The organism is Edaphocola aurantiacus (assembly GCF_019797745.1).
In the GTDB taxonomy this organism is placed as follows: domain Bacteria; phylum Bacteroidota; class Bacteroidia; order Chitinophagales; family Chitinophagaceae; genus Edaphocola; species Edaphocola aurantiacus.
On sequence record NZ_VOSI01000001.1, the window covers coordinates 881,313 to 1,099,884 of the forward strand.

197 protein-coding genes, 3 tRNA genes and 1 rRNA gene (1 of these 201 running past the window's edge) are annotated in these 218,572 nt (G+C 42.8%); 78 read left to right on the top strand and 123 right to left on the bottom strand.

All coding sequences use genetic code 11. The features are described from left to right. Positions 1-297, top strand: partial view of a ligase-associated DNA damage response endonuclease PdeM gene (pdeM, locus tag FTD44_RS03755; RefSeq protein WP_222165217.1) — the 3' end only. Its footprint begins 351 nt before the window's first position; the window shows 297 of its 648 coding nt (coding positions 352-648); its start codon lies beyond the left edge, outside the window; the stop codon is at positions 295-297. Positions 298-382: 85 nt separating this feature from the next. On the opposite strand, the gene FTD44_RS03760 is transcribed toward pdeM, so the two are convergent. Beyond that, the gene (locus FTD44_RS03760; protein WP_222165218.1) at positions 383-1,822 is read right to left on the bottom strand and encodes an exonuclease domain-containing protein; all 1,440 of its coding nucleotides are present in this window, start codon (positions 1,820-1,822) and stop codon (positions 383-385) included. Between the two features lie 252 nt (positions 1,823-2,074). Next, a complete protein-coding gene (locus tag FTD44_RS03765; RefSeq protein WP_222165219.1) occupies positions 2,075-2,815 on the bottom strand; it encodes a dienelactone hydrolase family protein in 741 nt (246 codons plus the stop codon). Between the two features lie 261 nt (positions 2,816-3,076). On the opposite strand from FTD44_RS03765, the gene FTD44_RS03770 reads away from it, so the two are divergent. The 3 genes from FTD44_RS03770 to FTD44_RS03780 all read left to right on the top strand — a co-directional run bounded on the left by FTD44_RS03770 (position 3,077) and on the right by FTD44_RS03780 (position 5,792). After that, positions 3,077-3,844, top strand: a complete 768-nt coding sequence (locus FTD44_RS03770) for a hypothetical protein (RefSeq protein WP_222165220.1) — start codon at positions 3,077-3,079, stop codon at positions 3,842-3,844. An 81-nt stretch (positions 3,845-3,925) separates the two neighbouring features. Continuing rightward, the gene (locus FTD44_RS03775; RefSeq protein WP_222165221.1) at positions 3,926-4,516 is read left to right on the top strand and encodes a YciE/YciF ferroxidase family protein; all 591 of its coding nucleotides are present in this window, start codon (positions 3,926-3,928) and stop codon (positions 4,514-4,516) included. Between the two features lie 1,075 nt (positions 4,517-5,591). Continuing rightward, entirely contained in the window at positions 5,592-5,792 is a 201-nt protein-coding gene (locus FTD44_RS03780) for a cold-shock protein (protein WP_222165222.1), read from the top strand. A 120-nt stretch (positions 5,793-5,912) separates the two neighbouring features. On the opposite strand, the gene FTD44_RS03785 is transcribed toward FTD44_RS03780, so the two are convergent. Beyond that, complete coding sequence (locus FTD44_RS03785) at positions 5,913-7,895, bottom strand: T9SS type A sorting domain-containing protein (RefSeq protein ID WP_222165223.1); 1,983 nt, start codon at positions 7,893-7,895, stop codon at positions 5,913-5,915. 557 nt (positions 7,896-8,452) lie between these two features. Here FTD44_RS03785 and FTD44_RS03790 point away from each other — a divergent pair. Continuing rightward, entirely contained in the window at positions 8,453-8,797 is a 345-nt protein-coding gene (locus FTD44_RS03790; RefSeq protein ID WP_129022307.1) for a hypothetical protein, read from the top strand. A gap of 49 nt (positions 8,798-8,846) precedes the next feature. Here FTD44_RS03790 and FTD44_RS03795 read toward each other — a convergent pair whose 3' ends face one another. From FTD44_RS03795 to metG, 3 genes are read right to left on the bottom strand one after another with little or no spacing between them, the layout of a single operon-like run. After that, a complete protein-coding gene (locus FTD44_RS03795; protein WP_222165224.1) occupies positions 8,847-9,143 on the bottom strand; it encodes a putative quinol monooxygenase in 297 nt (98 codons plus the stop codon). Further along, positions 9,140-9,934, bottom strand: a complete 795-nt coding sequence (locus FTD44_RS03800) for an SAM hydrolase/SAM-dependent halogenase family protein (RefSeq protein WP_222165225.1) — start codon at positions 9,932-9,934, stop codon at positions 9,140-9,142. Before FTD44_RS03800 ends, FTD44_RS03795 begins: the two co-directional genes overlap by 4 nt. A 20-nt stretch (positions 9,935-9,954) precedes the next feature. Beyond that, positions 9,955-12,045: a methionine--tRNA ligase gene (metG, locus tag FTD44_RS03805; RefSeq protein ID WP_222165226.1), complete on the bottom strand. Its 2,091-nt coding sequence runs from the start codon at positions 12,043-12,045 to the stop codon at positions 9,955-9,957. A gap of 164 nt (positions 12,046-12,209) precedes the next feature. Between metG and FTD44_RS03810 the strand changes: the two genes are divergently transcribed. After that, positions 12,210-12,872, top strand: coding sequence for a thiamine diphosphokinase (locus FTD44_RS03810; RefSeq protein ID WP_222165227.1), 663 nt, complete (start codon positions 12,210-12,212; stop codon positions 12,870-12,872). A 15-nt stretch (positions 12,873-12,887) separates the two neighbouring features. Then, positions 12,888-14,648, top strand: coding sequence for an ABC transporter ATP-binding protein (locus tag FTD44_RS03815; RefSeq protein ID WP_222165228.1), 1,761 nt, complete (start codon positions 12,888-12,890; stop codon positions 14,646-14,648). Positions 14,649-14,722: 74 nt separating this feature from the next. Here the strand turns inward: FTD44_RS03815 and katG are convergent, their stop codons facing one another. The 3 genes from katG to FTD44_RS03830 form a co-directional block, all read right to left on the bottom strand. Continuing rightward, on the bottom strand, positions 14,723-16,999 hold the full coding sequence (gene katG / locus FTD44_RS03820) for a catalase/peroxidase HPI (RefSeq protein WP_222165229.1): 2,277 nt from the start codon (positions 16,997-16,999) through the stop codon (positions 14,723-14,725). Positions 17,000-17,034: 35 nt separating this feature from the next. Beyond that, entirely contained in the window at positions 17,035-17,448 is a 414-nt protein-coding gene (locus tag FTD44_RS03825; protein WP_129022300.1) for a Fur family transcriptional regulator, read from the bottom strand. A gap of 95 nt (positions 17,449-17,543) precedes the next feature. After that, entirely contained in the window at positions 17,544-17,984 is a 441-nt protein-coding gene (locus FTD44_RS03830; RefSeq protein ID WP_222165230.1) for a PNPOx family protein, read from the bottom strand. A gap of 95 nt (positions 17,985-18,079) precedes the next feature. Between FTD44_RS03830 and FTD44_RS03835 the strand changes: the two genes are divergently transcribed. Beyond that, positions 18,080-18,508 (top strand): 6-pyruvoyl trahydropterin synthase family protein, encoded by a 429-nt coding sequence (locus tag FTD44_RS03835; RefSeq protein ID WP_222165231.1) that lies wholly within the window; start codon positions 18,080-18,082, stop codon positions 18,506-18,508. 162 nt (positions 18,509-18,670) lie between these two features. On the opposite strand, the gene FTD44_RS03840 is transcribed toward FTD44_RS03835, so the two are convergent. The 8 genes from FTD44_RS03840 to FTD44_RS03875 all read right to left on the bottom strand — a co-directional run bounded on the left by FTD44_RS03840 (position 18,671) and on the right by FTD44_RS03875 (position 28,814). Next, complete coding sequence (locus FTD44_RS03840; RefSeq protein ID WP_222165232.1) at positions 18,671-19,441, bottom strand: succinate dehydrogenase/fumarate reductase iron-sulfur subunit; 771 nt, start codon at positions 19,439-19,441, stop codon at positions 18,671-18,673. Between the two features lie 68 nt (positions 19,442-19,509). Beyond that, a complete protein-coding gene (locus FTD44_RS03845) occupies positions 19,510-21,483 on the bottom strand; it encodes a fumarate reductase/succinate dehydrogenase flavoprotein subunit (RefSeq protein ID WP_222165233.1) in 1,974 nt (657 codons plus the stop codon). A 56-nt stretch (positions 21,484-21,539) separates the two neighbouring features. Continuing rightward, on the bottom strand, positions 21,540-22,259 hold the full coding sequence (locus FTD44_RS03850) for a succinate dehydrogenase cytochrome b subunit (RefSeq protein WP_222165234.1): 720 nt from the start codon (positions 22,257-22,259) through the stop codon (positions 21,540-21,542). 170 nt (positions 22,260-22,429) lie between these two features. After that, positions 22,430-23,392, bottom strand: coding sequence for a hypothetical protein (locus tag FTD44_RS03855; protein ID WP_222165235.1), 963 nt, complete (start codon positions 23,390-23,392; stop codon positions 22,430-22,432). 20 nt (positions 23,393-23,412) lie between these two features. Then, complete coding sequence (locus FTD44_RS03860) at positions 23,413-23,922, bottom strand: heavy-metal-associated domain-containing protein (protein WP_222165236.1); 510 nt, start codon at positions 23,920-23,922, stop codon at positions 23,413-23,415. Positions 23,923-23,941: 19 nt separating this feature from the next. Then, on the bottom strand, positions 23,942-25,201 hold the full coding sequence (locus FTD44_RS03865; RefSeq protein WP_222165237.1) for an ABC transporter permease: 1,260 nt from the start codon (positions 25,199-25,201) through the stop codon (positions 23,942-23,944). Positions 25,202-25,328: 127 nt separating this feature from the next. Continuing rightward, positions 25,329-27,404: an insulinase family protein gene (locus tag FTD44_RS03870; RefSeq protein WP_222165238.1), complete on the bottom strand. Its 2,076-nt coding sequence runs from the start codon at positions 27,402-27,404 to the stop codon at positions 25,329-25,331. Between the two features lie 81 nt (positions 27,405-27,485). After that, the gene (locus tag FTD44_RS03875; protein WP_222165239.1) at positions 27,486-28,814 is read right to left on the bottom strand and encodes a M16 family metallopeptidase; all 1,329 of its coding nucleotides are present in this window, start codon (positions 28,812-28,814) and stop codon (positions 27,486-27,488) included. A 294-nt stretch (positions 28,815-29,108) separates the two neighbouring features. On the opposite strand from FTD44_RS03875, the gene dnaK reads away from it, so the two are divergent. Next, positions 29,109-31,001 carry a molecular chaperone DnaK gene (gene dnaK / locus FTD44_RS03880; protein ID WP_222165240.1) on the top strand — a complete coding sequence of 631 codons (1,893 nt, stop codon included), beginning with the start codon at positions 29,109-29,111 and terminating at the stop codon, positions 30,999-31,001. A 263-nt stretch (positions 31,002-31,264) separates the two neighbouring features. After that, positions 31,265-33,187 (top strand): mucoidy inhibitor MuiA family protein, encoded by a 1,923-nt coding sequence (locus tag FTD44_RS03885; RefSeq protein ID WP_222165241.1) that lies wholly within the window; start codon positions 31,265-31,267, stop codon positions 33,185-33,187. Between the two features lie 141 nt (positions 33,188-33,328). Here the strand turns inward: FTD44_RS03885 and FTD44_RS03890 are convergent, their stop codons facing one another. The 8 genes from FTD44_RS03890 to FTD44_RS03925 all read right to left on the bottom strand — a co-directional run bounded on the left by FTD44_RS03890 (position 33,329) and on the right by FTD44_RS03925 (position 44,665). Next, entirely contained in the window at positions 33,329-33,952 is a 624-nt protein-coding gene (locus tag FTD44_RS03890) for a globin family protein (RefSeq protein ID WP_222165242.1), read from the bottom strand. Between the two features lie 42 nt (positions 33,953-33,994). Further along, entirely contained in the window at positions 33,995-34,435 is a 441-nt protein-coding gene (locus tag FTD44_RS03895) for a hypothetical protein (protein ID WP_222165243.1), read from the bottom strand. 192 nt (positions 34,436-34,627) lie between these two features. Next, on the bottom strand, positions 34,628-35,575 hold the full coding sequence (locus FTD44_RS03900; RefSeq protein ID WP_222165244.1) for a YeiH family protein: 948 nt from the start codon (positions 35,573-35,575) through the stop codon (positions 34,628-34,630). Positions 35,576-35,764: 189 nt separating this feature from the next. Next, positions 35,765-36,931: an aminofutalosine synthase MqnE gene (gene mqnE, locus FTD44_RS03905; protein WP_129022283.1), complete on the bottom strand. Its 1,167-nt coding sequence runs from the start codon at positions 36,929-36,931 to the stop codon at positions 35,765-35,767. A 41-nt stretch (positions 36,932-36,972) separates the two neighbouring features. Next, positions 36,973-39,588 carry an alanine--tRNA ligase gene (gene alaS / locus FTD44_RS03910; RefSeq protein ID WP_222165245.1) on the bottom strand — a complete coding sequence of 872 codons (2,616 nt, stop codon included), beginning with the start codon at positions 39,586-39,588 and terminating at the stop codon, positions 36,973-36,975. A 165-nt stretch (positions 39,589-39,753) separates the two neighbouring features. Further along, complete coding sequence (locus FTD44_RS03915) at positions 39,754-41,355, bottom strand: DUF349 domain-containing protein (protein ID WP_222165246.1); 1,602 nt, start codon at positions 41,353-41,355, stop codon at positions 39,754-39,756. A 180-nt stretch (positions 41,356-41,535) separates the two neighbouring features. After that, the gene (gene argS / locus FTD44_RS03920; protein ID WP_246625323.1) at positions 41,536-43,323 is read right to left on the bottom strand and encodes an arginine--tRNA ligase; all 1,788 of its coding nucleotides are present in this window, start codon (positions 43,321-43,323) and stop codon (positions 41,536-41,538) included. Between the two features lie 100 nt (positions 43,324-43,423). After that, a complete protein-coding gene (locus tag FTD44_RS03925; RefSeq protein WP_222165247.1) occupies positions 43,424-44,665 on the bottom strand; it encodes an exo-beta-N-acetylmuramidase NamZ family protein in 1,242 nt (413 codons plus the stop codon). Between the two features lie 125 nt (positions 44,666-44,790). Between FTD44_RS03925 and FTD44_RS03930 the strand changes: the two genes are divergently transcribed. The 5 genes from FTD44_RS03930 (at position 44,791) to FTD44_RS03950 (ending at position 48,408) form a co-directional block, all read left to right on the top strand. After that, positions 44,791-45,207, top strand: a complete 417-nt coding sequence (locus tag FTD44_RS03930; RefSeq protein ID WP_222165248.1) for a SufE family protein — start codon at positions 44,791-44,793, stop codon at positions 45,205-45,207. Between the two features lie 3 nt (positions 45,208-45,210). Next, entirely contained in the window at positions 45,211-45,516 is a 306-nt protein-coding gene (locus tag FTD44_RS03935; protein WP_222165249.1) for an iron-sulfur cluster assembly protein, read from the top strand. Between the two features lie 21 nt (positions 45,517-45,537). Beyond that, positions 45,538-46,209 (top strand): DUF1345 domain-containing protein, encoded by a 672-nt coding sequence (locus tag FTD44_RS03940; RefSeq protein WP_222165250.1) that lies wholly within the window; start codon positions 45,538-45,540, stop codon positions 46,207-46,209. A gap of 263 nt (positions 46,210-46,472) precedes the next feature. Then, entirely contained in the window at positions 46,473-46,865 is a 393-nt protein-coding gene (locus FTD44_RS03945) for a hypothetical protein (RefSeq protein ID WP_222165251.1), read from the top strand. 91 nt (positions 46,866-46,956) lie between these two features. Beyond that, positions 46,957-48,408, top strand: a complete 1,452-nt coding sequence (locus tag FTD44_RS03950) for a hypothetical protein (RefSeq protein WP_222165252.1) — start codon at positions 46,957-46,959, stop codon at positions 48,406-48,408. 50 nt (positions 48,409-48,458) lie between these two features. Here FTD44_RS03950 and tpiA read toward each other — a convergent pair whose 3' ends face one another. From tpiA to FTD44_RS03965, 3 genes are read right to left on the bottom strand one after another with little or no spacing between them, the layout of a single operon-like run. Continuing rightward, positions 48,459-49,220, bottom strand: a complete 762-nt coding sequence (tpiA, locus tag FTD44_RS03955; protein ID WP_222165253.1) for a triose-phosphate isomerase — start codon at positions 49,218-49,220, stop codon at positions 48,459-48,461. An 11-nt stretch (positions 49,221-49,231) separates the two neighbouring features. Next, on the bottom strand, positions 49,232-50,428 hold the full coding sequence (locus tag FTD44_RS03960; RefSeq protein WP_222165254.1) for a GlmU family protein: 1,197 nt from the start codon (positions 50,426-50,428) through the stop codon (positions 49,232-49,234). Between the two features lie 11 nt (positions 50,429-50,439). Further along, complete coding sequence (locus tag FTD44_RS03965; protein WP_222165255.1) at positions 50,440-51,096, bottom strand: DUF2461 domain-containing protein; 657 nt, start codon at positions 51,094-51,096, stop codon at positions 50,440-50,442. Between the two features lie 123 nt (positions 51,097-51,219). On the opposite strand from FTD44_RS03965, the gene porG reads away from it, so the two are divergent. Both porG and hxpB read left to right on the top strand, forming a co-directional pair. Beyond that, complete coding sequence (gene porG, locus FTD44_RS03970) at positions 51,220-52,074, top strand: type IX secretion system protein PorG (RefSeq protein ID WP_222165256.1); 855 nt, start codon at positions 51,220-51,222, stop codon at positions 52,072-52,074. Positions 52,075-52,108: 34 nt separating this feature from the next. Then, positions 52,109-52,771, top strand: a complete 663-nt coding sequence (gene hxpB / locus FTD44_RS03975; protein ID WP_222165257.1) for a hexitol phosphatase HxpB — start codon at positions 52,109-52,111, stop codon at positions 52,769-52,771. Positions 52,772-52,775: 4 nt separating this feature from the next. Here the strand turns inward: hxpB and FTD44_RS03980 are convergent, their stop codons facing one another. Together FTD44_RS03980 and FTD44_RS03985 are read right to left on the bottom strand one after the other, a co-directional pair. Next, positions 52,776-53,900 carry a T9SS type A sorting domain-containing protein gene (locus tag FTD44_RS03980; protein WP_222165258.1) on the bottom strand — a complete coding sequence of 375 codons (1,125 nt, stop codon included), beginning with the start codon at positions 53,898-53,900 and terminating at the stop codon, positions 52,776-52,778. A gap of 101 nt (positions 53,901-54,001) precedes the next feature. Then, a complete protein-coding gene (locus tag FTD44_RS03985) occupies positions 54,002-54,874 on the bottom strand; it encodes a bifunctional 5,10-methylenetetrahydrofolate dehydrogenase/5,10-methenyltetrahydrofolate cyclohydrolase (protein WP_222165259.1) in 873 nt (290 codons plus the stop codon). A gap of 254 nt (positions 54,875-55,128) precedes the next feature. Here FTD44_RS03985 and rny point away from each other — a divergent pair, with 254 nt between their 5' ends. Then, positions 55,129-56,706, top strand: coding sequence for a ribonuclease Y (gene rny, locus FTD44_RS03990; RefSeq protein WP_222165260.1), 1,578 nt, complete (start codon positions 55,129-55,131; stop codon positions 56,704-56,706). A 145-nt stretch (positions 56,707-56,851) separates the two neighbouring features. On the opposite strand, the gene FTD44_RS03995 is transcribed toward rny, so the two are convergent. The 11 genes from FTD44_RS03995 to rplF form a co-directional block, all read right to left on the bottom strand. Then, positions 56,852-58,078: a DUF6051 family protein gene (locus tag FTD44_RS03995; protein ID WP_222165261.1), complete on the bottom strand. Its 1,227-nt coding sequence runs from the start codon at positions 58,076-58,078 to the stop codon at positions 56,852-56,854. A gap of 62 nt (positions 58,079-58,140) precedes the next feature. Beyond that, positions 58,141-59,226, bottom strand: a complete 1,086-nt coding sequence (locus FTD44_RS04000) for a PA0069 family radical SAM protein (protein WP_222165262.1) — start codon at positions 59,224-59,226, stop codon at positions 58,141-58,143. A 98-nt stretch (positions 59,227-59,324) separates the two neighbouring features. Beyond that, positions 59,325-60,221 (bottom strand): DUF5777 family beta-barrel protein, encoded by an 897-nt coding sequence (locus tag FTD44_RS04005; protein ID WP_222165263.1) that lies wholly within the window; start codon positions 60,219-60,221, stop codon positions 59,325-59,327. A 28-nt stretch (positions 60,222-60,249) separates the two neighbouring features. Then, positions 60,250-60,792 carry a YceI family protein gene (locus tag FTD44_RS04010; protein ID WP_222165264.1) on the bottom strand — a complete coding sequence of 181 codons (543 nt, stop codon included), beginning with the start codon at positions 60,790-60,792 and terminating at the stop codon, positions 60,250-60,252. A 20-nt stretch (positions 60,793-60,812) separates the two neighbouring features. Then, positions 60,813-61,175 (bottom strand): c-type cytochrome, encoded by a 363-nt coding sequence (locus FTD44_RS04015; RefSeq protein WP_222165265.1) that lies wholly within the window; start codon positions 61,173-61,175, stop codon positions 60,813-60,815. A gap of 189 nt (positions 61,176-61,364) precedes the next feature. Continuing rightward, complete coding sequence (gene secY, locus FTD44_RS04020) at positions 61,365-62,693, bottom strand: preprotein translocase subunit SecY (RefSeq protein ID WP_222165266.1); 1,329 nt, start codon at positions 62,691-62,693, stop codon at positions 61,365-61,367. Between the two features lie 133 nt (positions 62,694-62,826). Beyond that, positions 62,827-63,273: a 50S ribosomal protein L15 gene (rplO, locus tag FTD44_RS04025; RefSeq protein ID WP_129022260.1), complete on the bottom strand. Its 447-nt coding sequence runs from the start codon at positions 63,271-63,273 to the stop codon at positions 62,827-62,829. A gap of 100 nt (positions 63,274-63,373) precedes the next feature. Further along, on the bottom strand, positions 63,374-63,556 hold the full coding sequence (rpmD, locus tag FTD44_RS04030; RefSeq protein WP_129022259.1) for a 50S ribosomal protein L30: 183 nt from the start codon (positions 63,554-63,556) through the stop codon (positions 63,374-63,376). A gap of 48 nt (positions 63,557-63,604) precedes the next feature. Beyond that, positions 63,605-64,123, bottom strand: coding sequence for a 30S ribosomal protein S5 (gene rpsE, locus FTD44_RS04035; protein ID WP_222165267.1), 519 nt, complete (start codon positions 64,121-64,123; stop codon positions 63,605-63,607). A 59-nt stretch (positions 64,124-64,182) separates the two neighbouring features. Continuing rightward, the gene (rplR, locus tag FTD44_RS04040; RefSeq protein ID WP_129022257.1) at positions 64,183-64,545 is read right to left on the bottom strand and encodes a 50S ribosomal protein L18; all 363 of its coding nucleotides are present in this window, start codon (positions 64,543-64,545) and stop codon (positions 64,183-64,185) included. A gap of 195 nt (positions 64,546-64,740) precedes the next feature. After that, entirely contained in the window at positions 64,741-65,295 is a 555-nt protein-coding gene (gene rplF, locus FTD44_RS04045; RefSeq protein WP_222165268.1) for a 50S ribosomal protein L6, read from the bottom strand. Positions 65,296-65,615: 320 nt separating this feature from the next. On the opposite strand from rplF, the gene FTD44_RS04050 reads away from it, so the two are divergent. From FTD44_RS04050 to FTD44_RS04070, 5 genes are all read left to right on the top strand, one after another. Next, positions 65,616-67,466, top strand: a complete 1,851-nt coding sequence (locus FTD44_RS04050; protein ID WP_222165269.1) for a thiol protease/hemagglutinin PrtT — start codon at positions 65,616-65,618, stop codon at positions 67,464-67,466. A 43-nt stretch (positions 67,467-67,509) separates the two neighbouring features. Beyond that, positions 67,510-67,974 (top strand): hypothetical protein, encoded by a 465-nt coding sequence (locus tag FTD44_RS04055; RefSeq protein ID WP_222165270.1) that lies wholly within the window; start codon positions 67,510-67,512, stop codon positions 67,972-67,974. A gap of 84 nt (positions 67,975-68,058) precedes the next feature. Next, on the top strand, positions 68,059-70,047 hold the full coding sequence (gene ispG, locus FTD44_RS04060; RefSeq protein WP_222165271.1) for a (E)-4-hydroxy-3-methylbut-2-enyl-diphosphate synthase: 1,989 nt from the start codon (positions 68,059-68,061) through the stop codon (positions 70,045-70,047). 95 nt (positions 70,048-70,142) lie between these two features. Next, positions 70,143-71,147 (top strand): tRNA dihydrouridine synthase DusB, encoded by a 1,005-nt coding sequence (dusB, locus tag FTD44_RS04065; protein WP_222165272.1) that lies wholly within the window; start codon positions 70,143-70,145, stop codon positions 71,145-71,147. Positions 71,148-71,208: 61 nt separating this feature from the next. Continuing rightward, positions 71,209-72,534 carry a polysaccharide deacetylase family protein gene (locus FTD44_RS04070; RefSeq protein ID WP_222165273.1) on the top strand — a complete coding sequence of 442 codons (1,326 nt, stop codon included), beginning with the start codon at positions 71,209-71,211 and terminating at the stop codon, positions 72,532-72,534. Positions 72,535-72,539: 5 nt separating this feature from the next. Here FTD44_RS04070 and FTD44_RS04075 read toward each other — a convergent pair whose 3' ends face one another. Together FTD44_RS04075 and FTD44_RS04080 are read right to left on the bottom strand one after the other, a co-directional pair. Continuing rightward, positions 72,540-73,214 (bottom strand): MarR family transcriptional regulator, encoded by a 675-nt coding sequence (locus FTD44_RS04075; protein WP_222165274.1) that lies wholly within the window; start codon positions 73,212-73,214, stop codon positions 72,540-72,542. Positions 73,215-73,355: 141 nt separating this feature from the next. After that, positions 73,356-74,027, bottom strand: coding sequence for a helix-turn-helix domain-containing protein (locus FTD44_RS04080; RefSeq protein ID WP_222165275.1), 672 nt, complete (start codon positions 74,025-74,027; stop codon positions 73,356-73,358). A gap of 87 nt (positions 74,028-74,114) precedes the next feature. On the opposite strand from FTD44_RS04080, the gene FTD44_RS04085 reads away from it, so the two are divergent. Next, positions 74,115-74,336 carry a hypothetical protein gene (locus FTD44_RS04085; RefSeq protein ID WP_222165276.1) on the top strand — a complete coding sequence of 74 codons (222 nt, stop codon included), beginning with the start codon at positions 74,115-74,117 and terminating at the stop codon, positions 74,334-74,336. 57 nt (positions 74,337-74,393) lie between these two features. On the opposite strand, the gene FTD44_RS04090 is transcribed toward FTD44_RS04085, so the two are convergent. Continuing rightward, complete coding sequence (locus FTD44_RS04090) at positions 74,394-75,131, bottom strand: tyrosine-protein phosphatase (RefSeq protein ID WP_222165277.1); 738 nt, start codon at positions 75,129-75,131, stop codon at positions 74,394-74,396. A gap of 151 nt (positions 75,132-75,282) precedes the next feature. Here FTD44_RS04090 and FTD44_RS04095 point away from each other — a divergent pair, with 151 nt between their 5' ends. The 5 genes from FTD44_RS04095 to lpxB all read left to right on the top strand — a co-directional run bounded on the left by FTD44_RS04095 (position 75,283) and on the right by lpxB (position 80,344). Beyond that, the gene (locus tag FTD44_RS04095) at positions 75,283-76,422 is read left to right on the top strand and encodes an aminotransferase class I/II-fold pyridoxal phosphate-dependent enzyme (RefSeq protein ID WP_222165278.1); all 1,140 of its coding nucleotides are present in this window, start codon (positions 75,283-75,285) and stop codon (positions 76,420-76,422) included. Positions 76,423-76,538: 116 nt separating this feature from the next. Beyond that, positions 76,539-77,444 carry an MraY family glycosyltransferase gene (locus FTD44_RS04100; protein WP_222165279.1) on the top strand — a complete coding sequence of 302 codons (906 nt, stop codon included), beginning with the start codon at positions 76,539-76,541 and terminating at the stop codon, positions 77,442-77,444. Positions 77,445-77,464: 20 nt separating this feature from the next. After that, positions 77,465-78,298, top strand: a complete 834-nt coding sequence (locus FTD44_RS04105) for a glycosyltransferase family 2 protein (RefSeq protein WP_222165280.1) — start codon at positions 77,465-77,467, stop codon at positions 78,296-78,298. A gap of 3 nt (positions 78,299-78,301) precedes the next feature. Continuing rightward, complete coding sequence (locus FTD44_RS04110) at positions 78,302-79,183, top strand: NAD-dependent epimerase/dehydratase family protein (protein ID WP_222165281.1); 882 nt, start codon at positions 78,302-78,304, stop codon at positions 79,181-79,183. 51 nt (positions 79,184-79,234) lie between these two features. Continuing rightward, positions 79,235-80,344, top strand: a complete 1,110-nt coding sequence (gene lpxB, locus FTD44_RS04115) for a lipid-A-disaccharide synthase (protein WP_222165282.1) — start codon at positions 79,235-79,237, stop codon at positions 80,342-80,344. Between the two features lie 67 nt (positions 80,345-80,411). Here lpxB and FTD44_RS04120 read toward each other — a convergent pair whose 3' ends face one another. The 12 genes from FTD44_RS04120 to FTD44_RS04175 form a co-directional block, all read right to left on the bottom strand. Next, a complete protein-coding gene (locus FTD44_RS04120; protein WP_317196828.1) occupies positions 80,412-81,419 on the bottom strand; it encodes a bifunctional phosphoglucose/phosphomannose isomerase in 1,008 nt (335 codons plus the stop codon). Between the two features lie 21 nt (positions 81,420-81,440). Then, positions 81,441-82,067: an acetyltransferase gene (locus FTD44_RS04125; RefSeq protein WP_222165284.1), complete on the bottom strand. Its 627-nt coding sequence runs from the start codon at positions 82,065-82,067 to the stop codon at positions 81,441-81,443. Next, entirely contained in the window at positions 82,068-82,664 is a 597-nt protein-coding gene (locus FTD44_RS04130) for a sugar transferase (RefSeq protein ID WP_317196824.1), read from the bottom strand. It abuts the gene before it with no gap. Positions 82,665-82,760: 96 nt separating this feature from the next. Beyond that, entirely contained in the window at positions 82,761-83,924 is a 1,164-nt protein-coding gene (locus FTD44_RS04135) for a glycosyltransferase family 4 protein (RefSeq protein ID WP_222165286.1), read from the bottom strand. After that, a complete protein-coding gene (locus tag FTD44_RS04140; RefSeq protein WP_222165287.1) occupies positions 83,905-84,999 on the bottom strand; it encodes a glycosyltransferase in 1,095 nt (364 codons plus the stop codon). Before FTD44_RS04140 ends, FTD44_RS04135 begins: the two co-directional genes overlap by 20 nt. After that, on the bottom strand, positions 84,999-85,913 hold the full coding sequence (locus FTD44_RS04145; RefSeq protein ID WP_222165288.1) for a glycosyltransferase family A protein: 915 nt from the start codon (positions 85,911-85,913) through the stop codon (positions 84,999-85,001). Before FTD44_RS04145 ends, FTD44_RS04140 begins: the two co-directional genes overlap by 1 nt. Further along, complete coding sequence (locus tag FTD44_RS04150; RefSeq protein ID WP_222165289.1) at positions 85,913-86,887, bottom strand: EpsG family protein; 975 nt, start codon at positions 86,885-86,887, stop codon at positions 85,913-85,915. The genes FTD44_RS04145 and FTD44_RS04150 overlap by 1 nt, the downstream gene beginning before the upstream one ends. Before the next feature lie 121 nt (positions 86,888-87,008). Further along, on the bottom strand, positions 87,009-88,133 hold the full coding sequence (locus FTD44_RS04155; RefSeq protein WP_222165290.1) for a glycosyltransferase family 4 protein: 1,125 nt from the start codon (positions 88,131-88,133) through the stop codon (positions 87,009-87,011). Beyond that, complete coding sequence (locus tag FTD44_RS04160) at positions 88,130-89,215, bottom strand: glycosyltransferase family 4 protein (RefSeq protein WP_222165291.1); 1,086 nt, start codon at positions 89,213-89,215, stop codon at positions 88,130-88,132. Before FTD44_RS04160 ends, FTD44_RS04155 begins: the two co-directional genes overlap by 4 nt. Positions 89,216-89,267: 52 nt before the next feature. Continuing rightward, entirely contained in the window at positions 89,268-90,323 is a 1,056-nt protein-coding gene (locus FTD44_RS04165; protein ID WP_222165292.1) for an acyltransferase family protein, read from the bottom strand. Further along, positions 90,314-91,285 (bottom strand): glycosyltransferase family 2 protein, encoded by a 972-nt coding sequence (locus FTD44_RS04170; protein ID WP_222165293.1) that lies wholly within the window; start codon positions 91,283-91,285, stop codon positions 90,314-90,316. Before FTD44_RS04170 ends, FTD44_RS04165 begins: the two co-directional genes overlap by 10 nt. Beyond that, entirely contained in the window at positions 91,282-92,424 is a 1,143-nt protein-coding gene (locus FTD44_RS04175) for a glycosyltransferase family 4 protein (RefSeq protein ID WP_222165294.1), read from the bottom strand. Before FTD44_RS04175 ends, FTD44_RS04170 begins: the two co-directional genes overlap by 4 nt. 184 nt (positions 92,425-92,608) lie before the next feature. Between FTD44_RS04175 and FTD44_RS04180 the strand changes: the two genes are divergently transcribed. Together FTD44_RS04180 and FTD44_RS04185 are read left to right on the top strand one after the other, a co-directional pair. Further along, complete coding sequence (locus tag FTD44_RS04180; RefSeq protein WP_246625324.1) at positions 92,609-94,072, top strand: MBOAT family O-acyltransferase; 1,464 nt, start codon at positions 92,609-92,611, stop codon at positions 94,070-94,072. Positions 94,073-94,074: 2 nt separating this feature from the next. Next, a complete protein-coding gene (locus FTD44_RS04185; RefSeq protein WP_222165295.1) occupies positions 94,075-95,037 on the top strand; it encodes a hypothetical protein in 963 nt (320 codons plus the stop codon). Positions 95,038-95,048: 11 nt separating this feature from the next. On the opposite strand, the gene FTD44_RS04190 is transcribed toward FTD44_RS04185, so the two are convergent. The 18 genes from FTD44_RS04190 to FTD44_RS04275 form a co-directional block, all read right to left on the bottom strand. Beyond that, positions 95,049-96,224, bottom strand: coding sequence for a glycosyltransferase (locus FTD44_RS04190; RefSeq protein ID WP_222165296.1), 1,176 nt, complete (start codon positions 96,222-96,224; stop codon positions 95,049-95,051). Further along, positions 96,221-97,387 (bottom strand): glycosyltransferase, encoded by a 1,167-nt coding sequence (locus tag FTD44_RS04195; RefSeq protein ID WP_222165297.1) that lies wholly within the window; start codon positions 97,385-97,387, stop codon positions 96,221-96,223. The genes FTD44_RS04190 and FTD44_RS04195 overlap by 4 nt, the downstream gene beginning before the upstream one ends. Before the next feature lie 18 nt (positions 97,388-97,405). Beyond that, complete coding sequence (locus FTD44_RS04200; protein ID WP_222165298.1) at positions 97,406-98,299, bottom strand: glycosyltransferase family 2 protein; 894 nt, start codon at positions 98,297-98,299, stop codon at positions 97,406-97,408. Beyond that, positions 98,296-98,946, bottom strand: coding sequence for an acetyltransferase (locus FTD44_RS04205; RefSeq protein WP_222165299.1), 651 nt, complete (start codon positions 98,944-98,946; stop codon positions 98,296-98,298). Before FTD44_RS04205 ends, FTD44_RS04200 begins: the two co-directional genes overlap by 4 nt. A gap of 1 nt (position 98,947) precedes the next feature. After that, positions 98,948-100,030, bottom strand: coding sequence for a DegT/DnrJ/EryC1/StrS family aminotransferase (locus FTD44_RS04210; RefSeq protein ID WP_222165300.1), 1,083 nt, complete (start codon positions 100,028-100,030; stop codon positions 98,948-98,950). Beyond that, complete coding sequence (locus FTD44_RS04215; protein WP_222165301.1) at positions 100,027-101,463, bottom strand: lipopolysaccharide biosynthesis protein; 1,437 nt, start codon at positions 101,461-101,463, stop codon at positions 100,027-100,029. The genes FTD44_RS04210 and FTD44_RS04215 overlap by 4 nt, the downstream gene beginning before the upstream one ends. A 47-nt stretch (positions 101,464-101,510) precedes the next feature. Beyond that, positions 101,511-102,824, bottom strand: a complete 1,314-nt coding sequence (locus FTD44_RS04220) for a nucleotide sugar dehydrogenase (RefSeq protein ID WP_317196825.1) — start codon at positions 102,822-102,824, stop codon at positions 101,511-101,513. Positions 102,825-102,864: 40 nt separating this feature from the next. Beyond that, on the bottom strand, positions 102,865-105,243 hold the full coding sequence (locus tag FTD44_RS04225) for a GumC family protein (RefSeq protein WP_222165302.1): 2,379 nt from the start codon (positions 105,241-105,243) through the stop codon (positions 102,865-102,867). Further along, the gene (locus tag FTD44_RS04230) at positions 105,243-106,040 is read right to left on the bottom strand and encodes a polysaccharide biosynthesis/export family protein (protein WP_222165303.1); all 798 of its coding nucleotides are present in this window, start codon (positions 106,038-106,040) and stop codon (positions 105,243-105,245) included. Before FTD44_RS04230 ends, FTD44_RS04225 begins: the two co-directional genes overlap by 1 nt. 78 nt (positions 106,041-106,118) lie before the next feature. Beyond that, positions 106,119-107,144: a Gfo/Idh/MocA family protein gene (locus FTD44_RS04235; protein ID WP_222165304.1), complete on the bottom strand. Its 1,026-nt coding sequence runs from the start codon at positions 107,142-107,144 to the stop codon at positions 106,119-106,121. After that, positions 107,134-107,715 carry an acyltransferase gene (locus tag FTD44_RS04240; protein ID WP_222165305.1) on the bottom strand — a complete coding sequence of 194 codons (582 nt, stop codon included), beginning with the start codon at positions 107,713-107,715 and terminating at the stop codon, positions 107,134-107,136. The genes FTD44_RS04235 and FTD44_RS04240 overlap by 11 nt, the downstream gene beginning before the upstream one ends. A 9-nt stretch (positions 107,716-107,724) precedes the next feature. Next, positions 107,725-108,585: a glucose-1-phosphate thymidylyltransferase RfbA gene (gene rfbA / locus FTD44_RS04245; protein ID WP_222165306.1), complete on the bottom strand. Its 861-nt coding sequence runs from the start codon at positions 108,583-108,585 to the stop codon at positions 107,725-107,727. Between the two features lie 22 nt (positions 108,586-108,607). Then, on the bottom strand, positions 108,608-109,144 hold the full coding sequence (gene rfbC / locus FTD44_RS04250; protein ID WP_222165307.1) for a dTDP-4-dehydrorhamnose 3,5-epimerase: 537 nt from the start codon (positions 109,142-109,144) through the stop codon (positions 108,608-108,610). A 3-nt stretch (positions 109,145-109,147) separates the two neighbouring features. Beyond that, a complete protein-coding gene (gene rfbB / locus FTD44_RS04255) occupies positions 109,148-110,200 on the bottom strand; it encodes a dTDP-glucose 4,6-dehydratase (protein ID WP_222165308.1) in 1,053 nt (350 codons plus the stop codon). A 32-nt stretch (positions 110,201-110,232) separates the two neighbouring features. Further along, positions 110,233-110,946: a MotA/TolQ/ExbB proton channel family protein gene (locus FTD44_RS04260; protein ID WP_222165309.1), complete on the bottom strand. Its 714-nt coding sequence runs from the start codon at positions 110,944-110,946 to the stop codon at positions 110,233-110,235. A gap of 90 nt (positions 110,947-111,036) precedes the next feature. Continuing rightward, positions 111,037-111,465 (bottom strand): FKBP-type peptidyl-prolyl cis-trans isomerase, encoded by a 429-nt coding sequence (locus FTD44_RS04265; protein ID WP_129022209.1) that lies wholly within the window; start codon positions 111,463-111,465, stop codon positions 111,037-111,039. Between the two features lie 110 nt (positions 111,466-111,575). Further along, positions 111,576-112,505 (bottom strand): class I SAM-dependent methyltransferase, encoded by a 930-nt coding sequence (locus FTD44_RS04270; RefSeq protein ID WP_222165310.1) that lies wholly within the window; start codon positions 112,503-112,505, stop codon positions 111,576-111,578. A 5-nt stretch (positions 112,506-112,510) separates the two neighbouring features. After that, on the bottom strand, positions 112,511-113,278 hold the full coding sequence (locus FTD44_RS04275) for a phosphosulfolactate synthase (protein ID WP_246625325.1): 768 nt from the start codon (positions 113,276-113,278) through the stop codon (positions 112,511-112,513). Positions 113,279-113,388: 110 nt separating this feature from the next. Here FTD44_RS04275 and FTD44_RS04280 point away from each other — a divergent pair, with 110 nt between their 5' ends. The 3 genes from FTD44_RS04280 to FTD44_RS04290 all read left to right on the top strand — a co-directional run bounded on the left by FTD44_RS04280 (position 113,389) and on the right by FTD44_RS04290 (position 115,884). After that, on the top strand, positions 113,389-114,678 hold the full coding sequence (locus tag FTD44_RS04280; protein WP_222165311.1) for a M16 family metallopeptidase: 1,290 nt from the start codon (positions 113,389-113,391) through the stop codon (positions 114,676-114,678). Positions 114,679-114,824: 146 nt separating this feature from the next. Continuing rightward, positions 114,825-114,906, top strand: a tRNA-Leu gene (locus tag FTD44_RS04285). 300 nt (positions 114,907-115,206) lie between these two features. Beyond that, the gene (locus FTD44_RS04290; RefSeq protein ID WP_222165312.1) at positions 115,207-115,884 is read left to right on the top strand and encodes a site-specific integrase; all 678 of its coding nucleotides are present in this window, start codon (positions 115,207-115,209) and stop codon (positions 115,882-115,884) included. Positions 115,885-116,390: 506 nt separating this feature from the next. Here the strand turns inward: FTD44_RS04290 and mcrC are convergent. The 12 genes from mcrC to FTD44_RS04350 form a co-directional block, all read right to left on the bottom strand. Further along, the gene (gene mcrC / locus FTD44_RS04295) at positions 116,391-117,431 is read right to left on the bottom strand and encodes a 5-methylcytosine-specific restriction endonuclease system specificity protein McrC (protein WP_222165313.1); all 1,041 of its coding nucleotides are present in this window, start codon (positions 117,429-117,431) and stop codon (positions 116,391-116,393) included. Positions 117,432-117,434: 3 nt separating this feature from the next. Then, positions 117,435-120,065: an AAA family ATPase gene (locus tag FTD44_RS04300; protein ID WP_222165314.1), complete on the bottom strand. Its 2,631-nt coding sequence runs from the start codon at positions 120,063-120,065 to the stop codon at positions 117,435-117,437. A gap of 67 nt (positions 120,066-120,132) precedes the next feature. Beyond that, positions 120,133-120,828 carry a M48 family metallopeptidase gene (locus tag FTD44_RS04305; RefSeq protein WP_222165315.1) on the bottom strand — a complete coding sequence of 232 codons (696 nt, stop codon included), beginning with the start codon at positions 120,826-120,828 and terminating at the stop codon, positions 120,133-120,135. Continuing rightward, the gene (locus tag FTD44_RS04310) at positions 120,828-124,055 is read right to left on the bottom strand and encodes a type I restriction endonuclease subunit R (RefSeq protein ID WP_222165316.1); all 3,228 of its coding nucleotides are present in this window, start codon (positions 124,053-124,055) and stop codon (positions 120,828-120,830) included. The genes FTD44_RS04305 and FTD44_RS04310 overlap by 1 nt, the downstream gene beginning before the upstream one ends. A 178-nt stretch (positions 124,056-124,233) precedes the next feature. Next, entirely contained in the window at positions 124,234-124,773 is a 540-nt protein-coding gene (locus FTD44_RS04315) for a Fic family protein (protein WP_222165317.1), read from the bottom strand. 2 nt (positions 124,774-124,775) lie between these two features. Then, positions 124,776-125,309, bottom strand: coding sequence for a Fic/DOC family N-terminal domain-containing protein (locus FTD44_RS04320; protein ID WP_222165318.1), 534 nt, complete (start codon positions 125,307-125,309; stop codon positions 124,776-124,778). Positions 125,310-125,327: 18 nt separating this feature from the next. Then, complete coding sequence (locus FTD44_RS04325) at positions 125,328-126,392, bottom strand: serine/threonine-protein kinase (protein WP_222165319.1); 1,065 nt, start codon at positions 126,390-126,392, stop codon at positions 125,328-125,330. Continuing rightward, positions 126,392-126,847, bottom strand: coding sequence for a hypothetical protein (locus tag FTD44_RS04330; RefSeq protein ID WP_222165320.1), 456 nt, complete (start codon positions 126,845-126,847; stop codon positions 126,392-126,394). The genes FTD44_RS04325 and FTD44_RS04330 overlap by 1 nt, the downstream gene beginning before the upstream one ends. A gap of 1 nt (position 126,848) precedes the next feature. Next, positions 126,849-128,036, bottom strand: a complete 1,188-nt coding sequence (locus FTD44_RS04335; protein ID WP_222165321.1) for a restriction endonuclease subunit S — start codon at positions 128,034-128,036, stop codon at positions 126,849-126,851. Continuing rightward, complete coding sequence (locus FTD44_RS04340) at positions 128,033-129,592, bottom strand: type I restriction-modification system subunit M (RefSeq protein WP_246625326.1); 1,560 nt, start codon at positions 129,590-129,592, stop codon at positions 128,033-128,035. Before FTD44_RS04340 ends, FTD44_RS04335 begins: the two co-directional genes overlap by 4 nt. Positions 129,593-129,594: 2 nt before the next feature. Next, positions 129,595-130,155 carry a restriction endonuclease subunit S gene (locus FTD44_RS04345; protein WP_222165322.1) on the bottom strand — a complete coding sequence of 187 codons (561 nt, stop codon included), beginning with the start codon at positions 130,153-130,155 and terminating at the stop codon, positions 129,595-129,597. A 385-nt stretch (positions 130,156-130,540) separates the two neighbouring features. Continuing rightward, positions 130,541-131,467, bottom strand: coding sequence for a ClpXP adapter SpxH family protein (locus FTD44_RS04350; RefSeq protein ID WP_222165323.1), 927 nt, complete (start codon positions 131,465-131,467; stop codon positions 130,541-130,543). A 229-nt stretch (positions 131,468-131,696) separates the two neighbouring features. Here FTD44_RS04350 and FTD44_RS04355 point away from each other — a divergent pair, with 229 nt between their 5' ends. From FTD44_RS04355 to FTD44_RS04395, 9 genes are all read left to right on the top strand, one after another. Continuing rightward, on the top strand, positions 131,697-132,056 hold the full coding sequence (locus tag FTD44_RS04355; protein ID WP_129022206.1) for a winged helix-turn-helix transcriptional regulator: 360 nt from the start codon (positions 131,697-131,699) through the stop codon (positions 132,054-132,056). Between the two features lie 79 nt (positions 132,057-132,135). Next, entirely contained in the window at positions 132,136-132,552 is a 417-nt protein-coding gene (locus tag FTD44_RS04360; protein WP_222165324.1) for a hypothetical protein, read from the top strand. 144 nt (positions 132,553-132,696) lie between these two features. After that, a complete protein-coding gene (locus FTD44_RS04365) occupies positions 132,697-133,797 on the top strand; it encodes a WG repeat-containing protein (protein ID WP_222165325.1) in 1,101 nt (366 codons plus the stop codon). Between the two features lie 2 nt (positions 133,798-133,799). Then, positions 133,800-134,189, top strand: a complete 390-nt coding sequence (gene gloA2 / locus FTD44_RS04370) for an SMU1112c/YaeR family gloxylase I-like metalloprotein (RefSeq protein ID WP_222165326.1) — start codon at positions 133,800-133,802, stop codon at positions 134,187-134,189. Further along, a complete protein-coding gene (locus tag FTD44_RS04375) occupies positions 134,186-135,190 on the top strand; it encodes a DapH/DapD/GlmU-related protein (RefSeq protein WP_222165327.1) in 1,005 nt (334 codons plus the stop codon). Before gloA2 ends, FTD44_RS04375 begins: the two co-directional genes overlap by 4 nt. Positions 135,191-135,293: 103 nt before the next feature. Then, entirely contained in the window at positions 135,294-135,704 is a 411-nt protein-coding gene (locus FTD44_RS04380; protein ID WP_129022202.1) for an OsmC family protein, read from the top strand. Positions 135,705-135,874: 170 nt separating this feature from the next. After that, positions 135,875-136,573 carry a DUF421 domain-containing protein gene (locus FTD44_RS04385; protein ID WP_222165328.1) on the top strand — a complete coding sequence of 233 codons (699 nt, stop codon included), beginning with the start codon at positions 135,875-135,877 and terminating at the stop codon, positions 136,571-136,573. 76 nt (positions 136,574-136,649) lie between these two features. Then, complete coding sequence (locus FTD44_RS04390) at positions 136,650-136,979, top strand: YegP family protein (protein ID WP_222165329.1); 330 nt, start codon at positions 136,650-136,652, stop codon at positions 136,977-136,979. Between the two features lie 97 nt (positions 136,980-137,076). After that, on the top strand, positions 137,077-137,763 hold the full coding sequence (locus FTD44_RS04395; RefSeq protein WP_222165330.1) for an alpha/beta fold hydrolase: 687 nt from the start codon (positions 137,077-137,079) through the stop codon (positions 137,761-137,763). A 72-nt stretch (positions 137,764-137,835) separates the two neighbouring features. On the opposite strand, the gene fabF is transcribed toward FTD44_RS04395, so the two are convergent. After that, the gene (gene fabF, locus FTD44_RS04400) at positions 137,836-139,083 is read right to left on the bottom strand and encodes a beta-ketoacyl-ACP synthase II (protein WP_222165331.1); all 1,248 of its coding nucleotides are present in this window, start codon (positions 139,081-139,083) and stop codon (positions 137,836-137,838) included. 70 nt (positions 139,084-139,153) lie between these two features. Further along, positions 139,154-139,747, bottom strand: a complete 594-nt coding sequence (locus FTD44_RS04405) for a TetR/AcrR family transcriptional regulator (RefSeq protein WP_222165332.1) — start codon at positions 139,745-139,747, stop codon at positions 139,154-139,156. A gap of 254 nt (positions 139,748-140,001) precedes the next feature. On the opposite strand from FTD44_RS04405, the gene FTD44_RS04410 reads away from it, so the two are divergent. Both FTD44_RS04410 and FTD44_RS04415 read left to right on the top strand, forming a co-directional pair. Beyond that, positions 140,002-142,362: a TonB-dependent receptor gene (locus tag FTD44_RS04410; RefSeq protein ID WP_222165333.1), complete on the top strand. Its 2,361-nt coding sequence runs from the start codon at positions 140,002-140,004 to the stop codon at positions 142,360-142,362. A 9-nt stretch (positions 142,363-142,371) separates the two neighbouring features. Beyond that, positions 142,372-143,196: a DUF4249 domain-containing protein gene (locus FTD44_RS04415; RefSeq protein ID WP_222165334.1), complete on the top strand. Its 825-nt coding sequence runs from the start codon at positions 142,372-142,374 to the stop codon at positions 143,194-143,196. A gap of 75 nt (positions 143,197-143,271) precedes the next feature. Here FTD44_RS04415 and FTD44_RS04420 read toward each other — a convergent pair whose 3' ends face one another. Further along, positions 143,272-143,697, bottom strand: coding sequence for a hypothetical protein (locus FTD44_RS04420; RefSeq protein ID WP_222165335.1), 426 nt, complete (start codon positions 143,695-143,697; stop codon positions 143,272-143,274). A 744-nt stretch (positions 143,698-144,441) separates the two neighbouring features. Here FTD44_RS04420 and FTD44_RS04425 point away from each other — a divergent pair. The 4 genes from FTD44_RS04425 (at position 144,442) to FTD44_RS04440 (ending at position 151,325) form a co-directional block, all read left to right on the top strand. After that, positions 144,442-144,906 carry a hypothetical protein gene (locus FTD44_RS04425; protein WP_222165336.1) on the top strand — a complete coding sequence of 155 codons (465 nt, stop codon included), beginning with the start codon at positions 144,442-144,444 and terminating at the stop codon, positions 144,904-144,906. 338 nt (positions 144,907-145,244) lie between these two features. Then, a complete protein-coding gene (locus tag FTD44_RS04430) occupies positions 145,245-145,988 on the top strand; it encodes a LytR/AlgR family response regulator transcription factor (RefSeq protein WP_222165337.1) in 744 nt (247 codons plus the stop codon). Beyond that, positions 145,985-148,888, top strand: coding sequence for a sensor histidine kinase (locus FTD44_RS04435; protein WP_222165338.1), 2,904 nt, complete (start codon positions 145,985-145,987; stop codon positions 148,886-148,888). The genes FTD44_RS04430 and FTD44_RS04435 overlap by 4 nt, the downstream gene beginning before the upstream one ends. Positions 148,889-149,003: 115 nt before the next feature. Next, positions 149,004-151,325 carry a T9SS type A sorting domain-containing protein gene (locus tag FTD44_RS04440; protein ID WP_222165339.1) on the top strand — a complete coding sequence of 774 codons (2,322 nt, stop codon included), beginning with the start codon at positions 149,004-149,006 and terminating at the stop codon, positions 151,323-151,325. A gap of 109 nt (positions 151,326-151,434) precedes the next feature. Here FTD44_RS04440 and FTD44_RS04445 read toward each other — a convergent pair whose 3' ends face one another. After that, positions 151,435-153,486 (bottom strand): gliding motility-associated C-terminal domain-containing protein, encoded by a 2,052-nt coding sequence (locus FTD44_RS04445; RefSeq protein ID WP_222165340.1) that lies wholly within the window; start codon positions 153,484-153,486, stop codon positions 151,435-151,437. A 443-nt stretch (positions 153,487-153,929) separates the two neighbouring features. On the opposite strand from FTD44_RS04445, the gene FTD44_RS04450 reads away from it, so the two are divergent. Beyond that, a complete protein-coding gene (locus FTD44_RS04450; RefSeq protein WP_222165341.1) occupies positions 153,930-156,854 on the top strand; it encodes a T9SS type A sorting domain-containing protein in 2,925 nt (974 codons plus the stop codon). 141 nt (positions 156,855-156,995) lie between these two features. Continuing rightward, positions 156,996-159,779 carry a T9SS type A sorting domain-containing protein gene (locus tag FTD44_RS04455; protein ID WP_222165342.1) on the top strand — a complete coding sequence of 928 codons (2,784 nt, stop codon included), beginning with the start codon at positions 156,996-156,998 and terminating at the stop codon, positions 159,777-159,779. A 98-nt stretch (positions 159,780-159,877) separates the two neighbouring features. Here the strand turns inward: FTD44_RS04455 and FTD44_RS04460 are convergent, their stop codons facing one another. Next, the gene (locus tag FTD44_RS04460) at positions 159,878-160,318 is read right to left on the bottom strand and encodes a VOC family protein (RefSeq protein WP_222165343.1); all 441 of its coding nucleotides are present in this window, start codon (positions 160,316-160,318) and stop codon (positions 159,878-159,880) included. 250 nt (positions 160,319-160,568) lie between these two features. On the opposite strand from FTD44_RS04460, the gene FTD44_RS04465 reads away from it, so the two are divergent. After that, on the top strand, positions 160,569-162,269 hold the full coding sequence (locus FTD44_RS04465) for a WG repeat-containing protein (protein ID WP_222165344.1): 1,701 nt from the start codon (positions 160,569-160,571) through the stop codon (positions 162,267-162,269). 121 nt (positions 162,270-162,390) lie between these two features. Here the strand turns inward: FTD44_RS04465 and FTD44_RS04470 are convergent. The 4 genes from FTD44_RS04470 to FTD44_RS04485 all read right to left on the bottom strand — a co-directional run bounded on the left by FTD44_RS04470 (position 162,391) and on the right by FTD44_RS04485 (position 164,438). Beyond that, positions 162,391-162,464 (bottom strand) — tRNA-Pro (locus FTD44_RS04470). 53 nt (positions 162,465-162,517) lie between these two features. Next, positions 162,518-162,591, bottom strand: a tRNA-Met gene (locus tag FTD44_RS04475). 60 nt (positions 162,592-162,651) lie between these two features. Continuing rightward, positions 162,652-163,875, bottom strand: a complete 1,224-nt coding sequence (locus FTD44_RS04480) for an aminotransferase class V-fold PLP-dependent enzyme (protein ID WP_222165345.1) — start codon at positions 163,873-163,875, stop codon at positions 162,652-162,654. Between the two features lie 113 nt (positions 163,876-163,988). Further along, positions 163,989-164,438, bottom strand: coding sequence for a DUF983 domain-containing protein (locus FTD44_RS04485; RefSeq protein ID WP_222165346.1), 450 nt, complete (start codon positions 164,436-164,438; stop codon positions 163,989-163,991). Positions 164,439-164,489: 51 nt separating this feature from the next. On the opposite strand from FTD44_RS04485, the gene FTD44_RS04490 reads away from it, so the two are divergent. Next, positions 164,490-164,966, top strand: a complete 477-nt coding sequence (locus tag FTD44_RS04490) for a GAF domain-containing protein (protein ID WP_129022180.1) — start codon at positions 164,490-164,492, stop codon at positions 164,964-164,966. Between the two features lie 3 nt (positions 164,967-164,969). Here FTD44_RS04490 and FTD44_RS04495 read toward each other — a convergent pair whose 3' ends face one another. Beyond that, positions 164,970-166,112: a DNA polymerase III subunit gene (locus FTD44_RS04495; protein ID WP_222165347.1), complete on the bottom strand. Its 1,143-nt coding sequence runs from the start codon at positions 166,110-166,112 to the stop codon at positions 164,970-164,972. 216 nt (positions 166,113-166,328) lie between these two features. On the opposite strand from FTD44_RS04495, the gene rpmH reads away from it, so the two are divergent. The 5 genes from rpmH (at position 166,329) to FTD44_RS04520 (ending at position 168,447) form a co-directional block, all read left to right on the top strand. Next, on the top strand, positions 166,329-166,484 hold the full coding sequence (rpmH, locus tag FTD44_RS04500) for a 50S ribosomal protein L34 (RefSeq protein ID WP_129022178.1): 156 nt from the start codon (positions 166,329-166,331) through the stop codon (positions 166,482-166,484). Between the two features lie 20 nt (positions 166,485-166,504). Beyond that, positions 166,505-166,924, top strand: coding sequence for a ribonuclease P protein component (rnpA, locus tag FTD44_RS04505; protein WP_222165348.1), 420 nt, complete (start codon positions 166,505-166,507; stop codon positions 166,922-166,924). Next, positions 166,908-167,126 (top strand): membrane protein insertion efficiency factor YidD, encoded by a 219-nt coding sequence (gene yidD / locus FTD44_RS04510; RefSeq protein ID WP_129022176.1) that lies wholly within the window; start codon positions 166,908-166,910, stop codon positions 167,124-167,126. The genes rnpA and yidD overlap by 17 nt, the downstream gene beginning before the upstream one ends. Before the next feature lie 76 nt (positions 167,127-167,202). Beyond that, positions 167,203-168,060 (top strand): sulfite exporter TauE/SafE family protein, encoded by an 858-nt coding sequence (locus FTD44_RS04515; protein WP_129022175.1) that lies wholly within the window; start codon positions 167,203-167,205, stop codon positions 168,058-168,060. Between the two features lie 9 nt (positions 168,061-168,069). Next, on the top strand, positions 168,070-168,447 hold the full coding sequence (locus tag FTD44_RS04520) for a DUF1634 domain-containing protein (RefSeq protein WP_222165349.1): 378 nt from the start codon (positions 168,070-168,072) through the stop codon (positions 168,445-168,447). Here FTD44_RS04520 and FTD44_RS04525 read toward each other — a convergent pair. The 4 genes from FTD44_RS04525 to FTD44_RS04540 form a co-directional block, all read right to left on the bottom strand. Further along, positions 168,437-169,039 carry a riboflavin synthase gene (locus tag FTD44_RS04525; protein ID WP_222165350.1) on the bottom strand — a complete coding sequence of 201 codons (603 nt, stop codon included), beginning with the start codon at positions 169,037-169,039 and terminating at the stop codon, positions 168,437-168,439. The genes FTD44_RS04520 and FTD44_RS04525 overlap by 11 nt on opposite strands. A 14-nt stretch (positions 169,040-169,053) precedes the next feature. Then, on the bottom strand, positions 169,054-169,638 hold the full coding sequence (locus FTD44_RS04530) for a hypothetical protein (RefSeq protein ID WP_129022172.1): 585 nt from the start codon (positions 169,636-169,638) through the stop codon (positions 169,054-169,056). Between the two features lie 156 nt (positions 169,639-169,794). Continuing rightward, positions 169,795-170,154: an ArsR/SmtB family transcription factor gene (locus FTD44_RS04535; protein ID WP_129022171.1), complete on the bottom strand. Its 360-nt coding sequence runs from the start codon at positions 170,152-170,154 to the stop codon at positions 169,795-169,797. 269 nt (positions 170,155-170,423) lie between these two features. Further along, positions 170,424-171,068 carry an NUDIX hydrolase gene (locus FTD44_RS04540; protein WP_222165351.1) on the bottom strand — a complete coding sequence of 215 codons (645 nt, stop codon included), beginning with the start codon at positions 171,066-171,068 and terminating at the stop codon, positions 170,424-170,426. A 112-nt stretch (positions 171,069-171,180) separates the two neighbouring features. On the opposite strand from FTD44_RS04540, the gene azu reads away from it, so the two are divergent. The 6 genes from azu to FTD44_RS04570 all read left to right on the top strand — a co-directional run bounded on the left by azu (position 171,181) and on the right by FTD44_RS04570 (position 176,940). Continuing rightward, on the top strand, positions 171,181-171,699 hold the full coding sequence (azu, locus tag FTD44_RS04545; protein WP_222165352.1) for an azurin: 519 nt from the start codon (positions 171,181-171,183) through the stop codon (positions 171,697-171,699). A gap of 22 nt (positions 171,700-171,721) precedes the next feature. After that, positions 171,722-172,963: a peptidase T gene (gene pepT, locus FTD44_RS04550; protein WP_222165353.1), complete on the top strand. Its 1,242-nt coding sequence runs from the start codon at positions 171,722-171,724 to the stop codon at positions 172,961-172,963. A 32-nt stretch (positions 172,964-172,995) separates the two neighbouring features. Then, a complete protein-coding gene (locus FTD44_RS04555; protein WP_222165354.1) occupies positions 172,996-173,430 on the top strand; it encodes an FKBP-type peptidyl-prolyl cis-trans isomerase in 435 nt (144 codons plus the stop codon). Between the two features lie 33 nt (positions 173,431-173,463). Continuing rightward, positions 173,464-174,780, top strand: a complete 1,317-nt coding sequence (locus FTD44_RS04560) for a carbohydrate porin (RefSeq protein ID WP_222165355.1) — start codon at positions 173,464-173,466, stop codon at positions 174,778-174,780. A 44-nt stretch (positions 174,781-174,824) separates the two neighbouring features. Continuing rightward, positions 174,825-175,319: a Dps family protein gene (locus FTD44_RS04565; RefSeq protein WP_129022165.1), complete on the top strand. Its 495-nt coding sequence runs from the start codon at positions 174,825-174,827 to the stop codon at positions 175,317-175,319. Between the two features lie 127 nt (positions 175,320-175,446). After that, the gene (locus FTD44_RS04570; RefSeq protein WP_222165356.1) at positions 175,447-176,940 is read left to right on the top strand and encodes a DUF2079 domain-containing protein; all 1,494 of its coding nucleotides are present in this window, start codon (positions 175,447-175,449) and stop codon (positions 176,938-176,940) included. A 59-nt stretch (positions 176,941-176,999) separates the two neighbouring features. On the opposite strand, the gene FTD44_RS04575 is transcribed toward FTD44_RS04570, so the two are convergent. The 8 genes from FTD44_RS04575 to FTD44_RS04610 all read right to left on the bottom strand — a co-directional run bounded on the left by FTD44_RS04575 (position 177,000) and on the right by FTD44_RS04610 (position 183,521). Next, complete coding sequence (locus FTD44_RS04575) at positions 177,000-177,302, bottom strand: hypothetical protein (protein WP_222165357.1); 303 nt, start codon at positions 177,300-177,302, stop codon at positions 177,000-177,002. A 70-nt stretch (positions 177,303-177,372) separates the two neighbouring features. Next, complete coding sequence (locus FTD44_RS04580) at positions 177,373-178,080, bottom strand: response regulator transcription factor (RefSeq protein ID WP_129022162.1); 708 nt, start codon at positions 178,078-178,080, stop codon at positions 177,373-177,375. A gap of 66 nt (positions 178,081-178,146) precedes the next feature. Further along, positions 178,147-179,304 (bottom strand): lipoprotein N-acyltransferase Lnb domain-containing protein, encoded by a 1,158-nt coding sequence (locus FTD44_RS04585; protein ID WP_222165358.1) that lies wholly within the window; start codon positions 179,302-179,304, stop codon positions 178,147-178,149. A 337-nt stretch (positions 179,305-179,641) separates the two neighbouring features. Then, entirely contained in the window at positions 179,642-179,941 is a 300-nt protein-coding gene (hpf, locus tag FTD44_RS04590; protein WP_129022160.1) for a ribosome hibernation-promoting factor, HPF/YfiA family, read from the bottom strand. 58 nt (positions 179,942-179,999) lie between these two features. Further along, complete coding sequence (locus FTD44_RS04595; protein WP_222165359.1) at positions 180,000-180,947, bottom strand: tyrosine-type recombinase/integrase; 948 nt, start codon at positions 180,945-180,947, stop codon at positions 180,000-180,002. A 102-nt stretch (positions 180,948-181,049) separates the two neighbouring features. Continuing rightward, positions 181,050-181,247, bottom strand: coding sequence for a 30S ribosomal protein S21 (gene rpsU / locus FTD44_RS04600; protein WP_129022159.1), 198 nt, complete (start codon positions 181,245-181,247; stop codon positions 181,050-181,052). A 142-nt stretch (positions 181,248-181,389) separates the two neighbouring features. Beyond that, positions 181,390-182,439 carry a tRNA preQ1(34) S-adenosylmethionine ribosyltransferase-isomerase QueA gene (queA, locus tag FTD44_RS04605; RefSeq protein WP_129022158.1) on the bottom strand — a complete coding sequence of 350 codons (1,050 nt, stop codon included), beginning with the start codon at positions 182,437-182,439 and terminating at the stop codon, positions 181,390-181,392. 122 nt (positions 182,440-182,561) lie between these two features. Continuing rightward, positions 182,562-183,521, bottom strand: a complete 960-nt coding sequence (locus FTD44_RS04610; protein ID WP_222165360.1) for a lysylphosphatidylglycerol synthase domain-containing protein — start codon at positions 183,519-183,521, stop codon at positions 182,562-182,564. 55 nt (positions 183,522-183,576) lie between these two features. Here FTD44_RS04610 and ruvC point away from each other — a divergent pair, with 55 nt between their 5' ends. From ruvC to FTD44_RS04645, 7 genes are all read left to right on the top strand, one after another. Beyond that, positions 183,577-184,149: a crossover junction endodeoxyribonuclease RuvC gene (gene ruvC, locus FTD44_RS04615; RefSeq protein ID WP_246625327.1), complete on the top strand. Its 573-nt coding sequence runs from the start codon at positions 183,577-183,579 to the stop codon at positions 184,147-184,149. Continuing rightward, positions 184,146-185,426, top strand: coding sequence for a sensor histidine kinase (locus FTD44_RS04620; RefSeq protein WP_222165361.1), 1,281 nt, complete (start codon positions 184,146-184,148; stop codon positions 185,424-185,426). The genes ruvC and FTD44_RS04620 overlap by 4 nt, the downstream gene beginning before the upstream one ends. After that, positions 185,423-186,637 (top strand): glycosyltransferase family 4 protein, encoded by a 1,215-nt coding sequence (locus FTD44_RS04625; protein ID WP_222165362.1) that lies wholly within the window; start codon positions 185,423-185,425, stop codon positions 186,635-186,637. Before FTD44_RS04620 ends, FTD44_RS04625 begins: the two co-directional genes overlap by 4 nt. Before the next feature lie 84 nt (positions 186,638-186,721). Further along, on the top strand, positions 186,722-187,402 hold the full coding sequence (locus FTD44_RS04630; RefSeq protein WP_222165363.1) for a metal-dependent hydrolase: 681 nt from the start codon (positions 186,722-186,724) through the stop codon (positions 187,400-187,402). Between the two features lie 48 nt (positions 187,403-187,450). Next, complete coding sequence (locus tag FTD44_RS04635) at positions 187,451-188,254, top strand: ParA family protein (RefSeq protein ID WP_129022153.1); 804 nt, start codon at positions 187,451-187,453, stop codon at positions 188,252-188,254. 1 nt (position 188,255) lies between these two features. Then, a complete protein-coding gene (locus tag FTD44_RS04640; RefSeq protein ID WP_129022152.1) occupies positions 188,256-189,176 on the top strand; it encodes a ParB/RepB/Spo0J family partition protein in 921 nt (306 codons plus the stop codon). A gap of 105 nt (positions 189,177-189,281) precedes the next feature. Then, entirely contained in the window at positions 189,282-190,325 is a 1,044-nt protein-coding gene (locus tag FTD44_RS04645; protein WP_222165364.1) for a beta propeller repeat protein, read from the top strand. A gap of 142 nt (positions 190,326-190,467) precedes the next feature. Here the strand turns inward: FTD44_RS04645 and icd are convergent, their stop codons facing one another. Continuing rightward, positions 190,468-191,778, bottom strand: coding sequence for an NADP-dependent isocitrate dehydrogenase (gene icd, locus FTD44_RS04650; RefSeq protein ID WP_246625328.1), 1,311 nt, complete (start codon positions 191,776-191,778; stop codon positions 190,468-190,470). A gap of 173 nt (positions 191,779-191,951) precedes the next feature. Next, positions 191,952-192,926, bottom strand: coding sequence for a hypothetical protein (locus tag FTD44_RS04655; RefSeq protein WP_222165365.1), 975 nt, complete (start codon positions 192,924-192,926; stop codon positions 191,952-191,954). A gap of 148 nt (positions 192,927-193,074) precedes the next feature. On the opposite strand from FTD44_RS04655, the gene proS reads away from it, so the two are divergent. The 4 genes from proS (at position 193,075) to FTD44_RS04675 (ending at position 196,859) form a co-directional block, all read left to right on the top strand. Next, positions 193,075-194,553, top strand: a complete 1,479-nt coding sequence (proS, locus tag FTD44_RS04660) for a proline--tRNA ligase (protein WP_222165366.1) — start codon at positions 193,075-193,077, stop codon at positions 194,551-194,553. Positions 194,554-194,680: 127 nt separating this feature from the next. After that, the gene (locus tag FTD44_RS04665) at positions 194,681-195,673 is read left to right on the top strand and encodes a hypothetical protein (protein ID WP_222165367.1); all 993 of its coding nucleotides are present in this window, start codon (positions 194,681-194,683) and stop codon (positions 195,671-195,673) included. Between the two features lie 189 nt (positions 195,674-195,862). Next, on the top strand, positions 195,863-196,147 hold the full coding sequence (locus tag FTD44_RS04670; protein ID WP_222165368.1) for a GNAT family N-acetyltransferase: 285 nt from the start codon (positions 195,863-195,865) through the stop codon (positions 196,145-196,147). 4 nt (positions 196,148-196,151) lie between these two features. Then, positions 196,152-196,859: an SDR family oxidoreductase gene (locus FTD44_RS04675; protein WP_222165369.1), complete on the top strand. Its 708-nt coding sequence runs from the start codon at positions 196,152-196,154 to the stop codon at positions 196,857-196,859. Positions 196,860-196,932: 73 nt separating this feature from the next. Here the strand turns inward: FTD44_RS04675 and FTD44_RS04680 are convergent, their stop codons facing one another. The 6 genes from FTD44_RS04680 to FTD44_RS04705 all read right to left on the bottom strand — a co-directional run bounded on the left by FTD44_RS04680 (position 196,933) and on the right by FTD44_RS04705 (position 206,044). After that, entirely contained in the window at positions 196,933-197,451 is a 519-nt protein-coding gene (locus FTD44_RS04680; protein WP_129022144.1) for a hypothetical protein, read from the bottom strand. A 12-nt stretch (positions 197,452-197,463) separates the two neighbouring features. Further along, on the bottom strand, positions 197,464-198,897 hold the full coding sequence (locus FTD44_RS04685) for a SusD/RagB family nutrient-binding outer membrane lipoprotein (RefSeq protein WP_222165370.1): 1,434 nt from the start codon (positions 198,895-198,897) through the stop codon (positions 197,464-197,466). A 4-nt stretch (positions 198,898-198,901) separates the two neighbouring features. Continuing rightward, positions 198,902-202,042: a SusC/RagA family TonB-linked outer membrane protein gene (locus FTD44_RS04690; RefSeq protein ID WP_129022142.1), complete on the bottom strand. Its 3,141-nt coding sequence runs from the start codon at positions 202,040-202,042 to the stop codon at positions 198,902-198,904. 211 nt (positions 202,043-202,253) lie between these two features. Next, entirely contained in the window at positions 202,254-204,056 is a 1,803-nt protein-coding gene (locus tag FTD44_RS04695; protein ID WP_129022141.1) for an ABC transporter ATP-binding protein, read from the bottom strand. A gap of 6 nt (positions 204,057-204,062) precedes the next feature. Continuing rightward, positions 204,063-205,556 (bottom strand): cysteine--tRNA ligase, encoded by a 1,494-nt coding sequence (cysS, locus tag FTD44_RS04700; RefSeq protein ID WP_222165371.1) that lies wholly within the window; start codon positions 205,554-205,556, stop codon positions 204,063-204,065. Between the two features lie 128 nt (positions 205,557-205,684). Beyond that, positions 205,685-206,044, bottom strand: a complete 360-nt coding sequence (locus FTD44_RS04705; protein ID WP_246625329.1) for a HesB/IscA family protein — start codon at positions 206,042-206,044, stop codon at positions 205,685-205,687. 299 nt (positions 206,045-206,343) lie between these two features. On the opposite strand from FTD44_RS04705, the gene FTD44_RS04710 reads away from it, so the two are divergent. After that, a complete protein-coding gene (locus FTD44_RS04710; protein WP_222165372.1) occupies positions 206,344-206,934 on the top strand; it encodes an RNA polymerase sigma factor in 591 nt (196 codons plus the stop codon). Positions 206,935-207,018: 84 nt separating this feature from the next. Next, positions 207,019-207,333 carry a hypothetical protein gene (locus FTD44_RS04715; protein ID WP_129022138.1) on the top strand — a complete coding sequence of 105 codons (315 nt, stop codon included), beginning with the start codon at positions 207,019-207,021 and terminating at the stop codon, positions 207,331-207,333. Between the two features lie 62 nt (positions 207,334-207,395). Here the strand turns inward: FTD44_RS04715 and FTD44_RS04720 are convergent, their stop codons facing one another. From FTD44_RS04720 to FTD44_RS04730, 3 genes are all read right to left on the bottom strand, one after another. Then, positions 207,396-208,061 carry an SCO family protein gene (locus tag FTD44_RS04720; protein WP_222165373.1) on the bottom strand — a complete coding sequence of 222 codons (666 nt, stop codon included), beginning with the start codon at positions 208,059-208,061 and terminating at the stop codon, positions 207,396-207,398. Between the two features lie 136 nt (positions 208,062-208,197). After that, the gene (gene pckA / locus FTD44_RS04725; RefSeq protein WP_222165374.1) at positions 208,198-209,817 is read right to left on the bottom strand and encodes a phosphoenolpyruvate carboxykinase (ATP); all 1,620 of its coding nucleotides are present in this window, start codon (positions 209,815-209,817) and stop codon (positions 208,198-208,200) included. A 155-nt stretch (positions 209,818-209,972) separates the two neighbouring features. Beyond that, a complete protein-coding gene (locus tag FTD44_RS04730) occupies positions 209,973-210,821 on the bottom strand; it encodes a transketolase (RefSeq protein ID WP_246625330.1) in 849 nt (282 codons plus the stop codon). Positions 210,822-211,108: 287 nt separating this feature from the next. Here FTD44_RS04730 and FTD44_RS04735 point away from each other — a divergent pair, with 287 nt between their 5' ends. Then, a complete protein-coding gene (locus FTD44_RS04735) occupies positions 211,109-211,330 on the top strand; it encodes a hypothetical protein (RefSeq protein ID WP_222165375.1) in 222 nt (73 codons plus the stop codon). Positions 211,331-211,396: 66 nt separating this feature from the next. Here FTD44_RS04735 and uvrA read toward each other — a convergent pair whose 3' ends face one another. The 4 genes from uvrA to rrf all read right to left on the bottom strand — a co-directional run. Continuing rightward, on the bottom strand, positions 211,397-214,216 hold the full coding sequence (gene uvrA, locus FTD44_RS04740; RefSeq protein ID WP_222165376.1) for an excinuclease ABC subunit UvrA: 2,820 nt from the start codon (positions 214,214-214,216) through the stop codon (positions 211,397-211,399). Between the two features lie 105 nt (positions 214,217-214,321). Further along, a complete protein-coding gene (locus FTD44_RS04745) occupies positions 214,322-216,274 on the bottom strand; it encodes a DUF3857 domain-containing protein (protein WP_222165377.1) in 1,953 nt (650 codons plus the stop codon). Between the two features lie 2 nt (positions 216,275-216,276). Further along, positions 216,277-218,259: a DUF3857 domain-containing protein gene (locus FTD44_RS04750; RefSeq protein ID WP_222165378.1), complete on the bottom strand. Its 1,983-nt coding sequence runs from the start codon at positions 218,257-218,259 to the stop codon at positions 216,277-216,279. A 207-nt stretch (positions 218,260-218,466) separates the two neighbouring features. After that, positions 218,467-218,572: ribosomal RNA gene (gene rrf / locus FTD44_RS04755) — 5S ribosomal RNA — on the bottom strand; the annotation flags it as partial.

The following is a 218,572-nucleotide window of genomic DNA, read 5'->3' on the forward strand; positions in this document are numbered from 1 at the left end:
GATCAGTTATGGGCTATAGGTATACAGGAAGTCTATGATGAACTGAATATAGAGGGCATTACCTTTTCGCACGATGCAGTGCAGTACCCTGTACCATTTGTAGTTTCAGGCCATATTCATCCAGGTGTAGATATTATGTTCCATACCAGGCAGCGTATGCGCTTCCCTTGTTATGTAGTCACTCCACACCAGCTGATCTTACCGGCCTTCAGCCGCTTCACCGGTCTGGATACGGGCCGTATGCCAGCCGGGGCCACCTGCTATGCATTTTATAAAGAAGGTATTTTTACGGTGTAAAGATGTACGGCACACGCGAGGTCATGTACCGAGAGATGAGTGCCCTTTTAAAGTAATGAATCTTGTTTCCTGAATGCGGACTTATTTAGAATAACAGGCCGGCGCGCTCTGGCAAAACATATGTTTCTGCAGCCTTATGCTGTGGTATGAGGCTTTTCACTTTGGCGGGATGTTTTGCTGCATGCAGATGAATCAGCTGCATCATGTAATGATTGCCATAATAGCGTTTCAGCGTAGCACGCAGGTCTTCAAATGTAGTAAACTGTACATGCTCATCGATATAGCCCATGGCATAAAAATGGCCGCGTTCTACCCATATACAACTTTGTTCTCCTGCTGCCCTGCCCTTGTCCAGTATGGCAAATGAAGGTTGCTGCTCGTGCCAGCCTGCAATAGCCAAGTCTACCTTTTCATTATGTTCCTGCATGTCCGGCAGTTCCTCTTCTTCCGGCATATCTACCATATGTTTTACATAAGATGCCTTTCCGAATTTGCAGAAGCGAAAATCAAGCTGATAGGTCTCGGCCAGTGTACGCAGCATTTTTACACCATCATATTCCCGGTTAAATACAGCAATTGAGGGCTGTCCCTTGGCCAGTTTACCAATAGCCAGGTATTCATAGCCATTCATAGCGGTATAACGGAACATGCCGTACTTAGGCTCGAATCGTTTCAGGGCGCGGTTATACGCAGGCCACAGCCTTTTGATCTCTATACATTCCAGCAGCAAGGCCATCAACTCAGTCGCACAGGGTTCAAAAGAAATGCTATGTATCTCGCGCAGGAAATGCTGCCGCTGAGGATTAATGTTATGGCCGGTAAAGTGCTGAATGACCCTTTTCTTCAGGTTGACGGCTTTGCCTACATATATGGCTTTGCCGGCATCGTTATGGAAATAATATACGCCGGGGCACTGGGGTAACTGCTGTACATATTCCGGGGCCAGGTTAGGCGGCAGGCGCTGATCCGGGGCACTTTTCTTAATCATGCCTTCTATGATCTTATCAGTATCCCAGTCCAGTAATTTATGAAACAATATCGCTGTCGCAGTGGCATCGCCCCCGGCACGGTGACGGTCTGTGATAGGTACATCGAGGCTATCGCAGAGTCTGCCCAAGCTGTAAGAAGGCAGGCCCGGTCTTATTTTGCGGGCCATGCGCACGGTGCAGAGCTTTGGCGCGGACCAGTCATACCCTTCTTCTTCTAACTGATGCTTGACGAAGGAATAATCGAAATTTACGTTATGGGCTACAAATACCCGGTCTTTCAATAAGGCATAAACGACCGGGGCAAGGTCACCGAATACCGGTGCATCCTTTACCATTTCATTATTAATGCCGGTGAGGGCAAAGATATAATAGGGAATGTCTTTTTCGGGATTGATGAGTGATTCCCATCTTTCGAGTTCGTTTGTACCATCATGTATAATAATGGCGATCTCGGTCATACGGCTACCGCGGGCATTTCCTCCGGTAGTCTCAATATCTACTATTGCATATTCTGTTGCACGCTTGCGCTTCGCCATACTTCACTATTTCTTTTTATTCCTTTGCTGATGCGACTTAGGGCACAGGATCAATGTGCCTTCGTCTGTATTGTTCTGCTCCATCTCCGATCCTCAAAAAGTACAGATTTCCGGCTTTACCTGATGGATGCGCAGTGTTCAAAGTTATTCTTTTTTTATATACATATTCCCACTCATCTGTGGCGGTATCTCTGTAATAACTACAGGGCCGCAATCGGGCAGACAGCAGATCGGGTGTTCATAGTTTTTTACTTAATGCAATATTTCTTTTAAGAATAATAAGGTGTGCTGCCAGGCTCTTTTAGCCATCGTTTCGTTATAGTCGGGAGACTTAGGATCAGTGAAGGTATGCTTACTATGCGCATAAGTGATCAGCTGCCAGTCGGCCCGACCCTCGTTCATTTCAGTGACCAGGTTGACCAGATCCTGTGGCTGCACGCTTTTATCTTCTGCCGGATGCTCTACCAGTATTTTGGTATTGATAGGTCCGTTCGGACGGTCCGCAGCCTTAGCCAGTCCACCATGTATAGACACCACTCCCACTACAGGAAAGCCTGCACGGGCCACTTCCAGCGAACCGCTGCCGCCGAAACAAAACCCGATTACGGCTATTTTTTCAGGCAGGGCACCTTCTTTCTTTAACTGATCCAGCGCGAGACTGATGCGGTGCTGATAGGCTGCATAATCTTGTTTATACTTTCCGGCTATTGCTGATGCTGCAGTATTATCTGCCGGCACATTTCCTTCTCCGTAAACATCTGCAATAAAGGCTATATATCCTTGCTGCTGCAATGCCAAGGCTGCCGCGCGGGCTTCTTCGTCAATTCCTTTCCAGGCAGGAAGGATCAATACTCCGGGCAGTTTCTTCCCGGCATTTACGGTCACCTCTCCTTTCAGGGCCTGGGTACCATCGGTATAGCGAACCGCTTTCAGCTGTGCTTCGGCAGATAAGCCGGAAATGAGGATAGCAGCCATGAGTAAAAGCTTTTTCATGTAGAAATATTATTTGATATAAATGCTTTGTAAAGATACCAAAGTCCGGAGCAACAAATTCGTTAAACCTTCATTAGCATTACTCCTGTTTCTTTCCACATTTTACGGTGTAGAAAATTCCAGATTGGGTATTGTTTTTCTACACCAAATCATGCATTATGATATATAATCAATTGATTATCACATAAAATTCAATTTGGAATGATATTGGCATATGTACCTGTAATCTTATAAATTTTAACTATTAAAACTTAAACTATTATGGCAACGAACACACGCAGAGGAAATCAGAATCCCTCAAACCGCAACAACACCAGCAGCAACCGCAATAACCGTAACACTGCTCGTCAGGACAACAATAACTCTACTCATATAGATAATTACGAAGACGATGACTATATCTACCAGCAAGGATACCAGGCCGGTTACCAGGCTGGATTTCAGCGTGTAGATAGTGAAGATTACGGCGACTACGGCACTTCTGCAGAATACGACGATGACTATCAATACGATCGTATTGACGAATATGATAATGATCAGGATGAGTATAATCAGGATAATCAATATGGCAGCTATGGCAATTACAGCCAGCAGGGCCGCAATGCTCACCAATCTGGTAATCAGTCCCGTCAGCAATACGGTAACCAATATGGCAACCAGCAACATGGTCGCAACAGCAGCCAGGGACAGCAATATGGTCGTCGCAGCAACAACTCTTTTGATAACAGCAGCCGTTATGGTGGCAACACTTATACTTCTGCTCAGGAAAATTATGGTTCTTCCCGTGAAGGCAGAAACTACGATGCTAACGGTCGTAATGATTTCCGCAATGAAGGCCGTACCAACAGAGGGTATAATGAACATAACCCCGGCTCCAGAAACAGTAATCGCGGGTATGACAGCTACAACACCAATAGCTTTAACGACCGCCAAAACGACGATTACTACAACAATAGTAAACGCTCCAACTTTGAAACCAGCAGCCGCGGTCGCAATGGTTTCGGCAGCCGCAAAAACAGAGACATATAACTAAAACACTCTTTTTCTGAAGGGCTGTTATCAGCCGGTGACAGCCCTTCATTTCTTCAATCATTTATAAAAAGATTATCTATGCCAACCGAAGCAAATGCAAGCAAAACAAGCAGTACTGCACAAACCGGTACTGCCAAAGCATCCCAATCAGTGAATGATACTGCACCACTGCAGAAGTTTTTTATTGATGCCTTAAAAGATATGCTCTGGGCCGAAAATGCCATCATCGGCGGCTTACAGAAATTACAGAAAGCAGCGACCAGCGAAGAACTGAAAGATGCTTTCGAAGACCACGAACTGCTGACCAAAAAACATATTTCCCGGCTGGAAAAAGTCTTTTCTATGTTAGGCGAAAAGCCGGAACCTAAAAAATGTAAAGCAATGGAAGGCATCCTGAAGGAAGCAGATGAGATCATTGAAGAAACGCCTGAAGGAACTGCTACCAGAGATGCAACACTGATCATTGCTGCTCAGAAAGTAGAACACTATGAAATTGCAAGCTATGGAGGTTTAGTCGCTATTGCACATACTTTAGGTCATGACAAGGCAGCAGATCTGCTGCAGAAAACCCTGAATGAAGAAGAAGAAACCGACTATAACCTTACAGATATTGCGGAATCTCAGATCAACTTTGAAGCCGTGGAAGAAGATGCCTCTGTGGCGGAATAATAATATTGAACAATAGCTGCACCTGCTTTAACTAAAACATACTGCTAAAACCGACCTCCTCTATATACCTCATCATACACTTACCATGTTTGGTGATTGATTGCTATCATGTCTGCAAATGACAGGGCCTTTTCCAGGGCTCTGTTGTTTGTAGTAACAAAAAACAGTTTGCAAAATATATGCTTTTCCCATTACCCAAGCGGCCGGCTATCTATAAGATCCTGTATAAAGTGAGGGATCGCTCCGAGATCATATTCTGGATATTTATTATTATCCTGAATCTATGCATTCCGTTATTATTTATGCTCTCTGTTCTGGCATAACTATTATCGAAAATACTTACCTCAGTGGTAATCTATCATACGTACATTTTTTTTCATTAGGTATAATAATTCAGTAGGGCGTTCCTTTCCAGGAGTGCCTTTATTATGATACGCCAATCCTTCACCAGCTTACATAACAATATGTAGAAGCAGGCCTCCTTTCCCCCATTTGAGTATAAAAATTCCACATTACCGATTTCAGATCACCTATAATTAATTGATAGTCAAATGAAAAGCACATTGGCACAGTATTGGCACTGGTATATATAAGTTCTAAAATTTAAAACCTGCTATGACTACACAAAATCGCAGCCCTTCGCAAAACCTTATATCTATGCCCTCTTCGCTTTGTGGAGCAAAAGGACATAAATCTAAAAAACTACGTGCAGCAAAACTCAAAACAAAGCATATATAACTAAAGCCATAACCTATCTACAACCTATACACTATGAATACATAAAGAGCTATGGTTTACTGTAAACATTTATCTAACTAAAGACCAACATCTATACAGTGCCGATTGGTTTCCGCTTAATGAAATAGAGCGGATAAGCATCTGACCAAAATACAATGCTTATACTCTATGTGGCACCAGCCGGCATTTTTTAACGATTATTGACGCATGACAATTGCGTTTTTTGGGTAGGGATTAAAAAGCTCCTTTCCAGGGGCTTTTTACTTTTCTAAAACCATAATAAATCATTTACGCAACTATACACACTGCTATTTACTCAAATTAAAAACAAAAAATCATGCAAGAAGGAACAGTAAAATTTTTTCACCCAGAGAAAGGCTTTGGGTTTATTAAACCAGAAAACAGTAATGAAGATATTTTCGTCCATGCTTCAGGGCTGGTCGATAAAATTGAACAGTCTGACAAAGTGGTCTTTGATACCATGACCGGCAAGAAAGGACTGGTTGCAATTAAAGTAAAAAAAGTACGTATCATATAATCCTTGTTTGTATAACCTGGCTTGCCCTTTCCAGGGCAGGCTATATAATGTTTGGAATAAGACAAGCCGGCAATCTTCGATTGCCGGCTTGTCTGTTCAGTTTATTGTTAGTGATGATTGTTATTTAATAACAACTGGTACCGATTTCAGCTTGATGGTATTTTGATATACTGTAATCAGGTATGTACCTTTAGCCAGTTGAGGCAGTTTCAGTTGACTGTTCATCGCAGCTTTTGTGCCGCGGTACAACACAGTAGCCTCTTTACCGGTTACATCTGTGATATTTACCTGTATTGCATCATTATCATTTACCGTACCATTAAACTGCAGACTGATGATATCCTGTGCCGGGTTAGGGTAAACAGATACTGCGAGTACATTTGGTACAGGTTTCAGGCTGCGGTTATCACTGAAGTAACCAGAGCTACAATCCAGTTTCATACTCAGCGGCAAAGGACCATCCGGTACCATAGTATTATACTCATTCCAGCTATAGCCTGAAAACGATACAATATTGCCCGGGCTCATCGTTTGTGCGTTAGGGAAGTATGGCATACACATACTGAACTTACAAGCCGGATCTCCGTTTTTATCGGTACGCAGGAATTTCGGGTTCAGTACATTAGTAAATTTATTCCATATTGGTGTGTTTAAAACGATGTCGTCTGTGAGCATGCCATTATCCCTTACGGTCGTAACCGGTCCCCATACCAGGTTGCTCGGTGCATTGCCCAGGTTATAATAACTGTTCGGGTCCATTGAACGGGAACCGGTACCTGCTGCAGATTCTATCGTTACCCAGTAATTGGTATTGATGATGATATCTCCTGAAGATGTAGTTATCGGCATCAGTTCGGCCAGGTAAGGATTTACATTATCCTGCGAGGTAGGGAAAGCCTGACCGCCACAAGCAAAATTGCTCTGGAAGCCGCTCAGGATAAGCGTATTGTTGGAATTACCTCTTACAATATTGGTACCCCAGCAGTAATCGATCTGTCCCATCCAGGCCTGGTTATTGGCTCCGGCAGGTGGCATAAGGGTGCCGATATCAATCGTAGTCACATTTAAAAATGTAGGGAACAGGTCCATCTGGCTGGCGTTCAGGTTAAAACAGAAGTTACCGAATACATAGGCCACCGCCGGATTTGTTGGATCTTCCCAGAAATCGAAACTGGTGTTCAGGTAATTGGTCAGTGTAGCCTGCTGTATCGGTGCATCCTTCATCATATTCAGTGCACCATCGATCTGCAGGTTCATCATAGCCTGGCCACCGCCACCATCATTACACATTCCTCCGACCCAGATATCGCCACTACTCATGATCTTCATGCGGTGTGGGATATCATAATCATTACCTCCGGCCGGCCAGTCATAGGTATTCATGGCAGCAACCATATTGGCGGCTATATCGTAGATCAGTACAAATGCCGTTTTAGGGGTAGAGAAGTCAGGGTATACGCCCGGCGGCATGGATGGTGTCATATAACCACATATGTAGATGCGGCCGTTGCCATACAGCATACTACCTGTAGGCCAGTAATCCTGTCCGGGGAAAGGAGACTCAATTACATGTGTTGAAAACTGCATGCCATTAGCTGCATCAGCACGGATCACTTCGATACCGCTCGGACCAGGTGTCCAGGGTAAAGCTGTTCGGGTAGCCACAATAGCCACATCGTTAGGATTCAGATAGTGCACGCCTTTTACGCGTTCATCATATCCCGGATCATTATAGAATTGTGAGACTATAGGGCTTCCGGCAGGGTCGAATACCAGCAGATGTACTGCATTATCACCGACTGTTCCGGCATAGTCAAATGCAGTACCGGCCATAGCATACTCATCTTTGTTGAGCATCTGGCTGGTCGCATAGTGTTTTAAATTATCTGGATTGTAGAGAAGGCTCAGGGAGTTCGGGGCTTGTGCGCTTAGCTGTTGTTCTGCACTGCATAGGCCCAGAGCGAGCAGGCCAAGCCGAAGGCTTTTACGCAACCACTTGCGGAGTCCGGAGGAGGCAGGGTTTGTTGATGTCATAGTGGCACACAGAGGAGTGGCCCGGTCATTGATGTTGAATGACTGCACAGTGTTGTGTTGTTTCATCATTGCTACTAAATTTTAATTATTAGAGCGGCAATATTACCGGTTTGTTTTACTGTTGTAATGCACGGTTCCTACAAGGCACAATATCTGTAGTCCATTTTTCAGCGGGCGCTCTCCTACCCTTTTTCGTCAGTATACTATCGGGTCTATGGACTTATTTTTCACAATATAGAGTGTTTTATTTTATTTTACAATATTGAGAATAAAATATTTTAAAATGATGCATATATGAGACAGAAGAGGTATGTTGTTATATGCGGAAGGCACTTACGCAGTATGCACACAAAAAGAAAAGTCGCTGTGCAGGGGGCACAAGCGACTCTCTTTTCAACTATATAAACATAGGGGGGTAAGATGGGCGATAATGCTAATGCTCAAATGTTTTTATGTGTAGTATGAAGCAAACAAGGATGATTCATTAGCAATTATCTGAAGCGAAGATAATACACACTTTTGAGAATACAAAAATTTAAACTCTTTTTTTCAAAAAAACCCGGATCAGAATCCCCGCCCGCGTATAATGCAGCATGATGTATCTTTGCCGGATAAGCATATATTTAATGGATCATAAAGATAATACGATAACACAACGCTGGACAGCCCTGGAAGCTATGCTGACAGAGCGTTTCGGCAAATTGCCCAATATGGAAGCGATTTTATACCTGATCGGTATAAATGAATATAATGGCAGACTGCCTAAGATTAAATTTTCTAAAGAGCAGAAGCAGGACCTGATGCACATCGCAGTATGTACCCTGCTCAGTAAAAGCGGCTATTATCAGCTATCCGGATTTGATGATGAAGGCTGGCCGCACTTTGAAGAACTGATACCGGTACCGGAAACAACACTCGGTGGCCAGGAGCAATTACTCAAAGAGCATATCCTGGAATACTTTGAAATGTAGTATAAAAGATAAGGGGCGCCAATGGCGCCCCTTATCTTTTATTAAAATCTTAATCAAGTACTACTTCCTGACTTACCGACCAGGCCTGTGCTTTATCAGCAAATAATGCTTTGGTATGCTTCCAGGTATCGGCAAAAAAATCGCTGCAGCGATACTGCTCCAGGTATTCCGGCCCATCCCAGTAACTATAGGTAAAGTACACATTATCCTGTGCGATATCTTTAAGCAATTCCAGATGACTGCAGCCTTCCTGATTACGGATGCGTTCTTTACGCGCTGCAAATAATTCCAGGAATTCCGGCACGCGTTCCGGCACAAAAGTCATCTTTACAATACGAATCATCATGAGAATTCTATAGGGATAATATTATAGATCAATTGGTCTTTTTTAAACAATTCAAGTCCGAGCAACTGGGCCGCAGAACCCTCTCGGATAGCAATTTCCAGGTATCCCGCACTATTGAACAGGCATAGCCGCTCTCCGGGTATGACGTCATTATAATTACGGCTCAGCTGTGTAACAGGTATATTACGCGGGATACGGATGCTGAAACGACGGCCATTACGGCAAGCTTCAAAATCTTCACGGGTAATATTCAATACCACATTGCCAAAGCGGTCAATATGGATCACATGGCAATCCAGTTGATTTTCTTTTACCTTGGCTCTTAATGGTGTCGTCTGCACTTCCGGGGTGCATATGGATGCATCCAGCATTTCGAAATGAAAATTGGCGGCATGCATTTCGTGTATCAGCTGTGAGGCTTTCCGCAACCATTCTATATAGTTGGCAGACTCACTGTCCCGGTACTCCCATATCTTAATATCGCTATGGGGAAAGGTAAAGGTGAACATTCCATTATCTGCGCTGATGATTACCTGGTTCTCCAGCAATGCAAACAGGATCCGGGAAGGATTCTGGTGCATGATATCAAACATGGATATATGAACAGTGCGCTCCGGGAAATTACGGAAAGCACTGTTCAGCAGGTAGCTGCATTGCAACAAATCATAAGGGGCTACCTCATGCGTAAGGTCAATAAGCCTTAACTCAGGATTTGATTTCAGGATCAAACCCTTGGCTATCGCTACTGCGTTGTCTTTGTTTCCAAAATCTGATATTAATGTTGCAATCATTATTCTTCTTGTACGCGCTTCTATTTTACCTCAACACCACTGTTCACTATATTTTTCGGGGAAATGAAGACCAGCTTACCTTCTGCATCTTCTCCCATCAGGATCATACCTGCACTTTCAATGCCTCTCATCTTGCGCGGAGCAAGGTTTACCACCACTACAACCTGCTGACCGATCACCTCTTCCGGCTGGTAGTGCAGGGCAATACCAGACACAATCGTTCTTTTCTCAAAGCCCAAGTCTACTTCCAGTTGCAGCAGTTTATCTGCCTTCTTCACTTTTTCTGCCTGCAGGATGGTCCCTACACGCAGTTCTACTTTGGCAAAATCATCAAATTCGATAACAGGCTTCAGTTCCGGAGCTGCAGGCTCAGCTGGTGCTTCAGGAGCCAGTATTACGGATTGCTTCGCATTGGCCTGTAATTTTTCTTTCTGTGCTTCAATCTCGGCATCATCGATCTTACGGAACAATAATTCCGGTGCACGTAAAGGATAGCCTTTACGGAGCAGATCCATTCTACCTGCATTCTCCCACTCCAGCATTTTATCCACCACCGTCAGCATAGAGCAGATCTTCTTAGTGGTAAACGGCAGGAACGGATTGGCAAAAATGGCCAGGTTAGCCGTCAGCTGTAATGCTATGTGCAGACAGTTATCGATCTTAGCCTGGTTTTCCGCTTTCAGCTCAGGCGTCTTGGCCAACGTCCATGGCGCTACTTCCTGTAAATATTTATTTCCTTTACGGGCAATATCAATTACCTCGAACAGGGCATCTCTGAATTTATAATGCTCAATAGATTGTTCAATCTTTTGTTTTGCCGCCTGTATATCTTTAATAATGTTGATATCCAGATCGGTTTTTTCTGCTTCATGATAAGCCGGAACTTTGCCGTCGCATAATTTATGCATCAGCACCATAGCGCGGTTGATGAAGTTACCGAAGATGTCTACCAGCTCGCTGTTATGGCGGGTCTGGAAGTCTTTCCAGGTAAAGTCATTGTCTTTTGTTTCCGGTGCATTGGCACATAATACATAGCGCAGGGTATCCTGCATATCCGGGAAGTCTTTCAGGTATTCATCGATCCATACTGCCCAGTTGCGGGAGGTAGAAACTTTGTCACCTTCAATATTCAGGAATTCATTTGCCGGAACATTTTCAGGAAGGATATATCCGCCATGTGCTTTCAGCATGGCAGGGAAGATGATACAGTGGAATACGATATTGTCTTTACCGATAAAATGTACCAGTTTGGTATCCTCTTTTTTCCAGTAATCGTCCCAGCTCTGCGGTAATAATTCTTTGGTTGCAGAGATATAACCGATCGGTGCATCAAACCATACGTACAGCACTTTTCCGTCTGCACCTTCTACCGGAACCGGTACACCCCAGTTACTGTCGCGGGTCATGGCACGTGGCTGCAAACCACTATCCAGCCAGCTTTTACACTGACCATATACATTCGATTTCCATTCGTCTTTTTTACCTTCTACGATCCACTCTTTCAGGAAATCTTCATATTTATTCAGCGGAAAATACCAGTGCTTGGTTTTTTTCTTTACCGGCACGGCATTGCTCAGGGCACTTCTCGGGTTGATCAGCTGCTCCGGAGACAGGGTGCTGCCACATTTTTCACATTGATCGCCATAGGCATTCTCATTGCTACAGATCGGGCAGGTACCTACGATATAACGATCGGCCAGGAAGGTTTGTTTTTCCTCGTCGAAATACTGTTCACTTTCTCTTTCTTCAAACAGACCATCATCATATAACTTACGGAAGAAAGCCTGTGAGGTCTGACGGTGTACATCTGTTGTGGTACGGGAAAAAATATCGAATGAGATACCCATACCGGCAAAGCTGTCGCCGATTATTTTATGATACTTGTCTACAACCTCCTGCGGGCTTACGCCTTCCTTCATCGCACGAATCGCGATAGGCACACCATGCTCATCTGTGCCGCAGATAAATTTAACATCTTGCTTGCGGGCACGCTGAAAACGCACATATATATCGGAAGGCAGATAACATCCGGCAAGGTGCCCGATGTGTACTGGTCCGTTGGCATATGGTAAGGCTGCTGTAACCAGGATTCTGTTGTATGCTTGACTCATGCGTGCAAAGGTAGAACTTTGTGGCTTATAATAGAAACGGAAATCACTGTGAATTACGCCTGTTTACAGCTTACCTGATGATAAATCTGCTTTATAGCAATATCACATCAATTTAACGGAGCATTCGCGTGAAAAAAGTTACTTTTGCAAGCTTAATCATATCCATGTCTTCACACCACATTATCCGTGACAATCAGGAACCTGCACTCATCATCGCCAATGGCGAGGCTTGTAGCATGGACCTGCTTAATGAGTTGCTGGAATGGTCGCCGCTGGTAGTAGTACTGGACAGCGCTGTAACGCGTGTGATGGAGCTGGGGATTAAGATTGATGTGCTGATCGGGGATTTTGACCGCAGCTTTGATGCGCATTATTACCAGGAGAAACAATACCCGCTGGAGATCATTCATGATCACTGCCAGGAATCTACAGACCTGGAAAAGGCTTTCCGCTACCTTGTGGGCCGTGACTTTAAAGCCGCTAATGTAGTATGGGCTACCGGCCGCAGAGCAGATCATACGATTACCAATATCTGTAATATTGTGCGCTTCAGGGATCAGTTGAAGATTGTACTCTACGACGACTATTCCAAGATCTATACCTTACCCTATTCTTTTGAAAAATGGTATGCAGCCAACACGATTATTTCGCTCATACCGATCGGTACCGTAACCGGTATCACCTCCCGGAATCTGCAATATACCTTGCAAAATGAGACCCTTACCGCGGGATACCGTACCGGCAGCTCTAACCATGTGCTGCAGGACGGCTTCGTAAAAGTGTCTTATGAAACAGGAGACTTGCTGATGATGGAATGTCATGACTAATTTTTATTTTACTGTATGAAACTGTTATATCAATACCTGAGCAGATACAAACTGCTTATCATCCTGGCGCTGCTACTGGCGGCCATCAACCAGGTATTTTCTTTAATGACCCCCTATATCCTGGGTAATTACCTGATCAATCCTTATGCGTCTAAAGTTGAAGCTTTCCGTGCAGGGGCAGAGCAGGCGTATTTTAACGGTATCCTGCTGGGCCTGGGATTAATCATCGGTTCTGCTATGATATCACGCATTGCTAAAGCCTTCCAGGATTATGCCGTAAATGTGATCATCCAGAAATTTGGTGCAAGATTATATACCGATGGACTGAAACACTCTCTGCAGCTGCCTTTCCAGGAGTTTGAAGATCAGCGCAGCGGGGAGACGCTCTCTGTTCTGATCAAGGCCCGTGCCGATTGTGAGAAGTTCATTACCAATTTTATCAATATCCTTTTTGCCACACTGGTAGGTATCGTGTTCGTTACAATTGTAGCTTATCGCCTCAGTCCTATGTTGCCGCTGATCTACCTGGTGGGTGCAGTAGTATTATCCTTACTCACGAGCTTTTTAAGTAAACGCATCAAGCTGATTCAAAAGAATATTGTAAAAGAAACAACCTCTCTTGCCGGTAGTACTACAGAATCGCTGCGCAATATTGAACTGGTGAAGAGCCTTGGCCTTACTGACCAGGAGATCAGCCGTCTGAACAATAATACAAACAAGATACTGGACCTGGAACTGAAAAAAGTGAAGAGCATCCGTTCGATCAGCTTTGTACAGGGAACGTTTGTAAACTTCCTGCAGCAATGTATCATGTTTGCGCTGTTCTATTTCTTATTCCACGACAGGATACAACTGGGTGATCTTATGATGATGCAGTTCTACTCTTTCTTTATCTTCGGACCATTACAGGAACTGGGTAATATTATCCTGAGCTACCGTGAGGCTGATGCTTCTCTGCAGAACCTGCAAAACCTGATGCAGAAAGAAGTGGAGAAAGAACCGGTTAATGCAGTGAATGTTGATGATATCAATACGCTGGCATTTGACAAAGTAAGCTTCCAGCATAAAAGCAGCACTCGTCCGGCACTGGACAAAGTTTCGTTTAGTGCAATCAAGGGTGAGACAATTGCTTTTGTAGGGCCCTCTGGCAGTGGTAAGACTACCCTGGTAAAACTCTTACTGGGACTGTATAAGCCTAGTGCCGGAAATATCCTGTATAATAATATTGATGAAAGAACTGTATCCTTAAATAGCATACGCAAGCAATTGGGTATTGTAACGCAGGATACGCAGCTCTTCTCCGGTACTATACGGGAGAACCTGAAGTTCGTAATGCCGGAAGCGACAGATGAGGCTGTACTGGATGCCGTACACCAGGCATCAGGTAAAAGCATTTTGGCCCGCAGTGATAAAGGCCTGGATACCATTATCGGTGAGGGTGGTCTGAAATTATCGGGTGGCGAGCGTCAGCGTTTATCTATTGCCCGTTCTTTGCTGCGCCAGCCACGACTGCTGATATTTGATGAAGCAACCAGTGCGCTGGACTCTATCACGGAAAGTGAGATTTCTGAAACGATGGAGGAGATCAGCAAGGAGCGTAACCAGATCACGATCCTGATTGCACACCGCTTGTCTACCGTAATGCATGCCGATCGCATCTTTGTACTGGAGAAAGGTAAAGTCATTGAACAGGGTAACCACAATGACTTACTGGACCTGAAAGGACTCTACTATGCAATGTGGAGACAACAGGTAGGTGCAGAATATGCTGAATAATTTTACAACCTTCTATTATACAAAAGCCCCGGCAAATTGCCGGGGCTTTTGTATAAATTGATATTTTGCTTTATTTAAAATCGATCCAGGTTCATGACTTTGGTCCATGCGGCAACAAAGTCTTTTACAAATTTGTCCTGTGCATCGGAGCTGGCGTATACTTCGGCCAGGGCACGCAGTTCTGAGTTAGAACCGAATACCAGATCTGCACGTGTACCGGTCCATTTTAAGTCGCCGGTATTACGATCACGACCTTCAAACTCGTACTGGGTCTCATCTGTAGCTTTCCAGACTGTATTCATATCCAGCAGGTTTGCAAAGAAATCATTGCTCAATACTTCCGGACGTTTGGTGAATACTCCTTTCTGATGATGATCAAAGTTTGCATTCAGTACACGCATACCACCTACCAGCGCGGTCATTTCCGGAGCGGTCAGGGTAAGCAGTTGTGCTTTATCGATCAGCAGCTCTTCTGTAGAAACGGCTTTAAATTTAGTTTTCTGGTAGTTACGGAACCCGTCGGCAATCGGCTCCAGGAAAGCGAAAGAATCAATATCGGTCTGCTCGGCAGATGCATCCATACGGCCTGGGGTAAACGGCATGGTAATATTGTACCCACCGTCTTTGGCTGCTTTTTCTACAGCGGCTGTTCCTGCCAGTACGATCAGATCGGCCAGTGATACTTTTTTACCACTTTGAGCGCCGTTAAATTCTTTCTGGATACCCTCGAGGATATCCAGCACTTTGGATAACTGTGCAGGGTTATTGGCTGCCCAATAGCGCTGTGGTGCCAGGCGAATGCGTGCTCCGTTTGCCCCGCCACGTTTATCAGAACCACGGAAAGTGGAGGCTGAAGCCCATGCAGTATTCACCAGCTGGCCTACAGTTAAGCCTGAGCCCAGGATTTTATTTTTCAGGGCTGCCACATCCTGCTCATTGATCAGTTCATGATCTACTTCAGGAATAGGGTCTTGCCAAATCAGGATTTCCTGTGGCACTTCCGGTCCCAGGTAGCGGGCACGCGGGCCCATATCACGATGCGTCAGTTTGAACCATGCACGGGCAAATGCATCTGCAAATGCATCCGGATCGTTCAGGAACTTGCGGGAAATTTTTTCATATGCGGGATCCAGTCTCAGGGAAAGATCCGTTGTGAGCATGGTTGGTTTTATTTTCTTACCGGCTTCAAATGCATGTGGAATGGTATCTTCAGCATCCTTCGCTACCCACTGATGGGCACCTGCAGGGCTTTTAGTCAATTCCCATTCATAGCCGAACAGGTTCTCGAAGAAGTTATTGCTCCATTGAGTAGGCGTATTGGTCCAGGTTACTTCCAGTCCGCTGGTAATAGCATCTGCACCTTTACCCGTTCCGAAACTATTGTGCCAGCCCATGCCCTGTTGTTCAATACCCGCAGCTTCCGGTTCTTTACCTACGTGATCTGATGAAGCTGCACCATGGGTTTTACCGAAACTGTGTCCACCTGCGATCAGGGCTACTGTTTCTTCGTCATCCATCGCCATACGTCCGAATGTATCACGAATATCCTTTGCAGCTGCAATCGGATCAGGATTACCATCCGGTCCTTCAGGATTTACATAGATCAATCCCATCTGCACGGCAGCCAGCGGTTTTTCCAGGTTGCGAGAATGGATATCACCATCTGCTTTATCATCGGCAGATACTACACCATGATCTTTAGGCACTCCGTCCGATCCGTGCGCATAGCGCAGATCTCCGCCTAACCATGTGTGTTCTGAACCCCAGTATACATCTTCGGAAGGCTCCCAGACATCCTCACGACCTCCGGCAAATCCGAAAGTTTTAAAGCCCATAGATTCTAATGCTACATTACCGGCCAGGATCATTAAATCGGCCCAGGAGATTTTACGGCCATATTTTTGTTTGATGGGCCATAACAGTCTTCTTGCTTTATCCAGGCTTACATTATCCGGCCAGCTGTTCAATGGTGCAAAACGTTGTTGTCCCGCTCCGGCTCCGCCGCGACCATCTCCGGTACGATAGGTACCGGCACTATGCCAGGCCATACGAATGAATAAAGGTCCGTAGTGTCCGAAATCGGCAGGCCACCAGTCCTGTGAGTCGGTCATCAGCTTATGCAGATCTTCTTTTACGGCCTGAAAGTCCAGGCTGTTGAATGCTGCCGCATAATCGAAATCAGCCTCCATAGGATTGGATAGTGAAGAGTTCTGGCGCAGCATATTTACTTTCAGCTGATTCGGCCACCAGTCTCTGTTGCGGGTGCCACTTCCAGCAGCCCCTTGTTGTCTTGAGCCTGCTGTAGCTCCGGTAAACGGGCATTTGCCCCCATTGTTTGCATTAGTTTCCATTTTTGTCTTTTTTGGGGTTACGGGATTATTTTAATTTATTTCTTGAACTGCCCTGTGATCTGCAGTTTGATGTCTTTTATAGAGAATGATTTGATCGGATGTTCTTTAAAATATGCTTCGATCAGTTGCGTAATCTGTTCATCATGATAATCAGCAATCTTATCGGTTTCGGTGCAATACAGATGATGATGATGGTCGACAACCGCGTCATAACGCATGATGTCCTTTTCTGTTTTTACTTTTTTCAACAGATTGTGCTCGGCCAGTGTATCCAGTACTTTATATACCGTCGCTACAGAAATGCCGGGGTGATTTTCTTTGATATAGGCAATAATCTGCTCAGCAGTAGGATGGGTTTTTAATTCCAGTACTGCTTCAAATATGGCCATACGCTGCGGGGTCACCTTAAGCCCTTTCTCTTTCAATCGTTCGGATATGATCTGTTTCATTGCTCAAATGATAACTATTATTCAAAAGTAATCATTCTCCTTTAGCAATCATATTCCCTGGCAATTGATAATAAGTTAGTCGATATAGTAAAATTTTATACTTCTTCTTTTCGCTCCCAATGCTGCTTATTACCAAAGCCTTTTGCATTATCGGTAAACTTAATTTTTAAAAGCGTGATGGTCCACATATCGCCGGGTACGGCCATAGCTATAGGATATGCTGTATGATATTGCATAGCAGGCAGTACATCGAAAAGGGTATTTTTCTGCACGGTTCCTTCAAACTGTATACCTTGTATCATTAACGTATTCAGCTGATCGGGTAAAATGGTTCCGGCACAAACGCCATTTTTCAGTAATAGCTGTGCGTGGTGTGTATCTGAGGAGGATTTGAAATAGAGGCAATGCTTTGCAGCATCATAGACAAAGAAGCAGGTAAAGCAATAGGGCATCTGCTGCTCGTCGATACAACAGACATTGACGCAGGTCTGTTGCGCCATAAATTGTGCGATATCTTCGTGCATTTTAGTTTCCATAAAGCTGCTGCTTAATACTCAAATCTAAAATATTCTGCTTAATTAAAAAAATATCGGAACTTTGCAGGCTATAAATATTTCTTATATAACATAATATGTTACAACTGACCAAGATTTTCCCTTTTGAAACCGCCCATGCGGTATTTGGTTATGAAGGGCCTTGCCGCAATATTCACGGGCATTCTTATGAACTGCATGTGACCGTAGCGGCTACTCAAAAAACAGCTGATTATATTGCCCCTCCTGGTTTCCTGATTGATTTTAAGGATATCAAGAATATCGTAAAAAAAGAGATTGTAGAATACTTTGATCATAAACTGGTGCTCTCTAAGAATTACCTGGAGGCACATCCGGAGATTGCTGCACATGAGAACCTGATCGTTTGGGAACATGAGCCAAGTGCAGAAAATATCTTATTGTATACCCGTAAGCAATTAAGGGCTATACTTCCGGAAGGCATTGTGATCCGCTCTATGCGCCTGTATGAGACCAAGACGTCTTATGCCGAGTGGATTGAGGATTAAGCAGGAAATATATTATCCAAACAAAAGCGAACAGAGATTATCTGTTCGCTTTTTATATTAATTGAACTTTAGAATGCTTCCTAAAATAGGGTACTCAATCATAAATATATAAAAAGGGAAGCCTGAAACAGACTTCCCTTTTTATATATTTATGATTATATCTTATTTAGCAATGCTTCCACTCAGACCAGCTTTAATGTACTCTGAGTTCAGGCGACGGATGTTCATGATAGAGATCTCTTTAGGACATTCTGCTTCACAAGCACCGGTATTGGTACAAGAACCGAAACCTTCTTTATCCATCTGATCAACCATGTTAACCACACGTGTCTTGCGCTCTGCTTCACCTTGTGGCAATAAGGCCAGGTGAGATACTTTTGCAGACAGGAACAGCATAGCTGAAGAGTTTTTACAAGATGCAACACAAGCACCACAACCGATACAGGTTGCTGCAGCAAAGGACTCATCTGCTTTATCTTTAGCAATAGGCAGGTTGTTCGCATCCTGCGCATTACCGGTATTTACGGAGATATAACCACCAGCCTGGATGATACGGTCAAACGCTGTACGATCTACCATCAGATCTTTAATCACCGGGAAAGCACCTGCTCTCCAAGGTTCTACAACGATTGTATCGCCATCTTTAAATGCACGCATGTGCAACTGGCAGGTTGTGGTACCGCTCCACGGACCGTGGGCTTTACCGTTGATGTGCATAGAACAAGCGCCACAAATACCTTCACGACAGTCGTGATCGAATGTGATCGGCTCTTTTCCTTCATGAATCAATTGCTCGTTCAATACGTCGAACATCTCCAGGAAAGACATTTCAGAAGAGATATCTTTCACCTGATAGGTTTCGAAGCTACCTTGAACCTGAGCATTTTGCTGACGCCATACTTTCAGCGTCAAATTCATATTATAATGTTCCATCTGTTTAACTTTTATGGGTACATTAAGCGGCCGCAACGCACTTAATGAAATATGTTTGTTGAATAATATTATTTATAAGAACGTTGAGACGGGTGAACCACTTCATAATTCAGGTCTTCTTTGTGTAAAGTCCATGCGCTGTCTCCATCGTACTGCCATGCAGCTACGTACATGAAGTTTTCATCATCACGTTGTGCTTCACCATCTTCAGTCTGAGACTCTTCACGGAAGTGACCACCACAAGATTCAGCACGGTTCAGGGCATCTTTACACATCAGCTCACCTAATTCGATGAAATCTGCAACACGGTTAGCTTTATCCAGCTCAGTGTTCATACCTTCAACAGTACCAGGGATTTTCACATCGCTCCAGAACTCTTTTTTCAGTGCCTGGATCTCTGCGATCGCTTCTGTCAGACCTTCTTTAGTACGACCCATACCACATTTATCCCACATGATCTTACCCAGACGCTTGTGCAGGCTCTCAACAGATTGAGTACCTTTAATGCTCATCAGTTTGTTGATACGATCAGCAACTTCTTTCTCTGCTTTTACAAATTCAGGATGATCAGTTGGAATGGCTTTTGTACGGATATCATCTGCCAGGTAGTTACCCAGAGTGTAAGGGATTACGAAGTAACCATCTGCCAGACCCTGCATCAGTGCTGATGCACCCAGACGGTTTGCACCGTGGTCAGAGAAGTTAGCCTCACCCAGACAGTACAGACCTGGAACGCTTGTCATCAGTTCATAATCTACCCACAGACCACCCATTGTATAGTGTACCGCAGGGTATATACGCATTGGTACTTCATATGGATCTTCACCGGTAATCTTCGCATACATATCGAACAGGTTACCGTATTTTTCTTTTACTACAGCCAGACCATGAGTACGCACCTCTTCCGGAGTCGGATTATGGTTACCTACTTTACCACACTCAATAGTACCGTAACGGATTACCGCTGCTGCGAAATCCAGGTATACTGCTTGCTTGGAGGTACCTACACCATAACCGGCATCACAACGCTCTTTTGCAGCACGGGAGGCAACGTCACGTGGCACCAGGTTACCGAAGGCAGGGTATCTTCTCTCCAGATAGTAATCTCTTTCCTCTTCCGGAATCTCGCTGGCCTTACGGTTATCGTTTTGTTTTTTAGGCACCCAGATACGACCATCGTTACGTAAGGATTCAGACATCAGCGTCAGTTTAGACTGGTGATCTCCTGAAACCGGAATACAGGTCGGGTGAATTTGTGTATAACAAGGGTTAGCAAAGTATGCACCTTTCAGGTGAGCCTTCCAGGTTGCCGTTACGTTACTGCCCATTGCATTTGTAGATAAATAGAATACGTTACCGTAACCGCCTGAACACAGCAGGACAGCGTGTCCGAAGTGTCTTTCCAGTTTACCGGTAATCATATTACGGGCAATGATACCACGTGCTTTACCATCGACCATAACGATGTCCAGCATTTCGTGGCGGTTGTACATTGTTACATTACCTAAGGCTACCTGGCGCTCCAGGGCCTGGTATGCACCGATCAGCAATTGCTGTCCGGTCTGACCAGCAGCGTAGAATGTACGTTGTACCTGAGTACCACCGAAAGAACGGTTACTCAGCATACCACCGTATTCACGGGCAAATGGTACACCCTGAGCCACACATTGATCAATGATGTTGGCACTTACTTCAGCCAGACGATGTACGTTGGACTCACGCGCACGATAGTCACCACCTTTAATGGTATCGTAGAACAAGCGGTAAACGCTGTCACCATCATTCTGATAGTTTTTGGCAGCATTGATACCACCCTGTGCAGCGATAGAGTGCGCACGACGCGGAGAATCCTGAAAGCAAAATGCTTTTACTTTATATCCTAATTCGCCTAAAGATGCAGCAGCAGAAGCTCCTGCCAGACCAGTACCGATAACGATAACTTCTAAGCTACGTTTATTGGCTGGGTTGACGATTTTACAACTATTTTTATAAGAAGACCATTTTTGCGAAAGTTCGCCGGCAGGTATTTTTGAATTTAACATATCTAATGAAGTCTTTTTTGCTGTTTAAATTGATAATAAAGGCTAGGCTTTAAAAACTAGTGTGCCATTGTTTTTACAAACTGAGCAACCTCTGCTGCCGGTGGCAACCATCCTAATTTGTAAGAAATCGGCATCAGGGCAAAAATAGCCGGAACGATGATTGCGAAGCCTACACCGATACAGTTAATTAAACCTTTGTATTTAGGTGTACTTAAACCTAAAGTCTGGAATGCACTCCAGAAGCCATGCACTAAGTGCCATGCCAGGGAGATACATCCTGCTACATATATAATAACAACCCACCATTGCTGGAATGTTTCTTCCATGATCAGGTACAGGTCTTTTTCATGACCTTGTGTCAACTGCTGGTAACGGTTAGGTGCCCAGAAGTGTGCCAGGTGCAATACTAAAAACATCAGGATCAGTGTACCCAGTAAGCCCATTGAGCGGGTGTACCATTTACTGCTGCTGTTACCAGGAGCTACGTTGTAGCCTACCGGTCGCTTGGCTTTGTTCTGTGCAGTAAGCATTAACCCTTGTACAATGTGCAGGATAATGAAGGCAAACAAGCCTACCTCTGCGATACGGGTAATTGGATTGGAACCAAGGAAGTGGGCAATTTCACCATAAGCTTTGTAGCCTCTGCCGTAATCCAGCCATTCTAAGAAGATCTGAGCATTGGCGTAACAGTGGACTACCAGGAAGACGATCAAGAACAGACCAGTGAGACCCATTACCAGTTTTTTACCAATCGAAGATGTTAAAAAGTTTTTCATTCTAAAAAGTGAGAAATGTGAAATGTAATTTTTCTGTCAAAAATTTAGTTGCAAAGATACCACCCAATTTTTAAAAATACAAAGGGAAATAAAAAAATAAAAACCTATATTGGCCTGCATTTGAGCGCATGACAGCGCTTATTTCATGACAATGGCACTTCGTAAATTGCTTATTTCCAGTACAAATAATGCTGCAAACCGATGTTAAACTGGGGGTATAAACGGGCATATGACAATTTAACAAATTGCAATTGTGTAGAAAAATCGATACGGGTGTTGGAATTTAAGATAAGCTGCACACCAGGTACTATATCTACATAAAACCCTGCCTGCAAGGCTTTCGGAAAATAGGATGTACGTATTTCGTACTCCGGCGCATTGTAAGGGGTCAGCCATACACGCACATCACCGTAATACTTTCCCATAAATTCACAGTACAGGTTTATATTGGGCTGCTTATAGCTGCGATAGGTACGCGGGTATACCAGATAGCCGAAGGACAGGCTATAATTAATTGTTGTCGGATATTTTACCGTAGTGGGAATATCGGGCAGTCCGGCTATAGGATCGACCTGCACTCCGGAAAACTTCCCGGGCAGGATCACTCCGGCAGTAAGCGATACGGCAAATTTATTTTTCAGGTAAGTGGAGATCAGCCCGAAACCAAGGCCTTTGGTGTCATCCATCAGGCGGGGCTCTCCTTCATCATGCGCAGTATTGACGGAAGAGGCTTCTGCATAAGCGGCCATACGCAAATGCTCATTGGTCCTGTCTCGGGTCAGGAAACGGTATTTGGCATACAGGCTGAACCCATTAAATTTATAGGGCTTGTATACACCACGCTCGGGTGTATTATGATAGGGAAACTCTTCGGGTAGCTTTTCTTTATGATGGTTAGAACTAGCAGCAGTAAGGTATATGGAGAGCTTCGGTGTAAGGCCGTACATCAACCGGAGTCCGTTAAAGTTTCTCAGCTGATTACTTTCTTTATAAAACTCTGACATAAGACGAATGCCAAGGATACCTTTAGGAATATTACTGGCCGGCTCGGTATTGGGGAAGAGTTCCTGTGCCCGGCCCGTCTGTGCCAGACCCAGTATCAATCCAATACTCAAGAGCTGTTTTTTGTTCATTTGTATATGTAATATTGCCTTTAATCTGCCAGCACGAACCGGTATACAGCCTTGCAATGGCAATCTGCTTTGGCAGGAAGGTTATGGTATTTTTTATAACTCACCGGATCTATCATTCCTTTATCTACAAAACGCATTTTCCAGACCGGAACGGATGCGGACAAGTCTCCTTTTGCCAGTTCGTAACAGGCATTCTTATACGTAAAGCATGAGGCCTGCAATTGCTCACCGGCACCTGGCTTAAAATCTGCATCTATAAATCGTACGGAAAATCCGGCGTCTGTTACCGCCTTAGCCACCTGGCTAAACGCAATAGGCGCATTGGGTTTTAATTTTAAAACTGCCCGGGTATTGGCCAGATCCATCTGTACCTCTTTGATAAAATCAAGCTTACGCAAACGCATTTCTACACTGCGGCTGCACTGCGAGCAGGTAAGTCCGTCTACCCCTATACGCACAGCCGTAAACTGGGCTGTAGCTACAGCAGAGATGAATACAAGACAAATGCAGAATAACAACCTGATTTTCATCTCATAAAGTTACATAAAATCAGTTAACGATGCGTCGACGGGAGATAAAGCTGCTGATCAGCGTCATGACACAACCGGAGAATAGCATAATCACAATAGGCATCCATACATCACGCATCCCCTGCCCTCTCAGGAAGATATTGCTTACACCATTAAAGGCCCAGTACATCGGTGTGAATTTAGCTACAGTGGTCATTACCGGCGGCAGGATCTCCAGCGGTACCCATATGCCTCCGAGAGAAGCCAGGATAACCGTAAATATGGCACCAACAGGCATGGCCTGGTTGGCCGTTTTGAACACATTACCTACAAGATAACCGTATGTAGTGGCACAGAATGCAGTGGCTAATACTAAGGGCACAGTGGCCCAGGGGTGTGTACCCATATATAATTTAGGCAGACCGAACAGGGGTATAAGCATGGTTCCGATCAGCATCATCACATAAAACTGCAGAAAGCAGAACAGGGTATAGAAAAGGATCATACCGATATTGGCTTTGACCGGCGCACCGGGAATCAGCTTTAAACGGGTCATACTTCCCTCTTCCCGCTCACGGATCATATTGCCGGCAATAGGTACTACGATCAGGAACATTCCGAAAATAGCCCAGGATGGCACATTGTGCTGTACAGAGTTTAGCGTAAAAGTGGCATGTTTATCTTCCAGGTGTTCTTTCAACGGCAGGGCGCTGTATAGTTCTTGTATCAATGCGGAATCAATGCCCATCTCAGTACCATTCATTGAGCCCAGGCGGCTCATCAGGGTATTCATCTTTGACTGTGTGGCATACTGCATCAGTGCAAATTTGAATGAATTCTTGAAGGAAGGTTTTAAGGTTGGATCAAACAGTACCTCAATCTCTGTGGAGTCAAGGGCTTTATTCTGGGCATAGGAAGCCGGAAGTCCTGATTTTGCACCAACGGCGTTTACTACTTTATTTGCGGTATTCACCAGCGAGCTGCTGGCTTCTTCCGGTATAATCAGACCGATCTTTGCTTTACCGGAATTAATATCATTACGCAGGCTATGTTCATCGGTATATATTTTGGTCTCGAACATGCTGCTGGCTTCTATTGCAGCTACAATCTCTTTTCCTACCTTGCCATGATCTTTGTTGATGACGAATACCTCAAACTTCACATCACGCATATCTTTAAAGGTACTATCCTGCGTTACGGCCATCACGATAATGAGTATAGCCGGCATGAAGATCAGCAGCAATAATCCTACAGGGTCCCGCAGCAGCAGTTTTAATTCTTTAACTATAGTGGCAAACATAATTATATAAGCGTATTTATGGTATACCGGGCCATAATAAGACAGGCTCAGCTATAGCGGCAAACTTACAAACAAAAAGGCAGGAAACGAGTTCCTGCCTTTTTATATATTCTGCGGATGCAGTTGATTATTTAAAATCGCTGTCGCTGATTTTTTTGTTTGCTTCCATTTTCTGTACAGTCAGTTCCTGTGGTCCTTGCGGAGACTGGATCTTAATGCTGTGCGGAGCTTTGTAGCCATTACCGTTGGTTACAGCTTTGTAATCACCTAAGATTACGGTCTGACCGTTACCTTCTTTATCGGTTTTCACTTCTTTAATCAACAGGTTAGTTGCCTGGTCGTAGTAAGATACAGATACATTACCTTCTTTGTTGGTTTTTTCAACCACGTAACAATCTTTACCATCTACTTTTTCAACACCTTTCAGTTTCATGGTGATACCATATTTCTCCGGGTGCAAATCAGCCTGTAAGTCAGCCTGCTCTTTGTATGCAGACAGCATATCAGCCGGCATATCCTGGCTTTGGCCCATTCCGGAGATTTTACCGGTATTGCCGCTTACTGTCATTTTCTGAACTTCGCCCATACCTGGAACCATTACAGACATATAGTATTTATCCGGGCTTACGATTTTCTGAGTGATCTTGATCGCCTGACCCTGCATTTCTGCAGATGCTTCAGAGTACAGAGAAGTCAGTTTTTCAACTACTGCTTTACCACCGATGGCATCTACATACTTAGCTACAACCGCTTCCGGAGTAATGTCAGAAGCTACGGCTTTAGTTACCGGTGCTTCGATGCTGTTACCATAGTTATCGTAATAGTGGATAACGCCATCAGAAGCAAAACGTTTCAGTTTTTCTGCTTCAGCTTTATCACCTACAACGGTAATGTGTGCTGCACCTGGTTGTACATATTTTTTAGCGGTATTCTGGATATCATCTACAGAAACTGCTGCTACGTTTTTCAGGTAGTTTTTGTAGTAATCCTTAGGCATGTTATAACGCTCGATATTGATCGCATATTGCGCAATAGTCTGAGGGCTTTCCAGGCCGATAGCGAATGTACCGGTAACATAGTTTTTCATTTCCTGTAAAGTAGTAGGATCTACTTTTTCATCACGGATACGTTTCATTTCCGCCATGATCTCGTTTACAGAAGAATCCGTAACTACGTTTCTTGCTTTGGCATATGCCTGGAATTCACCTACTTCTTTATCGTTTTTGAAAGAAGAGTATGAACCGTAAGTCCAGCCATGTTTTTCACGCAGGTTCAGGAACAGACGGCCTGTACCGCTACCACCCAGGATTTCGTTCAGCATTCTTACTTTGATCACATCAGGAGTACCTGGTTTCAGATCGATAGGGTAAGTAACACCGATTACACTTTGTACAGAGTTGTCGCGCGGTACGAAGTCAACGGTAGTTTTATTAGGAATAGTTACTTTAGGATAAGTTGTTTTTGGCACTTCGCCTTTCTGCCATGAAGCAAAATATTTGGTTACCGCAGCTTTAGCTTCAGCCAGGGTAATATCACCAACTACTGCCATGTATGCAACGTTAGGACGGAAATAAGTGCTGTAATATTGTTTACAGTCTTCCAGATTTACATTACCTACTGTTTTTTCAGAAGCGATGATACCGTATGGGTGCGCTTTACCGAAGTTCAGTACTTTAGTAACGTTGTCCAGCATTTCATCCGGCTCTGTTTTAGATTGCTCCAGACCAGCCAGTGCCTGCTTTCTTAATTTATCCAGTTCAGATTGCTGGAAGTTAGCGTTCATCAGGGCATCGCTCATCAGTTTTAATAAAACGTCCTGGTGTTTTTTCAAAGAACCACCATAGATACCACCACTGCTTGCAGATAAATTGGCACCGATCATATCGGTAGCTTCATCAAACTGCTCTTTCGTCATAGTTTTAGTACCGGCAGTAATCAGGGAACCGATGAAATCGCTCAGACCCGCTTTGTTCGGATCTTCGATAGGATCGATATCCAGCATGATAGAGTAAGATACGGTAGGTACCTTATGATTCTCTACTACGAATACTTTTAATCCGTTCGGTAAAGTAAAGGATTGTGCGTCTCCCAGTTTAATTTCAGGAGCCGGACCAGGTTTTGGACGTACACTTCTGTCCAGTGTTTGTGCAAATGTTGCAGAAACGAGGGCTAATGCAGCTATAGAAAGCGTTATCTTTTTCATCTTGAATATGTTTGTGCCATTATGAATGGCTGACTTTTACTGTTGATTAAATTGAATATTGATGTACTGATTGCGGAGTAATTATTTCTTCTCCATTGATTTAGGCAGGTAGTATACTACCAGTCTGTTATCTTTATTCAAATATTTATTAGCCACTCTGGTCAGGTCAGCAGCAGTTACTTTCTGATATTTAACCAGCTCTGTGTTTACCAGGTTGGTGTTACGGAAGTACGTATAGTTAGTCGCCAGGTTCTCTGCGATACCCGCGATTTTAGAGTTAGAACCAACGAACTCGCTTTCTACCTGGTTTTGCAGTTTTTTGAATTCTGTAGCAGGGATCGGCTGTGTTTTTACTTTTTCGATCTCAGCATCCATAGCAGTTTGTAAGTCTTCGTATTTTACATTAGGAGCTGCGATACCGAATACCATTGACAGACCTGGATCTTCCAGAGGGAAGTTGAATGCACCAACACCAACTGCCATTTGTTTCTTATCTACCAGTTCTTTCTGGAAACGGGAGCTTGCACCATTAGATAATAATTTGTTCAGCATTTCCAATGCATAAACATCATCAGATCCGATTTTAGGGATGTGGTATGCTAAAATGATAGCAGGGAAAGGAACGTTATCGTAATAGAATACTTCTTTAGCCTTAGCCATTGCCGGCTCCGTTTCGGTAGGGCGAGGGATCGCTTTGGTACCTTTAGGGATAGAACCATAATATTTTTCAACCCATTTCTTAGTTTGCTCTGGTTTGATGTCACCAGCGATTACCAGTACTGCATTGTTAGGAACATAGAATGTTTTGTAGAAATCCATGAACTCGCTGTACTTCGCTTCGTCGATGTATTGTGCAGAACCGATCGGCATCCAGTTGTACGGGTGCTTAGTATATGCATTCTGGAATACAACCTCCATCAGGTGACCGTAAGGACGGTTATCATAGCTTTGTTTTTTCTCTTCTTTTACAACTTTACGTTGTGTTTCAATACCAGTACTGTCGATTTTGGCATGCAGCATACGCTCAGCTTCCATCCACAGGGCCAGCTCTTCCTGGTTAGAAGGCATGGTCTGGAAATAATAAGTACGGTCCTGAGAAGTGTTTGCGTTCAATACACCACCATTGGCCTGGATCATTTTAAAGTACTCACCACGGCCGATATTGTCGGTACCTTCAAACATCAGGTGCTCAAAGAAGTGCGCAAAACCGGTACGTTTCGGATCTTCGTTTTTAGAACCTACGTGGTACATTACGGATACGTTTACAATTGGTGTAGAGTGGTCTTCATGTAAGATCACATGCAGTCCATTGGGCAAATCATACTCTGTAAAGTTTATTTTTCTTTCTTGTGCGAATGCCCCGATACTTGCCGAAGCCAGTAAAGACATGCTTAAAATGATACGTTTCATAAGGAATCTATATGAATTATTTAATTTTATGTGGAGCAAAGATAATTATCAATTTTTTTAATTCCATCACCCCAATAGGGGGAATTTGCATTCGGGGCACAATTTTACCCCCATTACTGTCCTAATTGTCAGTGTATCAGCGGCCAGGACTGCAAAAAAGCCCAAGGTTAAAAATCGTTAATCCCAACCTGTCATACCGAACTGACAATTTTGCACATTTTCGGCTTTGGCAAAGAAATTGAAGCGTAACTACTGTTCAAATAAAAATAACTAAAATAATTTATAGATAATATTATGGGAAAAATCATCGGAATTGACTTAGGAACAACCAACTCTTGCGTGGCCGTAATGGAAGGTAATGAGCCGGTTGTAATTGCAAACGACGAAGGTCGTCGCACTACGCCATCGGTAGTGGCGTTTTTGAAAAACGGAGAACGTAAAGTAGGAGATCCTGCAAAACGTCAGGCGATCACCAACCCTACCAACACCATTATGTCTATCAAACGTTATATGGGTAGACGTTATGACGAGGTAACCGGTGAAATGTCGCACAATGCATACCAGATCGTAAAAGGAGATAATAACACTCCTCGTGTAGATATCGAAGGCAGAATGTATACTCCTCAGGAGATCTCTGCTATGATTCTTCAGAAAATGAAGAAAACAGCTGAAGACTTCCTGGGTCAGGAAGTGTCTGAAGCTGTAATTACCGTACCGGCTTACTTTAACGATGCGCAACGCCAGGCAACTAAAGAGGCGGGCGAGATCGCTGGTCTGACCGTAAAAAGAATTATCAATGAGCCTACTGCTGCGGCACTGGCTTATGGTATGGATAAAAAACATGCTGACAGCAAAATCGTTGTATTTGACTTAGGTGGTGGTACATTTGACGTATCTATCCTGGAGCTGGGCGACGGTGTATTTGAAGTAAAATCTACCAACGGTGATACCCACCTGGGTGGTGATGACTTCGATAAAGTTATCATGGACTGGTTAGCTGAAGAATTCAGAAAAGATATGCCTACTATCGATCTGCACAAAGATCCTATGGCATGGCAACGTCTGAAAGAGGCTGCTGAAAAAGCAAAAATCGAACTGTCTTCTTCTCAGGAAACAGAAATCAACCTGCCTTATATCACTGCTGTTGACGGTGTGCCACAACACTTGGTGCGCAAACTGAGCCGTGCTAAATTTGAGCAACTGGCTGACAGCCTGATCGAGCGTACACTGGAGCCTTGCCGTAAAGCATTGAAAGATGCCGGTATGAACACCAGCGAAATCGATGAGATCATCCTGGTTGGTGGTTCTACCCGTATTCCTAAAATCCAGGAAGTGGTTGAAAGCTTCTTCGGTAAAAAACCAAACAAAGGTGTAAACCCTGATGAGGTAGTAGCTGTTGGTGCTGCAATCCAGGGTGGTGTATTGACCGGAGATGTAAAAGACGTATTGTTACTGGATGTAACGCCGCTGTCTCTGGGTATCGAAACCTATGGTGGTGTAATGACCAAACTGATTGAGTCTAACACAACCATCCCTACTAAGAAATCTGAAACCTTCTCTACTGCAAGCGATAGCCAGCCTAGCGTGGAAATCAATGTAGTACAAGGTGAGCGCCCAATGGCGAACCAAAATAAATCTCTGGGTAAATTCGTACTGAATGATATCCCGCCTGCTCCAAGAGGTGTACCTCAGATCGAAGTAATTTTCGATATCGATGCCAATGGTATCCTGAACGTAACCGCTAAGGATAAAGGTACCGGTAAGCAACAAAACATCCGTATCGAAGCAGGTTCCGGCTTAAGCAAAGACGAAATCGAAAGAATGAAAAACGATGCTAAAGCTAATGAAGAAGCAGACAAACAAGTACGTGAGAAAGTTGAAAAACTGAACATGGCTGACGGTCTGATCTTCAATACAGAGAAACAACTGAAAGAGCATGCTGATAAAATCCCTGCGGATAAAAAATCAGCAATTGAAACTGCAGTTGCAGAACTGAAAGAAGCACACAAAGCTGAAGATATAGCTGCAATCGATGCTGCAAGCGAAAAACTGAATGCTGCATGGAACGCTGCGAGCGAAGATATCTACGCTCAGGGCCAGGCAGACGGTGCACAACAACAAGGCCAGAATGCAAATGCAGGCGGTGCTGATGATGTAGCTGATGCAGACTTCGAAGAAGTAAAATAATCATCCAATAAGATTACCGTAAAGGGGCGACTGAATAGTCGCCCCTTTTTTTGTTCATTGTTCATCTGTTATGAAGGCAGAACTATCAGAAAGTTTGACGTAATTCAATAACTGCATATTTCATTCACCAATTCAAAACAGCTACTCACAAAGTAGCTGCTTTTTTTTCACCCTTTCCAACCTTTTACCTTTCTGCTGCATCCTTACTTTGTATCAACAACCCGTTCCGGCGGAATCATTCATTAATACTTAGAAGAATACTTATGAGCAGGAAATTATCTCTAATCTGTGGCATGCTGATCAGCTGCAGCTATACCATACAGGCACAGGACATTCAGAACGCAGACGCTGTACTGAACAGTGTAACGGTATATAAAGTAGGTGCGGAGCTGAAGCATTCAGCGAAGGTAAATCTGCCTCAGGGCAATACGGAACTGATCATTAATAATGTGGCCTCCAATATTGATGAAAGCAGCATCCAGATCAATGCCCCGTCCAATATTACCATCATGTCGGTAATGGTTACCCGTAACTATAAACCAGAGCAGCAAAAAGACCAGAACAGTCCGGAATACAAGCAAAAAGAAGCTTTATTAAAAACGGCAGAAGCGGCGTTGCAGAAAACAATTAATAAACGTCAGGCTATTGAAAGAACCTTATCCTTACTGGCAAAGAACGAAGTAGCCAAAGGAGATCAGAGCAATGTAAATGTTGCAGAGCTCAGCAAGCTGACCGATTTTTACCTGAATAAACAGATTGACCTTAATGACCAGATATCGGCACTCAAAGGGCAGGAAGCCGAGCAGGTAGCACTGGTACAAGAGTACAGGACACAGCTGGGCAATATGAATGGTCAGGAAAGCAATACCGGCGGGCAGCTGGTACTGCAGGTGATGTCTACGACTCCGGTCCTGAGTGGCAATATCAATATCAGTTACATCAGTCGCAATGCAGGCTGGACGGCAGCTTACGATCTTAAAGCGGATAAAGTAAGTGATCCTTTACGCATTGTGTACAAAGCAAATGTTGCACAACAAACCGGGCTGGACTGGAAGAAAGTCAAACTGATCTTATCTACCGGGAACCCGACTGTAGGTAGCAATGCACCAATCCTGACGGCATGGTTACTTCGCTATGGACAGGTGTATCAGCCGACGATGCGCAATGAGGCTACGGCCAATACCATACAGTCTTATAAGTATCAGAACAATGCAAGCATGGCCCAGATATCTGCCGATCAGTTATCGAAAATGCCGGTGACGAGTGTTGCAGCAATGCTGGAAAGAGCAGCACCAGGCGTATACACAACAGGAGGAGGCCAACCCGGATCTACTCCAGATATTATCGTACGGGGTCAGGGTAACCTTAGTGCATCCAGTACTCCATTGATTGTACTAGATGGGGCTCCGTACTCTGGTACTTTAAACTCCATTAACCCTAACGACATTGCAGATTTGCAGATACTCAAAGACGCTACAACAAAAGCAGTTTACGGATCAAGAGCAGCCAATGGTGTTATACTCATCACAACCAAAGCGAACAAGGGTGTAAGCGACCATACGGAAGTTGAAGAGAAGGAGCTGGATGCAACATTTGATATTGATATCCCCTACTCTATTGCCTCGAACAATAAACCGCACAGTGTTTCTCTGAAAGAACTGAACATCCCGGTCAGCTATAAATACTATGCAGTACCGAAACTGGACCCGGATGCATTCCTGCTGGCGGAGGTCAACGGCTACGAAAAATTAAACCTGATTCCGGGTGAAGCCAATATTGTTTTTGAGAATACTTATGTAGGCAAAACATTCCTGAATCCTTATAATACGCAGGATACGCTGAACCTGAGCATGGGCCGTGACAAACGCATCACGATTAAAAGAGAGAAAGTAACCGATCTGTCGGCCAGTAAAGTTTTAGGCAGCAATAAAAAGCAAAGCTTCACGTACGAACTGACCATTAAAAACAGCAAAAAAGAAGCTATAGATCTGTTACTGAAAGATCAGTATCCGATCAGTACAGATAACAATATGGAGATCGAATTACTCTCTTCTGATAATGCTGCGATCAATAAAGAAACGGGTATCCTGACCTGGAAACTGAACATCAAACCGGGGGAAACCAGAAAAGTGCGCTTTACCTACTCTGTAAAGTATCCCAAAGATCAGTATATAGGAAATCTTTAAGGAATTAGTTTTTATACAGCATGAGGGTCGGACAAATGTCCGACCCTCATGCTGCTTCATAATATGTGTTACGTCTTTACAGTCTTAATGCAACAATTGTGCATTTGTTTTATTTTTAGCTCAGGTATTGGATAAATGATGTTAGTAGACAATATCTCCTTTTACAGAATACAGCAATGTACCTAACTGGCCTATTACACTATTGGGCACATTCAGAGAAGTGGCAGCCGAGGCTACATCTCCTACAAACTGATCAAAATCTGCAGCCGTAGATTTCTGCACTGCAGCACTACCAAAACGATTATAAGTCGTGTTATTATGTGCGTCTCTCATACTTTTACCTTTATACACACCAGTCTGTGTGCTTACAGCCTGCTGTACAAAATCAGTAAAGCTTTGCAACAGGTTATTATAACCGGTTGTATTACCCGCACCTACTTCTGCCAGCAAAACAGGAAAATATTCTGCCAGGGCTGTATCTCCGGCAATCACCATTAAGGATTTGCCAACCACTGTTCTGATCGCCAAACGGCCGGCTTGTATCTTCTGACCAGGATTATCTGGATCATCAATCATCTTCGTACCATTCCCTGCTACAGGGCCTGTTGCACCTTGTATAAACCAGCCTAAGGTATCATACAGAGGGGTTGTGGCCAATGGCATCGGGTCCTTGTCTTTCTTACAGGAGCTCCCCGAAATAGTCCAGAGGCCTATACCACATACTGCCAGCAGGATAAATAATAATTTGTTGGTTCTTTTGGTCATGTTGGTTTGTTTTTAAGATGAGTAAACTGTTTATATTCCGAATTAATTCACGATAGAAGAGACGGTTTTCGTCAACCGCCCATAGAAAGAGTTGTTATCCATTGCAGGACATCCTTTTGCCGCATCTGCTGCAGAAACGGTATACTTCAAGGCATCAATATTACGTGATGTGACCTGTGACTGATACACCTCGGCAGCATTCTGCAACTTGTTATTAAATGCGTAAACAAGGGTATGGGTAGCAGGATTGTAATAGGTAGATTGTACACCAGGCAAGGTTCCTATTGATTGTTCGATTTCAGTAATGGTCCTGGGGTCGGCAGCAGCGGAGAAGTCTATACGGGCCAGTTGGGTATGCTCAGAAGCCAATGGTTTCTTTCCTTTAACCATAACAGCAATGTGTACGATCAGCGTAGCAAACAGGAGAAAGCCCAGGCTGAACAGACTTATTGCAGTGTACTTGATTCCTTTTTTAATGGTCATAATACTTCGATTTTGTAGGTGAACATGCAAGCCGATGAAAGCTATTTATGATACATACGAGATATTTATGACAATGGTTTTACAATACTGCAATTTATTTTCTCGCAGCAGGAAAAACACTAGCACACAGTAAAAGGCGACCCGGATGAGCAGGTCGCCTTTTCAGATAATATTAATAAGGTATTGAATTTACTATACGATACTCATCACCGCCCAGAGGGCAGCCAGGGAGATAATGATCCAGAGCACCACTCCTTGTATGAATGGGCGAACACCTACTGACTTGATCATGGGCAGAGACAGACCTGCACCGATAAGGAATAACGTCAGCGTTAAACCGGCTTTGGCAATCTTTACGACGTATGGCGCAATAGTGCCCAATGCAGGAAGATAAGTATTCAGGATCATAGCCAGGATAAACAGGCCAATGAACCATGGAATTTTAATTTTGTTGGAGCCATTTTTAAATACAATGGCCGTACCCAGTGACAGTGGAATGATCCATAATGCACGGGCCAGTTTCACTGTAGTGGCCACTTCCAGGGCATGCGGACCATATTTACTTGCGGCACCCACAACGGAACTGGTATCATGTATGGCTATTGCTGACCATATCCCAAACTGCGTTTCGGAAAGATGCAAAGCATGGCCAATCGCCGGGAATATAAACAGGGCAATGGAATTGAGGATAAAAACAATGCCTAATGCAACCGACATTTGTTTAGAATCGGCATTGATCACGGGGCCTACGGCTGCAATGGCACTGCCTCCGCATATCGCAGTACCGGAAGCGATCAGGTGCGATGTTTTACGTTCTATTTTCAACAGTTTACCGATGAAATATCCCAGCACTAAAGTACCTAAAATAGAGGCTATGGTAAAGAGTATACCTTCTTTACCCGCATTAATCGCGCTATGAAGATTCATTCCGAATCCTAGTCCGACCACGGAGATCTGGAGTAATTTTTTAGTGGCTTTGCCATTATGCTGCAGGTAAGGATGCCCGATTGTATTGGCAACAATTAGTCCGAGCAATAATGCTACGGGTGCGGAAATAAAAGGTGTAAGGCATAGCAGGGCTAATAAAATGAAGATAACCTTGCGGATACCCGATTGCGGGGAAACAGATGCTGTTGTCATGAATGATATAACGAATCGCAATAAAAGTATTCAAATTTGACAGTAAGCCATAGTGATCTGGCTTATTTATTTAAACATTAATTGTAGTATCATGTAGTTCATTGTGCAGTGTTGTAAGTGTGGGGTATTATAAAATAGCAGGCCGGGTATATCACCCGGCCTGCTATTTTATAAATATTTATTGTGTGCTTATTGTACTGCAGCTTCTGCACTACCATATACTTCCAGTTCGTTGTATACTGAATCGCGCTCTACAGGTGTTTTTCCAACAGAAGTGATCAGGGTACATAACTCTTCGGTAGTCATTGCAGGATTTTGTTCTTCACTGCCAGCCATTGAATAGATCTTGGTTGTATCATCAATCGTACCATCAAGGTCATTTACACCATAGTCTAAGGTCAGCTGTGCGCTTTCGCGCCCCAGCATCGGCCAGTAGGCTTTTACATTGGCAAAATTATCCAGGAATATACGGGCAATTGCATACATCTTTAGATCTTCTACCAGGCTCACTTCCGGTACATGAGACATATCGTTATCTCCGTTACGGAATTTCAATGGAATGAAGCAGTTAAAACCACCGATTGCATCCTGAGAATTACGCAGGCGTTCCATATGATCTATACGGTGTGCATAGTTTTCAATGTGGCCATACAACATAGTTGCATTGGTAGGCATACCGATCTGGTGTGCTGTTTCATGTATTTCCATCCAGCCATCGCCATCTACTTTATCCGGGCAGATCTTATCACGTATCTCCTGTGCAAAGATTTCCGCACCACCACCAGGCAGCGATTGCAGACCCGCTTTGTTCATGCGCTCCAGACCTTCTCTGGTAGTCAGTTTGGCTTTGCGGAACATATAATCCAGCTCTACAGCGGTAAATCCTTTCAGGTGCAGATCAGGACGATGTGCATGAATTTTCTCCAGCAATTCGCAGAAGAACTCCAGGTTCATCTTAGGATGTACCCCACCTACAATATGTACTTCCGTTACCGGTTGTCCGTCATATTTTTTCACCATGTCCAGCATTCCCTCAATACCCAGTTCCCAACCGTTATCACGGTTTTTATATGTGCGGGAATAGGAGCAGAAATCACAGGTAAAAATGCAGACATTGGTCGGTTCGATATGAAAGTTCTTATTGAAATAAACTTTCTTACCATGTCTTTTCAGGTTCACATAATTGGCCAGCGCCCCTACGAAATTCAACTCTGCATGTTCAAATAAATAAATCCCTTCTTCAGCCGTTATGCGCTTACCTTCTTTTACTTTCTGTGCTACTGTAGTAAGCACCGCGTCATGAGCAACCTGTTCCAGTACGATATCCGGAAACACAACGCTTAATTCTTCTGACATACACTATTATTTTAAAAAGGGATGCGAACATCCCCTGTCTGTTACAATATATTTTTGATCGCTTCGATTACAGCTGGCAATTGAGTGGTATCCTGACCTCCGGCAGTTGCCAGACCTTTCTGTCCGCCACCACCGCCTTTGATTAATGGTGCCACATACTGTTTGATCAGCTTGCCGGCATCCCATCCTTTCTCATTCAGCAGAGCATCTTCAATAGCAATAGCTACAGATGGTTTACCGCCAATATTAGCGGTAAGTACCACCAGATAGTTTTGCAGGTGCAGCTTCATATCCAGGGCTACCTTTTTCAAGGCTTCGCCATTAGATACATCAACATGCTGCCCCAGGAACTGTATGCCATTGATGGTTTCTGCCTGTACAGACAAGGTCTTGGACAGGGCAGACAATTCTTTATTTTCAAAAGCCTCAACCCTTTTTTCCAGGGCGGCTTTATCTTCCAGTAATTTTTCGATAGACTTGATCGGATCTTTACTTTTCAGTAATTCGGCAACAGATTTAGCCTGATCTACTTTATCTGCCAGGTAACGGAAAGCCGCACCACCGGTCAATGCTTCGATACGGCGTACACCCGCCGCCACAGCAGATTCTGCAGTAATGATAAAGCTACCGATCATACCGGTTGCCCCAACGTGCGTACCACCACAAAGCTCTACAGAGAATTCAGGATCGATGGTTACTACTCGTACCAGGTCACCGTATTTCTCTCCGAATAATGCCATTGCACCCAGTGCGATTGCATCATCCTTAGGCATTTCCTTAATCACCACCGGAATGTTTTCACGGATCTTCTGGTTTACGATACTCATCACTGCCTTCAGTTCCTCATCGGTTACTTTGGCAAAGTGAGAGATATCGAAACGCAGGGTTTCTTCATTTACCAGGGAACCTTTCTGATTCACATGATTACCCAATACTTCTTTCAATGCAGCATGCAGCAGGTGAGTAGCCGTATGGTTATACATCGTGTGCAGGCGCTTTTCAAAATCTACTTTAGCCGTAACAGGACCGGTAATAGTCGCTGGTAATACATCAGTAAAATGAATAATCAGGTCATTCTCTTTTTTGGTATCACTTACCTCTATCGTTTCGGCACCGAAGGTTAATACACCTCTGTCTCCTACCTGACCACCGCTCTCTGCATAGAAAGGAGTGCTTTTCAGTACGATCTGGTATTGCTCTTTATTTTTTGCTTTTACTTTTCTGTATTTAACTACTTGTGTTTCGATATTCAGGTCATCATAACCAACGAAAGAAGTTTTCTCTGCCTCACTCACCACAGTCCAGTCTTCTGCATCTATAGCAGTAGCTTTGCGGGAACGGTCTTTCTGCTCTTTCATTTCTGCATCAAAGCCAGGCTCATCTACATTCATGGCATTTTCAGAAGCGATCAGGCGGGTAAGGTCAATCGGGAAACCGTATGTATCATACAGTTCAAATGCTTCTTTACCACCAATCACTTTGCTGTTCTGCTCTTTGGTAATGATATCATCAATCTTTCTCAGGCCTTTTTCCAGCGTGCGCAGGAAGGCTTCTTCCTCTTCTTTGATTACACGGGTTACAAATTCTTCCTGTTGCTTCAGCTCCGGGAATACCTGCTCAAACTGGGTCGCGATTACCGGTACCAATTGGAATAACAGTGGTGCTTTATAGTCCAGGTAAGAGTAATAGTATCTTACCGCACGACGCAGAATGCGGCGGATCACATATCCTGCTCCGGTATTGGATGGCAGCTGGCCATCGGCAACGGTAAAGGAAATGGTACGGATATGGTCGCTCAGCACACGGAAGGCAATAGCTTCTTTGCTGTCGCTGAAATCATATTTTTTACGGGAGATGTTTTCAATCGCGGCAATAGTACCGGTGAATACATCTGTATCGTAGTTACTTTGTTTTTGCTGCAGTACGCGTACCAGGCGCTCAAAGCCCATACCGGTATCTACATGCTGCGCCGGCAATTTCTGCAGGCTACCGTCTTTCAGGCGGCTGAACTCCATGAATACATTATTCCAGATTTCGATTACCTGAGGATGATCGGCGTTCACCAGACCAGCACCATCTACCTGCTTGCGCTCCTCCTCTGTACGGCAATCCACATGGATCTCCGAACAAGGGCCACAAGGACCGGTATCACCCATTTCCCAGAAGTTATCTTTTTTATTTCCTTTCAGGATACGATCTTCTGCAATCCATTTTTTCCACTCATCATAAGCTTCCTGATCGAAAGGCAGGCCTTCTTTTTCATCTCCTTCAAACACGGTTACATACAGGCGGTCTTTGTCCAGTTTGTATACATCAGTCAGCAATTCCCAACTCCAGGCAATGGCTTCTTTCTTAAAATAGTCACCAAAGCTCCAGTTACCCAGCATTTCAAACATGGTGTGGTGGTAGGTATCTACACCCACTTCTTCCAGATCATTATGCTTACCGCTTACACGCAGACATTTCTGAGTATCGGCAATACGCTTATGCGGCGCCGGCTTATTGCCCAGGAAATAATCCTTGAACGGTGCCATACCGGAATTGATAAACATCAGCGTAGGATCATTCTTTACCACGATCGGTGCAGAAGGAACTATTGTATGTTGTTTGGATTTAAAGAAATCCAGGAACTGTTGACGTATTTCAGAAGAGGTCATTTGTGTTTTAATGATAGTTTTGAAAATTGAGGCAAAATTACGTGTTTTTTTGGTCTGTACTATAGATTTATGTTATATCTGAAGGCCATAAAGCAGATATTTTTAAAGGGGTCCGGTGATGCTGACAGCATCACCGGACCCCTTTAAAAAATTATATAAAAAGTGCTATTGTTCGTTTTCCTGCAGCTTTTGCTCCAGTTCTTCGATCTGCAGCTTTACTTCATCTATTTTATGCTTTCTGGCAGGGATGCGTTTTTCGATCTGTCCTACCAGGTTGCGCAGGTTTTGCTTGATCTCTACATCCTTGGCATCTTCCTCTGTATTCTGGGAAAGGATCTCGTTGAACTCAGCCAGTTTAGATTCTTCCTCTCTCAGTTCCTCTTCGATTGTAGCCAGGAACTGGCGACTTTGCTGCAGTCGGTTTTGTATCTGCTGCACGAATCGGTTTTTACGCACCTCACGGTCATCATCCTTGCGTTTAAAGAAGAATTGTCTGGCTGCGATAAACTGCTCCCACAAAGAATCTCCGTACTCTCTCGGTATCGGACCGATGGTCTTCCAGGTGCTCATCAGCTCATTGATTTCCGCGGTTACATCACGCCAGTTATTAGACTGCTTGATGGTCTCAATGCGTTCTACAAGCGCTTTTTTCTGAGCGTAATTATCTTCCAGCCCTACTTTGAATTCTTCTGTATGCTGTCGTTTTGCGTTAAAGAACTGGTCTTTTGCAGCCTGCATGCGATCCCATACTTCATCTGCTTTTTCATAAGGCACTTTACCGATCGATTTCCACTCGTCAAGAATGGCAGCATATTTGGCCGATGTCTCTTTCCAGTCTGTGCTCTCTCTCAGGGCTTCTGCCTGTTCTACCAGTCTCAGTTTTGCAGCATAATTCGCTTCCTGTTCATGGTGGATCTGCTCCTGGTGGCCGGATTTCCGGTCAAAGAATGCATTTTTCGCATTCAGAAAACGATTCCATAATTCCTCGTTTTTCTCTACGGTGGCTACTCTCCCGATGGTTTTCCAGCGTTCCATCAGTTGTTTATATACTTCAGAAGTCTGCTTCCAGTCTTCTGATAAGCTTAGTGCTTCGGCCTGCTCACATATTTCCAGTTTCAGGTCCAGGTTTTGCATCATCTCCCGCTCCAGGTCTTCCTGGTGTGCGCGTTTGCGCTCATAGAAGTGATTCCTGGCCTGTTCGATCTGATCCCAGAAACCGTCATTAATTTCTTTATCTATATACGGTGCATGCTTCCAGTCTTCAATGATCTGGCGGAATGCTTCGGTGGTTGTTTTCCACTCTGCCGATTCCTTCAGCTCCTGCGCTTTGTTCACCAGCAATTGCCGTATGGTTTCATTATTTTTTAATTGCTGTGCAATCTCTGCTTCCCTGCTCTCCAGGAACTGAAACAGTGGTGTATAATTCCCGATTGCATTAGCATTCATCAGGTAGCTTTTTAGTCGCTGCACTTTCCCCTGCAGTTTTACCACTTCTTCCTGTTGTTCGAATTCTTTCTTCAGCTCCTCCGCCCTGTTCAGCACTTCTTTGAATTTTTCCGATAAGGCATGCACAACGGTCTGGATATTATCATCATTGACACTAGCCAATACGCGCTCGGGAAAGTGTGCAGAGGCAACTAATATCAGATTTCCATTGTCATCCAGTTTGCAAAAATCTTTACCGTCACATTCTATTCGGTCCCAGATGGTTTCATTAACGTTAGGTGCATCCGTTTGTGGTACTTCGTGGTTCGTAGTATTTTCCATCGTTATAAGAAATAAGATTCACTATAAAAATATTCTATACAATGATACAATAAAAATTACAATATATCAAAAATATTAAAATTTATAGAAAAGATAAATATTACTTAGCATTAAGTACAAAAAGCAGATAGGGCAACCGTTAGCTGCCCTATCTGCTTTTTAAAATTATGTGTCAGGATATTACATTTTCTCCGGTACATTAATACCCAGAAGGCTCAGTGCATGCTTGAGTGTATCTGCAGTGAAAGCTGCCATACGCATACGCATTTGTTTCTGTGCTTCGGTATCAGCCTTAGCGATGCTGCACTTATCGTAGAATGTATTGAACAATTGTGCCAGCTTAAAGCTGTAGTTACATAAGGCTCCAGGATTAAAGGCTCTTGCCGATTCCTGCAGCACTGCTGCATACTGCTCCAGGTGGATCAGTAAGGCACGCTCTTCGCTCTGCAGGCTATCTATGCTGAAATTCAGGTCCTGTCCTGTATACTCCCCTTTTCTTAATACGGAGCGGATACGCGCATGAGCATATTGGATAAAGGTTGCGGTAAATCCGTGCAGGTCAATAGACTCTTCCGGATTGAAGATCATTTTCTTTTTAGGTTCTACACGCAGCAGGTAGAATTTCAGTGCGCCAAGCCCAATCATTTCATACAGGCTTACCAGCTCGTCAGCCTCAAAACCGTCTGTCTTACCGGAAGCCTCTGTCTGCTCCTGTGCCAGGCGTACCATTTCAGCAACCAGGTCATCGGCATCTACAACGGTACCTTCACGGCTTTTCATTTTACCGGTTGGCAGTTCAACCATACCGTAGCTGAGGTGGTAAATACCATCTGCAGCGGGCAGGCCCAGTTTCTGGCAGATCAGCTTCAGTACCTTAAAGTGGTAATTCTGCTCATCCCCTACTACATATATGCTCTCGTCAATTCCGTATTCTTTTTGTTTCTCTACTGCCAGACCAATGTCCTGGGTGATATAAACAGAAGTTCCGTCTTTTCTTCTCACCAGTTTTTCGTCCAAACCGTCTGCAGTAAGATCGATCCATACACTACCATCCTCTTTCTGATAGAAAACGCCTTTAGCCAGGCCTTCTTCTACCAAATCCTTGCCCAGCAGGTAGGTATTGCTTTCGTAATATACTTTATCGAATGTGCTGCCAATAGCCTTGTAAGTAATATCGAATCCTTCATACACCCAACCGTTCATTTTCTTCCACAATTCGATCACCTCCGGCTTCCCCGCTTCCCAGTCTACCAGCATTTGCTGTGTAGCTTTCATGATCGGCGCTTCCTGCTCGGCTTGCTTTTCTTCCATGCCACCGGCCATCAGTTCCTTGATCTGGCGCTTATGTTCGTCATTAAATTTCACATAGAAATCACCTACGAAATGATCGCCCTTTACACCTGCCTGCTCGGGAGTACTGTTCTCTCCAAACAATTGCCATGCGATCATACTTTTACAGATATGCACGCCACGGTCATTTACCACGCAGGTTTTAACCACATCTTCGCCTGCTGCTTCCAGCATATTGGCTACGGCTATACCCAGGAAGTTATTTCTCAGGTGACCCAGATGCAATGGTTTATTTGTGTTAGGAGAAGAGTATTCCACCATAACTTTTTTCTGCGCTGCGGCCTGTGCTTTCAGGGCATCGGTCAGTACATAAGACTTCAGGAATCCCGCCCAGTAATCATCTGCAACGCTCAGGTTCAGAAATCCGGATACGGTTTCGTGTGCTGTAAACAGTTCATGATGCTCTACCAGGTAAGCGCCTACAGCATTGCCCAAAGCCACCGGATTTTGTCGGAGTGCTTTCACAAACGGGAATAATACAACGGTGTAGTCACCTTTGAATTCGGGTTTGGTTTCATTCACCAAAACATCTTTTTCCTGAATGTTTGCTTCGGGAAACAAGGACTGCAATGCCCCTGTTGCCAATACTTTCACCTGTTCTGCCAGAGATTTCATCATAAATTGTTTTACCATTAGATTGGCTGCAAAGGTACAGCAAAAAAGCCTATCAGCATATATAGGCTGACAGGCTTGAATATTAATAAAACATTATACGATCTTATGATTCGTACAATAGATATTTTGCTCTGATCGAACGAAATTTATCCAGGTCAGCCTGCCAGGATTTCCTGATGGCTTCTTCGGACATTCCTTTTTTGATCTGCTCCTGCAACTGGTCCGTGCCGGCCAGCTTGCTGAAGAAGTTATTGCTGTTGAAGAAATTTGCTTTATCCGGGTAATTCTGATACGCTTTTAATAACCATTTCAGCTGAAAACCGCTCTCAGTAAGGCGGTAAGCACTATTGGCATCTGAGGCCAGCAGTTCTCCGTAGCAAGTCTGCCCTTTTAACGGCGGATTACTGGCACCCTCAACACTCTTCGGCACAAAGCTGTAGGTGTAATTTTTCAATGCCGGATGGCCATATTGCTGAAACGGTGCATCTGTACCACGCCCTACACTTACCTGGGTTCCTTCAAACAAACACAAGGAAGGATACAGGTAAATGGCAGCCATATTTTTCAGATTGGGAGATGGAGCCACCGGCAAACGGTACAGGGTTTTATGGGTATAATTAGCACATGGAATTACGGTCAGGCGTACGTTTTTAGCCTTCATCCAACCTTCGCCAATGAGCATTTTTGCATATTCTCCCGGGGTCATCCCATAAATTATCGGAATGGATTGCATGCCTACAAATGAGCGGAATTTAGATTGCAATACAGGTCCGTCTACAATATTACCCAATGGATTAGGCCGGTCCAGAACAATCACTTCTTTCTGCTGTTCACCACAGGCCTCCAGCAGGTATTCAAGGGAAGAGATGTATGTATAAAAGCGTACGCCTACATCCTGCAGGTCATAAATAACTACGTCTATATCTTTGAGCTGCTCTGGTTTTGGTTTTTTATTGTCGCCGTACAAGGAGATAACCGGCAGGCCGGTACGGGTGTCGATGCCACTTTTGACATGTGCTCCGGCATCAGCATTGCCCCGGAAACCATGCTCCGGAGAGAAGATGGTAACGACTTTTACGCCCTGACGCAACAACGCATCCGGCAATAGTTCTGCACCTACCGCTGAGGTCTGGTTGACCAGTACAGCTACACGCTTGCCTTTCAGCAAGGGCAGGTATGCACTGAACTGCTCTGCACCTGTCTGTACGACCAGCGCTGGTCTGTCCCCGGGGCTATTACCACCTGCGGCATTATCGCCTTTATATTCGTATTGCGGTTTTTGTGCTTTACAGGCCATTGGTGCAATACTCATGAGGGCCGCGGCAAATATCAATATCTTCTTCATCGTACCAGATTTGACGCTAAATTAAGGGAAATGTAAAAACATTGATCCTGAATATAGCCCTACAACATAAATTTATCAGTACTGAGCGCTTTTTTGACCTAATTTTGCATTCTGAAATTACCAATATGACCATTAACGAGAAACAAGACGCCATCATAGAAGAGTTTGCTTTTTATGATGACTGGATGGAAAAATATGAGCATATCATTGAGCTGGGCAAGGAATTACCTCTGATCGATGAACAGTATAAAACAGAAAATCATTTGATTAAAGGCTGTCAGTCTAAGGTATGGCTGCACGCTGATTTTACAGATGGTAAAATAGATTTTACAGCCGATAGTGATGCGATCATCACCAAAGGTCTGGTGGGTATGATGATTGAGGTCTTGAGTGGTCATAGTCCGAAAGAAATTGCGGAGACAGATATTTACTTTATCGACAAAATAGGCCTGAAAAGCCACTTGTCGCCTACCCGCTCCAACGGATTGCTGTCTATGTTGAAACAAATGAAATTATATGCAGTAGCACTGTATAACAAATAAGATATGGGAACGCTGAAAGATAAAATTATAGAGGTATTGCATACGGTACATGATCCAGAGATCCCGGTTAATATTTTTGAACTGGGGCTGGTGTACGATATCAGTATTGATGAAAACAATGGGGTACAGATCACAATGACCCTGACGGCGCCTGCCTGTCCTGTTGCCGGTGATATTATATTTGAAGTGCAGCAGAAAGTGGAAGCCATTGAAGAAGTGAAAGATGTGCACGTGCAGCTCACCTTCGATCCGCCATGGACCAAAGATATGATGAGCGAAGAGGCAAAACTAGAACTGGGATTTTTGTAATTTAGCCGAAACAACCGGCCTATGTCCCTGATCCAACCTTTTAACCGCATACATATAGCCCCTAAACTGGCCTTTGGCATGTTACTGGGTGGCCTCATTACTGCACTGTTCTGGCAGGCCAATAAAGCCTGGGTATTTAATATTCTCGTGGGTTGGGATGTATTCTGCCTGAGCAGTATTGTTCTTTTCTGGATTACATTTTTCTCGATTGATAGCAGACAGATCCGACAGGAGGTACAGGTTTTAAACACCAACACTCCCGTTATCTTTATGCTGGCGGTGGCGCTGATACTGGCTTCCCTGGCTATTATACTCCTTCTTTTTACGCAAAAAACGATCACCAATCCGGAGCAGGATACCCGGAACATCATCATTGGTTTCGGTGGTCTATTGCTGTCCTGGACGCTGTTTCACACCCTATTTACCATTCACTATGCTCATGCCTATTACCAGCCGGTATCTGAAAAAGACAGGCATATACAGAAAGGGCTTCAGTTCCCCGAAGAGGAGCATCCCGACTATCTGGACTTTGCGTATTTTTCTTTTGTCAACGGTATGACTTTCCAGGTATCTGATGTTTCTGTAACAGATAAAAAAATGAGGATACTGGTATTGTTTCACTGCCTGCTGGCATTCGGGTTCAACACCTTTATCGTTGCACTTTCGATCAACCTTATTGCGGGATTGATGTAATCTTGCTATTTTAAAGAATTATAAAAAGGCGCTGCAAGAATATTGCAGCGCCTTTTTATAATATCTATAATTGATTATTTTCTTCTGCTACTCATTTTTTAATATATTTTTTTACAAATATGTAGCCTCAATTGTTCCAAATGTTGAAAATTATCTTCATTTTTACATTGTATTACATGTGATGGAACAATGTAGTATAGCCAACAATTTACTTAGAACACTCGGGGCACTTTAGCAAATAAGCGTAAGAAAGAATATACCGGTTGGAATTTGCAAAAATTTTTAAGCCTGTTGTTGGTGAATATTTATTACCTATAAAAATTACAACTACAATGAAAAAATTGATTTTATTATGTCTTTCCGTTTTAGGAACGACAAGTTTTGCAGGTGCCTGGATGAGTTACACTCCTCAAAGTTGGGACAAAGGTTCAGGTAACACTAAAATTGTGACTTGTCATAACACCAGTTCTGATCCCTGTATGGCTGCAAATGGAGATAGCCCTAAAGAAGGACAGACGGTTGCGATTTTTAATGAACATGGAATAGTTGGTTGGGGTACCATCATTAAATGCCTTGCATACCCTGAATCATCTAAGGAAGGGAATTCGCCAACAGGACAACCTACCATACTAGAAGTTGCCTTCAATGCTGAATAGTATCATTCGGATCAAATAACAAATAAATTTCTCATTATTAAGGGGTTAGATATATCTAGCCTCTTTTATTTTCTATCATTAAAGCTACAAGATGAATAATGTTTTTAGAAATATTTTACTGTTTATGCTTGTGCTGCTGTCTGTCACAACCGGAACTGCGCAGTCAGAAGCACCCAAAAACACAAACAACGGACCAGCGACGGTATTAATTCCTTTTATGCCAGGCTCTTGTCACCAATGCAATAATGAATTTTATAAAAATTTAAATCTATTAGATGCAAAAAAAATTGACTATTCTTATGTAATACCCGACAACTATTCTGATGATTTAGAGGAGATCAAAAAGAAATACCAATTGGATGGTCATCAAAACCAGAAATTTATATTCTCATCAGCCATTTTTGACAAATATCACATTTATGAGCAAGCATTTGTTTTACAATTTGGCACTGACTCTAACTATAAAATTTACCATAACGCAAGGACACTAATTGGCGATCTAGAGGCATTCGATAAAATGGAAAAAGTGCACCTGGGGAATTACGAATTTAAAAAATCGACTTTTGATCTCTGGGTGAAAAATATAGAACAGATTTGTTTTAAAAACATCCTGTATACTAATACCTTTGATTACCTTGATCTTAAAGAGAAACATCAGGCTTTTAAAATCATCTTTACAGATGAGCTACTGCTCAATATATACAAACTACATTTTAAGGATACGGTGCTTGCCAAAAGCAAGTTGAGTGAGGTAAGAAAAGTTACGGACATCCCGGATAAAGACAGGTTTGAAGATTTTCAATTCGTGAATGATTCCTTATTCACCTCCTCGCACCATACTTATATTTCCAATATGGCAGATTCTATACTAGGTGGGTTCTCTACGGTAAATATCTATAAAGACGGCAGTTACCTGGAGTCCCGAGCAGTAAGTAAAGAGCATCTGCCCCCAGGATATAATATCATTCCCAGATTCCATATGTACCACAATAACATGTATATGCTGGTTGTTAAAGACCGGCTGGAAGCTGATAAACCTAATTATTTTTTAGCAAAGTTTGCCTTAGAAAGCGGAATATATCAATTTAAAAAAATGCTACCTTTTACCGTACCAGCCATTAATAAAAATGTTGGATACCGGTATCTCGACTTAAGCTTTTCGGGTAGGTATTTTATGACTTCTATTTCCAATATACTGTATGATCTGGAAACGGAGCAATCGGTAGATTTAAATATACCGGTAAATAAGGAATATGAATTTGCGCACCTTTTAAACAATGACAGGAATATAAATATAACCATAAATGATATTGTTGTTCAATATCCCAGTGTATTAATTTCCTATTATTCAACAGATGAAAATGGCGTTACCACAAATATTATAATGGATTATAATCTACAGGTTAAAAACATCGTCGGTAAGATTCAGATGCCTCAGGATCAATCCAGATTTTTAAAACCCGACTTATCGAGGTTTGGCTATTTCCTTTGGATGCCGGAAAAGGATAAAAATGATTACTTTATCTGTAAGAAGCTATTTTAATAAACAGAAAGACCAGCCTTGTGAGCTGGTCTTTCTGTTTATACTGATTACTATCTCGCTTTAATGATACCGGCAAAATCAGCGGCTACTAAAGAAGCACCACCGATCAGGCCACCATCAACATCCGGACAGGAAAATAATCCTGCCGCATTGGATGGTTTACAGCTACCACCATACAGGATAGAGGTATTGTCTGCTGCAGCTGCGCCATACTTAGCAGCAACCAGGCTGCGGATATGTGCATGCATTTCCTGCGCCTGATCGTCGCTTGCCGTCAGGCCTGTACCGATTGCCCAGATAGGTTCGTAGGCAATCACAATATTTTTAAATGTGGCTTCGTCCAGGTGGAACAGGCCGTTTTCGATCTGCGTCTGAATGTAGGCATTCTGAGTACCCGCTTCACGGATCTCAAGGGATTCTCCACAACAGAAGATTACTTTCATATCCTGTTTCAGGACTGCATCTACTTTTAATGCCAGGATAGCATCTGTCTCTCCAAAATACTGGCGACGCTCTGAGTGCCCGATGATTACGTAGCTGACACCGATACCTTTCAGCATTTCGGCAGATACCTCACCGGTATAGGCTCCGGAAGCTTCCTGATGGCAGTTTTGTGCAGCCAGGTATATATTTTTGCTGTCTCTCAGCTGGCTGGCAGCCAGTTCCAGGCTGGTAAACGGTGGTGCAATAACTACTTCCTGGTCATCACGCAGTTCCAGTCCGCTTTCTAAAATATCGTTTACTAATTGTTTGCCTTCGAAAATGTTTTTATTCATTTTCCAGTTACCGGCAACGATTTTTTTTCTGCTCATCACGATGAAATTTATTGTTTTATATAGTTTTCTTTATGGTCAAAAATGTGTTGTAATACGGCGATCTCTGCATCGGACAAGGTTTTGCCACGGCGGGCCATCATACGGTTTGCAGTATCCAGCGCTTTATCGAAGCGGTAGGTAGTCATATCATTCTTTCCGCCCCAGCTGAAGGAGGGCACATACTTGTCCGGGAAGTCTCCTCCGTAAATATTGCTGCTTACCCCTACTACGGTTCCGGTATTGAACATGGTATTGATCCCGCATTTGGAATGGTCGCCCATCAGCAAACCGCAGAACTGCAATCCTGTTTTAATCATGGCACCTTCTGCCTCGCTCCAGATGCTTACTTCATCGTAGTTATTCTTCAGGTTACTGGCATTGGTATCGGCCCCCAGGTTACACCATTCGCCGATTACGGCATTACCGACAAAGCCGTCATGGCCTTTATTGGAATTATCGAAGAAGACTACATTACTGATCTCTCCTCCTACTTTACTACCGGCACCAATTGTAGTTGCACCATATATTTTAGCGCCCATTTTCACTACTGCATGCGTACTTAAGGCCAGGGGGCCACGCAGCATACAGCCTTCCATAATCTCGGCTTCTTTAGCTATATACACTGGTCCGGTCTGTGCATTGAGGATGCAGGCCGATACAATGGCTCCTTCTTCTATAAATACGTTCTTTGCCTCACCGATCAGGGTTACATGCGCCGGTATCGGCTGGCTTTCTTTCTGATAGGTTAGTATAGCAAAATCGCTGCGGATAGCATAATCGTTCAGATTGAAAATATCCCATACCTGTTGCAATTGCTGAAATGGTTCACTGCACAGTACCGGCTCATAATCTTTCAGAGAAGCTGCATTCAGTGCTTCATAATCCAATGCAGCATCTGTATAAATGGCAATGATCGTTTCGTCCTGTACCAAAGCCTGTCCTGGTTTCAGGTTGCTGATTACGATTCCTAATGCCGGTGTGGCAAACACAGCAGCGTTGATATACAAATTCTCCGTTTCATTATAATGTACGGGGAAGGCGGCCTGCAGCACCGGGACAGAAGCTGTCGAGGAGGCTCTTTGCAGGTATAATTCCCAACGCTCGCGCATGGTAAGGATACCACAGCGAATGTCGGCTACAGGTCTTGTATGGGTAAAGGGCAGCAAATGGTTTCTTACTGCCGTATCAAATAAGATCAGGTTCATGAATGGTCTGGTTAATCGGTAGATTGGTTCAGGAAGTCGATAAATGGTTTCATGGAAGCAAAGGCTTCTGCGCAATGTGCCAGGAAATCTTTGTGTGCCACTTCTTTATCGCTCAGTGCCTTACCTACGGTAAAGCTTTTATGCTTCAGGTATTCGATAGCGGGATTGTCCGCCTCATAACCTTTGGGTGGTCTGGATAAGGTTTCCCCGTCTATCTGTTTAAAATGCTTTGTAAATGCCGGGGCCTTGATCAGTTTCTGAAAGTCTTCAAAACCGTAATCGATCTCCTGGCGTATGCTTTTTAATACCGGTGCTTCCGGCATCCACATACCCCCTCCGAGAAACGAATGGCCGGGTTGGATATGGATATAATATGCTGCTTTATTGCTCTTCTTACCCCCGATAGCCATCGCGGCTCCGAAATTGGTTTTGTAAGGGCTTTTATCTTTCGAAAAGCGGATATCCCTGTTCAGACGAAAAATGCAATCCTTGGGTGCCAGATCCCCGATAGCCGGATCAAATACGGAGACTTCTCCGATGAGTCCGGACACGAATGCTTCGAAGGTTTTCTTCTCTGTTTCGTACCATTTCCGGTTTTCATCCATCCAGGATTTATCATTATGCTCGCCGAGTGCCTTCAGAAAGTCCAGGCTTTTTTGCAGGTTCATAGCCATATCGTTTTATAATCGCGTGAAATTACGATCATTTTACTAATATTGATCATACAAAATAGGCTTATACAATTAAAAGTGTAAATTCGCGTTTTACACTTTTAAAGAATCATTATGCGATTGAAACAGTTCACATTAGGAATACTGGCACTACTGGGTAGCGGGATTACAGCAAGCGCGCAAAAATTCTTTGAGCGGCACGAATACGGCATTATGGCCGGCGGGGCTCAATACTTCGGCGACCTGAATCCGGGGTATGGCTTTAATCATATCCGTCCGGCAGGTGGCGCCTTCTATCGTTATTATTTCAATCCGTATATTTCTTTACGTGTAGGTCTGTCTTATGCGCAGCTGGGCTATAAAGACAGCTATAGCGACAATAGCTATCAAAAGACCCGCAACCTGAGCTTTCAGAATAATATACTGGAGGTCTCTGCTATAGGGGAATTCAATTTCTTCCGTTTCCAGACCGGCAATATCGACCGTCGTTTTACCCCGTATATGGTATTGGGTGTAGGGGCTTTGTACTCCAATCCTTTCGTGATGTACAGCGGTCGCAAAACCTATCTGCAGCCACTGGGCACAGAAGGTCAGAATACTACTCCGTACCGCGATCGCCGATACAATAAGGTAAATGTGATGGCTCCTTTTGGTGCCGGTATCAAATGCTGGCTTGCCCCGGGTGTGAACCTGGGTGTAGAGATCGTGCATCGCTTTGCCTTTACCGATTACCTGGACGATGTAAGCCAGACTTATGTCGGGGTGAACTATTTCACGCCTAACGGAACGCCTAATACGGCTTCTGTGTTACAGGACCCATCCCTCACTATCGACGGACAGAAACTAGGCCGGGCAGGTAAACAAAGAGGTGACCGTGCGACTATAGATCAGTACCTGATCGGACAGATCACCCTTTCTTTCCAGCTGAAAACGTACAAATGCCCATCGGATAATCCGATCTGGGACGATTATTAATCATTTACTACATACAGGATTACCTGCACAATACATGGCGGCAATATTTGATATGGATGGCCTGCTTTTTGATACGGACCCTCATTTATGGGTGGAAAGTATGCATGAAGTAGCGCATGGCAATGGCGTGGCCATTACCAAAGAATTACTGAAATACACCAAGGGACTGCGTATTTATGAAGTGACGGAGTTCTGGAACGAGCGCTTCGGATGGAATGACAGCCACAAAGCCAGACAACTGGCAGAAGATGTGCTGGACAATATTATTGCACGCACCATAGCCAAGGGCCGCATTATGCCGGGAGTATACCCGCTGCTGGAAGAGCTGAAGATGAACAGTGTGCCGATGGGCGTAGCTACTTCTTCTCCTGCACGTATGGTTAAGGCGCTGCTGCAGCATTTCGGGCTGGAGCATTATTTCCAGAGTGTCAATACTGCGGATAATTGTGTGGTGGGTAAACCCCACCCGGAAGTGTACCTGCAATGTGCTGCGGCGCTGAATACGCTGCCCTGGCGTTGCGTCGCTTTTGAAGATTCGATCAATGGTATGGTGGCGGCCAAAGCGGCACGTATGCTGCTGGTAGCCGTGCCGGAGCCGCAGCAGTTCGACAATCCTAAATTCGGACTGGCCGACCTGCTGATCCCAAGCCTGGAGCAATTCTCCTTTGCCGACTATGTAAGATTACTGGATGTATAATTGATTAATGCACTACCTGCACCTTGCGGTAGTAGCGCTGCCCGTCCTGTTCCAGAATGAGTATATAAGTACCTGCAGTCCAACCGGTTACAGATAAGTTATATTGCTGCTTACCGGCAACGGAGGTCTTATCCAATACCGTACGGCCCAGCATATCTGTTACACTAAGGCTGGTATGTGCTGCAAATGGTTGCTGCGCCTGTAGTACCAATGTGTTTCGTGCCGGATTGGGGTATACATCTACGCCTTTCAGGGCATTAACCGAATTGACCGCCAGGGGACGATTATACCTGAATGTATCGCAACCATCTTGCGGTTGATAAATCCGGAAAGACAAAGTATCATTTGAAAAACAATGGATTCGGTTTAGCCGAAGCTCTCCTTCAAATATTACATATGGCGGAGGTATATAAGAACGTTCCGGAAGCAAGCCTTCACCTGTACCACCAAACAGGCGGGTATAAGCTCCATGAGGAATAGTTAACGAAGCCCAGTCTCCAACTGGGGTCCAGCTTGCATATGAAGTCCAGTTAACTATTGGGTTAGGCAAATCCTGTGCTCCGTTCATTGTCTGCCAGTTAGTACCGGTAGTATCGCCCATGTAATTGCTTACAAAATAAGTCTCAGCATTTACCCCACCATAATTGACGGTGCGGATTGAGTCTACAATCAGCACAAATACAGAATCCCCTTCGGGTGTAGCATTAGGGTAGGTAGGGTGTATATCCAGTATCGGAATGCGCAGGGTATCGCCCTCATGTGCATTAAAGATATACAGCGGAGTATATTTCTGGAACACATTGTTATATACCCATACGGTATCATTCTCTTCGTATAGTAATAATGTACTGGTTGCTGTATCGCGGTAACGGTAAGTAACCGATCCGGAGGTATCATAGATAATCTGCTGCTTGTAATGACTGACTTCGATTGTTTTGATCACTTTACCGGACTGTGTATCTGCCTGTACACACTTATAACGGTATAAGTATTCAGTACCAATTGGCCCGTCCTGAAATCCATGATACGTCCATTCTGCTCCTAATGGTGCAAAGCCCTGTGCCCAGCCCATGTAAGAGGGAAGCATTGCGCAAATTACATATACGAGGAGTACACTTATTCTTTTCATGCTGATGCGTTTATAAGGCTAAAATAAACATTATTCACCAGAAAGAGAAAAGAGCCGTTCCTGATCAGGAACGGCTCTTTTCTATACTAGTTTAATCTTAATTATTTATGGGCGCAGGCCAGCAGGGTATTTTTCATCAAGGCACAGATGGTCATCTTACCTACACCACCCGGAACAGGGGTTATGTAGCTGCTCTTCTCTTTAACACTGTCAAAATCTACATCACCGACCAGTCTGAAACCAGATTTCTTGCTTGCATCTTCGATACGGTTGATACCCACATCGATAATGATCGCACCTGGTTTTACCATATCAGCCGTTACATAATTCGGTCTGCCGATCGCTGCAACGATGATATCTGCCTGCAGACACATCTCTTTCAGGTTAGTGGTTTTGGAGTGACACATGGTTACCGTACAGTTGCCCGGTTGTGTATTGCGGCTCATGAGCAGGCTCATAGGCGTACCTACGATGTTACTGCGGCCAATTACCACGCAATGCATACCGGCGGTATTGATGTTATAATGATCCAGCATCATCATGATACCATTAGGGGTAGCCGGTACAAATGTTTCCTGGCCCAGTACCATTTTACCGATACTTACCGGGTGGAAGCCGTCTACATCCTTCAGCGGACTGATAGCATTGATCACTTTATCTTCAGAAATATGCTTTGGTAAAGGTAATTGTACCAGGATACCGTCAATATCTTCGTCCTGGTTGAATTTTTCAATCAGCTCCAGCAGTTCCGCTTCAGAAACATCAGTGCCCAGTTTGGATAATGTTGACTGAAAACCAACATATTCACAGGTTTTTACCTTGGCACCAACGTAGGTCTGGCTGGCTGCATTCTCGCCTACCAGGATAGCTGCCAGGTGGGGTCTTTTCTGATTGTTGTTTACACGGCTATCTACGTCTTTTTTAATTTCTTCTAAGATAGCATTAGATACATGAATACCGTCTAATAATTGCATGGCGCAAAATTACAACAATTAAGGCTTTTTACCTCAATTACGATGCATATCACATTAAAAAATACTGCTTTATAACTATTTATGCTCATAATGAGGTCTCATGCCCGTTAACGGCTCGTTTATCAACGCAAATTATCATCGCTGAAATAGTAAAAACGTAAAAAATATTTTAACTTCGCAGGTTACAGCTTATCTTTAGGACAAGACTGTCATTTTAACATATTTACAAACCCAAAAAGAACAATTAACATACAATGGACAACATCGCAATCGTGACCGCGGTTGTAGCTTTATTTGCCGTAGCGGCGGGGATTATCTTAGGTAAGTTCCTCTTTGCTAAAAACACGGCGCATAAAATACAAGAAGCAGAACAACAAGCAGAGAAAATTAAAGAAGACGCAAAAATTCATGCTGAAACCTTAAAAGACAAAAAAATATTAGAAGCCAAAGAACATTTCCTTCAATTAAAAACAGAACACGAAAAGGATGTGCTGGTAAAAACGCAGAGATTAAGCGAGGGCGAAAACAGACTGAAACAGAAGGAACAATCCCTGAACGACAAACTGAAATCGGTACAAACACAGATCAACGAGAATACAGAACTGAAAACAGAACTGACTGACCATATTGAATCGGCTAAGATCAAAAGAGCAGAACTGGACAAACACCAGGAAGAGCAGATCAAAAGACTGGAAAAAATCGCTAATCTTTCTGCAGAAGAGGCTAAGGCTGAACTGGTAGAAGCGATGAAAGAAGAAGCCCGTACTAATGCAATGGCCCATATCCAGGAGATTGTGGAGCAAGCTAAAACCAATGCAAGCAAAGAGGCGAAGAAAATTGTGATCCAAAGCATACAGCGTGTGGCTGCGGAACAAACTATTGAGAATGCCATTACCGTATTCAACCTGGAAAGTGATGAGATCAAAGGTCAGATCATTGGTCGTGAGGGTCGTAACATCAGAGCCCTGGAGGCTGCAACCGGCGTAGACCTGGTTATTGATGATACTCCTGAGGCTATTGTACTGAGCTGTTTCGATCCGCTGAGAAGAGAGATCGCCCGTTTATCATTACAACGCCTGGTACAGGATGGTCGTATACACCCTGCCCGTATCGAGGAAGTAGTAGAGAAAACAAAAAAACAAATTGAAGACCAGGTTATGGAGATCGGTGAGCGCACTGTGATCGAACTGGGTATTCATGGTCTGCATAAAGACCTGGTAAGAATGGTCGGAAAAATGCGTTTCCGTTCTTCTTACGGACAAAACCTGCTGATGCACTCTAAAGAGACCGCTAACCTTTGTGGTATCATGGCTGCTGAATTGGGTCTGGGTCAGAAAGTAGTAAAACTGGCAAAACGTGCTGGTCTGTTGCATGATATCGGTAAAGTACCGGATGAGGAAACAGAACTGAGCCACGCATTGCTGGGTGCCAAACTGGCGGAAAAATGTGGTGAACACCCTGCTGTAGTCAATGCTATCGGTGCGCACCATGATGAGATGGAGATGGCCTTTATTATCTCCCCTATCATCCAGGCTTGTGATGCCATCAGCGGTGCACGCCCTGGTGCCCGTCGCGAGATCATGCAGAGTTACCTGCAACGTATCAAGGATCTGGAGAACCTGGCTGTTGCCTATAATGGCGTTGAAAAAGCATATGCTATCCAGGCGGGTCGTGAACTGCGTGTAATCGTAGAAGCGGATAAAGTAACCGATGCAGACAGCGACAGACTGAGTTTCGAGATTGCAGATAAGATCCAGAAGGAAATGCAATATCCTGGCCAGGTTAAAGTAACCGTAATCCGTGAGAAAAGAGCGGTAAACGTAGCACGATAATCTGCTATAAATTTTATAGAAAAAGGGCGATCAGTATACTGATCGCCCTTTTTCTATAAAAGCAGTGAATAAACCAGCACAGCATTGCACAAAGTGGGCACAGGCAAGGGTTCGTATGCCAGTCTGCCACATGTACCGTCAAAAGCTACACCTTACCCAGAAATGCTGCTGCAGAACGGGTAAATGCCCGAAAAGCGGCATCTATCTGCACCGCATTCTTACTGGTAAGTGGAAATGGATTGATGTGGGAATAGGGATGCTCGTAATGCTCAATCTGCACGGCTATCGGTATGTTACGATAACCTCCCTGCAGGGTATTCAGTGCCTCTACAGGTGGTGCTACCTCATCATCGCGCAGCACATAGCATTTGATACGGTCTTTAAGCACTTCCAGCCGCTCTTCCCGTTCTTTCTGGAAGTAGTTAAACCGTAGCATGGTTTTAAACCAGCTTTCGCCTTTGTGCAGGGCACAATCCTGGTAATGCGCCATATGCTCATCCATAGCAAAGCCGGAGCTCAGTAGCTCGGCAAAGCGGCGTTGCATGGCAATGGCCGATTGGGCATCCATTATATAACGGGATATAGGGAACATGCGGTCTATGGTCATTCCGCCACAGAAGCAGAACAGTCTGGCCTGGTCGAAGATGCCTTTAGGATTGGCCATCATCAGTATAGATGACAGGAATGATCCTATGGAGTAACCAAAAAGATCTAAGGTAGCTTTGGGGCTGATCTCCGGCAATGCACCCTCCTGGATCATCTCTGCCAGCTGTACGATATCGCTGTAGGTCTGTAATCCGGACCAGAACAGCCGTTGTGGCAGGGCTTCCATGCGCACACTAATGGCCGCATTGAGGTATGAGCAGGCGCTGTTACCAGCAAGTTCTGAACGATATTGTGCAATAGCGGCCATCTCCTTCTTATTGCTCCAGTGCTCAGGTGCACGGTCTATATGAAAAGCGATGGGAAACAGTAAGACGGCCTTACCGGTGCGCCGGGCTATCTCATAAGCCCAGGGCAGGTATTTATCCCATTTCTTTTCGTTGAGCCCGTGAAAAAAGATTATAGCCCCATCTGCCGTCTGAACAGATAAGGGTTTGATAATATGGTATTGAAATTTACGGTTGCTTTCGATTTCATAATCTGGGATATCGAGTACACACTCCTTCCGGTCTATAGCCTGCTCCTGCTCCTCAAAGGTTATATTATGTGCCGTACAACCCATACGATTACTACCGGGCAGCATACTCGCAGCCTGTTCTGATATAAACTCGTGATGGCTTACAGATACGCCTAACTTGGGTAGCGCAATTACCGGCCCGGCCTGCTCAAATGCCTTTTTGAGCGCCTGATGTAATTCCAGGTAGATCATTAATTGGGATTATGAAATGATAATCGTTGTCTTAGCGCATAAAATTAGAACATTCAGGATGATTAAACAAAATCCGCGAACAGATCTAGCTGCCCATTCTTAGGCGGGCGCCTGAATGCGGTAAGGTCGTAGTGGTGTGCTCTCTTGTTTAGCCCCAGTTTTCTGCAGTATAATTTAAACTGCTGAGAGATGATACCAGCGATCTCCCCCTCTCCCCTCATACGTACCCCGGAGCGACTGTCCTGTACCGATCCGCCATGGCAGCTCTGTATATGATGCCACACCTTATCTGCCCGGTCGGGGAACGCTTTGTACAACCAGTCTTTGAATATACCTTCAATAGCTCCGTTGAGGCGTACTATGGTATAGCCGGCCCAATAAGCTCCGGCATCTGCAGCGGCCTGCAGAACAGCAAACATATCGTGATCGTTAAGACCGGGTATAATGGGCGCAAACATTACGCCTACCGGTATCTGATGCTGGTGACAGGTACGAATGATGTTAAGTCTTGTTCTAATCGTACTGGTGCGGGGCTCCAGCATTTGTCTCAACGATTCGTCTGTGGTTGTTACAGAGGTAGCCACCTGCACGAGCTTGCGGGCATGCAACTCCTGCAGTAGGTCCAGATCCCGCAGTACAAGGGCATTTTTAGTAAGTATGCTTACCGGATTGCGGTATTCAAGGCATACCTCCAGTATCTGCCGGGTCAGTTTCATCTTGCGCTCTGCCGGCTGGTAACAATCTGTATTGGTAGACAGGGAAATGACGGTAGGAGTCCAGCTTTTCTTTTCGAAGGTGGCCCTAAGGCGTTCTGCAGCATTTTGCTTGGCAATGATTTTGGTTTCGAAATCCAGTCCTGCACTGTAACCCCAGTACTCATGTGTATTGCGGGCGTAGCAGTAAATACAGCCATGCTCGCAGCCCTGATAGGGATTGATAGCGGCATCCAGCGGTACATCCGCAATCTTCAGCTTATTTACGATATTCTTACTCTGATCGATCAGTATCTGAGTGGGCTGCCTCAATTGTGCTTCCCAGTCCTCGGCCTGCTCGTAAACACCCTGTTCATAAGCATTGCGGGTAAACCGGTTTTGCGGGTTGAACTGTGCTCCCCTGCCCCTGATCATATCGTTTTGCTGCGCCTCCATTACAGTATAAAATTACAAACTGTATATGGTTATATATGCAAAAAAGGGTGCAAGTTATGCACCCTTTAATATGTATTTTTTTACTATTGGTCTGTTCTTTAGAAAACCCTGGAGAGGTTAAAGCCAAAGTAGATACCACCATCTCCCCAGGTATCTGTGGTACCGGCAACATAGCCTGGTACACTCATACTGCGGGAGTTGGAGAAGATAAACTGGAATACGTGACCACCGGTCTCCAGGTCGAAACCTACTGACAAGCCGTTATACACCTTGGTTGTTACAACCTGTTTAGGTGGCATATAGCTGTATTCTGCATTAATGCTCAGTCGCTTGGTCAGCTTGTAACGGCCACCGATGCCTACTGCAAATACATCATTTTTATCTGTAAGTCCGCCTACAAGGTTGAAATGTATAAAAGTGGGCATCAATTGTATAGACAGGTTATCACTGAATTTGCGGGCGATCAGTGCCTGTGCAAAATAGGTAAGGCGATGTACATCTTTATACCAGTCTTTGCCCGGCTGTTTCAGGGTACTGAATGTCAGCCCCGGATACACGCTCAGTGTAATCGGCATTCTGTCATCTTCTGTCTGCGCCAGTATCTTATACTTCGTAGCCAGGTCAAACATTTTACCAAAAGAGCTTCTGCCAATAGAAACCATCCAATCGTTTGTGATACCATAATCAAAACCGATACGGGTTGTCGCATTATCCAGACCAAAAAACTCGTACGCACCCTGGTTTACCTTTCCGAAACGGTGCATAAACATGGTCTGGAACACACCTTTGCCCAGGTTCTCTACACTTTGAAAATTCTGTACATAAGTACCCTTAAAAGTTGCATATACACGTTTGGACTGTGGCGCTGTAGTTCCGTTCAACTGATCTATTTCAGACAACATCTTGTCCTGGGTAGTAGAATCGGTTTGCGCATATGTAGCATTGGCCATGCCCAACACGGCAGCGAAGGCAAAAGTCAATTTCTTTATATTCATATAATTTTTTGAATTTTTGAAAAAAGGATTACATTTTGCTTGCAGTAAAATCGATCGTTACCTGGATCTCTTCTGCAATTTTAGAAACAACAATGGTCGGGATCTTGATATTATAATCCTTGGTTTTTACTTTAAATACTGCATGACCGGTAATCTGTCCGTTCTTTACTTTAATAGTAGCCGGAACACTTACATCTTTAAGCGTGCCATGGATCGATAATTTACCGGATACGGTTACGCTATATTCACCATCTACATTCGGGTCTATTTTCTTATTATAGGTACCAGTGAATGATGATTTAGGATACTTATCGCTTTCCATATAATTTTCATTGAAATGCTCTTGCATCAATGATTTAGGGAAGACAAATTTCGTATTCTCCATAACACACACAAGAGAGTTCTCATTGGTATTGATCAGGGCAGAAGTCTGTTTGTTGGTCGCTTTAATATCTTCAACAAGTGTACTGGAGTAGAAGGTTGTCACACCTTTATTGGTAAAGTACTTCTGAGCAAAGGCACCGTAGGAGCAGGCACTCAGCAGCACAGCGGCAGCGATGATCTTTTTCATATGGAATGATTTTAAGGAGATTAATTATTAAGTCTTCCCTGGTTGATCCAGGCTTGGATTTTGTTGATATCGCAGTCAGATAATTTTGGCGCATTGCTTGGCATCGGAGAGTATCCGCTGGAATGTTTGATAACCCCTAAAAGCACTACATCATAAATATTGCCGATTCCTGCATAAGTACTGGTGACTACACCACCACTCGGATTGGCCCCGGAATGGCAGGAGTTACAGTTATTAGCCATAATGTTGGCAACTGTATTGGCATAGGATACAGCAGTTGTGTCGCAAGTATTATTATTCTTTTGCGATAAGTCGTACTCATTATCCTTAGTACAGGAGGCAAAGGCCGATACGAGCGCGAAAGCTACGATCAATTTCTTCATTTGAATATTTTGTTTGGATAAAATTACGGATTCATGACATTAGATGTATATACAAATATATGTACAATTTGTTAAGTACTTGTGATTAACAAATTTCGCATTAGCAATTACAGGAGTACCGGACATAAAAAGAGTTCACTAAGATAGTGAACTCTTTCGCTATTTAAAGCAATGATTTTTACAATAGTATTACAGTTGGACTGCTTGTCTTCCGGAAACACGACCGGTTTTCATCATACCATCATACTGACGCATCAGCAGGTAACTGTCTATTTGTTGAATAGTGTCCAGGATTACTGCAACACCAATCAGCATAGAAGTACCACCGAAGAAGGTAGAGAAACCGCTGGTTACACCTAATAAAGCTGCGATACCAGGTAAGATACCTGCCAGTGCCAGGAATACAGCACCCGGAAGGGTGATTCTATCCATGATTGCACCGATATAATCTGCAGTAGGCTGACCCGGTTGAATACCAGGGATGAAGCTGTTGTTACGCTTCAGGTTTTCGGCCATCTCTGTAGGGTTAAAGATCAGGGCTGTATAGAAGTATGTAAATACGATTACCAGTACTGCATAAACCAGGTTATACGACAGTGTAGTATGATCTGAAAGGCTTTTCAACCATCCAGCTGCATTACCGTCCTGTGCTACCAGACCTGCGATCATTGCAGGAATGAATAATAAGGCCTGAGCGAAGATGATAGGCATTACACCTGCAGAGTTTACTTTCAGCGGAATGAAGTTACGGGCACCACCAATTTCTTTGGCAGCGTTTGTACCTACGATTCTGCGTGCATAGTTCAGTGGTATTTTACGTACACCTTGTGTAAGCATAACCAGTCCGATCAGTACTGCAATGAACATTGCCAGCTCGATCAGCAGGAACAGGATCTTATCCTGACCGATCTTGGTTGTAAACTCCTGGGCAACAGCCTGAGGGAAACGACCTAAGATACCAACCATGATGAGTAAGGATACACCGTTACCGATACCTTTATCTGTAATTTTCTCACCTAACCACATTACGAATAATGTACCTGCAGTCAATAAGATTACTGTAGAAACGTAGAACAACAGGTTATCCATTACGATAGCACCCGGAATTGGTCTCAGGTATGTACCGATGTAGGCACTACCCTGGAACGCAGCCACGATGATCGTCAGGAAACGCGTGTATTGGTTAATTTTGTTTCTTCCACTCTCTTCTTTCTGCAGCTTGGCAAATTGAGGAATAACAATACCTGCAAGTTGCATAAAGATTGAAGCAGAGATATACGGCATTACACCTAAAGCCAGAATAGCTCCGTTACTGAAGGCACCACCTGCAAACATGTTGATCAGGCCCAGTAAACCATCCTGATTCTGATTCTGATTTAAAGCGTTAGGATCGATACCAGGCAGTACAATGAACGTACCTAAACGGTACACCAAAATAAGCCCTAAAGTAAGCAAAATGCGATTACGCAATTCTTCGATACCCCAAACGTCTTTAACTTTTTCTATAAATTTTTTCACGAACTTTAAGATTTAAACGAGGTGCGAATAAACAACAAAAAACGCATTTTACCAAACCTTAATATATTTTTTTATATTAAGAAACCTGAAACAGGTTTATCTTGTCTGATAAAATGCGTTCTCCAATATGATATTAAGCTAACTCTACGGTTCCGCCTGCAGCTTCGATAGCAACTTTAGCGCTAGCGCTTACTGCGTTAACTTTTACCGTTACTTTAGACTTCAGCTCACCAGTACCTAATATTTTTACAACATCAGTACGGCTGATTAAACCGTTGATATACAGGTTTTCCAAAGAGAAATCTTCCAGACCGTATTTCTCAACGAAATATTCGATCTGACCCAGGTTGAATACTTTGTAATCAACACGGTTCATTGTTTTGAAACCTCTCTTAGGCATACGACGCTGGATAGGCATCTGACCACCTTCGTGACCGATTTTAGATTGATAACCGGTACGGCTTTGCTGACCTTTGTTACCTTTACCTGCGGTTACACCGTAACCACTACCTTCACCGCGACCTACACGTTTAGTGTGGTGGGTACTACCTGCTGCTGGTTTTAAATTGTGCAGTTGCATAATTGAAATTGTTTTTGTTTACTTGCGCGGAAACAAATCCGCTCGCTGGTTATAAAAAATTATATTGTGGCTGCACATACAGCCACAATATGGAATAGATTTATTTTACTTCTTCAACCTTTACCAGGTGGAATACTTTGGTAATCATACCTTGAATCTGAGGGTTAACCTCTTTTTCAACAGTAGCGTTCATTTTATTTAAACCCAAAGCTTTCAAAGTGCGTTTTTGACGCTCAGAACGGTCGATACCGCTTTTAACTTGAGTGATTTTTACTTTTGACATGATTGCTTATTTAAAAAGATAATTGAATAGAATAATTGAAACAAACAATTATCCGTTAAATACTTTTTTCAGGTTAATGTTACGGGATTTAGCTACTTCGATCGGTTGACGCATTTGAGTTAAGGCTTTGATAGTAGCTTTAACCACGTTATGCGGGTTAGCAGAACCTAAAGATTTAGCCAGGATATCTGTATAACCAGCTACCTCTAATACCGCACGCATGCTACCACCAGACAGTACTCCTGTACCATTTGCAGCTGGTTTGATCAGTACTTTAGCAGAACCTAATTTAGTGAACTGATCGTGAGGTACTGTACCTTTCATTACAGGAACTTTAACCAGGTTTTTCTTAGCATCATCGATACCTTTCTGGATAGCTTCCTGAACTTCTTTTGCTTTACCTAAACCCTGACCGATAACACCTTGACCGTTACCTACTACTACTAAAGCAGAGAAACTGAATGCACGACCACCTTTGGTAGTTTTAACAACGCGGTTGATTGAAACCACCTTGTCTTTTAATTCTAATTCACCAGTTTTTGCTGGGTTGTTATTTGAATTTGCCATTGTAATTTTTTTTGAATTGCGAGGTTCTGAGGCCTCAATTGCTTGATAAATAATTTAATTTAGAATTTAAGGCCACCTTCACGAGCGCCGTCTGCTAATGACTTAACACGACCGTGGTATAAATAACCACCTCTGTCAAACACTACAGTCTCAATTCCTAAATCTTTAGCTTTTTGAGCAATTGTTTTACCTACTAAAGCTGCTAATTCTGTTTTAGTACCAGTTTGTGCTACGATGTCTTTTTGACGACTGTTCGCTGCTACAATAGTTGCACCATTTGTGTCATCTATGATTTGAGCATAGATATCTTTGTTAGAACGGAATACAGAAAGACGAGGCTTTTGTGCAGTACCGTTTACATTTTTACGTACTCTGAAGCGAAGTTTTGTACGACGCAATACGCTTTTTGCTGTTTTTGACATTTTATTTTTATTTGTACGGGCTCCCCTTTACGTGTGTAATGCTGGCAATGGTATGTTCCCCGTTTCAGAGGAATACCTTTTTTGTACATCTCATCACCATACACAGGATAAAGAAGGCTTCCGAAGGTTACTTGTATAGATTATGCTGAATGTCTCCAGGTATAACCGGAAACATTCAGCATGAGTTTATTATAATTATTTACCAGCAGTTTTACCAGCTTTACGACGGATGATTTCACCCTGGAAGCGGATACCTTTACCTTTGTATGGTTCTGGTTTACGCAGACCACGGATCTTTGCAGCTACCTGACCTACCAGTTGTTTGTCTATAGAAGTCAGTGTAACCAATGGCGCCTTACCTTTTTCCATTACTGCAGTAGCGGTAATTTCTTTAGGTAATTCGATGATGATGTTGTGAGAATAACCCAGAGCCATATCCAGTTGCTGACCGGTAACAGCAGCACGGTAACCCACACCCACTAATTCCAGTTTCAGTTCATAACCAGCGCTTACACCAACAACCATGTTGTTGATCAGAGAGCGGTATAAACCATGTAATGCACGGTGACGGATTTGTTCTGTAGGACGGGTGATCGTTACAGTGTTACCTTCAACTTCAACTTTCATATCGCGATCCAGTTGTTGTTTCAGTTCACCTTTAGGTCCTTTTACCGTTACTTCGTTAGATGCAGAAACAGTAAGAGTTACGTTGTCTGCTAATGTGATTTGCTTTTTGCCTATACGAGACATGTTTAAAAAATTAAAAAAGTTAAAAAATTAACCTGTTACAGTGTTCAGTTCCACGTATAGGAAAGAACTTTAGATTGTCAGCAACAGATTTTTCAAAATGTTCGCAAAGGTACACCTTTTTCTAAATATAATCCAAAAAAATAATAATTAAGTCATATTAGTTCTTGAATCTATATGTAAAAGTATAGAAAATAATTGTTCTCCGCAGAAAAACACAATAACACCGCATTATTAAAAAATAGTTATCTCTTCTGCGAAACATATTAATACAATACATATCTTTATGAACTTTTTCAACTATTTATTCAATCATTATTTCAATGAAAAAAATATCTATTTCTGCGTTCCTGCTTCTGGGTCTTTTCAGCAGCTCCTACGCTAAGACGGTTAACCAGGAACAGGCCATGAAAGCTGCCAGAAGCTTCTATACCAACAAAGGTGGCAATGCCAACCTGAGACTTGCACATACCTACACCATCGGTAATACAAACATTCCGACCGTATATGTATTTGAAAGCCAGTTGGGTAACGGTTTTGTTGTCGTTTCTGCAGAAGACCGCGTACAACCGGTTTTAGGCTACTCTACAGAAAGCAAATTTTATGCAGCAGACAATAGTGTTTCTCCTGAAGCACAATACTGGTTACAGAACTACAGCAAGCAGATCGCTTCTGTAGCCCTCAGCAACCGTACGGCTTCTGCAGGGGTAACCACGCAATGGCAGCGCCTTCTTCAAACACAAAGTATCACCATTCCGTCAACATTAGCTACCCCGGTAGCCCCTATGCTGACGACCCTATGGGACCAGGGTACTTATTACAACACCCTCTGCCCTACCGGCACTCCTACAGGTTGTGTGGCTACGGCAATGGCACAGATCATGAAATTCTGGAATAACCCTACTCAGGGCACCGGCCAGCATACATACAGCAGCAGTACCCTGGGTGGTACCATGTCTGCCAACTTTGGTACAACTACCTACGATTGGGCTAATATGCCTAACCAGGTAATGTCCGGTTCTACGGCAGCGCAGAAATCTGCAGTTGCTACACTGATGTACCACTGCGGGGTATCTGTAGAAATGGATTATGATAACGGAGGCAGCGGCGCCCAGGTAATTGACGGTGGTGCAGGCTGGGCCTGTTCTGAAAATGCATTAAAAAATAATTTCGGGTACAAAACCACGATCAAAGGTTATGAGCGTGCCGACTTTAGCGATACTACATGGCATAAAATGTTGATGTTCGAGATCAATACCGGTCGTCCTATCCTGTATGCAGGTTTTGGCCAGGTAGGCGGACATGCCTTTGTTTTTGACGGATATGATGCTACCGAGATGTTCCACATCAACTGGGGATGGAACGGATTAAGCAACGGTTATTTTGAAGTAGATGACCTGAGTCCTTCTGCCCTGGGTACCGGTGGTGGCGCTGGTAACTTTAACTATGGCCAACAGGCCCTGGTAATGATAGAACCAACATCAAGTGTATTACCTCCTAACCCATGGACTCCGGACAACCAGCAGGTTAGCCTGAATTTAGTGGAAGCAGCTGCTCCAAGTCCTTTGTACGCAGAAGTAGCACAGGGAACATCATACACCGTTACTGCGCCTATCAAGAATTCCAGCCCGGCAGCCATCTCCGGCATCGTATTATATACTGTGGCAATTGATACTGCAGAAGCGAATAGCAGTGGTAATCCTAATTTCCACATGCTGGGACAAACTACTTTATCTATCCCTGCTCATGGCACATATACCAATATCACTACGGTGTCTAATATGACTTTACCGGTTTCGGCTTACTATGTTCTGCAATTATATGTAGATCAGAACCAGGATATGTATATTGTTACAGACTCTGTTAGTGGTGAACCTACCCTGCCGTTACTGGTTGTAAAAACACCTACCAGCATTCAGAATGTAGACAAAAACAACCTGATCAACATATACCCGAACCCTGCAATGAACCTGATCAATATCGACGGGGGCAAATTCGGCAGCAAGATTACAGGCTACAAAGTATATGACATTGTAGGCAAAACGTATATGAACGCAGCGGTAAATACCAATACGTTCAGCATTGATGCTTCTGCATTAGGAAAAGGCATGTATTACATCCAGATGAATACTGCAGCCGGAATTGTTACCAAACCGGTTTCTATCGTAAAATAAGACTATGCGTATATTATTTCTTTTAATAATCACATCTGTTTTTATGGGCACAAGTTCTTGTGCCCATAAAAATGTACCCAAACAGACTCAATTGGTGCAGCCTAAATTTGATGCTTCTCCGGCAGTGGTGATATACAAGACAAAAAAGGATTACTCCCGCTTTGTTGCCGTTACACTCTCCGCAGATAAAAGTAAGATCACGAGCTACCCTGCTCCATCGGACATCAGCCCGGAAATGTCTGTACCAGTCGCACTGGCAGACGGCTACTGGCTCGACAGAAGGGGCATCGGTGAACATGTGGCCTTCCTGAAGATGACTTATGCAGCATATGCGCAATTGAGCAGCCCTCCATCGAAAGAGCAGTTATGGTCTCAGATACAGGATAAGGACCCTATTGTAAGTATGTATAACTGTGGCGCTGCCTATAGCTATACAGATAAGGAAAAACAGATAAACGAGGTCATTAAATCGGGGAAAGTAAAGACCCTTTTTAAACAGATTAAATAAGATTAACAAAACGATAGCTGCCGGCTATCGTTTTTGTTTTGAAATCAGTCCCTCAATATTCATTATTGTATTTACTTTTGTATTATGGAATATTATGCAGCTTCGCTGACCCAGTACAAGCGAATCCCTACACTGGAGGTAAATGTCGGAGGCCTTTTATTAGGAAACGGACATCCTATACGCCTGCAAACGATGACGACCAAAGATACGATGGATACGGAAGGATCTGTAGCGGAAACGATCCGCTGCATTGAAGCCGGTGCAGAACTGGTAAGGATTACGGCTCCTTCAAAGAAGGAAGCGGAGAATCTGGCTGCCATTCGCAAGGGCATTGAAGCCCAGGGCTATAATGTACCACTCGTTGCTGATATACATTACACTCCTAATGCCGCTGAAATTGCCGCACAACTGATCCAGAAAGTGCGTGTGAACCCGGGCAACTATGTAGATAAAAAGAAATTTGAAACCCTTACCTATACCGATGAGGACTACCAGGAAGAACTGGACAGAATTGCCAAAAAGTTTATTCCACTGATCAATATCTGTAAAGAACATCATACAGCCATTCGTATCGGTACTAATCATGGATCGCTGAGCGACCGCATTATGAGCCGCTATGGAGACACCCATAATGGCATGGTGGAAAGTGCTATGGAATTTCTACGCATTGCCCGCAGCCAGGATTTCCATAACCTGGTCATCAGTATGAAATCCAGTAACCCACAGGTCATGGTACATGCTTACCGGCTACTGGTTAAAACTATGCAGGAAGAGTTCGGGGTGATCTATCCCCTGCACCTCGGTGTAACGGAAGCCGGCGATGGAGAAGATGGCCGCATCAAAAGCGCTGTAGGAATCGGAACTTTGCTGGAAGACGGACTCGGAGATACCGTACGCGTATCGCTCACCGAGAATCCAGAGCTTGAAATTCCGGTATGCCGTGACCTGGTTAAACGCTATGAGACCAACCCATACAATCTGACAGAGGCCACCGTTCCGGCTATAGCCGCTCTGCCCTATAATCCTTTCGAATATAAGCGCCGCAGCAGTTTTGCGGTAGAAAATATCGGGGGTGCACAGGTTCCGGTAGTCCTAGCAGATTTTTCTAAATTCCCCAAAGACATCAGCCCGGAAAGCCTTCAGGCAATCGGATATACTTATAGCCCGGATCTGGATAAGTGGCAGATTGCAGATGCAGCGGCAGACTACATCTTTACTGAACAGCCAGACCTTAGCTTTGCCCTGCCCGGTACTCTAAAGGTACTTACCTGGGCCAGTCAATGGCAACAGTGTGCTCATAAAGATCAGACATTCCCTGTATTCCTCTTAGAAGAATACCTGAACGCAACTCCCGAACAGAAAAGCCGCCGTATCAACCTGGTTATGGTGGACTGCTACAATAATGAGTTTCCGGTGAACATGGATGATGTTGCCCTGCTTAAAGAAGATGAAACGGTAGTACTCTGCCTGAGCTGCGAACATAAAAATGCAATGCAGGCCATCCGCAGAATGTGTATGGAACTGATGGATCGTCAGATCCACAATCCGGTAGTCATTATGAATGACAGCTACTGGGCTACGCTGGATGAACACCTGATTCATTTCGCTACAGAATGTGGCGCCTTACTCATCGATGGCTTTGGCGACGGACTGTCACTGGGCCTGAAACCTCATTCTTACAAGGCACTCACCGGCGAGCATCATCTTGAAAAATTCCTGAACGATGCTGCCTTCGGTATTTTACAGGCCACCCGCACCCGTATTTCCAAAACAGAATATATCTCCTGCCCCAGTTGTGGCAGAACCTTATTTGACCTGCAGGAAACGACCGCTAAAATAAGGGCAGCAACACATCACCTCAAAGGCCTTAAGATTGGCGTGATGGGCTGTATTGTAAACGGTCCCGGCGAGATGGCAGATGCCGATTTCGGTTATGTAGGTAGCGGTGTAGGAAAAATAACATTGTACAAAGGCCAGGAGGTCGTAAAACGTAACGTTGACAGCGAAGTGGCCGTTAATGAACTGATACAGCTGATCAAAGACAGCGATGCCTGGGTAGATCAGCACTTATAAACACAAAAACAATTCATTTTATACGGTGTCATCAGGAGTTTAAGACCCTTTTGACACCGTATAATTTTATTTATTGTAATTTTGCACTCAATATTATGGTAAAAATCGGCAATATCGAATTAGGTGAATTTCCCCTGTTGCTTGCTCCTATGGAGGATGTAAGCGACCCGCCTTTTCGTGCAGTGTGTAAAGAACAGGGTGTAGACTTTATGTATACAGAGTTTATATCCTCTGAGGGGCTGATCCGTGATGCTATTAAAAGCCGGCAGAAACTGGATATTTTCGATTATGAACGTCCGATTGGCATACAGATTTTCGGGGGCGATGAAGAAGCAATGGCCTTGTCTGCCAAGATCGTTGCGGCAACCAATCCCGACCTGATTGATATTAACTTCGGCTGCCCGGTAAAAAAGGTAGTTTGTAAAGGCGCCGGTGCCGGTATCCTTAAAGATATCCCTAAAATGATCCAGCTGACCAAAGCGGTGGTAGATTCTACCGACCTGCCGGTTACGGTTAAAACCCGTCTGGGCTGGGATGATAGCAGTAAAAATATTGAAGAGGTAGCGGAACGCCTGCAGGATATAGGCATCAAAGCACTGTCTATACACGGCCGTACCCGCATGCAGATGTATAAGGGAGATGCTGACTGGACCCTGATCGGAAAAGTAAAAGATAACCCACGCATACAAATCCCCATCTTCGGAAACGGAGATATTGATACGCCACAGAAGGCACTGGAATATAAAAACCGCTACGGTGTAGATGGTATTATGATCGGCAGAGCTGCCATTGGCTACCCATGGTTTTTCAAAGAGGTGAAGCATTACTTTGCTACCGGGGAGATATTGCCGCCTCCTACTGTAGCAGATCGTATTGAAGTATGCCGCAGACATCTTACCCGCTCGGCAGAATGGAAAGGCGAAAAGCTGGGCATCCTGGAGATGCGCAGACACTATGCCACTTATCTGAAAGGACTGAGAGGAGCCAAAGAGTTCCGCGCCAAACTGGTAAATGCCCCTAGCCTCGCAGAGGTATTATCTATCCTCAATGATGCAGAGATTAACCTTTCTGCGCAGAATGAGTTGCTGACACATAGCTAGACCCGGATTTAAGAGTTGGCAATCCCCCCAAACCTTGTTATTTTAGCGAAAACATCGAACCATGGAGTTTCCCCACCAAATACTGATATACTGTGTACAAATCACTACACGTCTGCAGTATGTCCTGGATTGGATCTTCAGGGAGCAGATGAGTATCGATTACCGGATCACTTATGATAAGGAAACCTGGATGCAACACCAGGGCCCCAAAATAAATTACTCAGAAGCCCGGATGCATAATGAGGATATACTCATTATCCCGCACCGTCTGATTTTTGAAACAGGAGAGAGTGTTCAGCAACTGAATGTCAACCGCTGGAAAAAAAGCACCATCCTGTTTTATAACCAACCGGGGGCATTAATCCCTTTCGACATTTTTTCTGCCACTTTTTATATGCTTTCGCGCTATGAAGAGTACCTCCCGCATAAAAAAGACAAACACGGCCGCTACTGGCATACCAATTCTGTTGCGGTACAATACTCGTTCCTGCAACAACCGGTTGTTGACGAGTGGGTGGTTGCATTCAAAAAGATACTAGAGCGGAAATTCAACATCGCTATTCCTCACAATGATTTTACATTTCTGCCCACCTATGATATAGACATTGCATGGGCCTACCTGAATAAGCCTAAAAAGCAAAACTGGGGTGGCGCTGTAAGGGATTTGCTGCGCCTGCGCATCGGCTGGGCATTAGACCGGCTTATTGTACACACCTCCAAAAAGCAGGACCCTTATGATGCCTATGCATGGATGGACGATGTGCATAAATTCTACAACCTGGAACCGGTTTACTTCTTCCTTGTAGGACAGACAGGCCCATTAGACAGGAATATTGATCCTAAGACCCCTGCTATGCAGGAGCTGATCAAACATACTGCCAGCCGCTATCATGTGGGGCTGCATCCATCATACGGTTCCTTCAATCAGCCTTCGCTGGTTCAAAAAGAGCTGCATACCTTACAGAATATTACTGGCCGCTATATCTTATCCAGCAGACAGCATTATATTAAGCTGCAACTACCGGATACATACCGAGACCTGATTGATATCGGTATCGAGGAAGATTATTCTATGGGCTACCCTACAGTCAACGGATTCCGGGCAGGAACCTCCCAACCTTTTTTATGGTTTGACCTGGCACGGGAAGAGCGCACCAGTCTGCGTGTACATCCTTTCTGCTTTATGGAAACTACAGCCATTAATGTATATGATGGTTCTAAAACGGAAGCATACCGGGAGGCTGAACGCCTGATCATGGCTACCAAACAGGTACAGGGCCAGTTTGTAAGTATATTTCACAATAATAACCTTGGCACCGGAAGAGAGCATAAAGGCTGGCATAAACTATACCAGAAAATGATTGAGCGGATAAAAGAACCTTCTTAAGGTGTTTAATCCGTACTATATATCGCACCATTATCCTGTCGCTTGCATACATAGCCAAGCACCTGGAAAATACTGCGGATGTCCTTTTTACCTATTTTCACCGGAGGATATTTATAACGCCCATCAAGATAAGTGGCTTCATTTGTTGCGTATGCATAAATATAGTCTTTGTCTTCCGAAGGCTGTATTTCCCTCAGCAGGCGGTTGTCTCCGTATTCGATTATATAGTGTTCTCCCCAGATCAGCTCATCGATCTTATGCTTCTGACGCAGTACAAGCAAACAGCCTGGAGCATACTCTTTCATACTGGTATTATAATACAATGTAGCGGCAGTTGCACCGGGAAACCAGTCTCCCGGATCAATATAACTCAGGTTGTACTCATTCTCCGGCTCCTCAACAGCCCTCACTTCGTCTACATCTTTATAAAAGGGAATCCGGTTTGCCTTCCGGCTATTCTCGTTACGCAGCATATCTTCCTGTCCGGATATAATCCAGGCCGCATTGTACCGAGGAAAGGTCTCGCATATTCTGACGAGCCATTTACTCTGAATATCGGTGTCTTTCTTCAGCGCTCTGGACAGCACTCCCTTGCTGGCTCCGATGCGCTGCTCCAGTGCAGTTATAGTGATGCCCTCGTGCCGGGCAATCTTGTCAATTCGGTTCAAAATATTTTCCATAGGTATGTAGTATCTTTTTTGGCAGCCGTAGTTTCATAGTTGTAAACTGCGAAACTATAGCTACCAAAAACAAATATAAATAAATGTGTCAGTAATCTTGAAACTCTGTGTGAAATAGTGCCAATGTTTAAGAACAGGCCTTTAAAGATTTGTATAGATGCGGTCATTACTTTCCCGCTTATGTATATGGCCCAGCACCTGGAAAATAAGCTTTATACGGTTGATGCTGATATGTACCGGTGGGTATTTAGACCTCCCATCTATGTATGTTGACTCATCCGTAGCATAGGCATAAAGATGGTCTTTATCTTCTGCTGGCTGCACGGTTCTCAATATCCGGTTGTCGCCATACCCGATTACATAATCTTCTCCCCATACCAGTTCATGCGGGTTTGTTTTTTTCCGCAGGATCAGTACACAACCCGGCTGATACTCCGTCATCCCTACGTTATGATATCGTATTGCAGCCGATGCAGCAGGAAACCAGTCTCCCGGATCAATATAGGCAGTTGTGTATATTTCATCGGAATCAGATACATCTCCAATAGAAGCCAGGTCATTAAATAAAGGAATCAGACTGGTTTTTCTACTATGCTCTTTAAGCATTGTACCTTTTCCTGTGAGGAGCCAGGAGGCATCGTATCCGGGATAATTTTCAACTATTCTGACCAGCCATTTACATTGAATATCGGTAGTTTTAGCCAGTGCACGGGACAAAACACCTTTACTTGCGCCTATTACCTGCTCTAATGCTGTAATAGTAATTCCCTCACTTTCAGCCAACTGGCTAATTCTAGTTAAAACCGTATCCATAATTGAAGAAAATTTTCCCCACAAAAATTGAATAAGCGAAAATTATCACCTATTTTGCAGTTGTAAATAATGAAACAAACCGCACAAATGAACAAATATACAAGAAAGTACGATGCGATCCAAGCTGAGTCTGTAAAATGGGTAGCCGCACATAAAGACATCTGTACCTCAGAACAATGGGTAAGAAGGGTATTAAAAGACCGCAATATAATCGGCGAAAAAGCAGACCAGATCAGGAAGCTTTACTTCTGGAAATACAACAAACTGCAAGAAGCTGCTGCAGAACAACCAAAAGACGATGAAATATGATCATATAACAAAGGCAGACAATTGTATTGCCTGCCTTTGTTCCTATTGAGATAAATTTTATATGGTAATATTCTGCCAGTTTGTTTGCTCCAGGCGTTTCACTATTTTCTGATCCAATTGCATAAAGGAAAGTCTTTTCAAATGTCTTTCATGATGCAGATCGGTACCGATAAAGGAATACATTCCTTCCTGCAGCATTTTTTCCGCAACTTCTTTTTCTTTTGATCCATAATAACCAGACAGAGACAATATATTTAATTGCAGTCCCACACCACGATCGAGATATTTAGTAAACACAGCTAACTTATCATCTACATAGTGGTATCGTTCCGGGTGCGCTAAAATAGCTTTATAGCCGGCCGCCTCGATATTGAAAAGCACTTCTTCAATATCAAATGGCTCTGAGTAGAACGGTGTTTCGATCAGAATTTTATTTTCTGTTACCGTGAGCAGGTTACCCTCTTTAAGCACATTCAGAAAATTTTCATCAATCATATACTCCGCAGCATAGGAAAGAGAAATGTCAATGCCTGCGAGGGCCAATCCTTCTTTCAGGCGATCATAAGCTTGCGTAATAGTTGTACGATCGTTTTTGTGCAGCTCAGACATGATATGTGGTGTACCCATGAACTTTTTGATTCCACAAGCCATCATTCCTTTTATCAGTGACACCGCAGTATCTACATCGGGAGCACCATCATCAATACCAGGTAAGATATGCGAGTGCATATCTTGTGTTACAATAGAGCCAATATCTATAGAGACCTTTTTATTTTTCTTAAAAATCGAAAACATGCAATTCTAATTTATTTCTTAAACGCTTAATTCTCTTCATTATGCTCCTCAAGAAATCAGATAAAATATGGTCGAAGAAGGAGATTATCATTACATTTGCCCAACTTTCCGACGATATTCGGGAAGCAAAATTATTAAAAATCTATAAGTAATGTCGGTTTCAACAAAAATTTGGCTTTCTTCACCACATATGGGCGGTGGAGAGCAGAAGTACATTAAGGAAGCATTTGATACAAACTGGGTTGCCCCGCTTGGACCAAATGTAAACGGCTTCGAAGAAGACATCCAGCACTACCTGGGACAAAATGTATCTGTATCAGCTTTAAGTTCAGGAACCGCAGCATTACACCTTGCTTTTTTATTGCTGGGTGTACAGCCCGGAGATGAGATCATATGCCAGTCTATGACATTCTCTGCCTCTGCAAACCCTATCACTTACGTTGGTGCCACACCTATATTTGTTGATAGTGAGCCGGATACCTGGTGTATATGCCCGGTTGCTCTGGAGGCTGCAATAAAAGACAGATTAGCTAAAGGAAAAAATATAAAAGCGATCGTGCCGGTGCACCTTTATGGTATGCCTGCTAAAATGGATCTCATCCTGCAAATCGCGCAACAATACAATATACCGGTTGTTGAAGATGCAGCAGAATCACTGGGCTCTACCTATAAGGGGCAGCAATGCGGCACTTTCGGCCTGATGTCCTGCCTGTCTTTCAATGGTAATAAAATCATTACTACCTCTGGTGGGGGTGCTTTAGTAGCACAAACGGAAGCGCTGGCGCAGAAGGCAACCTTCCTGGCGACACAAGCCAGAGACAATGCACCACATTACCAGCATTCACATATTGGCTACAACTATCGAATGAGTAATATCGTAGCCGGAATCGGGAGAGGACAAATGGAAGTCCTGAACGATTGGATTGCCAAAAGAAGATCCAATTTTGACCGCTATTCGAATTACTTCAGCACAGTAGAAGGCGTGACAATGCACCAGGAACAACCTGACAGCTTCAGCAACAGATGGCTTACTGCCATTGTTATTGATCCGGCTAAGACTAATGGCTTAAGCAGAGAAACCCTCAGAGAGGCTTTGCTGACTAAAGACATTGAGAGCCGTCCTTTGTGGAAGCCGATGCACATGCAGCCAATATTTTCCCAGGCACCATATTATGGCGGGAAAGTAAGTGAGCAGTTATTTGAGCAGGGCTTATGCCTGCCATCTGGTTCTAACCTTACCGATGCCGATTTCGCCCGTATTTTTGACGTTTTTGATACTTGTTTCCGGTAGATTAGCGTTGTATAGCTAAAGACCGGCCGGCCCTTATGTATTTCCATCTTCAAAAATCAGAAAGTATAGAGTCATAGATGTTTTACCTGCAGTACGGCGTTGCCTTATTTTGTTTAATGCTGTTATACATATTTATTGCCAAGCGCTTTAATATTGTAGACATTCCTAACCTCAGATCTTCGCACAATCATATTATTGTACGTGGAGCGGGAGTCGTATTTCCGCTTTCGCTGATTGTGTATACAATTACTTTTTCCCAGTATTACCCCCATTTTATTTATGTATTTGCCGGGGCCATGCTCATCTCGTTCATTAGTTTTATTGACGATATACGCAGCCTGCCGGTATATGTACGTTTGCCGATCCATGTCATCTCGGTACTGATGCTGATGCATGGTTTCAGTGTATTCGAGCACTGGCCATTATGGTTCTCTACCAGCTTACTGTTTATTATGCTGGGAATCATAAATGCCTATAATTTTATGGATGGCATTAATGGCATGACAGCACTCTACAGTCTGATCTCTTTCTCCTCTTTCTGGTTTGTGATCAAATATGCAGAGCATATGGAAAGCACAGCCTTTGTAAACTATGGTATTGTTTCCTGTATCGTTTTCCTGTTTTTCAATTTCCGTAAAAGAGCCATCTGTTTTCTGGGCGATGTCGGGTCTATAGGTCTGGGATTCTGGACCGTTGCCGCCTTATGTTATATCATTTTTCTCCAGCATCATTTCGAATATATTTTATTCCTTTCTGTATACGGAATCGATACCGGTTATACGATCCTGGAAAGATTGCGTAAAAGAGAAAACATCTTCAAACCCCACCGCCAACACTTATACCAGCGACTGGCAAATGAGGGGAAGCAGAGTCATCTGGTCATCTCTACCATTTATGCCTCTGTACAGCTTGCCGTTAATGCTGTGGTTGTCTTTACCACCTGGAATATCATCATAACCGGACTGATTATCATGATACCTTTAAGTATTACATACTTCTGGCTTAAGCGCAAATATTTGTAGTTTAATTGTATTTTTACGGAATGACACTTCCGGTACTTTCCTGCAGCATTGTGCTGTATAATAACAGTATGGATATGCTGGCCCAGGCTATCGGCAGCGTATTGCAGTGCCCGCTGGTGCAGCATTTATACCTTGTAGACAATTCCCCTCAACCGCTGTTTTCCGAACCGTTTGAAGATAACCGGATCGAATATATTTTCACCAATAACAACAGAGGTTATGGTGCCGGTCACAATATCGCTCTTCAAAAAAGTATGGAGGCTCAGACTCCGTACCACCTGGTGCTGAACCCTGATGTATATTTCGATGCAGGCACACTGGAAGTATTACTGAGCTACCTTGCTGCCCATCCTAAAGTAGGTAACATTATGCCGAAGGTTTTGTATCCGGATGGTAGTCTGCAGTATTTATGCAAACTGCTTCCTACTCCATATGACTGGATCGGCCGCCGTTTCAATCCTTTTAAATCTATGGTTGCGAAACGCAATCAATTATTCGAACTGAAATTTACGGGCTACAAGGATATTATGGAGGTACCCTACCTGTCTGGCTGCTTTATGTTATTAAATATTACTGCTCTCCGGGATACGGGCTTATTTGACGAGCGTATATTTATGTACGGAGAAGAGACGGACCTCTGCCGGAGGTTAATCAAGGCTGGCTACCAGACTATATTTCACCCCGGTGCTACTATATATCATGCCTTTGCCAAAGGCTCTCACCGTTCCCGAAAACTTACCCGGATCGGTATGCAGTCGGCAGTATACTATTTTAATAAATGGGGCTGGTTCCTGGATAAGGAACGTCGTACAATCAATCAAAGAACATTATCCCTACTAGGATATAAGCCATAAATTATGATACTGGTTACCGGAGCAAACGGTTTTTTAGGAAAGCATATCTGCCAGGCAATACCTGCTGCGGAGCTATGTACTTTATCCCGTACTGATGCCCGTATGGCTATTGATATCAGTAAGCCTTTCTTACTACCGGATGAACAGATCTCGACTATCATACATGCTGCGGGGAAAGCGCATAGCATTCCCAAAACGGAAACCGAAGAACAGGAATTTTACAAGGTAAACGCAGAGGGAACGAAGCATTTATTACAAGCACTGGAACAGTTAAGTACACTACCGAAAGCATTTGTACTGATCAGTACTGTTGCGGTATACGGCCTTGAACAGGGTATAAATATTTCTGAAGACACTCCATTACAAGCCACCAGTGCTTACGGTAAGAGCAAGGTAATGGCCGAGACTATGGTACAACAATGGTGCATGAAGCATTATGTACGCTGCACGATCCTGCGTCTGCCGCTTCTTGCGGGAAATAATGCTCCCGGCAATCTTGGTAAAATGCAGGAAGCAATAAAGAAAGGACGGTATTATAATATCGCCGGAGGCAGGGCTCATAAAAGCATGGTGCTGGCAAGTGATGTTGCTAATGCGATTAAACCCTTATCTGCCATTGGTGGCATCTATCACCTTACTGACGGACAGCACCCTACTTTTGCGGCACTAAGCCAGGCTATGGCTGCAAAAGCGGGCAAAAAGCCTCCATTAAGTATTCCATATATACTGGCACGACTGGCGGCAACCTTAGGCACTTTTATGCCCGGATTCCCGTTTAACCGGTCTACCCTTGATAAGATGACTGCCGATCTTACTTTTAATGATGATAAAGCAAGAAGTACCGGGGTATGGGCACCGCAATCTGTACTGGACTTTTACCGGTAAGCAGTATATCTGAAACATCTATAGTACTTTTGCACAAATCTTTTACGGATTATGAAATACTACATCATTGCCGGTGAGGCAAGTGGCGATCTGCATGGCAGTAATATGATCAGGGCACTGAAACAAACAGACCATGAAGCGGATATCCGCTGCTGGGGCGGCGACATGATGCAGGCTGCAGGTGGTCATGTAGTAAAACATTACAGGGACCTGGCCTTTATGGGCTTTGTTGAAGTGGTAAAACACTTAGGAACGATACTGGGTAATATCAAATTGTGCAAGAAAGATATTGCAGACTTTAATCCAGACGTGGTCGTATTCATAGATTACCCGGGATTCAATATGCGCATTGCTCAATGGGCAAAATTACAGGGTTACAAAACGGCTTATTATATCTCCCCTACAGTCTGGGCATGGAAAGAAAAGCGGGTGCACCACATCAATAAATATGTAGATGAGATGATGGTTATCCTCCCTTTTGAAAAGGCTTATTATGATAAGTATGGATACCGTGTCCGCTATGTAGGACATCCTTTAATGGAGGTGATCAATGCGGAAGAAAACAAACCTTCCTCTCTGGATAAAAAAGACAAAAAAATAATCGCATTACTTCCGGGAAGCCGTACCCAGGAAATCAGGAAGCTATTACCTGTCATGTTGGAATGTGCACAGCGCTACCCGGAATATGAGTGCATTATTGCACAGGCTCCGGCACAGGATGCTGCATTATACCAGGAATTTATCGGCAACAATCCTTCTGTACGTTTAGTACAGCATAAAACATATGATATCCTGAAAATAGCAGATGCTGCAATTGTAACCAGCGGCACGGCAACGCTGGAGACGGCATTGCTGGAAGTGCCGCAGGTAGTAGTGTATAAGATCAATCCGATAACCTATAACCTGGCGAAGAGACTGGTAAAAGTGAAATACATTTCACTGGTGAACCTGATTCTCGATCGCCCTGCAGTACGCGAACTGATCCAGGACGACTATACCGTGCCCAATTTACAGCAGGCACTGGAATCTATTTTATATAATAATGACGCTATTTCGGAGATGAAAGCGGCTTATAAAACCTTGAAGCAAATGCTCCAGGCTGATCATATGGCATCTGAGCTGGTGGCGGCTACGATATACAAACTGGCATCAGGTCATTAAGCCAGGCATAAAATACAAGAGCGGGCGTGTACAAACACGCCCGCTCTTGTATTTTATATTTTCTATATTATTCGCAAAGCGATTTTTTAAGATAGTCAATCACCTTAACTTCCACAGCATCTACATGTCTATGTTCAGACAGGTACCAGCTGCTCCAGTCACCTAAGAGGATCAGATAGAGCACTTTTTCAAAATAGGTATTTCCTTTTGCATAAACATCTATTACAACAGAAGTATGCTGTTCGATGATGCTTTTATTGATCTGAAATCTTTTTATGATACGCTCATACTCATCACCGCTATGGAGAAACAAAACAGCCAGTTGCTCATTCTGATCTCTCCATCCTACCAATTCATTATGATTCATCTCTGGAATTACTCTTTCCCAGCCAAGGATTTTACTATTTTCGTTAAACTGCTGGCGCCAGCGTGTCGCTACACTAGCAATATGCTGGTCCACATAAATGACAGGCATTCTGTTATCGATACGAGCAACAATATCTCTTGCTTCCGCTTTGATTGCTTCGTGTGTTTGCTCCAGTAAAGCAACAGCAGCATGCAGTTCATTTACAAACTCATCTCCGATAATGCCATAATGCTTCAGTACAAATAAGATCTGTACAAAAGAGTAGCCGACGCATGCTCTGGGAGGCATAGCACCTGGTATTTGCAGCAGGTCTACGTCTTTCTGTGCAGCAGCAATACCAAGTTTACCACCGGAAGTGATACAAACCAGCTGAGCATTACGCTTACTGGCCTCTTCAAAGATATATAAGGTTTCCTCTGTATTACCCGAATAAGAACAGGCAATCACCAACGTATCCTGGTCTACAAAACCGGGCAGGAAATAATCCTTGCAAGTCAGCACAGGTACACTTATTTTTTTATCTATATAATTGGTAACAATCTCCGCACCGATACCACTACCACCCAAGCCGGCCAGTAGTATATTTTTCACAGCAGTAGGTTTATGCTTGAACGTATAATCTGCTCCGACCTGCAATCCCCCCGTAATATGCTGAGGAAATTCCTCAATATATTCTCTCATGGTTCTATACTCACTCATGTAGATGATAGTATTTTTTTCTAATAGTTTTTAAATAGTTTTTTGTTTTGCAGGATTGCCCATAACGGTGGCCCCTTCCGGAACATCTTTAATGACTACCGCTCCGGCTCCTACTATGGCCCAGGCTCCGATATAGATACCCTGCTTTATCGTTGCACCGGCTCCGATATGCGCCCCTTCGCCCACTGTCACATTACCACACAATGTCGCATTTGGTGCTATATGTACGTAATCATGAATGATACAATCATGATCTACGGAAGCATGCGTGTTGATGATCACATGCTTACCGATATTTGACTTGGCATTGATTACAGCACCGGCAACCACAACAGTCCCTTCACCGATCTTGGCTTTAGGAGAAATAATTGCTCTGGGATGCACTCCCATACCAAATGTATATTTCGCAAGCGTCTCTTCAGCTATTTTTTTCCGGATTACATTACTCCCTATAGAAATAATATAGTTTGGCGACACGGATTCGATCGAGATATCTGCTAATGCTTCTACCGAAGGTCGTACCCTCAATTGATCAAAAATAATCAAATTCGGATTATCATCTATAAAAAAAAGGATATCCTTTCCTTCCTGCTCTAAAATATCCAGGATAACACTGCCATGTCCGCTGGCTCCATATAGAATATACGCCTGTCCCATTTATTCAGTCTCTCCTTTAAATTTCTCAATGGTAACCGATCCTGTAGCACTGATGCCTTCGGATTTAAATACTTTCTGAATAGTTTTCAGGGCTATTTTAAGGTCAAGACCAAGAGATACATGGTCTACATACCAAACATCATAGGCAAACTTCTGAGACCAGGATATAGCATTTCGGCCATTGACCTGTGCCCAACCGGTAATACCGGGACGAACATTATGCCTCCGCGCCTGCTCTTTACTGTATAAAGGCAGATACTCTACTAATAAGGGCCTGGGGCCGATCAGACTCATATCGCCTTTAATAACATTGAGTAACTGGGGAATTTCGTCTATAGATGTTTTTCTTACAAAGCTGCCAACTGCAGTCATCCGTTCAGCATCACTCAACAAGTTCCCTTGCGCATCCTTCTTATCATTCATTGTTTTGAACTTGATAATGCTGAAGATTTCGCCTTTCTTACCCGGCCGCTTCTGAAAAAAGAATGGTTTACCCTGATTGGCAAAAAACAAGAGTATAACAGCCAGTACAAAGACAGGGGAAAGTAACACAAAACCGAACAATGCAACCGTAAGGTCTATGAATCTTTTTCCCACAGTTATATACATAATACTATAATCTCCTTTTTTGCAAATGTAATCTTTTTTACATATTCGACGCTATTCTACCCTGCTTATGGCTATATGATTACATTATGATAACAGTTTTTGGTAGAATGTCTGTATCGCATGCCAGACTTCTTCATTCCGGTAACGGGAAACGACCAGCTTCCTGGTTTCCTGCCGAATCTTGTTGTACTGCTCTTCGTTTTTATATAATTGCAGCATTCCGGAGGCTAAGGCTGCAGCTGAGCCAACCGGTATCAATAAACCATTTACTCCCTCTTCGATAATTTCGTTACAACCATTTATATTGGTTACTACAGAGGGGAGCTCCATGGCCCCAGCCTGTAAAACGACATTAGGGAATCCTTCCCGGTAACTAGGGAAAGCCAAGACATGGCTTATAGCCATATACGGACGCACATCCTTCTGAAAGCCTACTGTAATGATATTGCTGTTCTGTTCGATTTTCTGCCTGGTCTCGGGCAGCAAGGGATCTAATGCTTCCTCGTAAGGGCCAACAAGCAGTAATTTTATATTTTTTCCGGCATTGGACACCTCTTCAAAAGCGGCCACCAGTTCATTAATGCCTTTGTCCCGTACCAGCCTACCGACAAAGATGAATACAAAATCTCCGGGTTGTATGCCTAAAGCATTTCTTAAATCATTCCTCTCCGGCTCCGTGATCTTTACCGGATCAAAAAAGCCGGTATCCAGCCCATTTACATTTCCATTGGCCAGCACGTTCATTGGTTTACGTGTAATATTATAGGTTCTTAGGTCTTGTAACACTCCCTGTCCTTCCGGTATGATGTGTGTGGCGGCACGGCACAGCAGTCGATCCATCTGAATCAGCAGTTTTTGAAATATCCCTGTTTTTGAAGGGAATATAAGCCCTGTAAATGTATGTATACGCAGCGGCACCCCTGCCATCTTAGCGGCCAGCATACTGAGCAGGCCCGCCTTTGGAGTGATGGAATGTACTATATCGGGTCTTTCTTTGCGAAATAATTTATATAATCTTATCAGAGAAACCAGGTCTTTCAGCGGACTGATCGATCGCTGCATGGATATATCTACAGTGCGTACGCCCTCCCGTTCCCTAACAGTATCGAGATGATGATCCTGACCGGAAACGGCAATTACTGCTGCATTTTGATTCAAAAAGGCAAGCTGGCCCTTGAGCAGGTAATCCAAGGAAAGTGCGATCGTCGCAGTACGAATAATTTTGGGCTTAGGAGCAGATATATTCATACAGTTCTATATGTTGGTTTACCATTTTCTGAATATCGTATTGTTCTGCACGCTGCACGCATTGTGCGGCTACCTGGTTATACCATTCTTTGTTTTCTATTAATTTTGATAACACTTCAGCCAGGCCTGCATCATCGCCCTGATCAAACAGCAAACCAGCCCCTCCGACAACTTCCTTAAGCCCGGGCACATTACTGGCCACAAATGGCTTACCGGAAGCCATACCTTCTATACTGGACAAAGAGAGTCCCTCGTAATGAGAAGAGAGTACAACCATATCGGCAGATTTCAGGAGGCGGGCTACATCGGTACGTTGACCCAGAAATAAAACCCGGTCTCTGAGTCCCAGTGTATCCACCAGGGTTTCGCAGGTCGGACGGGTTATGCCATCTCCAACCAATAGTAATTTTACATGCTGAGGTAAATGTGTTAATGCACGTATCAAGGTCGCCTGATCTTTCTGTTCGCGAAAACCGGCAACTTGTATGAGCAGTTTATCTTCATCCTTTAATTGTACCTGAATAGCTGATTTAGACATAGGCATAGCCTCTTTAATCTGAGCCAGGTCTACTCCATTTTCAATAACCGGGAAACGGGCCTGTGGTAATCCTGTATGCTTGACCAGCACATCACGTATACCGGAGGTAATGCATACTGTACGATCATAATACTGGTATAATAATTTATCTATCCTGCGCAGGAGTGGGTGTTCCAGTCTCCTGTTCGTCGTATTATGTTCGGTGAAGATCAGTTTAATATTTGCTCCGGATAGTTTCTTTGCCAGCACAGCCCAGTATTGAGCAGGAAAAAGGTGCACATGGGCAAGGTCATATTTTTTCAGAAACGGGATAATGGCTCTGATATGTCTCGGGCTATACACACTGTTATCCTTGGCCGCATGATATATATTACAGCATTTGAGGGCTTCCAGCTGCTGGAAAAAAGGGGTCTTTTTACTATCCAGCAATAATATATCCATTTCAATTCCCTGTGCAACATAACGAGGAATGGTATCCAGCAAAAGCTTTTCAGCCCCACCGGTACCCAGACTATTAATAATCTGCAGTACTTTCATCAGGATCCGGTTTTATTAAAATTCATTTTTGCACCTTTACGCACTTTATAGCCAATATACTGCTTCAGCAACCAACCGAACGGTAGGGCTAAAATAGTATAGGCTGGGAAAGGAGACTGTGTGATAAATTGTTTTTCTCCGGCCATCAGAGCACTGGATACATAGTGTATATTCTCTATAAATCTTCTTTTGGCAGATGAGACCACTTTCATCCGCTCTTTGCGGTAAAAGGCAAATCCTTTAGGGTTGTTCCAGTATTGGCGGAACATGCTGAAGCTTGATCCGTCCTGCTGATATTCGACAATACACAGTACTTCATTACATACCAGCAACGGCATATCCTGATCTACCAGGTAATACTTATACGCAAGTCCTACATACTTTTCCCCGCTAAAAATCGGATACTCGGGATAACGGTTTATGATTTCAGTACGGTACACCAGTTTTTTATCTCCGCTGCCACCGCCCTCATAATAACCAAGAAGGGTTGTTTCTTTTAAATCTTCAGGGAAGGCTGCACCAATAAGTCCTCCTCCCATTATTTGATCCAATCCGATAAGGCCGGCATATTTTTCATTGCCATGCTGCTTCCAGAAGTGCACAATTATCTCTACCGCATTGTCCGGCATATAATCGTCCGAATCTATGCATACATTCAGTTCCGTTGCAATATTTTTATAAGCAGTATTATGTGCTCCATGCATGCCCTGGTTTTGCTGATGTACATAACGGATAGGGATCAATGCCTCTGAAATCCATTTTTGTACAAGTACCTCTGTATCATCTGAGGAGCCGTCATTTACAATAAGCCATTCAAAATCAGTACTGGTCTGTCGCAATAAACTCTCATATAACCGGGGCAGCGTATGTGCTCTGTTAAAGGCCGGTGTAAATATCGTAAGTGTTTTTTCCATTATCCTTTAATAACAAGCATGAAGTAGGTAAATAAATAATATATGGAGATAACGGAAGCCAATACAACATTTTGGTTTTTCCAGAACTTCATTTTCACCATCGGGTAGATAATAACAGGAGCCATCAGGAACCAGGAAAGGTAGGCGATACGGTTACTATAGTTTGCGCGGATTACAAGGATCCAGAATCCATTGGCGATAACGAAGGTATTGTACAGGTGTACATAGAATTTCTCCGTAAATTTCTCTTTGATAATAAAGTAGTATCCGGCGAATATACCCATTGCTGAATAAAGGATAAAGTCCCAGCGAAACCCTCTGACGGTTTGCGTATCAATATTACCCTGTCCGAGGTATGCAGAACGGCCATCATCAATAAAACCACTGAAAAGAGATTCCCATACGCCTCCGCTGACCAAAGAAAGCGGGATAAAGCAAAGCCAGGCGATAAGGATGTATTTCGTATTACTATAGAACAATGCTACAACAAATCCAACCAGTGGAATTAATATTGATGCATGTATACCTATGGCCACGTACATAATGATAAACATCAGCCACTTTCGTTCATAAAAGCATAGCGCAAATATAAAGAGTGCTGTGGCCATACCATTACGCAGGCCATTCGTCCCATAACTGAAGAAGGAAAAGGAGCCTACAAACATAAAAAAAGCATAAAACCAGTAGGCTTTGAAGTATTTCTTACTGAATATAAAGCAGGGTACCACATATATAATGTCGATGGCCAGGAAGAACTGCTCCAATGTCATGGTATTGGTGGAGAACTTCAAAAATGCACTGAAAGCCCAGTCACTGCTCCTATACTGTACCAATCCTAGTCGCTGCATCTCAAAGGAGTGTCCATAGAAATAGGAGTCACCGTATGCCCTTGGATTGGGTCGAAGACCCAGATACAGGGTTACCCCTACAAAAAGAAGGTATCCGATCAGGCTCACCGCGCCGATCGATTTCATATTTTGAATATCGGTAGATATTAACTGTATGACGAGCCCCAGCAATACCAGCAGTAATATGTGATAGTATATCTGTGTATATAGCTGTGGAGGAATGAATAATAGCATACCAATAATGAATCTATTTTTTTATAATCCTATCAAATAAGTTCAGCCAGAGGTCCATAACCCGCCCCAGTTCGAAACGCTGTACATTTTCCCTTGCTTTTTGCCCCATTTGGGCTCCGATTTGAGGATTTTGTGCCAAAAATATTATTTTTTCGGCCAAGTCATCTATATTTTTATACATAGCCAGCAGTCCGTCCTCCTTATCAACAATAATATTCCGCGGACCATTAGGACTGTCAAAACTAACTATGGGAAGCCCTACAGCGAGTGATTCTAAAAGTACCATCGGAAAACACTCTGTCTCTGAGCTCATTACATACATACTATATTCTGGAAATATCGAAGTCATGTCAGATGCCACACCCTTAAAAAGCACAACATCATCTAGGCCAGCCTGCTGTACCTGAGACGCTAATTTTTGTTGTGTATCAAGATAGCTGTCTCCGTAAATATGCAATTCCCAATCAGGCAGTACCTGATGCACTTTGGCCCAGGCTTCAATAAGGTATTGAAAACCTTTGACCGGTGCAATACGCCCGGCAGCAATGGCCCATGTTTTTTTATGTACCTCTGGTAATTGATCCGGGATAGCTATCGGATTGGGGATAACGACAACATTATTCGCATTGTAATACTGCTTTTCATCTTTATTCAATGCAATAATCGCATCATACTTCCATTCAATATAATCTGTAAGCTTATATAATATTTTTTTAAAAAATGACTGTGTATGCTGACGAGCTTGCTGCTCAAAGTATCTTGAAGAATGAAATTCTTTGACTTTTGCTGCCCTGGAATATAAAAAAGGCATGAAAAAGAAATCAAAAGCGTAATTACAGACAATTACGACATCTGGTTGTAATATTTTAAATGTATGCTTTAACTTACGGTAATGTCCAAATGCCTTTTTAATATTAGAAAAAGAGACATAGCTTCTGCTCCGGTCATAATTTATAGAGAGGTCATGCAAATGTATACGACTATCGAGCTCAAAGCAGGGCTGATGCCCCTGTTGTTCGGTCGTGACAATATGTACTTCCATCCCCGGCAGTGCAGCGATATAATTAGCCTTTAAGGCCATAACTCTTTCGATACCTCCATGCAGGTATACCTGATCTGTCGAGAATACTACTCTCATTTGATTAATTGTTTAAATAGGCGATCCCATTGACCAATTACCTGTTCCGGCAGAAAACGCTGTACCTGCTTACGGGCCAGCTGTCCCATCTCCTTACGTAGTTTTCCGTCTGCCATTAGTTCCTTTAATCGCTCAGTCATTTCTCTGACATTTCCTGGCGGCACCAGAAAACCGTCCTCTCCATGAGCAATAATATCCCGGGGCCCGGAAGGACAGTCGAAGCTGACACAAGGCAACCCGCAGGCCATTGCTTCTATAAGTACCATACCGAAACCTTCGGATCTGGAAGGTAATACCATGATTGATGATTCCTGATATCGCAGCATAATCTCAGGATCAGGCTCGTGAAAATGTACGGTATTGGCGACACCAAGCGCCTTCACCATAACAGGATAAGTCTGCGCATTATCTATGCGGCCATAAATATGCAACTCCCATTCGGGAAAAATATCTTGTAGCCCTTTCCATACCTGCAGCAACAGGTCATAGCCTTTATTATATGAATGTGACCCTACGGCAATCAGTTTAGGAGCCAGGGTATCCGAAACCTGTTCCGGATAGAAGGTAAGGGGATTGGGAATGACTTTAAGATTATTATTTGCATGCCATTCATTAAGATTATTCTGAGTCAATACGACAAAAGCATCAAAGCCTCCTGCCAAACGCTTCATCAATCCTTGCATCACCTTAGCTTTAAGTCCTTGCTGCTGATCAATCAGCACCGATGCATGTCGCTCGTATATTACCGGAATCCCAGAATGACGGAGTATCTGTGGCACAAAAAAGCCCTTAAGACCATCATCACAAACAGATATAACATCAGGCTGCACTTCCTGTACAATGGCTTTAATACCACTACGATACTGCTTTATATATTGCAAAGGATTACCACCAACTGAAATAGTATGCATTTTTATACCTGGTGCAAAAGCATAAAACGGATTTCTCCAGGCTTCATTTAATACCAGGATGTGTACCTCATAGCCAAATTGCTCTGACAATGCAGTTGTTTTAATGGATAGCACACGCTCCAGTCCGCCAGAGCCATTGATACCATTAGTAATATATAATATTTTCTTCATTGATGTCATTTAGCCCTGCAAAAGTAACAATACGGCTTTACATTAGTGTGGCCTAAGCTACTTTAGTTATTCCTCTATTTTCGAACAATTTGCCTATAAGTGTAATCAGGAGATTTATTATAAATGAACTCGCAATACTGCAGGCTACTAAGACTAAAAAGATCAGGGGGATATACCTAAAACCAAAAATAAAATCGTGAAAATATGTGATATAAAAGAACATATGCACAAGCCACATATTGGTTGCATGAGGTGACATAAAATCCAGTAGTGAATTGACCCAGGCTGGCCATTGTACCTGAAGAAACAGGAATATAAATGGTATTGCAAGGAAGGGCGCAATAATAAAATTGGGCACCAAAGCATGCAAAATAACCAGACCTATTATACCTATAGTGCACAGCAGGCTTTTATACTTTATATGCTGCAGTCTTACGGTCAGATTAGTTTGCCACTTCATAGATAATGAGACTGCTCCTGTAATAAAAGGAAGAAAACTGGTCCCAAACAAAGACGCTTCATTATGTACCCATCGTACTATTTCATGCTGCGAAGTACTGGGCCTATAGACTCTGAAGTAGAATGCAATTATATACAGAACAGCAGAAACTCCTAAAATCAAATAAGGGTTACTCCTGCTTACCCAACGAAACGAAAGAGGAGAGGTAAGCACAAGCAATATATATATAAGCAGAAACCACCAGGCTCCGTTATATGAATTGATGATACCACTGGCATTGAATAACACCCTCGTCCAGGGGCCAACAAATTCAGTACGCCCCAATGCAAGACCTAGTCCTACTACAAATAATAACAGGATAACCCAGTAATTGAGATATATCTTTTTCAGCCTGGTCATATTATCCCTCAGATAGGTCTCAGGCTTTTTTGTGTATTTATAATACAATCCATACCCGGATACAAAACAGAAGACTGGTACACAAGTATCTCCAAATAAGGATAAATAGTACACTAAAGGCTTTTCTCCAATAAATACCAATGGAGTAAATAGGCCTTGAAAATTCAATGTATTAAAAAGATGCAAAAACAGCATAAAGAGTATCGCTACTGCCTTCAGCTGGTTTGATTGCTTTACCGTTATTTCCATATATTTTTTGCTTTGGCCTTTAATTGCTGCATTTTTGATTGCAACAGCTGTTTTAAGAAGAGCCAGGTGGCATTTTGCGGTTTTAGATTTTGAAATGCCTGATGTGTTATTAAATTGCTGATACGTTGTTTCTTTCGCCGTAATGATAGCTTTTCATCTTTTGTAATATCACTGCACATTCGTAAGAGAAAAGCTTCCATCCGTTGTTTCAGGTATTGCATTCTTTCCTCTTCACCCATATCGGTTTTACGCAGCAATGCATCCAGCTTTCCATTAACCATCACATACGAATCTATATAGGATTCTTCTATTTTAGCTGATAAGCTTTGTTCATTTAGCCGGTTATAATGGTATAAATATTTAGGGATATTAGCTGCTTTCCTAACGTATTGTGCATATTCAAGGTTAAATATAAGGTCTTCTGACATTTTAATATCTGAATGAAACCTGATATTATGTTCCCTGATAATCGACAGCCTAAACAATTTGGCCCAGGGTACACCAGCCGTGCCTTTTAAAAGGGTTTGGGTGAGTACAGAACGATCCTGCAAAGTACCCGTGTGCAGAAAATCATTGACAGGGACATGCGTACCGTGTATTGAATGGTCGAAATAACCGCAACAAATCAGATCAGCATCATCTACAAATCCAGCAGAGAGCCCCTGAAAATAATCAGGTTCTAACCAGTCATCGGCATCAACAAATCCGATATAATCTCCGGTTGCATGAAGCAGTCCCTGATTTCTGGCAGCCGAAGCTCCTTGATTTTCCTGGTCAATCACTACAATCCGCTCCTCCTGCTCTGCACAGGAAAAGGCTATGGCCAAAGAATCATCCGTAGATCCATCATTAACCAGCAGTACTTCTAAATTGTCATAGGTTTGCTGTAATATACTGTCCAGACAAATCTTCAGATATTTGGCCGCGTTGTAAACGGGTATGATAACGGATATTTTCTTCATAGATCACTCTGTGTCAATTGTTCAAACAGCGCTTCCCATTTTGGCATGATTTGTTCAGGGAGGTATTGCTTACTTTTCTCCACTGCCGCCCTACCCATTTGAGCTCTTTTTTCTTCTGACGCTATCAATTGTATAACGTATTCTGTCATCTGACTGATATCACCAGGAGGTACAAGCCAGCCATCCTTTCCATTATCAATAATTTCAGACGGTCCGCATGGGGTGTTATAACTGATGCAGGGTACTCCCGCAGACATTGCTTCAATCAGTACCATTCCAAATCCTTCTGCCAGGGAGGAAAACAACATTAATGAAGCATTACTATATACTGAAGCAATGTCAGTACTGACCCCTTCAAGAAATACATGTTTTGTGAGTCCATTATCATCAATGTACTGCTCTAATACCGGACGCTCCGGCCCTTCTCCATAAATGTGCAGGGTCCAGTCGGGATATGTCTTAATGACCTCTTTCCAAACTTTCAATTGATCTATATGATTTTTCAACCTGTCCAGCCGGCCTACTGTTATCGCTTTTTTGGAGTGCAGTTGACTCTTCACTTCATTTGGCTGTAATAGAGTATTGGGAATGACAGCTACCTGGGTGCGATAATTAGCTTGCTTACGATCCTGCTCCGTCAATAAAACGATACAATCGAAATTATTGAACTGCCGATAACTGTTGTTATTCACAGCACGCGTTTGTAAGCGGACTTTCCAGTCTGCCTTTTCCGAGATCATCATCTCTACTGCTTTATGAGACGAATGAAACTCCCTTATTATTTTCGCAGAGGTCTGCAATTTCGGGATCACTTCATCATCATATCCCAGTTCGTTTACTATAATAATATCAGGCTTGACCTGGTCTATTATTGCCTGATAGTGTAGGACAATTTTAGGAAGGACCCGTTTTTTTGTCCATACCGGGATAATCCTTTTAGGCAGCAGTTGATGAATCGCTGCATCTATAAAATGAATTTTAGGATTTAAGGGAAAACAGAATGGCTGATTACGTTGATCGGCAGTGATGATCCACACTTCATTACCAGGACGATCGGCCAGGTAATTCGCTTTACTGATCAACACTCTTTCTGCGCCGCCCATTTTATATAATGCTCCCGTGCAATACACTATTTTCATAGTAAAATCTTTCTATTAAAATAAACCAACCACTGATCTCGCAAAGCTAAGATTTTAATGATGATAAAAGTAATCCGATCTCCGTAATGCTACAGTGTCAATTTTATCAGCAGATTAGCCTTATAGACTAATACAAGATCATTATATTTGTTTTTTTTACCTTCATCAGGTAATTTCTTTAATATTGCAGCCTAAAGAATACACCGATTTTATGCTCTTTAATTCATGGAATTTTTTCATATTCCTTATTATCATCTATATTGTTTATTGGTTAATTTCCAATAAACGTCTAAAAGCCCAAAACAGTCTTTTATTAATTGCCAGCTATTTTTTCTATGCCTGCTGGGATTGGCGATTCCTGTTTTTGTTAGTTTTTTCTACTTTCCTGGATTATATAACCGGATTAAAAATCGAGCAGAGTAATCAAAAAAGCAGTAAAAAATTCTGGTTTTGGCTAAGTATAGGTATCAATCTCGGCTTTCTTGGTGTTTTTAAGTACTATAATTTCTTTGCAGAAAATTTCGCTCAGTTACTTACCTCATTTGGGTTAAAAGTAAATGTACATTTGCTCAACATTGTTTTACCGGTAGGTATTTCGTTCTATACCTTTCATGGATTATCTTATGTAATAGATATTTATAAAGAGAAGATTAAAGCAGAAAAGAATGTAATTAACTATGCCTTATTCGTCAGTTTTTTCCCTCTCCTTGTTGCCGGTCCTATTGAAAGGGCTACGCATCTCTTGCCACAAATCAAAGCTCCGCGCCAATTTGATTATGCAAAAATGGTTGATGGTCTGAGACAAATTCTATGGGGCTTGTTTAAGAAAATCGTAATTGCAGATAATTGTGCAGAAGTCGCGAATCAAATATTTACAAATCCGGGGCAATATAATGGAAGTACACTCTTGCTCGGTGCAATCTTTTTTACATTCCAGATATATGGTGATTTTTCCGGGTATTCAGATATTGCTCTGGGAACGGCCCGTCTGTTTGGTATTGAATTATTAAAAAACTTCAACTTCCCTTATTTCTCAAGAGATATCGCTGAATTCTGGCGCAGATGGCACATATCTCTTTCCAGTTGGTTTAAAGATTACCTCTACATACCTTTGGGAGGCTCTTCTGGTGGTACGTGGATGAGAATACGCAATACTTTTATCATTTTTCTGGTCAGTGGCTTCTGGCATGGCGCCAACTGGACATTCATTATCTGGGGTGGCCTCAATGCACTGTTCATCATACCATCTGTTATCACTAAAAGTAACAGAAAAAATATGGGCATAGTGGCAGAGCACCGCTTATTCCCTAATGTAAAAGAAACAGTGCAGTTAATATCTACATTTTTGCTCACCGTATTTTGCTGGATTTTTTTCAGAGCAGAAAGCTTGTCACATGCCATAATGTACATCAAAAACATGCTGAACAGGTCGTTATTCTCATTTCCCAGTATATTACCCATTCCCCTGATTATACTATTATGCATTTTTATAGGTATTGAGTGGCTGGGGCGTCGCGGAAATTACGCAATCGAAAGAATAGATATCATCCGTCCACGGTTTGCCCGCTGGAGCTTTTACTATTTTATATTACTGATCGTATTCCTGTTTGCTTCAAAAGGAGAAACCTTTATCTATTTTCAATTTTAATTATGAAAAAGCTTTTTAAACAGCTTACCCTGTTTATTGTACCTATATTAATCTTTCTTTTTGGTTTAGATTATCTGATGTCCAGGTATTTAAAAAATACAGGAGAGGTATTTGGGAATGTTACCTCTCAATATGATCTTTATAAGAGCCGCATACATGAACCGATTGTAATTTTGGGTTCATCAAGGGCTGAGGTACATATAGATCCTAATGTTATAAAAAAGGGAACCGGATTGGATTGCTATAATCTGGGATGGAGCGCCGCAGAATCAGAGCTATTAATGTACCGCTTTAATGAATATTGTAAGTACAATCCGCTGCCAAAGTTATTAGTCATCAATCTTGACATGACAACATTTAATACTCAGCAGGTTGCAAGGATTATACGGGATGAGCAACTTCCATTCAATTTATACAATTTCGAAGCGTTTCATTTTTATGACAAGAATATACTCTATTACCTGATTCCAGGTATAAGATATTCAGAAAAAAGATTTCTTATATACCAGACCCTTCTTTTAGGCATAAAGAATCAACAGCTGGAGACTAAAAGATATAATGGTTTTATAAGCTCAGATTCGTCATGGGATGACACTCAACTAAAGAAAATATTACAATCCGGTCCTCGTACTGTTATTATAGATAGCAGTGCGATAAAAAGTTTTTGTAGTAGCCTCAAATACTTGCAAGAAAAGAATGTGCAAGTTATGTTATATTATGCCCCAGAACAGCAAGCCAGCTTCCCCTTATATAAAAACCGGGCGGAAGTATTAGCACTTTATCAGCAAATTGCGCAGCAATTGCAAATACCGTTTATCAATTACGCCAAAGGAGACATTGTTTTACATAAAGAATATTTTTATAATGCCTATCACCTTAACAGAACCGGTGCTGACATGTTCAGTCACATGATATTGACCGATATATTGCAGCTATTCAAAGACAAGCTGCCGTTCCGGAAATAGGCCAATTGACGCTATTGCCAGAATGGAGGTACTTTCTCGGAAGACTGTTGCACCTGCTCTTCCTGTAACGCAACTTCAAAATGGCTGCGTAGCGCGGTATCGGTAATGATACGGGTCATTTTTTCCAATTTATCCGCATCATCAAAGGAGGTAATCAGACCGGTTCTCATATCCTGTAGTTCTTCCCGTGCTCCGGAAAAGTCGGTACATAAGATTGCCTTGTGCAAATATTTTGCCTCCAGTATAGTTACACAATGTCCTTCATATCTTGATGGCTGCAAATAAATATCTGCCTGTTTCATATACGGATAAGGATTCATTTGCTTTCCTAAAAGGATTACATGAGACTCCAGCTTCAGCTCTTGAATTTTATCTTCCAGTTCCTGTCTGCAGTTCCCATCCCCTACTATATACCATACAAAATCCAGACCGGCATCCTTTAGCTTACGAAATGTAGACAGAAAACCCATATGGCCCTTTTCTTCAGTCAAGCGGCCAACGGTAACAATCTTATTATTTCGGCCCAGGTCCATTGCAGTGGCCGCTTCATTAGATAGCGTATCAATAGTTTGATATGGAATGACATTATACCGGACTGCTGTTTTTGCGGCCAGCTCCGGAATTTTCTTTAGCAGGTGCCCTTGAACATCTTCCGAAACACAAACTATTTTATCAAACCGGTGAAACAGGTTACGGTTTATGGATACATCAAAGTAGATCTTATTAACATCAAAATGTACCCATTGGATTTTTTGTTTTGCACTTACCTTATCCAATACATAATTGGAGATAAATGTATTGGGTCCGGCATAGGCAACAGCAATATCGTATGCCTCCTGCTGTGGAGGTAATGAGTGCTTCATAAACTTGTAATAAAGGTCAGTTCCTTTCTGCATCTTACTACGCATATAGTATAGCATAGCTCTGAATGTGCTCAGCAAGCGGCCTTTACCCAATTGCTCCTTAGCCAGCGTCACGAAGTTAGATTCAACAGCATGACATACATCTTTGGAATGATCAATTACCTGTACACGAACATGGGCAGGGATAGCGGACAACAGTTCGCCATGCTCCCGCATCATCATTATCGTAATATCTGTGCTTTCTGGCAAGGTATCAATCAGATTGAGCAGAGACTTCTCTGTACCTCCCAGGTTCATATCGATAAGGAAGAAAAATATTCTCATGACGCTCCTTTCATTAGATTTTGAAATAACACTTTCCATTTTGCAGCGACTTTCTCAATTGTAAAGTTTTCAGCAGATTTTAGTGCATTCAGGCTTAACCGTTTTAATTCTTCCGGCTGATCGATAAGTGTCTGTATCGCTTTCGTCATTGCTTGTACATCACCATTTGGGATGATGATGCCATTATAATTATGTTCAATGATATCATGCAATGCACCAAAAGAGTCCATAACGATCGGTACACAACCGGTTTGCAAAGCCTCGGTCAATGTCATACCCCACCCCTCAAAAGCGGAGGTCATGATAAAAATTTTTGATTTTATATAGTAGGTATAAGGGTCAGTATGCCCTTCAAACGAGATATGCTGCACATTATGTTCTGATACCATTTTCTTATAAAATGGCAGATCTTTACCTGAGCCTAAAAGCTTAAATGTCCATGATGCAATGCGTTGTAGTCCCATCCATGACTGTATGGCAAGGCTTACCCTTTTAGATATTTCATCCATGCGGGCAACCAGCAGTACTACATTGTCCTTATTGTTACTATCCTCTGGTTGCACAATATGATCAAACGATAAAGCATTACCAATGGCATAGAGCTTTTTAGCATCTTTTAATCTGGCATAGGCAATAAAATCCTTGAAAAATTTATCGGACAATAAAACATAGGCATCACTGTTATGATAACCTTTGCTATAACCTTCCCGTACTTTTTTTACATGTAATGGATGCTTCAGATAAGTGAGTGTATGAGCCGGAAGGCCTTTCACTTTTTCTGCAAATGATTTCTGACCAAATTCCAACGCGGCATTAGACAGGATATAGTCCTCTCCTACTTTTGGTGGAGAATGTAAGCCCGTTATAACCTTACATGGAATATCTGGATTATATACCTTTAGAATATTTACATACCAGTAACCGCAGGGGAATATGGCAATATCTATCTCAAACTGTACAATGATATCATAAATATCTTTTCCGGAATAGATTGTCCTCTCTACACAGTTAACACCTTCTATTTTGTCTTTAATAGACATAAAACAGGCTGTAACCGTATACTCCGGAGCTTTAGACAGCTCCCTAATTAAATTATACGTCGTACGTTCAATACCCCCGGCAAGCGGATCTAAACTATTATTGGCCAGAAAAAGTATATTCATATATATCAGGTCTTAAGCTTAATGCTTAACCAGGTAGTAAAAATACCTTAAATTATTTTTCCAGAAATTTGCCCTACCGATCAGCCCGTTACGCAAGCCAAATTTTGTATACTCTATATAAGAGCGAAAGGCTTCCTTTCTCTGCTTTTCGCGCGTTTGCAGATAGATAAGACTCATGTAATAGGTAGACTGAGCAGCTACTATCCCTTTAAATACCGCTCTGGCATTATCGTCGCGATAGTTATCTTTTAATTGCAATAAATGATTAAATGTATTAATGCCATGCTTTAAACGTTTGGCATTATCAATTGATGAATATACTCCAGTATCGTTTACACGATAAACCGCTCCACAAAATTCCATGATCTCTATTTTCCCATTTAGAGAAAGGTAATTGTGCAAGAATGTATCACCATTAAATACATGAAGAAGATGTTCAAAAAAATCGGGGCCTAATATGTTTCGAAAGAGCATACATTGGGTATATGTATGTTGCCCTTCCTTTGTTAAGGTATCATTTTGCAGCACTTCTCGGTAATGACTGCATAAAACGAAATCTTCATTTTCATCAAGGAAGTCTACCTGCTTTTGTAATTTATATGGATCTGTCCAGTAATCATCTCCCTCACAAATAGCGATATACTTACCTGTCGCTTGTTTTAAGGCCCAAACAAAATTGGGCATCATTCCCTTATTAGATTCATGGCGGGTATATTCAATCCAATGACCTCTGGGATGACTACTAATAATTTCTTTAACCACAGCAGCAGTATTATCCGGAGAGTGGTCTTCTGCAATGATTAAATTTATTTTAAAGTTGCATTCCTGCATCAGTACACCTTCAATAGCCTGTCTTATATAATGTTCATGGCCATAGGTTATCATTACAACTGATACTACAAATTCATTCATAATTTCAAATTTAAAGTATCTATCTGTCTCAATATCTTAGCGGGTACTCCGGCAACAATACAGTTATCAGGTACATCCTTGGTAACGACAGCACCTGCACCCACGATAACATTTGTACCTAAATGGATATCCGGTAAAATTGTTGCATTTGCACCAATCTGGCAATAATCGCCAATCTGAGCTCTACCCAATATTTTTGCTCCGGGTGATATCTCTACAAAATCACCTATAATACAATCGTGCGTTACGATTGTATTATAATACACAATGCCACCTTTGCCAATAACTACATCATTTGACAGAATTGCACCATCCATAATACAAGAACCTGCTCCAATGGTAATGCCATATGACCCAATATTGGCCCGAGGACTAATCAAAGAAGTCAAAGTTCCTCCCAGATTCGAAAATTTAACGTCCATTTTATGACGCAGAAAAGGATTGCCTATGCCTATGGCAAAACGATTATCTAACTTAAAATATTTTAAAACCTCTTGTTCTGATCGCAACACTGGAAAGGTCTCAAATAATGTATCCGGTATATCCTTTGATACATCATCATAAAATGATAGCCGCAATAGCTGATCGGTTAAATGAGCAATCTGCAATACTTCCTTTGCAAAGCCTTTCGCACCAACAATTATCATATTAGTTATTTTGAACTCTTAATATTATCCGGCTTATCAGGTCTACTTCTTCCATTGTTAACTCATAGTACAAAGGCAAACAAAGTACTCTTTTGGCAATATCATCCGTAATAGGCATATCGACATGTTGTACATATGGGAGTGTATTGGCCAATGAAGGATAAAAATACCTGCGGGTAAATATTTCATGTGCGTCCAATTCTGCCTTAACCGCAAGCAGGAGGCTTTCCGATTCAAATATTACCGGATAATATGTATGTGTTTTATTCGCTTGTGTATGCCACTTCGACTTATGTATTTTAGCGGTTTTCAGGCGCTCGTCATATCTCTGGCATATTGCACTTCTACGTTCAATAATATCTTCAATATAATTTAGATTCGCAAGCCCCATAGCCGCATGAAATTCTGAATTTTTACCATTTATGCCTAATCCATCGAAAGCTACCGGTCCGGCAATCCCGAAATTACGCATTGAGGCTAACTGCTTCAAGACAGCTGGTTCTTTAGTAATAATCAAACCTCCTTCGGTTGTATGATACAATTTTGTAGCATGCAGGGAACAGGTTGAGACATCACCATATTCAAAGATTGAACGGCCATTAACTTTTACCCCAAATGCATGCGCCGCGTCATATATAACCTTAAGATTATGTTTTTTTGCGATTGCCTCTATGGCCACTACATCACAAGGATTACCATATACATGGGTTGCCAGGATCGCCTGAGTCTTATCTGTTATTGCAGCCTCTATTTTGGAAGGATCAATATTAAGCGAATGCGGATCGATATCTACAAATACCGGAGTGCAGCCCTCCCAGACTATTGTACTGGATGTCGCCACGAAGGAGAAAGGAGTGGTAATAATCTCACCCTGTATCTGTAATGCTTTTATTGCCATCTGTATGGCAACGGTACCATTAGTGACAAATAATAAGTGCTTCACATCCAGGTATTCTTTCAGCTTCATTTCTAAATCAGAAGCTAAGGGCCCCATATTGGTAAGCCATTGCCTGCTCCAGATACCTTCCAATAGTTTGTTATATTCTGCCATCGGTGGCAAGAATGGTTTCGTAACCGGGATCATTTGCGTTTTATTAATTGTTTCAAAAAGGATATCTCAGAAAACTTAAAAATCATTGCTATGACAAAGTAAAGGCTAAAATAACAAATACCTGCCAGGACAATCCTCATCAGATCAGTAAATTTAAATAAGAAAAATTTATCTGCACCAAATACTATTATTCCAACTACAAAGCTAAGCAGACAGGCAGGAAGCAAATCTCTGATCTGCTTACTAAACCCATAATCAATAAACTTTCCGGAATAATAAGAATTAATAAATAGTGCAATAAACGAAAACACGACCTGCCCCCACAATAAGCCATATATCCCGAAGAAAGAGCTCACCACTAATATGATTACGATCAGGATCTTTTTAATTACTTCAAGTTTCAGAAAAAGATCTGAGCGGCCTCTAACGTAAAGTATATTTAAATTATAGGCATGAATAGGGTAAAGTAAACCTGCAATGCAAAGAATCTGAAAATAAGGAACGGCATTATCCCATTTGTGGGTGAATAACAATGTAAATATTGCTTCAGCTTCAACCACCAGATAAGCCAATATCGGTGCCAGTACAAATAAAACCGATGTCATTATCTTCTTATATAATGCTCTTAATGCATCAGAGTCATCCTGTATCTTGGCAAATAAGGGCAAGGTGACCTTATTCAGTACCTGAGAAATGTTAGAAACGGGCAGCTGCTTCATCGAATCAGCCCTGTTATAATACCCCAATTGAGTAGGAGAATAAAGCTTACCGATAAAAATGGTGTATATATTATTGAATAATGTATCTAATAAAGAGGAAAGAGACAGCTTATATCCAAAGTTGAAATGATACTTAAACTTTTCCTTATTAAATATAAATTTAGGTCTCCAGGGACTGGTTATCCAAAGCAATATGCTGAACACACTACTCTGCAAAATATTCATCCATACTAATGCCCATACCCCAAAGCCCTGATAAGCCAGTACAATACCCGTTGCCGCACTAATTATAGACGCCGGCAATTGCAAACCCAACTCCAGTTTAAATTTTAGCTCTTTTGAAAAAATGGTATGCTGCACCGCACCAAAAGCACCGATAATAAGGGTAATGGAGTAAACCCTAATGATTGCCGTGAGTGCAGGAATTTTATAAAAGGTGGCGATAAGTGGGGCGACCAGCACGATAATGAGATAAATCAAAACGCTCATCGCCATATTAAAAAAGAAGACAGTAGAAAGGTCTTCTTCAGTAATATTTTTTGTGCGAATGAGCGAAGTAGTTAATCCTCCATTGATCAAAACACCACCAAGAGCCATCACAACTCCAAATAAAGCAATCTGGCCGAAGTCATCTGGCAAAAGAAGCCTTGCAAGGATAATAGAAACAATAAAGTTTATAATCTGGCTGGAAAACTGTTGCAAAAAGGACCAGAAAACGCCTGATACTAACTCCTTATTTATTGACATTTTTATAAACTTATTTGTAGATAAGATTGCTGCTGCAGAAAAACGAATTATAATGCCCCATCAACCGGAAAAGGTAAGAATGACTTTACATCATAAATTACGCATTGCTCATTCCTTAATTGCTTATAGTCAATAGTCAGAAAATCACTATGGGCTACTCCCAATACTATTGCATCGTATGTAGTTGTTGGTAAAGTGGTCATCAACTCCAGTCCATACGCTTTGTGTACAAGGTTTGCATCTGCCCAGGGATCAAATATATCTACGGTTATTCCGTAAGACTTCAATTCCTGTATGACATCAACAATCTTGGTATTACGCACATCCGGACAATTCTCCTTAAATGTGATACCCATCATAAGCAAGCGGGCATTTTTAACAGCGATATCGTTCCGAATCATGCACTTTACTACTTCTGAAGCAATATACTCAGACATGCTTTCATTCATTCTCCGTGCTGCCAGGATCAAACCAGGATAGTACCCCGCTTCTTTTGCCTTTAAGGCAAGATAATAGGGATCTACACCGATGCAGTGACCACCTGCCAGACCGGGTTTATAAGCATGAAAGTTCCATTTTGTACCCGCAGCTTCCAGTACCTCATGGGTAGGAATATTCAGTCTGTTACAAATTTTAGCCAGCTCATTGACAAAGGCTATATTAATATCCCTTTGTGCATTTTCAATGACCTTTGCAGCTTCTGCTACTTTAATCGAAGATGCTTTAAAGGTGCCTGCTGTTATGATGGAACTATATAGATTATCGACAAACGTTGCGGCTTCCGGAGTGCTTCCTGAGGTCAACTTTAATATATCAGTTACAGTACGTGTTTTATCTCCGGGATTCATTCGTTCAGGAGAATAGCCTACATAAAAATCTGTATTAAACGATTTTCCACTGCCTTCTTCCAGTAATGGTACGCATACCTCTTCTGTTAAGCCAGGATAGACGGTTGATTCATAAATAACAACATCCCCATCCTTTAAATATCGCGCGACTGTCTGACTGGCCAGAATGACTGGCGACAAGTCAGGTTGATTATGATGATCTACTGGAGTAGGTACTGTTACGATATAGACGGTTGCGTCCTTAATATCGGATTCCAATGCCGAAACATACAAGCCTTTTTCGCCTCTGCTGGTTTGTAGAATACGCTTCAACTGATCTTTTTCTACCTCTAGCGTATCATCTGTTCCCAAACGCAACGCTTCTACCCGCTCCGGGTTGATATCGAAACCAATCACCGTGTAATGCTGTGCCAATGCACAGGCCAATGGCAAGCCTACATAACCAAGTCCGATTACCGCAATTTTATGAGCTTCCATCGGAAGCATCAGGGAGTTTGTGTGTGCTGTTGTCATTACAAATTCTACGCTATACAAATACTAAAATCATCTGCTGTTATTCTTTACCCATTCTTCGCTTAAATCTTGCGACAAGTGAATTTCTGTCCTGGTGACCGCTTTTACGGTCTTCTCCATAACCATAACCATATCCGTAGCCATAACCATAACCTTGCGTATTCGCAACATTGGCATCATTCATAGCTACAACAAGATTATTTAATTTCTTATGTACACTGATATCTTTCAGGATATGCATTTGTTCTTTATAAGTATAGTTATAGCGAACAACGTATATAGTCGTATCTACAATATCATTCAGATTGAAGGCATCTGCTACCTGTCCGATAGGAGAAGAGTCTAATAGTACATAATCGAACTCCTGTTTCAGCATAGCCATCATCGAACGCAATTTCGGGCTAAGCATCAGCTCTGAAGGGTTCGGAGGTATTGGTCCGGCACCCATTACATACAGGTTCTTAAAATTAGGAACAGGGTGAATAATCTCTCCAAGGGAGATACTATCATCAATCAGGTAATTGGTAATACCATATTGCGCTTTCATACCTATACCTAATAACATCTTAGGTCTTCTGATATCAAACTCAAGCAGGATTACTTTCTTTCCGGTCAATGCAAGACTTGCTCCAAGATTGGTTGTAAATGAGGTTTTACCTTCACCACTCATACTTGATGTAACCAGAATAGCCTTATGATCCTGACTTTTATGAAGAAATCGAAGGTTGGTTCGTACGAGACGGAATAATTCTGATACTGCATCACGACTGCCTTCTTTTACAACCAGCATTTGTTCATGCTCATGGTGACTGATTTCACCAATGATCGGTACATCTACAATGCTCTTCACATCGTTAACGCTGGTGATCTTATTATTGAGCATTTCTTTCAGGAATACAACACCAAGTGGTAATAATAAGCCCAGTAATATACCCCCTAAATAAACTACTTTATTTTTTGGTGATACAGGTTCCCAGTTAATAGAAGCAGAATCAATAACTTTTGAATTCGGAGCGGTAGCTGCGGCAAGAATCAGGGTTTCCTCCTGCTTTTGTAACAGATAGCTGTATATCGCAGATTTAATACCTTGCTCCCGTTTAATACTCAGCAACTGGCGTTCGATATTTGGAGAAGCTTTTACCTTGCTTTCAAAGCTAGTGGAGCTTTGGCTCAGATTACCTTTTGTGATCTCCAGGCCCCTTTTGACATTATTAATATTCTCATTAATATTGCCTCTCATGGTACTGATTTCTGCATCAAGATTTTTCACTTGTATACTTGTAGGCTCTACTGTAGCCAGCAATTGCTTCCGTTGTGCCTGAAGCTCATTATATTTGGCTGTAAGTGCTTGTAAATTAGGATCATTGATACCTAATGTACTTGGAACAAGCGAATTGTTATCCCTTGAACCCATATAATTTTTCAGAGAAGATAGAATACTTAACTGTATATTATATTGCTCTACCTGCTTTGCATAGTCAGTCGCCTGAGCCATATACATCTCTGCATTATTATCCTCTACAAGAGAATACTGGCTGCGATAATTGGCTACATCACGTTCTACATCGCCCAGTTCAGAAACCAGGCTACGCAATCTTCCTTCAATGAAAGTTATGGTATTATCATTTTCGATATTTTTGTCTTTGATCACCTCTCCGGAATACACGTCCATCAGCTTGTTCAGCACATCAACAGACTTCTGCGGTACCGCATCTACAAGATTTAACATCAGTACATTGGTATTATCCACTGAACTAACATTTAATTTACTGCTATAAACAGAAGCTATAATAGAAGGGTCATTGATTACTACTTCAAAAGCCCCGCTCTTGGTCTTGATCTTATTGTTCAACAAGAAAACACCACGGGCAGTTTTAAACTTTGTACCGAAAGTTGCAATGTATTTCTTCTCATTTTCAATCCAGTAAAAGCTGTTGACATCTTTAACCTCTATCAGAATGGCTAATCCATAAGCCGTTTTATTGTAATCAGAAACCTGTAAATCTAAAGGGAACTCATCTTTATAGAGCTCCATCTTTTTCACTTTACCTTCTACATAGTAAGTGATATTCATCTGCAGTTCCTCAATCACTTTTTGCATGATAGAGTGACTTTTCAGATACATTATTTCACTTTGTATATCTACACTAGACATAGAATTGCCTCCGCCCATCATGTCAGCGACTTTGGCTTGCTTGTTTTCTTTCTTAACCATTAAGGTAGCAGAAGAAACATATTGTTTAGTTGCATACCGTAAGTATACAAAAGAAAGAGAGGCGGCTACAATCATGCAAAGCAAAAACCATGGCCAGTATCTCAGTATCTTAAATAACCAATCTTTAATATTAAAACCTCCAGTAGATTGTATATTCTGGCTATTAGGAGTAGTTGCCGTATTACTAGGTATCAAAGGTTCCATTAATTTTTCCTTAAGTTTAATATAATACTATAGACGTTCAATAGTGTTGAAACGGAAGTCAGTGAAAATGTCGTTAAGGCCAGAGCGTCTGGCTGTCCCTGTGCAATGCGTTCCTGACGCTTAGTAGGTTCCACCACAATCACATCATTTTGCTGCAGATAATAATAAGGAGAAGATATCGCATCTGTACTATTCAGGTTCAATCGTATCATCTCTCTTTGTGTACCATTTTCTCTGATTAGTAATACATTGTCTTTACGGCCCGACGGTTTCACATCACCCACTTTTCCTAACGCTTCCAATATACTCGTTTTACGTTCAGAAATGTTCACAATGCCCGGAGTTCCAACCTCTCCTAATACAGTTACCTGTGCATTAAGCAAACGTACATTCACAATCGGATCTTTTACCTGGCCACTGATCTTTTGAGCAACTAAGTCCCGTGCTTCTTCAAGTGTTTTGTCCGCAATATGTATCTTTCCCAGAACAGGAAAGTTTATGTCTCCGTTTTTATCAACTTTATATCCTTCGCTAAGTGATGATGAAGTAATTCCAGATTTGGTAGAAGCACTTGCAAGTACCCCTTCATTAAATAATGTATTAGATTCAGCATTTAATGTGCTGACCTTAATGGAAACAACATCATCAACTTTTATCCTTTGTTCAGTTTTATTATCCAGTTTAATGGTTGTATAGGTTGAATCAGAAAGATCTTTGAAATAAGTCATGCGGTACTTGGGAGTACAGGAATGCAAGCCTAATAACAATAATGCAGAGATATATATTTTTCTTTTCATAACTGGATTTTGCGCGAAGTTAATGTTAAAATATGATTTTAGTTCCCGTTTAAGTGCAAATATAAAGCTGTTAACATATTACATGTAATTATTTCCCATCTGATACATCTGTTCAATTATTTCCACTACAGCTACTCCATCTTGGACCGGTGTGGTAATTGCAGCTTTGCCATGTAACACGTCAATTACATTCTGAATTACATATATATGATTCGCTGCAGAGCCTTTATAATGTCCATAATCATTTCCAGGCAAGGTATCCTGTAATGCAGGCATTGTATAATCCTGGATATGACAGTAACAAACCTTGTCCATATACTGTCCGCCCACCTGGATACTACCCTTTTCTGCGATAATGGTCATAGAACTTTCTAAATTCTTATCCCAGACAGCAGTAGAAAAATTCAGATTTCCCATGCCGCCCCGTTCCAGCTCAAACAACACATTACCACTATCTTCAAATGCGGTCAGTTCCTGATGGTTGAAATCATAAAATCGACTTTGCACATTCTTTATTCCTCCGAAAAGCCAATACAAGATATCTATAAAATGGGAGAATTGTGTAAACAAGGTTCCTCCATCCAGAGACTTGCTTCCGTGCCAGCTATCGGGTGTGTAATAGCGCTCGTCCCGATTCCAGAAGCAGTTCATCTGTACCATATGTATTTGTCCCAATACTCCGGAATCCACCACTTCTTTCAACCATACAGAAGGTGGCGAATAGCGGTTTTGCATAACTACAAATACCTTTTTGTCCACTTCTTCTGCTTTTAAAATTACTTTTTGTGCATCGATTTTAGACAATGCCAAAGGCTTTTCGATTACAACATGCTTTCTATCGTTAAGTACCTCCAGGGCTACCGGAACATGCAAGCCATTAGGTACGGCAATATTGGCAACATCAAAATCAAGTCCGGCCTCACGAAAGGCTTCATAGGAATCAAAGAACGGAATATCTGTATAAGCATCCAGCTTTAACAGGGATTTATTCTTGACATCTATCAAAGCCACTAATTCTGCCTCCTCGTTGCTCCGGATCATTGCAGCATGTCGCTTACCGATATGGCCACAACCTATAACTATAAATTTTATCTTATTGTTCAACTCTTATTACTTCGTTATTAATTAAAGAATAGCGCTCACCACTCTCAGTACACACAGCCGTACCCTGCTCATCAAAAACCAGTCTTTCTCCGTAAGTACTCATCCAGCCAATTTGCTTCGCCGGATTTCCGACAACCAATGCATATGCCGGCACATCATGTGCCACGACAGCTCCAGCGCCGATAAAAGCATATGATCCAATATTATGGCCACAAATAATGGTTGCATTGGCTCCGATAGAGGCTCCTGTACCGATGTGTGTTTTACGGTACTGATCTTTACGGTTTACGGCACTTCTTGGGTTCAACACATTGGTAAACACGACTGACGGCCCTATGAATACGTCATCGGCACAATCAACCCCCTCATAAATAGATACATTATTCTGTACCTTAACATTGCGCCCTAATGTAACGCCATTGGCAATAAAACAGTTCTGCCCGATATTACACTCCGGCCCTAATACAGCTCCGGGCATGATATGACAAAAATGCCAGATGCGAGTGCCCGATCCTATCGAAGCTCCCGCATCTACAACTGCCGTTTCATGTACATAAAAATCTGTACCCATATATATAAATTACTTCACTAATCGTTCCAGGTATGCACCATAACCGCTCTTTTTAAGCGGCGCTGCAATGTCCAGTAATTGCTCTTTTGTAATAAAACCCATTCGGTAAGCTACTTCTTCCGGGCAACCCACTTTAAGCCCCTGGCGGTTTTCCAGGATTTGCACAAACTGGCTTGCCTCCATCATAGAATCAAATGTTCCGGTATCCAGCCAGGCTGTACCACGGTTCAGCACACTTACTTTCAATCGCCCCTCTTTCAGATATATTTTATTAATATCTGTTATTTCGTATTCCCCGCGTGCAGATGGTTGTAGATTTTTGGCTATTTCTACTACATCATTATCATAAAAATAGAGTCCGGGAACGGCATAGTTTGATTTAGGAACAACTGGCTTCTCCTCTATAGAGATGGCATTAAAGTCCTCGTCAAACTCTACTACTCCATAACGTTCCGGATCATGTACCTGGTATGCGTATACTACTCCGCCTTCTACTTCAGTATTGCTTTGCAGTAATGTACCCATCCCCGCACCATAGAAAATATTATCTCCCAGAACCAGTGCCACCTTCTCTTTACCGATAAATGATTCTCCCAGTACGAATGCCTGTGCCAGGCCATTAGGAACTTCCTGAATCACATATTCAAAAGTACATCCCCATTGACGGCCATCGCCCAGCAAACGCTTAAAACCGGCCTGATCTTCAGGCGTGGTAATAATAAGTATTTCCTTAATACCCGCCATCATTAATACAGAAAGCGGATAATAAATCATTGGTTTATCGTAAATCGGCATCAGTTGTTTACTGATCCCTCTGGTAATCGGGTATAATCGGGTTCCGGAGCCTCCGGCAAGTACAATTCCTTTCATATCAAGGGGTGTATTATAGTGCTTAGTGTTTTAAAAAAGGAAGATCGACATCCTTTTCTGAAAGCAACATCGCAGATGCTGGTATTTTCCAGTCAATATTTAAAATAGGATCATTATACCGGATACCTGCTTCGGCATCCTTATTATAAAACTGATCACATTTGTATACAAAAACAGCCGTTTCACTCAATACAGAGTATCCATGGGCAAATCCTTTCGGAATATATAATTGCTTATTATTTTCTCCACTCAGCTCTACCGCAATAGATTGCAGATATGTATCTGATCCTGGTCTAAGGTCTACCGCAACATCAAGTACCCTACCTTCCATAACCCGTACCAGTTTGGCCTGAGCGGCATCTCCCTGCTGAAAATGCAATCCCCTTACTGTACCGTAGGTCGAAAAAGACTGATTATCCTGTACAAAATCTCCGCTTGCGCCGGTCAATTGCTCAAACTTAGCGCGGTTAAAACTTTCAAAGAAGTAGCCTCTCGAATCCCGGAACACCTGCGGACTCAGGATGAAGCAGCCTTTTAGTGTTGTTTCTTCTGCTATCATGAATTAGCTGTATTGTTGCTCATAATATTTCTGATACGCACCACTTGTAACCTGTTCCAACCATGCTTCATTTTCCAAATACCAGTCAACAGTTCTTTCCAGACCTTCTTCAAACTGAAGGCTAGGCTCCCAGCCTAACTCTTCTTTAAGCCTGGTTGCATCAATCGCATAACGCAAATCGTGCCCGGCCCTGTCGGTAACAAAAGTAATGAGCTGTGCAGATGCACCTGGCTCACGGTTCAGTTTTTTATCCATTATTGTACATAACAAACGGATCAGATCAATATTTTTCCACTCATTATGGCCACCTATATTATAAGTGGTACCCGTAGCGGCCTTATGAAAAATGTCATCGATAGCGCGGGCATGATCTTCTACCCATAACCAGTCTCTTACATTTTCACCTTTCCCGTAAATAGGGATCGGTTTATTATTTTTGATATTGTTTATAGATAAAGGAATCAGCTTTTCCGGAAAGTGATGCGAACCATAATTATTAGAACAATTAGAGATCACACAATCCATCCCATAAGTATCGTGATAGGCGCGCACAAAATGGTCTGAGCTTGCTTTTGATGCAGAATAAGGACTATGGGGATCATAAGCGGTCGTTTCGGTAAACATACCGTCTTCGCCTAAAGCACCATATACTTCATCAGTCGATACATGATAAAAACGATGACTGTCATAAGCACCTTCCCAGGCTTCGCGTGCCACATTTAATAAGGTAACTGTACCCACCACATTTGTCATTACAAAATCGAGTGGATTGGTAATGCTGCGATCTACATGGCTTTCTGCAGCCAGGTGTATTACAGCATCAGGATTATATTTCTGAAAAAGCGCTTTTACAAATGAAGTATCACAGATATCTCCTTTCTCAAATATATAATTCGGCTTTTTTTCTATATCGCTTAAGTTAGCCAGGTTACCGGCATAAGTCAGTTTATCCAGGTTCACAATAGTGTACTGCGGATAGTTATTGACCAAGCGTCTAACAACATGGGAGCCGATAAAACCGGCTCCACCTGTGATAATAATCGTTTTTTGAGACATTAATTCAAGTATAGGAATCCCTAAAATAGCGGTTAACGATGAGCCGGCTCATGCAGAATGTCCAGCAGCTCATTTGCAGAAGTTTCAATTTTATTAACGCCTCTGTTGATGAGCGCATTCAAATAATTGTATCCGACAAAAGAAACCAGGCCGATGATCAGACCGGTTGCTGAAGTTACCAGTTTGGTATAAATACCTCCGGCAACGCTATTGATAGAAAAAGCCGGATCGTGCTGAATATTATAGAACATGATGATCATACCTACAATTGTACCCAGGAAACCGAAAATCGGTGCAATACCTGCAATTGTAGATAAAATACCTACATTTTTTTCCATAGCATATACCTCCAGCTTACCGGAGTTCTCCATAGATTTTTCGATATGATCTATTGGCTTGCCGATACGGCTGATCCCTTTGGACACCACACGTGGTACAGAGCCATCATAATTTTTACATAAAGACTGAGCACCGTTAAGGTTGCCCTCAACGATTTTCTCTTTTACCCGCTGCATAAAGTCTGTCGGGGCACTCATTGCTTTCCTTATGGCCAGGAAGCGTTCAAAAAACACATATATAGCGATCAGACTACAGATCAGTAGTGGAATCATTAACACACCACCTTCTTTCAACAGGTACCATAAAGACAATTGCTCCTGTACTGCCGGTTTAGTGACCGGAGCAGCTGTAGCAGCCATCTGTGCAGTATCGGCAACTACCTGTAATAAAACGGGACTAAAGCTCATTTGCAAAATTTAAGGTCAAACACAAAAGTAAAAAAAATGGGCAAAAATGTAGAAACTTTCGCCCAATTCAAAATGCTGTTATAGCGTATCTTACAGAATTTCTACCAGTTCGATATCAAAAACTAAGTCTTTGCCTGCCAGAACGTGGTTAGCATCCAGTATTACTGATTCTTCTTTCACTTCAGCAACTACAACAGGGAATACATTACCCATATTGTCGCTCAGGTGCATTTGCATACCAATTTGTGGTTCTGCACCTTCAGGGAAATCAGATTTAGGAAATTCAACAAAATTTTCAGGACTTGCAGCACCGTATGCCTCTTCAACAGGGATATTCACGGTTTTTTTATCACCTACCTGCATATCGATCAGCGCATTGTCAAATCCTTTAATAACCTGACCTTGACCTACAACAAATTGCAACGGCTCACGTCCTTCTGAACTATCAAAAGTTGTTCCGTCTGTTAATTTACCATGATAATGCACTTTTACGGTGTCTCCTGTTTTTACTTGTGCCATAATGCTTAATTAAAATATATGTTTTATGTAATTGAGTGCAATATATTCTTTAATTATATACCGGCAAATTTAATTTGCCTCAAATATTAGTTAATTTCTTGTTTGAAATATTAGTAAACAATCTTATAACTATGGTGAATATTCTTATTCCTGAAATCCTCAGGAATCGTCTTGGGGCTTATCTCTACAGCGTTGCTCACCTTCAGACGACTAAAGTCCGGAACAAAATTTCGGAAGTTATTGGAGAAGTAAATCACGCCTCCCTTTTTCACATGTTTCAACAGTAAATGTAACATCGTTGTATGGTCGCGCTGGGTATCCCAGGTTCCCTTCATCCGCTTACTGTTACTGAAGCTCGGCGGGTCTACAATAACCAGGTCATACAAGGTCGTCGGCTCTTGTTTAAGGAAGTCCATTACATCGCTTTGTATAAACTGCTCTTCTGCTACCGGAAAGCCATTGAGTACAAAGTTATCTTTAGCCCAATTCAGGTATGTATGCGATAAATCCACGGTAGTCACAGATGCCGCACCAGCAGCCTGCGCATATACCGAAAATGATCCGGTGTAGGCAAACAGATTCAGCACATGCTTGTCCTTCGCCTCTGTAAGAAAGATCTGACGCAAGGGACGATGATCCAGGAACAAGCCCGTATCGAGGTAGTCCGTAAGGTTCACCCAAAACTTAAGCCCGCTCTCTTCTACCACGATCTTTTTTTGCGCCATAGCCACTTTCTCATACTGCTCTGTACGTCGGGAAAGTACCTTACGCTCTTTCAGAAAGATATGGTCTTCCGGCACATTCAGTTGCTGAGCCACTGTAGCCACAGCATCTTTAAGCCATTCTTCATGTTCCTCTTCACTCATCTTATGCCGGTATACATATTCTGATATATGTATATAATCTTCATAATGATCTACACAAAAAGGGAACTCCGGTATATCATGGTCGTAAATGCGATAACAGGTAATACCCTGTCTTTTCGCCCACTTCGCAATATGCCGGGTATTTTTCTGTAGCCGGTTGGCAAATGCTTCCATTCGCCTTACTTATCTAAGAACATGGTGAATGAATCTCCTCTTAAACCGATACGCATTGCCTCCAGAGGAATCACTTCATTTGGAGCAATGTTACCCAGGTTTACATTACAGCCCAGTAACTGCAGGAAGTATACCTGTTGTGCCTTCTGCGGAGCTTCCCACAATATTCTCTCGGCAGGAATTTTGGTCAGGATCTCCTGTACCAGCCCTTCTCTTACCTCTCCCGAACCACGATAGATACCGATGTTACCGGCTTCACGCGCCTCTGCGATTACACGAGAAGAACCTGCTTTCAGTTCAGCATCCATTTGCTCAATCCATTTGTATGGCGGCATTACATTAGATGCATCCTTACTGCCGACTTCAGAAAAAACAGTGAACCCTTCTCCGGCCAGGCGGGAGATATATGCACATTTTTCTTCATGTGGTATAGATACCGACCCGTCAGAAACCTCAACATATTGTACTCCGTAATCTTTCAGTGCTTTAATATAATCATCCACCTGGTTACGCACCAGAAAGGCTTCAAATAAAGTACCTCCGAAGTAAACGGGAATATTATGCTGACTATATACTTGTAATTTCTCTTTCAGATTAGGAGTTACCACTGCCGTGCCAAATCCCAGTTTCACAACATCCACATGCGGTTTCGCAATAGAAAGGAAGTGTTCTACTTCCGGGATGCTCAGGCCTTTATCCATGACCATGGTAATACCGTTTTGTCTTGGGGCAACTGTACGCTCCGGAAGCTGGGTTAAATTAAAGTTGATCATTCGCTGTTGTTTATTCGTGCAAAAATACACATCTTTTACAAAAACAGTCACACGCGCGTACCTTTCACGTTTTTATAACGCGAAGTGATTAATCCCCTATTTTTGCAACTATGTTAAACAGAACAATTCCCCCCGCTATACATGATGCCATCAGCTTTAATTTTGAATTAAAGCCCTGCCAGCTTACCCGCTGCCTCAACCAGATCCCGGTGTACTGGCTGCAGGGTGGCACGCAGGAAGTTGTTGAGGTGTCCTGGGTATTTAAAGCCGGTATCTGGCAGGAGCCACAAACCGCTGTGGCACAGGCTACAGCTGCATTATTAAAAAATGGCACTGCTCATAAGTCTGCATACCGGTTAAACGAAGCCATCGAGTATTACGGCGCTTCTCTGAAGACCTCTGCCAATAATGATTTTGCTTCCGTAACCTTGCATGCACTCAGCAAACACCTGCCGATGCTGCTTCCGGTCGTAAGAGAGATTATCGCAGAAGCCATTTTCCCTGAAGAAGAGGTAAATATATATAAGCAGAATGCATTGCAGCGACTGGCCGTAAATTTGCGCCAATGTGATTTTGTAGCCAATCGTCATATAGATGCATTTGTATTCGGCAGACAACACCCCTATGGGCGTTTTACCGAACAGGAAAATGTTGAGGCATTAAGTTCTGCAGTACTGAACGATTTTCACAAACGCTTTTACACTGCTGCAAACTGTACGATATTCATGTCCGGCAATTTCGATGAGAGTAACCTGGAGCTGATTAAGGACAATTTCGGAAAAGACCAGTGGAATGCACAGCCTGGTGCTGAAGTAAGTATCCCTGTATACACAAAAATGCCCGATCCGCAGCTGAAACACCGCATCAACAATGACCCTAACGGCGTACAGGGTGCAGTGCGCATTGCCCGTCCGTTTATCCATCGTACCGATCCCAAATTTGCAGAAGCGCTGGTGATGAATACCGTATTCGGCGGCTATTTCGGTTCGCACCTGATGGCTAATATCCGCGAGGACAAAGGATTTACCTATGGTATTTACAGCAGCCTGATCAGCTATCAGCAGGAAGCGATGATGATGATTGCCACAGAAGCGGGCAAAGAAGTATGTGAGCAAACAGTTGCTGAAGTATACAAAGAGATGAAGATGATGCAGGAGCAGCCGATCGATGCAGAAGAATTACTACTGATCAAGAATTACCTGCTGGGCGGCATTCTCGGCGATCTGGAAGGGCCATTCTCCATTATGCAGCGCTGGAAAAACCTGATCCTGAACGATCAGACAATAGACGACTTCCATAGAAACATCAGCATATACAAAGGTATTACCGCTGAACGCATACAGGAACTGGCTACAGAATACCTCAACCCGGAGCAATTTTACGAGCTGATTGTCGTATAACTTTATTCATAAACTATTACTAAAAGCCTCTACCACAGAGGCTTTTAGTATTTTAAAGAGACGAAAACAAAAGTTTTTTCAGAAAAAATTAATCTTAACTTTTGGTAGATTAAAAAACTTATGTACCTTTGCAATCCAATCAAGGAGCCCAGGTGGCGAAATTGGTAGACGCACCGTCTTCAGGTGGCGGCGCCGTAAGGTGTGATGGTTCGAATCCATTCCTGGGCACTTTATAATGCGCTGATAATTAATAAGTTATCGGCGCATTTTTCTTTTTTAATATTCTTACTTCTTTGGTAACGAATGATTTACGCTGCCTTTTTTTAGGCACAATTTGGGCACATACCGGGCGCTTAAATGGCACATTATAATGCCTTGTTTTCAGCTTCGAAAAATCGTAATTTTGTATTACCGCTGTGGTCTTGAATTTATCTCATTATTGATTCTCCTTTGGACGCCCCCTGAATAATTACCAAGTTAACTTTACTTCAATCCCTTTACGTACTTATTGACACATCCCTACAGCAGATGAACGTTGTTTTAACACCTAGGATATCACATGACCGGCAGAAGATATATTATTCTATGGAGTGGGGTAAAAGTGCCGGAAAGCGTGTATCTACGGGCATTTTTACTTATGCAATGCCGATAGGCCCTGTTCAGGAAGATTTTAACAAAAGAGCACTCGAGCTTTTAGAAGCGAGGCGCTTAGAAATATTGATGGATCTCTTCGACAATAAGAATAATCTAACCAGCAGAAAATATGAACACAATTTTCTGATTTATTATGGCCAGTATGTCAAGCGGAATAAGGTAGCGGGTAACCGTCACCTGGAATGCAGCTATAGCCAATTCAAAAAGTTTATTAATACCAAATATATTTCTCCCAGGGATATTACCGAAGAGCTTTCATTTAATTTCCGAAGATTTTTATTGAATCACTTCAATGGTGAAACGCCCGCCAATTATTTTTCCCGGTTCAAACAGGTATTAAAGGCGGCCTCGAAACAAGGATACTTTAAATCAAACCCCGCTCAGGATATCCCGGCAATGTCAAATCGGAATAAGAAACGAAAGAACAATCTGGAGGTAGGGGATTATTTAAAGCTGTTGCAGACTCCGATCACCAATGAAGAAGTGAGGGATGCGTTTGTTTTTTGTTGCTACACGGGACTGAGATGGTGCGACGTCTATTCCCTCACCTAGGATAATATTAAAGCGGATTGTATAGCATTGATGCTAACACAGCGGAAAACCAGAGTTGAATATTATGTTACGCTCCATGAGACCGCAAAACAAATATTGGATAAGCGAAGGAAGCGTATATTGGACTCTAATAGCTCCGTTAAGGTATTCCGACTGCCTACTGCCAATGGTTGCAACAAGGTTTTAAGTGAATGGTGTACAGTAGCGTCAATTGATCAACACATCACCTGGAGTTGTGCAAGGTTGAGTTTTAGTATTTTACTCCAGGATGCCAATGTGGACGCTGCGACCGTTGCATTATTACTAGGTCACACAACAACAAAATATGTCTATGAAGTTTACAAACGTTTTCGGCCACACAATTTTTTAGAAGCAGTTAGGAAATTGCCTGTTTGAAAATTTAGAAGGAGACGCAAAAGTAAGTCAAACAATCGGAGATGTCTGTATTTGTGTTCATGATGATAAATAAATCAATGCTAGACTAATTTTGATTAGTTCAATCATAGTTAATCTGACCAGATAATACTTTTCAACCGGGATGATATGTTTCTCCAGTTTGTATTCAGATTGATTGTCCTAATCTGAATTTTATGTCCCTGATAGCAAAAGTTCAAATCATACTCCTTATCAACTGTTGGGTAAAGTAAAATGCCAGTTGCATTTTGGGTTTTTATACTATCACTATGTTGATTTAAAAGATAACTGAATAGCTGGTAAAGGTTCGCTGATCTGATTTTCTCTTTATCATAGTTTACAGCCATGGCTTCGCGGTAGAACTTGGCATCGATAATTATTTTTTCCTCTTCATTCTCTAAAGTTATATCTGTTTCCATTTGCGGCAGATATTGGTAACTCGTATTTTCTGTACAATTGAATAGCCATTCAATTATTTCTTTTTTTACCGTTTTATATTTCGTCTGTTCTTTTTTGTAGAAATTTCGAATAAATGCTTCAAAGAGTTGATTCATTTTTTTGTCATCTCTCGTAAAGTCTGAAAACTTATATTTGCCGGGGTCTTCAGAAGGGAATGTGCTTTCGTAAATTATTTGACAAACATTCATTACAAAACCATAGAACCAGTTATTTCTGTTTAGTCTGACTTGTTTGAAAAGTGAATTCGAAATTTCAATCAGCTCTATACCTGATAGCCTCCTTTGCAATCCCGCTAATTCATTTTTCAAACTTTTATCAAGTCCTACTGTTCTTGTAAGCCTGTAAATTGTAGCAACCAAAATCCTGTTTGTAACAATGTTGGCGGAGAAACTATCAAATGTGCAAATAGTTTTTTGCTTGAACAGCAGATTTCTTTTTAGTGTCTGACTAATTTGAATTTTGCCTTTTATTCCAGGCATTTCTTCGGTATAATCAATATAGTTTTTATCAATGCCTCTTTTTAAAAGCGTTTTTGTTGCATTGATTAAAACCTTTGCAAACAAATCAAGTAATTCGATCTTATCATCTATCGAAACATTTACCCGCTCCTTTTCGTCCAGTTTGTTCCAGGCATAGCATAGTAGGTAGTAAATATTTTCTATCGGTATCTGCATCTCTTATCTTGATAGGTGTTTTAATATTTCGGTGACTTTTGCAGCGTCGTCAAACCAGATTTCTTCCAATAGCGGCTTTAATTCAAAACTTACAATCTCCTGCCACCAATTGTTTTCATCTTCTCCGGAAACGAATGAACAGAAGTAGCTGTGCCCGATTTGAAAGCCTTCACCCAGGTTCATATCTTCCCTTATTTTGTCATTTAATTTTGTAACGGATGAACAAATGTGATCAACCATAGTTGTGGTTAACCCCTTTGTTACCAGGAAGGAACGAAAATTGTCACCATATTCCGGCTGGAGCGTTACAAAAGCAAACCGTCTTCTTAATGCATAATCAACAATTGCCAATGAACGGTCAGCAGTGTTCATCGTCCCTATGATGTATAAATTGTCAGGGACATAGAACCTATCTTCTTCGTCTTCTGCGTATGTTAATTTCAAGGCAAACCTTTCCTCTCTTTTATCTGCTTCGATAAGCATCATCAGCTCGCCAAATATTTTACTTAAATTTCCACGGTTTATTTCGTCAATGATAAAGAAGAAAGGTCTGTCGGGGTGTGCTAGTGCTCTTTGGCAAAATGAATAAAAAATGCCATCCTTTAGATCAATGCCACCCTTAAGCGTTGGTCTTAATCCCTGCACAAAGTCTTCGTAGCTGTAAGACTGATGAAATTGTACCATCTCTATGTTTGCATCTTTTACTTCCTGCATTATTTCATAAGCCAGCTTGCGGGCTATGAAAGTTTTACCAACCCCAGGAGGGCCTTGTAAAATAATATTCTTTTTCCTCTTTAATAAAGCAACTGTTCGGAGGAAGTCAACTTCACTGATGAATGGCTTATCGTTATCTTCCTTGAATTTATATTTTTTTACATTACTGCTTTGAAGTAATCTCTCGGTGATGATATTTTTATTATCAACAACCTCCCGGATAATATCGTATTCTTCTTCTGTGAGTCTGAATAAACTTCCCTGGTTATTGATAAACACTTCGCAATGCTGTAAAGCGGGATTATTTTTAAGGTCATTCCAATGAATCGGGATTTCCAGCCTTTCAACCAATTCAAACTCTATTTCTTCACCTTTCTCAGTAGTATGGATACCTTTGGTAACTTCATAAATGGCTTTTATTTGTTTTGTCGGAGAACTTTCATAGCCTATGATTAAGTCACCCGGTTTGGCCTCTTCAAAATATCTGTAGATTCTTCTTTTATTGCCTTTTTCGTTGTGCGTTGTATAAGTCTGTCTTTGGCCCTCAGCATGATCATTGATGCTCCAGATTTTTGGATTGGCATTAAGCCACCAAAAATTTAATGGTGCCATTTCTTCTTCTGATTGCAATTCCAGGTCTTCAACAGGTAATGAAGCTGTTGGCGTTCTGACAGGCTCTGCATTGTATTTTAAATTGTGCTGCTCAAAGATTGGGACTAATTCGGGATACATCCTGGTGTACTCATTTAAAAGAAATTCCCAAACTCTGGTAGGGCTGAAGGTGTCGGGTCTGAAAAGCGTTTTGTAGCTTTTTAATATACCCGATTTATACTGGTAGACTTTATCTGTTATCCAATTTACTTTTCGGTGGTGGTTATAATCATTGGTATCTTTATCATAGTAATAGTCGCCTTCAATTATTCCAATTCCGATACAGGCATTAACGCCCTTGGTAGCGAATACAACGTCTCCAATGTTTGCAGTTTTAAAAAGCCAAAGATTCCAGGTTTGGTTTGATTGACTGTCACTTGTTAAACCTGCAGCTTCATTTATTGCTTCAATTGATTGAAAAGCTGAAATGTCTCCAAGGTTAAAACCGCTGTAATTTATTGCTGCTATTCCTTCCCCATGAAATCTGTTCCACTCGGAAGCCTGGCTTCCGGGCGCAAATTTGAAATAGTTGCGGCTTTCTTTATTGAGCTTTAGGATTTCATTCTTTAGTTCTTTTAAATAAGTCAATGCTTCTTCATAAGCATTAACCTGCTTTAAAAGGTTCTCCTTTGCCTCTTTAAGCGAATGCCCGGCAACTCTACCCGCTTCCGGATGGGCACTAAGACGTATGAAAAATTGATACGACTCTTTGTGTGAGTATTTATGAATGGGAAATAACGCCAACCAACACCAATCACTTCCGAAATTTGATGGCCCGTAGAAGTCGACCCAATGATAATCATAGTCCGGAACGCTCAAATCCTGGCTAAGCTGTTTGCACATTTGTTCCAGGTATAGCTTTGTTGTATCCTTAACAATCCCCCGGTAAAAGAAAGTATGAAATATCCCCCAGAGCTTTTGCCAGTTGGCAAACATATCTCTTTTGCCTAACTCATAATTTTCAAGTTGTTGTAAATAATCTTTGGATAAACCTGCAAAATAACTTTTGTCTTTTCGTCTGATATATTCTTTTACTTCTTCAATCAGTTGTGCCGTTACTACTGTTCCACTGGATAAAAGTCTTGCTATTTCGGCTCTTAAGAGATTAACCGGCTGGAACTTATTTTCAGGATTCCCATATTCCGCGTAAATCTCATCAATGACACTTTGGGGTAAATTGTTTATTGCATCGATCAGCAAACTTTGATTATTGGAATAAGATTCGTATTGTTTTGCCAGCTCAGCTATATATTGAAATTGTGCGTTCATATTCATTGTTTTTTGGGCTTTGTAATTGTCGTCGCGGAAATTACGTTAAGTCTATCTTTTTTCACTTTTAGGCCAGTAATTTTTCTAATTTCATTTTCCACCTTTCCCAGTCTTTCATTTCCTTGGTTTGCAGGTCTATAAATTTCTGCGTATGGTCGTGGTGAATTAAATGACAAAGCTCGTGAATGATCACGTATTCAATGCAGCCTTTTGGTGCTTTAATCAATTCAGGATTTAAAATGATTTTACCTGTAGGGGTACAACTGCCCCAGCGAGTAGGCATGCTGCGTAATACGATGGAGCCGGGTGCTACTTTGTACTTCCTGAACTTGTCTATAAGGGGTGTGGCAATTGCATGAAATTTTGAGGTTGCATGCTGCAAATACCAATCCTGCAACAGGCTTTTTGCTCTTGACTTTTCTTTTGCGGTTACCTCAATAAATTTACCACGTAATTTAACGGATTCTTGTTCTCCGATTTGCACCAGCAACCTGTATTGCCGGCCGAGGTAAAGGTGTGTTTCACCGCTTATATATTTCCGCTTGGGTGTTTTTGGTTGGAAAGAAAGAAAGAAGCTCTGTTGTTTAATAATCCAGGGCGCTTTCTTTTTAATCTTTTCCTTTACCTTTTCGACTGAGGTGGCCAAAGGCGCTTTTACCAAAACCTCCATCTCCGGTGTTACAGTAATACCAAGTGATTTCCTGTCTGAATATTCCAAGCGAAAGCCAATGGTCCTGCTTCCGAATTGTATTGCCTCTATCATTACCTGTAACGAATTTTTGCTACTTCAATACAATCATCTGCAATTTTGTCCATTTCTCTGAAAGATAGATCCACATGGTATTTGTCCCTTACTTCATCAATCAGGTAATCTCCAATTTCTATAAGCAGTTTACCTGTAATATTGGTTTTGAACTGCCAATCGATTATAGGTCTGCCGTTATCTAAAACAGATTGTTGTATCAGCTCGTCGATTTGTAAAGCTGTTTGCATGGCCACCTGCTTACAAATTTGGTTATCCTGTATTTTCCCGGATAGGGCTTCTGCAGTCAGGCCATAAAAAGCTTTCGTGATATCCCTGTTCTTTAACTGCTCCGGGATGTCGTTATCTGTATGCGACAATACGTTGTTCATGATGTGCTGTACCCTGGTCAGGTATTGTGCTTCGCTGATCCTTTTCGCCTCATAGTCCGCAATGGCTTCTCTCAGCAGTTGGGAAAACTTTTTGTAGAATGCAGGGTCTTCGTCCATCTTTTCCGTAATATGCTTTGCCGTGCGGCTGGCTATCTTATCTGCTTTGGCCGCTTTTCCGACGGTATTCTCTACTTCCTGCTGAAATTTATCCTTTTCAAAAATGTTCACCAGCTCGGTAATGGTTTCAATACGCTCCGTGGTGATATGGGTGTCAATCAGTTTTTGAATTTGTCCTTCATACTGTTTATAGTCTATTACATCGCTGTATCTTTCCATTACAGCCAACCGCAGCTTCAGGAACATCGCTACATCTTCTTTATAGCGGTTAATTGTTTTCTCTTCTGTGTCTTTATGAAACTGGATAGATGATAGCGCCAGCTTCAGGCTCCTGGCAAAGGCGGCCAGTTTACCGTAAAACAAAACGCGCAGGGCCTCGTCTTTCAATAGCTGCTGGTAAGCTTCGGCATCCCGCTTATTGCTAATTGTTTTAAAAATATCCCAGAGCTCTGCATGCTTTTGTGGCAGCTTCTTGATTTCATCGGCAATATTGGTGAGCGCTCCGGCAAGATCTTCTTCATCAAAATCCTCAAAGGAAGAATACATTTGCAAAGCATCATCCAGGTTTTCGATCACCCCATAATAGTCTATGATATAGCCAAACTCTTTATCAGGATATACGCGGTTTACTCTTGCTATGGCTTGTAGGAGCTTATGGCCCTGCAGGTTCCTGGTCAGGTATAAAATGGTGTTTTTGGGCTCATCAAATCCGGTAAGCAGCTTATCCACCACAATAATGATCTCGGGGTCTTTTTGATTTTTAAAGCGGCTGATAAGGTTCTTTTCGTAGTTCCTGGAATTGCCATGCTCGGCCATCATCCGTTGCCAGAACTGGTTTACTTTTTCAGGCGATTTAGCATAGGCGCTGTCTTCCCCTTCGCGCTCATCAATGGGCGATATCAATACCTCACTGCTTACAATGCCGATTTCGTCCAAGTACTCTTTGTACTTAATGGCATTTATTTTCTTATCGCAAACTAACTGGGCTTTGAAGGGAGTTCTGCCTTGCCAGTTGTCGCGAAAGTGATAGCTGATGTCCCAGGCTATCATGCGCATTTTTTGTTCGGCCGAATTCAAATGGTCGTAATGGGCAAATTTCTTTTTAATGTCAGCTTTCTGGTATTCTGTCAATGGTTCTGAAACCATCCCGAAAAAGGTATCTATGGGGCTGGCATTTACTTCCTGCAACGCTAAGCGGCCTTCATAAAGCAAAGGGACAACTGCTTTGTCGCTCACGGCCTGGTCGACGGTATAGGCGTCGATGATACCCCCGAATTTTGCCGCGGTGCTTTTGTCTTTTTTGAACAGGGGGGTGCCGGTCATCGCTATAAAGCAGGCATTGGGCAAGGTCTTTTGCATGTCGATATTAAAAATGCCGTGTTGCGTCCGGTGGCCTTCGTCCACCAATACAAAGATGTCGGGACTTTCCAAAGGCCTGGTGATCTTCTTTACTGCTGCCACGAATTTGTTAATGATGGTGGTCACCACTGCATCGCTTTTGCTTTCCAGCAGTTCCACCAACCGCTGGCCTGTAGCAGCATTTTCTACAAATTTGCCACATTTACGAAAGGTGCCGGTAATCTGGTGGTCGAGATCGGTTCGGTCGGTTACCAGTACAATTTTGGGATTGCTGATGCTTGGCTCCATGGCTATTGCCTGTGCCAGCATGACCATCGTCAATGATTTGCCGCTTCCTTGTGTATGCCAGATCACGCCTCCTTTTCTCCTTCCATGTTCCATTTGCTTTATTTGCCGCATTGATTTTTTAATGGCGAAATATTGTTGGTAACGAGCTACTTTCTTTTCTCCGTTGTCAAACAAAACAAAATTGAAAATAAGGTCCATCAATCGTTCGGGCCGGCACAACCCAAACAAATATTCGTCCTGCACCGTAGGCAGGATGTGTTCCTGTTCCAGTGCATCAAAGTATTGACGAACGTATTTGAATCGATCGGAGAATAACTGTTCTTTTTCGATAGTGGAAAGTTGCCGGTTTTTAAGTTCCTGTAATACCGATCTGTATTGCAGTTCTGCTTCAGGGTTCTCCGGTTTTTCCTGCCATTTTGCCCAGAATTTTTCTTTTGTGGCGTTGGTGGCGTATAAGGCATCGTTGCAACTTAAACAAAGTAATAATTGTGCATAAACATACAGGTGCCGGATGCCCTCTTCCTGCTGACTTCTCAATTGCTGGCTTATCGCTTGCTTCAAAGATTCTTTCCTGTCCGGCCTTTTGCACTCGATAATGCAGAGGGGAATACCATTTACAAACAATACCAAATCTGGGCGGTAATGCTCTTTGCTGACGCTGCGCATTACGCTGAATTCTTCCGTTACGTGGAATACATTGTTTCCCATGTTTTTCCAGTCAATGTACTGTAGCGTAAAGCTCTTTTTGTCGCCATCTACATTTTGCTCCAGTGCCTGACCCAGGGTGAGGAGGTTATACGCTTTTTCGCTGGCAGCCATATAACCTTCGTTCATGGGCAGGTGCTTCAATGCCAAAATGCCGCGCTCGATATTTTCATCTGTGAAAATGCCGGTTTTGGTAGTGCTGACGCGGATGCTGTTGATTTCTTTTAACTGCTTCCGCAGTATATCTTCCAACAGCACATGAGTAGTTTTGCCGCCTCTCTGCCTTTCGGCTTCTGCTGGGTTCAGGTACTTATAGCCCAATTTGATCAGCATTTGTAATGCCGGGATCTGGCTGATATGGTCTTCTTTAAAACTAGGAGTTTCCATTAGTTTTTAATTTCGTTTGTTATAAGTATAGAAAAGTGCGTTTTTCTATACACCTTGATTTTGTCATGTATATTTTAGTGTTGCTTTTACACATGAGCCGCTTATCATGGGTAAAAAATGATGTATTTTACTCATGACAAAGCTGTCATGAGTAAATTCTTTCGGTTTGTGCGCCTTATTATAATTTACTGACATTCTGTAAAAGATTGAATAAATCTGTGTTGATGTAATAGTTGTCTTTCCAAATCTTTTGCTTGCTTACTATACCCAATCTGTCAAGTTCATCCAGGTATTTAGCGGCTGTTTTTCTGCTAACTCCGGATTCTTCCATTACAAAGTCAATCTTTGTATAGGGATGGCGGAATAGGTTGTTGATTAAATCCTGGCTGTAAAACTTAGTGTGCTCCCTGATTTTCCTCTTATGCTTTAACATCAGGTTCTTAATTCCTTCAATAACTTTAATGGTTTGCAATGAGGTTTGCTCTACACCCTCAAGGATATAAAGTACCCATTCCTCCCACGCATTTTCAGTTCTTACTTTTTGGAGCAAGCGATAATAATCTGCTTTGTTCTGATTGATATAACGGCTCAGGTAAAGGATAGGCAGATTCAACATGCCTTCTTTTACCAGGTATAGGATGTTAATAATCCTGCCTGTTCTTCCGTTGCCGTCATAAAAAGGGTGGATGCTTTCAAACTGATGATGGATAACGGCCATTTTTACCAATGGGTCCAGTCACAGATTGTATTATCGTTTATGAACTGCTCCAGGTTGTTCATGAAATCCAGCACTTCTTTATGCGATTGAGGAGGTGTGTACACGATCTCGCCTGTCTGTTCATTTTTCAGTTCCGTACCCGGAACTTTTCTAAAGCCAGCATCATTTTCTTCTAATGTGGCCTGCACTTGTATGATATGATTATTGGACACAAATCCTTTTTCTCTTACCGTTTCAAATCCCCAACGCAGTGCTGCCGCATAATTGTGCACTTCCTTGGAGGCAATGGATTTAAACTCCTTTTTGAGATAGTCACCCTGGTACAATTCATCGTGTGTTGTGATGATGTTTTCGATGGCAGAGCTATCTTTCGCTTCCTGTAAGGAAAGTGTATTTATGAGGATACTTTCATTGGGAATACTGAGTGCTGCCCCTTTCATCTCTGCTAGCGCACTGCGTGCAGCAGCTGTTTTTTTCATGACAGCCTTGGTTTCCAAATCGAAACCTAAAGGGAGTAGTGGTATTTGGTATGCCATAATGTATTCTTTTATCTGTTAATTCGCATTTTCAACTACCCAGGCTATAAAGTCATTCCGTAGCTTTTCCATTTGCTTCCCGGTTAATTTCTTTGCCGTAAAGTCGCTCACTTTTGTGCTGTTACCAGAAGCAGTACTCTTTTTACTTGCGTGTATATTAAATAAGTTACCTGGTTTAGCTTCAATTTGAAATTGATAGGAATATTTATTACCAATGCCGACCAGATTAGAGCTTCCATCCGTTGTCCAATAGCCGGGAAAGTGTAACTTCTCCAACTTTCTTCTCATTTCCAGCGCCGATGAATATCTTGAACCTGGATCGATATTTAAAGATCGGTTGATTACCGTTTTTAATCTCGAAGGAACAAATGGCTGATAGCTACCCAGGTCGGGAATTTTACCTTTCCCTTTTTTGTCCTCATAAGTTATTGGTCCGAGCGCAAAGAATTCATTCTTCAAATTGCTGATGCCATTTAATAAACGATAAGCGGTACAGCCAACCTGATATATATCCGAATGGATACTTATAATGGGAGAGCCTCCTGATGTTTCCGGCGCACGGTGTACTTTGTAAGAGTTTTTAGGGGTGACTGGAGAGATGCTTGGCGAAAAGCCGGCAATACCATAATCGGCCAGGACCGCATTCAACTGATCATCCATCAAAATGTTCCCAGGCTTGATGTCATTATGATAAAAGCCACTATTATGCAGATACTCCAAACCGAATAAAATATCCTGCAATACTTTCAAAGCTTGCGGCAGGGGCAAAAAATTATGAGCGTTCAGGTGATTTGTGACAGCCCCATTTTTAAAATACTCCTGTGAAATAAGGGTGTAGGTTTTCCCACCAACAGAAGCTATGTCGGCGTAGTGAATGAGTAGCAAATTTTTGTGATTAAATTTATTGCCAATTCTGGCTTCATCCAATAGCTTAGCAATCGGCTCAAACGAAGGCTCCAATATTTTCAACGCAATTTCTTTGCTGATGGAGTTATCCATGGCATGCCATACCTCACCAAAGTTGCCGCCTAACTTTTTGATTAAGGTAAATTTGTAAATATTATCTCCGGCATTAAAATTCATTACTTCAGATTTTTTATGGCTGCCGCTAAGGCATCTGCCATTTGCGCGTCCCAGTTAGTATTTGTTTTTGCAACTTTTGATTCGACGAAAGAGATGACCTCTTTACTTTTTGTTCCGAGAGCCGTATAGATGTGCGAAGAAAATGCTGTATTGTTTTCAATTGCCACCATAGTGGCTATACAATCCAAAAACATCACCGGACGTACACTGCTATATCTTGTGGGAACGTTTTCGTTTTGCTTGATCGCCATATGGTCAAAGGGACCATACTTGTCAAATATTCTTTTGAACTCACTTTTAACCCAGCTATAAATCTCTGCATCTGCTTTAAGTGATTTAGGCATGTCAATTTTATGCTCACCATTTTGATTGGCGAAAACATAATTGGCCTTATCTCCGTCGAGAACACAGAACCTGATTTTTGTTGGTGAATTTCTAATACCCAGTATTTTCATATCAATCAATTTTTAACCTCACTTTACCCGTCAATAATTGCTGCATCAGTCCTTTCTTCTGTTCCCGCAGCTTATTGTCCTTCGCTTTAAGTAAGCCTATCTCTTTATCGGCCGCCTGCAGCACCTTGGCAATGGCGGTTTGTTCCTTGAGTAATGGAAAATTTACTCTCACTTTATACAGGTTGTCAGGATGAATCCGCTTAGAACCAGTACCTGTCGATATTTTTTCAAGAGATTTGTAAAAGTTCTCCTGACTGAGAAAGAGCAAGAAAAAAATGGGGATTACGCCAGCTTTAAAATCAAAGGATGGAATATCCTGTGAGCTTTCATACGCATCTAAATCTTCTGGAATTATTCCGAAAGCTCCTTTGTGCAAGTTTTGCTTGCCATATATAAATTGCCCTTTTTTTCTTATAAAAAAATATGTGGCATCTTCCGCTTCTGAGCCTCTAAAATCCCTTTTTTCTATCCCTCTTAAATTGAGTTTTACAGTTAATCTTTTGTTTGCATCATTCTCAGTAGATGGAATTTTACTCTCGGAAATAAGATCTCCTATGGCCATCTCTTTCCACTTTCCACCAAATCCCTTCAATCTTTTCTTACCAGTGAGCAATTGCTGCATCAGCCATTTTTTACGTTGTTCTTTTTGAACGATGAGTTGCCCGGTTTTTTGTATGGCCATATCCCAGGTGCCGAGTATAGAGGTTATAGCTTTTTGCTCAGGCAGTGGAGGGAGAGGGCAAAGAATTTTTGACAGGGTATCTTTAGTTAGTTTATATCTTCCCGCACCTTGTCTTGTTAAATGCGGTGTTAGCTCCTTTTGATTGAAATAATAAAAAAACCATTCTGTCAAATTTTCCTCTCCCTGTATAATATGTGCGTGGTTGTTGACATTGAACTTGCCCTCTACAAGGAGTGTCATTGGTAGTTCCTTCCATTTCAAAAAGTGATCTCCATCCTCACCTATTAATGCATACTTACCTTCTATTCGATACTCATTAATATAATCCTGAATTTTCGTAGGGCCATAGTATGGAAAGTTGCCTTTCATTTTAGCCCTCTCTTCTTCACTTATTGGTAATCTCAGGTTATTGCAAATTTTGAATGCTACTCCAACCGGTTTCACATCCCAGTCATTTGGAATTTCTTTATTGTAAAACACCTTAGTATTTTTTGTTCTCGCCATCATTTCGCCAATTGTTTTAAATATTGGTTTATTTCTGTCTGTACCGCGCTCAATTCTTTTTCCAGCTTATCAATCTCTTTTTGTACGGCAGCTATATCCACTTCCGCTTCTTCTTCAAAAGTGTCCACATAGCGGGGTATATTCAGGTTAAAGTCGTTTTCCTGTAGCTCTTCTGCAGTAGCTACATAGCTGTATTTGTCTTCTATTACCCCTGGCTTTAGCTTGCCTGCGGCAAAGTTGCGGTAGGTGTTTACTATGTGCTTAATGTCGTCCGCCCGCAGCTTGTTCTGGTTCTTGGCAGATTCGTATTGCTTGCTGGCATCGATAAACAAAAAGTTGTTGCTGCTTTTTTGCTTGTTGAAAATGAGGATAGCGGCTGGGATACCGGTGCCGAAAAACAGATTAGCGGGCAGGCCGATCACGGCTTCCAGCAGGTTCTCTTCTATGGTACGTTGGCGTATGCGGCCCTCACTGCTGCCCCGGAACAAGACTCCATGCGGCACTACCACACCGGCTTTGCCGTGCTCGTTCAGGGTTTCTATCATATGGCTGATAAAAGCCCAGTCGCCCTTGCTCTTAGGCGGCACGCCCCGCCAAAACCGATTGTATTTATCCGTTTCCGGGTCGTAACTGATGGTGGTTTTGTCGCCGTCCTTATCTTCAACCTTTCCCCATTTATCCAGGGAAAAGGGCGGATTGGCTATCACGGTATCGAACTTCATCAGCATATCGCCTTCCTTGAGCTTGGGGTTGCGGATGGTATCGCCCCAGCGGATGGTAGCGTTATCGAAGCCATGTAAAAACATATTCATCACCGCCAGGGCCCAGGTGCTGCCGTTGGCTTCCTGCCCGTATAACGAGAAATTATCGGAGCCTACTTCTTCACCGGCTTTGATCAACAGCGAAGCCGAACCGCAAGTAGGATCGCAAATACGGGAACCGGGCTTTGATTTGGTGAGCTGGGCCATAAGCGTAGATACTTCTTTGGGGGTAAAGAACTCTCCGGCTTTTTTACCGGCATCGCTGGCAAAATTCTCAATCAAAAACATGTAAGCCCCGCCAATGATGTCCACACCATCCAGGTGCGAGGGGCGAAGGTCCAGCGCGTCTTTGTTGAAATCCAGTAACAGGTTCTTCAACCGGGTGTTTTTGTCTTTAGGTTCGCCCAGCCTGCTGCTGTTGAAGTCTATGTTCTGGAAGATACCGGCCCCGTCTTCACTATACAGTTTTTCACGGTTAGCTTCTTCCAGGTCTGTAAGCGCAATATTGATCAATTCACCAATATTGACATCATTACGGTGGTTGTATAAGTATTTGAAATGACTGTGCTCGGGTACAATAAAACGTTCGTGCTGCATAGCGCGTTTGGCACGTTGGGTATCGTTGTTATACTTTTTAAGGTAGCCCTCCATTTTATCGTCATGTACGTCGCTGAGGTATTTTACGAACAACATAGTGAGTACATAGTCTTTGTAAACACTTGGATCGATGCTTCCCCTGAAGGTGTCGCAGGCTTTCCAAACGGCATCGTTGATATCTTTCTGTGTGATCTTGGTCATTATTAATACTTTATTGCGTTGTTGATTTGTTGTTGAATTTGTTTTTCCCGGAGCGTTTCAATGCCCAGCTTCAGTGCTTTTTCCCGGGTACGAAGCTGGGCGATTTGCAAAATCGCTTTTTGTATTTCGATACCCGGCGCCGTAATTTCCAGGTTTTCCAAAACCTGTTTTGAAATAGAGGGTATGGAACTGCCGATGGCTTGTCCTTTTAAAACCGTTTGTGTTGCAGGGCTGTTGAGGAACCAGGCCAGGTAGGCAGGTAACAGTTTTTTATCTGTTAGTCTTACTACGAAAAAGGAAGTGGAAGCCACCGCCGCCTCATTATGATCTTCAAAAACGGTGGCAAAGTTTTTAGTTCCTTTGGCCGCAAAAAGCACATCTCCCGCTTGCAGCCGATGCTTTTCAGCAATACCTTCAGCTGCCAGGTCAGGGTACAGCTCGGAAAGTAATTGTCCTTGTTCATCAAAATGTTTAGCCTGCAAATACAACACCTCACCCTGGCCTGAAGGTTTGGCAAAAAGTCCGGTCCGGATGCTGGCGATGTCTTTAATTTGCTTTTTCAAAATTTATCCTCTTGTAGTAATTCTACAAAAGTAAACAATTTTTATCAAACATCAATTGTTTTTGTATAAAAATTATTAAGTAGGCAATCTACAAAAAAATATTTTGAATAAACCGGTGAGCATCACAAAATTATTTTTCGTTGATTATAATTTGTTAAGTGCTTAAAAACTCTTAATAAGCACGAAAAAAGGCTTAGCAGATTAATTAATATCTGTGTATCTTTATTATTATTTCGGCAGAAGGTATACTTTGACAAAAATTTAACAAACAAGCGTTGCAAAGCATTGATATCCATAGTGTTTGGAATCCATTCCTGGGCACAAAAGGCTGATCAATCGATCAGCCTTTTCCTTTTTTAATCTATTCCTGATTTCCAGGACCACATTATCTCTTCACCCTCCAGATTGCCCCGTTCTTAATAGCAGCTTTCTCTAAATGCCCTGAAGCAACTAGATCGTCCAGCACTTGCTCACTCTTATCTCTTGGCGTTCCAGACAATTCAGCAAACTCTTTTGCGGTAAGGCTGTGGTATACTGAAAAAAGTGTTTCCCAGTTTTTTGGGTAATCACTTTTCATTACTTTCGGAAGTAGTTTATGGATGGTCGTTTCATAAACAGCATAGGACTTTGTGCCGTACACCATTTCTTTATTGCCCAGGCTATCCGCAAAAAATATAGTCGGAAAACCTCTCACACCATATTGTCTGGCCAACTGCAGATCTTCCTCAAACAGTACAACAGCCCCGTTTTCAAAATCAGTTTTTAACTGTGTTACATTTAAACCCACCTTTTGGGCTGCAGCAGCAATATGCTCCCACTTCGCAATATTCTTCTTCTGCAGGAATACCATCTCTCTTATCTCGCGTAAAAACAGAATGGCCTTTTGTTTGTCCTGCATCTGGGCCGCCTTGAATGCGATAGATGGAGGATAAGAAGAAGCCAAAGGATCTTCAATCCATACATCTCCATCTATAGGCATATCATAGTATACACTTACTTCATCCCAGTGTCCGGCAACGTCAGAAGGCTTGCTTATACCTCCGCTATTATAGCTCCAGTCGGGCAATAAGCCCCCCATCCGGTATTCTATTTCCAGTTGCGCCCCATATTCCAGTTTTAATTTTCTCAACTGCGGTTCTATCCCCCAGCAGGAAGAACAAATAGGATCGGTAAAATAGACCACCTTAACCGGCTTGTCTTTTGACTGAAGATTATTCCCGGCTGAATCTGCTGAACCTGAAAGGGGCATTTCACAAATCCCGGTTTGAGGATCACATAAAAGTGGATTTACACTCTTTGTTTCGTTTATCATACGTTTATCGCTTTTTTGTCCTGCACAACTGGAGAAGGTCCCCAGCAGTACAATTGTTATGCTTAAAATCTGTCTACTGATCATGCAGCGTTCATTTTAAATGATGCCACAAAATTAGATCCTTACTAATATACAAACACTATTCATTACCCTTAAGAAACTGGTTACCCATTGGTAACTAATATACCTTAATAATGTAATTTTGCTCACTGATTGATTCCGTATAAACATGAAGAAGCAAGCGCAATGTAATATTACCACACAATGCCAGACCAGGATTCTCGCTATAAAAGATGCAATGGAGATTTTATCCGGCAAGTGGAAGTTCCATATTCTGGGCACATTATTGCTTAATGAAAAATTGCGTTTTATGGATCTTCTGAGAGAGGTTGAAGGCATTGCCCCTAAAATGCTGTCAAAGGAATTGCAGGACATGGAAATGAATCAATTGATTACCCGTACGATTGTCCATACAAAGCCAATCACAGTAGAATATGCACTGACAGAAGCCGGCAAAACAGTTGGACCACTGATTGATGAACTGGCCAGCTGGGGCACGGCGTACAGAAATGCACTTTTTCATCAATAGCCATAAGTCCTGCTGCTGCACATACCCTAAACCCGAAAAAAGTATCTTTAAACTCAGGCTGACCATTTAATACCACAACATGCATCGTTTACTACCCTTACTGTTTATTCTCTTTTCCGGCAACAGCTTTGGTCAATCTGCACTCAAACAGTTTGATGGTATATGGTATTGCAAAGCGGAAAGCCGCTACATGGAAATATTTCCCGATGCTGCAGACAGCAACCGGGTGACCATAAATGAATGGAAAGGTGTGCCGCAACGTAAAGTTGCGATGAATGTAGATGCCTATACGGCATTGTTACGGGACCAGAAGCTCATTATTCCGGCAGATGACAAGGAACATCGCGCACCTTATTGCGAACTCAGCATCAAAGACGGTCAGCTGATATATACCTGCAATGGAGGAATGAATGTTACAGACCAGTTCCTGAACGGAGATCAATACAGCACAAGACTTATTTTCATCAGAAAAACCGGCAAGAAAAAGCAGGACTGATTCTGGCTATACTCCCCATTTCTTTTTTAACAATATTTTCGCCCCTTACGCTGCTCCTCTTTTTCTAACTTTAATGCCTGTTCATAACAGGTGTTGTGTACAGCATCCCAACCTTTTCATCGCCCTGCATTATTGTATCATTTTATGAAGCAACTACTCTTTCTTTGTTGTTATTGCTTAGGCTGCCTGTCCGGTTTCGGTCAGCAGGCAGGTGCGTGGCAGAGCTTCTGGAATAATGACACGACCCTATTCGGTTTTAAAGATGCGCAAGGCAAGGTGGTTATTCAACCCAGCTATAGCAGCATGTTCTTTGTCCGTAAGCTGGATCATATTGCAGCCTTAGCAGAACAGAAAGGCGAGCAATGGGATAGTTATTATGTAACGCGATCCGGCAAGCAGGTGGCCAGGGACAGCCTGTATATATTTGACAATGCTTCCGATTGCGAAAGCGAAGGTTTTATCCGCTTCCGGGACCCGAAAACAGACAAAGCAGGCATGCTTAACCGTGATGGCCAGGTGGTCATACCCGCCGTGTATAATGACCTTAGCCCGGTGCATAATGGCATGATTGTTGTCCTGCGCGACGCACATAAGCAGCACTGGGATACTGCACAACATTCCGGTTGCGATCACTTTAGCTGGGTAGGCGGTCAAGAGCTATTGATCGATACAGCAAACCGTGTTCTTATCGATTCCTTTCCGTATAACCAGGAACTGGATTTTTCATCTGTACACATTACTTCTAAACCAGAGCAACAGCAAGACAGGATTAGCTTTAAGGGCACTAATGGCCGATATTATTCCTTTATCGATATGGATAAGGAATTTGAGCACTGGTTGCAACAGAAATTATTGCATCAGCTTTCAGTGCAAACAATGATCGGACATGCATTCCCGACAATGTGCACCTGGAGTGAAGAGGAAGGCTGGATTTTTCAAAAAGCATCATCCGTTCTGTCCCGCAACGAAGTACTCCTCAAAGCAAAACTCAAATGTGTGCAGGACAAAACATGTGACTATGCTATTGTTAGTGGAACCCTCAACCAGTTTATATATACTTCCGATGATTTCAATATCTATTTTAATAATTGCGGTAATGCTGAAAGCTGGCGTTATCCGACCAAAAGCATCATAATAGATTATAGAAACGGAACAGATTTCAAACAGGATCATTTTGAATTTTTACGCACCCCGCAAGGCTATAAGCTTATCTGCATCAGCCTGGGCCAAGACACCCTTAAATAATCATGTTACACCTGGAGCATATACATCATATCGCCATTATCTGCAGTGATTATACCCGATCCCGGCATTTCTATACTGAAATACTGGGACTGAAAGTGATTCAGGAAGTGCACCGTGCAGACAGGGATTCCTACAAACTGGACCTGGCTCTGAACGGGCAATATGTAATTGAACTGTTTTCATTTCCCGATCCGCCCAAACGCCCGGGCAATCCGGAGGCCACAGGTTTGCGCCACCTTGCATTTGCAGTTAAAGACATTCAGGCATCGGTACAACAACTGGTGCTGCAGGGCATAAATTGCGAACCTATACGTACCGATCCCTACACACAAAAACAATTTACTTTTTTTCAAGACCCGGACCAGTTGCCGATAGAACTGTACGAAATATGATTAACATCCAGGATTACATCTCCCGTTTTAAAGAACAATATCCGCAGGCACCGGAGCCATTAAATCTATTGCCGCAACTGAGCGATTTTGTACAACACGAAATCACACAACTGGACGCCATTTATGAGGTAAAGGATAATGTTGCCATTCACCCTACAGCAGTCTTAGAACACAATGTGACCATTAAGGCACCGGCTATTATAGGCCCGGGTTGCTTTATCGGTGCGAATGCTTATTTACGTCAGGGTGTAATCCTTACAGAGCAGGTCAGTATCGGCACTGGCTGCGAGATCAAGTCCAGCATTATTGGCAGCCGTACAGCCATTGCCCATTTCAATTTTATCGGAGACAGTCTCATTGGCGCACAAGTTAATTTTGAAGCAGGATCGCATACAGCCAATCATTTTAATGAGCGCTCAGACAAGCGCATATTCATCAATATCAATGGGGATATTAATGATAGCGGTTTGCTGAAGTTCGGCGCTATCGTGGGCGACCATTGCCGCATTGGTGCCAATGCTGTTTTATCACCAGGCACCATTCTGGCTCCGAGGACTATTGTAAAACGACTGGAACTGGTAGAGCAGGTGAGCGAAGATACCCTGATCAACAATAAGCATTACCATAAGAGCCGGGCACAGATGATCCGCAATTACGTAGAAGGGTATAACCAGTATGACATAGACCAGATGATGACTGACTTCGATCCCAACATCGTATTTGAAAACATTCAGAACGGAGAGCGGAAAATGAGGCTGGTAGGCCTTCATACCTTCCGCGTACAGGCAGAGGAGGCAAAGCAATACTTTAAAGAGAGAAAGCAGACCATTGTTTCGTTCAAGGATTCGGGTAATGAAACCGAAATAGAAATCGACTACTACGCCATCATTGGTGCAGATCTGCCTAATGGTATGAAAAGTGGTCAGGAGCTGCGTCTTAAGGGCTGGTCTGTATTTACATTTGAAGGAGAGAAAATTACCCGTCTGGTAGACATCAGTTAGGCATCTGAAAATATTCACAAAACCTTTACGCTGATTGCGACAATATTCATAAATGTTTTTGTAATATTAATTACCATTTTATCCACCTTTTAAACTCAGAGAGATGAAACGTAAAGCAACCGCCGTATGGAACGGAACCGGCAAAGAAGGCAGCGGACACCTGTCTACGCAAAGTACCGTTCTGAATAAAACGCAATATTCCTTCAACAGCCGCTTTGCAGAAGGTGTTGGCACAAACCCTGAAGAGTTGCTGGCCGCAGCACATGCAGGATGTTTCACCATGAAGCTCAGCTTTGACCTTGCAGAAGCAGGTTTCATACCGGATACGCTGGAAACGGAATCTGCCATTACCTTTGAAGATGGTAAGATCACCCGGTCCGAACTGACGCTGAAAGCAAAGGTTCCCGGCATAACAGACGAGCAGTTCCAGCAGATTGCCAAAGGTGCAGAACAAAACTGCCCGGTAAGCAATGCCTTTAGTTTTGACATTACCCTGAAGGCTACTTTAGAGTAATCATTTTTATCAGAAACACATTTTAAAAAGAGCCGTATCGATTACGGCTCTTTTTCATGATATCTTGTTTGCGTTATAAAAATGATAAAAGAATTATAACCGCTTCTTCCCGGAAAGGATAATGCGTATCTTAAAGGCACTCAATTTTCATTAATTAACATCTGCCATTTATGATATTGTTATCTGATTTTAACTGGAAAGAAATTTTGCTGGGCAGCGAGGAGTGGAGTTTTCTTGGAGAAGTAGTACTGCGCACAGCGGTTATGTTCCTTATGATTATCCTGAGCCTGAAGATACTGGGTAAAAGGGGTGTAAAACAACTCTCCATATTTGAGCTGGTGGTCATTATAGGGTTCGGTTCTGCAGCCGGTGACCCGATGATCTATAAAGATGTGGGCATCATCCCATCCATCATTTCTTTCCTGGTGATCATTACCGTCTATCGCATCCTCACCCATTTTATCGGGAAGTATAAAAAATTCGAAACCTTTGTGGAGGGCAGACCACTATGCCTGATACGGGAAGGTGCATTTGCTGAAAATTTTCTGGAAGAGGCCCTGGGCATACAGGAATTACTATCAGAACTACGGCTCAAAGGCGTATCTCAGCTGGGACAGGTACAAACCGCACTGGAAGAGATATCGGGAGAGATCAGTGTATTTTTTTACCCGGACGAAGAAGTAAAATACGGATTACCGATTATGCCAGAAGAGCTGGCACATCCCCTCACTGATATTGAGACGGCAGGTCATTATTCATGTAGTAACTGCGGGCATACCGAGTATAAATTCAATGGGCCTGCAGGAAAATGCAGTACCTGTAAAGAGGATGAGTGGGTCTCTTCCAGCAACCGCAGAAGGATCTCCTGATTATTAACGCTGTATTAATGAAAAATATATGCTTACTCCGGCGAAGTTTTATAGTTTTATGGAAACAATAGATTTTATGGGAAAATTCACTATCTCTAAAAGAACTAACGGAGAATACCAGTTCTCTTTAAAAGCTGGCAATGGCCAGATAATCCTGTCCAGCGAAGGCTATAACAATAAGGCCGGTTGCGAAAACGGAATTGAGTCTGTAAAAAAGAATGCGCCGGATGACAATCGTTACGAGCGCAAAACAGCCTCTAACGGCAAATTCCACTTCAACCTGAAGGCGGGTAACGGACAGGTCATTGGCAGCAGCCAGATGTATGAATCCGAAGCCAGCCGTGATAATGGTATCGAGTCGGTCAAAAACAATGCACCGGATGCTACCGTAGAAGATGAGGCGTAAATATATTTCTTGAGCAGAAGAGCAGGCATAAAGCCTGCTCTTCTGCTTTATGTGTCTTCAATATATTTTCCTATTTTCATCCCCAAACTAAAATAGCATGAAAAACCTGATACTCCTGCATGGTGCCCTGGGGCACAGCGATCTGTTCGCACCTTATAAGGACATATTATCCCCGCATTTTAATATCCATACACCACTGTTCTCAGGGCACGGCCAGACAAGCCTTCCTGAAGGAGGTATTACAATGGAACAATATACCCGGGAATTAGCGGCTTATTGTAATCGGGAAGAACTGCAGGAAGTGCATCTCTTCGGGCACAGCATGGGTGGTTATGTGGCGCTGTGTTATGCCCTGCAACAACCAGACAGGGTAAAATCGGTGATGACACTAGGCACCAAATTTGACTGGACTGAAGAACAGGCAATCAAAGAAAGTAAAATGCTGGACCCGGAAACTATACAGGCCAAAATACCTAAATACGCCGCACAACTGGAAGCACAGCATGGAACGCAATGGAAGCAATTGTTACCCGAAATTGCCGGTATGATGATAGCCCTGGGCAAAAAACCGGTTTTGCAATCAGAAAATCTATCTACCCTTAGTCTGCCTGTACAGATCATGCTTGGAGATAAAGACAATATGGTCAGCCTCGAGGAAAGTACACAGGTGTATCGCAGCATACCCGAAGCAAGGTTCGCCGTACTGCCGGATACCAAACATCCTATGGATCGTGTACGTCCGCAACTGGTACTGGATCTGATGAAGGACTTCTGGGGATTATAACTGATTTATAATTACAAAAAAGAGCAAGCATGATGCTTGCTCTTTTGTATATGCTCCGAACAGGAAGCATTATTACGATGATTTATATTTCTTGAAGATGGAGGTTGCGATGTGTCCGCCAAAACCAAAGGTATTGCTCATGGCATAATTTATCGTTTTTTGCTGAGCAGTGTGCAGGGTAAAATTAAAGTCATCTTTATACTCCGGCTCTATATCAACAGCATTAATCGTCGGAGGTACGATATCATGCATCACTGCCTTAATACAGGCGATCGCTTCTACAGCACCAGCTGCACCCAGGAGGTGACCTGTCATTGATTTCGTCGCGCTGATATTTAATCCAGTACCTCTGCCAAAAACACGCTCTATTGCTTTTAACTCACTGAGGTCGCCCTGAGGTGTTGAGGTTGCATGTGCATTCAGGTAATCGATATCTCCTGCGGTAATCTCCGCATCTTCCAAAGCAGCCAGCATACCCAGGTAAGCGCCCTCCCCTTCAGGATGCGTTCCGGTCAGGTGGTATGCATCGGCAGCCATTCCACCACCCACAATTTCAGCAAGGATGGGAGCATTACGTTTTATGGCATGCTCATAAGACTCCAGGATAAGGGCACCGGCTCCCTCACCCATCACAAACCCATCTCTGTTGATATCGAAAGGACGGGATGCTATAACCGGCTGGTCATTAAGAGTAGACAATGCTTTTGAGGCATTGAAGCCTCCCACAGAACTTTCATTAATGGGCGCTTCCGATCCTCCGGTAATGATCATATCAGCCTTACCCCAGCGGATATAATTAAAGGCATCAATGATCGCGGTATTGGAGGTCGCACAGGCAGATACCGTTGTATAGTTAATCCCCCTTAATCCATACTTGATGGAGATCACACCGGAGGCAATGTCAACAATCATTTTAGGAATAAAGAAGGGACTGAAACGAGGCGTGCCATCACCTTTGGCATATTCCATAACTTGCTCCTGGAATGTACCGATCCCTCCATTACCGGATCCCCAGATCACTCCGATGCGGTTTTTATTCAGCTCCTCAAAATTGATATTGCTGTCCTTAACGGCTTCTGCTACCGCTGCCAGCGCATACTGCGTAAACAGATCATACTTACGAGCAGCAGCCTTTTCCATATGATCTAAGGGATCAAAATGCTTGAGTTCACAGGCAAATTTGGTTTTGAATCTATCGGTATCAAATTTGGTAATGGGTGCCGCGCCACTCATTCCATTGGTAAGCGATTGCCAGAAATCACTTACGTTGTTCCCCAGGGGAGTGAGGGCCCCAAGCCCTGTAATGACTACTCTGTTCATAATTACTATTTGTGTTTTAAACCATAGAAACCATTAATATACCGATTGGTATATTAATGGTGAAAAAATTTTATTTCAGTAATTCCTGCACCACAATCAGTTTGATTCTGTCTGCTGCGAGCTGGAAATATTTAGTATCATTCATAATCTTTGCCAGGAGCATATTACCTTCCATAATACTGAAAATAGTAGCAGCATATGTAGTCGCATCGGCTTTGGATTTAAATTCTTTTTTGGCTTGTCCCTGCTCAATAACCTCCCGGATCAACCGCAGAAACTGCTTCATGCTTTTACGAACTATATCGCGCATAAAATGCAGGTGATCGTCTGCCTCCACCGCTGCATTCATTAAAGGGCAGCCCCCTTTCCCGAAAACGATCTGTCCGTTACGGACATAAAAATCCGGGTAGGCCAGCAGGGCCTCTTTTGCAGAAGTAGCTTTTCCGATCCAGTCTTTTAAAGCATTAATGATGACAGAGCTGTTATACTCATAGGCTGCAATAGCCAGCTCATTCTTATCTGCAAAGTTTCCGTAGATAGCGCCTTTAGTCAGTTTCGTCGCTTTCTGAACATCAGACAAAGACGTATTCTCGTATCCTTTTACGTTAAATACGGTGGCTGATTGCTCTATAATAAACTGTCTTGTCTGCTCTGCTTTTGTCATGTGCGATAAGCATAAAATAATTGCTGATCCACAAAGCTACACAATATCAGATAAAATATACCAATAGGTATATTATTTATTGCCGGAATATTTATATGAAGCAATGTCAATTCTGCGTTCAATAATGTACATTTTTAGCCTGTATTTCTTTTTACTTTTATCCATCCCTGCAATTGCCTGCTCTTTATACTAATACTCAAATCTCTCCGTTATAACTTAAACATTTAATTAACACACCTGTCAATTAAGATTCCATGAAATCTACTATTGTATCCCTATCTATTGTTGGGGCCTTTGCCGCAACAAGCCCGGCCTTTGCCCAGGCGAAGCTTACCCTGAGCGGGTTTGTCAAGGAAAGCAACTCGCAGGAAACACTTCCGGGAGCCGTTATTAAGGTTAAAGGCTCCGAAACATTTGTCACTACAAATGAGTACGGTTTTTATTCCCTGAGTCTTCCGCAGGGCAGTTACGAGCTGGAGGTCTATTTCCCCGGCTATGTCAGCAACAAGACATTTACCATCGACCTGAACAGCAGTCAGAAGCTGGACATGGATATTGCGCCCCAGAATACGCTGGAAGAAGTTACCGTTACAGCACAATCCGGGCAGGTCGCCAACCTTCGCATGGGCACACATCAGCTCGAAATTGACCAGATCAAAAATGTACCGGCATTACTGGGCGAGAAAGATGTATTTAAAGTCATCAAACTCTTGCCTGGCGTGCAGAAGGGACAGGAAGGCAGCAGCGGATTCAATGTACGGGGCGGTGGTGTGGACCAGAACCTAATCATACTGGACGATGCGGTGGTGTATAATGCCAGTCACCTGTTCGGCTTCTTCTCCGTATTTAACGGTGATGCGCTGAAAGGCGTAGAACTCATCAAAGGGGGCTATCCTGCCAAATACGGAGAGCGCCTGTCTTCTGTCCTGAACATGACGATGAAAGAAGGTGATAAAGAAAAATTTAAGGGAGAATACGGCATCGGCCTGTTATCGTCCCGGGTTACAATCGAAGGTCCTATTGTAAAAAACAAGGCTTCTTTCCTGCTTTCTGGCCGCAGAACATATGCCGATGTACTGGCGCAGCCTATTCTGAAAGCTTTCGGGGAAAGTCCCGCTGGTTACTACTTTTATGACATGAATGCGAAGGTAAACTACCAGATCAATGATCGTAACAGCATTTACCTCAGCGGGTATTTTGGCAGGGATAAATTCTATATCAACTTCAAAGATCGCGATATGGAGAGCAGTGCCAAGAACAATTTCAGCTGGGGTAATGCTACGGGTACCTTCCGCTGGAATATGATACTCAATCCCAAACTCTTTGCCAATCTTACATTCAACTACAGCAATTATAACATGTCGGTATACATGAAGGAAAAGTTTGGATCTGATACATATATCATGCAATACCTTTCTTCAATCGATGATATTGGCGCCAAATATGACCTGAGTTATTATGCCAGCGCTCGTCATACCATAAAGGCCGGGTATAAGATCACGAGGCATCTATTCAAACCGAGTGTATACACAACCATTGAAAACCAGGACAAGAAGATCACCCAGGCAGATGATTATATCAGCTGGGAAAACAACCTGTACATTGATGATGAATGGAAGATCACTAAATCACTGGCAGCCAACCTGGGCTTAAGGGGTTCTTCCTTCACGACCAATGCCAAAACATATTTCAACCTGGAGCCCCGTGCTTCGGTGCGTTACCTGCTGAACGATCTGACTTCTGTAAAGGCAAGTTACACGGTAATGAACCAGTATATGCACCTGGTGAGCTCTACGGGCATCAATATGCCTACAGACCTGTGGATACCAGCTACGGAGCGTGTGGCTCCGCAAAGAGCGAAACAGTATAGTGCGGGCTTGTTCCGTGATCTGCAGATTGGCAAACAGATGTTCAACCTGAGCCTGGAGGGTTATTACAAAGACATGAGCAATATTGTTTCGTACAAAGAAGGCGCTTCTTTTATGTCTATAGGTGACCCTACGGATAATGGTAAGCCGATTACTTTTGAAGATAATGTGACCTCGGGTACGGGCAAAAGCTATGGTGCAGAACTGATGTTCCAAAAGCAAAAAGGCCGTTTCACGGGCTGGCTTTCCTACACGCTTTCCTGGACGAAATACCATTTTGCTGAGATCAATAACGGAGAATGGTTCTACCCGAGACATGACCGGAGACATGATGTAAACCTGGTAGGCTTTTATGAAATCAATAAAAAGATACGGCTGAATGCACTCTTCACTTTTGCAACGGGCAACCCGGTAATGCTACCGAGATATGAAGCAAATATTGTAGGTAATATACCGGTAGACGGTAACCTCAGTGGCAGTAATGTCTACAACGGCTATCACCTCTACACTGACCGGAATACTTATCGTACCGAAGCCTATCACCGTATGGATCTGGGCATACAGTTTATGAAGCAGAAGAAGAACGGGGTAAGGACCTGGGAGCTTAGTTTCTACAATGTATACAACCGACAAAATCCGTTCTTCTATAACATGGAAAGCAGTTCTTTTATGAGTGAGCAGAAGCTGTATAAATACACCATTTTCCCGTTCATTCCATCTATCACATATTCATTCAAATTTAGCTAAGCCATTACTATGAGATATACAGTGTATAAACTAATCGCATTTCTGTCGCTCGCATATACTATGAGCAGCTGCCGTAAGGAAGTAACCAATATTCCGCTGGCGCAGGCCGATGATATGGCCATACTACAGGGGTACCTGAATCCCGACCTTGATACGATTACCATTGCCTTATCAGTTGCATCGGGGATTACCAAAAACAAGAAAACCATTACACAGACCGACCTGGAACATGCGCAGGTAACCATTGAGTCTAATGGTGTGGTAAAGCCTTTGCAGTTCCTGACCAATAATTACGGACTGGTAGTATTCTATCTGAAAAGAACGGAGCTACCCATATTATCCGGAAGTACCTATACGGTACGCGCCAAAAACGGAGATAAATTCTCTATGGAGGCCATGACTACGGTACCTGCTCCAGATTTTGATTTCAGCTTTGAGACAACTGGTCCTTTTCATTCCGCATCGAGTGATATTTACAGGATCAAAACCAAGGTGGCTGATATACGCGGGCAAGAGAATTTTTACAGGATCAACATTTATTCTGAAATGCCCTGGAATAACAGTAACGTAGCGATCTATTATGTTACGGATGATCATGATGCTACCGCAGAAATCAGTACCAAAATAGAATTAGGAGCTTATGCAAAGGACTCCGGGACCTGTACCCTATCTGTATCCAATATCAGTGAGGAATATTACAAATTTGCAGAATCATTGAATACGCTGGGCAATACAGATGGTAATCCCTTTGCCGAACCCACCAGGCTATACACCAATGTGCAAGGCGGCATTGGCATACTGGCTTCAATGAGGGTGAAGTATAAAGCCCTGTAAGCATTTCAGAAAAGACAATAAACAACAAGCGCCGGGAATCCCGGCGCTTGTTGTTTATTGTCTTAAAACTACTGACTACCATTTATACGGTTTGCCCAGATACATTCTCTGGTTTTTGAGTAGTTTCCTTAATTTTTTGGGAATGCAATTTTCATCATAGCGGCTAAGGTATTTCTTGGGCTCGTTTTTGAAAATGATACCATACCAGTTAATGATGTAACAGTTATCAGCATCAATAATTTCATATTCATCTGAGCCATCTTTCGATTTAAATACGCGGGTTCTTATCCCGCCACTTTTACGATCGCTTACCGGAACCAATTCAATGGTACGGCTGTCCTCCTTGTCTCCAAGCTTAAGACTAGTTCCTGTTAAAGTATAATCGTTATTCAGAAAATAAATACTACCACTTTCCTGAATAACCGTATTGGTATGAATTTTCTCCTGACCGAAGGCATTCAGGCTAATGATTGTAAGGAATGAGCATAATAATTTTTTCATATTTTTTATGTTTAACGGGTGAAATGCATCAGAAAGAATTATTAAAAACTGAGTCTCCGCTTAAAGGAAACAAAGTTTAGCATTATGATTTAAATAGTCTATTTATATCTTTTTCTACCTTTTGCCTTGATGCAAAAGGTACCGCCAAAAAATCAAGGCTGTATAAATTCCTGGCTAAAAATCAATGTGTCGGCCGGTCACAAACCAGACTCGCTGCGCTCAGACAGTGGTTTCCGACTTTATCGACCGAGCCAATGATTTTATTAACGCCGGATTTATAAGGCCTTTCGAGCGATCTGTTCTGTACGGATCGCTTATTGTTTTCATCACAGCGATAGCCATTTTGGAGTGGAGCTGCGATCGTTGAACACCGAACGGATCACGCGTTAAGCTCAAACGATCAATGCACGCAACGGTACAAAATGGCGGTGCCCCGCAATCGCCTTGATGAAAACAAAGGCATTTTTGGTCCTTTTGTTGCCGGACAAAAGGACGAATAAAATAGTTTACTATATGCGGATAGTCAGTTATTAAAAAACCAAAGAACACCCTATGCTTGAGTCATTATACTATAGCCAGGCATTCATTGATAGAACCCAAAATACATATTAAATATTCCACATACAAGTGCCTGATCAAAACAACAAAACAGATCAACCGGCTATGTCACTCCCCCGCCCTCTACTCCGGCAAAACTTATGTATATTTGAGCGCTAAAAACCAGCTTTACAAGGACAAATACATATGAATATTACTGAACTAAATAACAGACCCGACCTCTCAAGTGACAACAAACTACACCGGATCTATGAACAGCTGGGTATGCTGATAAAGGCAATAAATAATAAAGATTTACCAGCAGATACGGAACGCAGCATTAGCCAGCATGTGGCAGTAGTAAATGCTTCTGCACTTGATGGAGCAGCTTTGGGCAAGCTGGTAAAACAACAACAAACGGCAATCCTGAAACTGCTGGAAAAAGAGCATAAAATTGTTGCCAAAAACCATTACCGGAACATGTGGATGCTTTTAGGTTTCACTGCATTCGGATTACCGATCGGATCGGCATTTGGTTTGAGCATAGGCAATATCGGACTGATTGGTGTAGGACTACCCATTGGTATGGCTATTGGTGCAGCTGTTGGTTCATCAATGGATAAGAAAGCCTTTAAGGAAGGCCGGCAGCTTGATATTGAAATCAAACTTTAAATGCCTTATTTAAAAACGTATTAAACCCGCTACCCTGGCGGGTTTTAATATATACACAAAGAGAATAGGTGTTTCTATTTCGGATTAAGGCTGTAGTACTCCGGTGCCGGGCGGTCTTAATAATGACCACAAAAACACACAACAATAGGAAATATTATGTACATTTACGGTAGTGACTGAGCGAGGTAAATTATTCCTATCTACATTGAACGTTAAGGTATTATAGACTGGCAAAGGGGAAACGTTTTTGGACACGGCAGTTATTATATTGCCGGAAAGATGGAGATTTCATGTGAAGATGTTTTTATACTTAACCCATAGTATTCAACACACACTTTATGTTTTCTGCCCTTATATTAGATGATGAAGCACCGGCGCGTAAATGCCTGCATGGATTATTAACGGAGCACTGTCCTCAGCTCAGTACCATTTTTCTGGCAGAAGATATAGCTGCCGCTACCAGACTACTGCACGAAAATAAAATTGACATTGTATTTCTTGACGTGAACCTGGGTACTGAGACCGGTTTTGATTTATTACAGAAAGTGCAGGACAAAATTCAGGCACTGATCTTTGTAACTGCCCATGATACCTTCAGTCTGAAAGCCATTAAAGCACAGGCAATAGACTATCTTTTGAAACCGATAGACATTGACGAGCTGCTGATCGCTGTAGACAAGGCAACAGCATTCCTGCAAAGAAAAACGCCGGTATTGCCCGTGCCGCAACCATCCGTACCAGATCTGCAGCAGCAACAGGTCATCGTCAATCACGATAATGGTTTTGAATTATTTGACCGGGCGCAGATTCTATTTGCCGAAGCTGCCGGCAGCTATACCGCATTTTACCTGGAAGGTTCCCGTAAGATTACGGCTTCCCGCCAGTTGGGATCTTATGAAACCTTATTAACGAACCCAACATTTTTCCGTTCCCACAAATCATTTATCATCAATCTCCAGCACCTGAAAGGTTATTCTTCCAAGAATGGTTATACAGCCTTGCTTGCCGGAGGATATGAGATCCCTGTCAGCAGGAGAAAGCTGCCTCTGTTTCTTGAGCTATCCAAAAAACTGGGTTCTTGAAACGACTACCTTTAATTATCCTATACTGCCTGTTCTTTAGCGGAACCGCATTTACACAGCCCGGCACCTATATCCGTTACAGTACGGCAGAAGGCCTGAGTGGCAACTATATGTATGATATTGCCCAGGACAGGGAGGGCTTTCTCTGGATCAGTTCCAACACCGGCGTATATCGCTTCGATGGCACTCACTTCCGGCAATTTGGCACCAAAGACGGATTGCCGGACAATGAAGTACTGGAGATCAGCGTCGATAAATACGGAAGGATCTGGTTTTGCTGCTTCAATGGCAGGATAGGCTATTATGACAAAGGCCGTTTCTATCATCCGGCCAATACACCTGCGCTTGCCGGAATACGGCTTATGAATTACTCTCCTCACTTCTATGAAGGACGGAATAACATCAATCATATCTCGGGTATTGGTGGTGACTATACGCAATTAACCGTTAATGCAGACAGTATCCTCAACGGCAATATGATGCCCTACAAGGTGAATATTTACTGGGAGGATGGAAGCGATAGCTATTATCTGTTCAATAACTTCATTCATAAGAACAGGCAGCAAATCTATAAGCTTAAAGGGATTACCAATAGTGGAACGGTTGTTGCAAACGGCAATGCACTTTATTACCTGATGTCGGACAAATTATTCCGCTTCCGCAAGGGTAAAGAGGAGTTACTATATTCCTGGACCGAAGCACTGGAGCCCTGGAAGCTTGAGGTTCAGTCATCAGGACACATCTTTATCACCTGCAGCAATGGACGGGTAATAGAACTGCAGGAGCAGAACGGAGCATATAGTATTTCCCGGACCTTCACGGATATTTATTCGCCCGGACGTGCATGGTCTGATAAAAAGGGAGGTGTGTGGATCACTTCACTTGCCGATGGTTTATATTACTACCCGGATAATAAAAGAGAAGCAAGGGCAGCAGCTTTTACGAAAGAATGGCCGGGGAAAATCATTACTGATATGGAGGTCTGCGGCACACAGATCGTAACCGGATTTGAGAACGGCAGTGTAGCTTGCTTCAACAGAGAATTAAAGCTGGATACGGTTCTGCTCCGATCGGTCAATACGGCCATGATGATCAAAAATGTACACTATGACCAGCATTCAGGAAAGGTAATTGTTTCCGGTGGCCTGATTTGGATATGGCAGACAGGTGGCCTCAACAGGTTCAGATCATTAAACGTGCGATATAGTCAGCAACCGGTTATCGTGCCGATGAAAGATGCCGAAATAACCGCTTCGGGAAAATTATATCTGAATGGTATCCGCAACTTATTATCACTGGATATCCGCAGCGCCCAGCTGGTTGTTGATTCTGTATTCTGGAGCGCGAACCGTAAATATGCCATCTGCCCGGATATCGCTCCCGGCAGGATTTGGTACAGCGACATGGACGGATTCCATTTCCTGAAGGGCGGAAAGAGCCATCAGCTGAACCTTCCTGAACCTCTGGCCAATCAACGTATCACAGACATCAAGATGCCCGCCCCTGATCTCCTGGTACTGACCACAGAAAGTAATGGAATTATGATTGCTGATACACAGGGCAGGATCAGGCAACTGATCCTGCCAGAAGCATTGCATGGAGGCTCTGTCAGTAAAACAAAAATGTATGGTGATCAGTTATGGCTGGCTGGGGATGCAGGAATCGGCATGTTCCGGCTGGAACACAATACGTTCAAACCGGCATTATGGGTAAATAAGAGCAATGGCCTCCTATCGGATAATGTCCTGGCCTTTTGCCGTGACGAGGACTTTCTTTATACGGTGACCGCAGAAGGATTACAAAAAATGGCCCTGGGCTCTTTGACCCAGGCTCCTGAAAGACCGCGACTGTTCATCCATTCCATCCAGAATAAAGCCCAGGTCTGGATCAACCCCACTGGAACCATACACCTGCCCGAAAAAAGCAAGGAAATAAAGCTGGAGTGCAGTGCTGTAGCCTTTGGTAATACGGCCCCGGTAGTCTTCTCCTACCGTTTTGACGGTGCTGATAATTTTATTGAAACCTCTGGTCCGTTTTTCTCCATTCCCCTGAGTTTCGAAGGGAAGAAGAAGTTATACCTGCGCTGCCGCAAAGGAAATAGTGCCTGGTCGGAGGAAAAGACCGTTTTATTACAAATCCCTGTACCATTTTTTCAACGATGGCCCGTAGGCCTTGCGCTCTTGCTGTCGGGATTGGTTGTGGTACTACTCGTGAGCAATTATCTTGCGGGAAGGTTGCGCAAAAGACAAAGGCAGGACCAGGACCTGAAGCTACAGGTTGCCCTATTGAAGCTGAGTGCCCTGCAAGCTATGATGAACCCACATTTTGTATTCAATGCGCTGAATGCGATCCAGGGTTATATCAATGACCATGACCGGTACCAGGCCAATAAATACCTGGCCAAGTTTTCAAAACTGATTCGCGGAAGCCTTAACAGCAGCCGGGAAACGAAGATACTGCTCTCCAAAGAACTGGAATATATAAGCCATTACCTGGACCTGGAGCAATTACGTTTTGAAGACAGATTGAGCTATACTATCGAGCTTGGACCGGGTGTAGATCCGGAAAAGATTACAGTACCGGTAATGCTCCTGCAACCCCTGGCGGAAAATGCCGTTATTCATGGAGTGATGAAGAGTAAAAAACCGGTTTTGATTACCATATCCTGCAGGATAAGTCCGGATAGTTTATGGATCTGTATACAGGATAACGGACCCGGAACAGCCAACACACATACTACAGAGAAAACACATAAAAGCCTGGGCCTGGATATGATCCGCAGCAGGCTGCAACTGCTTTCCGAAACGCAGGGCAAGACCTACAGCTTCCAGCTTAAAGACAACCCGGCAGCACCTGGTGCTATAGCCATTTTACAACTGGCCAGGGGATGCCCGTCCTGACCGTTTATCAACTATACACTACCGTTCCTGCATCCTATATTACCGTTCATCAATTCAGCAAAAAGACAGGAATATTCCATGTTAGTTTTACGATACACCAATCAATTAAAAACACATGGCTATTCCAAATTTCTACAATGTGAAACGGGGCATGCAACGCATCATGGCGGCAACACTATTATCCTCCGCTGCATTCAATGCATCCGCACAATCTTATGACTGGGTTATACCTCCGGCAACCCGTATTCAGTTTAACGGAACTTCCGCCGGTGTACCCTTATCCATGACCAGTATCGGCTGCAACGGAACGGCCACCGCACAGGTAATCTCTACCGCTCCGGGTAGTAACCCCTTTGCATTTGTGCCCAATTGCGGTACCTATAATCTTTCCGGCACCAATGTAGCTGCCAAAGGTTATAGAAACGTATTTCCGGTAACGGGCCTGTGTAAACAATTCTATTCTGTAGAATGGGCACTGAGCCATTATCCGGCCAACAGTAAACTGATGCTGCGTAAGCTCAATGGTAGTAATCCCGCATCACTGGTCCAAACGGACAGCGTAGAACTGTTTTCGGAGCAATCTGATGATCAGTCCTCTCATACTGTAGCTGTGGCTCCGGTGAGAAATGATGGCTCCAGAATGGTTTATTTCTATGATGCCAAGAACAATGCACTGAAGGCCTTCAGTGTCTCCTTAAACGGGACAATAGGCGCGGTGCAACACCTCCGCAATATATCTATAGGCGTAAGCACTTTTGAGACCTACAACCAGATGGAGGTAAGTCCGAGTGGTCGTTATTTACTGTTCAGCGACCGCAACTTCGCTAAGGTATGGTGTGTCGATTTATTCACTACAGGTTATCCGGTTACTGAACTCACTGCAAATTTCCCTGCTACAACAGGCAGACATATTCACGGGTATGAGTATGTACCTATGCCGGGCGGCGATGACCGTGTCTACATCAGCTGGCACGGAAGTGGTCCTACTGCCGGTAGTGTATGCTATGTAAAATTATCTGATCTATCATATACCAATATCTTTCCAACAGTTGGCCTGCCATCCACCACTTCAGAGTTAAGCTGGGGCTATACCGAGATAGAGCTGGGCAGAGACGGACAGTTATATATGGCCACCAATCCCAATACAGGTCTGGGAGATAATACAATGACCGCAGGAGCCTTGTATACATTGAACATTACCAACAGTACCCTTACGCCCGTAAAAATAAACGGTACGACACAGGTATACATCAATACCTATTCTAATGGTGGATTTGGCTATAAAATTCAGTCACAGATAGATGGGGAAACGTTTAAAGGCTACACCCTGTCTCCAAGCTATAACCTGAATGGTATATCACAAAATAACCTCCCGGTAATCCCTGATGTAATCCTGTGCGACAATGCACCGATGATCATCAATTTCGATGCCGGTGGTTATATTACTACAGCAGGCATTACGCTGCAAAAAGGAACGGTATCGGGTAATACGTTTACAGCCGTAGGATTACCTATTGCAACAACCGGCAATCCGCTGGGCGCTCCGCAGACTCCGGGAAGTGTTAATGTAGGATCCCTGTTCGGCCTGAGCAGCTATACAGGCGGCGTACGATTTACACTGACGTTCAACAATGGTTGTACGACTTCGACCATCACCCAAACATTCAACATTCGCAGAGCCGGACTGGTAGCCGACTTCAAAATGCAAGGACCATCAAGCTGTACCGCTCAGAACCGAGTAGTTACCGCCAGTCAGCTGGCCTCTTCTAGTCCTTACACACAGCCGGCAACAGCTGTATTCTGTAAAGATGGCTGGTTGGGTGCGCTTACTGCAGGCATTCAGCAGTCAACGTTTACTCCTTCAGGAGATCTTACCATTCAGAATTATACTTTGAAGGTACAGCAGGTCGACAATACAGGAAATCCGGTTGCAGGAGGTATGTCTTTTGACTCCACTCAATTAACTCCTTTTAATAATTTCAACTTCAATACACTTGTACCTAATGGCTGGTTTTTAGCTAACTATAATGCGATTAAGAACAATACTTATTTTAAAGTCACCCTAGGCGTTAATACAACACCTTGCGGCCTTATTGAGCGCTATTCTTATTTCAGAATTATCGATGGCGGATTCCCCGGTAATTACTGGAACTCTGGTGTAACACTTCTTGACCCTGAAATGGATGCTGTGCAGGTATTCCCTAATCCGGCACAGGACAAGATCAACTTTACCTGGTCTGCAGGTAATAACCCGGAAAGTGCTGCAAAGTTACAAATCAGTAATACCTTAGGTAAAAGCGTATTACAGCAATCATTCATTCAGCAAAATGGCAAGAATGAGGCTAGTCTTGACATTTCGAAATTAGCACCAGGTATCTATTACTATCAACTGGAAGCAAACGGTACAATCCATAAAGGAAAGATTACAGTATTGTAAATCCGGAAAGCAAATTTACATACAGGAAATACAATGATATCAATAAGACAAAACCCGCTCATGGAGCGGGTTTTGTCTTATTGATTCAAAAGGGTTTGTCCGCACTCTTCTAGCGTATTAAAGTAACTTCTCCCGTAAATTTCTTCACCGTGCCATCTAAAAATATAATGGAAATACTGTACCAGTACACCCCCTGATCCAGTTGTTTTCCGTTTACACTTGAGGTACCATCCCAGCCACTGTTCATATTGGCAGTGGAGTGAACGACTTGCCCGTACCGGTTATACACCCTGAATTCGGAAGTGCTGTATGCACGATCCAGCCTCAGTTTCGGCACAAATACATCATTTCTTCCATCACCGTTTGGCGTAAATGCATTCGGTACTATCACCTCTTTGCTATAGGCTCTTAGCTTAACCGGAATAAGCACACTATCATCACAACCTGCCAGTGAGCGCGCCAGAACTTTTATCTCCTGATCCTGGCTTAACGATAAGGATTGTTGCCTTACAAAGGGTGATACAAACAGGTCTTCGGGATACCAGCCAAGCACTTCAAAATCGCCCTCAAATGCATCAGTGACTTTGATCAGAAAAGGTTCGCTCTCGTAAGGCTCCTCTGGCTCCAGAGTATACTGCATATTGAACCTGTTCACGGTTATATTATATTGCTGATACAGACTATCGCAACCTAAAATATTATAAAAAGTATCGGTCACAATAGCCGATGCTGTATATCGTACACCATTTACCCAGACTGCATCACAGCCAGCGGTATCGATCTGAACCAGGGTCGCATTATTATTATGAATAACAATCCTCGTTTCCCGGTAAATACTGTCACAGCCCAACACGGAGTGTAAGGTATCATGCAGTACAGTACTTTCTGTATATACTTGATTGTTATAACTAAGCTCTTTGCAGGCCTCTAGGTTAACCACCAAAGGTTGTGCCTGATTGAGCACCGTCAGGTTTAATGTTACGATGCTGTCACAACCACCGGTTCCGGGAAATGTATCTGTGGCAGTGTTGTTGTTTGTAGTATATGTAACACCGTTAAAGGTATAAGACTGACCATAGCAGATCGTCGCGGTTTCTGTTCCGGTCAGTGCAGGACTGATCTGTATCGTCATAGACTGTCCTCCGATCGCACACTGTCCGGCTGCGGGCGTGAAGGTATAAGTGGTCGTTGCGGTATTATTAATAGCCGGACTCCAGGCACCATTAATACCGTTAGCAGAAGTTGCGGGTAAGGTAATAGCAGAACCACTGCAATATGGTCCCAGCTGGCTAAACAAAGGTGTGTCTATAGGATGGGGTGTGATAAAGACCTCCTGTATGATATTCACCGCGCAGCAAGGATTTTTAAAGGCACTGATGATCTTTAGAGTGGAATCTCCGGTAACATTGTGCAGTGTTATAGCAGCATTACCGGAACTGCTGGTGACCACTGTATCCAGTATTAACTGACCCAGTATATTCTGGTTGTTGACATTGTACACGATTGAGGTGCCCGGTGCAGTGGCTAAGGAAATCACGGCATCCTCACCGATACAAACGGTAGCCGGTGGATTGATTACAACACTCTGCACATTGCAGGAGGAATTGGTGGTACCGGAAACAGAAGTACCGTTCACCACCCTGAAAGTGCCTCCGGTACTGGTTGCACCTCCCATCACCAGCCTGATCTCCACACTATCATTCGCCGGGATACAATAATTGGTCGGAAAAGTAACCGTTTCATTATTGGTGCTGTTCAGATACCCCACGCCCATCAGGCTGAGTACACCTGTGGTCGGAAAGTAGCAATATGCTCTGAAATAGGTAGGTCCGGTCGTGCTCCTTCGGGCAACAAGTGAGACCTGGGTCAGGTTTAAAGATGTATTCGGATCTGTTTTGATATAGGCTGCTATATACCCGACCGGGTTGCCGTTAAGGTTCTCGGAATTGTACCCGTCTGTGGCACTCTGATACGTGCTGTTATTATACCTCCTCCACTGAGAAAACACGACTCCTGAACCGGTGGGCACCGCCGTAAAATTACCATGCGGGTAGGCATCAGCATAACCGCTCCAGGTATTACTGGTCAGTGGTATCTGTGCCTGAATCATTGTTCCCAGGCAGGAAAAAATCAGAAAAAAGACAAACATTATATATTTCATAAAATTCATTATAAAAAATTCACAATATAGTTGCCCGCTAAAGTAGCCGTCCTGTATTAACCGAATATGTTCTTTATATTATGTTTTATTAAATCACTTTTATAAGTATTATTTACTTCTGCTTTTATACATAATGCTGATTCGTTCAATAAATGTGCTCTTTTCTGATTCATAATCCCACCAACATAAACACTACAAAATCCAATACCAGAAAAGCTTTTATAAACTAAAAAAAGATAATTTATACATGACTGGAGACCCTTCTGCAAAGCCGCAAAATGAAAATTCAACAAAAATGCACCGTCCTTCCTCTAAAAAATTTATAGCCTTACCAGCACTGCATTTTAATTCATAAATCATTGAGTTAATTTTTAGTTCACCTGATATTAACGAGCACGTAACATATATAGTCAATTTTTGCAATACCTAAAACATTTCCCAAAATGATGAACTCAAACACGGGATTGATTGCAAAATCTCCCTCAGTGTCCTCAAAAAACACTGCCGAAACCCGAACGATAGGTGCACGCCTGTCCAAACTGAAAGTTATTGCCGGAGCAGCATTCATGATGCTGACTTCTGCCCTGACGGCCTCAGCGACGCTCATCAACAGTACAGTAAGCTGTACACAGACTACCACTGCCACCTCCTCTTGCGTAAATGGTTTTTTTGCAAGCGGCTGGACCTCCAACAACGGATACTGGACGTACTCGCTGAACACAACCGGATTCACCGGCATCACTATGAGTTTCAATACCACTTCATCAGGCACCGGACCTACTAAAGGTTATGTTTATTACAACATTGGTGCGAGCGATGTTTTGGTGGATAGTTACACTGTAAATACAAGCTGTGCATTAAAAACTTTTACACTTCCTTCAGCCTGTGATAACAAGGCTACCCTGCAGATCAAACTGAAAATGGCCAACGCGTCTGCCGCTGGCGGTACGAACCGCGTGCCTTCCAATGGGGTATTCGACGGTACCAACACAACTGGTTGTTCCGGTACACCTGTAGCCGGTACAGCAAGCAGTAACAAGACTGCTGTTTGTGGTTCAGATTCTGTATTATTTACCCTGTCCGGCGGAGCAAGCGGTACCAGCATCAGCTACCAATGGCAATCTTCTCCTAATGGTACCAGCAGCTGGACTAATATCTCAGGTGCTACTGGTCTTACCTACAAAGGCTTTGTGTCGTCCACAACTTATTACCGTGCAGTAACTACCTGTACCGGTTCTGGTTTATCGGCCAATTCTAATGCCCAGCAGGTAACCGTTAATCCACTTCCTTCGGTTAACCCGATTTCAGGTGGCAGCAGCACTCCGCTGTTAATCGGCCAGACAACTTCTTTATCGAATACCACTCCTGGTGGTATATGGAGCAGCAGCAATACTTCTGTAGCTACTGTAAATGCATCTGGTCTGGTGACTGCCGTTAGTGGCGGTACAGCTGTAATCAGATACACTGTTGAGGCTTCTGGTTGTGAAAACGCCGCTACCTCTAATGTGAATGTAGTATGGCCAAATACCCTGGCACTGTATGCAGGTTATAATGGTAGCAATACCAATGTAATCACTATTGCAGGTGAGACTGCAGGTACTTTAACCGCGCATAACTTCACTACATTAGACACGCCTTCTACCCAATGTGCTTCAGGTGGTTTAAGCGGGCTGAATATCCTGCCTTCTGTAACGGCGTATAACAGCGCTACAGGTCCGTACATTTCTTATGTACTGACACCTGATGCCGGTAAAGCATTAAACATTACCCGCATTTCTGCTAAAACACGCGAGTCTGATTCTTCTGCACAAAAAGCACGTATTGCTTACCGTGTTAACGGTGGTCCATGGATCGATGAAAACCGTGATGTGGTACAAAGCAGAGGCGGTAGCTGTGGTGCAAACTCTAATGTATGGGATTTCACACTGAATGGCGCAAACCCAACAGTGAATGGTATCACCGGTACTTTAGAAGTAGCCGTGTTCCCGTATAATACTTCTACCAAATATGGAACATTCCAGCTGAACAGCCTGGAGGTATATGGTACAATCACTAATTCCACTCCTTGTGCGGGTACACCAGCTGCAGGATCTGTTACGCCTTCTGTAGTGAACATCTGTGATACCGGTTCTCGCTGGTTAAACTTTGCTGGTGTTGCTGGTGTTGGCATTTCTTACCAATGGCAGAAATCTACTGACAACGTTAACTTCACTGATATCTCCGGTGCTACAAATGCTACCTACAACACTGGTACGCTCGTTGCCGGTGTCGCTCCTGCAATTAACTACTACCGTGTAAAAACTATTTGTTCTGCTTCTGGTTTATCTGCATTCTCTCCTGCAGATACAGTGAACGTAAACAGCACAGGTAGCCTGGGTTCATTTACTGCTCCTGACTTCCTGTATATCGGTACACCGGTTACGATCACTGCACCGGTTAGCGGTGGCAGATGGAGCAGCAACGATACCAGCGTAGCCTCTATCGACAGCATCAGCGGTGCGGCAACCCCACACATCCCTGGCGATGCCGTATTTACTTACAGCAAAACAACTAACGGATGTACTGCACGCAGCAGAGATACGATCAATGTGGTTTACCCTAACACCATTGCAGCGTACATCGGTAAAAACGGTAACAGCACTAACGTAAACGCAGCAAGCGGTTATACTGTTACTCCATTAGCAAATGTAGGTTTCGATACTGCTCAGAAATGTACCAACGGTGGTTTAAGCGGTCTGAAAAAAGACGGTCTGATGACGTACTCTGACTTAGGACCTCACGTATCATTCATGTTAAATATCGGAAGCGCAACTCCTATCGATATCACTGGTTTCTACGCTACATTGCGTCGTTCTAACTCTGGTATCTCCAAAGCCCGTCTGGCCTATAACTTAGATGGTAGCTTCTGGTACGATGGTGGTGAGTTAAGCGTACAGGCTGATGATTGTGGTTACAGTTCAACTGTATTATCACACCCTGACATGTCTTTCCTGACTGGTCTGGTTAATACAAACCAGGTTGAATTTGCGATCTACGGTTACGGCCCGATTGCGAATGGCGGTACCTTACAGGTTAATGCTATCGACATCACGGCTACCGGTTCTGCTGCTTATCTGTCTAAGAAAGTAATGATCCAGTTAAACAATGAGATCAATGTTTATCCTAATCCGGCTACCAATGTACTGAACATTGTAGCTCAGGAAGCAGTAAACGTAAACATCTTCAGCATCGAAGGCAAGCAACTGATCAATGCAGCGAATACTACATCGGTTGATGTAAGCCGCCTGGCTGCCGGAACCTATATGGCTCAGGTACGCAGCGCTGCTAACAATACTTTAATCAAAACAGTGAAATTCACTAAGCAATAAGTTACTCCGAAACCATATTGTTTTAACGGATTACACAACCTCTTTTATAGAGGTTGTGTAATCTTTTTATATAAAAAATATCCCTTTACATTTTTCTCTATTGAGCGTATTTAAGTACAGTAATTTCTAAATAATAAAACAATGTTCAAATACTATAAATTTTTACTCTTCATATTAATCAGTGCAAGCCCTTATCTGGCCATGGCCCAGACCGATACGCTTGCATTCTGGACTTTTGAAAGTCGTTCGGGACAACAATTAATCAGCCCACCCAATGCATACGGTCCCATCACCCCGGAACAAGGTAATGGTAACCTGACCAGCTTACACCAAAACGGAGCCTACGCGGCTACCTATGCCAATGCGGGCAATGGTACGGGCAAATCGTTAAACCTTAACCGCTGGACCACTGTCGGAGATTACATACAATTCCAGGTAAGTACTGTGGGTAAATCCAGCATCCAGCTTGGCTTTGAACAGGGCAGCGCCAGTGGTAACGGGCCGCTCGACTTTAAAGTGTCTTACAGTACAGACGGCACTAATTTCACCGATCTGCCTGCAGGAAGCTTCCAGCAAACGGCTTCTGTAAACGGCGACTGGACAGCCGCAACTTACTTATCCGGATTTCACAAAAGCTTTACGCTGCCTGCAGCGTTAAACAATGTAGCGACTGCATACATCAGAATATCTACGACCTCTTTGAACAGTGTATCACCAGGCACTCAGGTAGCCCCTGCCGGTAATTCCCGTTTCGACAATATCCTCATCACCGGTACCACAATTGCCCCTACCACACAGATCACTAATGTGGCGACCAGCGATTCCTCTTTCTGTAATGCAGGAGCGAATACGTTCCAGGTATCTTTCAATACCAATGCGACAACGACCACTACATATACTGTTGAACGTTCCGATGCATCAGGCAGCTTTACCGCACCAGTAGTCATCGGCAGCGGCATAGCGTCGCCTATAACCGCGACGATCCCTGCAGGTACCAGTGCGGGTGGCAATTACCAGATCCGTGTAGTGTCTTCAGGTTCTGTGAGCCTGAATAGTGCAGGCCCTGTCGTGATTGATCCTGCTATAACCGTATCGCTACAGCCTGTCGGCTTTACAGTATGTGAAGGTGCTATTGTGAATTTAGAAATGCAGAGCCCCAATGCGCAAACCTACCAGTGGCTGCACAACGGCAGTCCGGTGGCGAATAATTCCTTCAGCAACTCTTTTAATCTTTCTGCGGCTACGTTAAGTGAGGCCGGGTCTTATCGTGTGGCACTGGCCCACGGCGCTTGTGCAGACACGAGTAGCAGTGCAGTTGTAGTGGTGAATCCCGGTACAATACCAGCCAATACCACGGCAAGTGGTTCCCGTTTTTTCGGTGCCGGCAGCAACTTTCCGGTGATCGCCAATAACGGCAGCTGTGGCAGACTGGCAACGATCAAATCCTTGAGCAATATCCTGGGCAATACTACTGTTAGCCTTACCGCAGGGGCTCCGCAACAGGCAGGCACCAATGGACCATGGCATGTGGGCAGGAGCTTTACGCTGAACGCCGCTACGGCACCAACAGGCAATGTAGCCCTGAGCTTTTATTTCAGTCCTGCAGACTGGGTCGCTTACAATGTATCCGCCCCCGCAGCACAGCAAATCTCGGTGAACCCATCTGCGCAGACATTAGGTAATTTATATTTCTCCAAACTGACCAGTCTCAGTGGCCTGGGCAGCAGTTCTTCAATACTGACACCGGACTCTGTAAGCTTCCAGAATGGATACTGGAAAGTGAGTATTACGGTGAACAGCTTTAACAGCCTTTCTACTTTCTATGCGCATGGCAGCAACTTTCAACCCTGCCCGACACCAACGATCAGCATTACAGAGAGTGCTAATAATATTTGTTCCGGCAGCAGTGTAAACTATACGGCTACGATAAGCAACCAGGGTGCCAATCCTGTTTATCAATGGCGGGTGAATGGTACGAATATGGCTACAGGAGCCACTTACAGCTATACTCCGGCAGACGGAGATACGGTAACCTGTATCCTGACCAATAGCGATTGTTTTAATCCGACTGCAGATACCAGCAATGCCGTTATCATGCACGTAACCCCAACCGTTACACCAGCTGTGGTTATTGCAAGCAACAATCCTACTTCCTGTGCCGGTGCGCAGGTAACCTTTACGGCTACTCCAACCAATGGAGGAACAACTCCGGTGTACCAATGGAAAGTAAATGGTAATAATACGGGTAGTGGCGGTGTGACTTTTGATTATACGCCAAATGATGGTGATATCATTACTTGCGAACTGACCAGCAATGCTCCTTGCCTGAGCACAACAAGCCCGGTACTCAGCAATGCAATTACCGCAGATGTGGAAGCCCTTATTACGGCTGCTATTAATGTTACCGCTAGCCCTGCAAGCAATGCACCTCAGGGTTCGCCTGTTGTATATACTGCTGCGGTATCCGGAACAAGTGTGTATCGTTTAGACTGGTATGTAAACAATCAATTATTGCTGCAACAGCAAAGCCCGAACAATACCTATACCCGAACGGCAACAGCTGTTCCTGATACAGTGTATGCTGTACTGCATGTAGAGGGTTGTTTCACTGCTCCGACTTATCAGTCTAACCAGGTAATTGTTACGTCAACGAATAGCATTCCGAAAGTCGCTATGGATTTAGGTTTGACCTTCTACCCTAATCCTGTACAGAACAGCCTGACTGTTGAAGTACATAAAGGTGATGTAAAAGAAGTACAGCTGATGAACATGCTCGGCCAGGTACTACAAAATGAAAAAGCTGCAAGCAGCAAAAAACAGGTGGTAAACTTTGCTCATCTTGCTTCGGGCGTTTACTATGTAAAAGTCCGCGTGCAATACGCCGGTGAAGATTACGTGATCGTGGAAAAAGTGATTAAGGAATAAACAAATTTCGGATTAGTACTGCCAACTATATAAAAAGGCCCGTTCTGTGAGCGGGCCTTTTTATATAGTTATGCTGTCTATGTTTTTGCTGTGTTTAATTATACGTTTCCGTTATTTGTTGGATCAAATTCCACCATCCACTCAATGCCATATTTGTCTCTGAACATACCAAAATAGGTGCCCCAGGGGCTATCTTCAATAGGCATTTCTACGGCTCCGCCTGCAGAAAGTCCGTTAAATATATGATCAGCCTCTTCTTTACTTTCCGCACTTACAGCAATTTTACTTCTATTTTCATTTTCATTCACCTTTCCCATAAATTCCGGGACATCATTTCCCATCAACATATTGTTTTTACCGATAGGCAAAGCAATATGCATGATTTTATGTTCATCTTTTTCTGCTACGGGGAATGCAGCGCTTGCTATATCTTTTAGGCGTATAACCTTTGCGAATGCTCCACCAAATACGGATTGGTAAAAGGTAAATGCTTCTTCTGCATTTCCGTTGAAGTTAATGTGCGGATTGATAACGGGCATCATTTTATATTTTTAAGATTCTTACATAAATATACGAACCTTACTGTAAACACATGTTTATATCTATCAACATTGATTAAGAACAGACCGAAATAGTAAGGCAAGGCTACAGAACTGTTTTCGTTTATTAATACTAAAAAGTGTACAATTCGAACTTTTTGAACCAGAATTTGAGTGACATCAAAACGGCATTCATCTTTACTGTTTTTGTATATATTTACCCATCTTTAGCAGTACAATATTACTCGTAATGAAAAATAGCCATTCCCAATACATGTACATAAAATGGGCGCTTACCCTGATTTATGTATTGACACAAAGTATACATCTTTCATTTTCACAAACCAGTAATGGAATGACTGTAAAAAGTAGAAGAGCCGGACAAATACTTGCAGATGCTTCAGGGAATGAGGTTATTGGTAAAAATGATTCGTTTCAGACAATTGAGACCAACTTCCCACATGATCAGGTTGTGTGGATAAAGAAAAATAATAAATGGGCTTTTTTCGACCTTAAGGGTACTGCTTTAACACCCTTCATTTTTGACAAAATGTATCCGGCCAATCTAGCTTCTTATGACCCATCTGAGTGGGGTAAAAAAGATTACCGATGGTTTTACAAAGGGCTAACGGTAGTTGAGCATGATACACAATTTGCTGTCCTTAATGAAAAAATGGAATATGCGATACCCTGGAAAACATACCAATGGATTTCGCCTATGAGTACAGGAGGATTAATGATCGTAAAGCAAAACAATAAATATGGCTTGTTAAATCATCAATTAAAATTAATACAGCCTGTTGTGTTTGATACTATATCAAATTATCCAGCCAAATACTATTTTCATGAACAAAATTCCCCTACGTTCTGGGCTAAAAAAAATGACAAATATTACATTTTAGACACTTTAGGCAACTGGCTTGACAGTGTAGTATATGATAATATCACTATACTACAGGCTAATTATTATTTAGTAACTAAAGATGGCAACAGTTGGCGTCTGGATAGAAACGGAGTAAAGGTAGTTGAGAATTTTACTATTATCCGGGATGATGAGGACTATTGCATTGCCCAAAAGGACTCCAGGGTGGGGCTGGTCGAATGGTCAGGAGAAATAGTACTATCCTTCGAATATGAGGATATTAATTGTGAACATCTTGGGAACTTTTTTGTAAAAAAAGATGGCAAATGGGGTGTCGTTAATGAAGATAACCAACAATTAATACCCTGCCAGTATGACTATATTGCTTATGCATGGGATAATCATGATAATAACCCTGAACGAAACTATATAGTTGTTCAAAATGATAAATTCGGGAAAGTGAGCACGGCTCAGGAAATTGATTCGTTGGGTAACATAAAAGTTACGATGAAAGAAATATTTCCATGCATATATGACGGCATTACAACATGGGTAGAATATGGCCCGGAAGGGCATTATGTAATGCTTGATGGCAAAATGGGATTGATTGATTACAAGGGTAACATTCAAATCCCTATTCAATATAAAAAAGTTAGCCATTTGTTTGAAACTGATTGGGCTATAATTTTTGACAAAGGGAAAATGAGACTTTATAATATACGCAGTAACTCATTTGTTCTACCGTTAGCATATGACTATATATTTGTTGATAGAGATTACTCAATTATAGAAACAGGTCAAAAGGGGTTTAATAAGCATAAACCTACAAGAATAATAACATATAGAAATGGCCTTGTAAATATCCTGAATAAAAAAGGCAATGTCATCCAATCTAATGTTCCAAAAGATGAAATAAAAAGGAGATTTCGGATTGATATTGACGCATACCAATATACTGACTGCTCTTATGCACTATCGCTTATGAAACACAATAGTACTTATCTGATTCCTGACTGCCTGATAGATATTTTGAAGAAACATAATGTGCCTGCTACATATGTATATTACAATATGACACAAGACAACTAAATATTATTCGTACCCTACAAAAGGCTACTAATTAATAGAACTATTGCTGACTAGTATAGAATATGATTGTCGAAATGTACTAATAAAAAAGAGCAAGCATTGCTGCTTGCTCTTTGATGTGTAGGGAAGACAGGGTTCGAACCTGCGACCCCCTGGTCCCAAACCAGGTGCGCTACCGGACTGCGCTACTTCCCTATCCGGTCTTTAAGTAGAAACAATAATGAAGAACATTAATGTTTGTTTACTTGTAGCGGAGACGGGAGTTGAACCCGTGACCTCAGGGTTATGAATCCTGCGCTCTAACCATCTGAGCTACCCCGCCAATTGGGTGGCAAAGGTAATATCCTTTTTTTATTCCACCAAAATTCTTGACAATATTTTTTTACGACAACATGGCTACAGCCTTATGCAGCCCCGCTACCAGGGCATCAACCTCTGCTTTGGTATTATAGAAAGAGAAGGATGCTCTTACCGTACCGGGTATACCGAATTTATCCATAATCGGCTGACAACAGTGGTGACCGGTACGTACCGCAATGCCTTGCTTATCCAGCAGTTCTCCTACATCAAAAGGATGCAGGTTGCCGATCAGGAAAGAGTGTGTGGCTGACTTTTCAGGGGCAGTGCCGATAAAACGCAGACCGGGAACCGTAAGCAATTGCGCTTCTGCATACTGCAGCAATTCATGCTCATACGCTGCAATCTTATCCAGTCCTATAGCTTGTACGTACTGCAAGGCGGCATGCAGGCCTATAGCACCGGATACATTTGGGGTACCGGCCTCGAAACGGAAGGGCAGATCGGCATAAGTTGTTCCGTCGAAACTTACGGTTTTGATCATGGAACCACCACCCTGATAAGGAGGCATATCGCTCAGCCAGGCTGATTTACCATACAGGATACCGATACCGGTTGGTCCATATATTTTATGTCCGGAGAACACCAGGAAATCAATATCCAGCGCTTGCACATCAACAGGTACGTGCTGTATAGCCTGTGCGGCATCTACCATTACCGGAACATTTGCCGCATGGGCCTTTGCTACGATCTCGGCTATAGGATTGACGGTGCCCAGGGTATTGCTCACCCAGGTTACTGCCAGTATCTTTGTTTTTTCTGAAAGTAGATTATCCAGTTCCGCCAGGGGCAGTGTACCGTTCTCATCCATACGCCATACTTTCAGTACAGCACCTCTTTCTTCACAGGCCATTTGCCAGGGTACTATATTGGAGTGATGCTCCATTTCGGAAATGATGATCTCATCGCCGGGCTGTATATATCGCTTGGCAAAAGAAAAAGCGACCAGGTTAATGCTGTCGGTAGTGCCTTTTGTGAAAATAATTTCTTCTTCTTTCGCTGCATTGATAAATTGCTGCACGCCTCTGCGCGCCGCCTCTTCTGCATCAGTAGCCTTCTGACTCAGGAAGTGCACCCCACGGTGTACATTACTGTTATAGCTGCTGTAATAGGTGACCAGCGCATCGATCACTGCCTGCGGCTTCTGCGTGGTGGCTCCGTTATCAAGGTATACCAAAGGTTTTCCGTATACTGTTTCTGCCAGTATCGGGAAGTCTTTTCTTACTTTATCTATATCGAAATGTTGCATTATTGATTTGAAAATATATCCTGCAAAGGTATGTATATCTTGCGGACTTAGCCGGCGATATACGTTAAGCATATTAAAATTAAAACGGGCAACTGAATCAGCCGCCCGTTTATTTATGAAGTTTGTATTTCCTGTTGCGGCACATCAGCCGGAGGTATGTGCTGGTCATCGTTTTTATCGTAAGAACCATATTTTACAAACATACTCAGGTACACCACACGGGAGTATCGCATAATCCAGGGCTGTAGTAATAATACGATGACAACATCGACTCCTATAAACCAGAACAGGCTGTTATCTCTGAAATCGATACCAATAAAGATCAGGAACCATACCAGGTTAAAAACGGTAAGGGCGATAGACAAGCCATAACTCACATAACCCGTTCCATAATAAAAGCCAGGCTCAATTTCCATCTTTTGCCCACATTCAGCGCAGCGCTCCGGCATATCCAACATCTTTTTAAAAGGAAAAACAGATTTATTGGAAAACATTTTTCCTTTTCTGCAATTAGGGCATTTCATACCCGCAACTGCAGCCAGAAGAGAAGGTTCTTTAGCCATTGCACTGAAATTGTTTAGATTTGCAAAGTTAGACAATTTTAAAAGAACACATTGGCAGAAGATTTTATACCCTTTGAGGGCACGAAGACAGAACAATATGAATATGTGCTGGCACAGATTGAGGCCTTATGTATGGCGGAAAGCAATGCAATCGCCAATATGGCGAATATCTGTGCGGTATTGCGCGAACAGTTCCCCTGGTTCTGGATCGGGTTTTACCTGGTCGATACCGCAGCTAACAACCTGGTACTGGGACCCTTCCAGGGGCCGCTGGCCTGTACCCGTATCCCTTTCGGTAAGGGCGTTTGCGGTACTGCCTGGAAGCGGAACGAAACAGTTGTGGTACCGGATGTAACCCAGTTTGAGGGACATATAGCTTGCAGCAGCCTGTCTCAGTCAGAGATTGTAGTGCCTTTGCGTCGCAATGGAGCGGTGTGGGCGATACTGGATATCGACAGTGAGCACCTCAATACTTTTGACGAAACCGACACCCAATACCTCGGCCGTATCGCTGATATGATTATCTGATTTTTACAGTGCTTTTAATGTTGTGCCTTTCAGTGTGTATTGTAAGGATACTGAAAGGTGCAGCAATACAATTTTTGCATTGGCGTTGCGCTCTATATGGTAGATGGCTTTGCTGATCGACTCATCCATACTGCTGATCGTATCTGCACTGAAATTACGGGTAGAGAGCCTTCTCACAAACTGCAGCTCATCTTCCGGTAAAGGTGGCTGATAGCCGGGAATGAGTTGTATACGGAAAGCATGTGCCAGCAATTGCTGTGCAAACAAAAGAAAGTTTTTCTGCTGTACCTTACTGGTCTTATCCATCAGCTCTACCCATTTACCGATCAACAACCCGTTAAAGGTAAAGACCCCGTTGAACCATTGCTTTAATAATTCAAGCAAATCCTTTTCACTTTGTTGCAATACACCCAATCCCTGTGCGACATTACCCTCAGCAATCTGTGCTGCCTGGGCTGCATCCCGCTCCGAGATACTGTAATGCTGCATGAGTATGGATTGTACCGCTTCAGCCCCTAAGGGTTGTAACCGCACCAGTTGCGTACGGGACAAAATAGTATCCAGTACACCGTCTGTACTTTCGGCCACCAGCAGGAACACCGTATTTGGTGGCGGCTCTTCGATCAGTTTCAATAATATATTACCTTCCTTACCCAGGTACTCCGGACGCCAGATTACCTGTATCTTATAGGCACCCTCAGATGCTTTCAGACTAAGGGTTTCGATCATCTGACGACATTCCTCTGCTGATATGTTACCCTTCTGGTTGCTCGTGGCACCCACAAACTGTAACCAGTCAAATACACTACCGTAGGGGTTTTCATGAACGAACTTCCTAAACTCAGAAATATTATTTTTACTCATTGCTTTCTCTCCGGCCTTCATGGGAACGGAGGGGAATGTAAGGTGCAGATCGGGATGTACCAGGTTCTCTGTCTTCAGACAAGCCGGACAAACGCTGCATGCGGTACCGTCTGCAGCTTTCTCTTCGCACAAAAGATAACGGGCCAGGGCCAGGGCCAGGGCCAGACCGCCTGTACCCTCTTTTCCAAGAATCATGATCGCATGGGGCAGGTGCTCTGATTGGTAGTAATTGAGCAGTCCTTGCTTAGCTTTATCTTGTCCGTATATGGCATTCCATTGCATAATGCAAATATATAGGGACTATTTTAAAAGGAGATCAATTCCTTTTCTTTTACAATCGGCCGAAATGCACTATTTTTGCTGCTTTCCGATAAAATACCGGAAAGGGCATAAAATTTATTTTGATATTATAAAAAATGCCTTTACCTTTGCAGTCCCTTAAAAGGCACCTGCCTAAGGCTGTAACTATTTGTAAAAAATTAAAGTAAAAATTATAATATGAAACGTACTTTCCAACCGTCTCGTCGTCGCCGTAAGAATGTGCATGGTTTCCGTAAACGCATGGAGACTGCAAATGGCCGTAAAGTATTAGCATCACGTCGTAAAAAAGGACGTAAAAAATTAACTGTTTCTGACGAAAGACGTTTAAAATAAGATCAGTTCTCATTTTGTTGATGGAAAGCTCTAATATTCAGCGCTTTACATTACCTTCAACGGAACGGTTAAAATTACGTAAACAGATTGAAACGCTTTTCCAGACCGGAGAAGCGTTTTCCGTTTATCCATTAAGGGTAATTTATTGCATCACTCCCCGGGAAACGGCTTCCACTCCGTCTCTCGCGGGCTTTAGTGTGCCCAAAAAGAAGATGAAACTGGCTGTACAGCGCAACCGGATCAAGCGATTGATACGGGAATCCTGGAGGGTGCAGAAACATGATCTGGCTCCGGCATTACTGCCCGATCAACAGATCCATCTTTTCTTTATCTTTACAGGTAAGGACATGCCTGTGCACGCAGATATTTATAAAAGTGTACAAAAGGCAATCGCCACACTTCGTAAAAAATGCGTTCAAACAAATGAGCATACCAGCTAAAATTGTACTGGGCATTATAAAAATGTACCAGAAACTACTCTCTCCCTGGCTTGGAGCTAATTGCCGCTATACCCCCACCTGTTCTCAATACGGGCTGGAGGCGGTTAAAAAATATGGCGCACTTAAAGGTGGCTGGATGGCCCTGAAACGAATAGGCCGCTGCCATCCCTGGGGCGGACATGGCTACGATCCTGTGCCATAACCTTCTACTAATTTCCTGCCTTAATTTATTATTCCTTAAACAATTGGGTTATAGAAAACATCCTACATTTGCAGGGATGAATGAAATTTCCTTTTCCCTGATCCTGTTGTTCGGTGCGATCTTCGCCGGCTTCATCGGGGCACTGACCGGCCTTGGTGGCGGTATTGTGATTGTTCCATTACTTACTTTAGGACTCGGTGTTCCAATGAAATATGCGGTAGCTGCTTCGCTGATCTCTGTGATCGGCACCTCCAGCGGCGCTGCCTCTGCTTATGTAAAAGAGGGCATTACCAATATGCGTATCGGTATGTTTCTGGAGATTGCGACCACACTGGGTGCGATCCTGGGTGCGGTACTGGTGATCCTGGTAGACCTGCCGGTGGATATTATCGGTATTATATTTGGTGCGGTGCTGATCGTTACTGCAGTCTTAAGCGCACAGAAAAAACCAGATCATCGGGAACCTTTCGTTCCGGGCTCTTATGCTGACAAACTGCAGCTATATGGCACCTTCCCTCATAACGGTAAGGAAGAATCCTATAGTTCCAGAAATGTTTTCGGGGGGTTCTCCATCATGGCCCTGGCCGGATTTTTATCGGGTCTGCTGGGTGTAGGCGGTGGTGTATTTAAAGTGCTGGCTATGGATAATATCATGCGCCTGCCCTTCAAGGTATCTACTACTACCAGCAATTTTATGATCGGGGTGACTGCCGCGGCGAGCAGCATTATTTATTTTGCTGGAGGATATGTGGTACCCAGTATTGCGGCACCGGTTGTGATAGGGGTGATCCTGGGATCACTGATCGGATCCAAAGTACTGATTCATATTAATGTGCAGCTGCTCAAACGCATATTTGCTATTGTCGTAGGCATACTGGCTGTATATATGATATACAATGGTTATGCAGGCAACTTCAGTCACCGTTCTCATTAAAGAAATCTTATGTCTCAGAATACAAAAAAAGATATTCAACAACTGGTTGGCAACACTTTACGCATTGGCGTATGGCTGTCATTCGGTATTACTGTAGTGGGATTGCTGATCTTCCTGGCAGGCAATAGTGGTGCACAATTTGAACCGGGAACGTTACCTGCAACACCGGAAAACTTTTCATTTTCGGCATTGAAAAACGGGCTGTTCAGTGGAGATGCCCTGAGTATAATCGCATTGGGAGTGCTCATTCTACTGATCACCCCCGTATTGCGTGTAGTATTTGCCTTGTATGGTTACTGGCTGGAGCGCAATAAACTGTACATGCTTATTTCTATAATTGTATTAGGCATTATCGCCAGCAGTTTATTTATTGGTGCTACGCATTAAACGCGCCCTCAATATGTGTTTTTCTTAAGAAGTATTTTCCCAGAATATCAAATTCCAGGTTCACACGGTCGCCGGGCTGCAGGTACTGAAATCCTGTATGCTCATATGTGTATGGGATAATGGCTACCTGAAACCCTGAATCGGTAACACTAAATGAGGTGAGGCTTACTCCATTGATACAGATTGACCCTTTTTCAATCATCAGGGCTGCAAAAGTTGCAGGAAACTCAAAGGTGAAGATATGACTACCCTCTCCATCTTCTTTGGCAGTACACACACCCGTAGCATCTACATGCCCCTGTACGAAATGGCCATCCAGTCTGTCACCCAGGCGAAGGGCCAGTTCCAGGTTTACTTTACGTCCTGCTACCCAGTCTTTAAGATTTGTCTTCTGTAAGGTTTCATCAATTGCAGTAACCACATAACGGTCACCATCAATCGACACTACAGTCAGGCATACACCATCATGCGCTACGGACTGATCTATAGCCAGCTGGCTGGTTAATGCTGATTGTACGGTAATATGTATATTGGTTCCTTCGGGCTGAATGGAAATAATTTCGCCCTGGTCTTTAATAATGCCGGTAAACATATGATCTGATAAAATTATTGTTTGACAGCCTTGCCTTTGTGGTAAAATACGCCGGCAGGCTTGTTTTCTGTAAGCAAAATATTCATTGAGGCGATCAGGGTATCGCTGGTACGTCTAAAGTATCCGCTTACGGTATCGGTACTGTTGCAGGAAATCTGACCTCCGTACACATTCGGAATCAGTGTATCGGTCACAGCCAATGCATATTTATTTGCAGTTACCTTCAGCAAAGTACTGTTATCGCAAAAGCCTGATACTGTAAGCCGCATACGAAAAGTATCTGTAGTAAGACTTGCAGGGGAGAACACCAGGTTGCGCACCTGTCGCTGCTGGAAGGCCATGTCCTTGTCAAATATAGAGTCTACCCACTCCCATGTGCCTTCAAAATACTCCGTTGCGTACTCGCAGACGGTACTGTCGGGTATGCCCGGAAAGCCACGGTTATAATTGGCCGCTATTGGATCATTACAGTAATGATTGGGAAGATCTACATCCGGCTTCACCGGATCGGTATATTTCTCGCAGGCCATAAGCCATATGGCCGAAGCCCCGGCTATACCAAGCAACACTGTCTGTAATTTTATTATCCCTGCTTTCATGGTTTATATGCGGTTAAAGGTACATATTATCTGGGAAACCCCGTTCTCTCCTATTGGAAAACGCAATAGACCTATGCTTTATTTTTATAAAAGGTTATAAATCAAAAAAGACCGAACCGCCTGGTCCAGTCTTTTTTACATCAATAAAAACAATTTTTATCTCTTTTCGTCAGTTGCTACTAAATCCTGTACAAACTTTGCAACTGCTGCAATACGGTTAGGATTCAATACATAATGAATGAATTTCCCGTCACGTTCTGTCATTACAACATTTGCTCTGCGCAAAATCGCTAAATGTTGAGAAGCTACAGACTGCTCCAAACGCAGCTTAACATATATGTCTGTAACATTCATACGCTTATGCTCCTCCAATAACTTGATGATCTGTTGACGCAGTTTGTGATTGATTGCTCTCAAAGTCATTGCGGCGCTCTTCACGGCAATATAGTCCAACTTTGTCTGTTCTTCAGCGATTTCTTCTTTACGATTTACCGTTGGGGCAAGTAATTGTTCCATGTTGTATATTTAATTTAATTGAAGTCAATGTGCACTAATAGGTAGTGTTTTCTCTTTCACTTGCTGAAGTGTAGTTTTTTAAAATTGCTTGCAAATATATATCAATTAAATTAAAAATTAATATAAAATATTTGCTAAAATTTATGTAAAGAAAAGCACAAAAACATAGTATTACAATATCTAAAATTACTAAAAGACTGAAACAAAATAAGTTAAGTATTTACAAATATTACTCTTTGAACCAAACCAGCTCCTAAAGTGGTCAAAAATTAGTCAAAAATTTCTTTTAATATGACCTCAAGTTCCGACAAAATCATCGCGGTTGCTCCCCAGACAATTGTCTCTTCCGGCAACATATATACCGGTGCTTTCCAGAATAGCTGAGGATTGGTGTTGGAATACACCTTTGCCTCCGATTGCGCGTCAAAGATTTCGGAAAGTGCCGGTTCCAGTATCCTGGCTACTTCAAATGCAGAACCTTCCAGCTCCGGCCGGCCTGTTGCAATAGCCACTACAGGATGTACTTCAAAATTGCTGACTCTTATATATAACGGAGACAGGCGCCCGATTATTTCAACCGCTGCACTGTCCAGGCTTACTTCCTCACGGGCCTCGCGCAGTGCAGTATCGTATATACTATTGTCAAATGTTTCCTTTTTACCTCCCGGTAGCGCAATCTGCCCGCTATGTGCTCCTCCGTCATTAGTGCGCTCGATCAGTACCAGGTGTACCTGCCCGTTCTCCGGATACAACAGGATCAGCACCCCGCTCTGGCGGGCATCTGCTGCTGCTTCAACAGGATCTCCCTTACGGGATTCGGGCAGCATTCTTTGTTGTGCAGTAAAGCCGGGAAGGCTTATCGAAAGGCGTTCTCTGAGTCGGTGAACAAAATCGTTCCAGGTTGAAAAAGTCATTGCTGCAAATATAAAAATTAGTCAAAATATATACCGGTAATTCCGGCAATTTAACGTTGCCCTTACTAAATAATGGATTACTTTTGCCTGATTAACAATTCACGTTTTTGACATGAAAAAAATAGCCATTACCTTAACCGCCATAAGCAGCTTCTGGCTTGCATCCTGTGGCGGAAATCAGGACGCACAAAATCATGATGACCATGCTACTCAAAGCCAGGAACAGGCCGGGAGTATGGTTGCCGACGACAAGCCGGTTACCGGCATTGACCTTGCTGCCGGAGATGATATGCGTTTCAGCCAAAAGGACTTCACTGTTCCTGTAGGACAACAGATCACACTGACCCTGAAACATACAGGACAGTCAGACAAGAACATTATGGGCCATAATGTGGTGATCCTGAAACCGGGCTCTTCTACTTCTGATTTTGGGAATGCAGCTGTAAATGCAAAAGCGGAAGATTATGTTCCTAAAGAACTGGCGGACAAGGTAATTGCACACACTCAACTCATTGGTGGTGGCGAACAGACCGAAATTAAATTTACTATTACCGAACCGGGTGACTATCCTTTCTTATGTAGCTTTCCGGGACATTTCGGAATGATGAAAGGAACCATTACTGCAAAATAATCGCTGAACAATAACATAATTTATGATCAACAATTACCAGCATACTGTTGCTGAGCGCCTGATGCGCTATGTACAAGTGGAAACGCAAAGCAATCCGTTTTCTGAAACACAACCTTCCAGCGAAAATCAAAAAGACCTGAGCCGCATGCTGGTTACTGAACTGCATGAGCTGGGCATTACTGATGCTGAACTGGATGAGCACGGATATGTGTATGCGACCATCCCATCCAATATTGAACAGGACGTACCGGTACTGTGCTTTTGTGCACACGTTGATACTGCCCCTGACTGTAGCGGCACTAACGTAAAGCCTATCCTGCACCAGAAATGGGACGGATCGGATATCGTACTGCCGGATGATAACAGTATTGTAATCTCTACTAAAAAACACCCTTACCTGAGCGAAAGAATCGGGGACGATATTATTACCGCTTCTGGCCTTACCTTATTAGGCGCAGATGATAAAGCCGGTGTGGCCGTAATTATGGACCTTGCTGAATACCTGATGAAGCATCCTGAAGTAAAGCATGGTAAAATCCGTATCCTGTTTACACCTGACGAGGAAATCGGTCGCGGTGTAAATGCTGTGGATATGAACAAACTGGGTGCAGACTTCGGTTACACACTGGATGGTGGTGAGCGCGGACACCTGGAGGGCGAAAGCTTTTCTGCTGACGGGGTTACGATTCGCATTCATGGTGTAAGTGCACACCCTGGTTATGCCAAAGGCAAACTGGTAAATGCCCTGAAAATTGCAGGTCAGTTTATGGATGCCTTACCTAAAGATAGCTGGAGTCCTGAAATGACTGAAGGCAGCGAGGGCTTTGTGCACCCGATCCATATTTCAGGTGCCGCAGAGATCACTACCCTGCAATTCATCATCCGCGATCATAAAACAGAATTACTGCACGTATACGAAGAACGCCTGGAAAATATCCTGAAAGATGTTGTGGCTCAATGGCCTGGTGCCCGTTATGAGTTTACGGTGAAAGAGCAGTACCGCAACATGAAAGAAATCCTGGATACCAGACCGGAAGTAATGGATATTGCGGAGAAGGCATACCTGCAGGCTGGACTGAACCCTCAGCGCATCAGCATTCGTGGTGGTACCGATGGTTCCCGCCTGTCCTTCATGGGTTTACCTTGTCCGAATATCTTTACCGGAGAAATGGGTATTCACTCTAAAGAAGAGTACTGCAGTGTACAGGATATGGCTAAAGCGGTAGAAGTTTGTGTACACATCTCTACTATAGTAGCCGGTTAATTTTTTATTTTTACTATTTAAAACATCATATTATGGGTATCTCAGATATCTTATTTCAACGAAATAAAGACAAAGCGGAAGCTAACCTGAAAGAAGGAATGGACTTCCTGGAACAGAACAAAACGAAGGAAAATATTGTAGCACTGGAGAGCGGTCTGCAATATGAGATCCTTAAAGAGGGCGATGGTGCACAGCCAACTGCATCTCAAAGCGTGACTTGTCACTACCACGGCACATTGCTGAACGGTAATATCTTTGACAGTTCGGTACAACGTGGCCAACCGGCTACATTCCCGCTGAACCGTGTAATCACCGGCTGGACTGAGGGTGTGCAACTGATGAAAGTTGGCAGCAAATTTCGCTTCTTCATTCCACCGCATCTTGCATACGGTGACCGTCAGGTAGGTAGCGATATCGGTCCTAACTCTACCCTGATCTTCGAAGTGGAATTATTAGGTATTCAATAAGAGAATACATTTATTCACGGCTAAACATTCTGAATGATGAAAAGCCTGTTCTTATCTTCAATATTATTGCCTGTGGCTGCTGTCGCCCAACAAGACAGCAGCCTTCACCAGGCTGAGACCTTCTCTGTACACGGACAAACGACCGTTGTATCGCAGTTCAAACCTGCCTTTAATGCCCCTTACTCCGGCACCAACAGCCTTAAAACGGATAAGGAAAGCGGCACTTCACTTACCTCAACATTATACCTCGGCGCAAAGCTATGGCCACATGCCAGCCTGTATGTCAATCCTGAAATTGCAGGAGGGGCGGGACTGAGTTCTGTACTGGGTCTAGGGGATGCTACTAATGGAGAGACCTTCCGTGTAGGAGACCCTTCTCCTAAAGTATACCTGGCACGCCTGTTTTTTCAGCAGCAGATTCCATTATCCGATAAGAGGGTATGGCAGGAAGCAGACCAGAACCAGCTTGCGGGATATGTACCGGAGCGGTACCTGTCTTTTACGGTCGGCAAGATCGGCGTAGCCGATTTCTTTGATGCCAATCCGTATAGCCACGACCCACGCACACAATTCCTGTGCTGGGGCCTGATGGATAATGCCGCCTGGGATTATGCAGCCAATACCAGAGGATATACACCGAGTGTGGTACTGGAATATGTAAGCCCGAAGAATGAGCTTCGCTATGGGTTCTCCTTATTGCCACAAACGGCCAACGGTAATGTGATGAACTGGAATGTTCGTAACTCTCACAGCCAGACACTGGAGTATACCCGTCATTATACCCTCGCTCATCGTGAAGGCTCTGTCAGTGTACTGGGATTCTATAATAATGCTGCTATGGGCAATTACCGGGAGAGCATTGATATGAATCCGGTAAACCCGGATATTATTGCCAGCCGCGGCCCTGTCCGCAATAAATTCGGCTTTGGCATTAATGCTGCTCAGGAGCTGAGCCCGGTATTAGGATGCTTCGTTCGCGCGAGCTGGAATGACGGACATAATGAGACCTGGGCCTTCACCGAAGTCGATCACTCTATCAGCGGAGGGCTCTCTTTAGAGGGTAATTGCTGGCACCGGGACGATGATCATGCAGGTCTGGCATTTGTAACTTCAGGACTATCCAGAGATCATATTGATTACCTGAATGCCGGTGGCCTCGGCTTTATGCTGGGTGATGGTAAATTACATTATGGCTGGGAGAAACTTACAGAAGTATACTACTCTGCCTCCCTGCTCAAACATCATGTATATCTTTCCGGTGCATACCAGTTTATCATTAATCCGGGATACAATAAAGACCGTAACGGCCCGGTAAATGTGTTTTCTTTAAGAGTTCATACCTTAATTTAGCAGTAGCGTTACAAAGCAATTACTCACCTTTAAATTTATATGTTATGAAAAGCACAAGCAAAGCCATCAGGAATGCCATTGGACTGGACAGTAAGCACGCAGAGCAATTAGCCTCTGACCTGAATATCTTGCTGGCCAATTATTCTATTTTTTATCAGAATGTAAGAGGATTTCACTGGAATGTAAAAGGAGAAAAATTTTTCGAACTGCATATTAAGTTTGAGGAACTGTATAATGATCTGATCCTGAAAATCGATGAAATTGCAGAAAGAATCCTTACCCTGGGTTATGCCCCTGAGCATAATTACAGCAAATACATGAAGGTATCTGAGATCAAAGAAACCAGTGATGTTACAGATGGCATGAAATGTGTCTCTTTTATCCTGGACTCTTTCAAAACAACAATATCTCTGCAAAGAGACCTGTTAGATGCTTCTGCAGAAGCTAATGATGAAGGTACCAATGCCCTGATGAGCGACTATATCCGTGCGCAGGAAAAACTGGTATGGATGTATACTGCCTACCTGAACAGACCATAGATAAGTTTTTCTATACAATAATAAGGGGCTGTATCTGTGATACAGCCCCTTATTATTGTATAGAACCCAATGCTTTAGGATATATATAAACGGAAGCCTATTTTTGCCCTAAATTATTTGCTTATCCATGCCGCTAACTACCCCTGATGCACTGAAGCAGCGTAAACAGCTTTTACTGGTCATGCTTGTGTTCTTTATTATATACGGGCTTATATCATTTGTCAACCATTATAATTTCAGAACAGCGGCACTAGACCTGGGCATGTTCAATCAGGCCTTGTATGCATACAGTCATGGACATAGCGCACTCTATACTTTAGATCCGGGCGGAGAGACCTTTCCTTTTTTGTCTACTCACTTCTCTCCCATTACCCTGTTATATATTCCGGTATATTGCCTGGCAGGTTCCTATTCCTTCCTGCTGATACAGATCATCAGTGTATTATCCGGGGCGTATGGCATCTATAAGGTGGCACTGCACTTATCGGGCAGCCGCCATAAAGTATCCATGCTCATACTGCTGCAGTTTCTTATCACATGGGGTATTTTCTCTGCTCTAGCTTTCGATTTTCATAATAATGTAGTGGGTGCCATGTTTGTGCCCTGGATTATCTATTATTTTCTGCAAGGCAAAACGGTACGCTTGCTGCTGGTGAGTATACTCTTCCTGATGACCCAGGAAACAATGGCCTTATGGTATCCTTTTATTATAACCGGCCTGCTCCTGAATTTCCGATCTTCCTGGACCAGGAGACAACTAATACGTATATATATTCCCATGAACCTGGGCAGCATTATATATGCGCTATTTATCATTCTGTATGTGATGCCTTCATTACAAGGCCATGAACATAATCTGCAATTTTCTCGCTATACGCATTTAGGCAGTACTGCTGCTGAGATTGTGCGTAATCTGCTTACTCATCCTGTACAGAGCATAAAACTATTATTTACCAATCCTCTGGGCGATCCACTCTACGACAACATCAAAACGGAGTTCTACCTTGCGCTGCTGTTATCCGGAGGGGTATTTATCCTGCTCCGTCCTGCTTTCCTGATTATGCTGATCCCTGTTATTGCACAGAAGATGCTGTCCAATAATTTTGCATTCTGGGGCACCAACTTACAGTATTCAATAGAATATATCCCGGTGCTTTGTGCGGCAACCATAAGCTTCTTCAGTAGTAAAAAAGACCGTAAACCTACCATCCTCTACCTTTCTCTTATATTGACGGCCGGTACAACGGTAAGACTGCTGGACAGCAGGATCTCCAAATGGTATTTTCCGGAACTGGTACGTATATACCAGCCGGCACATTATCGTCCTTATGTCAATAACCAAGAGGTATACCAAGCACTATCACTGATTCCGGCAGATGTACCTGCCTCCAGCTCTACCAGCTTAGCCCCGCATATTGCAAACCGGTTGAAACTGTATCATTTCCCGGTGGTGAATGATGCTGCTTACATGGCCCTACTCAAGCATGAGCATGATGCCTGGCCCATGAAAGATGCCTCTGCATACCTGGAGCTGATTGAGACCTGTAAGAAAGATCCCGGCTGGATAATCGTCCGGGAGACAAAGGATATTGTGATTCTTAAAAGATCCACCTCCCAATAGCATATAAATAGCAAAGCGGCCCCCGTTCAGGAGCCGCTTTGCTATTTATATGCATTTAATTATTTATTCCTTTTCACTCTGGAAATCGTTACCAGTTCATATACTTTAGGACCGTAATCGCAGGTAGTTTTTGTACCTGTAAAGTTATATTTGATTTTCACCTGGAGTCCGTTGTGATGATAAGCAGATGGTAGATCTATCGGCTTCAATAAAGCACTGTCATTCAGTCTCAGCAAGTATCCGCAACCGGTAGAGGTGATATCGCCTGTGTCTACTACTACAGCTTCTACCATATCTTTATCCGGATTACAAGAAGCCAGTGCTAAACCTGAAATACCAAATGCTACAAGAATTCTTTTCATGTTACGATTACGTTTGAATGCCTAAAAGTAATACAATTCAAACCGAATACCAATACTTATTCTAAAAAAATTACTCTGTAAATTTATATCCTACACCACGCACAGAATGGAAGTGTTTAGGGTTACGGCTATCTTTCTCAAAGTATTTCCGGAAATTGAGGATGAAGTTGTCAATAGTACGGGTAGTCGGGTACACATTATAGCCCCATACTGCCTGAAGAATATGCTCACGGCTCACTACTTCATTTTTGTGCTCGATAAGTAATTTCAGCAGTGCTACTTCTTTCTTGCTCAGCTCAATGTTCTTGCCGTCTTTATCTTTACCAACCTGGGCCGTAAAATCAATTTTACATTTCCCGAAACTATAGGTATCTGGTATGTAGCTGCGCTCTTTCAGTTTTTTATTTTTACTGATCAGCTTTTCTACCCGGATCAATAGCTCTTCCAGGTCAAAAGGTTTGGTCATGTAATCGTCCCCACCTTTCTTCAGTCCTTCGATACGGTCATTACTGGTATTACGTGCAGATAAAAATAAGATGGGTACATCATTATTCTGAATCCTGATATTTTCACATACGGTAATCCCGTCCATTTCCGGCAGCATTATATCCAGTATAATCAGGTCAAAATATTCTTGCTTTACCGCTTTTATAGCAGCTGTTCCCGATACGGCTGTAGTCACTTCGTACTCTTCCAGTTCCAGGTTCAGTTTTAATGCTTCTCTTAAGCTCTCTTCATCTTCTACAATCAGTAATGATGCCTTCTTTTCTGCTTTCATACTATATATTATAATTTTACAAAAGTACAATTCGAAATGTAAGGGAATTGTAAAATATATATCGCATTAAGCTGTACGCAAAGCCAGCGCTCTTTTGTATATAAACATGTAGCTATACAACAGGCTGATCAGGAATGGCAGTATTTCGATAAGCGGCATTACCTGCAGGCCAATTGCATGAACCAATAAAGCGATCAGTAACAAACCTACTACCAGTAAACCATAAGGTACATGCCACTTGCGCGGACGAAATACGGTAAATGCTGCAATAAGATTAAGCGGGAAAGCCCACAGAAGGTTGTAGTTATTGCCACAGGAGTTATGATCTGTTCCAAACCACATAAACAGCAGGAAGCAACCCAATAGTCCGGATATGAGTAACAGGCCAAATGTCCAGACAGCTTTCAGTACCCGTAAAGGCTTTACAAAAAATATAAGGAGCGTTACCAGCAGTACGCCCATCATCACCCATAAAGGCTGGTTGGGACCAACCTTCAGTTTATCTGCCCCCTTATTCAAGGTTCTGATATCGGAGACAATAACCCGCTGATGGTAAGTAGATCTTTTCATGCCGGCAAACAGCATATCCGGCAGGAACATAGCCTCCTCATCTGTCATCTCTTTATCGATACGGCTGGCCAGCAATATATTGATACCCAGGCGAGACCAGTGCGCTGTTTTAAGATAGTCATTCAGTATGGCACGAAAGGTTACTTTTTTTGCATTCAGCACAGGGCCAAAGTGGAAGCTGGTATCAAGGTTGCGGGGAAAAATGTCCCGTATACGGGTTGCACAATTGTCGTACAGAAAATCGTACTTATAGGAGCGTTTTTCCGGTTTCAGATTCTCTGTCAGGTAATGCAGTATCCTGTATTTATCCTCCATCGGAAGGTCCAGCAATTCCTCCATCACATTCCGGTTCTCTTCCTGGTAGATACTCATAAAACTATTGAAGTCTTCTTTTCCTACAAAGTATAAAAGCTTACCACGGGTAAACTTGGTATAGAAATCAGGATCACTGAAATTGAACAGGCCATAATTATATACTTCATCTGTATTACGTACACTATCAATTACCCGTACACCCGAATGCCCGAACATACTGTAGAGTTCTGTACCCGTACCGGCGGTCAGCAGGCTGATCCGGATATGACTGGTATCCTGTTGCTGGCCCCAGCAACATACCGAACACAATGCAAGTAAAAATGTAGCTATAATACGCATATGATCTGTTTGAAATCTGTTTGCTGCAAACCTATAATAAAATAGTCAAAACACCGCTCATTTATATGATACCGAAACAGCATACTGTAAATCAATGACTTTCCATATTAACTATTTTTTATCATTATTGATATAACAAAACAAACCCAATTCGAGTTTATACTAATATCAATAGTTCTTGATGACTATCTCGATAGTTTGTTAAGAGTATTGTTTTTTTGTTTTTAGGTGAAATGCAACGCCCGTCTGTTTATACAGATGGGCGTTTGCTTTTATACAGAAACAAAAAGGGCTGCGTTGATGCAGCCCCTGGAATATAATATATTTTATATGGAAGTTAAGCCGTTAACTTCTCCTTGTGTTTTTTTATCTGGCTTACCACAGAATCGAATGCAGATTCAAAAGACTCTTCGAATATCTTCGACTCATGTTTGGCGAACAATGAGGTTTTAGGAATATTGACTTTAATATGTACCACCTTATCGTTAATCTTTTCATTTACATGTTCGAGGATTAGCGTGACCTCTACATCAACGATACGATCGTGAAACGTTTTAAACTTTTCCACTTTCTTCTCAATGTGATCAATGAGTTTTGTGTCTGCGTCGAAATGGACAGTTTGAATTTGAACGTTCATAAGTAAAAAATTTAATTAGGTTAAAATAATTCAATTTAAAGAGCACCCAAACGGGCTCTTAGTCGTCTTTACTTGCTTTGGGATGTGCCTTTTGATAGATTTTCTTTAAATGTTCAATATTACTATGGGTATAGACTTGGGTGGCAGCCAAACTACTATGCCCTAAAAGTTCTTTTATTGCGCTGATTCCGGCACCGTTATTCATCAGCTGGGTAGCAAATGTGTGCCTCATCACGTGCGGACTACGTTTCGAAAGTGTAGTGATGTCACTACCGATATACTCTTTTACCCTCCGGTAAACATAATTATCGTATAGTGGCTTTCCTGAGTCTAAAGTTAATAAAAATTTGTTTTCAACAGAAGCTCTTTCTTTTTTTTCCTGCATATATTTTCGGATCAGATCTGCCAGCTGAGCACCTATAGGAATAGCACGCTCTTTACTTCTTTTCCCCATCACCACAATCTGTTTCCGATACAGATCTATATCCGCTTCCTGCAGGCCAATCAGCTCTGCACGGCGTATACCCGTCTGGTACAGCAACTCCATAATCAGCTGGTCCGTACGGCCCTTAAAGCTATCTTCAAACTCCGTTTCGGCAAACAATTTTTCACTTTGCTCCTGTTCCAGGAAAACCGGAATGCGCTTAGGTGCTTTTGGCGCCTTGATTTGCACCAGGGGATCCACGGCAACATGCTGCCGTTTCAGTAAAAACTTATACCAGGATTTAAGAGCAGAAATCTTACGCTGCATAGAGCGTTCCTTATGCGCATCTTTTTCCCTTAGCGACACCAGCCAGGAACGAACATGTATGGGTTTTACATCAGCAATATCGCCGATCTCATATACCTCCGTTAAATAAGTAGAAAATTGATCCAGATCACCCTTATACGCAATAAGCGTACGGTCAGAGACGCGTTTTTCAAAGCGCAGATATCGTTCAAATTGATCAATGAGTTGGGATACCATATCAGCCATCAGGGTTAGTTCTGCGATATAAAAATACACATTAAGCCATAATGTTTTCAGGCTTTGACTAATTTATAACAAAAAAACGGGCTAACTGAATCAGTTAGCCCGTTTAAGTGCCTTTTTCGAGAAAAGGGAAAATTATAATTCCACTTTTCCAGCAAGAATTTGCTGACGATATGCGGCTTTCAGTACTTCCTCTCTCTTTTGGATAGATGGTTTAGTGAAAGACTGGCGTCTGCGCAGTTGGTTCAACGTACGAGACTTCTCAAATTTCTTCTTATACTTTTTGAGCGCTTTGTCAATATTCTCGCAATCCTTAGAATCGATAATTAGCATGCTTTAATACCTCCTTTTGGTGAAAAATAGACGGCAAATATAGAACATTTTTAGGACAACAACACATTAAAACCATATTTTATATAAAAAAGTCCTCAATAAGACTATTGAGGACTTCTATAATAATGGTATAATGTCTTTACTACAGGATCAGCATTGCATCTCCGTAGCTGAAGAAATTGTATTTTTCTTTGATTGCAGTATGATATGCTTCCATTGCCAGGTCATAACCACCAAATGCACAGGCCATAATCAGCAAGCTGGTTTTAGGCAGGTGAAAGTTTGTGATCAGTGAATTTGCAATAGAGAATTCATGCGGCGGATGAATGAACAGGTTTGTCCAGCCTTCTTCCGGCTTCAGAAAACCCTGTGCGGTAACGGAGCTTTCCAAGGCGCGCATAGTAGTAGTACCTACAGCACAGATGCGTTTTTTCTGCTCCAGTGCTTTGTTTACGATACTACAGGCATACTCATCTACACGGAAATATTCTGCATCCATTTTATGTTTGCTCAGGTCTTCAACCTCAATTGGTCTGAAAGTACCTAAGCCTGTATGCAGTGTAATTTCTGCAAATTTCACCCCTTCAATCTCCAGGCGTTTGATCAGCTCACGGCTGAAGTGCAGACCAGCAGTCGGCGCTGCTACAGCACCTTCATACTTGGCATATACCGTCTGGTAGCGCTCTTTATCTTCTTCCTCTGGCTTGCGCTTAAACAGCTTAGGCAGCGGGGTTTCGCCCATACTGTCCAGAACTTGTTTAAAGGCAGCATCATCACCGTCAAAAAGGAAACGGATCGTACGGCCACGGGAAGTAGTGTTATCAATTACTTCTGCTACCAATTCATCATTATCTCCGAAATACAGTTTATTACCTACGCGGATTTTACGGGCCGGGTCAACGATTACATCCCATAAGCGGTTTGCTTTGTGCAACTCTCTCAGCAGGAATACTTCAATCTTAGCGCCGGTCTTTTCTTTTTTTCCGTACAGACGTGCAGGGAACACTTTAGTGTTGTTCACCACCATCACATCTTTGTCCTCGAAATAATTTAAAACGTCTTTGAAAACTTTGTGTTCGATCTTGCCGGTATCGCGGTGAATCACCATCAGGCGGCTTTGATCTCTCTCTTTAGCAGGGTTTTGCGCGATCAGCTCGATCGGCATGTCAAATTTAAACTGTGATAGCTTCATATCTTACAGGATATGTGTGTGTTTTGAGGGTTATTTTAAAAATAAGTCTGCAAAGGTACTCCATTTTAGCAGTAAAGCCAAATATATACTAAAACACCTATATCACAAAAACTTATACCATTTTATTTTCGCCGGATGGCCAGTATAGCCAGGCTGCCAAATACTGCAGGCAACACCATATTGATTACCCATAAAAGATAAGAACCACCCAGTATAGCCAGACTTGCTGTGGTCAGCCCTGTCTGTACAAACAGGAATATACCGGTATAGCCGCGCACGCCCAGCTCCAGCATGGCAATAGAGGGTACAACAGCCAAGGTCCAGAACATAAGCCCCGACATCATAAAACCAGGCACCCAGGGCACTCCGGCACCCAGGATATTTACAAGTAATAAAAACTGAAGATTATATATGAGGAATCGCCCCAGCGCTAAACTAAGAATATACAAGAGGTCTTTTTTCTGGTAAGACTTCAATACACGAAGGGCCACATTCACCTTTCGGAGTGTACGGTTACGGGTAGACCAGGAAGAGAGCCTGCCAACCTTAAGGTACAGCACCAGGATCAGCACGGCAATAAATACGGCTGCAATCAGCGCGATTAAACTGGCCTTGTTCCCAAAGTGAATATTATAATAGATCAGCCCTATGATGCCAAAGCTCGCCGTAATACACATCTGCGCAATACTGCCTATCATACTGGCCAGGGCAGCCTTTAATTTATAGCGGTCAGGAACATGCATAATGCGGCCGGCAAAGTCTCCTACCCTATTGGGCGTAACCAGCGAAAAGGCCATTCCGGTAAGCATGGACAGGTAAGCCCTGTAAAAAGGAAGTGGATTGATGCGGGATAAAAGCTTACGCCATTTTAACGCCTCCAGGGTCCAGTTGAGGGGGGCCAGCAGCAGTACCAGCAGGAACCATTTTAGCGTGCGCCCATTCAATTGTCCGCGCAGGGCGGCCCACTGTTTTGCGAGGTCTCCTCTCAGGGTCAGTTGCCTATATATAAGAAACAATAATAAAACAAGCAGCGCCGGTGTGAAAATATAACGGAGCCATATTTTTTTGGTAGTTTTGTTCATAAATTGGCAATGGCTAAGGCTTCTTCAGCCATCTAAATCGTTTAAATCCACAAGTTTGGTCATTATAGGAATAGATCCCGGGACACTCGTAATGGGTTATGGTGTAATATCGGTTGACAAAAATACAATTTCTCTGCTGGAAATGGGCGTATTGCACCTTTCCAAACATAAAGATCATGGTGACCGGCTTAACTATATTTTTGAGCGGGTAAGCGCCCTTGTGCAAAGACACCAACCGATTGCCGTAGCACTGGAGGCTCCGTTTTACGGAAAGAATGTACAAAGTATGCTGAAACTGGGCAGGGCCCAGGGAGTAGCGATTGCAGCAGCCATGGCACATGGTAGCCGCACGGTAGAATATGCACCCAAAAAAATAAAGCAATCAGTAACCGGCAACGGTAATGCCTCTAAAGAGCAGGTCTGGAAAATGCTGCAGCATATCCTGAAATTTGAGGCTAACCCGGATTATCTTGATGCAACGGATGCTGTAGCGGTAGCACTATGCCATCATTACCAGTCCCGCGGAGGAGAGACTGTTGCCCGTATTACCGCTAAAAAGAAAGTAGTTAAAGGCTGGGCAGATTTCATTGCCAGTAACCCGGACCGAATAAAGGAAGTGAAAAAATGAAAAATTTAAGATTAATATTTATCCTGGCATCCCTCTGTACCGTGGGGATCGTGATTACCCAGGTATATTGGGTACGCAGGGCATATGTATTTGAGAACAAAAAATTTGACCTCAATGTAAATATTGCACTGAGGGATGTAGCGGTGAAAGTATGGGAGTACAAACAATCCCAGGCTGCGATGTACAATGTCGTGACCCGCGTATCCTCAGATTATTATTTTGTAAAGATCAATGAACATATAGAGCAGGAGATCCTGGAGCATTTCCTGAAAGAGTCCTTTACGACCAATGATCTCTATACAGATTTTGTATATGGCCTGCATGATTGTATGAATAATGATATGGAGTACAAGCGCTTCATTAACCTGAGCAATCGTACTGCCCGTCCAACAGACTTCGTGGACATTCCCAAAACAAAAATCGAGAACTACTACTTTGTGGTATACTTCCCTACCCGCAAAGACTATCTCGCGTCTCAGCTTACCTTCTGGATGATCTCCTCTGTCTTCCTGGTAGGCGTATTGCTGTTTATGGCTTATATCGTATATGTGATCCTGAACCAGAAGCGTCTGAGCCAAATGCAGAAGGACTTTGTGAAGAACATGACACATGAGTTTAAAACGCCGCTGGCCAGCATACAACTCGCCTCATCTGTATTGAAAAAACCTACTATTATTCAGAATCCGGGGCGTCTGCTCAATTATGCAACCATTATCGAGTCTGAAGCCAAAAGGCTTGAAATGCAGGTAGAGCGCGTATTGCAAATGTCTCTTGGGCAGAAAAGGGAGCTGGAACTAAACAAAAAGATGACCGATATACGTCCTATCATTACAGACGTGATTTCGATGTATCATACCAAACTGGAAAGCCGGCAGGGCATGGTACTCGCCGATCTGGGCGAGCAGCCTGTGATGCTGAACATTGATATAGAACATATGAGCATTGCACTGAGTAACCTTATCGACAATGCCATCAAATACACCCCTGAAGAAGTGAGTCCGAAAATATCTGTCATTCTTAAAGACCAGCCCAAACAGGTAAGTCTTACCATCTCTGATAATGGTATCGGCATTGACAGAAGTAATGTCCGGCACATATTTGAGCGTTTCTACCGCGTATCTACAGGTAATGTACATAACGTAAAAGGATTCGGCATCGGGCTTAATTATGTAAAAGCCATAATGGATTTGCATGAAGGCAAAATCATTTGTGAGAGTGAGCCCAACCATGGCTCATCTTTTACCATCATCCTTCCAAAACCGGAGGCTGAAAAATGAGCATCTTAGTACTGACAAACCGCATTCCCTACCCTCTGAATGACGGGGGTAATCTCGCGGTTAATAATATGCTGGAAGGCTTACTGCTGCAAGGTGCAGAAGTAAGTCTGTTATCGATGAATACAACCCGCCACCGGGTTGCGGAACAGCAATTCCCTGCATTGTTCAACCAATTAAAACAGGTTATTACTGTCAACGTAGATAATCGTATTAAGCCGGTCGCAGCACTGACACATCTGCTCAGGGGTAAATCGTATAACATAGCCCGGTTTATCAATGCTGCATTTGCAGCTGCACTGACCAGGATACTGCAGGAGCAAACCTTTGATGTGGTACTGCTGGAAGGCTTATTTGTTACGCCCTATGTACCCCTGATCCGCAAACACAGCAAGGCCACAATTTGCTATCGCCAGCATAATGTAGAGTTTGAAATATGGGAGCGTCTGGCCCGGACAACCGGAAATCCGGCAAAAAGATGGTACTTGCATCAGCTGGCCACAGCCTTAAAAAAATATGAATTAAAACATAAAAACGATTACGATCTCATCGCTGCTATTTCTCCTGTTGATGCGGCACATTATCACCAGGCAGGCTGTACCATTCCTATTGTAACGGTGCCATTTGCCTTACCTGCTGCCCAGATCAATAAAGATGAGGTAAACAATATCGCCCTGAGCCTTTATCATATCGGGGCAATGGACTGGCAACCGAACCAGGAAGGCATATTATGGTTCCTGGAACAGGTATGGCCTATTGTATTGCAGCAAGTACCCCAGGCACATTTACACCTTGCCGGCCGCAATATGCCGGAATCCTTTACCACCGGCCACTGGCCTGGTGTTACTGTGGCGGGCGAAGTGGCTGATGCCAGGGCATTTGAACAAGATAAAAATATCCTGATCGTACCCATCCATTCCGGAGGGGGCATAAGGGTAAAAATACTGCAATCAATGGCCCGCGGCAAGGCTGTGATCACGACTGCTGTAGGACTGCAGGGTATTGAAGCGGCCACCGATGGCAAAGAAGTCCTCGTAGCGGACACTGCTCCGGCATTTGCGACACATTGCATTAGCCTTTTAAATAATATAAATATGGTAACTGAAATGGGCGAACAGGCATTTCAGCTCATCCGCAGGCACTACGAACTGGAGCAGGTAAGTGCTTATTTTGTGCACACCCTGCGTCAGCACAAGCTTTCAGATACCCGCTGACAGAAACACAAAACAATTCATTCAAAATTGACATTAAGATGTTATTTTTGTAGGTTACGGACCATAAAAACCTCCGTAAGACCAATGAACTTTACTTTTTTCGGACACGCGTGCTTTTCTGTGAACTTTGGCGATACGACTATCCTGTTTGATCCTTTTATCACTCCTAACTCCCTGGCTAAAGAGGTGGATATGGCTGCGATAAAAGCAGATTACATTTTTGTATCACACGGTCATGGAGATCACGTTGCAGACCTGATCGCGCTGGCAAAGCAAACGCAGGCCACTGTGGTATCCAACTTCGAGATCATCGACTGGGTAACCAAGCAAGGCTACGAAAAAGTACATCCGATGAATTTCGGTACCAAAACATTTGATTTCGGTAAAGTTCATTTTGTACCCGCAGCACACAGCAGTGCCCTTCCCGATGGCAGCTATGGAGGTAATCCGGGCGGCTTCCTGATCAAAACCCAGGAAGGTAGCTTTTACTATACCGGAGATACCAGCCTTACTGCAGAATTTACCATGATTCCAAAATACGGCAGCCCTGATTTTGCGATTATGCCTATCGGAGGTAATTTCACTATGGATGTGGATGATGCTGTGATCGCCGCAGAAATGATCGGTTGTAAACAGATCGTGGGCGTACACTATGATACCTTCGGGTATATCGTGATTGACAAGGATGCTGCACAAGCTGCATTCCAGGCATCCGGAGCAACATTACTCCTGCCAAAAATCGGAGAAACCATTACGGTCAAATAAGCCGGAAGACACAATAGAACAAGACTATTTAAAGAAATTGTACAACGTATGACTAAAGTATTAGCTATTGCCAATCAGAAAGGGGGAGTCGGCAAAACCACTACTGCCATTAATCTTGCGGCCAGCCTTGCGGTTTTGGAATACAAAACATTGCTTATTGACGCAGATCCACAGGCCAATAGCACTTCCGGCAACGGATTTGACCTGAGAAATATACAAGTCAGTTTATACGACTGTCTGGTGAATGAAATGCCGATCAGGCAGATCATGCTGGAAACAGAAACACCAAACCTGTATGTACTGCCTTCTCACCTGGACCTGGTGGGCGCCGAGATCGAACTGATTAATCACCCTAACAGGGAGCACATCCTGAAGCAGGCCATTGCGGAACTGCATCAGGAGTTTGACTTTATCATCATCGACTGTTCCCCATCTTTAGGTCTGATTACCGTGAACGCACTTACTGCTGCTGATGCCGTAATCATTCCGGTACAGTGCGAGTTTTTCGCCCTGGAGGGTTTAGGCAAACTCCTGAACACCATCAAGATCGTACAGACAAGATTAAACCCTGCTCTGCAGATCGAAGGTATCTTAATGACGATGTATGATGGCCGTTTGCGCCTGAGCAACCAGGTTGTAGAAGAGATTAAAAATCACTTCGAAGAACTGGTATTCAAAACAATTATTCACCGTAATACCAAACTGGGAGAAGCGCCTAGCTTTGGTAAGCCGGTATTGATGTATGACACCGAAAGTACCGGTGCGATCAATTACCTGAACCTGGCCAAAGAGATTCTGCAAAAGAATAACCTGACCAAGATTAAAAATTCTGAAAGTAATATAAATGCATAATATGCCCCCAAGCAACAACAATAAGAAGCAGGCCTTAGGCAAAGGCATCAGGGCGCTGCTGAATAATATTGATGAAGAACTGAAGTCCAGCGATGCAGGATTGACAGATAATAGTGCAGTAAAGAGAACTCCCGTGAATATCGGCCGCATCCCGGTCGATCAGATCAAGGTCAATCCCAAGCAACCAAGATACGACTTCGATGAAGTTGCTTTGCGAGAGCTCTCAGAAAGTATAAAACTGCACGATATCATACAACCGGTAACGGTGGTAAAACTGGCCAACGGCGACTATCAGCTCATCTCCGGAGAACGCAGATGGAGAGCCTCCAAAATGGCCGGCCTTAAAGACATCCCTGCATATATCCGCGAAGCGAATGATCAGGAACTGCTGGAAATGGCGCTGCTGGAAAACCTGCAAAGGGAAAACCTGAATGCCATTGAGATAGCCCTGAGCTATAAGCGACTGATGGAAGAATGCACCCTGACACAGGAACAGGTAGCAGAACGCATGAAGAAAGAACGTAGTACGGTAGCCAACTACCTGCGTTTGCTGAAGCTGCCTCCGGATATCCAGAAAGCAGTTCGGGACGGTTCGCTCAGTATGGGACATGCCCGCTCTATTATTGCATTGGAAAATGTAGATGAGCAGCTGTATGTCTATCGCGAAGCCATGACGAAAGGTCTTTCTGTACGTCAGGTAGAAGCTATGGTAAAAGCGATGCAGCAGGAACGCAAACCTGCGGCTGCACCTAAGGACGGAAACAAATTACCTCCGGCCTATAAGCGCATCGAAGACAACATGGCCAGTCACTTTTCCGCCAAGGTACAGCTGGATCGTAAAAAGACCGGCAAGGGAAGCATCACTATTGAATTTTACAGTGATGAAGAACTGGAAAAGATCATGGAACTGATGGGAATTTAATTCCCCATAATAATTTCAAGGGAGGCCTGCAGAAAGTATATATTTTTTCCTTATCTTGCTTGCTATTCCCATATTTTTTTAGCATCTTGAGCAAAATTTAAACGTATGCCCATTAGATTCATGAAATCCAAAATTATTGCCGGACTGTTAGCATTCTCTGCACTGCAAGGCTGCCAGAAGGTAAGTAATATTGGAAAAGATAATGATACGGTTATCCTTACCCCTCATACAGTTATTGCATCTACAGATGAAGGCTGGCTGGTAAAGACCAATGACGGACGTACCTTCAACAGCATGTTTCCACCGGATGGCTATGCCGCCTCAATGGTTTCTGCTGCAGGTTCGAATGTGATTATGCTGAAATCCAGAATTTTCTATAGCGATAACAACGGAAAGAATTTTAATCCATCTACTTACTTAGACTTTAATCCGAAACCATGGCGCTACTGGGTGTTTGACTGCCCGGCACATAAACGCACTTATATGGCTTCTAAAATCGGTAATGGCGTAGCTTATTCCGAGGATGGAGGTATTACCTGGAAAGAAGATAAGAAATGGCAGGCCAATACTTCTCCGAATGTAATGATCACCAGTTTTGCACAATTGCTGAACAATGCTGTATTTGCCTTCAATGACGATTACAACGTACTGTACCGCAGAGATAATGTTGATGACAACTGGAATGCTGTAGTAGTGGAAGGTGTATTTCCTTCAGCATCTGCTTACTTCCTGACCTCTAACAATACGGACCTGTTCATTGTAGATTATAATGGCTTTGGTGGTGCCTGGTACAGCCTTAACGAAGGAGTAAACTGGACTAAATTTGGCGTGGGTTCACTGCCTACATCCGGCACTGAAAAATTTGTAGGTGCAGCTTCCGGTGCTTCTGGCACACTGGCTGTAGCGACAGAAAATGATGTATACTTCGCCAATACCTCTTCCTCTTTTGTAAAAGCCAATACAGGTTTAGACATCGGTACGAAGATTTCCGGTATTACCGCAAAATACAATGTGTATAAAGACGGGAACAGAGTTAACTTCCTGTATATTGCGACCTCTAAAGGTGTTTACAGAAGTGATGACAACGGATTCTCTTGGGATAAAGTTAGTTTCAACGAATATAATACAGCTTATACCGCTATATATTAATATTACCCATAACGACGTACAAAGCGCTTACAGTGACCCTGTAAGCGCTTTGTATTTTCTGCATATACGGAGAATCCTATAAAGTAAAAGCGCGTCATATTTTATGACGCGCTTTTACTTTATTTAAAGATATTATATCAGCTTAAAGGCTGCTTGATTTTTTCAGTTGACCATCTCCGGTTACAACACCCATATTATTGATGATCTCATTACCAAACTCATCTGTTTTCAGTAATGTAGCACCAGTCATCAGGTTGTAGAAGTCAATAGTAACCTGCTTGCGCATAATCGTCGCCTGCAGTGCAGAAGTGATCATATCTGCAGCTTCTTTCCAGCCCATATATTCCAGCATCATGCAACCACTCAGGATTACAGAAGATGGGTTCATAGAGTTGGTACCTGCAAATTTAGGCGCTGTGCCATGTGTTGCTTCAAACACGGCATAACCGGTTTTGTAGTTAATATTCGCACCAGGAGCGATACCGATACCACCTACAGCAGCAGCCAGGGCATCAGAGATATAGTCACCGTTCAGGTTCAGTGTAGCTACTACAGAGTAGTCACGCGGAGCCAGCAGGATTTGTTGCAGGAAGTTATCTGCGATTACATCTTTTACCAGCAGTTTACCTTCAGCCAGTGCTTTACGCTGGATTTCATTGGCAGCTTCTTCACCCTGATCTTTCTTCAGTTGATCCCACTCATCCCAGGTAAAGGTTCTGTCACCGTACTCCTGACGGGCAACTTCGTAACCCCAGGTTTTGAATCCACCTTCAGTGAATTTCATGATATTACCTTTATGTACCAGTGTTACAGATGGCAGGTTATGTTCCAGTGCATAATCAATTGCAGCACGTACCAGGCGTTTTGTTCCGTCTTCAGAAACCGGTTTAACACCGTAAGAAGAAGAACCCGGGAAGCGAACCTTGTTTACACCCATTTCTTCCAGCAGGAATTTCTCAAATTTTGCAGCTTCAGGAGTACCCGCTTTCCATTCGATACCAGCGTAGATATCCTCTGTGTTTTCACGGAAGATAGTCATATCTACATGCTCAGGATGCACTACAGGAGAAGGTACGCCTTTGAACCATTGCACCGGGCGCAGACAAACATATAAATCTAATGTCTGACGCATAGCAACATTCAGAGAGCGGATACCGCCACCAATTGGTGTAGTCAGAGGGCCTTTAATAGATACGATATATTCTTTAGCGGTTTCTAACGTTTCTTCCGGCAGCCAGTTACCTGTCTGGTTAAACGCTTTTTCTCCGGCCAGCATTTCTTTCCACTCGATCTTTCTCTTTCCATCATAAGCTTTCTCAACTGCAGCATCAAATACCTTCTGCGCTACGCTCCAAATTTCCGGCCCGATGCCGTCTCCTTCAATAAAAGGAATAATTGGATTGTCCGGTACCTGTAGTTTCCCATTGGAACCCATTGAAATTTTCTCTGCCATAATTGAAATTGATTTATGTGTTTAAAAAGATACGCGAATTTACAGAAACATGCTGAATTTTTAGTCATTCTGCTCATTTTTCCTATATATTATAGAGGGCCGGTCCTCATTGCGGACCGGCCCTCTATAATTATTATAATCGATTCACGAGGTGAGTCAAATATATTAGTGAATTAGCGTCTGTAACCACCGCCTCCACCGCCGCGACTACCGCCGCCGCTGTTGAAGCCACCGCCACCGCGGGAACCACCACCACCGTTATCAAAACTACGGCTAGGTGCAGGTGTATAATTGCGTGAAGGTTCTGGTCTGCTATTGCCTCTGTCATATTGTTGCGGAGGGTTCACATCATTACCTCTGTTATATCGTGGAGCCGGAGCGTTATTGTCACGCATACGTTGTACCCCACCATTAGTACCCGGATTTCTCATGTATCCGCTATTATTTGATGGATTAACCCGTCCCGGATTTCCGTTATTATTACCAACATTGCCTGTTCCCGGAGCACCTCTTCTTACATATCCACCGCTATTTCCCGGATTTGGATTGCCTGCACCAGGTGCTGGGCGTACGCCGAAGCTTGAGCTGCGTGCAGATCCGAAACCGGTTCTGGTACCAGTGTTGACACTGCGACCATAGCGTCCGCCATCTCCGTTCCAACCGTTATTCCAGCCACCACCGTAATAAGGATAACCCCATCCGGCACCATAGACACTACCCCAATACGGGTAACCCCAGCCATAGCCTCCGCCATAACCCCAGTAACTGTTCAAGCCCCAGCCGGAACCCCAATACGGGTTATAGCCCAGACCCCAGCTAAAAGAGAATCCCGGACGATACCAGAATGGATCTGAGTAATACGGGTTTGCCCAGTAAGGACTATACATAGGGCTCCAGTAATTGTAGCCCATATACATGCTATTGAAACGACGGAAGCGTGTAGTGTACGAATCATCATCATAATCGATGTACCCGTCGTTCTCATCATATTCGCTGTAACGTTCACGACTGCCGTTGCCGTCGTTATATGACTCCTCCTGGGTAGCAGGACGATTGCTTGATGGTGCATACGCGTCATCATCATATTGAGCCATCAGTGCTCCACTGCTCAACATGATTGCTAATCCGGTTATTAAAAACTTTTTCATGGCTATAAAAAATTTATTGGTGAAGCGCGCAAAAGCCTCTTCAAAAATATCCAACTTACCTAGTTAGATGCCATTCAAAAATACTACATTTGCGCTAATTATTTTTATATATTATATAGACTTTAACTAATTTAAAAGGTTTAAAACAATGAGTAAAGAAATTACGGCGCGGGCAGAAGATTATTCGAAGTGGTATAATGATCTTATCATTAAAGGAGAATTAGCCGATTATTCTGCTGTCAGAGGCTGTATGGTCATCAAACCTTACGGCTTTGCCCTCTGGGAAAACATGAGAGATGTACTGGACAAAAGGTTCAAGGAAACCGGCCATGTGAATGCATACTTCCCATTGTTCGTCCCGAAAAGCCTTTTCGAAGCAGAAGAGAAAAATGCTGAAGGCTTTGCAAAGGAATGTGCCGTGGTAACCCACTACCGTTTAAAAACCGACCCCGATAATAAAGGTAAACTGATTGTAGACCCGGAAGCAAAACTGGAAGAAGAACTGGTTGTAAGACCGACTTCTGAAGCGATCATCTGGAATACTTATAAAAACTGGATTCAATCTTACCGTGATCTGCCTATCCTGATCAACCAATGGGCAAATGTTGTACGCTGGGAAATGCGCACACGCCTGTTCCTCCGTACTGCAGAATTCTTATGGCAGGAAGGGCACACTGCCCATGCCACCAAAGAAGAGGCACTGGAAGAAACAGTGAAAATGCTGAATGTTTATGCTGAATTCGTTGAGCATTACATGGCATTACCGGTAATCAAGGGTGTAAAATCGGCCAACGAACGCTTTGCCGGTGCAGAAGACACTTACTGTATTGAGGCAATGATGCAGGATGGCAAGGCATTACAGGCTGGTACATCTCACTTTCTGGGACAGAACTTTGCTAAAGCCTTTGATGTAAAATTCAGTGATAAGAGCAACAATCTGGATTATGTATGGGCAACCAGCTGGGGCGTTTCTACCCGACTGATCGGAGCACTGGTTATGGCGCATAGTGATGATGAAGGACTGATCCTGCCTCCGCGTATTGCACCGCTACAAGTAGTCATCGTACCGATTTATAAAGGTGATGATCAGAAGGCAATGATCGATGAAAAAGTGGATGAGCTGATGAAACAACTGAAAGCGAAAGGCATCCGTGTGAAGTATGATGATAACGATCAGACAAGACCAGGATGGAAATTTGCGGAGTATGAGAAGAAAGGTGTTCCGGTACGCATCACTATGGGTGCCCGTGACCTGGAAAACAATATCGTTGAGGTAGCCCGACGTGATGAGCGAACAAAAGAAAATTACAACCTTGACGGCCTGGCAGATAAGCTGGAAACATTACTGGAAGATATTCAACAGAACATGTTCCTCCGTGCGCAGAACTTCCGTGACAGCAATATCCGCAGAGTAGATACCTGGGAAGAGTTCCTGAGTACGCTGGATAACCAATCCGGATTTATTTCAGCACACTGGGACGGTACACCGGAGACTGAAGAACAGATCAAAGAACTGTCCAAAGCGACTATCCGTTGTATTCCACTGGACAATCCGCAGGAAGAAGGTAAATGTATTCTTACGGGTAAACCAAGTACACAAAGAGTCTTATTTGCAAGAGCCTATTAATAGCTTCAACAATATATTCAAATCCTGCAAGCGTGCTTGCAGGATTTTTCATGTATACAATTTCTTAAATACCTGTTGGAATTACAGGAAAGATATTGAATCTTTGAACCTCAAATTTCAGATCACAATGAATAATATAAAAATGATTGCGGTGGCCTTAGCTACTTGTGTACTGGGTTCTATATATACTCCGGCCAATGCCCAGATCCAGATCGGGAGCAGTATGTCCAGTGCCGGGCCAGGAAAGATCAGCAAGGAGGAGATGGCGAAATTCAAGCAGAGCACTACTTATTTCATTTTACAGGAACGGGATTATCAGCAACTGGATGCTTTCCAGGAAGCGATTGCCAAGGTATGGACGGTTACACCTTTCAAAATTATCAGGCAGGATGAAATGCGCAGCCTGGATAAACGAAAATCAAGTTTCTTCTTTTTCGGTGGTTTTGTAACTATACGCAGAGGCCAGAGTACAACTACTTATCATACTCACCTGTCCTACGATCTTTATATGCTGGAGGCCAATAAAAAGGGCAATCTGGAACAGCAATTGTTTGGAAAGTTTATGCTGCACCTGGATAGTGAATCGTACCGACAAACAATGCGCTTTGCCACAAGCAACAAGACTTTCGGACAAAAGATTACGCCTTATCTGTACAACGAGGCCGAGATGCAAAACTGGAATCCGTTAATGATCAGCGGCTACCTGAAAGTAATCAACGATGGCCTGCAACAGGAGACATTACGTTCTGCATTCGAAGAGCATATCGATAAAAATGAATTAAAGAAATTACAAACAGAAACGTTATACATTCCGGACTATGTGAATACAAAATTCAATATGTTCACTATGGATGAAAAGGATACAGAAGAAGATACGGACGACCTGAAATCGGCTTATCCCTTCCCGGCAAAGTATGTAAGCAGTGCAGAGCTTAGTAAGCTTGCTGCACAGCATCCGGAGGGAATCTGGTATCTGTCTTACATCAAAAGCAGTACCGATAAGTACGTGGGTATTTTCAACAGCAAGACGGGAGAGATGATCATGAATTTTTATGTTCCGGTCTCCTACAACTTCAAAATGAAAGATCTGAAACGGGTTGCCACTAAGGTAAAATCATAAAATAAGCCGGCCCTGAGGTCGGCTTATTTTATGATATCACATTTGAATGAGCCACCTGTTTTTACTTTATTTTTCTTATCTTGCTATAGATAACAAAAACCATCACATGTCTTGTAGTATTGCAGCCTGGCAATGATTACAGGATTATAGCTGATGAAACATTCACCGATAAAACAAAGACTGAAATTTATGGAAGTAAAACACATCCAGAGAAATGATAAGGGTGCTTTTAAAGTATTTGACGGGGAGGCGGTAGCAGGAGTACTGGAATATGAAATTACCACAAGTGAGGTATTGACAGCCTTACATACAGAGGTTAATCCCGCATACGAGGGCAAGGGCTTAGGCGCTATGCTGTTCCATGCTTTGATTGATTTCGTCAAGGAAAAAGAATTGAAAATACGTCCTTTATGTCCGTTCGTAAAGGCCCGATTAAACAAAGACACGTCCTTACATTATCTTATTGCTTCCTGATATTATGAATCATAAAACGGCAGTGATTACCGGTGCTACACAAGGCATTGGTAAAGCAATTGCACAGAAATTTTTAGCAGAGGGTTACGATATCGGCATTTGTGCCCGTAACCAGCAAGCACTAACCGCATTACAATCTAGCTGGCATGAGCGATACCCTGAACGGCGTATTGTTATTTATGCGGCTGATTTCTCCCGCCAGGAAGAGGTCAAATCTTTTGCTGCTTTTATGTTGCAGGAATTGATGCATGTAGATGTCCTGGTCAATAATGCCGGCATTTTTCTTCCGGGAACGGTGATTGATGAACAAGAAGAGCAACTGTCATATATGATGGAGGTAAATGTAATGAGTGCCTACCACCTGAGCAGAGCTGTTGTCCCTTCAATGAAGGTGAAAGGTGCAGGTCATATCATCAATATCTGTTCTGTCGCCGGACTTCATTCCTATGCCGGAGGCTCCAGTTACAGTATTAGCAAGTACGCGATGCTCGGTCTTTCCGACAATCTGCGTGAAGCCTGTAAACCTTATGGTATTGGCGTTACAGCCATTTGTCCAGGGCCAACCTTAAGTCCCAGCTGGGATGGCAGTGGTGTGGATGAAGACAAACTTATGGATGCTGAAGATATTGCTGCCCTGACCTGGCAATGCACTCAATTAAGTCCGAAAGCTTGTGTGGAAAGAATTGTGGTGAATCCTGTAAGAGATATGTAAGGTGAATAATAAATCGAATAAAACATAAAGGCTGCCAAATGGCAGCCTTTATGTTTTATTCGCAAACTAAATTCTAATATTCATGAAGCACATATGGCTTATTTGCTGTAAAGCTTACTGTCACTCCACTACCTTCCAATGGATACCCTAATCTTAAGTCCATACCCGTTGCACTCTTTAACTTCAGTGTGCCCTCAATTGTCTCTTCTGAACCGAACTCAGAATCATCAGTTGAAACTGTCAAATTACTTAAAGTAGTAAATGCATTTAAGACCCCATTTAAATCTGCCGTTTTGTTGTCTGTTTTATACTCTACAACATAGTTAACTGCATTCGGCATGCCCTCTCTTGTTTCAACCTTTAAAACAGCAGGAGTTGGGATATAATAATAGCATTCAGTTGTATCAGTTCCTACAATTACAGTAGTATCAATAGTCGCGCTATTAATTTCAATATTCTGTCCTGCCTGAAGCTTAATATACTTTTTCGCTGTATTTGAAAAATCATAGCTGTCGCCATCATACTTCTTACATGATGCAACCAATAGCAATGACCCCAAACCAAGCAATGCGATGTTATGTATTTTTTTCATAAAAATTGTTGTTTATAGGTCAAACCATAATTGATCATAGTAATGGAATACCCCTTTTGGGGCATTTATATTTGGCAAAATTTCATTGTCTGTAGGCCATAATAACCTATAAATAAGATTTCCTGCTGGTGCACCAGGTGGCACAGTAAGTGAAGGTACTTCATTCCCTTTGGTACCAGATCTTCTCCATGTATTGAATGCCTCCAAAGGACGGTCCATAAGATCAATCCATTGTTGTAAGTGAATTTCCTTAACAGCAGTGGAAGCCGATAGGGTTTTTGAACCAGCAAAAGTACCAGCATCTACAGAAGATACACCGTACAGCAAACATGCTTCTTTTAATGCCTCCTGGTATTTGGCTTCTGCAGTAGCTAAGCCTCCCGGAATAAGATTACGTGCTGCGGCTTCTGCCTGCATGAATAATAATTCCTGATAGGTCATTAAATATTCTGGGGCATCTGCAGCATATAATTCCATACTAATTGTTGCGTTTGCATCGAAATCTCCTGGCAACTCTGTTCCTACACCAACAAAATCTGTCGCTGTAGCTCCTTTAGTGAAATAATGAGGGATACGCGGATCATTCTGTGCCAACATTGGATCTAACACCGTTTTATTAGCAAAAAAGAATGCATTTGACCCACCGGCATATTGATTAAGTATCTCAAATTTAAGATTGCGGTTACCTGTACTGGTACCAAACTTAAAGGTGAAGTTATCAGCGGCAGATTTCATCATTTCATCATTAGTCATCAAATCAGCTAATGCAGTTGCTTTAGATGGATCTTTATCTACCATTGTCATCAAAATTCTAAACTTTAATGAATTTGCGAGAGTAAGCCACTTAGTTGAATTACCAGCATAAAAGTAATCTTCATATACAATTGTGGTTTGCCCTGCATTTTCGTTTTTCAGATTTACAATAGCTTCATCTAATAATGCAAGTAAGCTATTTAATACAGCTTCCTGTCCATCAAAATGTGGGTATGAGATTTCTTTATTCCAAGCTTCGGAATATGGAACATCACCATACATCATTGTAGTTTCGTACATGGTCTCTGCCAAAAGAACCTGACATTGTCCCATCGCTCCATATCTTACCGGAGTAGACTGCTGTGCAAAGTCAATTGCTTGCTTTAGATTGGCAGCGCTATTCACGTAATTTGTTCTCCAGATATTGCCAGTAGAATACGGACTTATATCATATACATCTCCAGCTCCCCAACCGGCGTTTCCTCCGGAGGCTACTGTTTGTGCTGCCAAGGCTATTGACACATATAAATCACCTCCTACTCTTGTATTCGACAAGTTAACGGCAGCTCCGCTAAACAACAACTCAGGTGTTGCTGCGGGCGACTCATTAGGATTTATATTCATTTTTTCAAATGACTTCTTACAAGAACCTAATGAGATTGCTCCTAATGCTAATATTATTATCTTCTTCATAAGTTTAGAATTTTACTTTTAAATTAATACCATAGGTCGCTGTAGCAGGGAAGCTGTTAAACTCCACTCCATCTCCTGCACTTCCTGCTCCAAAATAACTCATCTCTGGGTCTACATGCGGTACATAAGATTTAATCAACCATAAATTTCTTCCTTCAAACCCAATTTCAAGACCTTTTACGGCTTTCTTAAATGGTCTGATTTTTTCAGGGAAGGCATATGAAAGAGTAACTTCTCTTAATTTTACAAAAGATGCATCAAATACATTACCTTCTGTATTAGAAGTAGAAGAATAAGTGTTCCAGAAATCCTGCATACTTTGTACTGGTGTAGCATTTGGAGAGTAGGTACCGTCACCGTTATCATTCACTCCTTTGTCTACAAAAGTAGCATCTCTATTTGCAACTGTTTCTGCGGCCATACCTGAAGATCTTAAAGCTGCTACTGTTCCAGAGTAGAATACTCCTCCTTGTCTGATATCAACTAAAAAACCTAAAGACACTCCCTTAAAGGAAAATTTATTGCTGATACCCAGCATAAAATCAGGATTGACCTTACCAATAAACTGATTTTGTACAACCTCTCTCAGCCCAGTGGTTTTATTGATTACAATTTCGCCCTCAGGAGAACGTTTCCATTTGGATCCATATATAGCGAAACTTCCACCAACCGGTGCTTTCACCTGTAAACCACTCCAGCCTGATTGCACTGCATACTCTTGCAAATAACCATCCAACTCATTAACAACTTGTTTGTTATGCGAGAAATTGGCCATGAAATCCCATTGGAAAGCACTTTTACTATTGCTGAATGGACTTACTCTTAACATTGCTTCCAGCCCTTTATTTGTAATTGAACCGGCATTAATTTGCTTATTAAAGTATCCAGTTGATGCAGGAACTGTAATACGCATAATCTGATTTCTGGTTATAGTATTGTAATATGTCACATCTAAACCTATTACATTACCAAAGAATCTCAAATCAGTACCAATCTCATAGGAAGTAGCTATTTGAGGCTTTAAAGTCTCGTTAGGCAAAACAAGAGGAGCAGCAAAAGCACCTCGTCCTAAGAATGGGAAATTACCAGGTAAAGAGAATTGTGTAAAGAACGAAGTCAATGGACTATATGTCAATAAGGTAGTATATGGATCAGTATCCGAACCTACTTTCGCCCAGCTTGCTCTTAATTTACCAAAGGACAATACTTTATTGGAATTCATTAGCTCACTGAATACAAAAGATCCAGAAACAGAAGGATAGAAGTATGAGTAGTTCCCGGTATATACTAAGGCTGAAGACCAGTCATTTCTACCTGTAACAGACAAGTATAAATAATCCTTATAAGAAGCACTCAGCTCCCCGTATAACCCAATCAAGCGAGAGCCGGCATAATCTCTGTCAGCAATAACTGTTTCCACATTTCCGGGCCTGAACACTCCATCTTTCACGTCCAGAAGGAAGTTAGAACCAGCAACAGTACTTTGATCAATTCTTCGATCTAGCAAGTTCGTACCGACCATTCCCCTTAAATTCCAGTCTTTGTTTATCTGTTTTTGGGCTGTAACAATAAAGTCATTATTAAAACGCTTATTAAAGATATCGGCAGTCAGATAGCTTCCTTTCATATCTCCAGCAGTACCTGCTCTTACATAGCCCAAACGGCTGTCGTTAAATGCATCGAAACCAAATGTATTACTTATGGTTAACCAATCTGTCGCTTTATACTCCAAATTAGCACTACCCATGAAGCGGTTCACTTTATTTCCGTTAAGGTTTTTATTTAAAATCCAGAATGGATTATTTCCTGTTTTATCAGTTGTAAGGTTATTCTGCACTCCGGCTTCTGTCTGGTAATTCGCCTTCAGATCATTTACATCTACGGTTACAGGAATAGCGTATATAGATGATGATAAAACATTGGGATTATTAGAACTTTGTGCCGGACGACCGTTAGAATTCGAATTAGTATAAGTTAAAGTGAAGCGGGAAGAAAACTTATCAGTAAACTTATGCCCAACATTTGCACTCAAATTATACCGGTTCAATTCTTGATTCAATACAATGCCTTTACTATTTAAAGCCCCAAAACCAATTCTATAATCACTTTTATCATTTCCTCCAGAAACAGCTATGTCATTAATCGCTGTACTTCCAGTCTGGAAGAAGTTATCAATATTATCAGGATGTGCCTGTAATGTCACTGTCCTACCCAAATAATCCGTCACCGGCGTATTCGCCATATCTGAGATTTTCGGGCCCCAACCATTTGCAAATCTCAAATTGTAGACTCCATAGTTTCCTTGAGCATACTCCGATTGCAATTCAGGTTTGATCAGTATTTTCTCCACCCTATAAGATGAATTTACACTTACCGACAATGCTGCATTTTTTGACCCTCTCTTTGTAGTAATGATGATTGCACCATCTTTAGCTAAAGAGCCGTATTGGGCTGTTGCTGCAGGTCCTTTTAATACGGACATTGTTTCAATATCATCAGGATTAATATCTCCTGCTCTATTTCCATAATCTACTCCAACTCCGGCGCCACCGCCGCTACCGCCTTGTGCAGCATTGCTAATGGGAACTCCGTCAATTACGAAGAGTGGCTGACTACTACCAGATAAAGAGGAGGCTCCCCTGATAATGATTTTAGAAGATCCGCCAACACCACCAGACTGACCATTTACACGAACACCAGCAACCTTACCGGCAAGCGCATCCACAACATTATTTGCTCTTGCATTCTCTAACTGCTCTTTGCTTACTTGCTGGGTTGAGTACCCTAAAGATTTTTCGCTTCTTTTAATACCAAGGGCCGTTACTACGACACCAGTAAGCTCTGTACTTTTTGAATTCTGGAATGAAACTGTAACAGATTTACTTCCGTCTCCGGCTGCGACCTCCTGGGTCCCCAGGCCTAAAGAAGAGATAATGAGGGTGTTGCTCCCTTCCGGAACGCTAATAGTGAAGTTCCCGTTATCATCTGTAACGGTACCGGATTGCGTGCCTTTGATAACCACACTGGCTCCGAGCACTGCTTCTCCCGTTTCGTCCAGAACACGCCCTTTAACGACGCGGCTTTGTGCGAAAGCAGCTACACTAGTGGCCGCTACCAACGCGATGGGTAGTAGTAATTTTTTCATAAATATTTCTTTTATTGTCTAAACCAAACTTAAATAAAATTTAACACAATAGCAAAAAAATTACAAAAAAATTACATTAGTTACTTTACTAATTGATTATTAAATAGTAATGAAAAAACACTTAACATATATATAAATACACATATTTTACCATATGTTAACCTTAATTACCTGTAAAAGAAAAGCAAGCGCAAAAAAAATAGCCCGAAGGCTATTTGAACTGTTGCATGGAAACTAATTTATAATATGTACCCTTACGGTCCATTAATTCGTGGTGATTACCCCGCTCTACAATCGATCCTTTATCCATCACAATGATCTCATCGGCATTATATATTGTAGATAACCTGTGCGCAATAACAATGCTGGTACGATTCTTCATAAGCTCATTGATCGCTTCCTGTACAACTTTCTCAGATTCTGTATCCAGGGCCGATGTGGCCTCATCGAGAATAAGAATAGGAGGGTTTTTTAATATTGCCCGGGCAATGGTAATCCGCTGACGCTCTCCCCCGCTGAGGCGAGAACCGCGCTCTCCTACTCCTGAAGCATATCCGCCTTCTTTCTGGCTGATAAACTTATGTGCATTGGCTATCGTTGCCGCATGAATAATACTTTCTTCCTTGGCACCACCGGTACCTAATGTAATATTATTATAGATTGTATCATTAAACAGGATCGGCTCCTGAGAAACTACACCGATTTGTTTTCTGAGGTCGAAAATACGGCAGGCCCTGACATCAGTCCCGTCCACAGTAATGCTACCGGAAGTCACATCATGAAATCGCGGTATAAGATCTACCAGTGTAGATTTTCCCGCTCCCGAAGCACCAACGAGTGCTACGGTTTTCCCTTTTTCGATCGTCAGGTTGATATCTTTAAGAATAGCCTTGTCTCCGTAATAAAAATTTACATTTTTAAACTCTATCGCATGATTGAATCCCTTTACCGGAACAGGATCTGCTTGTTCTGTAATATTGTTTTCTGTAGACAGGAATGATTCTACCCGATCCAGTGCTGCGGCTCCTTTCTGCATATTATAAAATACACCGGACAGGTTTTTCAGCGGATTAATGATCTGGTAAAACAAACCTATATATACAATAAAGAAAGGGCCGGTAAGGCTACTGTTGCCACTAAAGATCAGGCGACCGCCAAACCAAAGTATAATGCAGACTACAATAATACCCAGGGTCTCGGACATCGGAGAACCGGCATCGCGGCGCATGGATATTTTGTTCTTGATCCGAAACAGATCATTATTCAGTTTTGTAAAACGGGAGCGTTGATGCGATTCTGCATTAAAGGCTTTTACTACACGCATCCCTACCAGGGTTTCATCAATGGTTCCCAGCATATCGCCCAATTGCTCCTGCGCCATATTGGACGGACGTTTCAATGATTTACCGACTCTCCCGATAATCAATCCGGCTACCGGCAGGAAAATAAACATGAATAAGGTAAGCGGGACGCTCATGGTAAACATGTAGGTCAGAACAGCTATGATTGTGATCGGCTCGCGGAATACAGTTTCAATAACCCCGATAATAGAGGCTTCTACCTCTACCACATCATTCGTCATTTTAGAGATCAGGTCCCCTTTCTTCTCCTCTGTGAAATAGCCTATGGGTAATGACAGGGATTTGTTGAACATGTCTTCTCTCAGGCGGCGCAGCACATTATTCTTTAGGGGATTTAATATGCGCAGAGAGAGGTAAAGGAATGCATTTTTTAATACTGTTGCAATCACCACAAGCAACACAGAATAGGTGAGCGCGGTTAGCTTGCCTTCTGTAGCAATTACCTCATTAAAAAACTGAGTAATGACGGTAACGATATTGCCCTTGGTATTGGGTAATGTTTGCGTTCCTGTAAATATTGTCTGCAACACCGGTGCGATCATGGTAAATGAAAACAGGGCAAATACAGTAGACAACAAGCTGCAGATGAAATACACCAGCAGCTTGCCTTTATCGTTACGTACGTAACGCCATAATTTAGGAATATTCTTCACTTGATCTTATTGTATGGTATAACTCATTTCTCCACCCTTTTCATCTTTCAGCATAATTCCTGCTGATGCCAGCATATTGCGGATCTTGTCAGAAGCTTCAAAGTCTTTACGATTGCGTGCTTCCTTACGCATCTGAATAACCAGCTCCATTACCGCTTCCAGCTTCTCATCATTTGCCTGCTGCAGCGCCTGTAATCCCATGATATCTTCCAGGTATACTTTGAAGGCATTGCTCAGTAAACTGAATGTTTCTGCACTGATCGCATCTGTTCCAATGATGCCGCCTTTCATACTATTGATCACGGGTGCCAGGTCAAATAAATTGGCCAGAACCTTTGCCGTATTCAGATCATCATTCATAAAGTCAGCACACTCTGCAACAGCCTGACGTATCTTCTGATCCAGGGCTGCATCACCTGCTTCCTGTCCTGTTGGTGCAGTTAATCCTTTTAAGGCTTCATAGGCTTCCCATAATCGTTTCAGTGCTTTTTCAGATGCCTGCAGACTCTCATTAGAGAAGTCCAGTGTGCTGCGGTAATGCGATTGCAGAATATTGAAACGTATTACCATCGGGTGATACGCCTGCTCCAGTATAGGATGATCGCCACTAAACAGTTCTGTAAGTTTGATCACATTATTGTAGCTCTTGCCCATCTTCTTGCCGTTGATGGTAATCATATTGTTATGCATCCAGTAGTTTACCGGTGCGCAACCATGTGCAATTGTAGACTGTGCGATTTCACTTTCATGATGCGGAAACTGTAAATCCATACCACCGCCATGAATATCAAAACGCTCGCCCAGGTACTTACTACTCATCGCGGAACACTCGATATGCCATCCGGGGAAACCTACGCCCCAAGGGCTTTTCCAGCGCATGATATGTTCTGGCGCGGCTTTCTTCCACAATGCGAAATCGGCTTTATCTCTTTTTTCATCCTGCCCATCCAGCTGGCGGGTAGTCTCTAAAAGATCGTCCAGTACGCGCCCGGACAGCTTTCCATAGTCATGACTAGCTGCATATTTCTTTACATCAAAGTAAACCGATCCGTTTACTTCGTACGCGTAGCCTTTGGCTATAATATCTTCGATCATTGAAATCTGCTCAATGATATGACCTGTAGCTGTTGGTTCGATTGATGGCTCAATGCAATTGAAACGGTTCATAGCCCAGTGAAACAAGCTGGTGTATTTATGTACCAGTTCCATTGGCTCCAGTTTCTCCAACAAGGCTTTCTTACCTACTTTATCCTCTGCTTCTCTTCCTTCTTCTTCAAAGTGGCCTGCATCAGTGATATTACGTACATAACGTACTTTATATCCCAGATGTTGCAGGTAGCGGTTTACTACATCAAAAGTAACATACGGCCGGGCATGCCCCAGATGTGACTCACCGGAAACGGTAGGACCACATACATACAGGCCTACATGGCCCGGGGTAATGGGTTCAAATTTTTCTTTCTGCCTGGTGTATGAATTGTAAATATATAATTCGGACATATGTTACGATTAAAAAATGTTATGCAAAAATAGGTTATTGTAAACGATTTTGCCTTAAGGTATCTATAAAAGAAAATGCTCAATTTTCATTGAGCATTCCCGGTATCTAAAAAGGTCTAATGAAATTGTTATACGGCAAATGAAGTACCGCAACCACAGCTGCTGCTCGCATTAGGGTTGTTAAATACAAAACCACGCGCATTCAGGCCCTCAGAGAAATCGATCTCCATACCGGCCAGGTATAAACCATGTGCTTTTTTCATCACCGCGCGTATTCCTTCTACTTCGAACAGGTCATCATCTGCTTCAACTTTATCAAAGCCCAGCACATAACTCAGACCAGAGCAGCCTCCACCTTTTACACCCACACGCAGATAGTGCGTAGCATCAAAATCAGGTGCATTCATCAGTCTTTTCAACTCCTTCATAGCACCGACTGTAAAAGTAACCGGTGCCTGTACCATAGTTGTATCCATATCGTTTGTCAATAGTCTGGTTTAAAGTACAAAAATAATCAAATCGCTGCAATATAATAATGATAATATTGAAGGTGTTATAAATTGCCTTTATAAACGTAATAAGCATCATTATTTACATAGGCATGACTATAATTAACATGCCAGTTTGAAAAAATTTACCATAATTATTAATTTTTTTTAACTGATTTGGAAAAATACCATATATTTGCTCTAACAACAAACGAATTGTCTATAGAGCATACTTCTACATTTTAATTATCATCATGAAATCAGGCAGGCGGTAACGCTTATGTCAAAAGTGTAGAATTATGACTAAACAATTTAAAGTCTTCTCAGATCAGGAGCTGATACAGGCATTTCAGGATACCCAATCCGAACCTGCTATCGCCGAATTAATTAGCCGCTACAAGAAAAATATTTACACTACAATTGTACTTAAAGTTAAGGACAGGCATGTAGCTGAAGATTTATTTCAGGAAACGTTTATTAAAATCGTAAATACGATTCTGGCCGGCCGTTATGCTGACCAGGGTAAATTCCTGCCATGGGCGGTACGTATTGCGAATAACCTCTGTATCGACTACTTCCGTAAAAACAAATCAGCGTCTAAGGTTGTATCCAAAGACAATTTCGAATGGTTTGAATACCTGAGTGTGGATTATAACAATGCCGAATCCCGCATGGAATACAACCAGATGTCTAACCAGGTGCAACACCTGCTGGATCGCCTTCCCGAAGAGCAGAGAGATGTAATCCTGCTGAGGGTATATGCAGACCTGAGCTTTAAAGAAATAGCCAACCTTACCAATGTGGGTATCAACACAGCGCTTGGTCGTATGCGTTACGGATTGTCCAATTTAAGAAAAATCATAGAAGAGCATAACCTGGCATTACGCTAATTATATGCTTATTATAGCTGCGCTGCATTTTTAAAATAATGCAGCGCAATTTTTTGTATTTTCAATCAGCTAAAAAATAGTTGCATGGCTGAACGTCGTCCGCATATACACCATATACTCAATACTTCTTCAAATCTGCTGGGTTTCTGCCTGCTGATTATTACTTCTCTTAAGATAAGCGGGAAGAGTGCCCAGACTGCAGTAGATGAAATCTTGATGGGATCACTGGTGCTGTTTATGACCAGCTGCCTGCTGTCTTTTCTGTCCATGCGTAGTCAGAAAGAAAAAAGTATTACACTGATGGAACACCTTGCTGAGTATGCTTTTGTGACTGGTCTTATATCATTGTTTGTAGTAGTCCTGATCATTGCTTTTACCAAAGAGATTTTTCTTTCCTGATATAACATCATACTAAAAGAGGGCGTGCTGATGCACGCCCTCTTTTAGCTATATAAACAATCTTATTTTTCTTCTTTGAGTACTCTGATGTCAGCCATCATTTGTTTTACAGACTCTTTCTTTGTTCCGTCATAAGGAGATACCTGACTGCCATCTTTGCTCTGATGGGTCCTTACTTTGCCATGCTTATCTACCAGTACAAAATTCTCGGTATGGATAAAATCTGATTCAATGTCGTTCTGCGAAGAATCGGCAGCGGTAACCAGGTAGCTGTACCGTGCCTGATCATACAATGCTTTTTTATCGCCGGTCAGGAACATCCATTTTTTGCTGTCTGCATTATAGCGTCGGGCATATTCTTTCATGGCGCCTACTGTATCTCTCTTAGGATCTACAGTATGAGATAGGATGATCACATCATCATCATTCTTGAAGGTATTATATACCTCTGCCATGTTTTCGTTCATCACGGGGCATATGCCTTTACAGGTAGTAAAGAAATATTCTACAACCAGTATTTTGCCTTTTACATCGGCCAGGGTAATGGTATCACCATCCTGGTTCAGGAAGGAAAAGTCTCTCACCGCATGTATATCACCTCCCAGGTAAGCCAGGCTGGCCGGCTTTTTGCGGTCCTGCGACACACGGAAGTAATAGAATGCGAATACGGCCCAAAGGGCTATAAAGAATGTAATAAGCGCGATGGTTATTTTTCTTTTACCGGTCATGATTATGGAATTGAATAAACGCTGCAAAGATACTGGCTTTAAGGCAGATAAACCGTTCTTTTCCGTTAAAAAACAAGCGACCGTACAGAAGTAGTACGGTCGCCGGAAAATTATATGTCTGTATTGCTACAAGAGATTATTTTAATTCTTCAACTGAAGTTTTCGGAGCAGCTGCTAAAGTTGCTTCGCTGGCTTCACTTGCATATTTTTCGAAGTTGTTTACGAACAAAGTAGCTAATTCTGTAGCTTTCTTGTCATACTCTTCTTCGCTTGCCCATGTATAACGTGGGTTCAGGATTTCTGAAGGCACACCAGGACATTCGTTAGGCATAGCTACCCCAAAAGTGCGGTGCAGTGTATACGCAACATCATTCAGCTCACCTTTCAGGGCTGCAGTGATCATTGCTCTGGTATATTTCAGGTTCATACGCTTACCAATACCGTAAGGGCCTCCACTCCAGCCAGTATTGATCAGCCATACATTTACATCTGGATGCTTCTCTAATTTATCGCCCAGCAGTTCTGCATATTTAACCGGGTGTAAAGGCAGGAATACGCGTCCGAAACAAGCAGAAAAAGTAGTCTGCGGTTCTGTTACGCCTACTTCTGTACCGGCAACTTTTGCAGTATAGCCGCTTACGAAGTGATACATAGCCTGCTCTTTAGTTAATTTAGAGATCGGTGGTAAGATACCGAATGCATCACAGGTAAGGAAGAAGATATTTTTAGGATCGCCACCGAAAGATGGTTCTTTTGCATTGTCGATATGATAGATTGGGTATGCAACACGTGTATTTTCAGTGATGCTGCCATCTGCATAATTTACTTCATTGGTTCCTTCGAAGAATTTGATGTTTTCCACCAGGGCACCAGGACGAACAGCATTATAGATCTGCGGCTCTTTTTCTGCGCTCAGGTCGATTGCTTTTGCATAACAACCACCTTCGAAGTTGAATACTGAACCATCTGCCCAGCCATGCTCATCGTCACCGATCAGCGGACGGTTAGGATCTGCGCTCAGGGTAGTTTTACCAGTACCGCTTAATCCGAAGAATAATGCTACATCACCTTCTGCACCTTCATTTGCAGAACAGTGCATAGATAATACATTATGTTCTTGTGGTAACAGGTAGTTCAATACACCGAAGATACCTTTTTTCATTTCACCGGTATAAGCCGAACCACCGATCAGGATCACTTTACGGGTAAAGTTAACGATCGTGAAATTGCTCTGACGGGTACCGTCTACAGCTGGGTCAGCTTCAAAACCAGGTGCCTGGATAATGTGCCAGTCTGGAGTAAAACTCGTAACTTCTTCTTCTGTAGGACGCAGGAACAGGTCATTACAGAACAGGTTAGCCCAAGGTGTTTCGTTAACGATACGAACGTTAAGTCTGTAAGTAGGGTCTGCACATGCATATGCATCACGGGCCCATACTTGCTTACCACCCAGATAAGCTACTACTTTATCATATAATCTGTCAAATACTTCAGAACTGATCGGAATATTTACATCACCCCAGTCAACAGTATTTTCGGTAATTGCATCTTTTACAGTGAATTTATCTTTAGGAGAACGACCAGTAAATTTACCAGTGTTTACACACAGTGCTCCTGTATTATTCAATACACCTTGTTTCAGGTCAACGGTCTGCTTAGCCAGCAACTCCGAAGATAAGTTCCAATTTACCACAGCAGCATTTACTCCGATGTCGCTTAAATTAGCAGCAGGATTTTTAATACCGTTTTCTATCATTGTCTAATAGTTTTTTATAAAGATTTTAGAGGGCAAAGGTACTAAATTTAATATACCAAAAGCCATTACCAGCCCATATTTAGAATTCAATCACAAATATATAGTCACAGCCTCAACACTTTATGTGCTGAGGCTGCATATGTTATTGATTATCACTAATAATCGCCAATTGTACCGGTTGTAACCAGCTCTGTCAGGGCGATATCCAGTTGTGCATCACTAGGGGCAATACCATGCCATTCGTGAGAGCCCATCATAAAGCTTACACCTGCACCCATTTCTGTTTTCAGGAGAATACAAACCGGTTTACCTTTTCCGGTATGTGCTTTTGCTTCTTCCAGACCAGTTAATACAGCCTGCATATCATTACCTTGCTCGATCGTCAGCACAGTCCAGTCAAAAGACTCGAACTTCGCTTTCAGATCACCCAGGCTCATTACGTTTTTAGTAGCACCATCGATCTGCTGACCGTTGTAATCTACTGCTACGATCATGTTATCCAGCTTGTGGTGTGCGGCAAACATAATTGCTTCCCAGTTCTGGCCTTCCTGCAGCTCACCATCGCCGGTCAGCGCATATACCAGATGCTGGTCTTTATTCATTTTTTTGGCAGTAGCCATACCTGAAGCTACGCTTAAGCCTTGTCCCAGAGATCCGCTGGCAATACGCACACCCGGCAGGTGTTCGTGTGTTGCAGGGTGACCCTGTAAACGAGAATCTATTTTGCGGAAAGTGGCTAATTCAGATACAGGGAAGTATCCGCTGCGGGCCAGAACGCTGTAAAATACAGGAGAGATGTGACCATTAGACAAGAAGAATACATCTTCGTTTTTACCTTCCATATGGAACGCTGGATCATGCTGCATTACTTTGAAATACAAGGCAACCAGATAATCGGTACATCCTAAAGATCCTCCGGGGTGACCACTTTGTACCCCATGCACCATTCTTACGATATCACGGCGCACCTGGGTCGCCATGGCTTTTAATTCCTGCAGTTCCATAATTTATTATAGATATATTATTTTTTGCAAAAATAGCATTATTCAGGGCTACATTCCAAAAATAAAACGCAGCTTTTCCCTTTTACATCAATATAACATATTCAACTCTTGCTAATTCGTATATTTACCTTAGCATATTTTATTAATGGTCTGATGAACCAGGCGACAGGCTGTCTAAAGGAAGGTATTTGTACGCTTTAATCTGATCCATATCCTGCGGCCCACATGCCTGATCCGGTTCATTCAGCTATTTAAATAATATTGGCTAAAACATAAAACTGAACATTATGGTAAAAATGGCTATTGCTGCATTACTACTGTCAGGTACAGTAAGTATGCTTTACTCCTGCACTAAAAAAGAATCGGGTGTCTGTTACTGCAGTTATTACAGTGGGGACAGAACCCACTATGATCTGCGCGACCTGAACGGACAACAGCAGATAGACTCCTGTAACAGGCTAAATGAACTGGCCAGCAATTTTGCCGGTAGTTGTAAACTTAAAAAATGATCATTAACTATTCTAAAAACGAAAGTGGCAGATTCCAGGAATCTGCCACTTTCGTTTTACCTCATTTTAAATATACTTTGCAGTCTGGCTGCTTTTTACTTTTTTGATGCCTTCGGGAGTGCCTGCATATAGCAGCTCTCCACCCCCGGAACCGCCTTCGGGGCCAATATCAATAAGCCAGTCGGCATGCTTGATCACATCTGTATTATGCTCAATGACAATTACACTATGGCCATGCTCGATCAATGCGTAAAATGATTTAAGCAATTTACTGATATCGTGAAAATGCAGACCCGTTGTAGGCTCATCAAAGATGAACAGTAATTTTTCTTTATGTCCGCCTTTGCCCAGAAAAGAGGCTAGCTTTACCCGCTGTGCTTCTCCACCGGAAAGGGTATTACTGGATTGTCCCAGTTTTACGTAACCCAGCCCTACATCTGACAATGGCTGTAATGCTTCTTTTATTTTCTTTTCTTCGCTGAAGAATTCAATAGCATCATCTACACCCATATCCAAGATATCGGAAATGTTCTTTCCTTTATACCTTACCTCAAGTACCTCGTCTTTAAATCGTTTGCCTTTACAGCTTTCACACTGCAAGTATACATCTGCCAGGAACTGCATTTCTACCACTACCACTCCATCGCCTTTACAGGTATCACATCGGCCACCATCAACATTAAATGAAAAATGCTTCGGCTCAAGCCCTTGCATTTTCGCAGATTGTTGTGCTGCAAACAGGCTACGGATATCATCATAGGCTTTGATATAGGTAACCGGATTACTACGCGAAGATTTCCCGATCGGGTTCTGATCTACCAGCTCTACATGTTTGATCGCTTTAAGGTCACCTTCTAAAACGTCGTGTAAACCGACAGATAAGGCAGATTCTCCGAAATGCTTTTGCAGTGCAGGATACAGCGTTTGCTTTACCAGGGTTGTCTTTCCGCTACCCGATACACCGGTCACCACACAAAGTACATTCAGCGGAAAATCTACATCTATATTTTTAAGATTATGCTGACGACAACCTTTCAGGCTGAGCCACTCCTTCGGCACTCTTTGCTTGCGTTCCCGTCCCTGTAGCTTTAGAAAATCATCTACTTTCAATGCGCCGGAAAGGTATTGTCCGGTAAGGCTTTCTTTATTAGCTGTAATCTCCTCATAATTTCCCGTAGCTACGACTTCTCCACCCAGATGTGCTGCCAGAGGTCCCATATCTATAATATGGTCGGCTTCTTCCATCATCATCTCATCATGCTCTACTACTACTACGGTATTATTCAGGTTACGCAGGTTCTTCAATACTTTTATTAAACGATCTGTATCTCTGGGATGCAATCCGATACTGGGCTCATCCAGGATATATAAACTGTCGGTAAGATTACTTCCGAGAAATTTAGTCAACTGTATACGCTGGCTTTCACCTCCGGAAAGGGTATTGGCCTGGCGGTTAAGGGTCAGATAACTAAGTCCTACATCCATAAGCGTATCCAGGCGCTGGTGTATCTCTGTGAGAATACGGGTTGCCACCTGTTGCTCATATTCGGTCAGTACTACCTCACGAAACCATTGTTGTAAATTGCCAATCGGCATTGACGATAATTGCGAAATATCTGTTCCCTGAATTTTCACATACAATGCATCGGGCCTCAGTCTGGTGCCTTTACATGCCGGGCAAACCGTACGGCCGCGGTAGCGGGCCTGTAATACGCGATACTGTACTTTGTACAGGTTTTCCTCTACCATTCCGAAAAACTCATCAATCCAGCGCTGCAGTACATCCATCTGTTTTTCGGTAAGATCGGCGATTGCTTTATGTATCGGGAATCCGTTCTTCGTTTCGGCACGAATAAATGCTTGCTTCCATTCGCCCAGTTTTTCTCCTCTCCAGCAAGCGACCCCATCTTCATACACACTTAATCTCTTATCAGGAATTACCAGGTCCATGCTTATGCCCAGTACCTGACCAAAGCCTTCACATTTAGGACAGGCTCCATATGGGTTATTATAGGAGAAGAAATTTGGTGTAGGCGATTCGAATGTCATGCCATCTGACTCAAACCGGTTACTGAATGATTTGATGGCAGCACCATCCAATTCCAATATACACATTCCGTGGCCTTCATATATTGCCGTTTGCAAACTGTCTGCAATACGGTGCAGGTCGTCTTCATCAAATTCCTTTACCACAATACGGTCAATCAATATATACCACAATCCATCACCGGGAATGATTATATCTCCATCTTCCTGCTCCAGCAATTCTTCTATACGCAAAACCTCATGCTGCTCATCTGTCCTTTGCAGAATCCTTGTAAATCCTTTCTGCATTAACACATTCAGCTCTGCTGCTACCGTACGATCTTCTGCCTGTGCAAAAGGAACAATGATCTGCACTTTAGTTTTTAAGGGTAATGCTTTAATAAAATCGAGGATATCACTTACCTCATCTTTTTTCACTTCCAGTCCGGATATAGGAGAGAAGGTACGGCCGATGCGGGCATAGAACAACCTCAGGTAGTCCTGTAACTCGGTCATGGAACCAACAGTAGAGCGAGGTGTACGTGTTGTCACCTTTTGCTCAATAGCAATAGCAGGGCATATGCCTTCGATCATATCAACGTCCGGCTTATCCATACGCATCAGGAACTGGCGCGCATAGGAACTCAGACTTTCTGCATAACGTCTCTGTCCTTCTGCAAAAAGGGTATCCATAGTCAGGCTTGATTTTCCACTACCGGAAACACCTGTAACCACAACAAGTTTATTGCGTGGTATAGATACACTAACATTCTTTAGATTGTGCATTTTGGCACCCTTGATAAGGATGTCTGATTGTACCTGATCAGCAGTTTGCTTTACTGCCTTTTTCGCCTTTGCCATAGATGCAAAACTAGCGTAAATCAAGACATGAACTGATGCCTGAAATGCAAAAATTATAATAAGCTTGATTAAATAGAAAGGAAGCGGCTGTATGCCGCTTCCTTTCTATTTAATCAAGGAAATGGTCAATTCTTTTGAATTCTGATCCACTTTCCTAAACATTTCTTCATATTTTTTATATAGATCTGCTTCATAAATACCTTTAATCTGCTCGAAGGCAATTTCAACGGTAAGTACTGTCCCGTCCAGATTTGCTTTATAAGTGTATTCAGCAAACGGATATTTTAACTGAACCGCTGAGGGCAGGGCCTCTAGTTTCATTCCTTCAGGAATACTAATCTTATAATGATAGATATGTTTAAAATCCTCTTTTAGTACAATCGGCTCTGTACGTGCGCCTGCTGAAAGCAGGCTGGTCATTGGGTTTCCTATCACCGGTATGGAGATTAATAGTCGCTTGCTGGTTTCATCAATGAGGTTGCCAACTTCCATGTCCAGCTTTTCCGTTATTCTGGGACATAAAGGATCTGCATTGGAAAAGGTGTATGTATCATTTATGACCTTCATATTTTGGTAAGGCACCAATAAACGAACTCTTTCCCACGTCTTTGATGCGGGTGTAGTAAGAAGATAATGAGACAAGTCATCCTGCTTTAATCCACTATACACGGACTCCCACATTACATGCTGCATATCCTTTGCCGCATCCAGCTGAATGCTGATGTTGCGTTCGATAAAATTACGTTCTTTATTATAAGAAGGCGTCTTAACCATTCGTCCGCCATCTTTTGCCAGTAACAAGGCATATCGATCCTGTGTAAAACTGCCAAGGTACCCTGCCGGTAAATTACCAGAGGTACATTCCAGCCACATACTGTCATTGGTTAATGGAACACAGAGTATCATATGGTTGAATACATTGACAGGAAATTCCAGGTCAACATTCTGAGTATTACTGCCTGCAGCAATGATTACAAGGTTTGATGGTATACCGACCGCTTTCAGCATCGCTTTCATGTAATTTGACAAACCCTTACAATCTCCGTAACCTGACTTTGCCAGACTTACTGCATCAAATGTCTGCCATCCGGAAAGTCCGTATTCATTGGCTACATACCTTGTATTCTGCTGCAAATATTTATACAGTGTAGCTATTTTTCCTTTTACTTCTGTTATGGTATCTGTCATAGCATGTAACTTTTCTACAACAGTTGGAGGCAATGAGTCTTTGTCCTCGTTAATATTGTAAATAAATGCTCCGAATTGTTCCCAGGTATCTGACTTTCCCTGGTAATTATTCAGAGTTACATTTCCCGTTGCAAAACTAATTGTAGGCAAGTAATTCCCATCAGGAACAGAGTAAGGCTGATAGGTAAATGCTGGTATTCCCTCTACAATCCACTTGCATTGCGTCATGGATACCAACTTAGACTCAGTATTGTAACTGTATACTTCCTGTTTTCCCTCTTTACGTACATTTGCCGGCAGCTTATATCCTTTATATTTAAAGTTTACGCCTTTAGGATAATTTACAGTTATGCTTGCTTTTTCTACAGCAACCTTTTCATCCGGCTGCGGATTCCAGGAAGGTAAGAAGAAGGTGGTCTTGTATTTAATAGTATATTCGAATACTACCGTATACGGATATTGCTTATGCTCAAAATCGTGCAACTTTATGCGGCTATCATCATTAAATGTATAGCTGGAGCCGAAAGTAGACCGATCAATTAAATCTTTTCCGGAAACAGACTTGATCAATACACCCTCCCCATCATATAGCTTGGCAGAAATGTTATAAATATTACTAAAGACATCATAATGCTGACGAAATATGGCAAAGGAGTTCCCGTTTTCATTCAGGACTGTAATGGCCCTCTTCCTTATACTGGTAAAGCCAGTCTGTGAGATTTCCAATATTGTACTATCCATTCGAATAACTGCATTAGCACCCATTAGCAATTGCTGCGGAATGCCCGATACAGGGTATTGGCTTACTTTTGCGTGGCTATGTTGTATTATGGTTAATAAAAATATTAATACAGTATAAACTTTCTTCATGATCAGGACTTAAGCTTCAGTATTATTTTTTGATTTTGCTGCTTAATAATGGCACTGTAGAATTCACTCAAGGTTCCAACTTCCTTGGCATCTAGTAATAAAATCTTGTTGTCAAACTGGCATTGTATCATAGCTGCATTCCGGACGGTATCAATACTCACACTGCTCGTATAACGCATTAGCCCTGCCGGATCAAGTGCAATATTTTTACCCACAGGGTAATCATCAAACATATACTTATCACTCAACTGAATATATACCTTGTATTTTTCCTGAGAGATGTAATCATATTCTACAGGATATTTACGGTCTTTGATATTGCGTATTGGATTTTCAGAAAATATTTTCTTGAAATAAGGGTCCAGGATTACCATGTCTACAGCATCCCCCAGATTTACTGTACCATACAATACCACTCTTATATTTTTGTCTACCTCATTGATATTTTCGAAATTAACATCTGTAATTTTCAAGCCAGACATATGCTTCTCTCCTTCATCCAGACCTCGGTCTATAAAATGCTGTTTTATTGTTGTACTATCCGATTTCCACGCTTTACGGAAATCCATACCGGTATACACCCCCATTTCTCTAATCATTTTAAACCTGTACGTGTTACCACCTTCTTTATTCGCATTTAGATAAACAATTGTATTGGATATATTTCTTGCAAGCGATGCATCCAGTTCTATAACTCCCCCTTCTTTACTCACGATCCTAGAGTAGCCATTATAATAGCTTAACGGTAAGTAGCCAAAAGGTAAGTCCTTTTCTGCAGCATTTAATTGATAGCTGACGCCATTAATCTCTACCCTTGTAATAAGGTTAGTAATATCAGAAGGATTAGGTAATATCTCACTTAATTTATCACTGTACTTATTGGACAGCAATATCATATCACTCTTGAGTCCGGCGTTACGTAACATTGCACATAAAAGTTTATTTATACCAGCTTGATCACCCTGCTTTGCTTCAAATACTTTACGTATATCGTCTCCATAGCTTCTATTTTGAATGTTCTTTTGTACATAGTAAAATATAGCTTTAGCTTTATCTAGCTCTTCAGGAATATCTTTCACAATATTTTTTACGGTCTCATCTAGAAAGCCAGATTTGTCAAATGCCTGAACCAGGATTTTGTCATACCAAACTTCCTTAATATGCTTATCCCAGCTCTCAGCAATAGGATACTGCATTCCTGGCCCCACAACCCCATTATAATTTAGTTTAACCCTTTCTATAAACTGTACTTCCGGCCCCATCAAATCTTCCTTTTTAAAAGCCGGTACATTCTTCCGAACCCAGGAACGTTGTATGATATGAGGACTGAATGCATGAGGTCCTTCAGCATATAAGGCCAATGCCGATGAGGCATCCATTTTCTTCATACTGGTAAAGCTTTTGAACTCCACGCTCGTATGTATCATAGGTGTGAACATCAGCATCTCACTACGATTAAAATTGAAGCGGGAATACAGAACTGGTTCATCTCGCTGGAAGTTCCAACTAGATGGCATTGAACCATTCTTCACTTCATAACTATAAGTTACTACAGAACCGTCCTTAATACTAGGCATACTTACCTTAACGATGTCCAATCCATCTGTATAATCCTCCATAATAATCTCGGACTTCTCTATCTTATTCTCTGTAATATGTCCATCTTCAAGATTATAAGTAATACCCTTAAGTTTTTTTACCACACCATATGATTTCTTCGGGATTATAATATCGACAAGATTCCCAATACTCTTCGCATTATAAATCTTAAACGCAATTTCATAATGATACATATCAACACCATTAGTGCCATCAGTAGTACCGATCTCATATAAGATCACAGCCGAAGCATTCTGATCAATTGGAGGTATGGTAGATTTAAGATAAGCCATTAAAGAATCACGGTTTTCCGCTACTTTAAAATTCTGACTGTAAGAACGCGATGCCACCATAATGAGGCATAAGAAGAGAAGTTTACTTTTCATTTGCTACAAATTGCGGCAAATGTATAGTAATTGTATAAAAAAGAGAAATATGATATTTCAATATATAAAACTAGAAAAGACTGCATTAATTATCTAATGAGTTTCTATTCCAGCTATATAATAAGAGTTATACGATGCGGTTATACTAGCGTATAGTATATACATAAAAAAAGACACCCTTCAGTTTTGAAGGGTGTCTTAAAATAAATATGGCAGCTACCTACTTTCCCGGAATACACCAGTATCATCGGCCATGATGGGCTTAACTGCTCTGTTCGGAATGGGAAGAGGTGAACACCATCGGCAATACCAC

Coding starts and splice junctions, on each gene's coding strand:
- FTD44_RS03760 (WP_222165218.1), bottom strand. CDS start 1,822: ATGGCGAAGCGCAAGCGTGCAACAGAATATGCAATAGTAGATATTGAG.
- FTD44_RS03765 (WP_222165219.1), bottom strand. CDS start 2,815: ATGAAAAAGCTTTTACTCATGGCTGCTATCCTCATTTCCGGCTTATCT.
- FTD44_RS03770 (WP_222165220.1), top strand. CDS start 3,077: ATGGCAACGAACACACGCAGAGGAAATCAGAATCCCTCAAACCGCAAC.
- FTD44_RS03775 (WP_222165221.1), top strand. CDS start 3,926: ATGCCAACCGAAGCAAATGCAAGCAAAACAAGCAGTACTGCACAAACC.
- FTD44_RS03780 (WP_222165222.1), top strand. CDS start 5,592: ATGCAAGAAGGAACAGTAAAATTTTTTCACCCAGAGAAAGGCTTTGGG.
- FTD44_RS03785 (WP_222165223.1), bottom strand. CDS start 7,895: ATGATGAAACAACACAACACTGTGCAGTCATTCAACATCAATGACCGG.
- FTD44_RS03790 (WP_129022307.1), top strand. CDS start 8,453: ATGGATCATAAAGATAATACGATAACACAACGCTGGACAGCCCTGGAA.
- FTD44_RS03795 (WP_222165224.1), bottom strand. CDS start 9,143: ATGATGATTCGTATTGTAAAGATGACTTTTGTGCCGGAACGCGTGCCG.
- FTD44_RS03800 (WP_222165225.1), bottom strand. CDS start 9,934: ATGATTGCAACATTAATATCAGATTTTGGAAACAAAGACAACGCAGTA.
- metG (WP_222165226.1), bottom strand. CDS start 12,045: ATGAGTCAAGCATACAACAGAATCCTGGTTACAGCAGCCTTACCATAT.
- FTD44_RS03810 (WP_222165227.1), top strand. CDS start 12,210: ATGTCTTCACACCACATTATCCGTGACAATCAGGAACCTGCACTCATC.
- FTD44_RS03815 (WP_222165228.1), top strand. CDS start 12,888: ATGAAACTGTTATATCAATACCTGAGCAGATACAAACTGCTTATCATC.
- katG (WP_222165229.1), bottom strand. CDS start 16,999: ATGGAAACTAATGCAAACAATGGGGGCAAATGCCCGTTTACCGGAGCT.
- FTD44_RS03825 (WP_129022300.1), bottom strand. CDS start 17,448: ATGAAACAGATCATATCCGAACGATTGAAAGAGAAAGGGCTTAAGGTG.
- FTD44_RS03830 (WP_222165230.1), bottom strand. CDS start 17,984: ATGGAAACTAAAATGCACGAAGATATCGCACAATTTATGGCGCAACAG.
- FTD44_RS03835 (WP_222165231.1), top strand. CDS start 18,080: ATGTTACAACTGACCAAGATTTTCCCTTTTGAAACCGCCCATGCGGTA.
- FTD44_RS03840 (WP_222165232.1), bottom strand. CDS start 19,441: ATGGAACATTATAATATGAATTTGACGCTGAAAGTATGGCGTCAGCAA.
- FTD44_RS03845 (WP_222165233.1), bottom strand. CDS start 21,483: ATGTTAAATTCAAAAATACCTGCCGGCGAACTTTCGCAAAAATGGTCT.
- FTD44_RS03850 (WP_222165234.1), bottom strand. CDS start 22,259: ATGAAAAACTTTTTAACATCTTCGATTGGTAAAAAACTGGTAATGGGT.
- FTD44_RS03855 (WP_222165235.1), bottom strand. CDS start 23,392: ATGAACAAAAAACAGCTCTTGAGTATTGGATTGATACTGGGTCTGGCA.
- FTD44_RS03860 (WP_222165236.1), bottom strand. CDS start 23,922: ATGAAAATCAGGTTGTTATTCTGCATTTGTCTTGTATTCATCTCTGCT.
- FTD44_RS03865 (WP_222165237.1), bottom strand. CDS start 25,201: ATGTTTGCCACTATAGTTAAAGAATTAAAACTGCTGCTGCGGGACCCT.
- FTD44_RS03870 (WP_222165238.1), bottom strand. CDS start 27,404: ATGAAAAAGATAACGCTTTCTATAGCTGCATTAGCCCTCGTTTCTGCA.
- FTD44_RS03875 (WP_222165239.1), bottom strand. CDS start 28,814: ATGAAACGTATCATTTTAAGCATGTCTTTACTGGCTTCGGCAAGTATC.
- dnaK (WP_222165240.1), top strand. CDS start 29,109: ATGGGAAAAATCATCGGAATTGACTTAGGAACAACCAACTCTTGCGTG.
- FTD44_RS03885 (WP_222165241.1), top strand. CDS start 31,265: ATGAGCAGGAAATTATCTCTAATCTGTGGCATGCTGATCAGCTGCAGC.
- FTD44_RS03890 (WP_222165242.1), bottom strand. CDS start 33,952: ATGACCAAAAGAACCAACAAATTATTATTTATCCTGCTGGCAGTATGT.
- FTD44_RS03895 (WP_222165243.1), bottom strand. CDS start 34,435: ATGACCATTAAAAAAGGAATCAAGTACACTGCAATAAGTCTGTTCAGC.
- FTD44_RS03900 (WP_222165244.1), bottom strand. CDS start 35,575: ATGACAACAGCATCTGTTTCCCCGCAATCGGGTATCCGCAAGGTTATC.
- mqnE (WP_129022283.1), bottom strand. CDS start 36,931: ATGTCAGAAGAATTAAGCGTTGTGTTTCCGGATATCGTACTGGAACAG.
- alaS (WP_222165245.1), bottom strand. CDS start 39,588: ATGACCTCTTCTGAAATACGTCAACAGTTCCTGGATTTCTTTAAATCC.
- FTD44_RS03915 (WP_222165246.1), bottom strand. CDS start 41,355: ATGGAAAATACTACGAACCACGAAGTACCACAAACGGATGCACCTAAC.
- argS (WP_246625323.1), bottom strand. CDS start 43,323: ATGATGAAATCTCTGGCAGAACAGGTGAAAGTATTGGCAACAGGGGCA.
- FTD44_RS03925 (WP_222165247.1), bottom strand. CDS start 44,665: ATGAAGAAGATATTGATATTTGCCGCGGCCCTCATGAGTATTGCACCA.
- FTD44_RS03930 (WP_222165248.1), top strand. CDS start 44,791: ATGACCATTAACGAGAAACAAGACGCCATCATAGAAGAGTTTGCTTTT.
- FTD44_RS03935 (WP_222165249.1), top strand. CDS start 45,211: ATGGGAACGCTGAAAGATAAAATTATAGAGGTATTGCATACGGTACAT.
- FTD44_RS03940 (WP_222165250.1), top strand. CDS start 45,538: ATGTCCCTGATCCAACCTTTTAACCGCATACATATAGCCCCTAAACTG.
- FTD44_RS03950 (WP_222165252.1), top strand. CDS start 46,957: ATGAATAATGTTTTTAGAAATATTTTACTGTTTATGCTTGTGCTGCTG.
- tpiA (WP_222165253.1), bottom strand. CDS start 49,220: ATGAGCAGAAAAAAAATCGTTGCCGGTAACTGGAAAATGAATAAAAAC.
- FTD44_RS03960 (WP_222165254.1), bottom strand. CDS start 50,428: ATGAACCTGATCTTATTTGATACGGCAGTAAGAAACCATTTGCTGCCC.
- FTD44_RS03965 (WP_222165255.1), bottom strand. CDS start 51,096: ATGAACCTGCAAAAAAGCCTGGACTTTCTGAAGGCACTCGGCGAGCAT.
- hxpB (WP_222165257.1), top strand. CDS start 52,109: ATGGCGGCAATATTTGATATGGATGGCCTGCTTTTTGATACGGACCCT.
- FTD44_RS03980 (WP_222165258.1), bottom strand. CDS start 53,900: ATGAAAAGAATAAGTGTACTCCTCGTATATGTAATTTGCGCAATGCTT.
- FTD44_RS03985 (WP_222165259.1), bottom strand. CDS start 54,874: ATGCAATTATTAGACGGTATTCATGTATCTAATGCTATCTTAGAAGAA.
- rny (WP_222165260.1), top strand. CDS start 55,129: ATGGACAACATCGCAATCGTGACCGCGGTTGTAGCTTTATTTGCCGTA.
- FTD44_RS03995 (WP_222165261.1), bottom strand. CDS start 58,078: ATGATCTACCTGGAATTACATCAGGCGCTCAAAAAGGCATTTGAGCAG.
- FTD44_RS04000 (WP_222165262.1), bottom strand. CDS start 59,226: ATGGAGGCGCAGCAAAACGATATGATCAGGGGCAGGGGAGCACAGTTC.
- FTD44_RS04005 (WP_222165263.1), bottom strand. CDS start 60,221: ATGAATATAAAGAAATTGACTTTTGCCTTCGCTGCCGTGTTGGGCATG.
- FTD44_RS04010 (WP_222165264.1), bottom strand. CDS start 60,792: ATGAAAAAGATCATCGCTGCCGCTGTGCTGCTGAGTGCCTGCTCCTAC.
- FTD44_RS04015 (WP_222165265.1), bottom strand. CDS start 61,175: ATGAAGAAATTGATCGTAGCTTTCGCGCTCGTATCGGCCTTTGCCTCC.
- rplO (WP_129022260.1), bottom strand. CDS start 63,273: ATGCAACTGCACAATTTAAAACCAGCAGCAGGTAGTACCCACCACACT.
- rpmD (WP_129022259.1), bottom strand. CDS start 63,556: ATGTCAAAAGTAAAAATCACTCAAGTTAAAAGCGGTATCGACCGTTCT.
- rpsE (WP_222165267.1), bottom strand. CDS start 64,123: ATGGCAAATTCAAATAACAACCCAGCAAAAACTGGTGAATTAGAATTA.
- rplR (WP_129022257.1), bottom strand. CDS start 64,545: ATGTCAAAAACAGCAAAAAGCGTATTGCGTCGTACAAAACTTCGCTTC.
- rplF (WP_222165268.1), bottom strand. CDS start 65,295: ATGTCTCGTATAGGCAAAAAGCAAATCACATTAGCAGACAACGTAACT.
- FTD44_RS04050 (WP_222165269.1), top strand. CDS start 65,616: ATGAAAAAAATATCTATTTCTGCGTTCCTGCTTCTGGGTCTTTTCAGC.
- FTD44_RS04055 (WP_222165270.1), top strand. CDS start 67,510: ATGGGCACAAGTTCTTGTGCCCATAAAAATGTACCCAAACAGACTCAA.
- ispG (WP_222165271.1), top strand. CDS start 68,059: ATGGAATATTATGCAGCTTCGCTGACCCAGTACAAGCGAATCCCTACA.
- dusB (WP_222165272.1), top strand. CDS start 70,143: ATGGTAAAAATCGGCAATATCGAATTAGGTGAATTTCCCCTGTTGCTT.
- FTD44_RS04070 (WP_222165273.1), top strand. CDS start 71,209: ATGGAGTTTCCCCACCAAATACTGATATACTGTGTACAAATCACTACA.
- FTD44_RS04075 (WP_222165274.1), bottom strand. CDS start 73,214: ATGGAAAATATTTTGAACCGAATTGACAAGATTGCCCGGCACGAGGGC.
- FTD44_RS04080 (WP_222165275.1), bottom strand. CDS start 74,027: ATGGATACGGTTTTAACTAGAATTAGCCAGTTGGCTGAAAGTGAGGGA.
- FTD44_RS04085 (WP_222165276.1), top strand. CDS start 74,115: ATGAACAAATATACAAGAAAGTACGATGCGATCCAAGCTGAGTCTGTA.
- FTD44_RS04090 (WP_222165277.1), bottom strand. CDS start 75,131: ATGTTTTCGATTTTTAAGAAAAATAAAAAGGTCTCTATAGATATTGGC.
- FTD44_RS04095 (WP_222165278.1), top strand. CDS start 75,283: ATGTCGGTTTCAACAAAAATTTGGCTTTCTTCACCACATATGGGCGGT.
- FTD44_RS04100 (WP_222165279.1), top strand. CDS start 76,539: ATGCTGTTATACATATTTATTGCCAAGCGCTTTAATATTGTAGACATT.
- FTD44_RS04105 (WP_222165280.1), top strand. CDS start 77,465: ATGACACTTCCGGTACTTTCCTGCAGCATTGTGCTGTATAATAACAGT.
- FTD44_RS04110 (WP_222165281.1), top strand. CDS start 78,302: ATGATACTGGTTACCGGAGCAAACGGTTTTTTAGGAAAGCATATCTGC.
- lpxB (WP_222165282.1), top strand. CDS start 79,235: ATGAAATACTACATCATTGCCGGTGAGGCAAGTGGCGATCTGCATGGC.
- FTD44_RS04125 (WP_222165284.1), bottom strand. CDS start 82,067: ATGGGACAGGCGTATATTCTATATGGAGCCAGCGGACATGGCAGTGTT.
- FTD44_RS04135 (WP_222165286.1), bottom strand. CDS start 83,924: ATGAATATATCTGCTCCTAAGCCCAAAATTATTCGTACTGCGACGATC.
- FTD44_RS04140 (WP_222165287.1), bottom strand. CDS start 84,999: ATGAAAGTACTGCAGATTATTAATAGTCTGGGTACCGGTGGGGCTGAA.
- FTD44_RS04145 (WP_222165288.1), bottom strand. CDS start 85,913: ATGGAAAAAACACTTACGATATTTACACCGGCCTTTAACAGAGCACAT.
- FTD44_RS04150 (WP_222165289.1), bottom strand. CDS start 86,887: ATGAAATCGATCGGCGCGGTGAGCCTGATCGGATACCTTCTTTTTGTA.
- FTD44_RS04155 (WP_222165290.1), bottom strand. CDS start 88,133: ATGAGAGTAGTATTCTCGACAGATCAGGTATACCTGCATGGAGGTATC.
- FTD44_RS04160 (WP_222165291.1), bottom strand. CDS start 89,215: ATGAAGAAAATATTATATATTACTAATGGTATCAATGGCTCTGGCGGA.
- FTD44_RS04165 (WP_222165292.1), bottom strand. CDS start 90,323: ATGGAAATAACGGTAAAGCAATCAAACCAGCTGAAGGCAGTAGCGATA.
- FTD44_RS04170 (WP_222165293.1), bottom strand. CDS start 91,285: ATGAAGAAAATATCCGTTATCATACCCGTTTACAACGCGGCCAAATAT.
- FTD44_RS04175 (WP_222165294.1), bottom strand. CDS start 92,424: ATGAAAATAGTGTATTGCACGGGAGCATTATATAAAATGGGCGGCGCA.
- FTD44_RS04185 (WP_222165295.1), top strand. CDS start 94,075: ATGAAAAAGCTTTTTAAACAGCTTACCCTGTTTATTGTACCTATATTA.
- FTD44_RS04190 (WP_222165296.1), bottom strand. CDS start 96,224: ATGAGAATATTTTTCTTCCTTATCGATATGAACCTGGGAGGTACAGAG.
- FTD44_RS04195 (WP_222165297.1), bottom strand. CDS start 97,387: ATGAATATACTTTTTCTGGCCAATAATAGTTTAGATCCGCTTGCCGGG.
- FTD44_RS04200 (WP_222165298.1), bottom strand. CDS start 98,299: ATGAATGAATTTGTAGTATCAGTTGTAATGATAACCTATGGCCATGAA.
- FTD44_RS04205 (WP_222165299.1), bottom strand. CDS start 98,946: ATGATAATTGTTGGTGCGAAAGGCTTTGCAAAGGAAGTATTGCAGATT.
- FTD44_RS04210 (WP_222165300.1), bottom strand. CDS start 100,030: ATGATCCCGGTTACGAAACCATTCTTGCCACCGATGGCAGAATATAAC.
- FTD44_RS04215 (WP_222165301.1), bottom strand. CDS start 101,463: ATGTCAATAAATAAGGAGTTAGTATCAGGCGTTTTCTGGTCCTTTTTG.
- FTD44_RS04220 (WP_317196825.1), bottom strand. CDS start 102,824: ATGACAACAGCACACACAAACTCCCTGATGCTTCCGATGGAAGCTCAT.
- FTD44_RS04225 (WP_222165302.1), bottom strand. CDS start 105,243: ATGGAACCTTTGATACCTAGTAATACGGCAACTACTCCTAATAGCCAG.
- FTD44_RS04230 (WP_222165303.1), bottom strand. CDS start 106,040: ATGAAAAGAAAAATATATATCTCTGCATTATTGTTATTAGGCTTGCAT.
- FTD44_RS04240 (WP_222165305.1), bottom strand. CDS start 107,715: ATGGGTACAGATTTTTATGTACATGAAACGGCAGTTGTAGATGCGGGA.
- rfbA (WP_222165306.1), bottom strand. CDS start 108,585: ATGAAAGGAATTGTACTTGCCGGAGGCTCCGGAACCCGATTATACCCG.
- rfbC (WP_222165307.1), bottom strand. CDS start 109,144: ATGATAGCAGAAGAAACAACACTAAAAGGCTGCTTCATCCTGAGTCCG.
- rfbB (WP_222165308.1), bottom strand. CDS start 110,200: ATGTCTCAAAAAACGATTATTATCACAGGTGGAGCCGGTTTTATCGGC.
- FTD44_RS04260 (WP_222165309.1), bottom strand. CDS start 110,946: ATGAGCTTTAGTCCCGTTTTATTACAGGTAGTTGCCGATACTGCACAG.
- FTD44_RS04265 (WP_129022209.1), bottom strand. CDS start 111,465: ATGGCACAAGTAAAAACAGGAGACACCGTAAAAGTGCATTATCATGGT.
- FTD44_RS04270 (WP_222165310.1), bottom strand. CDS start 112,505: ATGGAAGCATTTGCCAACCGGCTACAGAAAAATACCCGGCATATTGCG.
- FTD44_RS04275 (WP_246625325.1), bottom strand. CDS start 113,278: ATGATCAACTTTAATTTAACCCAGCTTCCGGAGCGTACAGTTGCCCCA.
- FTD44_RS04280 (WP_222165311.1), top strand. CDS start 113,389: ATGTTAAACAGAACAATTCCCCCCGCTATACATGATGCCATCAGCTTT.
- FTD44_RS04290 (WP_222165312.1), top strand. CDS start 115,207: ATGAACGTTGTTTTAACACCTAGGATATCACATGACCGGCAGAAGATA.
- mcrC (WP_222165313.1), bottom strand. CDS start 117,431: ATGCAGATACCGATAGAAAATATTTACTACCTACTATGCTATGCCTGG.
- FTD44_RS04300 (WP_222165314.1), bottom strand. CDS start 120,065: ATGAACGCACAATTTCAATATATAGCTGAGCTGGCAAAACAATACGAA.
- FTD44_RS04305 (WP_222165315.1), bottom strand. CDS start 120,828: ATGATAGAGGCAATACAATTCGGAAGCAGGACCATTGGCTTTCGCTTG.
- FTD44_RS04310 (WP_222165316.1), bottom strand. CDS start 124,055: ATGGAAACTCCTAGTTTTAAAGAAGACCATATCAGCCAGATCCCGGCA.
- FTD44_RS04315 (WP_222165317.1), bottom strand. CDS start 124,773: ATGGCCGTTATCCATCATCAGTTTGAAAGCATCCACCCTTTTTATGAC.
- FTD44_RS04320 (WP_222165318.1), bottom strand. CDS start 125,309: ATGGCATACCAAATACCACTACTCCCTTTAGGTTTCGATTTGGAAACC.
- FTD44_RS04325 (WP_222165319.1), bottom strand. CDS start 126,392: ATGAATTTTAATGCCGGAGATAATATTTACAAATTTACCTTAATCAAA.
- FTD44_RS04330 (WP_222165320.1), bottom strand. CDS start 126,847: ATGAAAATACTGGGTATTAGAAATTCACCAACAAAAATCAGGTTCTGT.
- FTD44_RS04335 (WP_222165321.1), bottom strand. CDS start 128,036: ATGATGGCGAGAACAAAAAATACTAAGGTGTTTTACAATAAAGAAATT.
- FTD44_RS04340 (WP_246625326.1), bottom strand. CDS start 129,592: ATGACCAAGATCACACAGAAAGATATCAACGATGCCGTTTGGAAAGCC.
- FTD44_RS04350 (WP_222165323.1), bottom strand. CDS start 131,467: ATGATAAACGAAACAAAGAGTGTAAATCCACTTTTATGTGATCCTCAA.
- FTD44_RS04355 (WP_129022206.1), top strand. CDS start 131,697: ATGAAGAAGCAAGCGCAATGTAATATTACCACACAATGCCAGACCAGG.
- FTD44_RS04360 (WP_222165324.1), top strand. CDS start 132,136: ATGCATCGTTTACTACCCTTACTGTTTATTCTCTTTTCCGGCAACAGC.
- FTD44_RS04365 (WP_222165325.1), top strand. CDS start 132,697: ATGAAGCAACTACTCTTTCTTTGTTGTTATTGCTTAGGCTGCCTGTCC.
- gloA2 (WP_222165326.1), top strand. CDS start 133,800: ATGTTACACCTGGAGCATATACATCATATCGCCATTATCTGCAGTGAT.
- FTD44_RS04375 (WP_222165327.1), top strand. CDS start 134,186: ATGATTAACATCCAGGATTACATCTCCCGTTTTAAAGAACAATATCCG.
- FTD44_RS04380 (WP_129022202.1), top strand. CDS start 135,294: ATGAAACGTAAAGCAACCGCCGTATGGAACGGAACCGGCAAAGAAGGC.
- FTD44_RS04385 (WP_222165328.1), top strand. CDS start 135,875: ATGATATTGTTATCTGATTTTAACTGGAAAGAAATTTTGCTGGGCAGC.
- FTD44_RS04390 (WP_222165329.1), top strand. CDS start 136,650: ATGGGAAAATTCACTATCTCTAAAAGAACTAACGGAGAATACCAGTTC.
- FTD44_RS04395 (WP_222165330.1), top strand. CDS start 137,077: ATGAAAAACCTGATACTCCTGCATGGTGCCCTGGGGCACAGCGATCTG.
- fabF (WP_222165331.1), bottom strand. CDS start 139,083: ATGAACAGAGTAGTCATTACAGGGCTTGGGGCCCTCACTCCCCTGGGG.
- FTD44_RS04405 (WP_222165332.1), bottom strand. CDS start 139,747: ATGACAAAAGCAGAGCAGACAAGACAGTTTATTATAGAGCAATCAGCC.
- FTD44_RS04410 (WP_222165333.1), top strand. CDS start 140,002: ATGAAATCTACTATTGTATCCCTATCTATTGTTGGGGCCTTTGCCGCA.
- FTD44_RS04415 (WP_222165334.1), top strand. CDS start 142,372: ATGAGATATACAGTGTATAAACTAATCGCATTTCTGTCGCTCGCATAT.
- FTD44_RS04420 (WP_222165335.1), bottom strand. CDS start 143,697: ATGAAAAAATTATTATGCTCATTCCTTACAATCATTAGCCTGAATGCC.
- FTD44_RS04425 (WP_222165336.1), top strand. CDS start 144,442: ATGAATATTACTGAACTAAATAACAGACCCGACCTCTCAAGTGACAAC.
- FTD44_RS04430 (WP_222165337.1), top strand. CDS start 145,245: ATGTTTTCTGCCCTTATATTAGATGATGAAGCACCGGCGCGTAAATGC.
- FTD44_RS04440 (WP_222165339.1), top strand. CDS start 149,004: ATGGCTATTCCAAATTTCTACAATGTGAAACGGGGCATGCAACGCATC.
- FTD44_RS04445 (WP_222165340.1), bottom strand. CDS start 153,486: ATGAAATATATAATGTTTGTCTTTTTTCTGATTTTTTCCTGCCTGGGA.
- FTD44_RS04450 (WP_222165341.1), top strand. CDS start 153,930: ATGATGAACTCAAACACGGGATTGATTGCAAAATCTCCCTCAGTGTCC.
- FTD44_RS04455 (WP_222165342.1), top strand. CDS start 156,996: ATGTTCAAATACTATAAATTTTTACTCTTCATATTAATCAGTGCAAGC.
- FTD44_RS04460 (WP_222165343.1), bottom strand. CDS start 160,318: ATGCCCGTTATCAATCCGCACATTAACTTCAACGGAAATGCAGAAGAA.
- FTD44_RS04465 (WP_222165344.1), top strand. CDS start 160,569: ATGAAAAATAGCCATTCCCAATACATGTACATAAAATGGGCGCTTACC.
- FTD44_RS04480 (WP_222165345.1), bottom strand. CDS start 163,875: ATGCAACATTTCGATATAGATAAAGTAAGAAAAGACTTCCCGATACTG.
- FTD44_RS04485 (WP_222165346.1), bottom strand. CDS start 164,438: ATGGCTAAAGAACCTTCTCTTCTGGCTGCAGTTGCGGGTATGAAATGC.
- FTD44_RS04495 (WP_222165347.1), bottom strand. CDS start 166,112: ATGCAATGGAATGCCATATACGGACAAGATAAAGCTAAGCAAGGACTG.
- rpmH (WP_129022178.1), top strand. CDS start 166,329: ATGAAACGTACTTTCCAACCGTCTCGTCGTCGCCGTAAGAATGTGCAT.
- rnpA (WP_222165348.1), top strand. CDS start 166,505: ATGGAAAGCTCTAATATTCAGCGCTTTACATTACCTTCAACGGAACGG.
- yidD (WP_129022176.1), top strand. CDS start 166,908: ATGAGCATACCAGCTAAAATTGTACTGGGCATTATAAAAATGTACCAG.
- FTD44_RS04515 (WP_129022175.1), top strand. CDS start 167,203: ATGAATGAAATTTCCTTTTCCCTGATCCTGTTGTTCGGTGCGATCTTC.
- FTD44_RS04520 (WP_222165349.1), top strand. CDS start 168,070: ATGTCTCAGAATACAAAAAAAGATATTCAACAACTGGTTGGCAACACT.
- FTD44_RS04525 (WP_222165350.1), bottom strand. CDS start 169,039: ATGTTTACCGGCATTATTAAAGACCAGGGCGAAATTATTTCCATTCAG.
- FTD44_RS04530 (WP_129022172.1), bottom strand. CDS start 169,638: ATGAAAGCAGGGATAATAAAATTACAGACAGTGTTGCTTGGTATAGCC.
- FTD44_RS04535 (WP_129022171.1), bottom strand. CDS start 170,154: ATGGAACAATTACTTGCCCCAACGGTAAATCGTAAAGAAGAAATCGCT.
- FTD44_RS04540 (WP_222165351.1), bottom strand. CDS start 171,068: ATGACTTTTTCAACCTGGAACGATTTTGTTCACCGACTCAGAGAACGC.
- azu (WP_222165352.1), top strand. CDS start 171,181: ATGAAAAAAATAGCCATTACCTTAACCGCCATAAGCAGCTTCTGGCTT.
- pepT (WP_222165353.1), top strand. CDS start 171,722: ATGATCAACAATTACCAGCATACTGTTGCTGAGCGCCTGATGCGCTAT.
- FTD44_RS04555 (WP_222165354.1), top strand. CDS start 172,996: ATGGGTATCTCAGATATCTTATTTCAACGAAATAAAGACAAAGCGGAA.
- FTD44_RS04560 (WP_222165355.1), top strand. CDS start 173,464: ATGATGAAAAGCCTGTTCTTATCTTCAATATTATTGCCTGTGGCTGCT.
- FTD44_RS04565 (WP_129022165.1), top strand. CDS start 174,825: ATGAAAAGCACAAGCAAAGCCATCAGGAATGCCATTGGACTGGACAGT.
- FTD44_RS04570 (WP_222165356.1), top strand. CDS start 175,447: ATGCCGCTAACTACCCCTGATGCACTGAAGCAGCGTAAACAGCTTTTA.
- FTD44_RS04575 (WP_222165357.1), bottom strand. CDS start 177,302: ATGAAAAGAATTCTTGTAGCATTTGGTATTTCAGGTTTAGCACTGGCT.
- FTD44_RS04580 (WP_129022162.1), bottom strand. CDS start 178,080: ATGAAAGCAGAAAAGAAGGCATCATTACTGATTGTAGAAGATGAAGAG.
- FTD44_RS04585 (WP_222165358.1), bottom strand. CDS start 179,304: ATGCGTATTATAGCTACATTTTTACTTGCATTGTGTTCGGTATGTTGC.
- hpf (WP_129022160.1), bottom strand. CDS start 179,941: ATGAACGTTCAAATTCAAACTGTCCATTTCGACGCAGACACAAAACTC.
- rpsU (WP_129022159.1), bottom strand. CDS start 181,247: ATGCTAATTATCGATTCTAAGGATTGCGAGAATATTGACAAAGCGCTC.
- queA (WP_129022158.1), bottom strand. CDS start 182,439: ATGAAGCTATCACAGTTTAAATTTGACATGCCGATCGAGCTGATCGCG.
- FTD44_RS04610 (WP_222165360.1), bottom strand. CDS start 183,521: ATGAACAAAACTACCAAAAAAATATGGCTCCGTTATATTTTCACACCG.
- FTD44_RS04620 (WP_222165361.1), top strand. CDS start 184,146: ATGAAAAATTTAAGATTAATATTTATCCTGGCATCCCTCTGTACCGTG.
- FTD44_RS04625 (WP_222165362.1), top strand. CDS start 185,423: ATGAGCATCTTAGTACTGACAAACCGCATTCCCTACCCTCTGAATGAC.
- FTD44_RS04630 (WP_222165363.1), top strand. CDS start 186,722: ATGAACTTTACTTTTTTCGGACACGCGTGCTTTTCTGTGAACTTTGGC.
- FTD44_RS04635 (WP_129022153.1), top strand. CDS start 187,451: ATGACTAAAGTATTAGCTATTGCCAATCAGAAAGGGGGAGTCGGCAAA.
- FTD44_RS04640 (WP_129022152.1), top strand. CDS start 188,256: ATGCCCCCAAGCAACAACAATAAGAAGCAGGCCTTAGGCAAAGGCATC.
- FTD44_RS04645 (WP_222165364.1), top strand. CDS start 189,282: ATGCCCATTAGATTCATGAAATCCAAAATTATTGCCGGACTGTTAGCA.
- icd (WP_246625328.1), bottom strand. CDS start 191,778: ATGGCAGAGAAAATTTCAATGGGTTCCAATGGGAAACTACAGGTACCG.
- FTD44_RS04655 (WP_222165365.1), bottom strand. CDS start 192,926: ATGAAAAAGTTTTTAATAACCGGATTAGCAATCATGTTGAGCAGTGGA.
- proS (WP_222165366.1), top strand. CDS start 193,075: ATGAGTAAAGAAATTACGGCGCGGGCAGAAGATTATTCGAAGTGGTAT.
- FTD44_RS04665 (WP_222165367.1), top strand. CDS start 194,681: ATGAATAATATAAAAATGATTGCGGTGGCCTTAGCTACTTGTGTACTG.
- FTD44_RS04670 (WP_222165368.1), top strand. CDS start 195,863: ATGGAAGTAAAACACATCCAGAGAAATGATAAGGGTGCTTTTAAAGTA.
- FTD44_RS04675 (WP_222165369.1), top strand. CDS start 196,152: ATGAATCATAAAACGGCAGTGATTACCGGTGCTACACAAGGCATTGGT.
- FTD44_RS04680 (WP_129022144.1), bottom strand. CDS start 197,451: ATGAAAAAAATACATAACATCGCATTGCTTGGTTTGGGGTCATTGCTA.
- FTD44_RS04685 (WP_222165370.1), bottom strand. CDS start 198,897: ATGAAGAAGATAATAATATTAGCATTAGGAGCAATCTCATTAGGTTCT.
- FTD44_RS04690 (WP_129022142.1), bottom strand. CDS start 202,042: ATGAAAAAATTACTACTACCCATCGCGTTGGTAGCGGCCACTAGTGTA.
- cysS (WP_222165371.1), bottom strand. CDS start 205,556: ATGTCCGAATTATATATTTACAATTCATACACCAGGCAGAAAGAAAAA.
- FTD44_RS04710 (WP_222165372.1), top strand. CDS start 206,344: ATGACTAAACAATTTAAAGTCTTCTCAGATCAGGAGCTGATACAGGCA.
- FTD44_RS04715 (WP_129022138.1), top strand. CDS start 207,019: ATGGCTGAACGTCGTCCGCATATACACCATATACTCAATACTTCTTCA.
- FTD44_RS04720 (WP_222165373.1), bottom strand. CDS start 208,061: ATGACCGGTAAAAGAAAAATAACCATCGCGCTTATTACATTCTTTATA.
- pckA (WP_222165374.1), bottom strand. CDS start 209,817: ATGATAGAAAACGGTATTAAAAATCCTGCTGCTAATTTAAGCGACATC.
- FTD44_RS04730 (WP_246625330.1), bottom strand. CDS start 210,821: ATGGAACTGCAGGAATTAAAAGCCATGGCGACCCAGGTGCGCCGTGAT.
- FTD44_RS04735 (WP_222165375.1), top strand. CDS start 211,109: ATGGTAAAAATGGCTATTGCTGCATTACTACTGTCAGGTACAGTAAGT.
- uvrA (WP_222165376.1), bottom strand. CDS start 214,216: ATGGCAAAGGCGAAAAAGGCAGTAAAGCAAACTGCTGATCAGGTACAA.
- FTD44_RS04745 (WP_222165377.1), bottom strand. CDS start 216,274: ATGAAGAAAGTTTATACTGTATTAATATTTTTATTAACCATAATACAA.
- FTD44_RS04750 (WP_222165378.1), bottom strand. CDS start 218,259: ATGAAAAGTAAACTTCTCTTCTTATGCCTCATTATGGTGGCATCGCGT.